The sequence below is a fragment of the Thioclava dalianensis genome (assembly GCF_000715505.1).
GTDB classification, from domain to species: Bacteria; Pseudomonadota; Alphaproteobacteria; order Rhodobacterales; family Rhodobacteraceae; genus Thioclava; species Thioclava dalianensis.
Window position 1 is genome coordinate 55,869 of sequence record NZ_JHEH01000001.1, and the last position, 224,279, is coordinate 280,147.

Consider the following 224,279-nt stretch of genomic DNA (forward strand, 5'->3'; position numbering starts at 1 on the left):
TGCTGCAAGATGTGCTGCAAATGATTGCCGAGGGGCGCTTCTCGCCTGAAGAGCCCGGACGCTATCACGATCTCGTTCACACGATGTGGAACAGCGACTATTTTCTCGTGGCTTCGGATTTCGAAGCGTACCGCGCGGCTCAGAAAGAGGTGGACGCGGCCTTTGCCAATCGCGCAAGCTGGGCGAAGATGGCCGCCCTCAATACGGCGCGAATGGGATTTTTCTCGTCCGACCGGGCAATTGCGGGCTACATGAGAGATATCTGGGAGACACGTTCGGCCCTGTAATCACCCGGGGTCGCAGCGAGCAAGGAGCGATATGGCACTGATCGACCGCGCGACCGCCGAAGCCCTGACCGAAGGCCTGCATGCTGATCCGTTCTCGGTGCTGGGGCTCCATGAGACGCGTCTGGTGGCCTTTGTGCCGGGAGCCGCGCAGGTCTGGGCAGTGGGCGCGCGCGACGAGGTCGAGCTTGCCGAAATCATCCCGGGGCTCTTTGGTGCGAACTGGTCAGGCGGAGCCTATCGGCTGCGCGCCAGCAACGCGCATGCCACATGGGATTTCGACGATCCTTACGGCTTTGGTCCGGTGCTGGGGCCAATGGATGAATATCTGATCGGCGAGGGCACGCATAAGAGGCTTTGGGAAAAACTCGGCGCGCATGTGATCACCCATGAAGAGGTCGACGGGGTGCATTTCGCGGTCTGGGCGCCCAATGCGCGGCGGGTCTCGGTCGTGGGAGATTTCAATTTCTGGGACGGGCGGCGCCATCAGATGCGCCGGATCGGGGAGACCGGCGCGTGGGAGATCTTCGTGCCGGGGCTACATGCGGGCGCGCTTTACAAATACGAGCTGCTCGATGCGCAGGGCCGCTTGCTGCCGCTCAAGGCCGATCCGCTGGGCTTTGGGGCAGAGCATCCGCCGGCGCAGGCCTCCGTTGTGCGCAAGCTCGGCCAGCATCATTTTGGCGATGCGTCGTGGATCAAGCACCGCGCCGCGCGTCACGACCGGCATGCGCCGATCTCGATCTACGAGGTCCATCTGGGCTCATGGGTGCGGATCTGGGACGAGGGCGGACGCCCGCTGAGCTATCATGAGCTGGCCGAGAAGCTGATCGATTACGTCTGCGACCTGGGCTTTACCCATATCGAGCTGCTGCCGATCACCGAATTTCCCTTCGACGGCTCTTGGGGGTATCAACCGATCGGGCTTTATGCGCCCACGATCCGGCATGGCCGCCCCGAGGAATTCGCCGAGCTGGTCGATGCGGCGCATCGGCGCGGCATTGGCGTGATCCTTGACTGGGTGCCGGGACATTTTCCGACCGATGCCCACGGGTTGCAGCGCTTCGACGGCACGGCCCTTTACGAGCATGCCGATCCCAAGGAAGGGTTCCATCAGGACTGGAATACCTTGATCTACAATTACGGTCGACGCGAGGTTGCGAATTATCTTCTCGCCAACGCCTTGTTCTGGCTTGAAGAATATCACCTCGACGGGCTGCGCGTGGATGCGGTGGCCTCGATGCTTTACCGCGATTACTCGCGCGAGCCGGGCCAATGGGTGCCCAATAAGGATGGCGGTCGCGAGAACCTCGAGGCCATTGCCTTTCTTGAGGCGATGAATGCCGCCTCCTATGGTGGGGCCGAGGGGATCATGACCATCGCCGAAGAGAGCACGGCCTATCCCGGCGTGACCCGTCCGGTCCATGAGGGGGGCTTGGGTTTTGGGTTCAAATGGAACATGGGCTGGATGAATGATTCCTTACGCTATTTCGCCCGCGATCCACTGTATCGAAAGCACCACCATAACGAGCTTACCTTCGCAAGTTCATATACTTACAGCGAGAACTTTATCCTTCCTATCAGCCATGACGAAGTGGTGCATGGTAAGGGCTCGATGCTGGGCAAGATGCCCGGAACGGAGGCCGAGAAATACGCCAATCTGCGCGCATTCTATGCGTTTCAATGGGCGCATCCGGGCAAGAAGCTGCTGTTCATGGGGCAGGAATTCGGCCAGTGGTCGGAATGGAGCCATGAGCGTGAGCTGGACTGGTATCTGCTCAACGATGCCCGCCATCAGGGCATCCGGAACCTCGTGCGCGATCTCAACCGGCTCTATCGCGAGACGCCCGCCTTGCATTGGGGCGATTGCGAGCCGCAGGGCTTTGCGTGGATCGAGGCCGACGATGCAGAGCATTCGGTCTTCGTGTTCGAACGCCGCGCGCCCGATGCGCCGACGGTCGTGGTTGCGGCGAACCTGACGCCTGTGGAGCGCACCTATCGGATCGGACTTCCGCAAAGCGGGGAATGGGTCGAGATCCTCAACACCAATTCAGCCCATTATGGCGGCGAGAACTGGGGAAATCTGGGTTACATCACCGCCCAGAGTGAGCCGCATTCGAACCGTGACTTCAGTGCGGAGGTCTATTTGCCGCCGCTCTCTGTCGTGATGTTCACGCAAGCCTAGATTTTCATCAATTGGGAGGGGGAGAGAATGAAACCACAGCCAAACACGCGCCTGAGCGCGCAGGCCATGGCCTTTGTCCTGGCGGGCGGTCGCGGCAGTCGCCTGATGGAGCTGACCGACCGACGCGCCAAACCTGCCGTCTATTTCGGGGGCAAGACCCGGATCATCGATTTCGCGCTCTCCAACGCGCTCAATTCCGGTATTCGCAAGATGGCGATCGCGACGCAATACAAGGCGCATTCGCTGATCCGCCATGTGCAGCGCGGCTGGAACTTCTTCCGTGCCGAGCGCAACGAATATCTTGATATTCTTCCCGCAAGTCAGCGCGTGGCCGATAGCCGCTGGTATCTGGGTACTGCCGATGCGGTTGCGCAAAACATTGATATCATTGATGATTACGGTGTGAAATTCGTGATCATTCTGGCCGGCGATCATATCTATAAGATGGATTACGAGGTCATGCTGCAAGAGCATGTCACGACCGGCGCGGATGTCACCATCGGTTGTCTGACCGTACCGCGCACCGAGGCTAAGGCTTTTGGGGTGATGGCGGTCGATGCCAAGGGGCAGGTCACCGAGTTTCTCGAAAAGCCGAAAAACCCACCCGGGATGCCAGATGATCCAGAAAACAGTCTGGCCTCGATGGGGATCTATGTCTTTGACTGGGCCTTCCTGCGCGATCTGTTGCGCCGCGATATGGAGGACAGCAATTCCAGCCATGATTTCGGCCATGATCTGATCCCCGATATCGTGAAGAACGGGCGCGCGATGGCGCATAAGTTTTCCGATAGCTGCGTGACATCGGGGCTGGAAACCGAGCCTTATTGGCGCGATGTGGGCACCGTGGATGCCTTCTGGCAGGCCAATATCGATCTGACCGATTTCACGCCCAAGCTCGATCTTTACGACAATGCCTGGCCGATCTGGACCTATGCCGAGATCGTGCCGCCCGCGAAATTCATCCATGACGAGGATGATCGGCGGGGCTCGGCGGTCTCATCGCTGGTTTCGGGCGATTGTATCGTGTCGGGCTCGGAAGTGCGCCATTCGCTGTTGTTCACCGGCGTGCGCGCGCATAGCTTTTCGGCGCTCGATCAAGCGGTTGTTTTGCCTTATGTCGATATCGGGCGGCACGCGAAGCTCAGCCAATGCGTGATCGATCGCGGGGTGCAGATCCCGGCGGGTCTCGTGGTGGGCGAAGATCCCGAAGAGGACGAGAAGTGGTTTCGAAGATCGGAAGGCGGCGTCGTTCTGATCACGCAACCAATGCTTGACAGGCGCGCCGCCGCGCTGGATTGAAAAGCGGGCAGGGCGCGCGGGTGGTATCACCGGTTTGCGCCTGTCCGCGCACTGTGGAGCGATTGAAAACGCATGAAAAAAATCCTCTCCGTCGCCTCCGAGGCCGTCCCGCTGATCAAGACCGGAGGCCTGGCCGATGTGGTTGGCGCCTTGCCCGGCGCACTGGCGCCGCTCGGGTGGGAAATGCGGGTGCTGATCCCGGCCTATCGCGGAGTTATAAAACTTCTGAAATCGAAGAAATCGGTTTGGCAGACGCCGGATCTCCATGGTGGCGAGGCCCGTCTGATTGAGGGTCGTATCGCCGGTCTGTATGTGCTCGCGCTCGACGCGCCGCATCTCTATGACCGCGAGGGCGGACCGTATTCCGACGCGGCGGGGGATTATCGCGACAACGCCACGCGCTTTGCGGCGCTTTGTCAGGTGGCAGCCGAGATCGCGCGCGAGGGTGTGGCGGGATGGCGCCCCGATCTGGTCCATGCCCATGACTGGCATGCGGGGCTCGTGCCGTGGTATCTGCGCGATGAGACGATCCCAACGGTGCTCACGATCCATAACGTCGCCTTTCAGGGCCGGTTTGCGCGCAGCACGCTTGAGGTGATGCAGCTTCCCGAGGCGGATTTTCATCGCGATCGGGTGGAATATTGGGGGGATGTCTCGACCCTGAAGGCAGGTTTGATGGGCGCGGATGCGATCACCACGGTCAGCCCGCGCTATGCGCAAGAGCTGATGCGGCCTGAATTCGGTATGGGGCTGGAGGGCGTGTTGCAACTGCGCGCAGATCGCCTGCACGGCATTCTCAACGGCATCGATCCCGAGCTGTGGTCGCCCGAGAATGACCCGCATATCGTCTCGTTCTCGGCCACGAGAATGCAGGGAAAAGAGCGCAATAACAAAATGTTGCAAGAGGAATTTCAGCTAGATGTGGAAGGGCCATTGGCGATCCTTGTCAGCCGGTTGACCGATCAAAAGGGGATCGATCTGATTGCCCCCGCGATTGAGCCGTTTCTTGACGCGGGCGGCGGGCTTGTGGTGCTGGGCTCAGGCGATCGCCGCGCAGAGGCCGCGATGCTCGATCTGGCTGCGCGCTACCCGTCGCAGGTGGGTGTGCGGATCGGCTATGACGAGGCGCTGAGCCATCGGATGTTCGCAGGCGGTGATGCGGTTCTCGTGCCCTCGCGGTTCGAGCCTTGCGGGCTCACCCAGCTTTACGGGCTGCGCTACGGCTGTCTGCCGGTGGTCGCGGCAGTGGGTGGGCTGGCCGATACGGTGATCGGGCTCACGCCTGCGACCGAGGCTGCGAAGACCTCCACGGGCTTTGTCTTTCACCCCGTCGATGCGCTGGCCTTGCGTCAGGCACTGGCGCAGGTAACTGCGCTTTACGCCGATCCGAAGGCATGGGCCGCTACGGTGCGCCGGGCGATGAAAACCGATTGGGGCTGGGCGCGCTCGGCTGAGCGGTATGCTGCATTGTTTCAAGGGTTGCTGAGTCCATGAAAATCGAGGCCGGGCAGGCGGGTCCGCTGGGAGCGACGCTAAGCGCAGACGGCGTGAATTTCGCTGTGACCTCTGAGCACGCGGAACGTATCGAGCTGTGCCTGTTTGAGGGGGAGCACCAGCATGTGCTGGATCTGCCTCGACGCAGCGGGCCGGTCTGGCATGGCTTCGTGCCGGGGCTGAGAGAAGGCGCGCGCTATGGCTTTCGCGCCCATGGCCCTTGGGCGCCCGAAGAGGGGCACCGATTCAACCCCGCAAAGCTGTTGATCGATCCATATGCCCGCGCGCTGGACGCGCCGCCGGTTTGGCAGGCGGCGATGGCTCCGGGCAAAACCCGGCCCGATCCGCGCGACTCCGGCCCCGTGATGCCAAAATCCATCGTCTGCGCGGCCGCGCATCCCGATTGGCAGCGCCCGGGCCATGCGTGGCAGGACAGCGTGATCTATGAGGCCCACCCCAAAGGGCTGACGATGGAGCACCCCGACATCCCGGAGGTGCTACGCGGCACATGGGAAGGGCTTGCAAGCGATCCGATCCTTGCGCATCTGAACGGGCTTGGCGTCACCGCGATCGAGCTGCTGCCGAGTTGTGCCTTCATTGATGACAAGTTCCTCGTCGAGAAGGGGCTGCGCAATTACTGGGGCTATCAGCCCGTTGGCTTCTTCGCCCCCGAGCCGCGCTATTGCGGGTCAGATCCGCGCGGCGAATTCCAGCGGATGGTGCAGCGCTTTCACGGCGCGGGGATCGAGGTGATCCTTGATGTCGTGTTCAATCACACAGGCGAGGGCGATGCGCGCGGCCCGGTTCTGAGCCTGCGCGGGCTCGACAATGCGAGCTATTACCGTCTGACCGAGCGTGGCGCGTTTATCAACGAGACCGGCACTGGCAACACGCTCGATCTGTCCAATCCGCTCTGCCTGCGTCTGGTGATGGATTGCCTGCGCTACTGGGTGACCGAGATGGGCGTGGACGGCTTTCGCTTCGATCTCGCATCAACCCTTGCGCGCGGTGTCTCGGGCGCGGTCGAGCCTCGGTCCGCATTTCTCAGCGCAGTCACGCAAGATCCGGTGCTGAGCGGCGTCAAGCTGATCGCAGAGCCTTGGGATATCGGGCCGGGCGGCTATTTCCTGGGCGGCTTTCCGCATCCGTTTTGCGAATGGAACGACCGGTTTCGCGACGATCTGCGGAAGTTCTGGCGCGGCGATGCGGCAATGGCGGGCGATCTTGCGCGGCGCGTGGCGGGCTCGGCCGAGATCTTTGACCACCATGGACGGCTTGCGACAGCCTCGGTGAATTTTCTGACGGCGCATGACGGATTCACCCTGCAAGACCTTGTCAGCTATGACGAAAAGAAAAACGAGGCGAATGGCGAGGGCAATCGCGACGGCCATGGCGAGAACCATTCGCAGGCGCTGAGCGACCCCGAGGCACAGGCTGCGCGCAAACGGGCCTTGCTGGCGAGCTTGCTGCTTAGCCAAGGCGTGCCGATGCTGCTGGCGGGCGATGAGCTGGGCAATTCGCAAGGGGGCAATAACAACGCCTATGCGCAGGACAACGCGATTGGCTGGGTGAATTGGCGCGAGGCGGATGCGGGGCTGATCGCCTTCACGCGCCGGCTGATCGCATTGCGCGCGGCTCATCCGGTGCTGCGTCAGACGCGGTTCTTGCATGCGCTGCAACGCGCGCAGGACGGCCTGCGCGATCTGGTTTGGCGGCTGCCCTCGGGCGAAGAACCCAGCCCCTCGGAGTGGAACGATCCCGAGCTGCGCTGTATCGGCGTTGAGATCCGCGGGGCCGCCGAGGGCCTGTCGCAAGAGGCAGGCGACACGGCGCTTTATCTTTTGTTCAACGCAGGCGCTGCTTGCGAGGCGCGCTTACCGCCCGGAGACTGGGCGCTGGAGCTTGATACCGCCGATCCCGGTGGCACAGAGCCGCCGAAAACTGCGCTCAGCACTTGCCTTGCCGCGCAATCCGTCCAACTGTTCCGCCAAAGGCCAGCTCAGGAGTGACCATGACCCGCCACGCGACCACGCCGATCGACGGACAAAAGCCCGGAACCTCGGGATTGCGGAAGAAAACCAAAGTCTTCATGGAGCCGGGCTATCTGGAGAACTTCGTCCAGGCGACCTTTGACGCAATCGGCGGGATTGCCGGCAAGACCCTCGTGCTTGGCGGCGACGGTCGCTATTTCGGGGCGCAGGCTGCGGCCACGATCTGCAAGATGGCGGCGGCCAATGGGGCCGCGCGGTTGATTGTGGGGCAGGGTGCGTGGCTCTCGACGCCCGCCGCCTCGCATCTGATCCGCAAGCGCGGTGCCGATGGCGGGCTGATCCTGTCGGCCAGTCACAATCCCGGCGGTCCCGATGCGGATTTCGGGGTCAAATATAACATGGCCAATGGCGGTCCCGCGCCGGAATCGGTGACCTCTGCCATCTATGCGCGTACGCAAGAGATTACCGAATATCACATCCTCGACGCCGCTGATCCCGATTTGCAGAGCGTGGGCGAGACGCGGCTTGGCGAGACAGCTCTCGAAGTAATCGATCCGGTTTCCGACTACGCCGATATGATGGAAAGCATATTTGATTTCAAAGCGTTGAAGACGGTTTTTCAATCGGGATTCCGGATGCGCATGGATTCGATGTGCGCGATCACCGGGCCCTATGCGGTTGAGATCCTTGAACGTCGTCTTGGCGCGCCTTCAGGCACTGTGAGCCATGAGACGCCGCTGCCCGATTTCGGCGGCATGCATCCCGATCCTAATCCGACTTGGGCGCATGAGTTGATGACCGAGATGATGGGAAGCGGCGCGCCTGATTTCGGCGCGGCCTCGGATGGGGATGGTGACCGCAACATGGTGGTTGGCGCCGGGATCTATGTCTCGCCCTCCGATAGCCTCGCGGTACTGGCCGCGAATGCGCATCTCGTGCCGGGTTATAGCGCGGGGCTCAAAGGAGTGGCGCGCTCGATGCCGACCTCGGCTGCGGTGGACCGCGTGGCCGCCGAGATGGGGCTCGATTGTTACGAAACTCCAACGGGTTGGAAGTTTTTCGGAAACCTGATGGATGCCGGGCGGGTCAGTCTGTGCGGTGAGGAAAGCTTTGGCACAGGCTCGGATCACGTGCGCGAAAAGGACGGGCTCTGGGCTGTGCTGATGTGGCTCAATATTCTGGCGGTGCGCAAGATGAGCGTGACCGAGGTGATGGCCGACCACTGGGCGCGTTTTGGCCGCAACTACTATTCGCGCCACGACTATGAGGCGCTGCCGACTGAGCAGGCAGAGGCGATGCTGGCCGATCTGCGCGGCAAGCTTGGAACGCTGAAAAGTCAGACATTCGAGGGGCTTACGGTCGAGAGTTCAGATGAGTTTTCCTATGAAGACCCGGTCGATGGCGCGATCTCGAAGGGGCAGGGATTCCGGATTCTGTTCGAGGGCGGCTCGCGGGTCGTGTTGCGCCTGTCGGGCACGGGCACCGAGGGCGCGACGCTGCGGGTCTATCTGGAACGCTACGCGGCGGGGCCCGACGGTCTTGATCTCGACCCACAAGACGCGCTTGCGCCGATCATCCTTGCGGCAGAAGAAATCGTCGGCATCCGTGCGCGCACCGAGCGCATCGGCCCGGACGTCATCACCTGACGCCTGCGCGCGGGTGTCAGGCCACGGCCGCACCCGCGCGGGGAGTCAGATTGCGCAAATCCGTGGCAATCTGTGACATTTCACGTCAATTCGCCGTCTCGGGCCATGTTTTAAGGCATTAAATCGCCGTTAACCTTTTGTTCGTCACGAGGCTGTGACCAACTGACCGCAGTTTGTGAAAACGCACTGGCAGCGAACCAATTGGCACGCGGTCCTAAGTAGCGCGCTTCGAGAGGGGATAGCCCATGAGAATTGTCGGTATTGATGTGACCCGGTCCGTGGCGATCTTCATGGCGATGGGAAGCCACGCTTTGATCGCGGCCAACGCCTATGCGTTCCTACATGGACCAGGGATCGACACCCTGCGCTTTGCGATCCAGATGGCGCCACCGATCTTCATCATCCTCTTTGGGACGATGCTCGAATTCGTCTATGTCCCACGCGCACGCGCCGGAAAATTCGAGCAGTGCTCCGCGCGCCTTGTCTCGCGCGCGCTGCAATGCTGGGTGCTCTATGCAGTTTCAGTTCTGGTTTTGTGGCGTGTCGACCCGCAAGTGTCGCTCTTATACTCGATCTCGACGATCCTGATGATGGGGATCACGCCATTCACCGATATCCTTAAATTCTATGCGCTGGCCTTGTTGTTAGCGCCGCTAATCATCGGTCTGCGCTTGCGCTTTGGTCTGCTGCCAATCGCGCTCGTGGCGGTTGCAGTCCATCTTGTCTTTCCAATCCTGCACGCGATACCGGCTCCGAAAGAGTTCGGTTTCCCAAAAGAGATCAATCGCTTGGCGATGTTCTTTTTCGGGATTGGCGACGCAAAGCTCGGCGGTCCTTCGGTGCTGCACGGCCTGTCTCTTGTGGTTTTTGGGATGGTGTTCGGATCGATCTTCTCGGCGCGCTCGAACGGGCCCGCGCTTTCGGCAAGCACGCTGGAGCGCAAGGCGTGGTATGTGCTTGCGGGGGCAGGGACACTCGCCCTCGTCCAGCTCTTCGTGATCGACCGAGAGACGATCCACGGCATCGCGAATATGCAACTGCGCATGGAGAGCCATCCGATCTATTTCCTGTCCGGCGTGATCTGGGCGTATTTCACAACCGCCTTGCTGATCCTCGTGACCCTGAAGGCGCGCTTCATCCCAGAGCGGTTCTGGGAGAGCTGCAATTTCTTTGGACGCACGAGTCTGTTCACGTTCTCCTTCGGAAATATGGCGTTCTATATCCTGCGCGGACATCCCGACACGTTGCAGCAATCGCTGTTGCTAACACTTCTCGGCCTCGTCGTCGTGACGCTGATGAGTTTCTTCTTTGATCGCTACGCCAGACGGGGTGGACGGTTCGCGGCGTGGCTCGCATCGATCCGCATGCTGTCTGACAGGATCGGTGCGGCTTGCGTCGCATGGGTCTTTGCGAAGGGTATGTCCCGGCGTTCAAGTTGACCCGAGGGGGCGTAGATTGGCTGAATTTACCGCTCTCTCTCGCCTCTATATGTAAAGCTTATAATCTGTAATATGCTGAAAACGCTCAACTTTTTACAAAAACGCTGTAAAAAAGGGGGGCGGCGGGCCACCAGTCCGTTTGCTCAGTGGAACCGGAGGGTGGCCGACACACCCGACCAAGGATGCATCACCGCAAAGCGGCCTTTCATTTATGTATAATATGACGGGGGCATAGTCAATAATGGCACATGGCAAATGGATCACCGATTTTGAGAAAGATTGCATCCGCATAGGCAAAGCGGCGGGCCTCGATAATGCGACTATAGCAAGGGCTTTGCGACGCAGGCCGGGGGCGATCTCAGCGCATGTGACGCGCATGACGAATGATGGCACAATCGGCAATCTTCCGCTTGTCTTTATGGTAGATGACATAGCGGAGGTTATACGCCGGGAAGGGGCGCGCAAATGAAGCGTGATCCACTCTGGACGCGCCATGGCTTCCAGTCAGACCAAGAATACAAGGCCGCATGTGCCGCAACGAGGGCCACCCGCAAAGCGGCGTTTCTGAATACGAGATCAAAGGGAGCGCATCAGGCAATATTGCGGGCAATATGGGATAAGGCCGATTTTCATCGCCCTGTTGTGACAATCACGCGAGAGCAAATAATTGAGAAGACAGGGTGTTCACTATCCACAGTGCGCCGCGCCCTTATCGATCTCCGCACCGAAGGTAGTATCAAGCCGATACGCAACTGGAAGGGCGGGCGCTCAATCCCTACAACATGGCTCCTATCTGTGCCGGGCCAGTCAAACAGTCCTTCAGATCAGCACATAGCGGCGCGCGAGGCAGAGAAGGCGCGCGAGGCAGCTTGGCGCTTTCTATCGGGCAAGTATGGACCCGCAAAGGCTTTAGAAATCATGGATGCAGGCGGGGAGGCCTGAGCCGATCCAAGAGAGCCAAGACAGCGGCCCCGGCATCGCGCCGGGGCTTTTTTGTGCCTGTGGATAACTAAGGGGTGTGAGCAATAAAGGGGGTTCATTTTGAACGCTAAAGGGGGTTCATTTTGACACTTAAAGGGGGTTCATTTTGCGCCCCCCCTCCAAGGATTACCAAGTAATCCTACCTTATGTGGCGCTGCGCGCACCGGGCCTGTCGGCCCTGCGCAGCCGGGGAGAAGGAAAGGGAGGATAGGGCGGTTGAACCGCTCGGGCCGGGTTGTGCTGAGAACGGGCGAGGGTTGAGGCGCTGCGCAGAATAGGCGGGGGAAGCGCGTGAGGAAAGCGGGAGACCCCCAAAAAAGGGGGGCTGTGTGCGCAAGTCGGGTGTTTCTAGGGGGTAGGGAGGGAAAAGGCGGTATTTGCCCCCTGACGCGAAAAAAGAGGGGGTTTTGCGAAAATTCTAGATTGTGACGAATTGTTACTGGATAACATAACGACACAATGAGGGATTGAGGGACCGTATGAAAAATCAACCGGGGGCGTTGCTCGCAGATCGGGCAATGAAGCTGAGAGCGCGCGCGGATGCGCTGAAAACTGCGCCGATCTTGTCGCGCATGTCAGGGGCGCAGGAACTGGCCGACGATCTGGCGGGGCTGGTCTGTGAAATGGCGTCGCGGCTCGATGCGCTGACGCCGTTCGCTGATGAATGCCCCCCCTGCCGTGATCAACATCAAGGGGGAGGGGATAACCCCTTGATTTCTGGTGACGACAATCGCGGCGACATGCCGAAAGGGGAGGCGTGAAAATGGCAAAATCTGGGTTTGTGGTGGCGGCAAACATCAATGGTCTGGGCGCGCGTCGGCACTTTGTGAAGGCGCTCACGCCGATTGAGGCGCTTCGCAAGGTGCGCTTGGCATATCGGGGGCGCGGGGTTTCGGGCGAGTACGTCCAGCCGCGCGACGAATACGAGGCCGCGCGCAAATTTGAGGCACAACAGCGCAAGCGCGAGCGCGCATCAAAGCGCGGCGGGGTGGCGGCATGAGCGGCGGGCCTAAGCAGGTAATCGGAAAACTGAAATGCCCGTGCTGTGGCAAGGTTGGGGCTGTGACGCTCACCGCCAAGGGCGGCGGGTATTTCATGTGCCGCAATATGCTTGATCCCGATGCTTTTTGTGGGGTGCGGGTCAATATCGCTCAGAAAAGCGCACGCAAAATGTTTGGCGACAAGCTGGATCAGATCGCGCCAAAGGTGGCGCCGATCTCGGGCGACAAGATTGCGGCGGCAAACGTCAACGCGCCGCCAGTGGCAAACACGAATGCCGCGCCGGAAGTGAAAAAAGAGGGAGGAAATTTCCTTGGATACTGAGCAACACAAAGCCGCCGATTTCGGGCCGGTCGAGGACATGGACGCCGCGAACATGGACGCCGCGCCGGATGATGGCGCGGCGCACTTGGCAGACTTCCGCGCGCCTGACATCGGAGGCGAAAACAGCGTTGAGCATGACGTTGTGAGCGCAGGAGAGGAAGGCGAGCAAGGCGACGAACTGGACGCCGCGCCCGATCTTATGGGCAAAGATAGCTTCTGGGTTGTGTTCAAGGCGGTGTTTCAAATTCCGGGCGGTATCGTGCCGGACTTCGCACCGCTGGCGATCCAGCCGGAGGAAGAAGCGATTGCGCGGCCTGCGGCTGACGCCTGCCATGATCTTCTTTCGATCTACTATCCGAAGGCGCTTATGCCGATGGGCGACACGTTCGCACTCGTGCTGACGGCTGCGCCGTTCCTGATGATGAAGATCCAGTTGGTTCGCACGATCTTGGCAGATCGGGCAGAGCGCGCACAGCGGGCCGCACGAGAGGCGCAGGCTGCGCGCTATGGGAAAGCACCTGAGCGCAAGCAGGCCGACAATGAGAGCGCACCGCCCACAGGCGGACCATCGCCCGTGTCGTGGATGGATCAGGAAGCGGCGGCATGAGCGCGCGCAGTAACGCTGGCCGCATAGGTGTATGGGGGCGCAGCGGATCGGGCAAATCCAGCTATGTTAAGAATAAGCTACGCGGCGTGCGCCGCGTGGTGATCTTTGACCCGCTCGCAGAGTATGGCGGCGAGGGGTTCCGGGTGATCGAGCACCGCGCGCATGGTCTGGACGGGGTGCGCGTCCAGATGGCGGCAAACTGGCGCGGGTTCCGGCTGGCCTATGTGCCACCCTCAGGACGCGAGGCGGCGGCGCTCTCGGGGCTGTCGCGCTTGTTGATGGCGGCGCAAGAACCATTCAGGGCCACGGGACGGGGCGCGCAGATAACGCTTGCAGTTGAGGAACTGAATATGTCGTTTACCGTCAACGGCGGGGCAAATCACGCGCCCGGATTTGCAGAGATATGCAGCCGGGGACGGCATTACGGTATCGAGGTTATCGGCATCTCGCAGCGGATCGCAGAGGTGGCTACCCGGTTTCGCGGCAACTGCACAGAAACTGTCGTTTTCCCGCAGAAGGGCAAGCGCGATCTTGACGCGGCGGCGGCGGAATTGGGCGTTGATGTGGCTCAGGTCCGGGGGCTGCAAAACCTGCATTATCTACACGAGCAGGGCGGCACCGTCACCGCTGGCTCTATCGTGCATAAGCGCATCCCAGCCAACGAGAACGGCCCGCCTCAAAAAAAACGCAAGCGCGCGTGATTTTTTCAACGTTTCTAACATAGGATAAAGCTAAGATTTCATAGATTTGCACGGTGCTTTTTGACCGTGCCAGAGAAGCCCCACGCAGAAGCGATGGGGCTTTTTTCGTTCGGGGGCAGAAATGGCGAAACAGTTTGTTGTGACCGTGTTGGCCGGTGTGGCGGCGTGGTGGGCTATCCAGCAGCTCAAGGCGCTGCAATCGGGTGGCGGCGCAAATGATCTCGCATCCGCAATCGGCATGAATGAAGCGCAATCCGAAACATATGTTTAAGGGGGCCAAGATGGTCAAAAAAGGTGATGTGAAGGCCGTGGCGGTGGTCATGGTCGGCGTGATGCTCGCAGGCTTCGCGATGTATCAATTCCGCGATATTGGCCTCGTGAGCCAAGCGCGCAACGGCTACAACTGAGGGGGGCGCAGATATGACGCGATCCCTTAAGAAAATGCCAACGCCGCTTGGTATCGGCGCGGGTCAAACCGCATCGGTAAACCTGCCTTTGGGCCTCACCTATGAGCGCCTTTATATCCGCTGCAATGCCAAGATCGGCGCGGCGGCGGCGGCTGATGTGGTCGCGGCTGACTGGTCGAGCGTGATTGATGAAATCCGCCTGATGGTCAACGGCGATGCGCGTATCACGATTGACGCGGCGGACCTCGTGAAGCTCAACAGCTTTTATGGCGATGCACCGCTTGCGGGCGTCCTTCCGATCTTCCTTTCTCGCCCGTGGATGCGCACGATTGGCGGCGAGGATCAGACCGGATACGGAACGGTTGGCATGGCGACTTTCACGCTTGAGATGGATATCAAGGAAGGCGTCACAATCAACAGCTTGACGGTATCCGCCGTGCAATCGCCCGCGAAAGCCTTTGGCGCGCATCTGCGCATTCAGAAGTTTGCGCGCAATCAGGGTGTGACCGGCACGGCGGAAATTGCGGACATTCCGCGTGGCCCCTATGCCATGCTCGCGATGCACGTCAACACCGACAAAATCGGCACTGTCGAAGTGCAGACCGATCAGCGCAAAATCGTGGAAAGCGACAAGGCAATTCGCGCGACCCATTATGATCTTGCCACGCGCGTGCCGCAGGCGGGCTTTACGCATATCGACTTCCTGCCGGAAAATCGCTTGTCGGAAGCCCTGCCGATGGCGCTGCAAGATTTCCGCGTGAAACTTGATTTCGAGGAATCGGGCAACTTCGCGATTTACACGGAAAGCCTTGTCGGTGCGCCCGCGTCCTGATCGAGCGGGGCGGGCTTAAGGCCCGCCCCGGATATTTTTCCTAGGGGGTATCAATGGCAACTCAGGGTTATCAATTTTCGGGGGTTCCGTCTGTGAACCTGTCGCCCGATCTGGCCATCCGCTCGGGCGGTGTTTCGTTCGGCACCGGCAACACTGCGACAAGCGCGCAAACTGGATCGGGAGTTCTCTCCGATCTGGGCAACTTCCTTTCGACGTTTTCGACTGGATCGCCCGCAAGCTCTGCACCCGCCTACGCAAGCGGCTACAACGTGACTGGTGGTGTCGTGACTGGTCCGGGGCAAGTCTCAACGTCTCAAATCGACGGTCAAGCAAGTTGGCAAAACAGCATGCAAAATGGCCTTGCTGGCATTCTTTCGATGATCGGCGCGCACGGCGATCAACAAGGGGCCACGGTGCAGCCCGCGAGCTATCAGACTGGCGGAAAAAGCGGCACGGATTGGGGTGTTATCCTCTTCCTCGTGGCAGGTGCCGGGTTGGCGATCTATGCCGCAACAAAGTGACGCGGGGGGAAGCATGATCCCAAGTTTGAACCTGTCGTCGGGCCCTGCGGTTTCGGGGGGGCCGACGTCCTCGGGCGCGGGCACAACGGGCGGCTTTTACTACAATTCGAGCGACTGGAAGCAAACCGCCGCAAAGGTGGTTCCGGTGGTTCTGGTCGCGGGGGCGGTGTGGTGGCTTCTGAAACGCTGAGTTTTTCGCCGCATCCGTGGGGGCCGCTTGTGGAAAGCTACCTGTGCCAGATCGAGAGCGCCCCGCGTCACCTCGACGTGTGGCGCGATCAGGTAGCAAGCGGCGAGGCTCAGGCGCTGTTGATCTGTGACGGCTCAGAGCCTGTCGGCGTCATGATCTGGTCTGTTGAGCGCGAGCCGTGCGGCGCTGTGATCGTCGCCAACGCGGTTGCGGGGCGCGCGCGGGGGCATGACCTCACCGCCGCTTGCATAGCGTTTATGAAATCGACGGGCCGCGCGGTCGGCGCAGTCGCGTTGCGGTGCTGGACTGATCGCAAGGGCCTTGTGCGCAAGTGTGAGCGGCACGGGATGCGGGCCAGCTATGTCATTGAAGGGGGCCTATAGTGGGAAGCTCAAGCAAGACGGCGCAATCGAGCGCGACCACGACAACCGACAATCGGATGATTGCCGACAATGGGGCCACGTCCGTTAATTCCGGCGGCGGCTCGGTTTCGATCCACTATGTCCCAGATGAAGCGTTTGATCTGGCAAACTCGGCACTGTCGAGCATGGCCGGGGCGGGGCGTGATGCGGCTGGCGCGATCTATGACGCGACCGGGCGCGCGATCAGCGAAAATTCGGATACGTCCCGCTATGCCTTGGGGCAGGTGGGCGACACGAGCAACAAGGCAATCTCGGCAAATTCCGATCTTTCCCGCTATGCAATTGGCGCTGTCGGAGACGCCAGCAATCAGGCGATGGGCAATTATTCCGATCTGTCGCGATACGCGATTGGGGCGGTGGATGATGCGAGCGAACGCGCGCTGAGCAGCAATCAAGAGTTTGCCCGCTATGCGCTCTCGCAGGCAACCGGAGCAATCCAGCAAAGCGCCGCAAACAGCCTTGCGGCCTCAAAGACGGAAAGCGCGCAACTCGGTGACAAGCTGGTCAAGATCGGCATCCCCGCGGCTGTGCTGATCTTTCTCGCAAGCCGGATGAAATAAGGGGAAGAAAATGACCGATAAACGGATTTCCTACGCAGTTCGCGATTTCACAGTGCCGCCCGGTGCGACAATTTCGGCCGTCCGGGATGCAGGCTTCGTGTCTTGCCTCGACGCAAGCGACAAATTCAAGATCAGCTTTGACGATGGCACTCAAAACGATTTTGAGGCGGGATTGACCTACCGGCCCGCCGCAGGTTTCACGCGGCTGGCGATCCACAACCCGAATGAAAACACCCTGACGGTGCGCCTCGGTCTGGGCAAAGGCAATATTGCAGATGCGCGGGTCACGATCAGCGCAGGAAACACGCTCGCGACACGCGAGCGCAACACCGATCTTTTGACAACGCCCGCGCCGGTCAGCGCCGCAAATGGTGCAACAACCTTGCTTGCAGGTGCCGACGATCTGCGCCGGGAAATCATGGTTGTGTCGCCAACGGATGCGGGGGGCGCTGTCTTTGTCGCTGGTAGCGCTGATGCAGTGTCGGGGCAGGGTGTCCCGATCCTGCCCGGTCAGGCTATCACCCTTAGCACCGGAGCGGCGGTCTATCTGCGCAACGACACGGGCGCAGCGGTCAACATTGCAGTTGCTGAAATGGGGTGGAGCGTATGAGCGGAATGGGGGCCGTGCCGATCCTTGCCGGGTCTATCAAAACTGAGCACCTTGCCGACAATGCTGTGACCTCGCCAAAGATCGGTGTGAACGAGGTGAAAGGGACGCATATCGCCGGGAGCGCTGTCGGGAACGTCCATCTTGCCAACAATGCTGTGACCTCAACCAAGATTTCCGGGGGTGCTGTCGGGACCGGCCAGCTTGCCGACGATGCTGTGACCTCGCCAAAGATCGGTGTGAACGAGGTGAAAGGGATGCATATCGCCGGGAGCGCTGTCGGGACCGTCCAGCTTGGCAGCGGTGTCGTGACCTCGGACAAGATCGCTGGGGGCGCGGTTGGAGCGAGCGAGCTTTCCAATAATTCTGTTGCAAGCTCAAATCTGAAAAATGGCGCTGTTAATGCAGTGAAACTGGCAGCAGACGCTGTAAGTTCAAAAGTCGCCCAGATTGGGGCAAATGATATTGGCAGCGTCGGATTCTTCAGTTGCGGTCAGTACAATTTGAGCCCTGGCGGTCTCGTTGCTGGGTCAAAACTGGCCTGGGGCGGCGTCGGTGCGACGAGCACGGCAAATACATCCAACACACCGCCGGGAACATGGAAACTTTTGGGCTATCCCAAAAACTCTGCATCGGCATTCACGGTGCTACGGAGGGTTTCTTGATGGACTGGAACAACACAGAAATCAGCGCAACAGAACGTTATGCGGCAGCGATTGTTGAATGGAAAAGTCCTGTATTTGCAAATGCTCAAGGATCGCTGATCGACATCACCATGAATCACCCGATTTTCGGGGCGATCCCGTTCACGCTCGACAAGAACGATTTGCACGCCGAATTTGACACGGCCCAACTTTTCGACGCGATTACGGCGGCGGGAAACATTGCGCCATATGTCGCGCCGGATGAAACACCATGAGCGCCGCGAAAGCGATTGCCGCGATGATGGCAACGGCAGCGGGGTGGTTCGCCTATGAGCGCCACAAGGGACAGGCCGCGCAGGATCAAACGCCGCGTGTGATCTACGTGTCAGACCCGCAGCCCGCGCAAAGCGGGTCTGGTGAAGGCGCGGCAATTTTCGGGCTTTTGGGATCGATCCTGCCGGGATTGCTTGGCGGTGGTACGAGCGCGTCCAGCGGATCGAGCGGCACACTGTCAGACTTGGGCGGTATGCGCGCGGCCAGTGGATCAAACGGGGCAACAGCAAGCACGGGGAGCAGTATGGGCATCAGCTCAATTCTTGACGTGATCGGGCGCGCGGAAGCGCCGGGCGGATATGATACGGTTTACGCGGGGTCGAAAGTGCGACCCTCGCGACCGATCACCACAATGACGGTTTCGCAGGTGATGGACTGGCAGCGATCGAGCATTGCGGCGGGGTCGGTATCGAGCGCGGCGGGCCGATATCAGATCATCTATAAGACGCTGCGCAGCCTTGTTTCGCGCGGGGTTCTCTCTGCCGGTGAGTTGTTCAATGCATCGGCGCAAGATCGCGCCGCGCACTCGCTTATTCAGGGGCGCGGCCTGTCCGACTATCAGTCGGGCAATATCAGCGCGCAGCAGTTCGGAAACAACCTGGCGAAAGAGTGGGCGGGCTTGCCAGTCGTCAGCGGATCGAACGCGGGCCGCTCATACTATGACGGCTACGCCGGAAACAGCGCGACCGTATCGCCCGCCGATGTGCTGGGCGCACTTTCGGGCGGCACTTGGACCTAGGGGGGGAATCATGCCTGTTATCGTTTGGGGGGTTCTGGCCGTGGCTGGGGCGTGGGGCGTGGGCTACGCCGCAGACAAGGCCGGGGACGCGGCGGGCCAAGGGGCCAAGCTCGCGAAGTGGGGTGCGGTGGCTGGCGGGGTCTATCTTGGCTACCGCGCCGCGAAGGCCGGGGGGTATCTCAAATGAACTTTTCTCCTGAAATGGTCATGAGCCTTGCAAATGTCGGGCTGTTGACCGGCATCTTTTTTCGCCTCGGCGGAATGTCACGAGCGCAGGACGATTTTTCGCGTCGGCTCAATAACTTGGAAGGAAAAGCGAATGTTTAAAGCACTGTTCACGCGCCCGGTTGTGGCGGGGGTTGTCCGTCACATCGTCGGCGCGGCTGGCGTCTATCTCGTGGCGCATGGCGTTGACGCCGATCAGACCACGCTTGATGCGATCTCGGGCGGTCTGGTGGCAATGGCAATGCTCGGATGGTCGGTTTTGGACAAGCCCAAAGCCTGACTCTTAAGGCGTTGTAAATGCGTAATTTTAGGCCCGTCACGCTGTGGCGGGCCTTATTTGTGAACATTTTCTAGTGTAACGGGGGGTTGACTATTCATAACTGATACGAATAGAAAACAGCTAGATATGAAAGTCCGATAATCTGTATTATGTAACTTAATTAGATGAGATGTGTAGGCTAAGTACCTATTTTACATATACTTCCTCCATCTGGCATCCGAGGTTTCTGCATCAGACGCCTGCCATGACACCCGTTATCGCCAAAAATGACCTCCAACGCGGTTGCAGTGGATGGCTTTTGCCCGCTATTGCATGAGCGCAGCCAGTGCACGCGTCATCCGCCGAGGAGAGTTTCATGAGCTTCGACCGTTCCATCAAGATAGCCCCGTCGATCCTGTCCGCCGATTTTGCGAGTTTCGGCGCCGAGATCCGCGCCATTGAGGCTCAGGGCGCCGATTGGGTGCATGTCGATGTGATGGACGGCCATTTCGTGCCCAACCTCACCTTTGGCCCGCCCGCGGTGAAAGCGTTTCGTCCGCATGTGAAAACCGTCATGGATGTGCATCTGATGATCGCGCCGGTCGATCCCTATATCGAAGCCTATGCTGAGGCCGGTGCCGATCTGATCACCGCGCATGTTGAGGCTGGCCCGCATATCCATCGCACGCTTCAGGCGATCAAGGCGCAAGGCGTCAAGGCTGGTGTCGCGCTCAATCCGGGCACTCCGGCCGAGGCTGTCGCAGACGTTCTGGATCTGTGCGACATGGTTCTGGTTATGACGGTGAACCCCGGTTTCGGCGGTCAGAAATTCATTCATTCCGGCATCGAGAAAACCCGTAAGGTCCGCGCGATGATCGGCGATCGCCCGATCCATATCCAGATCGACGGTGGCGTGACGCCCGAGACCGCGCCGCTGGTGGCCGAGGCTGGTGCGGATGTGCTGGTGGCGGGATCTGCGGTGTTCAAAGGCGGCTCGGTCGACCGCGCCGATATCTATGGTGACAACATCCGTGCGATCCGCGCCGCCGCCGAGGCTGCACGCTCAAACTAAGGAGACGTTTTCATGGCTGTGACCCCTCCGATTTGCGATTTTGGCTGGAAAGCCCCCGGTTTCACGCTGCCTGCGACCGATGGCGTACATTACAGTCTGGACGATATTCGCGGCCCCAATGGTACGCTGATCATGTTCATCTGCAATCATTGCCCCTATGTGCAGGCGATCCTCGACCGGATCGTGCGCGATGCGGCGCAATTGCAGGAAGCAGGCATCGGCGTGGCTGCGATCTCGGCGAATGACGTTGCGGATTACCCCGAGGACAGCTTTGAAAACATGGGGAAAATCGCCAAGGATCACGGGTTTTCCTTTCCCTATCTCTATGATGAGAGCCAAGAGGTCGCCAAGGCCTTTGGTGCGGTCTGCACCCCCGATTTTTTCGGGTTCGATGCGCGGGACGGGCTGCAATATCGCGGCAGGCTCGATGCATCGATGCGGCAGGCTGGCCCGTCGGATGCGAAGCGCGAGCTTTATGAGGCGATGATCGGCGTGGCCCGCACGGGCGCTGGCCCACGCGAGCAAATCGCCTCGATGGGCTGCTCGATCAAGTGGAAATCCGCGTGAGCGCGCCCTGCGTTATCTTCGATCTGGATGGCACGCTGATTGATTCCGTGCCCGCCATCCACGCAATTTCCAACACCGTTCTGCGCGAGATGGGACTGGCCGAGCTGTCCGAGCCCAAGGTGCGCTCTTTCGTGGGCAAAGGCGTTCCGAACCTCGTGCGACAATTGCTGATCGCCTCGGGCAAGGATCCAGACGGTCCGCTCTTTGCGCAAGCCGAAGCGGCGCTGCTGGCCCATTACGAGACGGATCTGGAGGGCAACACGCCCTACCCTTTCGTCATTGAGGCGCTCGATCAGCTCTCCGAGATGGGCTGCGCGCTTGCGATCTGTACCAACAAGCCGCTCAAGCCCGCCGAGGCCGTGCTGGATTATCTTGGTCTGCGTGAGCGGTTCACGCTGGTCCTGGGCGGCGACAGCCTACCCAGCCGCAAACCCGATCCCGAAATGCTGCGCGCCTGTCACGTCAGGCTTGGCGGCGGTCCGATGGTTTATGTCGGCGATTCCGAGGTCGATGCGCAGACAGCAGAGAACGCGAATGCGCCCTTCGTGCTCTACACAGAGGGCTACCGTCACACCCCAGTGCAGGATTTGCCCCATCAGGTCGCATTCGCCGACTACCGGATGTTGCCCGGTATCATTGGGCGTTTTCAAAAAGATACAGCGTGATCTTCACCTTAATACTGCACTGATTTCGAGGGTTTAAACCGTACGGCGGGCAAACTGCTTGCAGAGTGGTGCGCGGACGGGTCAGATATAGCGCAGATCGGGCACCTGCGGAATTCCTCAGTTCCGCCGCCCTCCCGCGCCAAAGCTGGACCAGCCAGAGCAACACAGGATACGGATATGGAACCGCACAAACTTTCGGACGATTTCACCGTTTCGCCGCAGATTGATCCGGCGGATATCGCGACTTTGGCCCAAATGGGCTTTCGTACGCTCATCAACAACCGACCCGACGCGGAAGTGCCCGACAGCCATAGCAGCGATGTGATGGCCGAGCATGCGGCGGCGGCCGGACTGGCCTATCACTACCTGCCGTATTTTCCGGGCATGATGACGCCCGAGCTGATCGCGGCCTATGAGGACGTGATGGCAGAGGCGGAGACACCAGCCTTCGCCTATTGTCGCTCAGGTACGCGCAGCTCGCATCTCTGGGGCATCGATCAGGCCGGTCGGATGCCGGTTGCGCAGATCCTCGAGGCCGCAGCGCAGGCTGGCTATGATCACGCCCCGCTTGTGCCGCTGATCGAGATGCATGCCGCAAACCGCAAGGCCACAGGCTAACTGCCTCGATTCTGGGCACCCTGCCCTAACTTTGTCGCGATCATTTTGTAGAGCGAGGATATCGCAAAATAAAATTCCCGACCTTCGCGTCAATTTTCGTTTATGCTTACCCGAGGTTAACCAAAAAATGGGCGATAAGAGTAAGCAAGAGCAAGAGATTAACTCTTCAGGGACGGCGGTAGACATGTTGGCGTTTTGTGAAACGGTTCTTAACTCAAAGGACGTAAAGGCGATTTGGGATTTGCACTGCCGGGAGATGGCCCGGTTCGGCTTTGATCGCCTGATCTACGGATTCACGAGTTTCCGAACCGAAAAGCACTATGGCGATCTGAGCGACATGCTCATTTTGTCGAATCATTCTCAGAAATATCTCGATGAATTCCTGACCTCCGGGCTGTTCCGGCATGCCCCGATGGTGCGATGGGCGAACACCCATGAAGGGGCGATGTCGTGGCGTATCGTCGCACAGCGCGTCCGCCAGCAAGAGCTCACGTCCGAGGAAATCGCGGTGCTCGATCTTAACAACAGGTACGGCATCCGCAGCGGCTATTCCATCGGCTTTGGCGATCCGTCAAGCCGGGCGCGTGGTGGCATGGGGCTGGTTGGGCGCGACGGCATGAGCCAGGACGAGGTGGATCGTATCTGGCACGAGAACGAGCGCGAGTTGATGGCGATGAACACGCTTGTGCATCTGCGGATCTCGACCATGCCCTTTGCAACGACACGGCGGGCGCTTACGGATCGGCAGCGCGAGGTGCTCGAATGGGTGGCCGATGGCAAGACCACCGCCGATATCGCGCTCATCATGGGCCTGACGACCTCGACGGTCGAGAAACACCTGCGGCTCGCACGTGAAGCGCTGGATGTCGAGACCACGGCTCAGGCCGTTATGAAGGCCTCGGTGCAAAAGCACATCTTCATGACCGCGCCGCCCTATAAAAGCGAAGTCCTGACCCAGTGCAGCTTCCCATGAGAAACGCCGCGCTCCGGTCAGGAGCGCGGCGTTCGAAATGCTTAAAGCATCGCGTGGATTACTTGCCAGCGGCGGTCTTGGCGACCTCGGCTGCAAAATCCTCTTCTTTCTTCTCGATGCCTTCGCCCACTTCCATGCGCACGAAACCGGTCACTTCGACGCCAGCTTCTTTGGCGGCTTCTGCGACGGTCAGGTCAGGATTGACCACGAAGGCTTGATTGAGCAGCGTGACCTCGGCGACGAATTTCTTCATCCGGCCTTCGATCATCTTCTCGATCACGGCTTCGGGCTTGCCCGACTCGCGTGCGATATCCATCTGGACGGCTTTTTCCTTCTCGACCACTTCGGGGTCCAGATCAGCTTGCGAGAGCGCAGCGGGGTTGGTCGCCGCGATATGCATGGCGATCTGTTTGCCGATGCCGTTATCGGCGCCGTTCAGCGCGACGAGCACGCCGATTTTGCCCATGCCATCGGTGGCGGCGTTGTGCACGTAATGCACCAGCGTGTCGCCCTCGAGCACATGCATCCGGCGCAGCGTCATGTTTTCGCCGATCCGCGCGATCGCGTCGGTCAGGACGTCGTCGACCGTCTTGCCGTTGAGGTGGGTTGCCTTGAGCACCTCGACATCTTCACCGGTTTGCAGAGCCAGATCGGCGATTTCGCCTACGAGCTTCTGGAAGTCAGCGTTCTTGGCGACGAAATCGGTCTCGGAGTTGACCTCGATGGCCACGCCTTTGCCGTCATTGACCGCAACAGCCACAAGACCTTCAGCGGCAACGCGACCCGATTTCTTGGCCGCTTTCGCGAGACCCTTGGTGCGCAGCCAGTCAACGGCGGCATCCATATCGCCATCCGTTTCGGTAAGCGCTTTTTTCGCGTCCATCATGCCTGCGCCAGTGGATTCGCGCAGTTCCTTAACCTGAGCGGCGGTAATCGCCATGGTCGGATCTCCTTCGTGAATGATTGGAGGGCGGGGTACCCCGCCCTCATGTCATTTGGGTAACAGCTTGGATCAGCTCTCGGCTTGCGCCTCTTCGAGGGCCTCTTCCGACGGGGTGTCGGTGAGCGCGCCGAGATCGACGCCAGCCGCGCCCATCTGAGCCGTCATGCCGTCAAGCGCTGCACGCGAGACCAGATCGCAATACAGAGCGATCGAGCGGGCCGCGTCATCATTGCCCGGAATGATGTAATCAATGCCGTTGGGCGAGCAGTTGGTGTCAACCACGGCCACAACCGGAATACCCAGTTTCTTGGCTTCGGCGATTGCGAGGTCTTCCTTGTTCACGTCGATCACAAACAGCAGGTCCGGCAGACCGCCCATTTCGCGGATCCCGCCAAGCGAGGCCTGCAGTTTCGTCTGATCGCGCTCAAGGCCCAGACGCTCTTTCTTGGTCAGGCCCTCGGCACCGTCAGCCAGTTTCTCGTCGATCTCGTTGAGACGTTTGATCGACTGCGAAACGGTTTTCCAGTTGGTGAGCGTGCCACCCAGCCAACGGTGGTTCATGTAATATTGTGCACATTTCTCAGCGGCATCCGCGATCGGCTTGGCAGCCTGACGCTTGGTGCCCACGAACAGCACGCGGCCGTTCTTGGCGACGGTGTCGCGCACGACTTGCAGAGCAGCATCCAGCATCGGGACGGTCTGGGTGAGGTCGAGAATGTGGATCCCGTTACGCTCGCCATAGATGAACTCGCCCATGCGGGGGTTCCAGCGTTGCGTTTGGTGACCATAGTGAACGCCAGCTTCCAAGAGCTGACGCATGGAGAAATCGGGGAGCGCCATGTCCATTTTCCTTTTCCGGTTTGCGCCTCGGCAGAGGTTTTCAGGGCAAAAGCCCCAACCGGTGGACCTTTGAGGATGTCTCCCTCATTGGCCCGCCTCCGCCTGTGAAGTGCGCGCCATATAGACGCTGGTTTCACCCAAGACAAGCCCTTTGCGCCATCTTCCCGCGGGTTTCGCCCTGCCCCGCCGATATCTGCGCAATTTGCGGCGCGAAGACCCGGTCACGTGCGGATCACGGGCCACGCAGTCGAATGTCTCTCTTGCGCGCAAAGCCACGAAAGTGCAATCGGAGGCTATGAACGACTCTCCTGACATATTGTGCATCGGTTCGGTGCTTTGGGACATTATTGGCCGCGCGCCCGTGCATATGCATCTGGGCTCGGACGTGCCGGGCCGGATTGAGCGGCTGCCGGGCGGCGTTGCGATGAATATCGCGATGACGCTGCGCCGCTTTGGCCTGCACCCCGCCATTCTCACGGCCCTTGGACGCGACAGTCAGGGGGCTGATCTGATCGCCAATGCCGAGATGCTGGGGATTGATTGCGCCTATCTCTACCGCTCCGACGATCTGCCCACGGATCGCTACATGGCGATTGAGGGCGCGAACGGTCTGATCGCGGCCATTGCCGATGCTCATTCTCTCGAGGCCGCGGGCGACAAGATTTTGGCCCCGCTCGCCGATGGGCGGCTTGGCAGCGCCGAGCAGCCGTGGTCCGGTCCGGTGGCGCTGGACGGCAATCTGACCGAGGCGCTGATCTCGCAAATCTCGCGCTCGCCGCTCTTTGCCCGCGCCGATCTGCGCGTGGCGCCCGCCAGCCCGGGCAAGGCCGAGCGCCTGACGCCGCTGCTCTCGCATGCAGCCGCCACGCTTTACGTCAACCTTGAGGAAGCGGGCATCCTGTGCCAGCGCAATTTCAAAAGCGCCGAGGCTGCCGCCGAAGGTCTGCTTGCGCGCGGCGCGCATCGGGTGCTCGTCACCGATGGCGGGCGTGCAGCGGCCGATGGTTCGGCGAGCGATGGCGGCGTGATCTCATCCGCCCCGCCTTCCGTCCTTGTCACCCGCGTGACAGGTGCGGGCGATACATTCATGGCCGCCCATCTGGTGGCCGAGAGGCGCGGCAGTCCGCGCGCCGAAGCCCTTGAGCGCGCGCTGATCGCAGCCGCCCGTTACGTTTCTGGAGAACTTGCGACATGACCCTTCCCCTGACCTTTTCCGCCGATGTCCGTGCAGCCCTCGATGCAGGGCACCCCGTCGTCGCGCTCGAATCCACGATCATCACCCATGGCATGCCCTACCCGCGCAACCTTGAGGCCGCGCAGGCCGTTGAGGCCGAAGTGCGCGCCGCAGGTGCCGTGCCCGCGACCATCGCGGTGATGAACGGGTCGATCCAGATCGGTCTTGAGGCGGACACGCTCGAAGAACTCGCCCGCACCAGCGGCGCGATGAAGGTCAGCCGGGCCGATCTGGCCGTGTGCATCGCGCGCGGGGCCGTTGGCGCGACGACCGTGGCTGCGACTATGATCTGCGCCGATCTGGCGGGGATTTCGGTCTTTGCCACCGGCGGCATTGGCGGCGTGCATCGCGGGGCTGAGGAGAGCTTTGACATCTCCGCCGATCTTCTGGAGTTGGGCGCGACCCCGGTCAGTGTCGTCTGTGCGGGCGCCAAAGCCATTCTCGACATCCCCAAGACGCTCGAAGTGCTTGAAACCCATGGCGTGCCGGTCTTTGCCTACGGTCAGGACGATTTCCCCGCCTTCTGGTCGCGCAGCTCCGGGCTTGGGGCGCCGCTGCGCGCCGACACCGCAGCCGAGATTGCCGCCGCCCACATGATGCGCGCGACGCTCGGTCTGCCCGGCGGGCAACTCATCGCCAATCCGATTCCGCAGGACGCCGAAATCCCGCGCGCCGAGATCGTCCCGGTGATCGAGCAGGCGCTCGCAGAGGCCAGCGCGCAAGGGATCGCCGCCAAAGAGGTCACGCCTTTCCTGCTCCAGCGCATCTTTGAGCTGACGGAGGGGCGCTCGCTTGAGGCAAATATCGCCCTCGTTTTGAACAATGCGCGGCTTGGGGCCCAGATTGCGGGCGAAATTGCCACGGCACGCGCCCGCTGAACACACGACCCATTGTCGGACGCGCAGCGCCTGCCTAGATAGCGAACACAGATAGGCGCGAGAGAGCTATGATGCGACCCGATGACTTGCCCCCGACGCGCCGCCGCTCGCGAATGGCCGCCCTGCGCGGCTCATTCCTGACCGGGCTGATCGTCGTTGCCCCGATCGGACTGACGATCTGGCTGATGTGGACGATGGCGGGCTGGGTGGATGGCTGGGTGCTGCCGCTGATCCCAAGCGAGCTGCGCCCCGAGCATTACATCGGCATCAATGTGCGCGGCATCGGCGTGATCATCTTTCTGGTGTTCACGGTCATCGTGGGCTGGCTCGCAAAAGGGTTCTTCGGGCGCACCTTCCTGCGCATCGGGGAAAGCCTTGTGGACCGCCTGCCCTTCGTGCGCACGGTCTATTCCGGGCTCAAGCAGATCGCGGAGACGGTGCTCAACCAATCCGAGGCAAAATTCGACCGCGCCTGCGTGATCGACTACCCGCGCGAAGGGATCAAGGCGATTGCCTTTGTCTCCTCCAGCGCGAAGGGCGAGATCGCGGAGATGGCCGATGACAGCGATCCGTTGATCTCGGTCTTCTTGCCGACCACGCCGAACCCGACCTCCGGTTTTCTGCTCTTCGTGCCGCAATCGCAGGTGCGCTATCTCGATATGTCGATCGAGGATGCGGCCAAGCTGATCATCTCTGCCGGTCTGGTCTACCCCACGCCCAAGGATGCGCGCAAAAGCACGAACGGGCGCGGCGAGACCGCCCGGAGCTAGTCGAACAGTTCCTGCAGATCGGTTGAAGCGGAAATTCCGATCTTGTCGGCATGGGTCTCAAGCCAGTGATCGGCGGCCTTTTGCCCCGCGCGCTTGAGCCGCTGGAGTTGTCCATGCTCAGGCACGATCTTGGAGGCCGCCGACAGCTCGGTCATGATCTCATCATCGCCGATCATATGGATCAGCACATCTTTCATGCTGCCCTCGGGAATGCGCCCCTCCGACAGCAGACGGCGCACAAAATTGATCGCCCGCAATTCGCGCAAGAGCGAGGTGTTGAAGCTGATCTCATTGATCCGCTCCTCGATCTGCGAGGGCGTTTGCGGGATTCGCTCACGCAGAAGCGGATTGATATTCACCACCACGACATCACGCGGATACTCCGGCGCGAAAAGCGGAAAGAGCGGCGGGTTTCCGGTAAAACCGCCATCCCAATAGGCTTCGGTCTCGCCGGTGCTCGGGTCCTCGATCTCAACGGCGCGGAAGATCTCGGGCAGGCAGGCCGAGGCGAGGATCGCATCCACAGTGATCTCACCGCCCGAAAACACCCGCACCTTGCCCGTGCGCACATTCGTGGCCGAGACGAACAGCGCAGGCTGAGCGGCCGCGCAGACATCGCTATAGTTGAATTTCTCGACCACCGAGCGCAGCGGATTGACGTAGAACGGCCCGGTATCATAGGGCGAGACTAGGCGCGTTACGTTGTCGAGAAATGCGGCAGGCGTAAACGCCTCGAACCAGCGAAACAGTGCCTGCGTACCCGGCAATTGCGGGGGAATGTAGCGCTCAATCCGCATATCGGCGGTCTCCGAGACCTGCCCCCACAGCCGGTCCAGCTCTTCGCGCGCACCCTGACGGCCACCGCGCACCCATCCCGCCTTGAAGGCGGCGCCGTTCAGCGCACCTGCGGAGGTCCCTGAAATCGCTAGGTATTCAAGCCAGTTCTCGTCCAAAAACCGGTCGAGCACGCCCCAGGTGAATGCCCCATGCGCGCCACCGCCCTGAAGTGCGAGATTGATCTGCTTGGTCTGCATAATTGCCCCAATTTTCTGCTCATATCCTCGCTCCCCGAAGGAGCATATAAGATCGAAGTCTGAGATGTCGCCCCTAAGACGGAATTATGCCGCAGGCCCGTGCCCTGCGCGTCCCACCCGGCGCTCAGTTGAGCGGCAGGATGATCGTGAAGCGACTGCCCTCGCCGGGCGTGCTTTCCACGCGCAGACGCCCGCGATGGCGCGCGACGATGTGCTTGACGATCGCAAGCCCGAGCCCGGTCCCGCCTTTCTCACGCGAGCGATGCGTGTCCACGCGGTAAAACCGCTCGGTCAGGCGCGGCAGATGGACCGGATCGATCCCCTCGCCAAGATCCAGCACATCGACGCGCACGGCAGGCGCACCCAGCACCGGCTCTTGCGCAATGCGCGACAGGGACACGCGCACCTCGCCACCCTGCCCGCCATATTTGATCGCATTCTCGATCAGGTTGGTGAATACTTGGGTCAGCTGATCGGGATCGCCCGGCACGCGGATCTCGCCGGTCTCGCCCTCGCGGATCAGCGCGACATTGCTCGATTGGGCAGTATGTTCCAGCGTTTGCAGCACCCCGCGCAGCAATACCGACATATCGACATTCGTGGTTGGGCGACGGCGCTCTTCGCCCTCGACCCGACTGAGCGACAGCAGATCGCCCACAAGCCGGTTCATCCGCGAGGCCTCACGCTCCATGATCGACAAGAAGCGATCCCGCGCCTTGGGATCATCGCGCGCCGAGGACCGCAGAGTTTCAATAAATCCCATGAGCGCGGTGAGCGGCGTGCGCAGCTCATGGCTGACATTGGCCACGAAGTCACGCCGCATCGCCTCAGCGCTCTCAAGAGCCGTAACATCCTCAAAGCTGATCAGAACGCCGCCTGCCCATGGCGGCAGCGGATGGGGCAGAGGCACGAGCGTCACCATCTGCACCGAGGCGGATTCCCCGCGCGGCGAGAGGCGCAGCCGAACCCGCTCGGGTCGAACACCGCGCAGGGCTTGATCCATGGCAAAGCCAAAATCCGGTTGGCGCAGCACAGTGACATAGCTGCGCCCCTCTGGAACGGCGCCCAAGATGCGCCGCGCTTCAGGATTAATCGCGATAATGCGTTCGTCACGCCCGATCACAAGCGCCGCTTGCGGCAAAATCGCAATGAAATCATGTAGATTTTCATGGTCCATGATCACGCCCCCGCCCCGAAATCCGCGCCCTACTTGTGCTCAGAAATCTCGGATCTGTAAAGCCGGGTCTTTGAGGCGCATTTTAGTTGTTAAGACTTTGTTAACGTTTCGATGCAACGATCATTTTGCAAAGTGCAAACACGGTTGCAGCGGGTAAACTGAGAGTTTAGAGGTGTTTTGACATATAGGTGTATTCAAAACTAATGATATACACACCGATGTGTTCGCCGTGGCAGGAGTTTTTTGCAAGGCTATGTCTGAAATGCGCTATTCCAAGCAGGCTTTGCGCGCCGTCTTTTTGCATTCCAAGGCAATTGGAGAGGCGCGAAAATTGCTGCTGGTCGAGGCAGAACATGAGTTGCCACTCGCGTTGCACGGCGTCGCGGGGCTTGAGATTCGTGTTATAGAACTGGATCTTGTCACTCGTGAGGAGTTTGCCGAGTTCCGCCCGGATCTGGTGCTCGCCCCCCTGCTGACGGCGCGCTTCGATATTCTCGATCTTGCGCAGAGGCTGGAGGCCATCGGCTATACCGGCGCGCTGCGGGCCTATTGCAAACCGCTGCCCAACGCACGCGTGGTTCTCGCCGAGGTCAAAAACAATTTTCCTAAGCTCGATTTCGCGATTTTCGAAGTGCCTGTGGTGAATGAGCGCGACAATTAGCTCAGGTTTTGCGTGGTCTGAGCCAGCGCACGCAGGCCTTTTGCAAAACGCAACGCGTTCGCCCGGTAATGTGCCGCCGATTGCAGCAGCTTTTCACGCGCCTGCGCATCGAGCACCCGCACGACTTTACCCGGCGCGCCCATCACCAGCGACCCATCGGGGATCTCTTTGCCCTCGGTAATCAGCGCGCCTGCACCAATCAGACACCCGCTCCCGATCTTCGCGCCATTGAGCACCGTCGCGCCCATGCCGATCAGGCTGCCTGCGCCAATCGTGCAGCCATGCAGCATCGCCTTGTGGCCAATCGTGCAATCGGGCCCGATCGTCAGCGCAAAGCCCGGATCGGTGTGGCACACGACATTTTCTTGAATGTTGGCCCCGGCACCGAGCCGGATTTCTTCGTTATCGCCGCGCAACGTGACGCCGAACCAGACCGACGAGGTGCCTTCCAGCACGACCCGCCCGATGATATTGGCATCGGGTGCCACCCAAGCGTCTGCGGCGATATCGGGGCGAATCCCGTCCAGCTCATAGATCATCTTGCGTCAAACTCCGTGTTGAGGGCGCGCACAAAGGCGTTGAGCCCGGGTTGGCGGTTGGCCCGCGCACGTTCGGCCATCAGGATCGTCTTCAGTTCAGCCTCAGCGGCATCGACGTCGCGGTTGATGATGACGTAATCATACTCGCCCCAATGGCTGATCTCGGTCATCGATTTCTCCATCCGCCCCGCGATCACCTCATCGCTGTCTTGCGCGCGCGTGCGCAGACGCTGCTCAAGATCTGCAATCGAAGGCGGCAGGATGAAGATCGAGACCACATCGCTTGCCAGACTGGAGCGGCGGATCTGCTGACCGCCCTGCCAGTCGATATCGAACAACGTGTCGCGGCCATCGGCCATCGCGGCCTCGACCGGGCCTTTGGGCGTCCCGTAGAGATTGCCGAACACCTCGGCATGCTCCAGCATCTCCCCCGCCGCGACCATCTCTTCGAACGCGTCTCGGGTCTTGAAGAAATACTCCACCCCGTCGCGCTCACCCTGCCGGGGCTGACGGGTCGTGGCCGAAACCGAAAAGCGCAGCGTCGGATCCCATGTCATGAGACGGCGCGCCAGCGTCGATTTTCCGGCCCCCGAAGGCGATGACAGGATCACAAGCAAACCTCGGCGGTGCATATCGATCATCGGGCTCACTCCACGTTCTGAATTTGTTCGCGCATCTGATCGATCACATATTTCAGGTCAAGCCCGATCCGGGTCAGCGCACTGTCATTCGATTTCGAACATAAGGTGTTCGTCTCGCGCACGAATTCCTGTGCGAGAAACTCGAATTTTCGCCCCACCGGCCCGGGATCTGCCAGCAGCGCGCGCGCCGCCGTGATATGTGCGCGCAGGCGGTCGATCTCTTCGGTGATATCGGCCTTCACCGCCAAGAGCGCAAGCTCCTGCGCGATGCGGTCCTGATCTGCGCCGGGAGTTGCCTCCATCACGCGGGCCAGAGCGGTGCGAAGGGCCTCTGCCGCCTCGGGCCTCCGCGCTTGCGCGCGTGTCTCGGCCTCATCGGTCAACTCGTCGATCCGGTCGATCTGGCCCGCAATGATCCGCCCCAGCTCGGCCCCTTCGGCGCAGCGCATCGCATGGAACTGCGCCAGAACGCGCTCGGCATCCGCGAGCAACAGCGGCACCAAACCGTCGGGGGTCGCGGGCGCAGCCGGGCCTTGTTCCAGCACTCCGCGCAGCGTCAAAATCTCCGCAGGCGTGCTCGGAGCCATCGCCAGCCCCTGCCCGGTTGCCGCTTTGTTAACCTCGTTCAGAGCGTTCAGCGCCGCCGCCAGCGCCTCCGGGTTAACGCGCAATGTGTCGCTCCCACCCTGACGTGTCAGCTTGAGCGAGAGCTGGATGTTGCCCCGCGCCGCGACCTGCGCCACGGCCTTGCGCAGCCCGGCCTCAAGCCCTGTCAAATCAGGGACTCGCAGCCGCAGATCGAGCCCTTTGCCGTTGACCGAACGCAGATCCCACGTCCAGTCATGCTCCAGCCCCGCGCCCTGCTCCGAGGCGAAGCCGGTCATCGAAACGGTGTGGATCTCGCCCTGGAAAATGTCCTGCGTTTTAACCATTTTGTAGTTTTGTTCCCCATACAGGTGAAAACTGACGTATTAAGTGTTCAGTAACAAACTCGCTCCGACGGTCAACCGAAACGACCGGAAGGCTATGCTGGCAGCGGCGTTTGAGGTGTAGGGATCGCGACCGCGGCGTCACGATCATGATAGGGTAGGTTTGAAATGGAACGCGAGTCGCAACCGAAGATCATCCCCATCGGCGCAGGCGTCGGACGCCGGGTCAGCAATGAGCTGCGCGCCTATTGGGAAGCGCTGCGCAAGGGGCGCAATGTGCCCGCACGCTCTGAGGTGGACCCGCGCGGTATCGAACGATCGCTGGAATTCGCCTTTATTCTCGAACGCGTAGCCCCCGGCATGGGTCGGTTTCGGCTCGCGGGCACTCATCTCAATGACGTCATGGGCATGGAGGTGCGCGGCATGCCGCTCAGCGCGCTGTTCACCCCCGATGGCCGCAAGAAGATCTCCGAGATTACCGAGGCCGTCTTTGCCGGTCCCGAGATTGCAGAGGTCGATCTGCGCGCGCAAACCGGCATCGGCAAGCCCGAGCTTGCAGCCCGGCTCCTGATCTTGCCGCTCGCCTCGGATCTGGGCGATGTCACGCGTGCGCTCGGATGTCTCGTCGCCGAGGGAGAGCTGGGCCGAACGCCGCGCCGGTTCGAGGTCAGCGCCCGGCGTTTGATCGAGATCGGGGCCGACGCCCCGGCGCAACGCCCGGCCCCGGCCCCGCTTCAGCGCGAACAGCTGGGATTCGCGGAGAGCCAGGCGCCGTTTGCCGGCCCGCCGCGCAAAAAGACGCCCTCCGAGCATTTCGCCGAGATGACGCCCGATGAGCGGCGCGCGATGTTCCGCGTGGTGCGCGAGCCACACTGAGCCGCGCCTGCCCTTGGCCTCTGACCAAAGCCCCCGCCTTCGCGCCGCGACTCGTGTCGCGCGGATGCGGGTTTTCCTTTTCAAACCGCTCCCCCAGATTCGATGAGTCGTCCCTCACGCTGCGGCGGCTGCGCTCACGCGCTCGGCATAGAACCGCCAGCGTTGCGCAATTGCCTGTGAGAACAGGGCATGAGGGCTTGCTACTGGGCATGAAAACGAAAAAAAAGACGCCCGCACGAAGCGGGCGTCAAGTCATGAGGCAGGTTTCATACAGGCAAGAAACCTATCGAGCAGTAAGATCCTTATACGCAATGCGACGCCTCTCTCCAAGGGAAAAGTTTGCGCACTTTCAATCGCCTCGCTAGCTTGGCGCTATAATAAACGGGCAGAAGAGGGATTGTTGCGATGTTGAGATCGGTGTTTTTCCGAGCAGCGGTAATCGGTACGCTTGCGTTGAGCCCAATATTTGCGGGGCCTGCCCTTGCCGCACCGCAAGGGGCGATCGCAATGTATGGCAAACCCGCCCTGCCCGATGGTTTTGACCACTTACCCTACGCAAACCCGGATGCCCCCAAGGGCGGTGAGATCCGATTCGGGGTCGCGGGGATGTACGATTCTTTCAATCCATGGATCCTGAACGGACGTCCGGCGCAGGGAATCAGCCAATATGTGACCGAATCGCTCATGGGCCGGTCCTGGGACGAGCCCTTCACGCTTTATGGTCTGCTCGCGCAATCCATCGAGACCGATGACGCGCGAAGCTGGGTCGAATTCACGCTGCGCCCGGATGCGAAATTCTCGGATGGCAATCCCGTCACCATCGAGGATGTCATGTGGAGCTATAAAACGCTGGGCACGGAGGGCCATCCGAAATACCGCAACGCGTGGTCCAAGGTGGCCAAGATGGAGCAGACCGGCCCACGCTCCGTGCGCTTTACCTTCACCGAGCCCGACCGCGAATTGGCGCTGATCATGGGGCTGCGCCCGATCCTTGAAAAGGCGCAGTGGGTGGGCAAGGATTTCGCCAATACGACCGACATGAAGCCGATTGGCTCGGGGCCCTACGTGATCGACAAGGCCGTGCCCGGCAAATACATCATCCTCAAGCGCAACCCGGACTATTGGGGCCGCAATCTGGGCTTCAACAAAGGCCGCAACAATTTCGATTTCATCCGCTACGACTATTTCGGCGATGGCGGCGTTGTGTTCGAGGCCTTCAAGGGCGGAGCGATCAACACCTATAAAGAGTTCAACGTCTCGAACTGGCAGCGCAATTACAATTTCCCTGCCGTGCAATCGGGCGAGATCGTCAAATCCGAGATCCCCAACCAGCGCCCCTCGGGCTTCAAGGGGCTGGTGATGAACACCCGCAACCCGATCTTTGCCGATTGGCGGGTCCGTCAGGCCATGATCGATGCGTTTAATTTCGAATTCATCAACAAGACCGTCAATGACGGGGCCGAGCCGCGCATCACCTCTTATTTCTCGAATTCCGAGCTGGGGATGAAGCCGGGCCCTGCCGAGGGCAAGGTGCTCGCACTCCTTGAGCCGTTCAAAGATTCGCTGCTTCCCGGCACGATCTCGGGCTACTCCCTGCCCAAGAGCGACGGCAAAAACCGCAACCGCAAGAATATGCGTTCCGCAGCCAAGCTGCTGCAAGAGGCGGGCTGGCAGGTCAATGACCGCGGTATCCTCGAGAAGGACGGACGCCCCTTCACCTTCGATATCGTCTTGCAGCAGGGCGCGGCTGAAACCCAGAGCATTGTCGATATCTACACGCAGGCGCTCAAGCGTCTTGGTATCGTGCCGCAGGTGACGGTGATTGATGACGCGCAGTATACCCAGCGCACCAATGCCTATGATTTCGATATGGCATGGTTTTGGAACACGCCCTCGCTCAGCCCCGGCAATGAGCAGATGTATTACTGGGGACACAAGGGTGTGACCGAACAGGGCACGCGCAACTGGATGGGGATGAACTCCCCGGCAGCTGAGGCGATGATCAACGACATGCTCAACGCCCGCAGCCATGAGGATTTCATCGCAGGCGCCCATGCGCTCGACCGCATCCTGACCGCTGGACGCTATGTGATCCCGGTGTCTTTCGCGCCGGTTGACCGGATTGCGCATATCAAGGCGCTTCACTACCCCAAGAAAACACCAGTATACGGGGACTGGTCGGGCTTTGAGCCCGACGTCTGGTGGTATGACGACAAGACCAAGCAATAGGGCAGAAAAATGAAGATGTTGATCCTTATGGCCGCGATGGCGGTGACCTTGGCAGGGTGCAACACGGTGGCCGGTGTGGGCGATGACATATCGGGGACAGCGCGCACGGTTCAGGGCTGGATGCACTGATCCGAGCGGAGTGATTGCGGCGAAGGTGCGGTGAAGGAACCACAGCGGCCCGAAATGCCTTTTGCCTTTGCAGAGCCCGGCGCGCATTCTAGCGATTGGCGAGGGTCAGCCTGCGCAGGCGCGGATAGACGATAAGGAGACAGCGCTGATGAAATGGCATCACATCGAGGAAAACTGGGCATCGTTCTACGAGGCGATCACGGATCGCTGGCCCGAAGCCGACCCGGCGGATCTGGACGAGATCGACGGCGATCAGCGCGCCTTTCTGCGCTATATCGCCGAGCTGACTGAGCAAGAGCCGATCGACGCGCGCGAAGAGGTGCTCGAATGGCTCCGGGGCGAGTTGCCCTCGGATGTCGTGATGGATCCGGCCCATGACAACCGCTCGATCATGCTGTCGGGCAAGTATATCCCCGAGGGCGAGGATGAATCCGATGATGACGCGCGCTTTGGCGATGACGAGGAAGAGGAATGACCGGCGCGCCGGTCCTCCCGGACGCAGCTAACTGAGCGTGTCGGATGCGCTCTGAATTCCTCTCTGCACCGCTGCCCGCGCCGCCCGCCGCGTTCAACATGGCAGCCCATGTGCTGGCGGCGGGGACTGCGCGCCCGGATAAGCTTGCGATGCAGATCGTGCGGCCCTCCGGGGCGGAGCGCTGGTCCTATGCTCGTTTGATCGCCGCAGTCCGCGGGGCGGGCACACGGCTGTTGGAGCAAGGACTGGTTGAGGGCGACCGCGTGCTCTTGCGTCTGGGCAATGGCCCGGAATTTCCGGTGGCTTTTCTGGGCGCGCTGGCAGCGGGGCTGATCCCGGTGCCAACCTCGGCCCAGCTCACTGCCCCCGAAATCACCCGGCTTGCGCATGTCATCGACCCTGCCGCCATCCTTGCAGGTCCCGATCTGGCGCGGCCCGACCATCCCGCGCGGGTGATCGAGGCGTCCACCCTCCACCGCGCCGAAGACGCCGCTCCTTGCGCCTTCCAGATGGGCGACCCGGAGCGTCCGGGCTACATGATCTTCACCTCTGGCCCCGGCGGGCAGCCGCGGGCCGTGGTCCATGCCCATCGCGCGATCTGGGCCCGTCAGATGATGCATCAGGGTTGGTATGCGATGCGTGAGGCCGACCGAATGCTTCATGCGGGCGCGTTCAACTGGACCTATACGCTGGGCACCGGGCTGATGGATCCGTGGACGCTGGGCGCCACGGCGCTGATCCCGGGGGCGGGCGTCGAGCCGCGCAGCCTGCCGCTTTTGATGAAGCGCTTCGATGCCACGCTTTTCGCCGCGGCTCCCGGCGTGTTTCGCCAGATCCTTGCCCATCACGCCACGCTCACCCTGCCGCGCCTGCGTCATAGTCTGAGCGCGGGCGAGGCTTTGCCTGAGCAGACCCGCCAAGCCTGGGAGGCGGCCAGCGGCACACCGATCTATCCTGCGCTTGGGATGTCGGAATGCTCGACCTTCATCTCGGCCAGCCCTGCGCGCCCGGCCCCGCCCGGCGCCACGGGCTATCCGCAGCCCGGTCGGCACATCGCGGTCTTGGATGCCGACGGCCTGCCGGTCGCACGCGGCACGCCGGGGGAGCTGGCCGTGCATGAGGGCGATCCGGGGCTGTACCTCGGCTATTGGGGGGCACCCGAGGCCAGTGCCGCGCGCCGTCGGGGTCCGTGGTTTGTCACGGGCGACATGGTCAGCATGGCTCAGGATGACGCGATCACCTATCTGGGGCGCGAGGACGATATGCTCAATGCCGGGGGATTTCGGGTCTCGCCGCTTGAGATTGAAGAGACGCTCGCCGCCTGCCCCGATGTGGGCGAACTGGCCGCCGTCGAACTCGCGGTGAAGGCCGATGCGAGCGTGATCGCGCTGGCCTATACCGGCCCTGTCAGCGCCGAGAGCTTGGCCACCTTTGCCCAATCCCGTCTGGCGCGGTACAAGCAGCCACGAATCTACCGCCGCATCGCCACGCTGCCGCGCAATCGCAACGGAAAGCTGCAACGCGCCGCGCTGCGCGGGATGCTGACCGAAGGAGACCGCCCATGATCCCGCTCGATATTTTCGCCGATCCCGTCTGCCCGTGGTGCTATATCGGCAAGGCGCGGCTTGATCAGGCGCTGCAGGCCCGGCCCGACCACCCTTTCGTGCGCAGCTGGCAGCCCTTCCAGCTCAACCCGACGATGCCCGCGCAGGGCATGTCGCGCGCCGATTATCTGGAAGCCAAGTTCGGCAAGGACAAGGCTGTGAAGATGCATGTGCAACTCTTGGAGATCGCGCAGGCCGAGGGGATCGAATTCCACCCCGAGCGCGTCACCCATCAGCCCAATACCCGCGATGCGCACCGTCTGCTTTACTGGGCGGGGATCGAGCATGCGCAGGGTGCGGTTATGGATGCCATCTTGCGCGCACATTGGATCGAGGGGCAAAACATCTCCGACCCCAAGCTGCTGAGCGAGATCGCACAGAGCTGCGGAATGGACGGCGCTCTGACGGCGCGGCTGCTGGCCTCGGAGGCAGATCTCGACACGCTTGCCGCCAAGGAACGCCACGCCCGCGAGCGCGGCATCACCGCCGTTCCGACCTTTATCGTGGCCGAGCGCCATGTCGTCGAAGGCGCGCAGCCGACCGATCTTTGGCTGCGTGTGATAGATGAGCTGTCAGGCGCCCCCGAAACGGCCACCCAACACTAATCACCTCCGCGTGAGCGCACAGCTCTCTGCGCGCTCCCCGCACTGGTCATTTGGGCCAGAACGCCTTTATGGTGCGCCCAAATTTTGCGCAAAAGAGTTCCAGACATGACCCAGATTCCCGACGCGACGCTCGTCGCGCGCAATCGACGTTCGCTGCCCGAATTGATCGTGATGCTCGCAACCCTCACCGCGACCATCGCGTTTTCAATCGATGGCATGCTGCCCGCGCTGCCCCAGATCGCCGCCGATCTGAGCCCGGACGCGGTCAACCGCGCCCAGCTTGTGCTCACATCCTTCGTGCTGGGCATGGGGTTGGGGACGATCATTGCCGGACCGATCTCGGATGCGATCGGGCGCAAGCTGACGATCAATATCGGGATCGCGATCTACATGGTGGGCGCTTTCGTGGCCGTGCATGCGCAAAGCCTTGAGGCGCTGCTTGCCGCCCGCGTGCTGCAAGGGATCGGGGCCGCCGGCCCTCGGATCACCGTGATGGCGCTGATCCGCGATCTGTTTGCGGGCCGCGAGATGGCGAAGGTGACCTCCTTCATCATGATGATCTTCATTCTGGTGCCAGCGGTTGCACCCTCGGTCGGGTCGCTGATCATCTCGGCTTTTGATTGGCGCGGCGTGTTCTGGGCCTTCATCTTGTTCGGTTTCGTGGGCGTGAGCTGGCTCAATCTGCGCCAGCCCGAAACGCTGGCGCCCGAAAACCGCCGCCCGATCAGCGTGGCCAAGCTGACCGCTGCCGCGCGCGAGGTTTTCGCCCATTACGAAGTGCGCATCTACATCATCACGATCACTCTGGGCTTTGGGCAGATGTTCGCGTTACTCTCTTCGGCCCAGCAGCTCTATGCCACGCATGGCGTGACCGATACCTTCCCGCTTTGGTTCGCGGGCGGCGCGCTGATGGCGGGCACGGGCAGTATTTTCAACGCCCGCTACGTGATGACGCTGGGGATGCGCAAGATCGTCAAGGCGAGCTATATCATGCAGATCTGCGTCTCGACGGTGATGCTGATCCTCGTGCTCGCAGGCTTCACAGATGGCGCGGCGGGCTTCCCGCTCATCTTCATCTACACTGTTACGGTGTTCTGGATGGCCGGGGTGACCTTTGGCAATCTCAATGCGCTGGCGCTAGAGCATATGGGCCATATTGCGGGGACGGCTGCGACCATCGTGACCGCGATCTCGACGGTGGGGGCCGTGCTGATCGCGGCGCCCGTGGGGCTGGCCTTCAACGGCACAGCGCTGCCCATCGTGATCGCCACGCTGATCTGCTCGACGCTGGCGTGGTTCCTGATCCGCAAGACTCAGGAAATCTGATCCACAGAGAGGGCCTGCGCCAGTCGCGCGGGCCCTTTCTTTGTCGCGGCTCAGTCCTCTTCCTCGCCGACATGGGCAATCCGCGCGCCTGCCTTGTTCGAGGTCACAACCCCCAAAGTCTTGAGCTTGCGGTGCAAAGCCGAGCGCTCCATGCCGACGAAATTGGCCGTGCGCGAGATATTCCCGCCAAAGCGGTTGATTTGCGTCAGCAGATATTCGCGCTCAAACAACTCGCGCGCCTCGCGCAGCGGCAAGGTCGCAAGCGCACCGCCCAAGACAACGCGCCCCTCATCGGACGGAGAGGATTGACCGGGCAGCTCGCGCGCCTCAATCGGGCCGCTGCCCTCGCCCAAGATCAGCACCCGCTCGATCACGTTGCGCAGCTGGCGAATATTGCCCGGCCAATCCATCGTCTGCATCAATGCGGCGGCCTCTTCCGAGATCTCACGCAGCGGCAGGCCTTGGGTTTCGTTGAAACCGCGCAGGAAATGGCTGGCCAGAAGCGGTACATCCTCGCGCCGATCGCTCAGCCCCGGAACCTCGATCGGCACCACGTTGAGCCGGTCATAGAGCTCCTGACGGAAATCCCCGCTGCGGATCATCGCAACCAGATCGCGCGTGGTCGAGCTGATCACCCGCAGATCGACGCGCACCTTATCGGCACCACCCACCCGCATGAATTGCTGCTCGGTCAGAACCCGCAGGATCTTGGATTGCGTGCCCAGCGGCATCTCGGCCACCTCGTCGAAATAGATCACGCCGCCATGGGCCTGCTCAAGCAGCCCCTTCTCGATCCCGCGCTCAGGCGTTTCGCGACCAAAGAGAACCTCTTCCATCCGGTCGGGCTCAATCGAGGCGGAGTTGACGGTGACGAAGGGCCCCGCCGCGCGGGTGGAATTCTGGTGGATGAAGCGCGCGGCCATCTCCTTGCCCGAGCCCGGCTCGCCCGAGAGCATCACCCGCCCGTTCGATTTCGTGACTTTATCCAGCTGATCGCGCAGCCGCCGGAAGGCCGCCGACTCGCCGATCATCTCGCCCGAACTCAGATCGCGCCGCTTGAGCGTGGAATTCTCGCGCCGCAGCCGCGCGGTTTCCATCGCCCGCCCGATCACGACCATCAGCTGGTCAATGTTGAAGGGTTTTTCGATGAAGTCATAGGCGCCCTGCTTGATCGCGGCCACCGCGATCTCGATATTGCCGTGACCCGAGATGATGATCACCGGCACGTCGGGGTTGTCGCGCTTGACGGTCTTGAGAATGTCGATCCCGTCCATCTTGCTGTCTTTCAGCCAGATATCGAGGATCATCAGCGCCGGTTCGCGGGCGTTGATCTCATCCATGCAATCGTTGGAATTGGCCGCCAACCGGGTCTGAAAGCCTTCGTCTCGCAAGATATCAGCAATCAGTTCGCGGATGTCTTTCTCGTCATCGACGATCAGGATGTCGCTCATGTCACGTCTCCGGGGGCTTCGCCCCTCTCCTTGATGGCCCGCTGAGCCGCGCGGGCGCGCGGCAAGCGGATTTCGGCAAGCGCACCGCAATGCGCCCCACTGCTGAAGGCTGGCGCGTCGCTGAGTGTCAGCGTCCCGCCATGCTCCTCGATGATCTTCTTCACGATGGGCAGGCCAAGCCCGGTGCCCTTCTCGCGGGTCGTCACGTAAGGCTCGAAAAGCCGCGAGCGGTCGGGCGGCAGGCCAATCCCGTTATCGGCGATGCGGATCGTGACCATCTCGGGCGCGACCTCCATCGAGACACGCACCTCGGGCGCAAAGCCCTCGGGGCGGGATTGCGGCTCTAGGCTTTCAATTGCCTCGCCGGCATTCTTGATCAGATTGGTCACCGCCTGCGAGATCATCGTCGCGTCAAGCTCGACCACGACCGGCTCTGCGGGAATATCGGCCACCAGCGTCGCCCCGTGCAGCGCCTCTTCTTGCAAGGTCGCGGCATCGCGCAGGATACGGGCAAGATCGTGATCGGCCCGGTCCGGCTCGGGCATCCGGGCAAAGCGCGAAAACTCGTCCACGATCCGGCGCAGATCATCCGTCTTGCGCACAATCACCCCGGTCAGATTGTCGAGCGTTTCGGCATCCTCGCCCTCGACCATGCGCGAGAACTTGCGTTTGATGCGTTCCGCAGACAGCTGGATCGGGGTCAGCGGGTTCTTGATCTCATGCGCGATCCGGCGCGCGACATCGCCCCAAGCGGCCATGCGCTGAGCCGAGACCAGCTCGGTCACATCTTCAAAGGCCACCACATAGCCCTCGGGCGTGCCCTCATCATTGCGCCGCACCGCCATGCGCACCAGCAGACTTTCCAGCCGACCGTCGCGCGAAAGCCGGATTTCTTCTTGAACCACTTCATGAAGACCGTCTTGTAACCGTTTGTACATGCCCATGAATTCAGGAACAGTCATCGCAAGGGTCTGCGGCGTGCCGGAGGCAGGCGCGAGCGTCAGAAGCTGCATCGCGGCACGGTTGGCAAAGTCGATCTGACCCTCCGCATTCAGCCCGATCACGCCCGAGGTGACCGAAGAGAGCACGGAATCGAACAGGCGGCGGCGTTCCTCTGTCTCGTGATGGCTCTCGACCAGTGCCATCCGCTGCGTCTTGAGCTGGCCCGTCATCCGGTTGAAGCTCTGGCCCAAGGTTGCGATCTCGTCATCGCCATCGGCCTCGATCACCCGCGCATCGAGATCCCCGGCGCCGACCCGCTCGGCCGCTGCAGCCAGCCGCCCGATGGGTTGCGACAGACGCTCGGCAAACCATAGGCCCATCCAGATCGCGGCCAGGATCAGGATCAGCGCAAAGCCGAAATAGACCAGCCCGAACTCGAACAGAACGCGCCCGCGCGCCGATTCGAGCTGTTGATAGAGCATCACCGTCTCGCGCGTCTGATCGAGCAGCGACAGGATTTTCCCGTCGACCTTGCGCGAGATATAAAGGTAGCGGTCGACGAAGGCATTGAGCCGCACCAGCGCGCGCAGCTCGGAATTGGGCCAATCCTCGATCAGAACCGTCTCGCCCTTTTGTGCCTCGACGATATCCTTGGGCGAGGGTTCCTCGTAGTTGAACAAATAAGAGCGGTCGCCGCGCGCGATGATCTTGCCCGTGCCGTCGATCACATAGGCCTCTTTGACACCGCGCTGGATGCCCGCCTGACCCGTCGTGAGCAGCGATTTCAGCTCGCCATCCGACATGAAGGTCGCGGCTTGCCGACGCAGATTGAGAAAGGCTGCAAGCGCGCGCACATCCTGAACGAGATCTTGCTTATGCTCGGCCTGATAGGCTTCCGCCGCCGAAAGCGATGTGCCGACGACCGAGCGCACCCGATCCGAGAACCAGCCCTCCAGACCGATATTCACCGTGAGCCCGGCAAACAGCGCCACCAGCACCGTGGGCACCAGCGCGATACCCGCAAACACCCCGGTGAGGCGCAAAGTCAGGCGAGATCCGGCAGAGCGCGCGCGCTTGGCCGCGATGATCTGCGCCAGCCGCATCATGATCAGACCGGCCAAAAGCAGGAAATAGACGAAATCGGCAAGAAGGATCAGGCGCAGCCCGGTGCTGTCCCCGCCCTGACCCAGCGGACCGAGCACGAAAAACGTCGCAATCGCAAGCGCTGGCCCCAGAACGACCAAGCCCAGCGTGACGACATTGCGGACCCGCCGCCGGCGTCGAAAACGCGCCAGCCGGTCCCATCCCGTGCGATATCCTGTGCTGCTCTGCACCGATGCCCCTTTCACACAGGCCGCAACAAATCCGAACGAACGGAAAAGCCACAGCCCCCTGTTGCTGGTTTACATCAGTTTGCGTCGCCGTGTCACCTGAATATCCAGATCGGTGATCTTTTTTCGCAAGGTATTGCGGTTGATGCCAAGGAGGTCCGCACATCTGGCTTGATTTCCGCCGGTCGCATCCAGCGCAATCTCGATCAGCGGGCCCTCCATCTCCTTCAAAATGCGATCATAAAGTCCGGCGGGCGGCAGATTTCCACCGTGAAGATCAAAGTAGCGGCGCAAATGTCGCGCAATCGAGGCCGAGAGCTTCTCGCCCTCGCCGCCTTGGCGCAGCGGCTCAATCGCGGGCTGATTGCCAAGCGCAAGCTCCACTTCCGTGCGCGCAATCTCCTCTTCGGGCGAGGTCACGGCAAGGCGCCGAATCGTATTTTCAAGCTGACGCACATTGCCCGGCCACGAATAAGCACGCACGAGTTGCATCGCATCGGCGGTGAAGCGGCGCGTGCCCAGCCCTTCGCGCTCGGCGCGGCTCAGGAAGTGATCGGCAAGCAGCGGAATATCTTCGACCCGCTCGCGCAGGCTCGGCACATTCAGCGTCACCCCGCCCAGTCGGTAAAACAGATCCTGCCGGAACCGCCCGGCCTCCATCAGCCCCGACAGATCGCTTTGGGTCGTGGCCATCACCCGCGGCGCGGGATCGGGCAGCGCATCGAGCATCCGCACGATCCGGCCCTGCGTGTCCTCGTCGTAATCGCCCACCTCGTCGAAAACGAGCGAGCCGCCGCGCGAACGCGACAGCAGTGTCGCAGGCCCGTCGGCCCCTTGCAGATCGCTCGCCTGCGCCACGACAAAGGGCAGCGTCCGGCGATCCGAGAAGTCGTGAATTGCCCGGGCGATCAGAGACTTACCAGTCCCACTTTCGCCCGCGATCAAAACCGGAAGATCGGCATTCATGACCCGCGCAACCAAACGGTAGAGATCTTGCATCGCTGCCGTGCGCCCCACCAGCGGCAGATCACCGGCTTCGGTGACGGCGTTCTCATTGGGTTTGCTGGGACTCGGCGCGCGGCGCTTCTGCTCCAGCGCCTTTTGGGCCCGTTTCATCAGATCCGGCAGATCGAAAGGCTTGGGCAGGTAATCATAAGCCTCTGCTTCGGCAGCCTGAATCGCGGTCATGATGGTGTTTTGCGCCGAGATCACGATCACCGGCAGCCCCGGGCGCTCCTGTCCGATCCGGGGCAGCGCCTCAAGGCCATTGCCGTCGGGCATCATCACATCAGAGATCACCAGATCCCCTTTTCCCTCCTCAACCCAGCGCATCAGCGTCACAAGCGAGGCGGTCGCGTGAACCTTACAACCCGCGCGCGTCAGCGCCTGGGTCAAAACGGTGCGGATCGTGCGGTCGTCATCGGCGACAAGTACGGTGCCGTCCATGGCTCAACTCTCCTTCGGCGCTACAGGCAGGGAAATACGGAAACGGGTGCGGCCGGGCACGCTGTCGAGGCTGACCCAGCCGTTATGGTCAGAGATGATCTTGGAGACGAGCGCGAGGCCCAGCCCCGTGCCATTCTCGCGCCCCGATACGAAGGGCTCGAAAATCTCGTTGGCAATGGCGGGCGGAATGCCCGGACCGTCATCGACGATCTCGATCTGCAACGGCAAGGATTGGCCCGAGCCATCGGCACGGCGCAAACGAAGGCTGTGTTCATAGAAGGTGCGGATCTTGATTTTTCCGCCACCCTCAGAGGCTTGCGCTGCGTTCTTCAACAGGTTCAGAAAGACTTGCGTCAGCTGATCGGCATCGCCTTGCGTGGCAGGCAGCGAGGGGTCGTAATCCTCTTCGATCTTCATATGCGCGCCGAAGCCGACGATGGCGGATTTGCGCGCGCGCTCCAGCACATCGTGGATATTGACCGCTTTCTGTTCCGGTGGACGCACATTGCCAAACTGCTCGACTTGCTCAAGAAGCTTTACGATCCGCCGCGTCTCATCGACGATTAGATCTGTTAATTCAAGATCTTCGCCCGACAAGTTCATGCTGAGCAACTGGGCCGCACCCGCGATACCAGCCAGCGGGTTCTTGATTTCATGGGCCAGCATCTCTGCCATCCCGATCGCCGAGCGCGCCGCGGATTTCACCATGCTCGCCCGGCCCAACCGGTCGGCCAGCTCACGCGGCTCGATCAGCAGCAAGATCCGGTCGGGCTCATCGCCAAGCGGGGCGGCCTGAAGGTTGCACTGGACCGGAGCCTTTTCGCCCGTCGTCACCTCGACATCGTTCACAAACAGCGAGGCGCGATTGCTGCGCACGCGGGCGAAGACCTCTTCTAGCGGGGCGGAAATCGCCAGCCGCTCGCCAATCTTCTGACCGCGCAGCGCGCGCCCCGATAGGTTCAGAAACAGCTCGGCTGCGGGGTTCACCTCTTCGACGCAATCCGCGCCATCAATGAGCAAGGCGGGCGTCGGCAAAGACCCCCAGATCGTTCCCGGTGCAGGCAGAGTCATGCCGCGATCCTCTCGCCAAAGGCGCGTTCAATCAGCGCCAGCACATGTTCGGGGGTCTCCGCCACCATCATTTCCGCGCGCAGCGGAGCTTGGGCGCGCTCGGCATACCAGCCCAAATGTTTGCGCGCGAGCCGCAGCCCGAGGTCACGACCGTAGAAGCTCAAGATCGAACCGTAATGCTCTGAAATAAAATCACAAAGCTCCGATCCAACCGGCTCTTTCGGGGCGCGCGTTCCAAACAGCTCAGCGCTGATCTGCGCCAAAAGCCACGGCGCGCCCTGTGCCCCACGCCCAACCATCACGCCGGCGCTGCCCGAGTGCGACTGCGCGAGGCGCGCGCTCGCGGCATCGACGATATCGCCATTGGCAATCACCGGGATCGAGACCGCCTCGCGCGTCGCGGCAATCGCGTGCCAATCGGCCTGCCCTTTGTAAAACTGCATTCGGGTGCGCCCATGCACCACGATCATCTTGATGCCTGCGGCCTCGGCGCGCCGGGCGATCTCGGGGGCATTGCGCATATCATCATCCCAGCCCAGACGCATCTTAAGCGTCACCGGCAGATCGACCGCGCCCACCGTGGCCTCAATCAGCCGCAAGGCGTGGTCGGGATCGCGCATCAGAGCAGAACCGGACGCCCCGCCCGTCACCTTCTTGGCCGGGCAGCCCATATTGATGTCGATGATCCGCGCGCCCATATCGGCGACCATCCGTGCGGCCTCGGCCATGGGCTGCGGATCGCGACCGGCCAGCTGCACGGAGCTTGGCAGATCCAGCCCCAGCTCAACCCGCGCTTTCGCCCGCACCGAGGGCTTACGTGTAATCATCTCGCCCGATGCCACCATCTCGGACACGACCAGACCGGCTCCGAACCGCGCAACCATGCGGCGGAACGGCAAATCGGTGATTCCCGCCATCGGTGCCAAGAGAACCGGCATCTCGATGTCCGTCTGTCCTATTTTCAATGGCTTATGCACATCTTGTCCTGTCAGTCGCTGGCCTATCTCTACAAGGTCGCCCGGGGATACACAATTTTCATCGCGCATCCTATGGTGGAGAAATCAGCAGTTGCGTAAATTTTGTGCGACATTTTTTGGGCGGACAGCGATTTTTCGCCTCTCGCGGGGTTTTGGCCCGGCGATTGCACAGGCGCGCGGCTTGGCCTAAGCCTGTGGCGAGCCTCGGAGATCGCATGAGTACAGCCGTTATTATCGTAGCCGCCGGGCGCGGCACCCGCGCAGGTGGCGCGCTGCCCAAACAGTGGCAGACCCTCGCCGGAAGACCGGTGCTGGCCCATACGCTCGCAGCCTTCGAGGGCGTGGGCCGGATCGTCGTGGTGCTGCATCCCGATGAGATGGATCGCGGGGTTGCCCTTCTGGGCGGTCGGGCAGTGCTGTGCGCGGGCGGCGAGACACGCGCCGCCTCGGTGCGCAATGCGCTTGAGCTGCTCGACGGCTCGGGCGTCGAACGGGTGCTGATCCATGATGGCGCGCGTCCGCTGGTGAGCCGCGATGTGATCGGGGGCGTGCTCGATGCGCTGGCCTCCTACGGGGCGGCCGCCCCTGCGCTGCCGGTCTCGGATGCGCTCTGGCATGGCGAGGATGGCGAGGTCAGCGGCACCCGCTCACGCGAGGGGTTGTGGCGGGCGCAGACCCCGCAGGGCTTTGACTTCGAGGCGATCCTCAAAGCCCATCGCGCCCATCGCACAGAGGCCGCCGATGACGTGGAAGTCGCGCGCGCGGCCGGAATAGCGGTTGCGATCACGCAGGGCTCGGAAGACAATTTCAAGATCACTTACGCAGAAGATTTCGCCCGCGCAGAGCGGTTGATTGGGGGCCAGATGGATATTCGGTTGGGGCACGGCTATGACGTGCATGCCTTTGAAGAGGGCGATCACGTCATCCTGTGCGGGGTGCGCGTGCCGCATGACCGCGCGCTCAAGGGGCATTCGGATGCCGATGTGGGGATGCATGCGCTCACCGATGCGATCTATGGCGCGCTGGCCGAGGGCGATATCGGGCGTCATTTCCCGCCATCGGACCCGCAATGGAAGGGCGCTGCCTCCGAGATCTTTCTCGATCACGCCGCCAAACTGGCCGATGCGCGCGGCTTTCGGATCGGCAATGTCGATGTCACGCTGATCTGCGAGCGCCCCAAGATCGGGCCGCATGCGGGGGCCATGGCCTCCGAGCTGGCGCGCATCATCGGGCTTGAGCCCGCGCGGATCTCGGTCAAGGCGACCACCTCGGAGCAGCTTGGCTTTACCGGGCGCGAAGAAGGCATCGCCGCGATTGCGACCGTCACCCTGATTAAGGAGTAGGCCCATGCTGCGCGCCATCAACACTGTAGGATATGTGGGGCTTTTGCGGCCCGCGCCGGGCACGTGGGGCTCACTGGTGGCGGTGCTGCTGGGCTGGGCAATCGAGCATTGGCTGGGCTTTCTGCCTTTGCTCGTCGCGACCTTGGCAGTCACAGCGCTTGGCTTCTGGTCGATCCGGGCCCAGCTGGGTGACAGCAGTGACGACCCATCCGAAATCGTGATCGACGAGGTCGCGGGCCAGTGGGTCGCCCTGCTCTTCCCTGCCTTCGGGTTCTGGTCACGTGGGCTGAGCATGGGCGTCGATCTGCATATGGTCTGGCCCGGTCCGGTCGCAGCTTTTATCTGTTTCCGTCTGTTCGACATCTGGAAGCCTTGGCTGGTCGGGCGCGCGGATCGCCGTCATGACGCTGCGGGTGTGATGCTCGACGATCTTTGGGCAGGCCTTTTTGCCGGTCTGCTGACAATCGTGCTGGCCGCGCTTTACCACATCGTCTTTCTCGGGTTGATCTGATGGGGGCGCGCGCGGTGCTTGATGCCTGCAAGGCCCGTGGCGTGATGCTCGCCACCGCCGAGAGCTGCACCGGCGGCATGGTGGCCGCCGCCCTGACCGAGATCGCTGGCTCATCAGCCGTGGTCGAGCGCGGCTTTGTCACCTATTCCAACGCCGCCAAGATGGAAATGCTTGGGGTGCGCGCGGCGACGCTTGAGGCCCATGGCGCGGTCTCGGAGCCAGTGGCGCGCGAAATGGCCGACGGCGCGCTCGCCCGCTCGCGGGCGCAGATCGCGGTGTCGATCACCGGCATCGCGGGCCCGGGCGGATCGGATCACAAGCCCGAAGGCCGGGTCTGTTTCGGCCTTGCCCGCGAGAGCACGCCCACCCGCGTCGAGACGGTCGAATTCGGCGCTCTGGGCCGCGACAAAGTCCGCCAAGCCGCCTGTGCGCATGCGCTGGCACTCTTGCTGAGCGCCGCCCAAGCCTGATTCACTCACGCCTGTTTTGCGGGCATGATCGTAATTTTCCGCCTATTTTTGCACCAATTCCAAAAACGATGCAAAAACAATCGCCTCTCGAGGCGATCGTTGCTTTCTTGAGCACTCCCGATGCGCTCTGACCCCTTGCGACAAGTACGACCACGCGAGGAGAGACAGGATGAACGGCGCAGATACCGCCTGGGTCATGACGGCCACGGCACTGGTGCTTTTGATGACATTACCGGGGCTTGCGCTGTTTTACGGCGGGCTAGTGCGGGCGCGCAATGTGCTCTCGGTCTTCATGCAATGCTTCTCGATTGCGGCCCTCATGAGCGTGCTCTGGCTGCTCTTTGGCTATTCCATCGCCTTTGGCACGGCCGACCCCTATTGGGGCGGTCTGGGGAAATTCGGGCTGATCGGGGTCACGCCCGGCACGCTGAGCGGCTCGATCCCCGAGATCGTCTTCTTCGGCTTTCAGATGACCTTCGCGATCATCACGCCCGCACTGATCGTCGGCGCTTTTGTCGAGCGGATCAATTATGTCTTCGTGATGATCTTCTCGGGGCTTTGGATGCTGATCGTCTATGCGCCCGTCACCCATTGGATCTGGGGCGGCGGCATGATGTCGGATGGCGGCATCTTCGGGGCTGTGGGCACGCGCGATTTCGCAGGCGGGATCGTGGTGCATGAGACGGCAGGTCTCGCCGCGCTGGTGCTCGCGCTGATGATCGGGCCGCGCGAGAAACGCACCACGCCGCCGCATAATCCGGGCATGGTCGCGATGGGCGCGGGCCTGCTGTGGGTGGGCTGGTTTGGCTTCAACGGCGGCTCGGCGCTGGCCGCAGATGGCACGGCGGGCATGGCGATCACCGTCACCCATCTGTCGGCGGCGGCCGCCTCGCTCAGCTGGGCGCTTTGGGAGCACGTTAAATTTGGCCGCGCCTCGATGGTGGGCCTTGTGACCGGCACGATTGCGGGGCTGGCCTCGATCACCCCGGCGGCGGGCTATGTCGGCCCGCTCGAAGCGCTGCTGATCGGCTTTGTCGCAGGCATCCTGTGTCAGGAATGCGTGGTCTTGCTGCGCGAGCGCCTGCATGTCGACGACTCGCTCGATGTCTTTGCCGTGCATGGCGTTGGCGGTATTTTCGGCACGATCATGATTGCAGTTCTGGGCCATGGCAGCATGGTGGCCCAGCTGGGCGCGTTACTCATCGTGGGGGTGTTCACCGTGGTGCTGACATGGATCATCGCACGTGTTGTGCGCCTATTCGTGCCGATCCGGGTGAGCCGTGAGCATGAGACGGACGGGCTTGACCTGTCGACCCATGGCGAGCGCGCTTATGACATGAACTCGTGACACGGGTCGCGAGCGGCGCGTCTGCGCGCCGCTCACGCCTTTTGCGCGCCCGCTCCGTAAAGCTGGGCTGCGCGTTTCTCGAAGGCCATCACGATCCGGTTCATCGCCTCGTTGAACACCGCACCGATCACCCCGGCCAAGATCCGATTCTTGAATTCGAAATCCACGAAGAACGCGACATTGCAGCCGCCCTCTGCGCGGTCTTCAAAAGTCCAGTAGCTCTTGAGATATTTGAACGGGCCGTCGAGATATTCCGTGTCGATCCGGTTCGCATCGGGGTTGAGCACGACGCGCGAGCCGAATTTCTCGCGAAACACTTTGAACGAGATCACCAGATCGGCCTCGAGCAATTCAGTGCCATTCCCTTGCGGCTTGCGCGCCCGGATTCGGGCTGCGGAATTCCAGGGGAGAAACTCCGGATAACGCTCGACATCGGCCACCAGGTCGTACATTTGCCGGGCCGTATAGGGCAGGCTCCGATTTTCGCGATGTTGTGGCATGGGACTCCCGTTTTCTTGCGCCCCTTGATGCGATAAAGCAGGGGGCAAAGGCAAGCCCTGCCCCCGCATTCCTGCCCATCTGACAAGAGGCCCCGGACCATGTCGCACATTCCCTATGAGATCGATCAGATGATCTCGGCCAAGCAGATCGCAGCGCGTGTCGAGGCGCTTGCCCGCGAGATCACGCAAAACTACGCCGATACCGACAAGCTGGTCGTGGTGGGCCTACTGCGCGGCTCATTCGTGTTCATCGCCGATCTGGTGCGCGAGATAGATCTGCCCATCGAGGTCGATTTCCTCGAGGCCTCTTCCTATGGCGACGGAATGCAAAGCTCCCGCGAGGTGCGCATTCTCAAGGACCTGCGTGCCGGGATCGAGGGGCGCGATGTGCTGGTGGTCGAGGATATCGTGGATACCGGCTTCACCCTGCGCCATGTGATGGGGCTGTTGCGTGCGCGCGGCCCAAACAAGCTTGAATGCTGCGCGCTCCTCGATAAACCCTCGCGGCGCGAGGCCGATGTCTCTGCGACATGGATCGGCTTTGAGATCCCCGATGAATTTGTCGTGGGCTATGGCATCGATTATGCCCAACGCAATCGCAACCTGCCTTTCATCGGCAAGGTGCGCTTCACGGATGCGCCGGAATGAACTTCATGTGGCTGATGCGGATGGCGCGCTGGGTGCGCCGCCCGCCCTCGATGCTTCAGGTCAAGATCGTGGCCGTGGTCATCGTGATCGTGATCGCCCTGGTCGCGCTCGACTGGCTGGGCCTCTGGCCCGACTGGGCGCGCATGGACCCGCGCGCGATGCGCCATATCCGGCCCTGAGCCGGGCGCTCAGCGCGTCTGCGCCTCTTCAAGGATCGGACGCAGGCGCTGCGCGATTACCCGCTCCGTCACCGGGCCTGCGAAGCGAAACAACACCTTGCCCTGACCGTCGATCACAAACGTCTCGGGCACGCCGTAGACCCCCCAATTGAGCGCCATTTGCCCTTTCGGATCAGCGCCCAGCTCGGCATAAGGATTGCCCATCTCGCGCAGGAACCCCTGCGCATTTGCGGGCGCATCCTTGTAATTGACGCCAAAGATCTCGACCCCCTCGCGTGCGAGTGCCTCGAGATTGGGATGCTCGACGCGGCACGGCGCACACCACGAGGCCCAGAAATTTACCAGCTTGATCTTGCCATCGCGCAGATCGGCATCGGTGAAAGGCTTGGCGCCCGGGAAGGCCTCGATCTGCACGGGCGGTGCGAATTTGCCCGCAAAAGCCGTCGGAAGCTGGCTCGGGTCGTCGCGATTCATCCCCCAGATGAACATTCCCGCAAGGGCCGCAAACGCGAGCGGTGGCAATAGCATCAGCGGCTTAACCATTGGACATCCTCTCGCGCCGCGCCTCGGCCTCGGCCAGCGCCCGCTTGACGCGCGCGCTTCGCCACAGGCTGATCGCGACGAGGGCAATCAGTAAAATCAGCGTCGCACTCCACGCGATATTGACCGTATAGGTGTAGGATTTGACGGACGGATCGACGAGGACCACACCGCCTTCGGTGATCGTGCCGGGGGTCTGCGCGGTCTCGCTCATGCCATGCGCTCCCGTTGCTGCAACGCGCCCAGACGGCGCAGCCGGATCTCTGTGCGGGTGCGGATCAGCACCAGAGCCACGAAGAAGAACACAAAGCCCGCGATACACAGCAAAAGCGGGAACCAATAGACATCCGCAATATGCTTTTGCTTGTCGAGCGACAGCGTCGCCCCCTGATGCAGCCCCTGATTCCAGAAATTCGCCGCATAGCGCGAGAGCACCGCAAAGACCGCGCCCACAAGGCATAGCACGCCCGTCAGATCGGCGGCGGTGTCTGGATCCTCAACCGCAGCCCAAAGCGCGATATAGCCCAGATAGAACAGGAACAGGATCAGAAACGAGGTCAGCCGCGGATCCCATTCCCACCATGTCCCCCACATAGGCTCGCCCCAGACCGCACCTGTGATCAGCGCGATCAGCGTCATCACAGCCCCGATGGGGGCGGCCGCCCGCGCAGCCAAGGCCGAGACATGGTGGCGCCGGATCAGCCAGATCAGCGAGGTCACCAGCATCATCCCCCAGATGTTGATTGCCATCATCGCGGCGGGCACATGGACATAGATCACCTTCACCGAGCCGCCGAAATTCTCCGCATTGGGCACGAAGAAATAGCCCCAGACCATGCCGCTGAGCAGACAGATCGCGGCCAGCGCAATCACATAGGGCAGCACACGCCCGGACAGGCGCATGAACTTGACGGGGTTTGCATATTCCCAGATCGACATGGGGCCTCTGCTCTTTGATCGCCTCTCTCGGGCGTCTCTATCATGTTTCGCGCGGATGGCTCTAGCGCAGATTGACGCGGATTGCGGCGGCAGCCGCAAAGGGGATGAGAGCGACGCTCGCCGCCGTAATACCAGCCAGCATCAGGAGCGGGATCTGCGTGGCCATGCCCTGCGCCCCGCGGCTCACCAACTCTGCGCCGAAAATCAGGGTCGGGACGTAGAAGGGCAAGACCAGCAAGGACAACAAAAGCCCGCCCCGTTTGAGCCCGACCGTCAGCGCCGCCCCAAACGTGCCCAGCACCGAGAGCGCGGGCGTGCCCAGCAACAGCGACAGCACCAGCCAGCCCTGCGCATCCCCCGGCAGATGCAGCAACAGCCCAAAGACCGGCGCTGCGATCACCAAGGGCAGCCCCGTCGTCAGCCAATGGGCCAAAGCCTTCATCACGACCACTCCCTCAAGCGGGATCGGCGCGCTCACCAGAAGATCGAGCGAGCCATCCTCGTAATCCAGCGCGAAAATGCGATCCAATGAGAGCAGGCAGGCCAGCAAAGCGCCCAGCCACAAGATCCCCGGTGCAATCCGCGCCAGAATATCGCCCTGCGGCCCGACCCCGAACGGCACGAGCGTCACCACGATCAGGAAAAACGCAAGCCCCAGCCCAAAGCCGCCGCCCGCGCGCACCGCCAGCCGTAGATCCCGGATCAACAACGCGATCATGCCAGACCTCGCGCGGCCCAGAGCGACCGGAGGGCGCTGCCCCCCTCGGACAAACCCCGCAGGGCTTTGCCAGCCCCCCCCGGGATATTTGGCTCAAGAGGACGGAAGGCGTCCTGATCTTCGACTTGATATAAATATCCCCGCCGGAGGCTCCCCAGCGTGCAGAGGCGCTGAGGGGCGATCACGAGAGCACCTCGTCAAAGGCGCCAGAGATGCCGCCCGCCTCGGGCGCGCGGGCTTTGTAAGGGGTCAGGTCAAGATCGCGGGAAGACACCAGCCCGAGATCGATATGGGTGGCCATAAGTGCCGATCCGCCCTGCCCCAGATGATCCGCGATCACGCGCGCGAAAAGGGCAACGGAGTCCGTATCAAGCGACACCGTCGGCTCATCGAGCATCCAGATCGGGCGACCGGTCACCAGCAAACGAGCCAAACCCAAGCGGCGTTTCTGGCCTGCCGAGAGGCTGTTTGCGGGGCGTTCGGCCAAGGTCTCGAGGTTCATTTGAGACAGCGGCTCCGAGATATCACGCGTGCCATGGACCGCGGCCCAGAACCGCAGGTTCTCGGCCACGCTCAGCGTCGCTTTGATCCCGTCGGAATGGGCGGCATAGGCGATGCTTTCGGGCGGCACCGAGACCTCGCCCGCGAGCGCTGGTTGCAGGCCTGCCAGCGTGCGCAGCAAGGTGGTCTTTCCGATGCCATTGGGGCCGCGCAGCACCAGCGCCTCACCCGGTGCAAGCGCAAAGCTTACCCCTTCGAGCACCGCAAGACCGCCACGCGCCACGGCGAGGTTCTCGACGCGGAGACCGCTGGCCGGGTCCGCCGCCATGGGCTCAGCCCGCCTCCGGCATGGCAAGCAACGCGCAGCCGATCCGGCGGCCTTCGGAGAGCAGCACATTGTAGCTGCGCGCGGCTGTGGGCGTGGCCATCGCCTCGCACATGATGCCGCGCTCCTCGAGTGTATCGAGCATCTCATGCGGCAGGTGCGACAGCTCGGCTCCCGTGCCGATGAACAGAAGGTCAATCTGCCCGGCCAGCGCCAGCAGCGCTGCGGTATCGTCAAAGCCGCCCCAGACGCCTTTGCGATCCGCCATCAGCCACAGATTGCCCGAATGCACCTCTCCCGCGACCCGGAAAAATCCCGGGCCATATCCGTCGATCGGCAGCGAGTTGCCGAAATTGGCCTCAGTCAGTAGCGACATCCGTTTTCTCGAAGAACTTCTCGGAAGGGTCCTTCTTCTCCTTGTTGCGATCGAGACCGATGAACAAAACGATGTTCTTGGCGACATAGACCGAGGAATATGTCCCTACGATCACGCCCCAGGTCATTGCGAAGACGAAGTTACGGATCACGTCGCCGCCCAGCACCAAAAGCGCAATCAGCGCCAGCAGCGTCGTGCCACTGGTCATCACGGTGCGCGAGAGCGTCTCGTTGACCGACACGTTCATGACATCGCGCAGCGGCATCTTTTTGTACTTCACGAGGTTTTCGCGCAGCCGGTCAAAGACGACCACGGTGTCGTTGATCGAATAGCCCAAGATCGTGAGCAAGGCCGCGATGATCGACAGATCGAACCTGAGCTGGAAGAGCGAGAAAATGCCAACCGTCACCGTCACGTCATGGATCAGTGCGGCAACAGCCCCCAATGAGAACTGCCACTCAAATCGCAGCCAGACATAGATCAGGATCGCCGCGACAGCCGCGAGCACGGACCAGACCGCCGTCCAGACCAGCTCTCCCGAGACCTTCGGGCCGATGGATTCGGTCGAGGTGATCTTGACGTCCTTGTTGACCTTTTGCAGCGCGCTCAGCACATCTGCTTGGGTCTGGGGCGAGATCGCCTCCTGCCCGTCCTGCGCCTGAATGCGCACGGTGGCCACGTGCTGATCGGCCCGGAAGTTCGGATCAAAGACCTGCGTGATCGCGACATCGCCCAGCCCCAGAGGCGCGATTGCTTCGCGATACTGGCCGACATCGACGGGAATATCGCTCTCGGTGCGGATCGTGGTGCCGCCCCGGAAGTCGATCCCGAGATTGAGCCCCATGGTCAGCACCAGAACGATCGAGGCCAGCACCATGAAGACCGAGAAACCGAACGTGGCCCTCTGATGGCGGAAGAAATCGAAATTGGTCGTATCCGGGACCAGTTTTAGACGGAATGCCATGTGTCTGCTCCCTTACAGGTTGAGTTCTTTGGGCCGCTTGCGCGCGAACCAGATGGTGACGAACAGTCGGGTGACCCAGATCGCGGTGAAGACCGAGGTGATGATACCGATCAGGAAGGTCACAGCAAAGCCCCGCACCGGACCTGCGCCCAGCACGAACAAGATCACAGCCGTCAGGAAGGTAGTGACGTTGGCATCGACAATCGCCGACATCGCCCGTTCATAGCCCAGCTCGATGGCGCGGGCGGCCTTGCCCTTCTTGGTGTTTCGCAGCTCCTCTCGGATCCGCTCGAACACAAGCACGTTGGCATCGACCGCAGTGCCCATCGTGAGCACGATCCCCGCGATCCCCGGCAATGTCAGCGTGCCGCCGATCAGCGACATGATCGCGAAGATCAGCGCGATGTTGATCCCCAGCGCCAGCGAGGCGAAGAAGCCAAAGAGGCCATAAGAGGCGATCATGAAGCCCACGACCGCGACGGCACCCACGACGGCGGCCAGCTTGCCGGCCCGGATCGAATCCGCGCCAAGCTCTGGGCCGATGGTGCGTTCTTCGAGGAAGGTCATCGAGGCGGGCAACGCGCCTGCGCGCAGCAAAAGCGCCAGATCGGTTGCTTCCTTGACGGTGAAGCGCCCCGTAATGATCCCCGAGCCGCCTGCGATATGCGATTGGATCGTGGGGGCCGAGATCACCTTATTGTCGAGCACGATGGCAAAGGGCTTGCCGATATTGGCCTGCGTGTAATCGCCAAAGGTCCGCGCCGCCGAGACGTTGAAGCGGAACGCCACCGCCGGATAGCCGTTTTGATCGGTATCGGGGCGCGCATCGGTCAGATCCTCGCCGCTCACGACGGGCGTGCTGTCGAGCACGTAATAGAGCCCCTTCTGATCGGACGACGGCAAAACTTCCTGCCCCGGGCTCACGGTCGCGTTCGGGTTCGATGTGGTCGAGATCACCGAGTTGAAAGTGAGCTTGGCGGTTGTCCCGATGAGCTGCTTGAGCTCTTGTGCCGATTTCAGACCCGGCACCTGGATCAGGATCCGGTCGCCACCCTCGCGTACGATGGTGGGCTCACGGGTGCCCGCCGCATCGATCCGGCGCCGCACGATTTCGAGCGATTGCTGCAAGGTGCGATCATCGGTCGCGGCTTTCTCGGCATCCGAGAGCTGAATGACAAGCTGGTCATTTTGCACCGTGATCGAGAGCGTCTTCTGGCCAACACCGGTCAGAGAAGAGACCGGATTGTTGAGCGTCTCTGCAATCTGAAGCGCCTTTTGCATCTGATCGGCATTGCCGATGCGGATGCGCAGCACGCCCGGATCGGCCTTAATGCGGCGGATCGCGCCCAGCGTCGAGCGCTGCTCGGACAGCGCCTTGCGGAATTCCGGCCAGAGCGAATCCACGCGGCTTTTATAGACATCGGCCACATTGACCTGCGCCAGAAGTTGCGCCCCGCCCCGCAGATCCAAGCCAAGATTGACCAGCTCAGAGGGCATCCAATCGGGCCATCCCGCCTGCGCCTCTTTCTGCGCATCGGTCTGCGCTCCGTTCTTGGTCAGGGCCGCGAGTGCGTCATTATGCCCCTCGACCCGGTTGTAAAAGACGTTCGGCAACGCAAAAACGATCCCTGCCAAGATAATGGCAAGGATCAGCACGCGCTTCCACAGCGGGATCTGCAACATGGGCGATAGGCTTTCGGTTTGTTATTCGGCGCTCTTGGCGGGCTCGGTCTTGGAGATAACCTGAACGATGGTCGATTTGATGACACGGACCTTCACGCCCTGAGCGATCTCAACCTCGACTTCGCCATCGTCGCGCAGATGCGACACTTTGCCAAGAATCCCGCCTTGCGTGATGACTTGGTCACCGCGCCGAAGCGCCTCAACCATCGCTTTGTGTTCCTTGACCTTTTTCTGCTGCGGCCGGATCATCAGGAAGTAGACGATCACGAAAATCAGGATCAGTGGCAGGAATTGCCCGAAAGCTGCGATCGGGCTGGCGGAACCGCCAGCGGCTTGGGCGAATGCGGGAGTTACGAACATTTTGTGGTCCTTTGTCGTTGGGCCTTGGGGGCGATTGCCCCGAACTGTCGGCGCGCACACTATCCGTGGCCTCTGCGCTTGGCAAGGCGATGGCGGGGCCTGTTTCAGCCTATTCACGCCCCGATGATGCCCGGTGTGGTGGACTTTGGGCGCCGACCCCGTCTAGGGTCCGCGCGTCCTCAGCCTACGGAGCGTGATCCATGCCAAATTATGACCCCGATCTGATCTTTGATGCGCAGGGCGGCTACCTCCGCCAGTTCGAGCGTCTGGTGGGGATCATGGCGGCCCTGCGCGACCCAGAGCATGGCTGCCCATGGGATATCGCGCAGGATTATGCCTCGATCGCGCCCTACACGATCGAGGAAGCCCATGAAGTCGCGGATGCGATTGCCCGACAGGCTTGGGACGAGCTGCCCGGAGAGCTGGGCGATCTGGCGCTTCAGGTGATTTATCACGCGCAGATGGCGCGCGAGGACGGGCATTTCGACATCGCCGACGTGCTGGGTGCAATCAATGCCAAGATGGTCGCGCGCCACCCGCATGTGTTTGGCGATCAGAGCCGCGACAAGAGCCCTGAGCAGCAGACCGCCGATTGGGAGGCGATCAAGGCCGCAGAGCGCCGCGCTGCGGGCAAATCCGAGCGTGTGGGCGTGCTCGATGGGGTGGCGCTCGGCCTGCCCGCATTGACCCGCGCGATCAAGCTGCAAAACCGCGCGGCGCGCGTGGGGTTTGACTGGCCCGCGACCGATCAGGTGCTCGACAAGATCACCGAGGAGGCCGCCGAGCTCGTCGAGGCGCGCGACGATCTGGGGCCCGAAGAGCTGGCTGAGGAATATGGCGACCTGCTTTTCGTCATGGTCAATCTGGGCCGCCATCTGGGGCTGGACCCGGAAGCAGCCCTGCGCGCAGCCAATGCGAAATTCACTCGCCGTTTCAACTACATCGAGGCCGAACTTGAGACGCGCGGCAAGGTGCCGTCGGACAGCGATCTGGCCGAGATGGACGCGCTTTGGGATCAGGCGAAGGCGGCGGGCGTCAAGTAGCGCGCCGCCCGCCGGGATGCGCAGGTCCGGGCTGGAGAGCCCGGACCCGTCTCACTCAGGCGCTCTCGAAAAGAGCCCGGCGCCGCGCCTGCCGCGCCCGGATCTTCTCTATATCGGCAACCGGGGTCGCGGCCAGCAGCGTGCGCGTATACTCATGCTGCGGATCTGCGAAAATCGCATCGCGCGACGTGTGCTCGACGACCTCGCCATCTTTCATCACCATCACCTCATCGGCGAAGTAGCGCACCACCGACAGATCGTGGCTGACAAAGACATAGGTCAGATCAAACTCGTCCTGCAAATCCTTGAGAAGGTTCAAGACTTGCGCCTGAACCGACAGATCCAAGGCCGAGACCGGCTCGTCGAGGATCAGGATTTTCGGATTGAGCATCAAGGCCCGCGCAATCGCGATCCGCTGACGTTGACCACCCGAGAACATATGCGGATAGCGGTTGTAGTGCGCCGCCTGTAGCCCGACCTTCTCCAGCATCGCCTCGGCGCGCGCGCGGCGTTCGGCAGCGGGGATCTTGGTGTTGATGATCAGCGGCTCGGTCAGCACCTCGCCCACCTTCTGGCGCGGATTGAGCGAGCTATAGGGGTTTTGAAACACGATCTGGATCTTGGCGCGCAGATCGGGCGTGACCTTGCGCGCGGTGATGTCGATCTTTTGCCCCTCGATCAGCAGATCGCCGGAATTGGCCGGATCGATCAGCGTCAGGATGCGTGCCAGCGTCGACTTGCCGCAGCCGGACTCGCCCACGATGGCCAGCGTACGCCCCTCTTCGAGCGCGAAAGAGATCCCGTGCAAGGCGCGGATGACGCGCGCGGGCCGCATGAAGCCGCCCGAGACGATATAGTCACGCGTCACATTGCGGGTTTCGAGAACAACGCTCATAGCTGACCCTCCCAACCATCGGCCACGGTCAACAGACGGTCTCCGGTTGCGTTTTCCGGCAAAGCCGCCAGCAGAGCCCGTGTATAGGGATGTTGCGGATTTTCAAACAGCTGCAACACATCGGCCTCCTCGAGCTTCTTGCCCTGATATTGCACCGAAACCCGGTCGGCGGTCTCGGCCACCACGCCCATATCGTGGGTGATCATGATCAGCCCCATGCCTTGTTCTTCTTGCAACGCCATCAGCAGATCGAGGATCTGCTTTTGGATCGTCACATCCAGCGCGGTCGTGGGCTCATCTGCGATCAGCAGCTTGGGTTTGCACGCAATCGCCATCGCGATCATCACGCGCTGGCACTGCCCGCCCGAAAGCTGGTGCGGATATGAGTTGAGCCGCCGCTCAGGCTCGGGGATGCCCACGGAGTCGAACAGCTCAAGCGCACGGGTGCGCGCCGCCTTCCCCGAGAGCCCCAGATGGCGCGCCAGCACCTCCTCGACCTGATAGCCGCAGGTGAAAGAGGGGTTGAGCGAGGAGATCGGCTCTTGGAAGATCATCGAGATGTCATGGCCGATGATCGCGCGACGATCGCGCGCGCTCATCGTGAGCATATCGCGCCCGTCGAACATCATCTCATCAGCAGTGATCCGGGCGGTCGGAGGCAACAGCCCCATGAAGGCCAGCATCGAGACCGATTTGCCCGAGCCACTCTCGCCCACGATGGCCAGAACCTCGCGCTGCTCGACATCGACATCGATACTGTCAACGGCGCGGAACAACCCCGTCGCAGTTTCGAACTCGACCGTAAGATTGCGGATTTTCAATAGCGCCATGATATCAGCTCCGCTTCAGTTTCGGGTCGAGCGCATCGCGCAGGCCATCACCCATCAGGTTGATCGCAAGCACGGTGATCAGGATCGCAAGGCCGGGGAAGGTCACGACCCACCACGCACGCAAGATGAACTCGCGCGCCTCCGACAGCATCGTGCCCCATTCGGGCGTCGGCGGCTGCGCGCCCATCCCGAGAAAGCCAAGCGCTGCCACATCGAGGATCGCGTTGGAAAAGCTCAGCGTGCCCTGCACGATCAGCGGTGCGAGGCAGTTGGGCAAAACGGTGCGGAACATCAGCCGTGTATTGCGCGCGCCCGCCACTTGGGCAGCCATCACGTAATCGCGGTTCTTCTCAGACAGCACCGCCGCGCGGGTCAGACGGGCGAAATGCGGCTGATAGACGATTGCGATGGCGATCATCGCATTGATCAGCCCCGGCCCCAGCACCGCCACGAAGACCAGTGCGAGCAGCAGCGACGGGAAGGCGAGGATGACATCCATCACGCGCATGATCACCGTGTCGATCCAGCCGCCAAACCAGCCCGCAACCAGACCAAGGATCACCCCCGCGCTGAGCGCAAGCACGACGACGAAGAAGCCCACGAAGAGCGAGTAGCGCGCGCCGAACAGGAGCCGCGCGAGGATGTCACGCCCGACCGCATCCGTACCAAGCCAGAAATGGCCATGTGCGGTATCGGTTAAAGGCGGCGCAAGCAGCGCGTCGCGATATTGCATATCGGGGGCATGGGGCGACAGAAATTGCGCGAAGATCGCCGATAGGAGGATCAGAGTGAAGACCACAAGCGCAATAACAGCGCCGCGGTTCTCTTTGAAATAAAACCAGAATTCGGCAAGCTGCGCGCGGCGTGTGCCGACTGGAATCGAGGATTGGGTTTGCTCAGTCATCGCGCTCACCTATGCCGGATACGAGGGTTGATTAGACCGTAAAGCAGGTCGACGATCAGGTTCACGAGCATCACGATCACAGCGATCAGCAATAGCCCGCCCTGCACCGAGGGGTAGTCGCGCCGAGAGATCGAATCGACCATCCATTTGCCGATGCCCGGCCAGCTGAAGATCGTCTCGGTCAGGATCGCGCCTGCCATCAGCATACCGACCTGAAGGCCGATGGTGGTGATCACCGGGATCATCGCATTGCGCAACGCATGGACGCCAATCACGCGGCGCGGCGGCATCCCCTTGGCACGCGCGGTGCGCACGTAATCCTCGCCCAGCACTTCGAGCATGGCCGAGCGAGTCTGGCGGGCGATCACGGCAAGCGGAATAGTGGCCAACACGATGGCGGGCAGCACGAGGTGGCTCAGCGCCGAGGTCAGCGCACCCTTTTGCCCCGAGGCAATCGCATCCCAGATCATGAAATTCGTGCCATTGGGGAAGTAATACATCAGCGAGATCCGCCCCGAGACCGGCGTCCAATGCAGCACGCCCGAGAACAGAATGATCAGCAACAGGCCCCACCAGAAGATCGGCATCGAATAGCCCACGAGGGCCGCGCCCATCGAGATCTGGTCGAACCACGAGCCGCGCCGGATCGCGGCCAGCACGCCCACCGGCACACCGATGACGATCGCCAGGAACATCGCACAGATGCCCAGCTCCAAAGTGGCGGGAAACAGGGTGAAGAATTCGTGCAGAACCGGACGGTGGGTCACAAGGCTGTTGCCCAGATCGCCATGCAGCACCTTCCAGACGAATTCGAGATATTGTTGCCAGATCGGCCGGTCAAAGCCGAGGGCGGCGGCGAGTTCGGCATGGCGCTCGGGCGTGAGCCCATGCTCGCCGGCCATCAGCAGCACCGGGTCGCCGGGCAGAACCCGCACGAAGCCGAAGGCCACGATGGTGATCCCGATCAATGTCGGTATCAGCCAGAGAATTTTTCCGATGAAGAATCTGATCATGTCTGCTCGTTTTCCAGGCGCAAGGAACGGTCGAGGCGCCCGGAAACCTCCGGGCGCCTCATAAAGTGTTCTAAGAGTACGGATTACTCAGAGATATCAACGCCGTAGAAGTCGTGACCGCCCAGCGGGCTCATCACATAGCCGGTGACTTTCTTCGACATCGGCATGAACACGGTCGAATGCGCGAGCGTGTCCCACGGAGCTTGCTCTTTGAAGACGACCTGCGCCTGTTCATAAAGCTTCGCACGCTCGGATTGATCCGAGACCTGCTTGGCCTTGTTGATCAGATCGTTGAAATCCTTGTCGCACCAGAAGGCCCGGTTGGCCCCGGTCTCCGCGCCCGCGCAGCTCAAAAGCACGCCCAGGAAGTTGTCCGGATCGCCATTGTCGCCGGTCCAGCCGAGGATCACAGCGCCATTGCGGTTCGGATCTTTCGACTTTTCGAGATACTCGCCCCATTCATAGGAGACGATATTGGCGGTCACGCCCACTTTGGCGAGATCGGATTGCATCAGTTCGGCGGTCCGGCGCGCGTTGGGCATGTAGGGACGCTGAACGGGCATCGCCCAGATGTTCATCGTCAGATCCTTCACGCCCGCATCGGCGAGCATTTTCTTTGCGGCTTCAGGATCGTAGGAGTCGTCCTTGATGTCTTTGTTATAGCCCCACATGGTCGGCGGGATCGGGTTCTTGGCGACTTGGCCCGCCCCTTGGAACACCGCGTCGATGATCGCTTGCTTGTTGATCGACATGTTGAGGGCCTTGCGGACCTTGGGATTGTCGAACGGCGCCATCTTGGTGTTATAGGCGAGATAGGCCACGTTCAGACCGGGCTGTTCCTCGACCTTGAGGTTCGGATCGGCCTTGAGCGCGTCGATATCTGCAGGCGTCGGATAAGGCATGATCTGGCACTCGCCCGCCTGCAATTTCTGCATGCGCACAGCCGGATCGGGCGTGATCGCAAAGATCAGATCGTCGATCGGCGCTTTGCCCTTGAAGTAGTCCGGGTTCGCTTTGTAGCGGATCACGGCGTCTTTCTGATAGGCGACGAATTCGAACGGACCGGTGCCCACCGGCACGTTGTTCAGCTCGGCCTCTTTGCCTTCAGAGGCCAGCTTGTCGGTGTATTCCTTGGACATGATCGAGGCGAAGTCCATCGCGAGATCGGCGAGGAACGGGGCATTCGGCTCGTTCAGCGTGAACTTGACCGTCATGTCATCGACCTTCTCGACCGATTTCAGGATCTTGGGCAGGTCCATCGCGTTGTAATATTCGTAGGAAATCCCCGGCGCATATTGATAATAGGGGTTATTCTTATCGGCCTGACGGTCGAACGAGAAGACCACGTCATCGGCGTTGAAATCGCGAGTGGGCGTAAAGCCCTGGACCGAGTGGAATTTGACACCCGGGCGCAGGTGGAACGTGTAGGTCAGCCCGTCATCCGAGATATCCCAGCTTTTGGCCAGACCGGGCTCGACCTCGGTGGTGCCGGGCTTGAACTCGACAAGCTGGTCATAGACCGGATGCGAGGACGCATCGAACGTCGTGCCGGAAGTGTAGGGCGCGGGATCGAATCCCTCAGGCGATGCCTCGGAGCAATAGACCAGCGTTTTGGCCCCGGCGGCACCGGCAGTCATCGCGACCGCAGCAGCCCCTGCCAGAAGCATTGAGCGAAGTTTCATGATTTATCCTTCCTGTTAGCTTTAGCCAGATTGTGTCGCCCCGCCATTTTCATCGGTCGGGTTTCGACGCAAACTTGTCACAGAGTTAAACTGGGTTTGATCCGCTGGTCAACAAATGCCGTAGCGTTGCCGTGAGCGTCCCGTGACAAAAGCCCTCACTTTGTCGTGGATCGCGCGGGAAAACAGGGCGCTCTTACGCCTGCGGGATCACATCGACCGCCTGAGCGCTTTCCTGACCGCCCGCCCCGCGCATCGCCCCGCGCAGGGGTGGCACGTCATCATAGTCACGCCCGTAACCCACGGTGATGTAATCCTCGCCCGCGCTTTGATTGTTGGTCGGATCGAACTCGACCCAGCCCATCTCGGCTCCGGCCCAGGCCCGCACCCAAGCATGCATTGCATCGGCCCCCTCAAGGCGCGGCTGGCCGGGCGGCGGATAGGTGCGCAGGAACCCCGAGACATAGCCCGCAGGCACCCCAATCCCGCGCAGCGCGCTGATCATGATATGTGAAAAATCCTGACAGACACCGTGGCGCTTGGCGAAGGCTTCGGCCGCGGGCGTGTTCACATCGGTGGCCTGCGCATCAAAGCTCATCTGCGCAAAAAGCGCTTTGCCGACGGCGGTGATCGCCTCATAGACCGTCATGCCGGGGCGCAGTTGATCGCGGGCAAACGCAGTCATCTCCGGATCTGGCCCGGCGCGCCCCGAGGCTGCGAGGAAATGATGCGGGCTTGCGGGCTCAAGGCTGTGCTGGGCCGCCAGCTCGCCCGGCAGATCCGAAAGCTGGCGCGAGAAATCAAAGGTCGGGGGCGCGGTCTTGCGCTCGACCTGCGCCGTCATTTGCACCGAAATCTCGGCAATCGGTCGATGCCACGCCGCCGATGTCAGCGCAGTGCCGAAGAAATCCACGCTTTCATAGCGCTCCGAAGGGGCCGGGTCGAAGGTCAAAAGCCGCGCGCGAACGACCTGCGTGCCCGCAATATCCGAGGGCAACAGGCGCAGTAGGTTGCGCGCGTGATCGGTCGGCGAATCGTAGCTATAGGTTAATCTCAGCTTCACCTCATAGAGCATTGATTTACCTCATGTATTGATCTGAGATGAGGTCAGAGAGCTGAAAGAGCTGTGTGCGCAGACGCGCCAGAAACTCCGGTGTAACCGAGCGCGGCTCGGCCACCATCAACTCCGTGCGCAACGGCAAAAGCGCGCGCAGGATCGGCCCGGGTCGGCCGGCACTTTCGGCATTGGGAAGCGCTTCAAGATTTGCTTTCAAATCATTGATCAAAAACAAGATTGCGCGCGGATTATCGGCGTCGAGGACCAGCAGATCCAGCACGGTCTCGGGGCTTGTGGCCACGCGGTAGCGCCGTTGATGGGTGATCACGCTATCACCCACCTCGACCACCAGATCGAGCGCGCCCTCGGGGGCTGTCTCATCGCAAAAGCGGATCAACAGAGAGGCGGTCGCGGCTGAGCGCTCCAGCGCCCGCCCGACCGATAGGAAACGCCAGCCCGCAAAGCGGTACATGTTTTCATGCACAAGGCCGGTAAACCCTGTGATCTTGCGCAAAAGCACGCCCATCGCGCGGGCGGTATCATCGCCCGGGCGCGCGGTTTCCGTCATTTCCCGGGCTGTCTTGGCCAGATCTTGCAGTGCAAGCCAGCCATCGGTGGAGAACCGGTCGCGCACTTTCGAGGCACAGATCCGCGCCGCATCGAGCCGCGCGATCAGCCCTGAGGGCACGGGTTCGGAGACATCGATCCCCACATCATCGAGAAATTGCGCCAACCGTCTGAGACGTTTCTCGTCGATGCTGCCGGTCGCGGCCAGTCGCAGGTGGTAGGCCCGGATCAGGCGTACCGCATCTTCGCAGCGCTCGATATAGCGGCCCAGCCAATACAGGTTATCGGCGGCGCGCGCGGGCAGCGTACCGGGGCTGCGACGGCGAAAGCCGCGCGCGCTGTCGGGCGCCATCGTGAGCGGCGGCACCGCCCGGTCAGAGACGACCCAGACATCGGCCACAGCGCCGCCACTTTGCATCGACAGCGCGGTGGCATCGCCCTGCGGGCCGATCCGGGCATAGCCCCCCTTCATGAAGCGCCAGCCCTGCGGCGTGCGCGCGGCAAAGACCCGGACCGTCATCGGGCGCGGCTGGAGCGAGCCGCCGCCCGGTGCATCTTGCCATGCAGGCGTGGTCGAGAGCGTCACCGCCTCTTGACCGACAAGCTGGCCGCCCTCAGCCTCCAGCCACTGCGCGATGGAGCTGCGCGCGACACCGCGAAACGCCCCGCCAAGCGCCGTGGTGGCATCGAGATCAAAGGGCAGATCTACCGCCATCGCAGGCCCGATCATCATCTGATCGGCATGCGCGCGCACATGCGCACGCTCGCGCGCTGCGCCGCACCACCATGTCGCGATATTGGGCATCTTCAGCGGCTGGCCGTGCAGCACCCGCGAAATATGGGGTAAGAAGGCCATCAATGCGCGGGTCTCCAACACGCCCGCGCCAAGCGCATTGACCATCGCGATATTGCCCAGCCGCACCGCCTCCATCATCCCCGGCGTACCGATCTGGCTATGCGGAGAGAGCGCCAGCGGATCCATGAAGCCCGCATCCATCCGACGCCAAAGCGCCCCTAAAGGCTGCGGCCCCTCGATGGTGCGCACCATGGCCTGACCGTTCTCGACGAGCAGATCCTCGCCTTCCAGCAGCGGCAGACCCAGATAGCGCGCGATATAGGTATGCTCGTAATAGCCATCGCTCGCCGGGCCCGGCGTCAGGATCGCGGCGCGCGCGGGGCGCTCACGCCCCTGCCCGCTCAGGTCCTCAAGCGCGTTGCGGAATTCGGTGAAAAAGCCCGCCAGCTTGTGGATACGGTCGCGCGGGAAGCGTTCGGGGAAGATCCGCCCCGTGGCCATCCGGTTTTCCAGCGCAAAGCCCGCGCCCGAAGGCGCCTGCGCCCGGTCGCCAAGGACAAACCATGTGCCATCGGGCGAGCGTCCGATCTCGAAGGCGAGAAAATGCAGGTAATGCCCACCGCGCGGCGGCACGCCCACCATCGGACGCAGCCAGTGGCGATTGCCCGCGATGAGTTCGGGCGGCAGATGCCCGTCCGAGACCAGACGCCCCGGCCCGTAGAGATCCGCCATCACCGCTTCAAGCAGATCGGCGCGCTGCGCCAGCCCCTCGCAGATACCCGCCCATTCCCGCTCGTGCAGGATCACCGGGATATGGCTGAGCGGCCATTCGCGCTCGGCTAGCACATCATTGGAATAGCGCCGGTAATAGACGCCCGCATCGCGCAGATATTGATCGCCACGTTCGAACCGGCGCGGGATCTCCTCCGGCTCCAGCGACAAGAACCGCTCGACGAAGGGCCGCCAGACGGGCCGCATATTGCCTTGCGCGTCAAACAGCTCATCGGCGACGCCGGGCGCTGGCTGGTAGCTCTCCAGCAGGCGGTGGCGCGCGAAGGGGCTTGGCTTGGACAACATGCGGGCTCCGGGATCTTCTTGGGTCAGCTCAGCCCGATTGGCCTACGCAGGTCAAGCGTATACGGGAATTCCGGGTGTGTGCGCTCGGGTTCCGGGCGATAATTCCCCGGCGTATAGCCATGGCCCTCAAAGCGCGCAAGCCTGCGTGCCTCGGCCTCGTTGCCATTGATCGGGAAGGTGTCATAGCTGCGCCCGCCCGGATGGGCCACGTGATAGACACAGCCCGCAATCGCCCGCCCCGTCCAGCTGTCATAGATGTCGAAGGTGAGCGGCGCATTGACCGGCAAAGTGGGATGGAGCGCCTCAGCCGGCTGCCACGCCTTGTAGCGCACGCCCGCCACCGATTTGCCCGAGATGCTGGTTTTCGTCAGCGGCACGGGGCGGCGATTGCACATCACCTGATAGCGGTCTTGATGCAGCGAGGTCATTGTGACCTGCAACCGCTCGACCGAGCTGTCGGTATAGCGCACCGTGCCCCCGATCGCGCCGGTCTCGCCCAGCACATGCCACGGCTCCAACGCTTGACGGATCTCCAGATGGACGCCCTCGGCCTCGATCTGGCCGCAGAACGGGAAGCGGAACTCGGCCTGCGCCTCGAACCATTGCGGATCGAGGTCAAAGCCGTGATCGCGCAGATCGGCCAGCAAATCGAGAAGATCTTCCCACAGGAAATGCGGCAGCATGAAGCGGTCATGCAGCACCGTGCCCCAGCGCACCGGCTTGCCCGAAATCGGCGCATTCCAGCACCGCGCAATGATCGCACGCAGCAGCAATTGCTGGGCCAGCGACATGCGCGGATCCGGCGGCATCTCGAAGCCGCGGAACTCCACCAGCCCCAGCCGACCCGTCGGGCCATCGGGCGAGAACATCTTGTCGATGCAGATCTCGGCACGGTGGGTGTTGCCCGTCACATCCGTGAGCATGTTGCGCAACAGCCGATCCACCAGCCATGCGGGCGGCACCGCGCCTTCGCTCGGCGGATTGATCTGGCTCAGCGCGATTTCCAGCTCATAGAGCGTGTCGTGGCGGGCCTCGTCGATGCGCGGCGCCTGCGAGGTCGGGCCGATGAACAGCCCCGAGAACAGGTAGCTCAGACAGGGATGGCGCTGCCATGTCAGGATCAATGATTTCAACAGATCGGGGCGGCGCAGGAACGGGCTGTCGAGCAATGTCTCGCCGCCCACGACCACATGGTTGCCGCCGCCGGTGCCGGTATGGCGACCGTCGATCATGAATTTATCCGCCCCCAGACGCGACTGGCGGGCCTCTTCGTAGATCGCCTCGGTGGTGGCCACGCATTCCTCCCAGCTATGGGCGGGATGGATATTCACCTCGATCACGCCGGGATCGGGGGCCACGCGGATCACGTTCATTCGCGGATCAGAGGGCGGCGCATAGCCCTCGATATGGATCGGCAAGCCCACGGCCTGCGCGCTGTGCTCGGCTGCGGCCAGAAGCTCCAGATAATCCTCCAGATCCTCGGTGGGCGGCATGAAGACACAGAGCCGTCCATCACGCGGCTCAACCGAGATCGCGGTGCGCACCACGCCATTGATCGCGTTGAGATCCTGCTCGACGATGGTTTGGCCGGGCTCTGCGCTTTGCGCCTCGGACACGGGCTGGCTGTGCTCGCGCGTGGGTGCTGCGACCAGATCAGCCTCTGGCTTTTGCTCGTGGAAGTCGGGCAGCTCGCCCTTGGGCAATGAGGTGTCGGTCTCAAAATGATAGGGGTATTGGCTGGGCGGCACATGCGGCAGCGCGCCCAGCGGCAAACGGAACCCCGCCGGGCTGTCGCCGGGGATCAAAAACAGCTTACCGCGCCGGGTCGTCCATTTCTCGGAGCGCCAGCGGTTGCCGGGCTGCGCCTTGGATTGCCAGCGCTGGATCGGCAGGATGAAGCCCGTGGGCTTGTCCAACCCGCGCGCAAAGACCCGGGCGAACCGCGCGCGATCCTCGGGGTTTTTCAGCTTGCTGTCCTCGGGGGTGACATTTTCCGGCAGGTTGCCCTCTTTGAGCATCCATTCGGCGGGATCTTCATAGGCGGGCTGGGCGTGCTCTGGCTCAAGACCCAATTGCCGCGCGATGCCGCGCATCAACGCGCCGGCCTCATCAGGGCCAGCCCCGGTCTCGGTGCCTTCGCGCGCAATCAGCGCCTCGTCGCGCCAGACCGGCTTTTCGTCGCGCCGCCAATACAGCGAGAACGTCCAGCGCGGCAGGCTCTCGCCCGGATACCACTTGCCCTGTCCGTAATGCAAAAAGCCACCCGGCGCGAAGCGATCACGCAGACGCCGGATCAGCTCATCGGCCAGTTTGCGTTTTTGCGGGCCGACGGCGGCGGTGTTCCACTCTTCGCTTTCGAAATCATCAATGCTCACAAAGGTCGGCTCGCCACCCATGGTGAGGCGCACATCGCCCGCAGCAAGACTCTCATCGACCTTGCGCCCCAGCGCATTGAGCCGTGCCCATGCCTCATCCGAGAAGGGTTTGGTGATGCGCGGATGCTCGGCCACACGGGTCACCGACATGTCGAAATCGAATGTGACCTCGGGCGTGCCGTTGGAGGAATAACCCCCTGAAATCGGGGCGGCATTGCGGTAATGCGGGGTGGCTGCCAGCGGAATATGGCTCTCGCCGGTCAGCAGGCCCGAGGTCGGATCAAAGCCGATCCAGCCCGCGCCCGGCAGAAACACCTCGCACCACGCATGCAGATCGGTGAAGTCGTGATCGGTACCCGATGGCCCGTCGAGCGCCTGCAGATCGGGCTTGAGCTGGATCAGGTAGCCCGACACGAACCGCGCCGCAAAACCCAGATGCCGCAGCGCTTGCACCAGCAGCCATGCGCTGTCGCGACACGAGCCAGACCCGATCGCCAAAGTCTCTTCGGGGGTCTGCACCCCCGGCTCCAGCCGGATCGTGTAATTGACCGCGCGCGAGACCTGCGCATTCAGAGAGATCAGGAAATCGACCGTGCGCGAGGTGCTGCGGTCGATCTGCCCCATGAACTGCGCAAGCAACGGCCCCTCAGCCTCGGGCCTGCGATAGATCGACAGATCCTCGCGCAGATCCTCGGGGTATTCAAAGGGCCACTCCTCTGCCCCTTCCTCGACGAAGAAATCGAACGGGTTATAAACCGTCATATCGGCGGTCAGATCGACCTCGATCTTGAACTCGCGGACCGGCTCGGGAAAGACGAAACGCGCGAGCCAGTTGCCATAGGGGTCTTGCTGGTGGTTCACGAAATGCCCACCCGGGCTGACCTTGAGCGAGTGCGAAATCACCCGTGTGCGCGAATGCGGCGCGGGCCGCAGACGGATCAGCTGCGGACCCAGCGTCACGGGCCGATCATAGATGTAATGGGTCAAGTGGTGAATGCTGGCATGAATCGCCATGAGTTTCGGCCCCGCTCGTTGTTCACATCAAGACTAGCGCCGATATGCACGGGAAAAACCCGCAAAACGTCGGTATGCGGGCAATTGCTGTTCAACTGCAGGCAATTGCGCATAATTTAGGCATGGGCAGCGCGGGCGATCTGCTGGGATCGGACCGTGCCACGCGCTGTTTCAGGCTTTATCCCAGCAACTCATTGCACAGCTCAAGCGCTGAGACCAGCGCATCGGCCTCCGCACGGGTGTTATACATCGCAAATGAGGCCCGCGCGGGGGCCGACACGCCCAGCCACTCCATCAGCGGCCCCGCGCAGTGATGGCCCGCGCGTACGGCCACGCCGCGCTTGTCGAGAATCGTCGAGATATCATGCGGATGCGCCGGTCCGCCCAGCGTCATCGAGAAGATCGCGCCCTTGCCCGGCGCGGTGCCCTGCACGTTGAGCCAGTTCAGCCCCTGAAGCTTGCTGGCGGTATAGTCGCGCAGATCGGCCTCATGGGCTGCGATGTTGTCCATGCCGATGCCCATCAGATAGTCGAGTGCTACGCCCATCCCGATCTGCTGAGCAATCCCGGGTGTGCCTGCCTCGAATTTCATCGGCGGCTTGTTATAGGTGACCGCATCGCGCGTGACCGTGTCGATCATATCGCCACCGCCCAAGAAGGGGCGCATCTCGGCCATCCGCTCGCGCCGGATATGGATCGCCCCCGACCCTGAGGGCCCGTAAAGCTTATGGCCGGTGATGGCGTAGAAATCCGCGCCGATCTCTTCGAGATCAACCGGGCCATGCACCGCCGCCTGCGAGCCATCGACCAGCGTGGCAATGCCCTTTGCGCGCGCGGCATGGGCAATGGTTCGCACATCGACCTTGGTGCCCAGCACATTGGACATATGGGTGATGGCGATCAGCCGGGTCTTGTCGGTGACGGCCTCCAGCACTTTCTCGGGCGGCAGCGAGCCGTCCACATCGGGCTCGACCCATTTGAGCACAACCCCCTGACGTTCGCGCAGGAAATGCCACGGTACGATATTGGCATGGTGCTCCATCACGCTGAGCACAATCTCATCGCCCGGCTGAAAGCGCGGCGCGGCCCAAGCGTAGGAGACCAGATTGATCCCTTCGGTCGTGCCGGTGGTGAAGACGATCTCTTCTTCATCCTTCACGCCGAGGAAGCGCGCCACTTTCGCCCGCGTGCCCTCGTATTTCTCGGTCGCGATATTGGAGAGCGTATGCAGCCCGCGATGGACGTTGGCATAGTCATTCTCATAGAGGTCGCGCACCGCGTCGATCACCACGCGCGGCTTTTGCGCCGAGGCTCCGCTATCGAGATAAACCAGCGGTTTGCCGTTGATCTGACGCTGCAGGATCGGGAAATCGGCGCGAATCTTTTCGATATCAAACATAGTCGCTCCTCACACGCCCGCAGGCATTTGCACAAGCCCGGTCGAGACCAGGATCAGCCCGGCGACAACCGCAGAGCCGATGAAGCCCAGCAATACGCCCACAGCCACAGCGAAGGGGTTTTCAAACCCGTGCAGCACCATCGTGAACTGCACCAGCAGGAAAAACAGCAAACCGATCAACAGCACCGACATGATCGTCGCCGAGATCGGGAAAAACACCATCAACAGAACTTGGATCATCTGGCCGATCATCAGAACGAATTCTATCCAGCTGATCAGCACCACAGCATCGGAAAACCGCCCCGTCCCGCCAAAGCGCTGGCCGATAAAGCTCAGCACGGCTGCGCCGTAAAGGATCAGCGCGGCCTGAAGGCCGACCACGGCGATCGGAGACGTGATCTCTCCCATATCGACCTTGGTGATCTGGGTGAACACGATCTGAGCGAGCGTGCCCAGAAGTGCGGTCAGGATCACCACGATCATCATCGCCAGAAACCGCGCGCCCATCGGCAGGTTCAGCGCGAGAATGTCGCGCGCCACCGATTGCGGGTCCGAAAAGCTGCGCGCAAGCATATCCCTCAGCTCGGGCATCAGGCCGGCTCCCTCTCGAATTCGGCCACGCGAAGACCCGCGAACCAAAACACCACAAACCCCGCAAAAACGAGGATCGACACGACGCTCAGCTGAGTGCCCGGGCCGATCAGCCCCGCCACCAGCCCTTGCAGCAGCATCAAGGGCGCAATCGCCAGCATCGTCCAAAACAACGCGACACGCGCGCCGTACCAGTCACCCTGCCCGCCGACAAGCCGCGCGCCAAGGTGACCAAGCGCCGCAAGCAGGTAGAATAGCGGGACCGTTGCCAGCAGCGCCAGCATCGTGCCCATCATCAGACCGACCATCGGCTGATCGGGATTGTCATGGGCCAGCCGCGACAGGCGCGGCCATTGGCCAATGAAAATCATTGCCAGCGCGATGAGCAAAAACATCAGCGCACGCGCCTCCGAGCGCGGTCGCGCCAGATGCGCGCGCATCACCGCCCGAGGGCGGCGATAGCTGCGCAGGATGTCATCGGTGGCGGACATCGCTTAGCCGCGATGCCGCGCAAGCCAGCTTTCAAGCCGGGTGACGATCTCGTCGCGGAACTGCTCATCGGCGATCTCTTCGATCGCATCGGCCAAGAAGGACAGAACCAGAAGTGCGGTCGCCTCCTCATGCGGCACCCCGCGCGAGCGCAGATAGAACAGCGCCGTCTCGTCGATCGCACCGGTGGTCGAGCCGTGGCTGCACACCACGTCATCGGCGTAGATCTCAAGCTCGGGCTTGGCCAGAAACTCGCTGTCTTCGTCAAGCAGCAGCGACTGGCTGATCTGATAGCCATCGGTCTTTTGCGCGCCGGGTTTCACCAGGATCTTGCCTTGGAAAATCCCCTCGGCGCCGTTCTTGAGCACCTTCTTGAAGACCTGACGGCTCTCGCCGCGCTCGGCCCCATGGGTGATGAAAACGGTGTCGTCATGGTGGAACGGATCGGATTTCGCGTCCCCAAGGGCCGCGCCTGCGACATGAGCATTGGCATCATCGCCCACGATATCGATCACGCATTCATTGCGGGTGAGCGCGCCGTTCGACGTCAGCGTAAAGCTCTTGAAGAGCCCGTGCTCGGCCACCCGGGTGAAGATCCCGGTCACGGCACGGCGCGCATGATCGCGGCCCTGCACGCGGATATGGTGGAACTGCGCGCCCTTGGCGACATCGACTTCCCAAAGCTGATTGGCCCGCGCGCCTGCCGTTCCGGTCTCCAGAACGGTGATCTCCGCGCCCTCTTCCAGCTTCACAAGGTGATGCAGGATCGGGTCGCAAACCTCTGAGCTGTAATCATAAATCACATTGACAGGCTTCGAGGCCCGTCCGGTGACGCGGATCAAGATCCCATCGGTTGCCGAGGCCGTGTTAAGCGTGGCGAAGGGGCGCGCAACGGGGGTTTGGCCCGCCGCCTCAAGCGTGCCGTAAAGCCCGCTCGCCCAGTTCACATCGCCCGCCTCTGCGAGCCGCAGGATCTCGATCCCCTCAAGGGCCAGATCATCGGAGGCTTCGGCGTCGAACACACCATCGCGAAACACGATCTTGAGCCGATCAATATCGCCAAACAGCTCGGGCTCGTCATCGACGAAGGGCGTGGCCGGAACCGGCTCGGGCGCGATCAGATCGGTCGGGTTGGTCCAGCGCCAATACTCGTCGCGCCGCCCCGGAAGCCCCATCGCGTTCAAGCGGTCGCGCGCGTCGCGGCGGGCGGGGCCAAACCCGTCTGGCAAGCTCACGCGGGCCAGCCGCGCCTCGGCGGGGGTCATTTTCTCGACTGCCGACATTACGCCATCTCCTGCGCGATACCGTGCTTGGCGAGCAGATCAGCATAGCCGTTCTTCTCGACCTCCATCGCCAGATCCGGGCCGCCGGTTTCGATGATCCGGCCACCGGCCATGATATGCACCACATCGGGTTTGATGTGATCGAGCAGGCGCTGGTAGTGCGTGATCACAAGGAAGGAGCGCCCCGCATCACGCAGCGCGTTCACACCATCGGCCACCAGACGCATCGCATCGACATCAAGACCGGAATCGGTCTCGTCGAGGATGCACATCTTCGGCTCGAGGATCGCCATCTGCAGGATTTCGTTGCGCTTTTTCTCACCGCCCGAGAAGCCCACATTGACCGGGCGCTTGAGCATATCGGCATCGATCTTGAGCGATTTCGCCTTTTCGCGCACCAGCTTGAGGAAGTCGCCCGCCGAGATCTCGGCCTCGCCGCGCGCTTTGCGCTGCGCGTTGAGCGCGGTGCGCAGGAAAGTCATATTGCCCACACCGGGGATCTCGACGGGATATTGGAAGGCCAGAAACAGACCGGCTGCGGCGCGCTCTTCAGGCTCGGCCTCCAGCAGATCCAAACCGTTGAGCGAGGCTTCGCCCTCGGTGACCTCATAGCCGTCACGACCCGAGAGCACATAGCTGAGCGTGGATTTACCCGAGCCATTCGGCCCCATGATCGCGTGAACCTTGCCAGCCTCGACGCTCAGATCGACGCCTTTGAGGATTTGCTTGTCCTCGTCTTCAAGTTTGACGTGCAGGTTTTTGATTTCCAACATGATTCGGTCCTTCAGGAAGCGGTGACAGCGGTGCCGGAGGCCGACACCATCAACATGGATTGGCCGACGACTTCGTAATCGAGATCGACGCCGACAACGGCATTGGCGCCCAAGGCCCGGGCGCGCTCTTCAAGCTCGCGCAGCGCGGTGGCGCGCGCGTCTTGCAATTTGGATTCGTAAGCCCCCGAGCGACCACCGACGATATCGGTGACCTGCGCGAAGAGATCGCGCACGATATTGGCGCCCATGATCGCCTCGCCCACAACGATGCCGTGATAGGCCGAGATCGGGCGCCCCTCAATGGTGGGCGTGGTGGTGATGATCATCGCAAGGCTCCTTCACGCTCGGACTGCTCGGCGGGCGCGGCGCGCAGCGCATCGGGGAAGGCTGCGACCAGATCGGCCTGCACCTGCGCCACCACGGCCGGATCGGCTGCGCGCAGCTGCCCGGCCTCGGCTTGAGCTACCGCCTCGGACAGGCTCAGCGGTGCGCGCAGGTTGCGCCCGACGGAATAGAAATAATCGTGGAACTTGAAGCGCCCCGCGCCCGCGATCCACGCATTCGGAATCCCATAGGCATCGGCCACGATCAGCCCGTGCAAACTGGTCGAAACCACGGCCTCGCACTCTGCGATGGCGCGCACGACCGCCCAAGGGTCGGGATCGCGTACGTCGATGATCCGGTGTCCGGTCGCTGCGAAGGCGCGCATCGTATCCGCGTCGTCCCATTGCTTGATATGCGGGATCAAGCCGATGCTCTTGCGCGTCGCGGGGCTGGGTTCTACCAGCGGTGCCAGCAGGCCGGGATCGCCGAAGACACCTTCGAAACCGGACAGATGCAACGCGGTCAGAGCGCCGCGCACGGCGCGAACCTTTGGCATGGCCTGCGCACTGATGCGACCCTCAGCGAGCCACCCCAGCCGATGATCGAGAATCCCCGAGCCCCAGACATAGGGCGCCCCCTCGAACGGGCCGCTCAGCCGCTTGCCATTGGGCCGGAAGCCCAGAACCGAACCGATGCAGAGCAGATCGCACACAGCCATCGGCGCCCATTCGACCGAACGGCCCGAGACATGCGCAACGATGCGCGCACCAATGGCATCGCCGAAATTCGGCGTGTCCTTCCACCAATAAGCGCGAAGCGGCGCAGTCATGCCCGACCCTCCCGCGCAGTGGCGCAGCCCGCCATGCACCCGCCCGCCGCGCAAGGCGCGACGCTGCGGGCAGCATTCGGTAGGCAATGCGCGACCCGGCTCATCAGCCGACCGAGCCTTCGAGCGAGATCGCCACGAGGCTTTGGGCCTCCATCGCGAATTCCATCGGCAGCGCTTGCAGCACCTCGCGGCAGAACCCGTTCACGACAAGCGCCACGGCCTCTTCCTCATCCATCCCGCGGGCGCGGCAATAGAAGAGCTGGTCGTCATCCACCTTGGAGGTGGTGGCTTCGTGCTCCACCCGGCTCGAGTTGTTCTTCACCTCGATATAGGGAACCGTGTGCGCGCCGCATTCCGAGCCGATCAGAAGGCTGTCGCATTGCGTATAGTTGCGGCTCTCCTTGGCCTTGGGATGCATCGAGACCTGACCGCGATAGGTGTTTTGCGCATGCCCCGCCGAGATCCCCTTGGAGACGATCCGCGAGCGCGTGTCGCGGCCCAGATGGATCATCTTGGTGCCGGTATCGGCCTGCTGGTAGTTATTCGCAATCGCGATCGAGTAGAACTCGCCCTGGCTTTCATTGCCGCGCAGGATGCAGGACGGGTATTTCCACGTGATCGCGGAGCCGGTCTCGACCTGCGTCCACATCACCTTGGCCCGGTCGCCGCGGCAATCGGCGCGTTTGGTGACGAAGTTGTAGATCCCGCCTTTGCCGTTCTCATCGCCCGGATACCAGTTCTGCACCGTGGAATATTTCACCTCAGCGTCTTCCTCGACGATGATCTCGACCACGGCTGCGTGCAACTGCGCGATGTCGCGCTTGGGCGCGGTGCAGCCCTCAAGGTAGCTCACATGGCTGCCCTTGTCGGCGATGATCAGCGTGCGCTCGAACTGCCCGGTGTTTTCGGCATTGATGCGGAAATAGGTGCTCAGCTCCATCGGGCAGCGCACCCCCGGGGGCACGTAGACGAAAGAGCCATCTGAGAAGACCGCCGAGTTGAGCGCGGCGAAATAGTTATCCGCCTGCGGCACGACGCTTCCGAGATATTTCTTCACCAGCTCGGGATGGTCCTGAATGGCCTCCGAGATCGAGCAGAAGATCACGCCCGCCTCGGCCAGCTTGTCCTTGAAAGTGGTGCCCACCGAGACGGAATCGAAGACCGCGTCGACGGCGACCTGACGCTGGCTCGGGTCATAGTCTTCCGCACCTTCAACACCGGCGAGAACCATCTGTTCTTTCAGCGGAATCCCGAGTTTCTCATAGGTGGCCAGCAGCTTGGGATCGACCTCGTCGAGCGATTTCGGCTTAACTTCCATGCTTTTGGGGCGGGCGTAGTAATACTGATCCTGAAAATCAATCTCAGGCACATCGAGCAACGCCCAATGCGGCATTTTCATATCCTGCCAGCGCGCATAGGCCTGCAGACGCCATTCGGTCATCCATTCCGGCTCTTTGTTCTTGTCCGAGATCAGGCGCACGATATCGGTGTTCAGGCCCTTGGGGGCGTAGTCCATCTCGATTTCGGTGTTCCAGCCGTATTTGTAGGTGCCCATGTTCTGGACAGCTTCGACCGTTTCGCGGTCCACACCTTCACGTACTTCCATCTGATCCGTCTCGGCCATCTGAGCCCCCTGTTCAACCGCGCCGCGCGCGGTGTTTCTCTTCGCATTTCAGCCAGTATTCGGCGAAACGCATCACATCTTCTTCGCGCGTGTCGGGCCCCAGTGAGACCCGCAATGCACAGGCGCCCTCTTCGGCCCCATAGCCCATCGCGCGCAGCGCATCGCTGCTGCGGACCTTGCCGCTGGAGCACGCAGAGCCCGCCGATACGGCAAACCCGCCCAGATCTATCTGCATCACCTGCGTCTCGCCCTTCCAGCCGGGCGTGATGAAACAGGAGGTATTGGGTAGCCTGCGCGATTCATTCCCGACAAAAATAGTTGCTTTCGCCCGATCCGCAATGACCATTTCTAGAATGTTTCTAAGTTTTTCGACTTCCTGCCAAATCCCGCCTTCAAGATCACGCGAGGCGGCCTCGGCGGCAGCACCGAACCCTGCGATGCCGATCAGGTTCTCGGTCCCGGCCCGGCGGCCCATCTCTTGCCCCCCGCCGCGCAGCTGGGCTGCGATGTCGGTGCCCCGCCGCACGATCAGCGCGCCAATGCCCTTGGGCCCGCCCAGTTTATGGGCCGAGACGATCCCGGCGGTCAGCTCCAGCCAGTTGAAAGCGAAGGGGATTTTGCCAAAACCTTGGGTGAGATCGCTCACCGCGAGCCCTGCGGGCAGCTCCTGCACGACGCCGGTTTCGGAATTGGCGATCTGGACGGAGGACTGGCCCGGATCCTCCACCGTGATGCGGCCCGCCTGCGAGACCGAGAGATCCTCGCGGCACCAGCTTCGGATCGCGTCATGCTCGACGGCGGCGCAATGGAGATCGCGCCCGCCCAGCACCAGCGCTGCCGCCTCGGTGGCGCCTGAGGTAAAGATTACATCCTGCCCTTCGGCACCAAGCGCGCTGGCCACCTGCGCGCGGGCGCGCTCCAGCAGCGTCTTGGCGGCGCGCCCCTCGGAATGGACCGAAGACGGGTTGCCCAGCACATCCATCGCCGAGATCATCGCCGCGCGCGCCTCGGGGCGCAGCGGCGTGGTGGCGTTCCAGTCAAGATAACTGCGTGTCATGAAAAGGGCCTCGCAATCAGGTCGCTCTAGATAGGTGACTTGGGACAAATCTCCCGCACCCCAAGCCAGATCGGGGCGCGCAGGCGGTCTAAACCGCCGCCGGGCCGTGCGGAACGCAACACGGCGCTGATCTTCAGATCTTCGGGTCGGCGTCCCTACTCATCGACCACCGAAAAGAGATGCGGGACTGCCGGACAGGGTTTGAGACCGTTTTGCACGACATCTTCCAGCGAGGTCTGATGCAGGAAGACAAAGACCTGTGCGCTGAGGCTTTCCCAGAGGCGATTGGTCAGCGACTGCGCGCGTGAGCCCGAAATACCGCCCGAGGCGCCCGCGCCCACATGCATCGCAGAGACCGTCTCATCGACCGCCTCGAAAATCTCCGACACCCGGATTTCGGAAGGCAGGCGCGCCAATTTGTAGCCGCCGCCCGGACCGCGCACTGACGTGACCAGCCCCGCGCGGCGCAGCCGCACGAAGAGTTGCTCAAGATAGGGCAACGAAATGTCCTGACGCTCCGAGAGGGCGGCAAGAGAACTGCGCTCACCCGGACCGACCATCGCCAAATCGACCAACGCGACCATCGCATAGCGGCCTTTCGTCGAAAGTTTCATGCGACTCTCCTGCTACAGCCCCAAAACCCGGGGCAAAAACGACCCAATGCCAAGCACAATGCCCGCTAAAGCATTGACGCAAGCCCTGGGGCCGATTACCTCCAGCTTTACCCGATCCCCCAGCATACCGCCGGGGGTGGCTTCCTCCTAGGGCAGCCGCGCGAATGCGTCAAGAAAGCCTGTACGCTTCGCGCCGCCCCGAAAGATAGCTGGCGCAACAAAAACGAGAGACAATGCCCGAAGTCATTTTCCCCGGTCCCGAAGGTCGCCTTGAAGGGCGCTACCACCCCCAGCCCGCACCCGACGCTCCGATCGCCATCATCCTGCATCCCGATCCGCAATTCGGCGGCACGATGAACAATCGCGTCGTTTATAACCTGCATTATGCCTTTTACAAAATGGGCTTCACGGTGTTGCGCTTCAACTTCCGGGGCGTGGGCCGCTCGCAGGGCGAATATGATCAGGGGATCGGTGAGCTGAGCGATGCAGCCTCGGCGCTCGATTATCTGCAAACGATGAACCCGAATTCCAAGCATTGCTGGGTCGCGGGTCACTCCTTTGGCGCGTGGATCGGCATGCAGCTTTTGATGCGCCGTCCCGAGATCACCGGCTTCATCTCGGTGGCGCCTCCCGGCCCGTCTTCGCCCGGGCCCGGCAATTACGATTATTCTTTCCTCGCGCCCTGCCCGTCTTCGGGCCTGATCATCAATGGCTCGCACGACCGGATCGCCCAGCCCAAAGAGACCGAACAACTGGTTTCCAAGCTCCATGAGCAAAAGGGTATCACGATCACCCATGATGTCGTCGAGGGGGCCGATCACTTCTTCAAAAATGAAGAAGAGCACATGAAACCGATGATCGAGACGGTGCAAACCTATGTGCGCCGGAGGCTTACAGAAGGCAGCCGCTAATGGCGTTGATTGACGAGCTGGCCGAGAAACTGGCCCATGAGGTGATCGCCGCCCAGCAAGAGCTGGACGAGGATCGCCTGTTCATGGAGGTCGGCAACTATATCGGCACCTCGAGCCCGTCGCTGCAGGAGGCCTTCATGACCGCCTGCCGCCTGAAGATGGCCGAGATCCGTGGCCGCACATTCTTCGAGAAACGACTGGGCGAGCTGCGCAAGGCCAAGATAGACAATGCCGAGCACGGCACGCAGGACTAGATGGACAGGGGCGCTTCGGCGCCCTTTTCCATGCCCATATACCCGGAGGCCCCGCGCGTCCGGCCCAAGACGGAGAGCGCAATGCCCCAGACCCTCGATCAGCAAATGGCCTTTCTCGCCGAGATCGAAAAGCTCAAATCGGTCACGCGCGCCACGCCAATCCACGATGCCTCGCGCCCCGAAAACTCGGCCGAGCATAGCTGGACGCTGGCGCTTTATGCGGTGATCTTGGCCGATCAGGCTCCTGCCGGGGTCGATATCTTCCGCGTCGTGCGGATGTTGCTGATCCATGATCTTGTCGAGATCGATGTCGGCGATGTGCCGATCCACAGCCAAAACGGAACCGCGCATGACTCGACGGCCATTCAAGAGGCCGAGGCAGCAGCGGCGGCGCGGATATTCGGATTACTTCCCAAACCTTTGGGCGACGATCTTCATGCACTGTGGACCGAGTTCGAGGCCCATGAAACCCCCGATGCGATCTATGCCAAATCGCTTGATCGCGCCCAGCCCGTGCTCCTCAACCTGCAAGCGGGCGGCGGCTCGTGGATCGACTATGACGTGACGCTCGCGCAGGTCGAAGAGCGGGTCGGCACCAAGGTCGCACGGGGCCTGCCCGCCTTGTGGGATTGGGTGCGCGCGCGCATCACCCCGTGGTTCGAGGCGCGGGGCTGAGGCACCGCTCGGCACAGGCTTCGTATACAACGGCATACCGTCTAGCCAAACCCGCCGCTTTGGGCTAAAGAGGCGGCAATCCCGAGTCACCCAATCCAAGAGGGCCTTCATGACCAAGATCAAGGTAGAGAATCCCGTCGTAGAACTCGACGGCGACGAGATGACCCGCATCATCTGGGACTTCATCAAGCAAAAGCTGATCCTGCCCTATCTCGATATCGACCTGAAATATTACGATCTGGGCATCGAGTCCCGGGACGCGACTGACGACCAGATCACGGTTGATGCAGCCGAGGCGATTAAGAAATACGGCGTCGGCGTCAAATGCGCGACCATCACCCCCGACGAGGCCCGTGTCGAGGAATTCGGCCTCAAGCGCATGTATCGCTCGCCCAATGGCACGATCCGCAACATTCTTGGCGGTGTGATCTTCCGCGAGCCGATCATCTGCAAGAACGTGCCGCGTCTTGTGCCGGGCTGGACCCAGCCGATCGTCGTCGGGCGTCACGCCTATGGCGACCAGTATCGCGCCACCGATTTCCGCTTCCCCGGCAAGGGCAAGCTGACGATCAAATTCGTCGGCGAAGACGGCGAAGTGATTGAAAAAGACGTGTTCGACGCACCCTCCGCGGGCGTCACCATGGCGATGTACAACCTTGATGACTCGATCCGCGATTTCGCCCGCGCCTCGATGAATTACGGTCTCGTTAAGGGCTGGCCGGTTTACCTCTCGACCAAGAACACCATCCTCAAAGCCTATGACGGGCGCTTCAAGGATCTGTTCCAAGAGGTGTTCGATCAGGAATTCGCCGACAAGTTCAAGGCCGCTGGCATCACCTATGAGCACCGTCTGATCGATGACATGGTGGCCTCGGCGCTGAAATGGTCGGGCGGCTATGTCTGGGCGTGCAAAAACTACGATGGCGATGTGCAGTCGGATACCGTCGCGCAGGGCTTCGGCTCGCTTGGCCTGATGACTTCCGTGCTGATGACGCCCGATGGCAAGACCGTCGAGGCCGAGGCCGCCCACGGCACCGTCACCCGGCATTACCGCCAGCATCAGGCGGGCAAACAAACCTCAACCAACTCGATTGCTTCGATCTTTGCGTGGTCGGGCGGGCTCAAGCACCGTGCGAAACTCGACGACAACGCCAAGCTCCTGGAATTCGCCGAAGCGCTCGAGAAGGTCTGCGTGCAGACGGTCGAAGATGGCCATATGACCAAGGATCTCGCCCTGCTCGTCGGACCCGACCAGAAATGGCTCACCACGATGGGCTATCTCGAGAAGGTCGACGAATATCTGAGCAAGGCCCTGCAGGGCTAAGCCACCGATTTTATTGGGTTGCAGCGGGCCGGGCGAGAGATCGCCCGGCCCGTCGCATTACCGGATCATGCTCCACGGTTTTGGCGGAGGCTCTGCGGGCCCCAGGCCGATATCTTTCCGCACATGGTCGCTGAGGGTATCGATGCGCGCCGGGCGCGGCCCCTTCACAACCAGTGCGATCAGCGCGTGGCGCAGCATAGCTCCGGCCCCGAATTTTGCGATTGCGGCCTCGATGGTGAACCCGTCGGTTTCGTGTTTGACAACTTGGATCATAAGTATCTTCCGGCGCAGGACATCTGGGCCCGCAACCGGCCTTTCTTTGCTGTGAGTAAGACAGAGTCCTAGCCGACGCATAAGGCGCAGACGGCCCGAAAACGGGCGTCGACTTCAGATCTGAGGTTGCGGGAGGGGCAAAGGCCCCAAGAGGTCAGCGGGTGCTTTTAAATCTTCTGTCGAAGAGCATGTGCGGCGCTGGCCGGTACTTCACGACGCGTATAGAGAGCATAAGATGTTGTCATAATCGCCCTCCTGTTTTCATAGCGTTGCGAATGGCGCCATAAGGCCCGAGCGCCCCAGACCGTGCAACTCACGCGCGCGTGACCACACGCCCTGCGTCATAAACTGTTGCAAAAAAGAACCAGCCACCTCCGCGCCTTACGCATCGGTATCATGGCACCTCGCCCGCAAGGCGCGCGCCCGGCCTCTTGCCCATGTCCAGACTGCATAGCGGATTTGCGCTGGGGCGGCTTTGCAGAGGCGCGAAAATGCCCCATTACTTAGGTCATGAATATTGACCTTAAATCCGACCCTACCCCGCGCTATTCTCATTTCGAGGATCTGCAGGGCATCTTCGTGGCCGCCGCTCAGGCCGCCCTCGGTCTGCATTTGCTGCGTGCAGCCGGGCTTGTCACCGGCGGGACGGCAGGGGCTGCCCTGATCCTGTCCTATCTCACAGGCTATAGTTTCGGCGTGGTGTTCTTCACGATCAACATCCCCTTCTACGCTTTCGCCTATTACGCCCGTGGAACGAGCTTTGCTCTCAAGAGCCTCGTCACCGTCACGCTGGTTTCTGCGATGGCAGAGGCGCTCAAGCCGCTTTTGCATGTCGATCAGATCAACCCGGCGGCGGCAGCGGTGCTGTTTGGCATTTCGGCGGGCGTGGGGCTGCTGGGGCTCTTCCGGCATCGCGGCTCGCTCGGCGGCGTCTCGATCGTGGCTTTGATCTTGCAGGATAAATTCGGGTTTCGCGCGGGTTGGACGCAGCTTATCCACGATCTGTGCCTCTTCGTGATCGCAAGCTTCATACTGGTCCCGGACCAAGTTCTCTGGTCGCTGCTGGGGGCATTGGTGCTAAATTTCGTCATCGCAATGAACCACCGGCGCGACTGGTATGTCGTCACCTGATCTGGCAAATTGCGCCCATGATGAACACATATATCTACCTCCTGATCGCCGTCGCCTTTGAGGCTTTTGGTTCGGCCTGCCTGCAGGCGAGCAATCAGTTCACCCGGCTCTGGCCAAGCATCGGTGTGTTCGTGGGCTTTGGGGCGGCGTTTTACTTCTTCACCCTCGTGCTCAAGGTGCTGCCGCTGGGCATCACCTATGCGCTTTGGTCGGGCATCGGGATGGTCATGATCGCCGGCGCGGGTTGGGTGCTTTTTGGGCAAAAGCTCGATTTTTGGGGCTTCATTGGGATCTCTCTGATCATCTGCGGCATTCTCGTCATCAACCTGTTGTCGAAATCCGCCACTCACTAGCCCCGCAGGGCTAGCCAAGCCTGCGCTTTTCCCTTATGGGCGGGGCAACTCTGAACATAGGCAGTTTCTCATGGACCTTCGCAACATTGCGATCATCGCTCACGTGGACCACGGCAAGACGACTCTCGTGGACCAGCTCTTGCGCCAATCGGGCGCTTTTCGTGAAAATCAGGCCGTCGCGGAGCGCGCGATGGACAGCAACGATATCGAGCGCGAGCGCGGCATCACCATTCTCGCCAAGGCGACCAGCGTTGAGTGGAACGGCACTCGCATCAACATCGTCGACACCCCCGGCCACGCCGATTTCGGTGGCGAGGTTGAGCGCATCTTGTCGATGGTCGACGGGGTTTGCCTGCTGGTGGATGCGGCCGAAGGCCCGATGCCGCAGACGAAATTCGTGACCTCCAAGGCGCTGGCGCTCGGGCTCAAGCCGATTGTCGTGCTCAACAAGGTCGACAAGCCCGCAGCCGAGCCCGACCGCGCGCTCGATGAAGTGTTCGACCTCTTTGCCAATCTTGGCGCCAGCGACGAGCAGCTTGATTTCCCGCATGTCTATGCCTCGGGTATCGGCGGCTGGGCAGATAACGAGCTGGACGGTCCGCGTGAAAACCTCACCGCGCTGTTCGATCTGATCGTGAAACATGTCGAGGCACCCAAGCAGATTGCCAATGACGACAAACCCTTCCGCATGCTGGCCACCACGCTGGGCGCCGACCCGTTCATCGGGCGCATCCTGACGGGTCGCGTTGAGGCGGGCACGCTGAAAGTCGGCGACACGCTCAAGGCGCTAAGCCGCACCGGCGAGCGGATCGAGAGCTTCCGCGCCACCAAGATCCTTGCCTTCCGTGGCCTTGGTCAGCAGCCGATCGACGAGGCCCATGCGGGTGATATCGTCACCGTCGCTGGCATGTCAAAGGCGACCGTGGCCGACACGCTCTGCGCGCCCGAAGTGGAAGAGGCGATCCCGGCCCAGCCGATCGATCCGCCGACGATCTCCGTCACCTTCGGCATCAATGACAGCCCGCTGGCTGGCAAGGACGGCAAGAAGGTGCAAAGCCGCGTGATCCGCGAGCGCCTGATGAAAGAGGCCGAAACCAACGTCGCAATCAAGGTCGAGGACACCCCCGGCGGCGAGGCGTTCGTGGTCTCGGGCCGCGGCGAATTGCAGATGGGCGTTTTGATCGAGAACATGCGCCGCGAAGGATTCGAGCTGTCGATCTCGCGCCCGCGCGTCATCTTCCGCGAGGAGGACGGTGTGCGCGTCGAGCCGATGGAAGAGGTCATCGTCGATGTGGATGACGAATATTCCGGCGTCGTGATCGAGAAGCTGACTTCGACCCGCAAGGGCGAGCTGACCGAGATGCGCCCCGCAGGCGGCGGCAAGACGCGCGTTGTGGCCTTGGTGCCTTCGCGCGGGCTAATCGGCTATCAGGGCGAGTTCATGACCGACACGCGCGGCAATGGCGTGCTCAACCGGATCTTCCACAGCTGGGCCCCCTATAAGGGGCCGATCGACGGGCGTCGTCAGGGCGTGCTGATCTCGATGGATAACGGCGTGTCTGTGGCCTATGCGCTGTGGAACCTCGAAGATCGCGGCAAGCTGTTCATCGGCGCGCAAGAGCAGGTCTATACCGGCATGATCATCGGCGAGCATTCGCGCGACAACGATCTTGAGGTCAACCCGCTCAAGGGCAAGAAGCTGACCAACGTGCGCGCCTCGGGCACCGATGAGGCCGTGCGCCTCACGCCCCCGGTGCGGCTGAGCCTCGAAGAGGCCATTGCCTATATCAACGATGACGAGCTGGTCGAAGTGACGCCCAAGGCGATCCGCCTGCGCAAACAACATCTCGACCCCCATGAGCGCAAACGCGCCGCCCGCGCAGGCGACTGAGGGAACTGAGACCGGATTATGAAAAGGGCGCCGCGAGGCGCCCTTTTTCGTGACTGGGGATATTGACCATCTGGTAGCCCCAGCCAGAGCCGCTGATCTCGCTTGCATGTGGCGACTTCCCATCGAAGAAAGTGCTCGGCAAGAGGCACGCACCAAAGGTTTGAGGCCGCGACGGATACGACGTGTCAGGCACCGTGCCCTTAGTCCCGGTAATCCTCGGGCCGAAGACCGTGCCGGGTGAGTTTGTCGTAGAATGTCTTGCGGGGCAGTTTCAGCGCGACGGCGGCTTCGGTGGCGTTGCCACCTGCCCGGCTCAGCGCTTCGGCCAGAAGGGATTTCTCGACCGCCGCCATGCGCTCGGAGAGGCCCAGGCTTTCCGGCGGGGCCGTCCCCGCGCCCAGCCCCATCGCAAAGCGCATCGCCTCGGACATAAGCGCGCGCGAATTGCCCGGCCAGTCGCGCGCCATCAGCTCTGCGGTCAACTGCGGCGGGATCTGCGGCATCGGCAGGTTCGATTGCTCGCATGCGGTGGCGACGTAATGGCGGAAAAGATCGGGGATGTCCTCGGGGCGTTCAGACAGCGAGGGGATGCGCAGCGAAAGCGCCTCAAGCCGCCAGTAGAGATCGGGATGAAACCCGCCCGCGCGCGACAGGGCCGCAAGGTCGCGATAGGTGCCCGCAATCGCGCGCGTCGCGGGCCGGGTCTCCAACAGCTCGATGAGCGCGAATTGCGCGGGCTGCGGCAAATCGGAGACCTCATCGAGATAGAGCGTGCCGCCCTCGGCCTGCGTGAACCCATCGGCCAGCGCAGAGGGCGTGAGCCCGGCTGCCGCAAGCTTGACGAAGGGACGACGCGCATTGGCCGATAGAAGGTGAATGACCTCGGCAATCTTGGAATTGCCCGCCCCCGGCGCACCGGTGATCAGCACTTCGGCGCCCGAGCGCGCGGCCCGCCTTGCCCCTTCGCGCAGGGCCTCTGCCACAGGCGAATGCCCCACCAGCATGCGCGCCGCCGCATCGCCGCGCTTACCCTCACGGCGAAACAGCCGGGTCTCCATGACGCGTGCTCGGGTCTCCAGCGCCTTCTCGACCACAGCCAGCAACGCCTTGCCCGAACAGGGTTTTTCGAGAAAATCAAAAGCACCGCCCGCCATCGCGCGCACCGCCATCGGCACATCGCCCTCGCCCGTGAGCAAGATCACCGGCAGCTCGGAATCGGCGCTCTGGACCAGATCGAGCAGCGCAAAGCCGTCCTTGCCGGGCATCCGGATATCGGTCACCACGACCCCTTCAAAGCCCGGACCGATATGGTCCTTGGCCTCGATATAGCTGCCCGCGACCGTGGGGCTTAGCCCGGCCAGCTCGAGCGTCTGACCAAGCGCCTCGCGCACCGCGCGGTCATCATCCACAAGCAGCACCCGCCGCATCATGCGCTATCCTCCCCGTCCGGTGCTGCGCGCAGCTCTATGGTGAATCGCGCCCCGCGCCCTTCGGGCAGGTTTTCCCCGCGCAAGGAGCCGCCGAAGCCCTGGATCAGACCATAGGAAATCGACAGGCCAAGGCCAATACCTTCCGCGGTGCCGACCTCTTTTGTCGAATAGAACGGATCAAAGATCCGCGAGGGATCGGCAATGCCGGGGCCGCTATCGGTAATCGACAGGCAGATCAACGTGTCAGCTGGGCGGATCACGATCTCAATTTGCGGATCGGGGCGGCCCTCCATCGCATCGAGCGCGTTGGACAGCAGGTTGAGCACGACTTGGCTCAGCCGGACCTCACCGCCCAGCACCACCGCCGCAGTTTCGGGACGCTGCCAGATCAGGCGCACACCGGCACGCTCGATCCGCGTCTCAAGCATCTCCAGCGCGCGGTCCACGACTGCGGCGAGTTCGACGGGCGTGGCAGGCGCGCTTTCCTGCCGGGCAAAGGCGCGCAGGTTGCGGATGATACGGCCCATACGATGGGCCATCTCGGCGATCCGGGTCAGGCTCGCGCCCGCCTCTTGCGCGCGCCCGCGCTCCAGCAGCAACTCGGCATTCTCGGCATATGAGCTGATCGCCATCAAAGGCTGGTTCAGCTCATGACTGATCCCCGCCGACATCTGCCCCAGCGCCGAGAGCTTGCCCGCCTGCACCAGTTCGGCCTGTGTGCGATGCAGCTCGGCATTGGTATCGCGCAGCTCGGCGGTGCGCTCGGTCACCCGAGCCTCAAGCGCGGCATTGGCCTCGGCCAGCGCCCGCCTGCGCTCCCAAAGCGCAAACAGCACGGCCCCCACCGCGAGAAAACCCGCAGCGGTCGAGAGTGCCGCCAAGCGCGCCGCACGCGTCACAGAGCCCGTGACAGCCAACGCATGACCGGTCATCTCGATCACCGGAAGATGGCGCGAAATCTCCAGCCCCGGCCCGCGCAGCGAACCCTCCCCCGAGACCAGCACGCGCCCAAGAAGCTCGCGGCGGGTGAAAGGCTCGTAGGGGGTGGTCGAGCCGGGCGGGTAATGCGCAGGATCGGGGGTGACGCCCTGCGGCGCCAGCAGCACGAGATCGGTACGATTGGTCAGAAAGCTGACCCCATCGGCATCGGTGAACCAGACCGGCACCGGATTGCCGCGTCCCTCCGCCTCGACATTGCGCGCATTCAGACGCAGCTGGACAATGCCGATCACACCGCCCTGCGGGGCAAACACCGGGGTGGCAAAAGTGAAAATCCGCTGGCCATTGGCCGGATCGATGCGGTGATCGAACCCCGTGGCCCCTTGCTCTGCCCGCGCCAAGGCGCGGGTGATCGCGACCTTCTGGGGACCGTCGGGCGGCCCCGCCAACACCGTGCCATCCGTTCCGATCAGGCGGATATCGCGCGCGCCCGCATGATCGGCCAGACGCTGCAATGTCAGGCTGACCTTTGCGTCGCGCCGCGTGTTGGTGCCCGCGTCTTTGTGCCGGTATTTCCGCGCCAACGCGACCACTTCGGGATGACCGGCGGCCAGCACAGCGACCTCGCGAAACTGCAAAAGCGAGCCGACCACGCGATCCGAGGCCAGTCGCAGATCCGAGACGCCCTGCGCCTCGACCCGGGCCAACCCATCGCGCGCCGAGATCCGCCATGCCGTCACCGATGCCGTAAGCGTCAGCGCGATCCAGACCAGCAAAAGCGCAACCCTTAACGCCATGCTATGTCGGGAAAGTGTAGAGGATAAAATCGGATGCCGGGGCAAACTGGTCATAAAGCCTGCGTGCAGTGGCATTGCCCTCTTGAGTGGCCAGCCGCACGGCCCCGGCCCCGGCTTCACGCGCGGCGCCTTGCACATGTTCGATCAGCGCCCGGCCCGCGCCTGTTCCGCGCGCCTCCGGATCGACGAAGAGATCATGGATATAGCAGATCGTCTCACCCTTGAGCGGGCGCAGGATCACCTCCCAATGCACAAGTCCCAAGGCCCGGCCCGACGCATCGCGGGCAAGCGCGGCGCGCAACCCGCTTTGCGGATCGCAAATCCAGCTCCAGACAGGCGCGATCGCGGGCTCCGGATCGCTCTTGTAAAAGGCACAGTAGCCCCGAAACAATGGCTCCCACGCAGCGCGGTCTGTCTGTGTGATGGGTGTGATCTTGAGCATGCGCAGTTCTCCCTTGCGCATAGTCGTGACCCGAGCCGCGCAAAAGTGCAAGCGCGCGGCTTGCGCGCGCCCCCCCGATCGGTCCAATTTGCGGATCAGACCAACCGGAGCGCCTATGCAGACCCTGACCCAATCCCCGCTCGATCCGGGCTTCGTGCAAAATCCCTACCCGTTTTACGACCGGGTGCGGCAGGGCGGCCCTTTCGTGATGTGGCACGAATACAAGATGCCCGTGAGCGCGCGGGCCGCGGTCGTCACGATGGCGCTGCGCGACCGGCGTCTGGGACGCGAGGCCCCGCCCGAGATGGCGCGCCCGGCCCCTGCACATCTTGAGGCCTTCTACGCGGTTGAGCGTCATTCCATGCTGGAGCTGGAGGCGCCGCGCCACACCCGTCTGCGCAAGCTGGTCGCGAAAGCCTTCACGAGCGCGCGGATTGCAGCCCTCGCCCCCGAGATCGCAGCGCTGACCCACCGGCTGATCGACGCGATGCCCGAGGGCGGCGGCGATCTGCTGGAACATGTCGCAAAGCCTCTGCCGGTGATCGTGATCGCGCGGCTGCTGGGTGTGCCCGAGAGCGATGCCCCACAGCTTTTGGCATGGTCCAATGCGATGGTGCAGATGTATCAGGCGCGGCGCGAGGACAGCCATGAGCGCGAGGCGGCGAATGCCGCGCAGGAGTTCACCGATTATCTCGATGCGCTGATCGCGCGCAGGCGCAAGGCGCCGGGCGAGGATCTGCTGTCGGTGCTGATCGCCGCCGAGGAAGATGGCAGCCATCTGAGCCGCGACGAGCTGATCTCGACGGTGATCTTGCTGCTCAATGCGGGTCACGAGGCCACCGTGCACAGCCTTGGCAACGGGGTGAAGACGCTGATCGAGCAGGACATCTCGCCAATCTGGCTGACGCCTGAGCGCATTGACGGCACGCTCGAAGAGATCCTGCGCTTCGATCCGCCGCTGCATCTGTTCACGCGCTGGCTCTATGAGGATGTGGAGTTTCAAGGACAGGTGATGCGGGCGGGCTCTCAGGTAGGTTTGCTGCTTGCGGGTGCCAATCGCGATCCGGCGGGATGGGTTGAGCCGGAGGTCTTTGACCCCGCCCGCCCGATCCGCACCAATTTCGCCTTTGGCGCGGGGGCGCATTTCTGCATTGGCGCGCCGCTGGCCCGGCTTGAGATGCGCATCGCGCTGCCGATCCTGTTCGAGCGCCTGCCCGCGCTGAGCCTGACGCGCAAACCGCGCTATGCCGATCTCTATCACTTCCACGGGCTGGAGCGGCTCGATCTGCGCTATTGATGCGCCAGATGGGTTTTCTTGCGAGATTTTCTTGGGTATGACGCGGCCAAGCCGCGTCTGCCTCCGCTCAAGCCCCCGGTCACTGGCCTCTCGCCTGTTGGCCAATTGACCGGAACGCGACGCCCAATTCAACGAGAGACGCCCCCGTGACCGATATCCCCAAGCTCAAGACCCTGCCCGACGCGCAGAGCGTGACCGCCGTCACCCATTGGACCGATACGCTGTTTTCCTTCCGCGTCTCGCGCCCGCAAAGCCTGCGCTTCCGCTCGGGCGAATTTGTGATGATCGGGCTGATGGGCGATAACGGCAAGCCGCTTTTGCGCGCCTATTCGATCGCCTCGCCGAATTGGGACGAAGAGCTGGAATTCTACTCGATCAAAGTGCCCGACGGGCCGCTGACCTCCAAATTGCAGCATATCCAGCCCGGCGATGAGATCATCTTGCGCCCCAAACCCGTGGGCACTTTGGTGATCGATGCGCTGCTGCCGGGCAAGCGGGTGTGGTTTCTCGCCACCGGCACCGGGATTGCGCCCTTCGCCTCGCTGATGCGCGATCCCGAGACCTACGAGAAATTCGACGAGGTCGTGATGATGCATACCTGCCGCACGGTGGCGGAGCTGGATTACGGCCGCGAACTGGTCGAGGGGCTGATCAACGATCCGCTGATCGGCGAGATGGTCGAGGGCAAGCTGAAATACTACCCCACCACGACGCGCGAAGAGAGCCCGCATATGGGGCGGATCACCGACAACCTCGCCAATGGCAAAGTGTTCAAGGATCTCGATCTGGCGCCAATGGACCCGACCACCGACCGCGCGATGGTCTGCGGCAGCCTTGCGTTCAACAAGGACGTGATGGCGGTGCTCGAGGGGTTTGGGCTGCATGAGGGCGCAAATTCCGAGCCGCGCGAATATGTGGTGGAAAAGGCCTTTGTCGGCGACGGCGTGTGAACGCCGCCGCATAACGCTCTGAGATCGTAAAGCTTATTGCCCTTACGAGTTACGTCCCTAGTGGATGACCTGCGGTGTGTCGCAGCTCCCAAAGGCAATCTCTGAGCGATAGCCCTCCGGGCGCATCGACAGCGTCGCATCGCGCGAGCCCTTTACCAGCGTCAACCGCATCGCGATCAGCGGCGCGAAGTGGTTGATATTGGACGTCATATTAGTGAATTTCCAACCAAAGGTGATCCGCTTTGGGTCATCGGTCGTGACACGCGCGTGATCGGCAGTGTGGTGAATGCGATAGGTCATCGTATCGAGCGCCAGCCACTTGCCATTCGGTAGATGCGCCATCTGCACCTTCTCGGGCAAAATATAATCATGCGCGGCCTTGTGGAAACGACAGGCAAACCACTTAGTGCCAATTGGTACGTTTACCGTCTCTCCGGCCCACGCATGCGCAGGCAGGCCAAGCGCCAAGGCGAGCCCAAGCGTCTTCACCACTCTATACATTTTCATCCCCCCGAATATCCCTATGAAAGCAGCGGCCCGCAAAACTGTGCAGCTGTTGCAAGAGGTTAGCCGTGATCGGGGAACACGCGAAGACAACTCGTCGTGTCGGGGGCGTGATGCGGCAAGGCCGGACTCGCGCCCGCGCCGTGACTGAATTTTGAGAGGATCTTAGTCGAACTCTTCGCGGATGATCTGCGCGTTGCTGATCCCAAAGGAGACGAGTTCCTTTTCCACGTCATCCACCATCTCGTCGGGACCACAGATATAGAACGGTGCGGCCTCTGCGGTGGCGTATTGGCGCAGGAACCCGTGATCGAGGCGCCCCGCATGAACGCCCTCTCCCGGTGCGTCCTGATCGGTCACGAGAAAGACCGTCTTCAGCCCCTCCATCGCTTCGAACTCCTCGCGCAGAATGATGTCTTCGGCGCGTTTGTTGGAGAATATCAGCGTCGTGCCCTCAAGCGTGCCTTCGCGCTCAAGCCGGGCGCGCAGGATCGCGATGAAGGGCGTGATGCCCGCCCCTCCTGCGATGAACGTGCCAGGTCCTGCATCGTGGATCGCGCCCCATGGCTCGGATATCTGGATCTGCTCGCCCGGCTCCAGCGTCGCGATCTGGCGCGTCACACCGTCATGATCCGGGTAGCTCTTGATGATGAAATCAAGCGTGCTCGCCTCGTGGCTGTTGACGAAGGTGAAAGGGCGCGCCTCGTCCCGCCAGCCCTCGCGCAGAAGCGTCACATCCACGGCCTGACCGGGGGTGTAGCGAAAGCCCTCCGGGCGCGGAAAGCTCAGATGATAGGTGTCGTGGGTGACGGGGTGGATCGATTGCAGGGTGAGATCATGGGTCACGGCAGCGCTCCTTGGATCGTAAATCTCTTTGGGTTCTGTGACAGAACGCGCGCGCTGCAACCTGCGTTCCAAAGCCCCAGGGTGTGAAGACGCGCCCGCCCTGAACCGGACGGGCGCGCCTCAGGCTTACTCCCGCACTACTTACATCCCAAGTGCCGCACGGACCTGATCGACAACCCCGGATACAAGCTTGGGATTGGTGCGCGCGCTCTCGACGGCGGTCTGAAGCTGGGTCTTGGTTGCATCGGGCAAAGCTGAGTTGTCGATCATCGTCTCCAGCTCATCCGCGTTGAACCCTTGAACGGTGAGCGCGCTGGCCGCCTCGCTCGCGCCCGGCTCGCTACCCTGCCCGGTGATCTGCGCATTGGCCTGGGCATTGGCCTCGGTGCTTTGCGCGGTCTGATTGGTCGTTTGTGCGGCGTTGGTCGCAGCCGATGCCGCATCAGAGGCCGCATCCGCCGCCTGTGTCGCGGCCTGAGCGGCCGATTGCGCGGCACTCGCAGCCCCTTGGGTCGTGCTGTTATCGGCATTGTTGGTCGCCTGAGCGGCGGCATCTGCAGCGGCATTGGCGGCATCAGTTGCCGATTGCGCGGCTTTGGTGGCGGCGGCGGCGGCCTCAGATGCAGCCTGCGTGGCCTTGTCGCTCGCCATATCGGTGGTCGCCTGCGCCGCCTCGCTGGCTGCGCGCTGGGCGTCATTTGCCGCGGTGCCGGCCGCCTCTGCCGCCGTCTTGGCCTCCGAGACCGATTTGTTGTCCGAGGCCTGTACGGAATCGCTGGCCGCGGCTTCGGCATCCGTCGCCTGCGCTACCGCGTTGTCGGAGTCGCTGGTGTCGGTGCTCGCGGCGGTGGTGCTGGCGGTATCGGAGCCGCTCGCCGCCGCTTCTTTTGCCTTGCTGGCCGCATCGTCAGCCGCAGCACTCATGGAACTCGCATCGCTGGAGGCGGCGGTCGCATCATTGCCCGAAGAGGCCGCTTGCGTCTGCTCCGAGCTGGATTGTTCCGCTGGGGCCGTGTTGGTCAACGGGTCCTTCGATGTCGTCAGATAAATCGCGCTTGCTGCGACAAGGGCGAGGACGACCGCGAGAGCTGCATTCTTGTTCATGGCTGATATCTCCTTCATGAAACGCGCGCGGACCGTTGCCAGACCGATCTGCACCTCTTTAATTCTCCGCGCCAAAACGCAGCGTCTGCGGTCCTTTGACAACGCGCGCTAAAGAGCGCGATTTTCGATAAATGAACCTGCGGGTTGGAACGCGCGGCGCCGTATCTCGGTTCCACGCGCTTTGCGGTTGAAAGCGCGCCCGTGCAGGCTTATGTTTCGCGCCAGAAATATCGTTTGGCTACATAAGGATTCCCACCATAGCCCGCAGACCTCATAACGCCCCGCCGACCCGTGATACCGGACCCCGAGTCAACGGTCGAATCCGCGCTAACGAAATCCGCCTGATTGGGGCGGAGGGCGAAAATGTCGGCGTCGTGACGCCGCAAGAAGCCATGGGCATGGCCGAGGAAGCCGGGCTGGACCTGGTGGAAATCTCGCCCAATGCCAATCCGCCGGTCTGTAAGATCATGGATTTCGGCAAGTTCAAATATGAACAGCAGAAACGCGAAGCTGAAGCGCGCAAGAAGCAAAAGATCATCGAAATCAAAGAGGTCAAGTTCCGGCCCGGCACCGATGTGCATGATTACGAAGTGAAAATGCGCAACGTCATCAAATTCCTCGAAAATGGCGACAAGGTGAAGGTCACCCTGCGCTTCCGTGGTCGTGAGATGGCGCACCAGAATCTGGGCCTCGAACTGCTCAACCGCGTCCGCGACGATGTGGGCGAATTGGGTAAGGTCGAAAGCATGCCCCGGCTGGAAGGCCGCCAGATGGTGATGATGATCGGCCCGACCCGCTAGGCGTCTCGCATCTTGAGACCAGATCGAACCCTCCCTGACTGGGGAGGGTTTTTTCATGCCCGCCGCATGAGCCTGGTCCGGACATGGCCGAGCGGACACCTGCTGCGCCGAATCGCTCGCATCAAAAAGCTCGGGCGCCATATAAAAGCGCCGCAGGTGGGAGACCTGCGGCGCATTGGGGAGAGACGAGGGAGATCGTCAATCCTCGGTCGGGTTCGCTTGGCAATAGCCACGATTGGGAGATCTCGAACCCGCTGCACGTTTTGATATGGGAGTATCTTTGTGCTGCCCTTGATGTAGGTCAAAATTCGAACCGAGGAAACTGCGACAGACTGTCCTCGGGGTCACGTTTCTGGCAGCGTTTGGTGAGACCGGCGTGAGGCGCTGCGGCGCGGCATTGGCGGTGCGCTCAGTCCAGATCGCGCATCGCAAGACGGATCGCACGATTTTCGCCCTGCGCCAGCACCGCCGCCCCCATCCGCCGCGCAAGTCTCTTATGCCCGGCCTTCACGGCGCGCTGGAACAGCTCGCGCTGGTAGCGCGGAAATGTCCGGCGCGCGCGCAGGGCACGGTGAAAGCTTGCCTCGCTCAGCGTGCCCTCCAGCGCGCTCAGAAGGATCGGCGTGAGAATACCCATCTGGTGTAGCGACGAGCCGAGCCTGTGGCCCAGAAGCGGCGTGCGCAGCTTCATCACATTGGCCCCGTCGAACCGCGCGACATGGCCCGCATCAAGCGGCTCATAGGGATCGAACAGGATCGTCACCCGTCGCGCCGCGAGCGAGGCCTGCGCCGCATCGCCATATTTGCCCGAAAAGTCACGATCCCATGCCACCTTGTAGCGGGTCTCCCAAGGCACAACCGATTTATCGAGCGTGGATTGCGGCGAAATCGCCACCACATCGGCCCCCGGACAGGCCGCCGAGAAGGCCGCCGCCGCATAGCCGCCCATCGAGGCGCCATAGAACACCACGCGTTTGAACTGCGCGAAGAAGCCCTCCTGCGCCAGACGGTCAAATTGCGCGCCAACCCAATCGTCGCGATACCATGTCCAGCCGCCCGCCATCGCGCCCAGCATCGACCAGCCCTGTTTCTCGATGAACTCGAAGCCCCAAGGCCTGCGCGTGTCGCGCTTGTTCATCGCGATATCGAGATTGTCGAAGGTCACCACCAGCGTGTCGCGCGAGCGCGGCATGTAGAGAAAACTATGCGCCCCGTTGTCGATATAAAAGCCGTCCGGCCCGGCCAGCTTTGTGGCCAGCACCGCCCAATCCGGGTCGCTCACCTGCTCGGCGGGCGGTGTGGGCGTAAAGACGATCCGCGTGGTCTTGCCACCGCCGCCATCAGAGCTTTCCTCCAGCGGCTCATTGGTGCCAAACTCCTTGAGGAAGGGAAATGCCCCCGAGCCTTTGCGAATATCCATCAGCATGTGGCTATCCGAATGAAGCGATTCTTGAAGAATGGGCCTCAAGTGCTTGACCTTGTTCACATCTCCAAAGCCTGCAATATTGAGCAACAGATCCACTGGCCGCAAATCGCCCGGCGCTCCGACCCGTTTGATCCGCGCAGGATCGACGCCGTGCTCCTCCAGATAGGCGCGGTATTGCGCCACCCAATCCGAGGGCTGCTCGGGCCATGTGCCATCGCCCAAAAGATCGATCAATGTGATGTCGCAATCCCAACGGTCATGCGCCCCAAGCACCAGCCCCGGTGCCGTCCCCCCCAGATCGGCAATCGATGACAACGTGGAGATGCCCGCGCTCTCAAGCAGCGACAGATCCGGGCCTTTCTGATCGAAAACCAGTCTCGCACGCCCCTTGATCGGCGCAAAATCGGGTCGAATGGCGTGTTTTTTCAAAAGCTTGTCGAGGAAACTTCCCGCAGGCGGAATGCCGTCATAACGCAAGCCCAACTCGCGTTTGTTAGAGGCCCAAAGATGCAGCGCGGTGGTCTGATCGGTGATCGCCCCTTCGACCTTAGAGGCCTCGCGGATCATCATCGTGCGCTCGCGAAAGGTGACCGGGTAGAACGCCTCAAGCGGCTGCACCCGGTCATGCAGGCTAAGTTCTTCAACGAAATGCGAGAGCATCATCGGCCCCCAAACACCCCAAGGCTGCTGGCTGACATGGACCGGATTTCCGGCGCTGGCCGCGGCCTCGTATTCGGCGCGGTGCTTTTTCTTCAAGAACGACGGGATCGCGTAACGATCAGACATAAAATCAATCATTTGCGAGACGATCTTCGAGTCATGCGGCAGCCCCAGAACCGCGTTATTCACCCGTGACTCACCCGGCAGTTCATAGCCCAGAACATAATCGCTCTCATAGGTCATCGGCGCCCAGCAATAGACATCGGTATCGACCCAGATCATCCCCGGTATCTGCGCGATCATGTGGATGCGGAAATAATCGGCAAAGAGCGCGAAACTGTCCTTCTTCTCATATTTGATGAAGTCATCCGTATCGAGGATCTCGCGCCCGTCGCGCCGAATGACACCCTCGGGGACATTGGGGATATCTTCGTAGGAAAACAACGTGATGCGTTGCCCGGCATCAACAAAACTTTTCAGACAGAGCTGCTCCATCCAGCTCAGGGCACCGCCGATCCAAAGCGTCCCGACTTCCCGTTCGCGTGCCATTCCTGCCCCCGGCTGAGCGGCCTTGCGCCGCATTTCCATGATTTCGCCGCATCCTGCCCGAGCCTTTGCCATTTTCCAATGGAAATCAGGGACAAACCGAACGGGATCGTTTCCCGGGCGTGCACAGCCGTGCTAGAACGCCCCCGAGGCAGCAGGAGAGCGAACCAATGGCCAAGCAAACGGTAATCCGGCGGCAGATGAAAGCCAGCCAAGCGCAGGCGCCCGGACAGCTTGATGCCTTGGGCTGGAGCGCCGAGGGCCGTCATCATCTCCGGGTTTTTCTGTCCAATCCCGGACAGGCCGCGCAATTCGCAACCCCCTCGCCAGAGGGGGCCGCTCGGTTGATCGAGGCGCGCGATGTGGCCGGTGGCGCAATGGGGGTATTCGAGACCGACAGCCCCGGCCCCGCCCAGATCGCGCTACTCGATGCCTCGGGAACGCAATCGCTGCGCGCCGTGTATCCCGACGCCCCCGATTGGGATCTCTTTGCCGGGCGGCATTGCCTCTTTGGCCAGCGCCTTGAGGAAAGCGTCGAGACCGTGCTCGATTGGCTGAGCTGGCACCACGATCACCACGGCGCGGATGGCGCGGTGATCCTCAACCGTGCCCCGCCCGACAGCCCGAGCGGCACCGCAGAGGCCTTCGCCCAAGCGCTCGATGCGGGCATGGCGCTGCGCGAATTGGACCTTCCCGTCATCCTGCTCGAATGCCCGATCCCGATGGGCAAGCCCGATCTTGGACCCGAGAGCCATATCTACCTTGCGCCCGATGCGCCGGGCAAAGACCGGATGACACCGCCCGCGCCCGATCCGTGGCGCGCGCCGCAGGGTCAGGGGCTGATCTTCGAGCTGGTAAAATGGCGCTTCTTCGTGAAGGCCGCCTCAGTGCTGGTGCTGGATGTGACCGATCTGCTGACCCCGGTCGAACCCGGCACCCCCACCGCCTTTGAGGCCGCAGCGGCAGCCGAGACAGGCGTGATCTTGCTGGTCGGCCATCGGATCTATCCGTGGCGGATCCGCGAGGGCCATCCCGAGCGCTTCCCCGATCACATCTGCCGCCCCTTCGATATCCGCCGTGGCATCGCCCGCTGGGGCTGTGCGCCTGCGCGCGCGGGGCTGGAGAACACATGGCGGATGCTGCGCGTGAGCTATGCCAAGCCCGACCAGCGCCATCCCTACACGTTCTGGCGCGCGATGGCGCTGCGGGTGCCCGGAACCTCGGCGGCAGAGCTTGCGCCAAAAACCTCGCTGATTGAGGATCCGGCGCTGTTGAAGCTTTCGCGCAAGGTCTGGGGCTATAAGCCGATCCGCCCGCCGGTCTCCAAGCTCAAGGCCGCACCGAAAAAGGCGATCCATGCCGGGCGCACCGCAATTGTAACCACGATGAAGAACGAAGGCCCGTTCATTCTGGAATGGCTGGCCTATCACCGTGCCATCGGGGTCGATGATTTTCTCGTCTATACCAATGATTGCACCGACGGCACCGATACGATGCTGGATCTGTTGCAGTCCAAGGGGATCGTCCAGCATCGCGAGAACCCGTTCCGCTCGATGGTGGATATGAAGCCCCAACATGCAGCACTCGCTGCCGCCGAGAACGAACCCGTGATCCGCGATGCGGGCTGGTCGATCTGCATGGATGTGGACGAGTTCATCAATATCAAGATCGGCGATGGCACCCTGCCCGCACTCTATAAGGCGATGGGCGAGGCGAATATGATCTCGCTGACATGGCGGCTCTTTGGCAATAATGATGTACATGCTTTTGAAGATCGCTTCATCACAGAACAATTCACCCGCTCCGCCCCCGAGATCGTGCGCAAACCCCATCAGGCCTGGGGCTTTAAGACGCTGTTTCGCAATATTGCGCTCTACAAAAAGCTGGGCGTACATCGTCCCAAAGGGCTGGTGCCCGACCTCTGGGATCAGGTGCGCTGGCTCAACGGCTCGGGCCAACCGATGCCGCGCGAGATGTTTCGCAATGGCTGGCGCTCGACGCTTGAGACCTATGGCTATGACTGGGTCCAGCTCAACCATTACGCGGTGCGCTCGGCGGAGAGCTTCCTCGTCAAGCGCGACCGCGGCCGCGTCAATCACACCGACCGCGATCAGGGGCTCAACTACTGGTTTCGGATGAACCACAATGCCGAGGAAGATACCTCGATCCTGCCGCGCCTGCCCGCCGCGCGCGCAGAATATGAGGCGCTGATGGCCGATCCGGAGATCGCCTCCGCCCATGCCCATGCGCTCGCGTGCCACCGCGCCAAGATCACCGAGTTGATGGCGCGGCCCGATCAGCTGGAATTCTACCAGACCCTGACCTCGGCCCGCTTTGAGGCGCTTTCGCGGATGCTATCGCATTTCGGCTCGGCCGTGTTCAACTCCGGCCCGCATGTGATCCCTGAGGATCTGCACACCCGCACGCTGCCCGAAAATTTCTTCTTTACCGTCGAGCAACCCGACGCCGCAGAGCATTGAACGACTGGCGTGCCGCGCTGCAGACGTCGGATGCCTCCGGCGGGGATATTTAGATCAAAAGAAGGCAAAGTTCCTCGCTTCCTCTTGACTTAAATATCCCCCGCGGAGCGTCCCCACTCCGCCACATGCGCGTCGATGCGGCCTTTCGCGCTTGCCTGCGGGGATGGCTCGGGCCAGAGTGCCCCCATGCGAGCGCTGGCGATTACATCGGTCAAGAACGAGGGGCCCTTCCTGCTGGAATGGCTCGCCCATCATCGCGCGGTGGGCTTTACGGATTTCCTCGTCTTCTCAAATGATTGCGATGACGGCACGGATGCGATGCTGGACCGTCTGGCCGAGCTTGGCTGGCTCACGCATCTGCCCAATCCCGGTCCGTGGAAAGAGGGGCCGCAATGGGCGGCGCTCAAGCGGGCTGATGCCCATCAATTGGTCGCGCAGGCCGATTGGATCGCGGTGATTGATGTCGACGAATTCGTCACGGTCAAAACCGGCGATGGCAGTTTGAGCGCCCTGATCGCGGCCTGTGCGCCAGCAGGCGCGATTGCGATGACATGGCGGTTGTTTGGCAATGCCGGACGGGTCGCGTTCGAAGACCGGCCTATATCCGAGCAATTCACCCGCTGCGCGCCCCCAGGCATGATCTGGCCGTGGCGCGCCTCGATGTTCAAGACGCTGTTTGCCAATCGCGGCGCCTATGCCAAGCTCGGCGTGCACAGGCCACGCGCGCCGGTGGCCGAGCGCATGGGCGAGATGCTTTGGGTGGACGGCTCGGGGCGCAAACTGCCGCGGATCTATCAGCGCCAGAAGCTATTCTCGCCGCTGGGTCAAGACCCCTATGGCTTGGTGCAGCTCAATCACTATGCGCTTGGGTCGATGGAATCCTATGTCGTGAAATGTGACCGGGGCCGCTCAAACCGGCAAGCGGGGCCGTTCGACATGTCCTATTGGGTCGAGCGCAATTTCAGCACGCAGGAAGATCGCTCGATTGCGCGCTACACGGATCAGGTCGCAGCCAGCACCGCCTCCCTACGCGCAGATCCGGTGCTGGCCCGCCTTCATGCCCGCGCAGTGGCCTGGCGCAAGGCGCGCTTCGCGACGCTGATGCTAAGCGAGGAGTACCGCGCCCTCTTCGGCAGATTGCTGCTGAGCCCGCCCAGCCATCCCTTGTCGCCGGAGGCCACGCAGCACATGATTGCGTTGGGATTGCGGGCCAATGCAGCGGCGCAGGAAACAATCGCAGATGGGGCGCGGGATTAGGCCGCCTCCTTGAACAAACCGCGACATTTCCCTGCTTCCCCCTCATTTCTGACACGGTGAGGTTATGTTAACGTTACAGGCAAACGCCCCGCTTCCGACCCTCGGGAGCGCGGCAGGCACATCGACCGAAACGGGCAGGCGATCATGGCACATTTGAACGAAACCGACTGGGCCAAAGGGCTTGCGCAAACGGTCGAGGAAACCGGGTATTTCGAGCCGCTGGGCCCCTCCCATTGCGCGGCGTTTCACGACGATTCGCCGGTGCTTCTTGTCAGCTTCGAATCGCAGCAGATCATCGAGGCCAGCGGCGATGGTGCGCTCCCGCGCGGGCTCCGGATCGCGCAGGAGAACGGTTGGTCCTCGCTCTCGCTGATTTGCGAGCGCGACACATGGTTTCGCGACCCGACCGTCTTTGCCTATTTCGACCGTCTGGTTGATGAGGCGTTTTTCGAGGATTTCGACCGCGTGGTCTTCTACGGCGCTGGCCCCTGCGGCTATGCAGCGGCGGCCTTTTCGGTCACCGCGCCCGGTGCCACGGTCATCGCAGTTCAGCCACAGGCCACGCTCGACCCCACGATCACGGGCTGGGATGAGCGGTTCCGTGCGATGCGGCGTATCTCCTTCACCGATCGCTACGGTTTTGCGCCAGAGATGCTGGATGGCGTGGGCGCCGCGTTCATCCTCTACGACCCGTTCCAGCCACATGACGCGATGCACGCGGCGCTTTTTGCGCGCCCGGCCGTCACCTTGCTGGGCTGTCGCAATCTGGGCGACAATATCGAGCGGATGTTGCGCGACATGGATGTGCTCGACGAGATCCTGATCGGCGCCTGCAAAGGCGCCTTCACGCCCGCGATGTTCTGGGCGCTCTATCGCAGCCGCCGCAATCTGCCGCGCTTCATGCGCCAGATCAATGCCCGGCTCGCAAACAAAAAGCGCCCCTATCTGGAGGCGCTGGTGTGTCGCAACGTCGCTCTGCGTCTGAACGGGCCACGGTTTAGGGCCCGCTACGAGGCGCTGGAAACGCAACTTGCCGAAGAAGGCATTCAGCTGCCCCAGCCGCTTGAGATGGGCACCGCCTGAGCGGGGCGGCGCGGCTGATATGCATATGCACATCGCCGCCGCGCCGAATGCCGCTTAGATGTAGAAGCGGTCGCGGAACACGTGATGGATGATGCGGTCGCGCGTGATGCCCATCTGGGCCAGCTCTGCATCGGATTTTGCGTGGAGACGCTCGATTTCCGACTGACGCGACTGGCGCTCCATATAGGTTGTCAAACCGTCGAGAACGGCAGCGCCGAGACGTGCGAATACGGATTTTTCAGCGCGCTGTGCGTGAGCGGTGGTGATGTAAGCCATTGGAAACCTCCTGAGGGTCCGTGATCTGGTCAGGTCGTTTCCTCCCTTGGGTCAGAACATAGGGGAGGCTTGCTGCCCTAACCACAGCCATTCCCTCAAACCCGGCATGCGTTTATTGCAGTGCAGCATCGAAGAGCCATGCGGCAGGGCCGCTTTGGCACCGGCCCTGCGCCAAAGCTCTGGATTTGCCCCCCGCGCCGCGCTATTGGCTGTGACATGAGCACGATCACCATCCCCCGCCCCGACGATTGGCACCTGCATCTGCGCGACGGCGCCATGATGCACGCAGTGCTGCCCGAAACCGCCCGCGACTTCGCGCGCGCCATCATTATGCCCAATCTGGTGCCGCCGGTGACGCGCGGATCCGATGCGGCTGCCTATCGCGACCGCATTCTGGCAGCCCTGCCCGAGGGCGCGCGGTTCACGCCGCTGATGACGCTCTATCTGACCGAAGAGACCGACCCCGATGATCTGGCCACCGCCGCGCAATCGGGACTGATCACAGCCGTTAAGCTCTACCCTGCAGGGGCGACCACCAATTCAGCCTCTGGCGTGCGCGATTTCGACAAGATGCGCCCGGTCTTTGAGCGGATGGCCGAGATCGGCCTGCCGCTTTGCGTGCATGGCGAGGTCACCAGTCCCGAGGTCGACATCTTTGACCGCGAGGCCGTGTTCATCGACACCGTGCTCGATCCGATCCGCCGCGCGACCCCCGGCCTGCGCGTGGTGATGGAGCATGTGACCACGAAAGACGGCGTCGACTATGTCGCAGCCCAAGGCGATGATATGGGGGCCACGATCACCACCCATCACCTGATCATCAACCGCAACCATATCCTCGTGGGCGGGATCAAACCGCATTACTACTGCCTGCCCGTGGCCAAGCGCGAAAGCCACAGGCGCGCGCTGGTCGAGACCGCAACCTCGGGCAATCCGCATTTCTTCTTGGGCACGGACAGCGCGCCGCATGCAGATCCCGCCAAGGAAAGCGCCTGCGGCTGTGCGGGCGTGTTCTCGGCCACCAATACGATGCCGCTTCTGGCGCATGTGTTCGAGGCCGAAGGGCGGCTCGACGCGCTGCGCAGCTTTGCCTGCGAAAACGGCCCGCGGTTCTACGGCCTGCCCGTCAATTCCGAGACCCTGACGCTTGAGAAAACCGACACCCCCACCCAATGGCCCGAAAAGCTGCAAACCGGCGCAGGCCCGGTCACTCTTTTCGATCCGGGCTTCCCGGTCTATTGGGCTGTAAAGAAATGAGCTTCGAGTTCGTGTAAATATCCCCGCCGGAGGCACCTGCCTTCTGCGTTGGACGCTCCGCGGGGGATATTTGAGCGAAATCGAAACCCTGCGCAAAAGGACAAAATCATGATCCCCAGCTCTTACCCCGCAAAAGAAGAAATGGCACGGCTTACCGCGCGGATGCTCTTGGAAATCGAGGCGGTGCATTTCAACGCCGAGACGCCCTTCACGCTGGCCTCTGGCCTGCCCTCGCCGACCTATATCGATTGCCGCAAACTGATTTCCTATCCGCGCATCCGCGCGACCTTGATGGATTTCATGGCCGTGACCGTGATGCGCGAGGCTGGGTTTGAGGCGTTCGACAATATCGCGGGCGGAGAGACGGCGGGCATTCCCTTTGCGGCGATGGTGGCCGAGCGGCTGGCGCTGCCGATGACCTATGTGCGCAAGAAGCCCAAAGGCTACGGGCGCAATGCGCGGATCGAGGGGGTGATGACCGAGGGCCAGCGCGTGCTCTTGGTTGAGGATCTGACCACCGATGGCGGCTCCAAGCTGAGCTTTGTCGATGCGATCCGCGAGACCGGGGCAACATGCGGCCATACGGCGGTGATCTTCTATTACGGCATCTTCCCCGAGACCGTGCCCAATCTGCGCGAACATGGCGTGGAGTTGCATGCGCTTTGCACCTGGTGGGACGTGCTGGCCGAGGCCCGCGCGCAGGAGAGCTTTAGCCGCGAGACTCTCAATGAGGTCGAAGCCTTCCTGACCGCGCCGCGCGCTTGGCAAGATGCTCGCAAACCCTGAGTGACGCAGCGACAGCGCGTTTTTCTTGTGGGTAACTCTGTGGATGGGGTGGGGGTAAAAGCCCCGCCCTGCGCGCAACCCTCGCGCGTCCACCCAAAATGTGGTAGCCTGCTCACTAGAGATACCTCTATCTAGCGAATTTTGACGCGCAAACGCCGTCTTATCCACAGAGATATCCAGATATCCAATTCGAATGCCACTCGCTACAAGACGCGCAGAGATCAACCGTCATGATCCGGGGAGAGACAGGCTATATGAACGACCAGACCAACCGCCCCGACGAGCGCGCGCCCGGCAATGAGGCAGCTCCCGCCCTGCCCCATAATATCGAGGCCGAACAACAGCTTCTCGGCGCGATCCTGACCAATAACGATATCTTCGACCGGGTCGCCTCGGTCATCAAACCCGAGCATTTCTACGAGCCGGTCCACCAGCGAATCTACGAAGTGGCCGCCGCCAAGATCCAGAAGAACGCGCTGGCCTCGCCGGTGACGCTCAAAGCCTATCTGGAGGACGATACAGGTCTCAAGGAACTGGGCGGGCCTGCCTATCTCGCCCGTCTGGCAGGCGCTGCAATCTCGGCCCATGCGGCGCGCGACTACGCGGTGATGATCTATGAGATGGCGGTGCGGCGCGGCTTGATTGAGCTGGGATCGGATATCTCGGCCCGGGCCGCACGCCCGACAATCGATGATGACGATCCCAAGATCCAGATCTCCGAGGCCGAACAGCGGCTCTATACGCTGGCCGAAGAAGGTCAGGCGCAAAAGGGCTGGACCTCGTTCCTCTCGGCGGTGACCGGCGCCGTGCAATCGGCCAACGCCGCCTATCAGCGCGATGGCGGTCTGGCGGGCGTCTCGACCGGGCTTGTCGATCTCGACAAGAAACTGGGCGGGCTGCACGCATCGGATTTGCTGATCCTCGCGGGGCGTCCCTCGATGGGCAAGACCTCGCTTGCGACCAACATCGCCTTCAACATTGCCAAGGCATATAAGCGCGGTCGCCGGCATGATGGGACGGAGGGCGCGGTCGAAGGCGGCGTCGTGGGGTTCTTCTCACTCGAGATGAGCTCGGAACAGCTCGCAGCCCGTATTCTGTCGGAAGCCTCCGAGGTTCCCTCCGAGCGGATCCGCCGCGGTGACATGACCGAAGAGGAATTCCGCCGTTTCGTCGAGGCCGCGAAATCGCTTGAAACCTGCCCGCTCTATGTCGATGACACGCCCGCCCTGCCCATCGGTCAGGTCGCCGCGCGCTGCCGCAGGCTCAAGCGGACGGCCGGGCTCGACGTCGTGATCGTCGACTACCTGCAGCTTCTGCGCGGCACCGGACGCGGCGATAACCGGGTGCAGGAAATCGGCGAAATCTCGATGGGCCTCAAAGCCATCGCGAAAGAGCTCAACATTCCCGTGGTGGCCCTTTCACAGCTCTCGCGGACGGTGGAGAGCCGCGAAGACAAGCGCCCGCAACTCTCGGATCTGCGCGAATCCGGCTCGATCGAGCAGGATGCCGATGTGGTGATGTTCGTCTATCGCGACGAATATTATCACGAGCGCCTGAAACCGCAGGAAGACGATCCGAAATTCGCCGAATGGATCCAGAAGGCCGAGCGCGTGCATGGCCGCGCCGAGGTCATCTTGGGCAAGCAGCGTCACGGCCCCATCGGGACGGTCGAGCTGTCCTTCGAGAGCCAGTTCACCCGCTTTGGCAATCTCGCGCGCGCTTATCAGGGCGAAGGCGAAGACGCTTTCTAAAGCGTCTGGCCAATAGCTTGAGACAGCCGACTATCACGTTTCGGGTTCGACCGAAGAGAGGCTGCGAACGCGTGATCCGGGTATTTGGCTGGACGCTTTGGCAAAAAGGGGGGCTCTGCCCCCCGTCCTGCGGACTCCCCCCGGGATATTTTCGCGAATTCGAAGGCCGGTGTCTGGCTTCCTCTGGATCGAAATATCCCGGGGGGAATTTGGCGTCAGGCGAACGGGGGGCCGCGCCCCCGCTCACGCCGTTTTTGTTATTTGGCCGAGACGGTCTCGCGCATCGTGCTCTCGTCGTCGCGCATCCGGGCAAAGACATTCGCCAAAATCGCGCCCGAAATGTTGTGCCATACCGAGAAAATCGCGCTCGGAACTGCGGCCAGCGGCGAGAAATAGGTGGTGGCGAGCGCAGCCCCCAGACCCGAGTTCTGCATGCCGACCTCGATCGCGATGGCCTTGCGCTTGGCGAGGCTCAGGCCGAAGGCCCGCGCGGCGCCAAAGCCGATCAGGTAGCCAAGTCCGTTATGCAAGATCACCACGGCGAAGATCATCAGCCCGGTCGTTGCGATCTTGGCCTGGCTTGCACCGACGACGGCCGCCACGATCAACACGATGCCTACCACCGAGACCAGCGGCAGCACCGGCACGGTGCGCGCCACGACCTTGGGCAGCAGCTTTTGTGCGATGATCCCGAGCGCCAGCGGCAGCAGAACGATCTTGAGGATCGAGATCACCATCGCGCTTGCATCGACGGGCAGATATTGGCTGGCCAGCATCCAGACCAGCCACGGGGTCACCAGAGGCGCCAGCAGCGTTGTCACCGAGGTACAGGCCACCGAGAGCGCGAGATCGCCCTTGGAAAGATAGGTCATCACATTGCTCGACGTACCACCCGGGCAGCAGCCGACCAAAATCACACCGGCGGCCACTTCCGGCGACATCGGGATCACGCGAGTCAGCGCGAAGGCCAGCCCCGGCATCACCACGAATTGCGAGATCACGCCGATGGCCACCTCATAGGGGCGTTTGGCAACCTCTTGAAAATCCGCGAGTTTCACGGTCAGGCCCATGCCGAACATGATCAGACCCAGAAGCGGGACGATCCACGGCACGAGCTGTTTGAATGTTGCGGGAAAAAAGAACCCGAGCACGGCGAAAAGCAGCACCCAGATGGCGAATGTCTTGCCGACGAATTGTGACAAGTTTGTCAGAGCTTTCATTGTCCCCCCCTTGAACTGGAATTATGTTGCGTCAAACGAACTACGCCCGCACTGCCGCAGGGGCAATGCTGTGCACACGCGCCATCACGAAGTTGTGCAAGGGGTTTGGTTTAGCGCTCGGTGAGTTTCAGCTCGATCCGGCGGTTCTGAGCGCGGGCTTCGGGCGTGTCGGCGGTGTTGACCGGGTCGAATTGGGCAAAGCCTGCGGCCGCCAGTCGTTGCGGCGGGAAGCCCAGGCTGTCGACCATATATTTGACCACCGAGAGCGCGCGGGCCTGACTGAGTTCCCAGTTATCCTTGAACTGGCCGGTCCCCGAGAGCGGCGTATCATCGGTGTGCCCGTCCACCCGGATGATCCACGGGATATCGGAGGGAATTTCCGAGCGCAGATTGTTGAGCAGCGAAGTGACCTGTTCAATCTGCGCCTTGCCCGCATCCGACAGCGTGGCAGAGCCGGGCGGGAACAGCACTTCGGAAGAGAAGACGAAGCGATCGCCCTCGACCTTCACGCCAGACTTGCCGCGCAGCAGTGTGGAAAGCTTGCCGAAGAATTCCGAGCGGTAATTCTGCAGATCCTTCGCCTCGGCCTCGGCCTTTTTGCGCGCGGCCTCTTCCAGATCGGCGCGCTTCTTTTCTTCCGAGGCGGCACGGGCCAAAGCGGCGTTCAGCTGCTGTCCGAGATTGTCGATCTGCACCTTGGATTGTGAGTCTTTCTGCTTTGCGTCATCGAGCACGTTTTGCAACTGGCCAAGCTGCGTGCGCAGCGCTGCGACCTGCTGGTTGAGCAGCGCCACCTTCTTCGCCGCATCGTCGGAAATCTGGGTCTGTTCGGCCAGCGCCTTTTGCGCCGTGGCTTTGAGAGCGGCCTGTTTCTCGGCCTCGGAGAGTTTTTGGTCGAGCTGAGCCTGCAGGTCTTTCTTGTCGGTCTGGGCGGCGGCCAGCAGGGTCAGCGTGTCCTCGGCCTTCTTGCGCGCCTCTTCCAGTTGAAGCGTCATGGCCGCAACCGCATCGCCCGATTTGCTCAGCTTGTCACGCAGATCGGCGATGGTCTCTTTGCTCAGGCGAATTTCATCGGCCTTGGCGCTCGCATCCGATTGCGCGGCATCGCGCGCCCCGATCAGTTGCGCCACGCGCGCCTCAAATTCAGTGATCTTCTGGCGCGCGCCCGCAAGGTCGGCCTTGCGGTCCGCCAGTTGAGAGGTCAGCGTCGCGATCAGCGAGCTTTGCTGATCGGCCTGATCTTTGGCATCTTCAAGCTGCCCGGTCAGTTGCTGGGTCCGGGTCTGTTGCAGCGACAGGGCTTGGGCCAGATTGGCCACCTGTGCATTGAGCTGAACCAGCTCGCCCTCTTTCGTGGTCAACTGATCGCGCAGCACCGATTGCACGATCATGAAGATCGACAGCACGAACATCAGCACCAGCAACAGCGCCGTCATCGCATCGACGAAGCCCGGCCAGATATTGGCCGAAAAACGGTTCGAGTTGCGGCGGGCGAGCGCCATGATCAGTCCTCGCGATGCGGTTTATAGCCAAGAATGGCGCGCGTAAGCCCTGCGAAATCGTGGCGCAGCTCGGCCATGCTTTCCTGCCGGCCCACCGACACCTCTTCGAGCATCCGCATCATCTGCTGATCAATCGAGCGCAGGCGCATCCGGGTTTCGGCCATCGATTCCGCCTCGGGCGTGCCCTCGGCGGTGCGCGCCGAAAGCTGATCGAGCGCATAGATCAGCCGCTCTTGCCCATCGGCCATCTGTTGCAAGGCGCGGGCCTGCACGGCGCGGGCGTCGATCTCGGCCCCCATGCGCTCGGTCAAATCATGGATCGCGTTAGACAGATGCGCGAGGCGCGCCTCAGTCTGGACCCGCCCCGCGTCAGAGCGCACGAAGAGGGTCTGGATCCCCTCCATCTGCTCGGACATGTGATCGAGCACCCCCGCCACCATCGAGCCTTCGCCGTCTCCCCCTTCAAGGGCGGTGAAGGACAAGCGGGTGATCGAGGAAATCCACTCTTCCAACTCGCGGTAGAAGCGGTTCTGGCCATGGCTGGCAAAGAGTTCCAACAGCCCCACCACCAGCGAGCCCGCAAGCCCCAGAAGCGAGGAGGAGAACGCCGTGCCCATGCCGCCAAGCTGCGATTCGAGCCCTTTCATCAGGTTGTCGAACACACCGACCGCGCTTTCGCCCTCTTTGGGGGCCAGCGCGCGGATCGTCTCGACCACCGCAGGCACGGTCGTGGCAAGCCCGTAGAACGTCCCCAACAGACCGAGGAAGATCAAAAGCCCCGCGATATAGCGCGTGATGTCGCGCGCCTCGTCGATCCGGGTTGCGACGGATTCGAGGATCGAGCGGCCCGAGCTGGAAGACACCGCGCGGCGTGCCTCGCGCGAGCCCAGAAGCGAGGCCAGCGGTGCCAGCATCGAGGGCGCTGTTACCTCGGGACGGCCCGGACGGTCAGCGGCAAAGCTCTCGATCCAGTTGACCGCTTTGACAAGCTGCACGACCTGCCAGAAACAGGCCAGAATGCCAAAGACGAAGACACCCGCGATCACCCCGTTGAGCCACGGATTGGCAAGGAAAATCGGGAAGATACGGGAATAGGCGAAATATCCGCCAATGCCCACCAGAACCAAGACCAGTACCATCAGGATCACCTGACGGACGGGTTGTGAAAATTGCGGATCCAACCGCACCGGCTCGTGCATGCCCTGCCTCTTTTGCCTGTTCGTGCTCAGCCTAGCGAGGCGCGCGGCCTGCGCCAAGGGCTTAAGACGTTAATTCGCGTACCCGTGCCGCAAGTGCATCAAGCGCGGAGTCCGGGATGCCCAATTCGCCTAAATGCGCGGATGTATTGTAAAGATAGTCCCGGTTCGGGCCGCGCCCGCCGGTCGATTGCGCGATGATCGCGGCCTGTTCCTCGGCGGTCAGCCCGCCGCAATATTGATCGTGATGACGGTCAATCACATAGGTGACAGCCGTAACACGCCGCCCGTCTTCGAGATCAACCGGCACCCAGCGTTCGAGATAGGCCGATGTGACCAGCTCGCGCGCGCGCAGATACGCCATGACGTCGTCTTCCTGCCCCTTGCGCACCGAATAGGCCACGCCCGAGCATCCGCCCGGCCCCGCATCAAGCGCCAGCACCAGACCCGGTGCTTCAGGCGTGCCGCGATGCACCAGCGAGCGCAGGCAGAAAGAGCGTTCATAATCGGGCAGTCGCGCCAAGGCGCGCTCGGCCGGATCAAAGCCCGGGTCCCAGATCAGCGAGCCGTAGCCGAAGATCCAGATCGTGTCAGTGTCAGACTGGTCGTTCATGATCCAAGGGATTACATGGGGAGGAATGTGAATGCAAAGAGGCTTTTGGCGATGCGCAAACTGATCGGTCTCGTGGTGGTTCTTGTGCTCGCCTATTCGGGCTATTGGTTTTATGGCTCGCGTCAGATTTTGCACACGGCCAAAAGCGTCGTCCAGCAGGCCCGGCTTGAGGGCTGGGGCGATGCGCAGGATGTCACCATCGCGGGCTTTCCCTCGCGCTTCGATCTGACCCTCGATCATCCGAGCCTGCGCAGCCCCGATGGGCTCTGGTCGTGGACGGCACCGCTCGCGCAGCTCTTTGCGCTGGGATATGCGCCCAATAAGCTGATCGCCTATGTGCCCTCGGGCCAGACTGTTACGCTGGGGCGCACTGCCTATCGCCTCGATCAGCAGGATATGCGCGCCTCGCTCAGCGTGGGCTATGCGAGCGATCTGCCGCTGAAAGACGCGGTGGCGGTGCTCAAAGATCCGGTGCTCACGCCCGAGCAAGGAAGCGCGTCCGCGCTCAAGGCCGATCAGATCCGTCTGGCTGTCGCGCAGGAGGACAAAGCGCAAGGCGCGCTGCCCGATCCGGCGCTCAAGGGCCAGCTTATCATGCCGGGGGCGACCTATCGGCTGGGGGCCGAGGCCGTGAACCTGACCCTGCCCCATGCGCTGGTCGAGAAAATCGCCCCCGGCGCGGATCTGCCGCCGACGGTCGCGCGGCTGCATTTCGACGCGCTGGCGGGTCTGAGCGGTCCGGTGGCACTGAGCGCATCTCAGGCCGCACCGCCGCAGCTGATGACATTCGCGCTGTCGGATCTTTCGCTGAGCTGGGGCGGCAATGACCTCTCGGCCAAGGGCAACCTGCGGATCGATGCCAATGGCCAGCCCGAGGGCACGCTGAAGATCCGCTCGGCCACATGGCGCAACTGGATCTCGGTGGCGCAAGGCATGGGGCTGATCGGCGGGCGCGAGGTGAGCCTGATCACGGGCGTGGCGCAAATGCTGGCTGCAAACGATCCGCAAGGCGCGCTGGAGGTGCCGCTGGAATTCAAAGATGGCCAGATGCGGCTTGGACCGATCCCGCTCGGCCCTGCGCCCAGCCTAAGCGCATTGCGGCAGGGCTAGGCGTTTAGCGGCAATAGGGACCGCTGCGATAGCGGGCCGTGTCGACATGGATATGGTCTTGGTGGAAGCGGTCCGATTTCGGTCCAAGCACCGTGCCAAACGTGCCGCAGGCAGAGGCATGCATCTTCTTCATCACCCGGCCCCGACGCCAATCGTCTTTCACCGTCAAGACCTTACCATTGCGCAGCTCAATCCCCGACACGTCAATCGCATGGCCCAAAGCATGCTCGCTCAGCTTGGCGCCCGATTGCGAATTGCGCGGACGGCAGGCATAGGAGGCCGCAATCTGGATCGTCTTGACGCGCCCACGCCAGCGCGCCGCAGGCTTGATCCCGTGATCAACCCAGTTCTTGAAGGCAATCGCGGTAGGACAATCGACGCGCACAGGCGTGCTCAACGCAATCCCCGACACCGAGGTGATCTGCACCGGATCGGCAATCCCGCAGGCGCCCGGCCCGTCAATCGGCGCAATCACGCGCCCCTCGATGCCGCGCACGCCGCAAAGCGCATTCGATGAGGAAAAGCGCGCCTTTGGCTCTTGCGACCGGCCGCAGGACCCAAGGGCGATCAGCGCGACCAGCCCGATCAGGCCCGTGCGCTTCATGGCTCTTTCTTCGCTGCGCGTCCGAAATCGGGCGCGTCGGTATCCTGCCCGGCCTCCACGATGCCGCGCCGGATCGCGCGGGTGCGGGTGAAATAGTCGTGCAGCATGTCGCCATCGCCCATCCGGATTGCGCGCTGAAGAGTCAGCAACTCTTCGGTGAAGCGGCCCAGGATGTCGAGCGTGGCATCCTTGTTGGTCAGGAACACATCGCGCCACATTACCGGATCAGAGGCCGCGATCCGAGTGAAATCGCGAAAGCCGGAAGCGGAATATTTGATGACTTCCTCGTGGGTTACGCGGCGAATGTGATCTGCCACACCCACCATCGTATAGGCGATCAAATGCGGCGTATGCGACACGACCGAGAGCACCAGATCGTGGTGATCGACCGCCATCTCATCGGCATTCGCGCCAAAGCCCGTGACAAGGTTCTTGAGCCGCTCCAGCGCCACCGGATCGGTGCCCTCAAGCGGCGTGAACAGCCACCAACGGTTGTCAAACAGAGAGGCAAAGCCCGCGCGCGGACCCGATTGCTCGGTGCCGGCCACCGGGTGGCCGGGAATGAACTGCACGCCCTTGGGCATATGCGGGGCGACCGCGTCGACCACCGCGCGCTTGACCGAGCCAACATCGGTGACGGTGGTGCCAAATTCCAGATGCGGGCCGATTTCCTTGGCGACAGCCTCCATCGCGCCCACCGGCACGCAAAGCACAACCAGATCGGCCTCGGCCACGGCTTCGGCGGCGGTCTCGAACATCTCATCGACCAGACCCAGCTCAAGCGCCGTGGCGCGTGTCTCGGCCGAGCGCGCAGTGCCCACGATCTCATGGGCCAAGCCCTTTTCGCGGATCGCCAGCGCCATCGACGAGGCGATCAGCCCCATGCCGATCAGCGCGACCCGTTCATACAGCTCGCTCATACACCCGCCCCGGCCTGGCTGGCCTTGAACACACCGATCAAATGGGCGACCCGGCGGCACGAGGGTTCATCGCCCACGGTGATGCGCAGGCAGTTGGGCAGGTTGTATCCGCCCACCAAGCGCACGATCACGCCTTCGGATTTCAAAAACGCGTCGCAGGCGGAAGCCTCTTCCTCGGATGCCATCCGCGCGAGGATGAAGTTCGCGGTGGAAGTATCTGACGGAACACCCTTTTCAGCCAAAGCCTCGGCAAGCCACGCACGCAGGCGCGTATTGTCATCGCGGCATTTGGTGACCCAATCCTGATCGCGCACGGCGGCCTCTGCGGTCTCAAGCTGCGCTGTCGACATGTTGAATGGCCCGCGCACCCGGTTGAGCACATCGATCACTTCGCGCGACCCGTAGCCCCAGCCGATGCGCAGCCCACCCAAGCCGTAGATCTTCGAGAAGGTCCGCGTCATGAAGACATTGGGCAGGCGCGTGGCCAACTCGGCCCCGCCATCATAGCCCTCGACATATTCGGCATAGGCCCCGTCGATGACCAGCAACACCCCTTTGGGCAGACCACCCGCCAGCCGCTCCAATTCGGCCAGCCCGATCATCGTGCCGGTCGGGTTATTGGGATTGGCGAGAAAGACCAGTTTGGTCTTTTTGGTGCAGGCCGCCAGGATCGCATCGACATCGGTCGTGCGCTCGCGCTCGCGCACCTGCACGGGCGTGCCACCCGCCGCTTGGGTCGCGATGCGATACATCAGGAAGCCATGTTCGGTGAAGATCACCTCATCGCGCGCTCCGACATAGGATTGGCATAGCAGGTGAATGATCTCATCCGAGCCCACGCCGCAGATGATCCGGTCAGGCTCCAGCCCGTGGACATCCCCGATCGCCTGACGCAGCCGCACGTGATCCGTCGAGGGATAGCGGTGCATCGTATGCGCGCATTTGGCAAACGCATCCTTAGCCTTGTCCGACGGCCCGAACGGGTTCTCGTTCGAGCTGAGCTTGATCGCATCGGTGCGACCGGCGACATGGGAGGCCCCGCCCTGATAGAGAGCGATCTCCATGATACCGGGTTGCGGGCGAATGTGACTCGTCATGGTGTCTTCCTCGAATTGCCCCCGAGTTCTAACGGGGCGCGACGCGCAGGGCTAGGGGCAAGATCACCCGGGCCTGCGCGCAAGAGGCCCGGCGCGGCGACTATGCAACGCTGCGCATTGCACACCATCCGGACATGAAAAAGGCCGCACCCAACGGGCGCGGCCTTTCGTAAATCGCGGCGAAGACTGAAAGATCAGTTCTTCGCGTAGAATTCGACCACGAGGTTGGGTTCCATCTGAACCGCGTAGGGCACGTCACCCAGAGCCGGGGTGCGCACGAAGGTCGCGGTCAGTTTGTTATGGTCAACGTCGAGATAGTCGGGCACGTCGCGCTCGGGCGATTGCACGGCTTCCAGCACCAGAGCCATCTGACGCGACTTCTCGCGCACTTCGATGACGTCGCCTTCTTTGACGCGGTACGAAGGGATGTTGACCTTCTTGCCGTTCACCAGCACGTGGCCGTGGTTCACGAATTGACGGGCCGCAAAGACGGTCGGCACGAATTTCGCGCGGTAGACCAGCGCGTCGAGGCGGCGCTCCAGCAGACCCACCAGGTTCTCACCGGTGTCGCCCTTCACACGCTCGGCTTCGGCGTAGATGCGGCGGAATTGTTTCTCGGTCAGATCGCCGTAATAGCCCTTGAGCTTTTGCTTGGCGCGCAGCTGGGTGCCGAAATCGGACATTTTGCCCTTGCGGCGCTGGCCGTGCTGGCCGGGGCCGTATTCGCGGCGGTTGACCGGCGATTTTGCGCGGCCCCAGATGTTCTCGCCCATGCGGCGGTCGATCTTGTACTTGGCAGAGGTGCGTTTGGTCATCTCTGATCTCCTTCTTTCGTGTTTCGAAGGGCGTTGTCCTCCTCCGGGTGATAAGCCCGGCGACAGGTTTCCTCTTGCGAGGTCCACCAACACCAATAAAGCACCCGGCAGCTTGGGCTACCGGGATGGCGGGCTTATAGGAGGCGGATCGAGGCGTGTCAACGCGCCCCGGCACGGTTTTTGTGCAGGCTGATCGCGATCCCGCCCAAGACCAGCAGGCAGGCCCACCAGAACCGCCCGGCCGGGATCTCTCCCAGCAGCAGCGCCCCGCCAAGTGCGGCCAGAAGCGGCACGCTGAGCTGCGCGATTGCGGCTTGTGCTGCAGGGATTTGCGGCAAGACGCGATACCACAGCGCATAGCCCAGCCCGCTGGTGATCGCTCCCGAGGCCAGCGCCGGTCCCCAACCCCAAGACGCGCCCTGCCCCCAGTCCTGCGCCAGCACCAGCCACAGCAGCGCCAAGGGTGTGGTCACCGCGAAATTGAGCGCGCTTACCACCAGCGGATCGCGCGCCTTCGCGCCCGCCAGCGAATAGAGGCCCCAGCCGATCCCCGCCAGCGCCATCAGCGCAAATCCGGTCGGGTCGATCCGCGTGGGCGTGCCGGGTGCCAGCAGCACGACAAGCCCGGCAAAGGCCAGCCCCGCCCCGATCCAGCGCCAGCGCGAAATCGGCTCGCGCTGAACAACTGCACCTGCAAACATCGTAATCTGGACCATGCCAAAAAGCGTGAGCGCCCCGATCCCCGCATCGATCCGGCCACTGGCAATCGAGAAACCGTACATATAAAGCGCAAGCGTCGCGACGCCCATGACAAGATGCGCCGGCTTCACGCGCAGCCCCGACCATCCGCGAGCGCGCAGGGCAAGGATCACCAGCACCAGCGCGCCCGATCCCAGCCGCACGAACCCGGTCGCAGCCGGCCCCCAGCCCGCCCCATGCACCGCCATCCGGTTGAGTACGGAATTGGCGGCAAAGGCGATCATGACGAGGGCTGTGAGACTTAGGAGGCGCATCGCTCATGGGTGACCTCAAAGCCGCGCCATGTCCAGAGCGATGCGCAACGGCGCTCCAGCAGCGCCTGTGGGGCCGCGCCAATCGCCGAGAGCGCGCGGCGCGCGCTGAGCACTGCGCGACCTCTCAAAACGGGCCGCGCAGCGGGTCTTTATCGGCCAGCGCAGGTCTCAGCCAATCGCGCGCGCCACTGCAATATCGAGCGGCGTCGTTGAGCGGCCCAAAAGCTGTGACAACTGCTTGCCATCATCGAACAGCACGTCTTTCGCGGCTTCCACGTCGCATTGCGCCAAGAATCCCGCCAGCCCCTCGGGAAGCCCCGCTTGAACCAAGGCAGCCGCATACTCTGCCGGGGGCATGTCGACATAGGGCACCTCGACGCCTGCCTGGTGCGACAAGAGCGCCGCCAGATCGCTCAGCGTGTAGCTGTCATCCCCGGCCAGTTCATAGGTCCGGCCCTGAAGCGTTTTATCCGTAACAACTCTCGCTGCCGCTTCGGCGAAATCCTCGCGGGTGGCCGAGGAAATCCGGCCCGTGCCTGCCGAGCCGATCAGCGCCTTATGCTCCAGCGCGGCGGGCAGGCCCATTGTGTAATTCTCGGTATACCAGCCATTGCGCAACAGCGTATGCGCAAGCCCAGAGGCGCGTAGCACCTCTTCGGTTGCGAGATGCTCGGGCGCGAGGCCCAACGTGCTGGTATCGGCATGCAGCAGGCTCGTATAAACGATATGGCCCACGCCTGCGGTCTTGGCGGCGGCGATCACGGCCTCATGCTGGGGCACGCGCCGCCCAACCTCGCTGCCAGAGATCAAAAGCAGGGTTTCCACGCCGTCCAGCGCAGGGGCCAGCGTGTCGGGTTGGTCATAGTCAAAGGGCCGGACCTCCACGCCAAGTTCGCGCGCTTTCTCCGGGCTGCGCGCCAGTGCGACAACGGGCTGTGCGGGATTGAGCGCTGTGAGTTTCTCGATGACGAGCCGTCCGAGCTGCCCAGTCGCGCCTGTGAGTGCAAGTGTCATGTGTGCCGTCTCCTATGCTGAATGTCAGACATAGATTTGGCGCTTGCAAAAAGTAAGTACGTACATAAATGTAAGTGTAAGCTTTTTTCCTAAGCCCCTAGTTTTGGAGATTCCATGCCCAAACTCAGTGACGCGGTGCGCTCGGGGGCGTTGACCGGCAATGTGCTGGCGCAAGACTGCCCCTCGCGCAACATCTTGAAACATGTGACGAGCCGCTGGGCCGTGCTGACGCTGATCGCGCTTCAGGGCCGGACGATCCGGTTTGCAGCGCTGCGGCGGATGATCGGCGGGGTGAGCGACCGGATGCTGACGCAAACGCTCCAGACGTTAGAGGCCGATGGCTTCGTGCATCGCCGCGCCTTTGATGTCGTGCCACCGCATGTCGAATATTGCCTCACGCCGCTGGGCCAAGACGTGGCCCAGCATGTGCGCGGATTGGCGGATTGGATCGAGGATAATCTGCACCAGATCCTTGTTGCGCGCCCAGAAGAGACGCTTCAAAGCGCGGACCGCGAGGCGTGAGGATGTAGTGAAATCGGCCGCGCGTCCCTCCCCCCCGCAACTCGCGCTTTGGGGGTTCGGGTGCGCGTCTAAACCTCAGTCTTGGCTGTACATGCCTTCGTAGATCGGCGTCAGCGTCTCGGTCTCGAAGAGCGAGCTGACCGAGGTGCCCGACCACGTGTTGAGGATAGCTTGGGCAAACATCGGCGCGGTGGGCACGATGCGGATATTGGCGCAGCCTTTGACCGCATCCGTGGGCTGGATCGAGTCGGTGATCACCAGCGACTTCATCACCGATTTGCTCACCCGCTCAACCGCAGGCCCCGACAGGACACCGTGGGTGATATAGGCGTGAACCTCGGTCGCGCCGGCCTCCAGCAGCACCTCGGCGGCTTTGCACAGCGTACCCGCCGTGTCGCAGATATCGTCGACGATGATACATTTCTTGCCGGTGACATCCCCGATCACCGTCATGCCCGCGACCTCGCCCGCCTTCTCGCGGCGCTTGTCCACGATGGCGAGCGGGGCCTGAATGCGCTTGGCCAGCTCACGGGCACGCGCCACGCCGCCGACATCGGGCGAGACCACCATCACATCGTCCAGCTGGCCCTTGAAGTGATGCAGGATATCAAGCGCGAAGACCGGCGAAGCGTAGAGGTTGTCCACGGGGATATCGAAGAAGCCCTGAATCTGCGCTGCGTGCAGATCGAGCGTGAGGATGCGCTCAATCCCGGCCTCGGTGAGCAGGTTCGCCACCAGCTTGGCCGAAATCGGCGTGCGCGCCTTGGAGCGGCGATCCTGACGGGCATAGCCGAAATAGGGGATCACGGCGGTGATGCGGGCTGCCGAGGACCGGCGCAGCGCGTCGGCCATGATCAACAGCTCCATCAGATTGTCATTGGCCGGGTTCGAGGTCGGCTGGATGATAAACATATCCTCGCCGCGCACATTCTCGAAGACCTCGACGAAGATCTCGCCATCGTTGAAGCGCTCGACGCGGGCATCGACAAGCCCCACCGACATGCCGCGATGCATCGACATGCGCCGCGCGATGGATTGCGCCAGCGGCCGATTGGCATTGCCGGAAATGAGTTTGGGTTCGGTGACGACGGACATCTGGCCAATTCCTCGAGAGATGTGCCGGGTCCCCCCGACAAGATTCGGTTGATTGCGCCTGCCTTAGCACCGGGGTAGCGTGGCGGCAATTTCCACGGTCAAGAAAGTGTTTCAATGGCGCGGATCGACTACTTTTTCAGCGTGTTCAGCCCATGGTCCTATCTCGCGGGCCTGCGGCTTGAGGAAATCGCGGCGCGCCATGGTGCGTCCATCACCTATAAACCGGTCGATCTTCTGGCGATGTTCGCGGCCACGGGCGGCACCGCGCCCGCGCAGCGCCCGGCCTGCCGGATGGAATATCGCATGCAAGAGCTCAAGCGCTGGTCCGACCGGCTCGGGATGGAGATGGTGTTTCAGCCCGCCAATTATCCGCCCAACCCCGCGCCCGCCTCCTATGCCGTGATCGCGGCGCAAAAGGCAGGCGGCGGCGATATCGGCGGTCTGGTCCATGCGATCTTGCGCGCGGTCTGGGTCGAGCAGCGCGATATCGCGAGCGACGAGGTGTTGCGCGAGAAACTCGAGGCAAACGGGTTTGACGGCAATCTGGTCACAACGGGCCTCTTTGACGGCGCGATCACCTATGAGCGCAATCTCGAAGAGGCCAAGGAGCGCGGCGCCTTCGGCTCGCCCTTCTATATCGTGGCTGAGACGGATGAGCGGTTCTTCGGTCAGGACCGGCTGGAGTTTCTCGACGCGCATCTGGGGACGCTTTGAATGCCGCGCGATATCCGACAAGGCGCAGAGGTGGCATGGCAGAGCTTTGGTGCGGGCGCGCGGCCCGCGCTTGCGATCCATTGCACGCTGGGCTCGGCCAAGCTGTGGACCGAGGCCTTGCACCCGCTGGCAGACCAGCTCTCGACGGTGGCGTTCGATCAACCCGGTCACGGGCTCTCAGCCCCGTGGCGCGGCGATCCTGCGGAGCCGGGCGCGTTCCAGACCCTCGTCACGCGGATCGCTGCAAGCTTCATTGAGCGCCCCGTCGATCTGATCGGGCACAGCTTTGGCGCATCGGTGGCGCTTCGCATCGCCGTCGGCGCGCCCGAGGCCGTGCGCTCGCTCACGCTGATTGAGCCGGTGCTGTTTGCGGCCCTGCCCGAGACAGATCCCGAGCTGACAGCCCTGCGCGACAAGCAAGAGCATTTTCAGCAGATGATGGCTGAGGGCGATTACGCATCGGCGGCGCGCGGGTTCTTGCGCGAATGGGGCACCAGCCAGCCATGGGAGACCTATACCGAGGCACAGCGCGCCCGCTTCATCGACGCGATGCCGATGGTCGAGAATATCTCGCGCGCGAATTTCGCGGACCCCGCCGGGATCGCCCGGCCGGATGGAATCGAGCAGATCGACGCGCCTGCGATGATCATCCACGGGGATCGCTCGCCGCCCACCATGCCGCGCGTGGCCGAGGCGATCGCGGCGCGGCTGTCGGATGTGGGCGTGGCCTGCATCAAAGGCGCGGGCCACATGATCCCGGCCACGCACCCTGCGCAATGTGCCGATTTGATCGCAGCCAATCTGGAGCGGAGCTGAGCCCCGCAGCACCCCCGCTCTCACCTCTCTGACAAGAAAGCATCATGGCCAAGAACGCACCCTCCTTCCGTTGCTCCGATTGCGGCGCGCTGCACTCCAAATGGTCGGGGCGCTGCGATGCCTGCGGCCAGTGGAACACGATCGTCGAGGAAAGCCCGCTGTCGAAGACGCCGGGCTCGGGGATGGGCGGGGCGAAGGGCAAGCTGATCCAGCTCTCTGCGCTCGACACCCAAGAAGCCGCCCCCAAGCGGGCACTCGCGGGGATGCCCGAACTGGACCGGGTTCTGGGCGGCGGGCTGGTGCAGGCCAGCGCAATCCTTGTAGGCGGCGATCCGGGCATCGGCAAATCGACGCTCTTGCTGCAAGCAACAGCCGCCTTCGCGCGCAAAGGTCTCAAGACGCTCTATATTTCGGGCGAGGAAGCGGCCAGTCAGGTGCGGATGCGCGCCGCCCGGCTGGGGCTGACCGATGCGCCTGTGGGCTTGGGCGCCGAGACCAGCCTGCGCGACATCCTGACCACGATGGAGGCCGAGCGTCCCGATCTGGTGGTGATCGACTCGATCCAGACGATGTGGTCGGACCGGGTGGAGAGCGCGCCGGGCTCGGTCAGCCAGCTGCGCGCCGCCGCCCATGAGCTGGTAAGTTTCGCCAAGCGGCGCGGCACGGCGGTGATCCTTGTGGGCCATGTCACCAAGGAGGGCCAGATCGCAGGTCCGCGCGTGATCGAGCACATGGTCGACACCGTGCTGTATTTCGAAGGCGAGCGCGGCCATCAGTTCCGCATCCTGCGCGCGGTCAAGAACCGGTTCGGCCCGGCCTCGGAGATCGGCGTGTTCGAGATGACAGGCACGGGGCTCGCCGAGGTCGCCAACCCGTCTGCGCTGTTTTTATCGGAGCGCGGTCAGCCCAATCCCGGCTCTGCGGTCTTTGCAGGCATCGAGGGGACGCGCCCGGTGCTCACCGAGATCCAGGCACTCGTTGCCCCCTCGACGCTGGCCTCGCCCCGGCGCACGGTGGTGGGGCTCGACTCGGGGCGGATCTCGACGATTCTGGCGGTGCTGGAATCACGCTGCGGCATTCCCTTTGCCGGGCTCGATGTGTTTTTAAATGTCGCAGGCGGCATGAAAGTGATCGAACCGGCCGCCGATCTGGCCGCAGCCGCCGCATTATTGAGTGCCCGAGAAGACACAGCTTTGCCCGCAGATATGGTGATTTTCGGGGAAATCAGCCTATCTGGTGCGCTCCGGCCCGTGGGTCAGGCGGAAAACAGGTTGAAAGAAGCGGCAAAACTTGGTTTTTCACAGGCAATCGCGCCGGCGGGAACAAAAGCCCAAGGCGCAACCGGGATGGCTTTGCGCAAGCTGGGTGATCTCGTGACTTTCACAGGCGAGATGTTCGGCGCGGGATAGCGCGGACCACTTGAGGAGCGCAAATGGACGGGTTCACCATCGTTGATGCCATCGTGGCGATTGTCATCATTCTCTCGGCGATCCTCGCCTATTCGCGCGGCTTCGTGCGCGAGGGGCTTGCCATCATCGGCTGGATCGCCGCGGCCATCGTGGCCTATATGTTCGCCAATCAGGCCCGCCCGATGGTGCAGCAGATCCCCGGTCTCGACCGGTTCATCGGCAATAGCTGCGAGCTGGGCATGATCGGCGGCTTTGCCGTGATCTTCGCCATCGCGCTGGTGATCTTCTCGATCCTGACGCCGCTCTTTGCGACCGCCGTTCAGCGCTCTGCGCTCGGCGGGCTCGATCAGGGTCTGGGCTTTCTCTTTGGCGTGCTGCGCGGTGTTATCCTCGTGGCCGTGGCCTTCGTGGTCTATGACCGCGTGATGGGCAATGACCCGGTGCCGATGGTCGACAATTCGCGCTCAGCCACCGTGTTTGCCCGGATGTCGGGGCAGATGGACGAATCGATGCCCGCCGATGCGCCGGGCTGGATCGTTGCGCGCTACGAAGAGCTGGTTTCGAGCTGCCCGGCCACGCCTGCCGAAACGCCTGTACCGGCGCGGACCGATGAATTGACGCCCGATACCGCGAATTGATGTCAGCCATATGACTGTTTTACAGGCGCGAGGGGTTAACACCTCTCGCGTTTGTCTTTAAATGGGCGCCAACGCCCCTCTCTTTTCCGCGTTCATCGGAGCTGCCAGCCATGTCCTGCCCCGCCCCCTCCAAGACTCATTTCGCCCACCCGTTCGACGATGACAAACTGCGAGAAGAATGCGGTGTCTTCGGCGTGGTGGGTGTGACCGATGCCGCGAATTTCGTAGCCCTCGGTCTGCACGCCTTGCAGCATCGCGGCCAAGAGGCGGGCGGCATCGTCGCCCATGATGCGGAATACGGGTTCAACTCGGCGCATCGTTTTGGCTATGTGCGCGACAACTTCACCAAATCGAGCCTGATGGAGACCCTGCCCGGCGATGTCGCCATCGGCCATGTGCGCTACTCCACCGCCGGGTCGAAAGGCGCTGTGATCCGCGATATCCAGCCCTTCTTCGGCGAGTTCTCCATGGGCGGCTGTGCGGTCGCGCATAACGGCAACCTGACCAATGCCGATGCGCTGCGCCGCGAGCTGATCGAACGGGGCGCGATCTTCCAATCCTCCTCGGATAGCGAATGCATCATCCACCTGATGGCGCGCTCCATCCAGCGCAAACATGCCGACCGGATCGCCGATGCGCTGCGCCGGGTCGAGGGCGCGTTCTCCATCGTGGCAATGACGCGCACCAAGCTGATCGGCGTGCGCGACCCGCTGGGCGTGCGTCCGCTGGTGCTGGGCCGGATCGGCGAGAAAGGCTATGTGCTCAGCTCCGAGACCTGCGCGCTCGACATCATCGGCGCGGAGTTCGTGCGCGAGATCGACCCGGGCGAGATGGTCGTGATTCAGGACGGCAAGATCGACAGCTCGCGCCCCTTCGGCCCCTCCAAAGGCCGGTTCTGCATCTTCGAGCATGTCTATTTCTCGCGCCCCGACAGCGCCATCGGAGGCCGCTCGATCTACGAGACCCGCCATGCGATCGGGGTCGAGCTGGCCCGCGAAGCGCCTGTCGACGCCGATCTCGTCTGCCCGGTGCCCGATAGCGGCACGCCCGCAGCCATCGGGTTCAGCCAGGAAAGCGGCATCCCCTTCGCGCTTGGCATCACGCGCAACCAATATATGGGCCGGACCTTCATCGAGCCGACCGAGCAGATCCGCAACATGGGCGTGCGCCTCAAGCTCAACGTCAACCGCTCGCTCATTCGCGGCAAGCGGGTGATCTTGGTCGATGACTCGGTCGTGCGCGGCACCACCTCACGCAAGATCAAGGATATGATCCTCGATGCGGGCGCCAAGGAGGTCCATTTCCGGATCGCAAGTCCGCCCACCGCTTGGCCGTGCTTCTATGGCGTCGACACGCCCAATCGCGACAAGCTGCTGGCCGCGCAGATGTCCGAGGACGAGATGCGCGACTGGGTGGGCGTGGACAGCCTGAAATTCATCTCGCTGAACGGGCTTTATCGGGCCGTGGGCGAGGCGGATGGGCGCGACAATGCCTGCCCTCAATATTGCGACGCCTGTTTCTCGGGCGAATATCCCATCGCGCCCTCGGATCAGATCGAGAAGGGCTTTGAGATGAAGGCGGCTGAGTAATCATCTGATTTAAAACAAATATCCCCGCCGGAGGCATCCTCGCGGCGGGGATATTTTTGACGGTCAAGACGACGCAGCCACGACCGCATCTCTCACAGCGGGTTAGTCATCCTCAGTATGACAGGCCGAGAGGATCGAGATCACCTCGCCATCCTCGGAGCGCCATTCAAGCATTGCGTCAGCCCCCTTGGTCCACCAGATGTAACCCGCCTCACCCTCGCCGTCTTCAGCATAGCGCGCACCATCGGCCGAGCGCACATGATCGAGGACAACCATCCGTCCGCCAGAGAAGATGATCGCACGCTGGGGTTTGGAATCATTGATATAAACCGCCGGAATACGCACGCCACGTTCGCATAGATAGTGATATTGCACAAAGCCAGTATCGGGCATATCGGCCTGCGCGCCGGAGGCGGCCACGACCGGCCCGGCCATGCCAAGGCATCCCGCCAGCGCGGCCCCATAGATCAAAGCGTGTCGCATCAGGCTTGCTCCTCTACCCGGTCGGCCAACGCCTCGGTGCGCGCGGCGATCTCGGCCAGACTTTCGGCAACCTCGACGGGCACCACCGGCACTTCGACCCTGGCGGGATTGGATTGCAGATCGTCGAGCTGGGCTTGAAGCTCGCCGGCGCGGTCTTGCGCGGCGCGCAGCTGATCCTCAAGCCCTGCGGCTTTATCGGCCAGCATCAGGCCCGACATCAGCAACATGCGCGCCTCCGGCAGCCGCCCGATCTGGCCGAGCAGCACCTGCGCCTCGCTATCGAGCATCGCCGCTGCGGTGCGCAGGAAATGCTCTTCGCCCTCTTGGCAGGCGACCTGAAAATCGCGCTGGCCAATCGTGATCGTTACTTCAGGCATCCTGTGCCTCCTCGTCCATCTTCTCAAGCAGCGGCGCGATCCCGTCGAGGATCTGGTGCAGCTCGGCGGCCTCGCTCGCCCGTTCAGCGCGCAGCGCGACCAGTTCGGCCATCAGCGCCTCGTCGGAGAAGGCCACGCCCTCATCCATCAGCTTGCGATTGGAGGCGATCAGCCCGGCATTGGCCTGTTTGAGGGCAGCGACCTCTTTGAACGCGGCTTCCTGCGCGCGCACAGCGGCACCGTATTTGCGCTCCATCGCGCCCAGCGTGCCGTCTTGCTTTTCGCGGATCGCGCGGACCCGTTCGGACAGCTGCGCATTGGCCTCACGCTCGGCGTCAAGGGCGGCGCGCAGCTGCGCGATCTCTTCGGCGGCCCCGGCATCGGGCATTGGCTGGGCCGGGGTCAGGTCCGGCGCGGGTGCAGCCTCTGCCTCGGGACGCTCCGCAAGCGCGTCGCTGATAGGCGCATCGGTCTGGTCGGGCGCCGCCTCGGGGGCGGGCCTGCGGTTGGCCAGCAACTCCACGCCGCGCCCGATCCGTTCGAGCGCAAAAGAGATGCGGCGTTCGTATTCGGCAATCTCGCTCATACACGCCTCCTCAACTTATCAATATCTTATCTATCCCTGCCTTACCCCGGCGCGAATCGCACCGAAGGGCAGGATTTCGCGCAGTTTAACCCCGAGCGCCCCGTCAAGCCCACCCTTTTACCCCAAGTGCTTGGGAGCCGCGCTTGATCTCGCCCCGATCCCTGTTATCAGAGACAGCGACCCTATTTGCGCTGACCATCAGGAGACCGCCATGGAGATCGAAGAGATCCGCAAATCCCACCCCGAGCACTGGAAGCTTGCCTCTGCCATCCGCGCCCTGAGCATGGACGCCGTGCAGGCCGCCAATTCGGGCCATCCGGGCGCCCCAATGGGGCTTGCCGATATGGCGACCGTGCTGTTCTCCAAACATATGAAATTCGATGTGAAGGCCCCGAAATGGGCCGATCGCGACCGCTTTATCCTCTCGGCCGGTCACGGTTCGATGCTGATCTATTCGCTGCTCTATCTGATGGGCGATGAGCAGGTAACGCTCGAGCAGATCAAGAATTTCCGGCAGATGGGCGCGCTGACTGCCGGTCACCCCGAGAACTTCCTGATCGATGCGGTCGAGACCACCACCGGCCCGCTGGGTCAGGGGATCGCCACCTCGGTCGGCTTCGCGCTGGCCGAAGAGGCGCTGCGCGCGCAATGGGGCAAGAAGCTCGTCGATCACCGCACTTGGGTGATCGCAGGCGACGGCTGCCTCATGGAAGGTATCAGCCACGAGGCCATCGGCTTGGCCGGGATGCAAGAGCTGAGCAAGCTCGTCGTGATCTGGGACAATAACGACATCACCATCGACGGGCGTGTCTCGATGTCGGACAAGACCGATCAGCGCGCGCGGTTTGCCGCAGCGGGCTGGAGCGTGCTGCATTGCGACGGCCACGATCCCGAAGATATCGACCGCGTGCTGACCGAAGCCAAGACGCTCAAAGGTCCGGTTCTGATCGATTGCAAAACGATCATCGGCTTTGGCGCGCCCAATAAGGCCGACAGCTATCAGGCCCATGGCTCGGCGCTTGGCGATGAGGAAATCGCACGCACCAAGGCGATCTACGGCTGGGATCACGGTCCCTTCGAGATCCCGGCGGATGTGAAATCCGCATGGGAGGCCATCGGCACGCGCGGCGCCGCTGAGCGCGACGAATGGCAGGCCCGATTCGACAAGCTCTCGGACAACAAAAAGGGTGAGTTCACCCGGATCATGGACGGCGGCGTCTCGAAAAAGCTGACCGGCGCGATCCGCAGGTTCAAGAAAGAGCAGGCCGAGGCCCAGCCCAAGGTCGCGACCCGCAAAGCCTCCGAAATGGTACTCGATGCGGTCAACCCGGTCGTGCCCGAAACCATCGGTGGCTCGGCGGACCTGACCGGCTCGAACCTGACCAAGGGTGCGCTTGAGGTGTTCAACCCCGCCAATCGCAAGGGCCGTTACATTCACTATGGCATCCGCGAACACGGGATGGCGGCTGCGATGAACGGGCTTTACCTGCATGGCGGCGTGCGCCCCTATGGCGGGACGTTCTTCTGCTTCACCGACTATGCGCGCGGCGCGATGCGCCTGTCCTCGCTGATGGGTGTGCCCACCGTCTATGTCATGACCCATGACAGCATCGGTCTGGGCGAGGATGGCCCGACCCACCAACCAGTCGAGCATCTCGCGATCTGCCGTGCCACGCCCAACACGCTGACCTTCCGGCCCGCCGATGTGGTGGAGACCGCCGAGGCGTGGGAACTGGCGCTGAGCCAAGAGCACACGCCCTCCGTGCTTGCTTTGTCGCGTCAGAACCTGCCGACGCTGCGCACGGAGTACAAACCGCAGAACCTCACCGCGCGGGGCGCCTATGTCATCGCCGAGGCCGAAGGCAAGCGTCAGGCGATCCTGATGGCCACCGGCTCCGAGGTTGAGATCGCGATGAAGGCGCGCGATCTGCTTCAGGCCAAGGCGATTGGCACGCGGGTCGTCTCGATGCCCTGCATGGAGCTGTTTGCCCAGCAAGACGAGGCCTATCGCAAACGCATCCTGCCGCCCAATTCGGTGCGCGTGGCGGTCGAAGCCGCCGTGCGCCAGCCCTGGGATCGCTGGTTGCTGGGCGAGCGTGGCCGCGAGGCCAAGGCGGGCTTTGTCGGTATGGAGGGCTTTGGCGCCTCCGCCCCGGCGCCCGAGCTGTACGAGAAGTTCGGCATCACGCCGCAGGCCGTGGCCGACAAGGTCGCATCCCTGCTCTGATGGCCCTGCGCGCCCGGAAACGTATTGCGAAGGGGCCCCTCGGGGCCCCTTCGTCGCTTTTGCCTCCGGTCACGCCGGAGGCCAGCGATACCGCACGCGCCATGCTGTTTGCGCTGGGGGCGTTCTTCTTTCTGACCTTGATGGATGCTTTCGCCAAGGCGCTTGGGCATCGCGGCTATGATCCGATGCAATCGGTCTGGATGCGCTACGCGGTTAATGCAGCGATCCTCACGCTGATCTATGCGCGCCACCTGCCCCGCCATTTCAAATCCCGCCATCCGGGTCTGCAACTCGCACGCGCGAGCGCGCAGATGGTGGCGGCGACCTGCTTTTTCTTTGCAATCCGCGAGATCGGGCTGGCTGAGGCCACGGCGCTGGCCGATCTCAACCCGGTCATCGTAAGCCTTGGCGCAGGGTTGTTTCTGGGGGAGCGGCTTGGCCCCCACCGGATTTTCGGCATCGCCTTGGCCTTTGCGGGCGCGATGATCATCCTGCGTCCCGGAACCGGCGTGATCGCACCGGGCGCGATCCTTGCCCTTGTCACCGCCGTCTCCTTTGCGACCGGCATGCTGATCACGCGCAAGGTGCGCGGCGATTCCACCGCGACCTCGCTGCTCTGGGCCAGCTATATCGGACTTGCAATTGCCAGCCTCGCCCAACCCTTCGTCTGGCGCACGCCTGCGCCTGCGGATCTGTGGCTGTTTCTTGCCATTGGGCTTGCGGGCACGATGGGCCAATTCCTGATGATCCGCGCCTTCACGATGGCCGAGGCCAGCACGCTTGCCCCCTTCGGCTATACCGGGCTGATTTTCGCCTCGCTCTGGGGGTTTATGTTCTTCGGATCGCTGCCCGATGGATTCACGATCCTCGGCGCGCTTGTGATCATCGGTGCGGGGCTCTATGTTTGGTGGCGTGAGCGCCGCGCGGCGCAATCCCTACATAAAAGCCCGCGATGAAGCACGACACACCTTCCCTGCCCGACCGTCTCTCCAACATGGCCTTCCTTGTTGCGATGAAGCTGGTGCAGATGCTGCCCTATGAGCGCCGCGTGCCGCTCGCGGGGAGGTTGGTGGCGCGTGTGGCGCCGGTTCTGGGCTTTACCCGCCGGGTGCGCGAGAACCTTGCGCTGACTTGTCCCGAGCTGCCCGAAGATGAAGTGCGGCGGCTGGAGCGCGCGGTGCCTGACAATCTGGGCCGGATGCTAGCGGAGATCTATTCGGGCGACGAATTTCTGGCCCGCGTGCGCGATCTGCCCATCGAGGGACCGGGGGCCGAGGCCTTGGCGTGCGCCCATGACGAGGGCCGTCCGGTTGTGCTCGCAGCCGGGCATTTCGGCAATTACGACGCGTGGCGCGGGGCGCTTTCGGCACGGGGCTACCGGGTCGGCGCGATCTATCGCCCGATGAACAACCAAGCCTTCAACGCGCAATATGTTGCCACCATCTCGGCGATTGCGCAGCCTTTGTTTTCGCGCTCGCGCCGGGGGCTCGCCGATATGATGCGCTTCTTGCGCGATGGGGGCATGGTGGCCTTTGGCTTCGATCAATATTTCGGGCAAGGCGCGGATCTGACGTTTTTCGGCCAGACCGCGCGCACGCCGCTTTCGGCGGCCGAAATGGCGCTCAAGATGGAGGCCGATCTGATCCCGGTCTATGCGATCCGCCAGCCTGACGGGCTGAATTTCCGGATCGTGGTCGAGCCGCCGGTGCCCCATAGTGACGCCGAGACGATGACGCAGGCGCTCAACGACGCGCTGGAAGCGCGCGTGCGCGATCACATGGAACAATGGCTCTGGATTCACCGGCGCTGGAAGCAGCGGCGCCGCTAAGCGGGCGCCGCGCGCTTTAGCTTACTCGAGACGGCCCGCCGCGACGATGGCGCCCGGCAGTGGCGTCCGCGCTCCGGGCTTGAGCATCTGCACGATCACCGCCGCCTTATCCTTGCCCGTGAAGCGCACGTTCAGCTGCGTCGGCGTCTTGCCATCCCATTCCGCAACGGTGCGCCATTCGGTGACAATATTGCGGTAATCGACGGTCTGACCGGCATTCTCGCCGCGCAGGATATCCACCCGCGCCTCGGGCAGATAACGCACGATCTGCACCACTGCGGGTTGCGATAGCGGCGGATCGGCTGCGAGCGCGAGCTGATAATCGCCCTTGCTGCCCGAAATATCGAGCGTGACCGGCTGCGGCGCGTCCAGATCATCCTTGATCGCGGCCTTGAGCTCGTCGTGCTGCACGCCGACAAGCGCCTGCGTGCCCTCGATCATCATTTGAGGTGTATAGATCGTGCGCTCGCCTGCCGCACGCGCATAGGATTTCTGACGCGCGGTAAATTCAGCGCGTCCAAAGGGGTCTTTCCAGCCAAGATAGTCCCAGTAATCCACATGCAGCGCCAGCGCGAGCACGTCATCGCGATCCGCATATTCACTGAAAAGCGCATCGGCGGGCGGACAAGAGGAACAGCCCTGCGAGGTGTAAAGCTCAACCACGATGGGATCATGGGCGATCTCGGTGCCGGTCTGCGCGGCCATCGTGTCGAGCATCGACTGCGAAGCCTGATGGCGCATCTCGGGCGGCGCATCGGGGGCGAGTACACCAGAGCTGGCCGAGTCGCCCTGCCCCTGTGCCTGAGGTTGCTGCGACGAGCTGGTGGCGGTTTTCGGAGCCTGTTGAGCATTGGCTGCAATCGGCTGCCACAGGGCACCCGACGCCAAGCCAAGGCAAACACTAACCGTAACGCTGAGCGATGCGCGTGACATTGATCCCCTTCCGAACACCTCCTTCTACACTTACTGTGCCCGCGTGATCCAGTACCAATCAAGGTTTTGCGAGATTTCGCCACACGGTTGAAACAGTTCCATGTTACCGCGCGTGGCTCTCCGGGTTCGCCTGTGCAACGCAATGAAAAGAAACCACTTTCGAAATTCAGTGTGCAATGGTATACAAAAACCCGCATCCACCCCTTGATCCCCCGCCCCGCATGGGGCAAATACAGACGTAGCGACACCCTTAGGACCCTTGAAGGGAGGCCATCTCATGCCCATCGTCACCGGCAAAGACACTGCCAAAACCCGCCGCGAGCTTTCAGTAGGCGGCGCCAAATTCGCCTATTACTCGATCCCCGCCGCCACCAAGGCGGGTCTGGGCGATTTCTCCAAGCTCCCCGCTTCGCTCAAAGTGGTTCTTGAGAACCTGCTGCGTTTTGAAGATGACGGCTTCACCGTGTCGGTGGACGATATCAAAGCGTTCGGCGAATGGGCTGAAAAGGGCGGCAAGAACCCGCGCGAAATCGCCTATCGTCCGGCCCGCGTGCTGATGCAGGACTTCACCGGCGTGCCCGCCGTGGTCGATCTGGCCGCAATGCGCGATGGCATCAAGGGTCTGGGCGGCGACGCGCAGAAGATCAATCCGCTCGTGCCGGTTGATCTGGTGATCGACCACTCGGTGATGATCGACAATTTCGGCAATCCGCGCGCCTTCCAGCTCAACGTGGACCGCGAATATGAGCGCAACATGGAGCGCTACAAATTCCTCAAATGGGGCCAGTCCGCCTTTGAAAACTTCCGCGTGGTTCCGCCCGGCACCGGCATCTGCCACCAGGTGAACCTCGAATATCTCGCCCAGACCGTCTGGAGCGACAAGGATCAGGACGGCGTTCAAGTCGCCTATCCCGACACGCTGGTCGGCACCGACAGCCACACCACGATGGTCAATGGCGCAGCCGTTCTTGGCTGGGGCGTGGGCGGTATCGAGGCTGAGGCCGGAATGCTGGGCCAGCCGATCTCGATGCTGATCCCCGAAGTCGTGGGCTTCAAGCTGACCGGCGCCATGGTCGAAGGCACCACCGGCACCGACCTCGTGCTGAAAGTCGTCGAAATGCTGCGCGCCCATGGCGTTGTGAGCAAATTCGTCGAATTCTACGGCGACGGCCTCGACAACCTGCCGCTGGCACAGCGCGCCACCATCGCCAACATGGCGCCGGAATACGGTGCGACCTGTGGCTTCTTCCCGGTCGATGCCGAGACGCTGCGCTATCTTGAGCAGACCGGCCGCGACAAGGACCGCATCGCGCTCGTGGAAGCCTATGCCAAGGAAAACGGCATGTGGCGCGACGAGAATTACGATCCGATCTATTCCTCGACGCTCGAGCTGGACATGGGCGAGATCGTGCCCGCGATTTCCGGCCCCAAGCGCCCGCAGGATTACCTGCCGCTGACCACCGCATCGGCTGCCTTCGAAGACGTCATCACCGAGTTCCGCGGCAAGGACAATTCCGACGCCGCACAGGATATGGCTGCCGAAGGTCCGATTGCGACTAAGACTGTTTCGGCCAAATCGGCAAAGGTTGATGGCGAGGATTACGAGATCCGCGACGGCTCGGTCGTGATCGCCTCGATCACGTCTTGCACCAACACCTCGAACCCTTACGTGCTGATCGCCGCCGGTCTGGTGGCGCGCAAGGCACGCGCGCTTGGGCTCAATCGCAAGCCGTGGGTGAAAACCTCGCTTGCACCCGGATCGCAGGTCGTGTCGGAATATCTTGAAGCCGCAAACCTGCAAGAAGACCTCGACGCTGTGGGCTTCAACCTCGTGGGCTATGGCTGCACCACCTGTATCGGCAACTCCGGCCCGCTTCAGCCCGAGATCTCCAAGGCGATCAGCGACAATGACCTGATCGCAACCTCGGTCCTGTCGGGCAACCGCAACTTCGAAGGCCGGATCAGCCCCGATGTGCGCGCCAACTACCTCGCCTCGCCGCCGCTCGTGGTGGCCTATGCGCTCGCCGGTGACATGAATATCGACATCACCTCCGAGCCGCTGGCCCAAACGCCCGATGGCAAGGATGTCTATCTCAAGGATGTCTGGCCCACTGACAAGGAAATCGCCGATCTCGTGCAGGAAGTCGTGACCCGCGACAAGTTCATCGAGAAATATGCCGACGTCTTCAAAGGTGACGAGAAATGGCAGGGCGTGGATATCTCGGGCGGCGAGACCTATGACTGGCCGGCAACCTCGACCTATATCCAGAACCCGCCCTACTTCACCGGCATGTCCGAAGAAGCAGGCACGATCTCGGATATCAAAGGCGCGGGCATCCTTGCCGTGCTGGGCGATTTCGTGACCACCGACCACATCTCGCCGGCAGGCTCGTTCAAAGCCGACACCCCTGCGGGCAAGTACCTCACCGATCGTCAGGTCGCGCCGAAAGACTTCAACAGCTACGGCTCGCGCCGCGGCAACCACGAAGTCATGATGCGCGGCACCTTCGCCAATATCCGCATCAAGAACGAGTTGCTCGATGGCGTTGAGGGTGGCTACACGCTCGGCCCGGATGGCAAGCAAACCTCGATCTACGATGCCGCGATGGCCTATCAGGAGCAGGGCAAGCCGCTCGTGATCTTCGGGGGCGAGCAATACGGTGCGGGCTCCTCGCGCGACTGGGCGGCCAAGGGCACGAACCTGCTGGGCGTCAAGGCCGTGATCGCGGAGAGCTTTGAGCGTATTCACCGCTCGAACCTCGTGGGCTTTGGGGTGATCCCCTTTGAGTTCACCGAGGGCCAGACCCGCAAGGATCTGAACCTGACGGGCGAAGAGGAAATTGCAATCGACGGTCTGGAAGGCGACATCAAGCCGCAATCCATCGTGACCTGCACCATCACCTACAAGGATGGGTCGACCAAGGAGATCAAGATCAAGAGCCGGATCGATACCGCGGTCGAGATCGAATATCTGCGCAATGGCGGCGTGCTGCATTACGTGCTGCGCAACCTCGCCAAAAGCTGATAGTGCTTTGATATGATAGGAAAAGGCCCCGCCGATGGTGGGGCCTTTTTCGTGGAGACTGGGCGGCATCGTAGGAGAGAACGATGCGGGCGGCGCGGGCGCGCGGCTCACCCGGTCTCGCGCGGCTCCCATTGCGCGACGGAGCGGTTCAACTCGTCCATCAACCAGCCCTGAAACCGGCGCACGGCAGGTTTGCCCGCGCTATCGGGGTTGATCGCGAACCAGTAGCGCTGGCCGGTGGAGTAGCGCCCCGGAAGTGGCGCTGCGAGCTGGCCCCGTGCCAGCGCGTCACAAGCCAACGTCTCCCACGCCATGAACACGCCCTGCCCGGCCATCGCCGCATCCAGACACATCCCCGCATCGCCATAGGTCGGACCGGGGGGAAGTGTCGGCAGCGCGCGCCCCTGCGCACGTAGCCAGACATCCCAACCCAACATACGGTCATTCTCGCGCAGGATAGGTTGACGCAGCATCTCGTCGATAGAGGTGATCCGCGCGGCGAGTTCCGGCGCGCAGACCGGAAAGACCTTTTGCTCCAACATATCCGAGGCGATGACGCCGCTGCCCGGGCTTGTGCCCACGCGCAGCCCGACATCGATCTCGGAGCGCCGCAGATCCAACACCGAGACACGCGGATCGACGCGGATATTGATCGCCGGTTCCAGCTCATAGAATTTCTGCAGCCGCCAGACCAACCAGCGGCTTGCGAAAAGCGGAGCGACCGACACCGTCAGGCTGCACCTATCCGCCGTCTCGATCTGGGTGACGGCAGACGAGAGCATCTCCATTCCCTGCGTAAGCCCCGGCAGGACGCGCGCGCACAGATCGGTCGGGACGAGCCCGCCGGGCGCGCGGTGAAACAGCGTGATCCCGAGGGCCGCCTCAGCCTTGGCGAGCCGTTGACTGACCGCGCCGGACGTCACACCCAGCTCTGCTGCCGCCTCTGACAACGAGCCGCACCGCCCGATCGCCTCGATCGCACGCAGGTAAGACGGGGGAATACGGTTCAGGTTTTGCATTTAGTTTCTCTAAACCAACGAGATCGAAAAGTCGATGGATAGCGCGATATCTCGCGACTACCTTTATCGAATGTTAAAGATCATCCTGTCATATATCGTCCCGCAGCTCGGGCCCCACAGCGTCCCACCGGCCACACCCGATTGGGCGCGCGACCCGCTCAGCCATCCGGATCTTCGGCGCATGTCACTGCGAGAACTGGCCGATTTGCCCTTTGATGCAAACGCTTTGGAGCGTGAGTAGCGGTCCGCCTGCGCATCGCGGAGGCACCTCACATCACGCCATGAAAAAGGCCCCGCGAATGCGGAGCCCTTTTTCATCAGCACACTGCCGCACGCGGCGGCTGGGCGTTATGTCGCGTCGGCCTCCGGGCCGTTTTCTTTCGCAGGTTTGACGGTCGCGTCTGCCTGCGATGTCGGCGCAGGCTGGGACCGAAACCCTTGACGCTTCGCGCCACGCGAGCGCGCCTGACCGCGGGGGGCAGGCTCTGCGAGGAATGCAGCGAGATCGAATTTCGGCTTCATGGAGAACATGGTCATCAGGGATGCCTTTCATTGGCGCGAGAGAAATCGCACCTCTGAATGCAATATGGGGTCTGGCCCGGGAACTTGTAAGACGCGCGGGAGGTATTACTTCACTAAGTTACGTCTTTTGCCCAGCGACGACGCGCATTGCGTGCGACCGCGCCTGCCTCAATCTGCCACCCGGATCGGGAACCGCGCGAGCGCTTCGGCCTGCTCATCGCTCAGCGCCTCGGGCCGCACGATCTGGGTGTGGATCGAGAACACCACCGCGCGGGTCTGCGGCAGGCGGATCAGGCATTGCCGCTCGACGCGGATGAATTGCGAGCGGGCGGTGCCGTGGACGTAGTCATATTCCGAGCGCGGATCGGCGAGAAACGCATCCGAATGCGAAGCCGTGCCGCGCATCAGCCCGCGCCCCGGCTGCACCCCATCCATCAGGCGTTGCACGCGTTTGCCAAGCTCGGATGTGTAGATCTCGATGGGGGCATGAATGCGCATCATCGGGCGGCGGAATTTCTCTGTGAGCCGCCAACCCGAGGGGAAACAGAGCACGCCCCCGGTCAGCACATGCTCGCTATGGCCGGAACCGAACGGGTCGGATTGCAAGATCAGCAGATCCTCTTGCAAGAGCCGCCCCAAGGTCATCAGCGGCACGCCCGGATCGAGCGCCACGCGCTGGCCGTCGGGGCAAAGCGCTGTGTCCCCCTCAAGTGCGAAACCAAGCCCGGGCAGCAGCGGCAGGACCAGCGCATATAGCTCATCTGCCGCAGCGCTGGCCACCGGGTCAAGCGCGTACACCTCCGCTGCGCGCTCTGCCAGAAGCTGGCGACGCAAGCCCATCTGCCCGACATAAGCGCTGTCGATCTCCAACCAATCGGCCAGTGTCACCGGCACCACGCCGGGCAACTTGCGCGTGGCGGGGTGGACCCAAGGGGCGAAGGTCAGGGCGGTTTGCAAGATCGGCATCATCGCGCGACCATGCCCCGGGATCGCGCGGGCCCGCAAGAGGGCATCCCGCGCCGCCACATCTGCCAGACGCGCGCAATCGCCCGACCCTATTGGAACTCCCGGCCCCCCGTCGCGCGTTGAGAGAGCAACAGGGGGAGGACTTCGCATCACGCGCCCCCCCGCTCACACCGCTTGAAAGGACTTAGTTCATATGGCTCATGCCGCACTTTCCGCAAAGGACCTCAATGTCACCGATCATGGCGGCCCGGGGCGTCCGGTCGTGCTGATCCATGGCTGGCCGCTTTCCAGCGTGGCTTGGAGCAACCAGATCGAGCCGCTCAAAGCGGCCGGTATGCGCGTGATCACCTATGACCGGCGCGGCTTTGGCAATGCGCTCAAGCCCGAAGCCGGATTCGATTACGACACGCTGGCGGCCGATCTTCATCAGGTGTTGGTCGATCTCGATCTGCACGAGGTGACGTTGGTGGGCTTCTCGATGGGCGGTGGAGAGGTCGCGCGCTATATCGGCAATCACGGGGAGGATCGGCTGCATTCCGTGGTGTTTGCCGCCGCCGTGCCCCCCTTTATGCTGCAAGGGCCTGACAATCCTGACGGCCCGCTCACGCAAGAGGCCGCTCAGCAGATGGAAGACGGTCTGCGCGCCGATCGGGCCGGGTTCTTTGATAGTTTCGTGACGCAGTTCTATTCGGTCGACGGTGAGATGAAGGTCTCGCAGGGCGAGCATGAAAAGGCCGTAGCGCTGTGTCTGCAAAGCGATCAGGCGGCGGCACTGGGCTGCATGGAGGCCTTTGGCACCACGGATTTCCGCAAGGATCTGGAGAAGATCACGGTGCCCACGCTGATCTTGCATAGCGATAGCGATGCGATCGTACCGCTGGAGGGCTCGGGCAAGCGGGTCTTCGAGACGGTGCGCAACAGCGAGTTGTTCCTCATCGAGGACGCCCCGCATGGCTGCAATGTCTCGCATGCGGCGCGGTTCAACACGACGCTGATCGACTACCTCACCCGCTAAGCGGAGCGTCGACCAAAGAACGGGGCGGCGCCGAAAGCCGCCCTTTTCGCATTTTCGCGCCCCGGTTGACGCAAGGTGCGCGCCTAATGGCCATGCCCTCTTGTATCCGCTTCCTGCCTCCCCATATCGGGTTGTGAAAATGTAACGAGGGTTAACATGACACGTGACGACTCCCGCGCGCTCTATATCGAACAGCGCGTCGCCAATGAGAAGAAATCCGCCCTGCTGGGCTATGTGCTGTGGTTTCTCCTGCCGATGCTGGGCGTGCACCGGATGTATCTGGGCCGGGTGTTTTCCGGTGTCGTAATGCTCTTGATGACCGGTCTGGGCACGCTCTTTGCGCCGATCCTGATCGGGTATATCCCGCTGGCACTGGTCGGGCTTTGGTGGCTGATCGATGCGCTGCTGATCCCCGGTATGGTCGCGCAGGACATGAACGAGACGCGTTGGCGGCTGATGCAGGAATAATCTGGCGCTAGCGGTCCAGCTCGGCCTCGATGGCAAGGCGCTGCGCCTCTGTATCGATCGCGGTTTCCTGCGTGCCCGAGCCAAGCGCTGCGAGTTGCGGATGAAACAGTCCCACCAGCGCCGAGATCCAGAGATTGACCGCCCAGTTGGGATAGGCCAACTCAACGGAGAAGGCATCCAGCTGGCAGATACGCGCGGCGCTGACCTCGCCCTGCGGCCCGGGGTTATTCAGATCGCGGGCCTGCGCATCGCTCAGAAAGACCCGCCGCGCGCGCCCCTGCCCATCAAGGCCAATCGTGGCAAGATAAGGCGCGGGCGAGTTCGCCTCTGACGGGGTCGCCCTGGCATCGCAATAGAGATCGATCTGACAGGCGTCCTCCTCTGGCCCGCCTGTATCGAGCACACGAAACACATAGCGGCTACGGGTCTCGGGATCGGTGATTTCACAGCGCGCAGGCCGCGCCCCCGCGCAGGCCCGGAGCCATTCCGACACCACGCTCATCCCCGATTTGGACAGCACCGTCTCACATTCGAGAACCGTTTCGGCGGCGTCATGCATCTCTTCGAGGCGCGCGCGCGCAAGGCGCGTCAAATCCGGGGTCGTGAACGTGCCGCGCCTGCCCATAGGTGTCATCCCTGCCCTTTCCCTTGGTCCCCTCAAGAGGCCCGCTCATAGCCCCTGCTTCACACTACACCGCGCGCGGCCTCCGACAAGCCCTGGGCGGAGGCGCCGAGACACCCAGCGAGGATCCGCCTGAGCGCGTACACGGCGCGCCCACATTTGCGAGAGAGCCGATTTGGCAGGCTAGGCAGATTGCGCGGGCAGCTTTATCTTGGAGAGGTCGATGCGCGGTGGCGTTGATCGGCGCCGTCTTTGCGAAAGTGCGATCTCATGACGACAACCTCCTCCCGAGCGGCCCCCTCTCAAGCGACACTCGCGGCGATCCGCTTTGGCTACGGGCTTTCGCCCGATCAGCCCGCGCCTCGCGGTCCGGCTGCGCTTCTCGATCAGCTCAAGGGCCCCGACACCGCTGCGCAGCAATTTCCGGTGCCAGATACGGCGCTGTTCCTGACCCATTTGAACGCGATGAAGACGGCCCAACGTGCGCGGCGCCAGAAGGAGCCCGGCGCCGAAGAGGCTGTAAAGACGGCCACGGGCGATCTCAGCCGGACATGGCTTGCCGGAATGCGCGGACAAATGGCGCGCGCGGCCTTTTCCGATCAGGGCTTTCGCGAGCGGCTGGCGTTTTTCTGGTGCGACCATTTCACGGTTGTGTCCAAAACTGGCCCCACCCTGCTGGGTCCAGATGCCTTTGCCGAGGACGCGATCCGCCCGCATCTCGCCACCACCTTCCCGCAGATGCTGCGCGCCGCCGTCACCCATCCGGCGATGCTGCTCTATCTCGATCAAAACCGCTCGGTCGGGCCGCAAAGCAAGTTCGGGCTCAAGCGCCATGTGGGGCTGAACGAGAACCTCGGGCGCGAGCTGATGGAATTGCACACGCTTGGCGTGGGCGCGCCCTACACCCAGACCGATGTGCGCCAGCTTGCTAAATTGCTGACCGGGCTGGGCTTCAACTCACAGCAGGGCTTTGTCTTTCATCCCAACTGGGCACAGCCGGGGGCCGAGACCGTGCTGGGCAAGCGCTATGGCGGCGAGACGCCCGCGAAGCTTTCGGATATTTATGACGCGCTCGACGATATCGCGCTGAACCCGGCCACGGCCCATCATCTGGCCCATAAGCTTGCGGTGCATTTCGTGTCCGACAGCCCCGATCCTGCGTTCGTGGCCCATATCGCTCAGCGCTACAGCGCGACCAAGGGCGATCTGCCTGCCACCTATGCCGCGCTCTTGGAACATCCCGCAGCCTGGGCGCCACGGAGAGAGAAGACCCGGCAGCCATGGGATTTTCTGGCCGCAAGCCTGCGCGCGATGGCCCCACCTGCCGATCTGGTGGCCCGGCTCGACGACAAGAAAACGCGCCAGTTTATCCGCAACCCGCTCACCGCGATGGGGCAGCGCTATCAATCGCCAAACGGCCCCAATGGCTGGGCCGAGGATGCCAGGGCCTGGATCACCCCACAGGCGCTGTCGGACCGGATCAACTGGTCGATGCGGATGTCGTCCTTTCTTGAGCGCTACCTGCCCGATCCGCGCGTCTTCTTGCACACAGCCCTTGGCGATGCGGCAAGCCCCGCGCTGATCACGGCTGCGGCGCGGGCGTCGAACAAACGCGAAGGCAACGGGCTCATCCTTGCCTCTGCCGATTTCAACCGTCGCTAGGAGATCCCAGATGGCTGACGATCTGACCAAAGACAGTCCCGCACAGCGCCTCCTGTCACGGCGGCTGTTCCTGCGCGGCTCGGCACTGATCGGCTGCTCGGCGGCGGCATGGCCGATGATGAGCCCGGTGACCTTCGCCGCAGCCCCCGGAGATGAGCGCCTTGTCGTCATCATCCTGCGCGGCGCGATGGATGGGCTCGACGTGGTACGCCCGATTGGCGATCCCGATTATGCGCGCTACCGCAAGGACAGCCTGACGGGCGGCGAGACAGGCCCCGCGCTCACCGATTTCTACGCGCTCCATCCCGCGCTGTCGGATCTGATGCCGCTGTGGCACGCGCGCGAGCTGGGTTTTGCCCATGCGGTGGCGACGCCCTATCGCGACAAGCGCAGCCATTTCGACGGGCAGGATATCTTGGAGGCCGGGACCGGGCTTGACGTGCCACAGCCGCAGGTTCGCGATGGCTGGCTCAACCGGATGCTGCAAGCGGTACCCGATCTTCATTCCAACACAGCCTATGCGGTGGGGCGTGACGAGATGAAGGTGATCGAAGGCGCGGCCCCGGTGATGTCTTGGGCCCCCAACACCCAATTGCGGCTGAGCGATCAAAGCCAGCGGCTGCTCGAGCAGGTCTATGCCGAGGATCCGCTGTTTCACGCAGCCTCGCAGGAGGCGATTGCGATTTCAGCCAAGCTGGAATCCGAAAAATCCGGGCGTTCGATGCGGATGAGTGCCGCGCCCAAGAGCGAAGGCGCCCAGCTTGGTGCCTTCACCGCCGGTCGCCTGCGTGAGGAGACGCGGATCGCAAGCTTCTCGCTCAGCGGCTGGGACACCCATCACAACCAGCGCAGCGTGCTGTCGGGTCGGCTGCGCGAGCTGTCCGCGACGCTGCTGGCGCTCAAATCGGGGCTCGGCCCGGTCTGGGGCAAGACCACGGTGCTCGCGATGACGGAATTTGGCCGCACCGCGCGCGAGAACGGCACCACTGGCACCGATCACGGCACGGGCGGCGCGCTCATCATGGCGGGCGGCGCGATCAAGGGCGGGAAGGTCTATGGCCGCTGGCCGGGCCTGAGCGATGCCAATCTGTTCGAGCAGCGCGACCTGATGCCCACCGCCGATGTGCGCGCCTATGCCGCCTGGGCGATGCGCGGGATGTTCGGGTTCGACAAGACGCTGCTGGAGACCAAGGTATTCCCGCGACTCGATATGGGCAATGACCCAAGGATTATCGCCTGAGGAGGCGGCGTCGCGGGTTCTCGGGTGATGTGAAGGTTTTGGGGGCGGCGCATTTGCACCGCCCCCAAACCTTGCGCGTTATACGCCTGCATCAATCGGCTCGAACGCCTCTGAGCGCGCGCGTTTCCAGCGCTTGAGATAGCCCATATTGTCTTCCTCCTCACGCAGCAGGAAGCCCTCGGGCAGGTAGGGATAGACCTCGTCGCCGACTTTGAAATCGCGGTCGGTGACGCGCACCAGCAGGTGATGGGGCAGGAACTGGCCGGGATGGGTCAGACCGGCCGCCCCCGTCATCTCGGAAAGCGCCTTCATCGTGTTGCGGTGGAAATTCGACACACGCGTCGCCTTGTCGGGCACCACAAGCGCGCGCTGGCGGATCTTGTCTTGCGTGGTCACCCCGGTCGGGCAGCGGTTGGTGTGGCACGACTGTGCCTGAATGCAGCCGATCGCGAACATGAAGCCGCGCGCCGAGTTCGCCCAATCCGCCCCAATCGCCAGCGTCTTGGCGATGTGGAAGGCGGTGACCAGCTTGCCGCTCGCGCCGATCTTGATCCGGTCACGCAGCCCTGCGCCGCGCAGGGTGTTGTGCACAAAGCTCAACCCCTCGACCAGTGGGAAGCCCATATGGTTGGCAAATTCCAGAGGAGCTGCCCCGGTGCCGCCCTCCTTGCCATCCACGACGATGAAATCGGGGGTGATCCCGGTCTCGAGCATCGCCTTGACCATGCACATGAATTCGCGCCGATGCCCAAGGCACAGCTTGAACCCGATGGGCTTGCCGCCCGACAGCTCGCGCAGCTGGGCGATGAACTGCATCATCTCAATCGGCGTATCGAAGGCCGAATGCGAAGCCGGCGAGATGCAATCGACGCCCATCGGAATGTCGCGCGCCTCAGCGATCTCGGGGGTGATCTTGGCGGCAGGCAGCATCCCGCCATGGCCGGGTTTGGCGCCTTGGCTGATCTTGATCTCGATCATCTTGACCTGCGGATCGGTCGCGCGCTTGGCAAATTTCTCGGGGTTGAAGGTGCCATCATGATTGCGGCAGCCGAAATAGCCCGAGCCCAACTCATAGATCAGGTCGCCACCCTCGCGGTGATAGCGCGAAATCCCGCCCTCGCCGGTGTCATGGGCAAAGCCGCCCGCTTTCGCGCCGCGATTGAGCGCCATGATCGCATTGCCCGACAGCGCGCCAAAGCTCATGGCCGAGATGTTGTAGATCGAGGCCTGATAGGGTTGCGTGCAGTCCGGCCCGCCGATCTCGACGCGGAAATCGCTGTTCTCGATATGGCGCGGCTTCACCGAATGGGTGATCCACTGATAGCCCGATTCCGAGACCCGCATCCTTGTGCCGAAGGGTTTGGCATCCTCGACATCCTTGGCGCGTTGATAGACGATCGTGCGGGTGGCCCGCGAGAACGGCACCTCGTCATCATCGCTCTCGATCAGATATTGCCGGATCTCGGGGCGAATCTCCTCAAAAAGAAAGCGCAGATGCGCGAGGATCGGATAGTTGCGCGTGATCGCGTGGCGCGATTGCATGATGTCATAGACACCGACAAGCGAGAGCAGCCCGAACAGGACCGCGCCAAGGGCGAACCAGTCGTTCCACACAAAACCTATAAGGCAGGCCAAAGTCAGAATGATGCAGATAGCAAGCGGCGAGAACCGGATGAATCGCGTGTACATGCCCCCTCCTCGGGAAATTTGGGCCAATACGACCACACAGGCGTGACGCGAGGTGGCGTTGAGTCTTCCTAGGGTTATCTCACTGCACAATAAAGCGCCACCTCCAGCGCGCCTTCCGGCGCGCGCGCGAGCGCACAAACGCGGGATGGCCCGCCCTTTAGCGGTGCAGGGTCGAGAGCGGCTGAAAGACCGGCCCGTCGGGCGTGGTCATGAACCGCGCGCGAATGTGGAAGACATCGGCCAGAAGCTGCTCGCTGAGCACCTGATCAGGCGGACCATCGGCCACCAGCCGCCCGCGATCCATCACCCAGATCCGGGTGCAATGGCGCGCGGCCAAGCCCAGATCATGCAGCGAGCACAGCACAGCGCCGCCCGCGCCTGCATGGGCGGCAAAGACCTCCATCGTGTCGATCTGCGCCGCCGGATCGAGGCCTGCAATCGGCTCATCGGCCAAGATCAGCGGGCTTTCCTGCGCCAGCGCCCTTGCGATCAGCACACGGGCCTGCTCACCGCCCGAGAGCCGGGTGGCCGGGCGCGCCCGCATCGCCTCCAGCCCCATCCGGTGCAAGGCCTCGTTCAGCGCCGCCCGCCCGGCTCCGGTCTGATCGCGGCCATGCGGCAGACGCCCGAGCCCCACCAGCTCTTCGACCGAGAGGCCCCAAGCGATTTCGCGCGCCTGTGGCAGCCAGGCCGCCGCCCGCGCCCGCGCCATCGGATCAAGCCGCGCCAGAGAGCTGTGCCCGCGATGCGCCAGCAGCCCCATCGCCGCGCGCATCAGTGAGGTCTTGCCCGCGCCGTTGGGACCGATCAGCCCGATCAGCTCGCCGGGGCTTACCTGCGCGCTCACCGCATCGACGACCGGGCATTCGCCGCGCAACACGCTCAGATCTTGCAGCTCCAGTTTCATGTCTCGCGCCCCAGTTTGCGGATCATCGACAAGAAGAACGGCGCCCCCACGATCGCGGTCAGCACGCCCAGCTTGAGATCGCGCTCGGGGGCAATCACGCGGGTGGCGATATCGGCGGCCAGCAGCATCACCGCACCACCAAGTGCGGAGGCCGGCAACAGGCGCGATGGGCTCGCGCCGACATGTTTGCGCAGCAGATGCGGCACCACGAGCCCCACAAAGCCCACAGCCCCCGCAACAGCCGTGGCCGCCCCCACCATCAGCGCGGTGCCGAACACGATCTGCAGGCGCAACCGGCTCAGCGAGATCCCCATCGAAGCCGCCGCATCTTCGCCCAGGCTCAGCGCATCGAGCCCCGGACCCGCGCGCAGCAAGATCACAGCGCCAAGGATCAGGAAGGGCGCGGCGAGCGCCACATGCGTCATCGAGCGGTCCGCCAGCGAGCCCATCATCCAGAACACGATTTCAGCGGCGGCATAGGGCGACGGCGCGAGGTTGAGCACCAGCGCCGTGGCCGCCCCCGCCAGCGCCGAAACCGCGATGCCCGCAAGGATCAGCACCAGCGCACGCGCCTCGCGTCCCGCCAGCGCCACGATCAGCACCACAGCCAGTGCCGCCCCCGCCAGAGCCGCCAGCGGCAGCGCCAGCGCGAAGGCCGCGTAAAGCCCGGTCTGGATCGCCAGCACCGCGCCCAAGGCTGCCCCCGCAGTGGTGCCGATCAGCCCGGGCTCGGCCAGCGGATTGCGCAAAAACCCCTGCATCGCGGCACCCGACAGTCCCAGCGCAGCCCCCACGCCCACACCCAGAAGCGCACGTGGCAGGCGCAGCTCGCGCATCACCAGACCCGGCGCGCCTTGCCCCGTGATCAACGCTCGCAGCCCCTCAATCGGGCCGATGCCCGAAGGGCCGATCAGCAGAGAGGCCAGAAACAGCCCGGCGCAGGCCAGCGTCAACCAGATGAGGAGCGCACGATAACTCATTGACCTAATTTCTCTTTTTTTGAATTTTACGCCCCAAGGCTGCAAGCTCGGAGACCGCCCCCAGCACCGCCGGATCGCCGCAGGACCAGCGCGCATCGCGCAGACCGCTCACACGCGGCAAGGCGCGCAGCACGGGGTGGTTGAGCACCGCTTGCGCGCGGCTCGTGCCCATGCCCTCCTGCGCGCCCGCGCCGATCAGCAGGTCGGGATGATCCATCACCAGATCTTCCAGCGGAATGCGGCCGCCATAGTCCAACCCCGGCCCACTCACGACATTGGCGATCCCCGCCATCGAAAGGATCTGCCCGTCCAGCGTATGCGGCCCGTAGCCATAGCCGCCCGGCCCGATCACCGCCGCGCGCAGCCCCGGCTTGGGGCGCTTGATCGCGGCCAATCGCGCGTCGAAGGCCTTGATCATCCGCGCCGCCCGGTCGGGATGGCCCAGCAGCGCGCCCGCTTGGGTGATGCGCGCGCGGATCTCGTCGGGCGAGGTGCCCACGGGCAGTTGCGCGACCCGGATCCCGAGATGACGCAGCATCCGCAGCGTGTCCGGGTTCGACCAGGTATCGGCCAGCACGAGATCGGGTTTGAGCAGAGAGAGCGCCTCCGCCCGCCCGTAATTGGCGGGATAGGCCTGTGCCTGCTTCCAGCGCACGGACATGGCGGGATCGGTTGCGAAATGGCTCAGCGAGACGATCTGGTCGGGATCTGCGAGCGCGAGCAGCAATTGATCTGTGCACAGGTTCATCGAGACGACACGGGCGGGGACTTTGGCCTCGGTCTCGGTCGACGTCACCGCCGGCCCGGATACATCCCCCCGTGCCGGGACCGCCCCCAAAAGGGAGACGGCCAGCGCGGCGGCGCAAAGCGCCGTGAGAGGATCAGAAGGTCGCACGCAACCCAACATAGGCCGCGCGATCCGAGGTGCCATAGCCGGGCCACAGTTCGTATTGCTGGTCAAACAGGTTCTCGACCCGCAGATAGACCTGCTTGCCCGCGCTCAGATCATAGGTGATCTGGGCATTGGCCACACCGTAATCCGGCAGGGTCTGACGGTCTGCAACAAAGCGCAGATCGCCGCCCACGGTGATCCGGTCGGTCAGCTGGGCGTCAAGCGCCGCCGTCAGCGTGTGCCGCCCGAACGAGGCATTCCAGGTCGAGCCCGCAGACAGCCCGGCAGGGTTCTTCGGATCGATATAGGTATAGCCCAGCTGGTAGTCGATCTTGGGCGTGAGCGCGCCTTTAAGGCCCAGCTCAAGCCCCTGCCGCGTGGCGGTGCCGGAGGTCTGGTAGTAGCTGGGGTAGCTGTAATCGATCAGATTATCGACATCGATGCGGAACAGCGTGGCCGTCAGCGTCTGCTCCCCGAATTTCTGCTCCAGCCCCAGATCGAAGCTGCGGGATTTCTCGGGGCGCAGGGTCGGATCGCCGTAAACTCCGTACAGCTCATAGCCCGAAGGGGCCCGGTAGCCATTGGCAATCGAGCTGCGCAGCAGCAGATCCGAGTTGACCTGCCACGTCACGCCAAGACGCCCCGTGGTCTGATCGCCATAAGAGGAAAGACTATCATGGCGCAACGAGCCCACGACGCTGACGCCGTTGCGAAGATCCAGCGCATATTCGCCAAAGACCCCGGTCGTGCGGGTCTGCGCTTGGCCGCCGCCATAGGTCGAGTCGCTTTCGTAATTCTCCAGCGTGCGATCTAGGCCCAAACTCGCCTTGCCCTGTCCCAACTGAAAATGGCTCACCCATTCCGCTTTGCGCCGGGTGCCGTCGTAATCATAGAAGGTCGCGCCAAAGCTGTCCGAGCCGGTATTAGACCGCTTGATCTTGAAATAGCTCAGCGAAAACTCGTTAGAGAGCGCTCCGATATCGAATTTCGCAAAGGCGCGTGCCCCACGCGTGCGAGCATGCGCAACCTCGTCGGGCGTGCCATCGACCGGATAGGAGCCGTTCGGCCCGAAGGCTGTCTCATCATATTCCCCGGTGTCGTTCTGCGCAAATCCCGCAAATCCGATCAGCAGGTTCGGCGCGACGCGCTTTTGACCAGTCATGCTGATGCGGTCGGCCTTATAGCCGTCGGCTTCCGTATTGCCATTGATCTCATCGGCGGCGGAGAAGCCGCTCGTGTAGATCTTGGAGATTTGCACGGCCAGCTCATCCTCGCCCTGTTTCCAGCCGAAATTATAGGCCGCATTGGCGGTGTGATAGCTGCCTGCCTCAAGCTGGACGCCCTGCGAGATACCGTCCTTGGTGGGGCGCGGCGTGTCGAGATTGATCACCCCGCCCACGGCCTGCCCGCCATAGACCGCCGATTGCGAGCCGCGCATGATCTCGACGCGCCCGTAATTGAACGTGCTGAACCGGCCCAGATCGGCCGCGACCTGCGTGCCTGACGGGTCCGAGACATCGATCCCGTCGACCAGAACCTTGACGTAGTTTTGCGACACGCCGCGGATCGTGAAGCCGGTCTGCGACCCCATCGGGCCGCGCGACAAGATCCCCACGCCGGGCGCTTGTGCGATCAGGGCGGCAAGCCCGGTATGGCCATGGGCCTCTAGATCGGCAGTGGAGAGCACCGTCACCGATTGGCCCGTGGTATCAGCGCTGCGCGGCTCAAGCGCACCGTGATAGATCACGATCTCATCGAGATTATAGGTGGGCGCCTCTTGGGCGAATGCCGGGGCCGACAATGCGGTGCCCAGCAGAAGAGTGGCGGTGAAACGGGGTGTCATAATCGTCCAAATCCTTCGCATCGCAGCGCGGACACTGCATCAACTTCGTCTTGCAAGTCTTTGGAAAACAAATATTCCCGCCGACGGTGATAGTGTCACCACTGACGGAAAACCGCCTCGCCCGCACGCCCCGCGCAGGCCGAAAGGATGAGCGCCTCGGCAGGTCTCCTGGCTCGCGGATCTCAGCTTTGGCTGGCCTTCCCAGGATCTCTCCCAGTGGCGAAAACAGCCATCACTCACCGCTTACAGTTGCGGGGGCAGCCCCGGAGTGAGCTTGCGCCGCACCGGGTTCCCTTTTCATCCGCCCGAGGGCGGAACCGAAGTGCGCCCGATGTGACGCAGACGCCGTTTCAAGTCAAGAAATATTCAGGTTTCGTGAACCAATGCCCGGTTCTTGCGCCGATCTCGCAGCGAGGCGACCAGCGCCGCGCCGATCATCCCCGCACCCAGCAGCCCGGTCACGGCCTCGGGCACATGGATCAGCGTCTGGGCAAACATCACCAGCGACAAGAGCAGGATCGACCAAAACGCGCCGTGCTCGAGATAGCGGAACTCCGTGAGCGTCTGGCGCTCCACCAGCATGATCGTCATCGAGCGCACATACATCGCCCCGACCCCCAGCCCAATCGCGATCAGAAACAGGTTCTGGGTGAGCGCAAAGGCCCCCACCACGCCATCGAAACTGAAGGAGGCATCGAGCACTTCGAGATAGAGAAACGCCCCCAGCCCGGCGCGCCCCGCCGCCTGCGCCACGCTGATCCGGTCAAACACATGGCCCAACCCCTCGACGCAAAGAAAGACCCCAAGCCCCGAGAGGGTCGCTACCAGAAAGGTGCGACGCTCAGCCTCGGGCACGATCAGCGCGAACGCGGCAATCACCAGACCGACAATCGGGATCTGGACAAAGCGCAGCCGCCCCAACCGGCGCAGCGCGGGTTCGATCCCACCGATCCAGTCGTCTTCCTTGCCCGCATCGATGAAGAACCGCAGCGCGACCATCATCAGAAACGCCCCGCCAAAGCCCGCTATCGAGAGATGCGCGCCCTCGATGATATGGGCATAACGCTGCGGATCGCGCGCGGCCAACTCCAGCGCCTCCCACGGGCCAAGGCCCGCCGCAATCACGACGATCAGCAAGGGAAACAGCACCCGCATCCCAAAGACCGCAATCAAAATGCCCCATGTGAGAAAGCGCCGCTGCCATTTCGGCGTCATCCGCTTGAGCGTGTTGGCATTGACGATGGCATTGTCGAAGCTGAGCGAGATTTCGAGCACCGCGAGAATGGTCGCGATCAGCAAAAAGCCAACCGCCCCCTCCCAGCTGCCCGCAAAGGACGCCCCCAGCGCGAAGGCGGCCACAAGCCCCAGCACAGTCACGCCAAAGGCCCAACGGAAATAGTGCATCGCGATTTTCATAGGGGCTCCCGGTCGCCTCACCGCGAGATAGGGCGTGCCCGGTCAACCTACAAGGCACATCCCAATATCGCAGCCGCAATCGCGCGCAATTCGGCCCTAGGCGCGGGCCGCCGTCTCGAACCGCTCCAGCGCCTCAAGCCAAAGCGCCTCGGCCCGACCCATCGCCTGATGCGCCTCGGCATGTTTTTTCGACCATTTCTCGGCCTCGGCGGCACGTCCCGGCTCATAGAGCGTGGGATCGGCGAGGATCCGGTCGAGCTTCGCGATCATCTCGGTCAGCTTCTCGACGCGCAGCTCTGCCTCGCGCAGCTCGCGCTTGAGGGTCTGGCGGTCGGCGCGCGCAGGCGGGGCCGCGGGCTCGGGCGCGGCGGGTGCGGGCGCCGTGCCCTTGGCCGCCTTCACACGCTTAGCCTTCTTGCCCGCTTTCTCGCTGGCAGGCGGCGCCAGCAACTCCGCCCGGTAGCTTTCCAGATCGCCCTCATAGGGTGCGACATTGCCCCCCTTGACCAGCCACAGCCGGTCGGCCACCAGCCCCAATAGGTGCATATCGTGGCTCACAAGGATCACCGCGCCGCTATATTCGGTCAGCGCGCTCACCAAAGCCTCGCGGCTTTCGATATCGAGGTGGTTGGTCGGCTCGTCGAGGATCAGCAGATGCGGCGCATCGAGCGTGGCCAGCAGCAGCGAGAGCCGCGCCTTCTGCCCGCCCGAGAGCTTGCCCACCGCCGTCTCGGCCTGCTCGGCCCGCAGTCCGAACCCCGCCAGCCGCGCGCGCAGCTTGGCCTGCCCCTCATTCGGACGCGCCGAGATCAGATGCTGCAAGGGCGTCTCGTCGAGGATCAGCTCATCGACCTGATGCTGCGCGAAATAGCCAATGCGCAGCTTGGAGGAGCGCGTGATCTTGCCCTCCATCGGTGCGAGCTTGTCGGCCAGCAGTTTCGAGAGCGTCGATTTGCCCTCACCATTGCGGCCCAACAGCGCGATCCGGTCGTCCTGATCGATGCGCAGATTGAGGTGATGGAGCACCGCCGGTCCGCCATATCCCACAGCCGTGCTCTCCATCGAGATGATCGGCGGTGAGAGCTGCTCGGGCTCGGGGAAGGTAAAGACCTGCTTGGCGGCCTCTTCGGGCGCGGTGATCGGCTCCATCTTCTCGAGCATCTTGACGCGGGCCTGCGCCTGCTTGGCCTTGGAGGCCTTGGCGCGGAAGCGATCCACGAAGCCCTGAAGATGGGCGCGGCGGGCATCTTGTTTTTTGGCCTGCGCGGCCTGCGCCTCGCGCCGCAGCGCGCGGGTGCGCGCAAACGTGTCGTAATTGCCCTGATAAAGCGTGAGCTGACGTTCCTCGAGATGCAGGATCGAGCCCACGGCGCGGTTGAGAAGCCCGCGGTCGTGACTGATCACGATCACCGTATGGGGATAGCGCGCCAGATAGCTCTCAAGCCAAAGCGCGCCTTCCAGATCGAGATAGTTCGTAGGCTCATCGAGCAGAAGCAGATCGGGTTGGGCGAACAGAACCCCCGCCAGCGCCACGCGCATCCGCCAGCCGCCCGAGAAATCCGAACAGGGCTGCGCCTGCGCCTCGGTATCAAAGCCCAGACCTTTGAGAATGGCACTCGCGCGCGCCTCCCCCGACCACGCATCGATATCGACGAGCCGGGTCTGAATATCGGCGATCCGATGCGGATCGGTCGCGGTCTCGGATTCGCTCAGCAGCCGGGCACGCTCTTCATCGGCGGCCAGCACCGTGTCGAGCAGCGATGTCGACGAGGACGGCACTTCCTGCGCCACGCCCCCCACCTTGGCCCGCGAGGGCAGCGACAGATCGCCGCCGTCGAGCGTCAACTCGCCCCGGATCAACCGGAAAAGCGTGGTCTTGCCCGCGCCGTTGGGCCCCACGAGGCCCACCTTGTGGCCCTCTGGGATCGAGGCCGAGGCGCCCTGAAACAGGGGCCGCCCTTCGACCGAATAGGAAATATCGGATATGCGCAACATGGCGCCTGACTTGACGCAGCCCCGCGCCCTAGTCAACGGCCCCTGCTTCCTCTTGACGATAAATATCCCCGCCGGAGGCTCCCGGAGGTGCAATATGCGCCTCTCACCCCGTCCTTGCGCGCGCCATCGCCACCTGTCCAAAAGCGCAGATCGCCGCTCGACGCGCGCGTGAGGGCTTTTCAACCCCGCCCCTGCGTGATAGCAGGCGCGTGATATTTTCGGCCCGGCCCCCGGGCTGTGCACCATGAAGGAAAGGGTCTCAAATGGCCACCGAACGCACGCTGAGCATCATCAAACCCGACGCCACCCGTCGCAACCTCACCGGCAAGATCAATGCCAAATTCGAGGAAGCCGGTCTGCGCATCGTCGCGCAAAAGCGCATCAAGCTGTCCATGGAACAGGCTGGCACCTTCTATGCAGTCCACAAAGAGCGCCCCTTCTATGGCGAGCTGTGTGAATTCATGGCCTCCGAGCCGGTCGTTGTTCAGGTGCTTGAGGGCGAAAGCGCGATTGCGAAAAACCGCGAAGTGATGGGCGCGACCAACCCGGCAGACGCCGCTGACGGCACGATCCGCAAAGAGTTCGCCCTCTCGGTTGGCGAGAACTCGGTGCACGGCTCCGATGCGCCCGAGACGGCTGCCGAAGAAATCGCTTTCTTCTTCTCGGGTCTCGAGCTGGTCGGCTGATCTAGCGCCGCGCGATCAGACCTATCTCATCAAGGGCCGCTTCCAGCCGGGAGCGGCCCTTTTTGTCAGCCGATCCCTCTGGCGGGCGCGCGGTGGCGCAAAGCGCATCGAAACTCTTGCGCAATGTGGCTTTCTCCGCCCCGCGGCAATCGTTCCACGGGCGGCCCTGCAGCGCCATGTGCAGCGCGTAATATCCGATGAAATGAGGCGGGTTTCCGGCTGCGATCCATGCGCCATAAGCGGCATGCGCGCCCATCTCGCGCAGCTGATCGGCATGGGTGATGCCTGCACGAGCAAAGCCCTCTGCGCTGGCCGGGCCAATTCCGGGAATGCTGGTGATATCGCTCATCTGCTCTGGCATCCCGGCTGCGTCACTCTCGCGCTCAGGATGACAATCGCCAAAGGGTTTCGCAAGTCATCCCTGCCCGGGCTGCCTGCGCCTTGTGACGCTTAGCTGTGGCGAGCGCCCCCGAAGGGGCGCGCCATATTTTTTATCTCAGCCGGGATCTGCAAGGATCAGATCGATGCCCAGTCGTTGAAGACCGTGCCACCTTGCTGGGCGGGGGTCGATGCGCCGCCTTGTTGCTGAGAGGGGCGCGGGGTGGCGCCTTGCTGTTGTGAGCCCGATTGGCTGCCCGATTGCTGTTGCATGTCTTTGCCTCATACTGAAACGCTGCGCGCGGTTTGTCCGCGTTCGATCGCCATGTAAAGTTAGCGTTTGACAGGCGTAAGTGCGGATCAAGGAAAACTGATAATGGATCTCACGCGCGTGATCGCGCCCCGCTAATCTGTGGCGGGCGCGCCACAGAGTTTGGCACCACCCCGCCAATAAAACGCTCAAATCGCGGCGCAGCGGTGTCAGGCGCAAGATGGCCCCGATCCGCGCTTTGAAACGAATCAGCTCAACCGCGCGCGCCGCAGGCCGATGTCATCCGGGGCGCGCAAAGTTGGAGTATCTGCGCGAGCGGCACATTGTCTTGGGTGAGCGATGCCAGCGTGTAGCCATCCAGAACACGATAAAACGCGTTGAGCGCCTCACGCAGCGCGTCGCGAAACAGGCAGGCCTCGATGAGCGGGCAGGTGTTAGTCTCAGGACTGAAGCATTCCGTGACGGGAAGGCCGCGCTCAAACGCACGCATCACATCCCCCACACTGATCTCTTCAGGCGAACGGGCGAGTTTCAACCCGCCTGCCCGGCCTCGAATGGTATGAATAAAGCCATGCGTGGAGAGTAAATTGATCACCTGCGCCAAATGATTCTCGGAGGCGTTGCAGCTTTGCGCGATCTCGAACTTGCGCACCAAGCGCCCCGAATTCACGGCACAAACCATCAAAACGCGCATCGCGAGGTTGGTCCGAGTTGTCAGGCGCATAATATCACTCCATATAAAATGCGATCACATAATTGTGACTTATGTCGCATGTAAAGATGGGCGTGAGATGTCGATTTGATCTGGGTCAAGGTTCGGCGCGAAAAGCACAGTTGGGCGCGCGGCGCCCGCCTTGAGGCTGGCGCGCCATTCCACCGCTTGACCTTGCCCTGCGCAGCCTCCAGATTTCGCGCGCACCACGGGGACACCCGACGTGACGCGCAAGCCGTGCGACGCAACTTCCCTTGCACGCCCCGCTCTGATGCCACAACTACACGCACTACCCCGTTCTCAGGCCCGGAGGAGATATGAAAGTGGTTCTTATCGTTGCGGCAGTTCTTATATGCGTGATCGGCGCTGCGGATGCCTATATCCGGCTCGCCCCGATCAACCCGGACCGCTACGCAGTGGACGGGCTTGCCAAACCTGCCGGGAACTATCCCGAGACGGGCGGTTTTCAGGCCGCGCGCACGCTTGATGACCCGCAGGCTGAGATGGAAGCACTCGACGGCATCATCGCAGGCACGGCGCGCACGACCCGGGTGCGTGGTAGCGCCAAAGACGGCTATGCCGCCTATGTCACGCGCTCTGCTCTTTGGGGCTTTCCCGATGTCACCACGGTCTGGGTCGATGGCGACAGCCTGCAAATCCGGGGACATCTCGTCTTTGGAAAAAGCGATCTCGGGGTCAACAAGGCCCGCATTGAGGGCTGGCTCGATGAGGCGGGATTGTAAGCGAGATTTAATTCCCGATTGTTTCACTCAGACATTGACGTGTTTGTGATCTCCCGTTACCTCTGGCCCGTCCTCAACCGATGGAGCCTCTTTGATGACCAAGACCCTCCCCCTCGCGTTCTGTGCGCTGATTGCAACGCCCGCTTTGGCCGATGTGAATGTCTATTCGCACCGCCAGCCCGAGTTGATCGCGCCGCTCTTTGATGCCTTCACCGAGCAGACGGGTATCCGCGTCAACACCGCCTATGTCGACAAGGGCATGGTCGAGCGGTTGCGCGCCGAGGGCGACCGCAGCCCGGCCGATCTGGTGATGACCGTCGATATCGCGCGGATCGAAGAGGTGGTCGCAGCCGGCGTCACCCAAGCCGTGGACGACCCGACCCTGAACGCGGCGATCCCGGTCACTTATCGCGACCCGGCGGGGCACTGGTTCGCGCTGACCTCGCGCGCGCGGATCGTCTATGCCTCGAAAGAGCGTGTGGGCGCGGATGAGGTCACAAGCTACGAGGATCTGGCCGATCCGAAATGGAAGGGCCGGATCTGCACCCGCCCCTTCACCTCGGATTACAATGTCGCGCTGACCGCCGCTTATCTCGCCCATCACGGTGCCGAGGCAACGACCAGCTGGCTTGAGGGGATCAAGGACAATCTCGCGCGCCGCCCCGAAGGCAATGACCGCAGTCAGGTCAAGGCGATCTGGGCGGGCGAATGCGATATCTCGCTGGGCAACACCTATTACATGGGTCAGATGCTCGCCGATCCCGATCAGCAGGCTTGGGCCAATTCCGTGCGCATCGCCTTCCCGGTCTTTGAGAACGGCGGCACGCATATGAATATCTCAGGCGTGGCGATGACCAAGGCGGCCCCGAACCGCGAAGAGGCGTTGCAACTGCTCGATTTCCTCGTGTCCGACAAGGCACAGGAGATCTATGCCGAGACCAATCACGAATTCCCGGTCAAGCCCGGCGTGCCGCGCTCGGAACTGGTGCAAAGCTGGGGCGAGTTCACCCCCGACACGCTCTCGCTGGACGAGATCGCAGCGCTGCGCCCGCAAGCGCTCAAGCTGATCGATCAGGTCGATCTCGACGGCTAAGCCGCGCAAGAACGCGCGGCGCTACTGTGCCGCGATCGCATACTCGCAATCGGCGCCAATCCGGACCCCCGGCATCGCGCCGATTGCCTTCATATCCTGGCGGTAGCGACGACGCAGCTTGGCCGCATCCAGCGCATCGAAGGCCGCAATCGGTGCACCTTGCGGCTGGCTGTTATGAAAAGCCTGAAGACGGCGCAATTGCTGCGCCTCAATCGTCACATTGGCGCGAAACAGGCGCTGAATCATCGCAATCGCGCTCTCTGACAGCTCGCCTGCATCGGGGCCGACCTGCAGACGCGGCGCGAGAGACGCGCCGGGCACGAGCGCTGCAAGCCCTTCCTCCACCGTCACCGGCGCAGGCAGCACGACAATCTCGCGCGGCTGCAAGGCGCGTTGCAGATCGCCAATCACCTCGACCCAGCCGCGTGCGCGCTCGACCAGACGTTTGGTGGCACCCTCAAAAGGCTTGAGCGGTTGGCGCGCGGCGATCTGGCGCCACATCTTGGGATAATAGGTCTCATAGGGCACGGTCTGGATCACCAGTCGCGAGACCGGCGCGCCGAGCCTGCGGGCAAAGAGCTGCGCGCGGCCCTCGGCCTTGGCAAAGAAGTGAAACAGCCCACAATTGGCCGTCCCGATCAGCGTGGCATCCAGATGCACATGGCCTGCCGGATGCGGCCCCAGCACAGGCAACCCATACCCCGCCGCCTGAAGCTGCGCGTGACCGGCCGCGAGCGTGCGCGCCATCTGCGGCCCCAACCGGCCCGCGGCGGGAGAGGCGATGAAAAGGTGATGCTGACGGGCCATGATCCGCCCTCCATTCTGAAGGTTTCCCCCAGAGATTATTCAGAGATTAAGGCGAAATCGGGCCGGATTCAGGATGGTTTCACGGCGGATGGACAAGCCCCGCGCCCTGCCCCATCTTGGCGCGAGAACACGAGAGAGGCCCCATGACACGCAAGATCATCATCGATACCGACCCCGGGCAGGACGACGCCGTGGCCATCCTGCTGGCGCTGGCCAGCCCCGAGCTGGAGGTGCTGGGGATCACCTGCGTTGCGGGCAATGTGCCGCTCGCGCTCACCACGCTCAATGCGCGCAAGATCTGCACGCTGGCCGGGCGCACCGATATCCGCATCTTCGCAGGCTGTGACCGTCCGATGGAGCGCGCGCTTGTCACGGCGGAATATGTTCACGGCAAGAGCGGGCTTGACGGGATCGAGCTGCCCGAGCCCGAAATGGCCCTGCAAAAGGCGCATGGCGTCGATTTCATCATCGAGACGCTGCGCGCCCATCCGCCCGGCACGGTGACGCTGTGCCCGCTGGGGCCGCTCACCAATATCGCGACCGCCTTTGCCCGCGCGCCCGATATTGTCGAGCGCGTGGCCGAGATCGTGCTGATGGGCGGGGCCTATTTCGAGGTGGGCAACACCACGCCCGCCGCCGAGTTCAACATCCATGTGGACCCGCAGGCCGCGAAAATCGTGTTTGGCGCAGGCGTGCCGCTGGTGGTGATGCCGCTCGACGTGACGCATAAGGCGCTGACCTCGCGCGCCCGGGTCGAGGCGTTTCGCGCCTTGGGCACGCCTGTCGGGCAGGCCGTGGCTGGCTGGACCGATTTCTTCGAGCGCTTCGATATGGCGAAATACGGATCCGAAGGCGCGCCGCTGCATGATCCTTGCGTCATCGCCTATCTGCTGGCCCCCGATCTGTTCCGCGGGCGGCATATCAATGTCGAGATCGAGACCGTCTCGGAGTTGACGATGGGCATGACGGTGGCCGATTGGTGGGGGGTGACCGACCGGCCCGCCAATGCGCTCTTCATGGGCGATCTTGATGCGGCGGGATTTTTCGCGCTTCTGAGCGAGCGGATTGCGCGGCTGTGAGCGGGTGGAGGGGCGCCGCCCCGCTCCCTCCGGGAGCCCCCGGGATATTTAGATCAAGAGGAAGCCGGGATTGGATTTTGCCCGCGCAGGCATATCTTTGTGCCAAGGAGGCCCGATGACCCTGCCATTCGACAACAGCTATGCCCGCCTGCCAGAGGCGTTCTTTGTGCCGCAACAGCCCGAGCCTGTGCCAGAGCCCGCGCTGGTGGTGAGCAATGACGCGCTGGCTCTGCGGTTGGGGCTCGATCCCGACTGGCTGAGCGGCCCCGAGGGGCTCGCGATGTGCGCGGGCAACCAGATGCCGGATGGTGCCGAGCCTATCGCGCAGGCCTATGCGGGCCATCAGTTCGGCGGCTTCGTGCCGCGCTTAGGCGATGGTCGTGCGGTGCTTTTGGGCGAGATCGTGGCGCCGGACGGGGCGCGGTTCGATCTGCAGCTCAAAGGGGCCGGGCGCACCGCGTTTTCGCGCGGGCGCTCGGACGGGCGGGCCTGGCTTGGGCCGGTCCTGCGCGAATATGTGGTCTCCGAGGCGATGGCCGCCCTTGGCGTGCCCACGACGCGGGCCTTGGCCGCGGTGCGCACAGGCGCGCCGGTTGCCCGCGATGCGATGGCCCGACCCGGCGCGGTGCTCACCCGGGTGGCCGCGAGCCATATCCGCGTCGGTACCTTCCAGTATTTCGCAGCCCAAGGCGACGAGGCGGCGTTGAGCACGCTGGTCGATCACGTGATCGCCCGGCATTACCCGCAGGCCGAGGGGCCGCTCGGGCTGTTGCGCGCGGTGGTGGCCGCCCAAGCCGAGCTGATCGCGCATTGGATGTCGCTGGGCTTCATCCATGGCGTGATGAACACCGATAATATGGCCATCTCGGGCGAGACGATCGATTACGGCCCCTGCGCCTTTCTCGACGCCTATCACCCGCGCACGGTGTTTTCCGCAATCGATCAGCAGGGCCGCTACGCTTTTGGACAACAGGCGCAGATCGGGATCTGGAACCTCGCGCAGCTTGGCACATGCTTGCTGCCGCTGATGGGCGAGAAAGAGACAGCTCTTGAGCAGGCAAGTGCTGCGATTGACGATTTCATCCCGCTTTATCAGGCTGCTTGGCTGAAACGCTTTGGCGCGAAGATCGGGCTGGCCGCACCAACGGAGGATGACCTGCCGCTGATCCAGCAACTCCTTGAGCGGATGGCTGAACAGCAGGCAGATTTCACGCGTGTTTTCGGTGGCTTGCGCGGCGATCTTGAGGTCGCGCGCGCGGAGTTTGCCGAACCCGAAGCTTTCGATCTTTGGGCCAAGGACTGGCAGGCGCGGCTGGCCGATGAGGCCGATCCCAAAGCGGTCATGGCGCGGGCCAATCCGGTCCGTATTCCGCGCAACCATCAGATCGAGGCGATGATCGTGGCTGCCACGCAAGGCGATGACGGTCCACTGCACGCTTTGATCGAGGCGCTTGCGGATCCCTACAGCCCCGATCCGCGTTATCGGGCGTATGAGGCGGCGCCGCGTCCCGATGAACGGGTCATGCGCACCTTCTGCGGCACTTAAACTTCGGCCCTTAACCCATTGAGATTATGACACTTCGCATTGCCTCTTATAACTTGCATAAATGCGTGGGCTCGGATGGGACCTGCGATCCTGCGCGTGTGCTGGCGGTGATCAACGCGCTTCAGGCCGATGTTGTGGCGCTCCAAGAGGTCGACAGGCGGATGGGTGCGCGGCCGGCAGCCCTGCCGCTGCGAATGATCGCTGAGCACAGCGATTTCGAGCGCCACGACATGCCGCGCACCGGGCCGGACAGTCTGGGCTGGCATGGGCAGGTGGTTTTGGTGCGACGGGGCACGCGGGTGCTGGGGGTCGAGCCGATTACTCTGCCCGGGCTTGAGCCGCGCGGCGCGCTGGCTGTCAAGATCGCCCCCGATAGCGGCGCGCCCTTCTTGCTGGTGGGCGCGCATCTGGGGCTTCGGCGCGGGGATCGGCGCGCACAATGGGCGCGGATCGTGCAGGTGATGCGCGCCGCGCGCCCCCATCCGGCCGTGGCGATCGGGGATTTCAACGAATGGCGCTCCAAGCGCGGCTTTGAGGGTCTGAGCGGCTATCATATCCATGCGCCGGGGCCGAGCTACCCTGCGCGCGCGCCCTTCGGACGGCTCGACCGGATCGTCACCGCGCCGGGACTGCGCGTAGTGCGCGCGGGCGTGCTCGACACGCCGCTGTCGCGTGTGGCCTCGGATCACCTGCCGATCTGGGCCGATATCAGCGGTATCGTGACCCGCGCCCAGCATGACTGAGCCGCTTGCCCCGCACCCATCCTCCGGATAGGGAGGTGAAAGCCTCCTTGATCCCGAGAGTGTAATGGACCTGAATCGTGAGAATTTCCACGGCAGCTTGCTGATGATCGCCGCGATGGCGGGGTTTGCGCTGGAGGACATGTTCGTCAAGGCGCTGGGAGAGCGGCTTGCGGTTGGTGAGGTTCTGGTTCTGCTGGGCGTGGGCGGCGCGCTGATTTTCGGGGCGTTTGCCAAGGCGCGCGGCGAGACGCTGATCTCACGCGATCTGTTGAGCGGCTCGGTTCTGGTGCGCAATACCGGTGAGATCCTCGGCACGACGTGTTTCGTGGCCGCCGTGATCTTCACGCCGCTCGCGCAGGCCTCGGCAATCTTGCAGGCCACGCCCTTGGCGGTGACGCTGGGCGCTGCGCTGTTTTTCGGCGAGCGGGTGCGCTGGCGGCGCTGGTCGGCCATTGGGATCGGTTTTGTCGGCGTGCTGATCGTGATCCGGCCCGGCACGGAGGGGTTCTCGGTGCTCTCGCTCTTGCCTGTCGTGTCGGTGATTGCGTTGGCCGCGCGCGATCTGGCGACGCGACGGGTGCCCAAGGCGATCACCTCGCTGCAGCTTGCGACCTACGGGTTTGGCGTGGTGGTGCCGGCTGGCATCGTGATCCAGCTTGTCGCGGGCGATCCGGTGCTGATGCCCACCGCACGCGATTGGGCCTATATCGCGGGGGCGCTGATCGCGGGGCCAATCGGCTATTACGCGCTGATCGCGGCGATGCGGATTGGCGAGGTCGCGGTGATCACGCCGTTTCGCTATGTACGACTGGTCTTTGCAGTGCTGATCGGCTGGATCGTCTTTGCCGAACCGCCCGATGAATTCACCCTGTTGGGCGGCGCGGTGATCGTGGGATCGGGGCTATATACGCTCTGGCGGCAGGCGATCTTGCGCAGACGCAAGGCGCGCGGGCGCGCGTGATGCCCTGTCCTTCCCGGCGCGGGGTCGATTTCAGATCAATGTGAGCGCTAACATGAATTTTTCCTACGCCCCTTTTCGTGCGCCCTTCTCAGGGGTATAGACAGTGTGACTGCATTAGCCCACGCAAAGGGAGCGATATGAGCACCATCATCGACATTCACGCACGCGAAATTCTTGATAGCCGGGGCAACCCGACCATCGAAGTCGACGTGATCCTTGAAGACGGAACGATGGGGCGCGCCGCTGTGCCCTCGGGCGCCTCGACGGGCGCGCATGAGGCCCATGAGCGCCGCGATGGCGACAAGAACCGCTATTTCGGCAAGGGCGTGCTGGAAGCCGTGATGGCCGTGAATGGTGAGATCGCGGAAAACCTTGTGGGCGAAGACGCCACCGAGCAGGTCGAGATCGACCGCGCAATGATCGAGCTGGACGGGACCGACAATAAAGGCCGCCTTGGCGCGAATGCGATCCTCGGCGTGTCGCTGGCCGTGGCGAAAGCCGCAGCCGATGCCACAGCCCTGCCGCTCTTTCGCTATGTCGGCGGCACCTCGGCACGTGTTCTGCCGGTGCCGATGATGAACATCATCAATGGCGGCGAGCATGCCGACAACCCGATCGACATTCAGGAATTCATGATCATGCCGGTCAGCGCGGGCAATATCCGCGACGCGGTGCGCATGGGTTCGGAAGTGTTCCACACGCTCAAGAAAGAGCTGTCGGCGGCAGGTCTGAACACCGGGCTTGGCGATGAGGGCGGCTTTGCGCCGGAACTCAGCTCGACCACCGCGGCGCTGGACCTGATCCTGAAATCCATCGAAAAAGCAGGCTACAAGCCCGGCGAAGATATCTATCTCGCGATGGATTGCGCCTCGACCGAATATTACAAGAACGGCAAATACGAGATGAAGGGCGAAGGCCTCTCGCTCAGCTCGGAAGAGAATGTCGACTATCTCGAGAAACTGCTGGGCGCCTATCCGATCATCTCGATCGAAGATGGTATGGCCGAGGATGACTGGGCGGGCTGGAAGCTTTTGACCGAGCGTCTGGGCAACAAGGTGCAGCTGGTGGGCGACGATCTGTTCGTTACCAACCCCACCCGCCTCGCCGACGGCATCAAGCAAGGTGTCGCCAACTCGATGCTCGTGAAGGTCAACCAGATCGGCACGCTCACCGAGACGCTTCAGGCCGTCGATATGGCCCATCGCGCGGGCTATACCAACGTGATGAGCCACCGCTCGGGCGAGACCGAAGACGCCACCATCGCCGATCTGGCCGTGGCCACGAATTGCGGTCAGATCAAGACCGGCTCGCTGGCACGTTCGGACCGGTTGGCGAAATACAACCAGCTGATCCGCATCGAGGAAGTGTTGGGCGAGACCGCTGAATATGCGGGCCGTTCGATCCTGAAATAAACGGATACGCTGCAAATATCGGGTAACAGGAGACCGCCTGTCAGTGCCTCAGGGCGTACGGCACGCGTCATCCTGTTACCCTTTTTTATGGCCTGACGGCGGAGGGGACAGCGGGCCCTAATGCCCCCGATGCTCCCCCAATCGCCATTGGCACATTTCCGCCCCGCGCGCGAAACCTTGCCAGCACCCCCCATAATCGGCTCACGTTTGCGCGCATCGCAGGTTGCGGGGTTGAACGCGCGCCACTGCGGCGCGACATCGACCCCATGACGCACCGTTTTCTCCTCCCCCTGCCGATGCTGCTCACGCTTGCGGGCTGCACGGTTCCCGCCGACACCTCGCCGCTCATCCACGAGGCCTCCCCCGTGGCAGAGGCGCGACAGGAACTGATCGGGCTCAACAAGACCGATATCCGCATGTGCGCGGGCTTTCCCACGCGCACGCATGAGGCGGACCTGCAAGACGAGATCTGGAGCTATAATCGCGATGCGCGACGGGGTGGCTATAATGTCAGCCTGCCCACGCTGTCCGGCGGGCCGCTCACCGGCACGGCGGGCAGTGTCTCGACCACCAGTTCGGGCAGTTGCCAAGCGCAGATCCGGTTTCATGACGGAAAGGTTGCGCAGGTGGAGTTTGCGGGCGACAACAATTCGATGCGGCTGTCGAACCAGCTGTGCACGCCGATCATCGACGGCTGCGTCGAATATGCCCGCGAAGGCCGTCATGCGCCGCCACCGCCACCGCCCAAACCGGAGGAGCCCGATCCATGAGCGAGGCCGAAGAGATCATCGCGCGACTGCAGCTTGCGCCTCATCCCGAGGGCGGGCATTACCGCCAGACGTGGGTGGCCGAGGCCGAGCCGGGTGTGCGCCCCGCCGGGACCTGCATCTATTTCCTGCTGCGCGCGGGCGAAATCAGCCATTGGCACCGCGTCGATGCGACAGAGATCTGGCATTTCCACGCCGGAGCCCCCCTTATCCTGTCGCAGGCCGAGACCGAGGCCGGCCCCGCGCAGGCGGGCGTGCTAGGCCCCGATCTGGAGGCAGGCGCCACGCCGCAGATCCGCGTGCCGCCGCATCACTGGCAAAGCGCGCGAACGACCGGGGATTGGACCTTGGTGAGCTGTACCGTCTCGCCGGGGTTTCGCTTTGAGGGGTTTGAGCTGGCCCCGCCCGAGTTCGACATTCCGGGGGCGGAGCGCTAGCCCGGCACCGAGATCTGGCCGCCACCGATCAGCGCGGCAACCCCGGTTGTCGCAGGCCCCGATGTCGGCATGCCGCGCGCGACGCGGACGGCGAGATAGGCAAAGGCCTGCGCTTCGAGCATATCGCCATCGAGCCCGATATCCTCGATCGGGCAGACCGGCACATTCATCCGCGCTTGCAGCGCGCCCATCAGCGCCGGGTTCAACCGCCCGCCGCCGGTGACATAGATCGCGCTCGGCGGCACCGGGTAATGCTCGCCCCCGCGCGCCACGGCGGCGGCAGCACAGGCGGTCAGTGTGGCCGCTGCATCAGCATCTTCCAGCGTACCAACCCGAGCGAGCATGTCATGAAAGTCATTTCGATCCAGCGACTTGGGCGGGATCTTGAGGAAGTAGGGGTGGTTGAGAAAGGCCTGTAACGCCCCTTCATCGACGCGGCCTTGCAGCGCCAGCGCACCGCCCTCATCTTGATCCAGAGCGCGCCGCGCGCGCATCAGATCATTGATCGGCGCATTGGCGGGACCCGTGTCAAAGGCCAGAACCGCGCCCGCCACTTCCGCCGAGGGCTGGCGCGGATCGACCCAAGTCACATTGCCCACGCCGCCCAGATTGAGAAAGACGCAAGGCTCGGTCAGCCCGGCATATTTAGCACAGGCGAAATGGAAAAACGGGGCGAGAGGCGCACCCTGCCCGCCCATCTCGACATCGGAGCTGCGGAAATCCCACACCACCGTGCGCCCCAGAACCTCTGCCAGAACCGAGCCATCGCCCGCCTGATGGGTGCGGCGCGGCCCCAACCGCCCGTCCGGGTCATGCGCCAAAGTCTGGCCGTGAAAGCCCACGAGCTGCGCCTCGCCAAAGGCCGATAGCAGTTCGGCATGGGCGGTCTCGATCACCTCGCAGGCATCTTCCACGCCATCCTCGCCGGGCCAGCGCCCAAGAGCCTTATGCAAGATGCCGCGCTCGGCCTTGGTAAATTCGCGATACTCGCTGCGTCCGAAATCGAGAATACGTTCGCCATCGGTCAGCACGAGGGCTGCATCCACCCCATCGAGTGACGTCCCAGACATGGCGCCTGCCGCCCAGATCGGCCCCGGTTTCAACATGGCTTCCCTCTTGCCGCCTGCCCCGATATACGCACGACGTGAAGAAAGGAACAAGCACGATGACTTACCATCCCAAATCAGAATTCATGCGCGTGATGATCGAGCGGGGCTTTCTGGCCGACTGCACCGATTATCAGGGCTTGGATGAGGCCATGGTGAAGGGGGTCGTGCCGACCTATATCGGTTATGATGCCACCGCCCAATCGCTCCATGTCGGGCATCTGCTCAACATCATGATGCTGCGCTGGCTGCAAAAGACCGGTCACAAACCGATCACTCTGATGGGCGGCGGCACCACCAAGGTCGGCGATCCGTCGTTCCGCGCCGATGAGCGCCCGCTGCTCACCTCGGAACAGATCGATGCCAATATCAACGGCATGCAGCAGGTCTTCGCGAAATATCTCAGCTATGGCAGCGGCGCGACCGATGCGCTCATGCTCAACAATGCCGAATGGCTCGACGGGCTGAACTACCTTGAGTTCCTACGTGATATCGGGCGGCATTTCTCGGTCAACCGGATGCTGAGCTTTGAATCGGTGAAATCGCGGCTGGATCGCGAGCAATCGCTGTCGTTCCTCGAATTCAACTACATGATCCTGCAAGCCTATGATTTCCTTGAGCTGAACCGCCGCTATGGCTGTCTGTTGCAGATGGGCGGGTCGGATCAATGGGGCAATATCGTCAACGGGATCGACCTCACGCGCCGGGTGCTCGATCACGAGATCTATGGCCTCACCTCGCCGCTTCTGACCACGTCGGACGGGCGCAAGATGGGCAAGAGCCAAGGCGGTGCGATCTGGCTCAATTCCGACATGCTGAGCCCGTATGAGTTCTGGCAGTTCTGGCGCAACACGACCGATGCCGATGTGGGCCGATTCCTCAAGCTTTATACCGAACTGGACGTTGCGGAATGCGACCGTCTGGGGGCGCTGACGGGCTCGGAAATCAACGACGCCAAGGTCATTCTGGCCAATGAGGTCACAGCGCTGTGCCACGGTCGCGAGGCGGCACGGACTGCCGAGGCGACTGCGCGCGAGGTCTTCGAGAAAGGCGGCGTGGGCGAGGATCTTCCCAGCCTGACGCTGAGCACCGATGAGATCGGCGAGGGCATTTCGCTGGCCCAGCTCGTCGTGCGCTCGGGGCTTGCGAAATCAGGCAAGGACGGCAAGCGGCTGATCGCGGAGGGCGGGCTCAAGGTCAATGACGAGACCTGCGCCGATGCGGGGCGGATGTTCACCGCAGATGATCTGAGCGCAGCCGTCAAGCTGAGCGCGGGCAAGAAGCGCCACGCGCTGGTCTCGCTGGGTTGAGGCTGGAGCCGAACGCGCGCCCTAGGGCGCCAGCCCTTTGCGGGAGAGGAGACATTGCGTCTCAAAACACCCTGTAGAATAGCAGCCCCCGAAGACATCTTCGGGGGCTGCTTGCGTTGAATAAGCGCTATGCGGACTTAGCTGCTGTCCGCTTGTAGCCCAAGTGCCTCTATCAAGTCCGGCGAACCGATCCTGCTAAGAGCGAGCGATACTTCGAGCTGGTATTCGTGACCCGCAGACTGCAAATGGGCTGCAATTTCCTCTAAAGCTTTAATGTCATTATCTAAATCTTCTTCCGCTGTTCGACTTTCGATATATTTGACGGCAATCGCAACTGCCAATGCCAAGTCTTCCATTGCAACACCCCCACTCTCACAACGAGAAGTTTCTAACGTTCAACTGTTGGACACAATGGGCTGATGCTGTTGAAAAACTCGATGGCGACTTCGACTTAGTTTTCGCTCTTCGTGCATTTTCACTGAGATCTCACCACTTTGAACAGCCGCCAGATCGGTTTTCTCATCCGATCGGCGCCGATGGGACTGTTATCGGGCAGAGCTTGGCCAGTTTTCGGAGGTTTTGGGCGGTGGCGGCGAGTGTAAACTCGTCTTTCACCCCCAATGGACCTCTCAAACGCAGGCGGGTGAGGCCCAGGATACGTTTCAGATGCGCGAAGAGCATCTCGACTTTCTTGCGCCGTTTCTGGGCGGTCTCGTTGAATGGGGAGGCCACACAACTGCGGGCAAAATCACGCACCACCTCGTATTTCCCACGCTGGAGGCTGCGCGTGTCGCTGTTCGGGCAGCATTGCCCCTTCAATGGGCAAGCCTGACAGTCCGCCTTTGTCGCGCGATACTTGCGTGGCTTCACCTCGGTCGAGATGCGGTCAGGATCGGAATAATTCCGCCGCGTGTGCCGCAAATCTTTTCCCTCCGGGCATATATATCGGTCATTCTCATCATCCCAAGTGAAGTCGGAGCGCGACAAGGTCCCGTCCGTGCGCTCACCTTTGTCGATAACCGGGATGAAGGGCAGGATCTGCCGTTTCAGGACGAGTTCAACCAGGCTCTCCTCGGACCCATAGGCCGTGTCGGCAACAAGCCAATCGGGGCGCAGGTCGAAACGCGTCGCCGTGCGGTCCAGCATCGTGAGGGTGGAGCCCACCTCGGCCTGCCTGACCGATCGGGTCGCTTCCACATCCATGATGATCCCGTGATCGGTATCGATCAGGTAATTATCTGAATAGGCGAAGAAAGCGGGACCCTTGCGCGCGGCTGTCCACTGGCTGGCAGGATCGGCATGAGCCGTGAACTTGGGCTTTACGGGCGTGGCCGCGCCGAAGGCTTCTTCGTCGAGCGTATCGAGATATTCGCGCACCGCCCTCGAGGCATCGTTTGGATCAATGGTGGCCGCATCCCATTTATCCTGACGACTCGAGCTCTGCTTCTGGACATCGGCACTGATCAGGCTGGCATCAACAGCGAAGCCCTTGCCGCCGACCAGACCACGGGCGATGCACTGGGCCACCACGCGCTCGAAGACGAGGCGAAAGACATCGCTGTCGCGAAACTTGCCGTGCCGGAGCTTCGAAAAGCTCGAATGATCCGGCACTTTGTCCTCGAGTCCCAGACGGCAGAACCAGCGGTAGGCCAGGTTGAGATGCACCTCCTGGCACAGGCGACGTTCAGACCGCAGCCCCATGACATAGCCAACGACCAGCATCCGGATCATGAGCTCAGGATCGATCGAGGGCCGACCGGTGTGGCTGTAGAAGCTGCGCATCTCTTCGTGCAGACCATCCAGATCCAGAAAGCGGTCTATGCCCCGCAGGAGATGATCAGCAGGGATATGCGTCTCGAGATCGAACTCATAGAACAACCGGGCATGAACCTTCTGCGTTCCCAGCATCGCAAACCCTCCAAATCCCCATAATCCAATGGAATCAGAAGCCCTTGCCCCGATCAAGCACAGAGTTTTTCAACAGCATCGGCTCAAAACGGACATTCAGCAGTTCGCCCTTCTGGGGCTCACGCGCAGTGTGACGGCGCTAGCTGAGCTATGACAAGCGCCGCCCATCCAGCCCGGCGCGCAGCGAAAGCGGAGACGCGCCCCTACACTCCTAAATTCAGCGATTTCGCCTTGCGATAGAAGGTCGCGCGCCCGATCCCGAGATCACGGGCTGCGGCTGAGACATTGCCGCCGTTGCGGGCAAGGGCCCGCGCCATTGCGGCGCGTTGCGCCTCGGCCAGACCACCGCGCGGGCCCTGCCCGATCAGGTCGTTGGCCGGGATCTGGCCGATCTGCTCGGGCGAAAGGCCAAGATATTTGCGCGCAGCCCGCGTCGCTCCGATCACCAGATCATCGCGGTCGAGTGCCAGCAACATCACCCCTTGCGGCGCGTTCTCGCCCGGTCCCGCAGACAAGATCCGCGCGCCTTGGAAAGCGGTACGAAACAGATCGCCCTCGATGCGCTGCGCGGCGTCTTGGGCGGTGAGCGCAACAAGGCTCGCATAGCCCTCGGTCATGTCATCGCGCGCCGAAGAGACGTCGATCACGCCCGCCAGATCGCCCTGCGCCCCAAAGACGGGCGCGCCCATGCAGGTGAGCCCGGTATTGCCCGAGCGGAAATGCTGGCCGCGCCAAACGGTGACCGGGCGCCCCTCGGCCAGACAGGTGCCGATGCCGTTCGTGCCCTGCGCGCCCTCCGACCAATCCGAACCGGGCGCGAGGTTGGAGGCGTGAAAATCGCCCGCATCGCCTGCGCGCACACGCTCGTCGAGGATCAGACCGCCCGCATCCGACAGCAGCACCGTGCAGCCCGCGTCGCAAGCCGCCCGCGCCAACCGGTCGAGCACGGGGGCCGCGATCTGCAACAGCAGGCCTGAGGCTTCACGGCGCGCGCGGATCTCGGCTTCGGTCAGCCGCTCGTCATGGGGCATCGCGGCAGGGTCGATCTTGTGGTGGATCATCGAGCGCCGCCAGCTGGCCGCAAAGCCTGCCTGCCCCGCAGCCTTGGGCGAAGAGACCACCTCGCGCACGAGATCGGCATGGTGACGCTTTGAACTCAATGGCAGCGACATGCGAAAGCCTCCCTTCTCGCGCAAGTGCTCATGCGTTCAAGGGTAGACCGATTCGATACCACCGCAATAGAATTTCACGAGATTGCCCTGCCCGCCTGTCTCAACTCCGAGACAGTGCCGCGCCGCGAACCCCGCTCAGGCGAGGTCGTCCTCATCCATCTCGCCCGCCTCGTGACGGCGTCCGCGAAAGCCTTGGGCGACCACGAATTTCTCGGAGCTATCGGCCCGCGATGCCGGAGGCTTCACATTGGCCACCTTTTCAAAATTCTTCTTTAGCGTGGTCAAAAGCCCCTGCTCGGCGCCCCCGGCGAGCACTTTTGCAACAAAAACGCCGCCCTCTTCGAGCACGTCAAAGGCAAATTCCGCCGCCGCCTCGCACAGCGTGATGATGCGCAAATGGTCGGTGTTCTGGTGGCCCGAACTGGAGGCGGCCATGTCGGACATCACCACATCGGCCTTGCCGCCCAGCCAGGATTTGACTTTGTCGTCGGCACCTTCTTCGAGGAAATCGAGCTGGTGGAATTCCGCGCCCGGAACGTGATCGACATCTTGCAGATCGATCCCGAGCACCGTGCCCACACGTTTGCCCGACTTCTCGCCAAGCGCATTGACCCGCTTAACCGCGACTTGCAGCCAGCCACCGGGTGCGCAGCCCAGATCGACCACCCGCGCGCCGGGCACGAGGAAGCGATATTTCTCATCGAGTTCGAGGATCTTGAACGCCGCCCGTCCGCGATAGCCTTCGGCCTTGGCGCGCACCACGTAAGGGTCATTGAGCTGACGTTCGAGCCACAGCGTCGAGGACAGCTTGCGCCCCTTGGCCGTCTTGACCCGCACGCGCAGATCGCGCTGTCCGCGCCCAGAGGTGTTTTTGCCGCTCGGTGTCTTTGCCATTATTCCATCTCTTCCAACATGCCGTCCCCGGCCATCTGCGCATATAACAGACCTTCGCGCAGACCGCGATCCGCAACACTCATCTGATCGGTGGGCCAGACCCGCATCAGCGCCTGCAAGATCGCAGCGCCCGACATGATCAACGTGTGCCGATCGCGCCCGATCCGCGGATCGGCCCGCCGTCCGGCCGGGCCAAGCTGCAGGAAGGTGCGGATCACCGCGTCGATCTGCGCGCTGGTCATCATCATCCCGTCAACGCGGTTGCGGTCATAGCGCTTGAGACCGAGATGGCAGGCCGCCACTGTCGTCACCGTGCCGGAGGTGCCGATGATCTGAAAGCCCTCCTGCGGGCTGCCCGAGGCATAGGGCGCGAAATCGGCGAGCTTTTCCTCAAAGAACCAGCTCATCAGCGCAAAGCGCGCGGCATCATCCTCGACATCGGCAAACTGGTCCTTGAGGGTGGCCACCCCAAGCGGCACCGAGATCCAGTCGACGACGCGTGCCGCCGGGATCGGCCCCTCGGGCTGGTTGAACCCCTCCGAAAGCCGCATGATGGCGCGGGCGCGGTCACCGGGGGGCACGTCCTCAAGATCGATCCAGACCAGCTCGGTCGAGCCGCCGCCGATATCGACCACCAGCACCTGTTCGGATTTCGGACTGACGAGCGAGGCGCAGGAGATCACGGCCAGCCGCGCCTCTTCCTCGGGGGCGATGATTTCAAGCGGCAGGCCGGTCTCGCGGCGCACATAGCGCATGAAATCGCGCGCATTCTTGGCCCGTCTGCAGGCTTCGGTCGCAACCAGCCGCATCCGTTTGACGCCATGCGTGTCGATCTTGCGGCGGCAGATTTGCAGAGCCTGCACCGTGCGCGCCATAGAGCTGCGCGACAAGCGGCCATAGGTTTCAAGCCCCTGGCCGAGCTGGACGGCCTTGGAGAAGCTGTCGACCACCTGAAACTGGCTGCCCTGCGGTCGGGCAATCAGCATCCGGCAGCTATTCGTACCGAGATCCAGAGCGGCATATAGCTCGTCTGGCTCGGCGGGTTGGGTCGCGGGTCGCTCGACCAATTTCGGCTTACCGACCCTGCCGGGCCGTGCCGTTTTCGGGAGCGCGCCCGCCGACCGGGGACGCCTGGGCGCCATGATCACGCCCTCCGATTTCAAGTTACCACGACGCTAACGCGTCCCGCCTGCCGGTTCAAGGGACCGCATGCGACAGGGGTCACGATTTGGCGATAGCCTAAATCTTGTGCATCGTCCGGACAAAAGAAAAGGCCGGTGATCCCACCGGCCCGTCCCTTCTGATTTGTTGCCCTGAGGCCGTCGCGTCAGCTATCTGCCACCAGCTCGGCGCGTTGCTGGCCCAGCCCTGCAATCTCGGTCTCGACCACATCGCCCGCGCGCAGATAGCGCGGCGGGTTCATGCCCATCGCGACACCTGCGGGCGTGCCTGTGAGGATCACATCGCCCGGGTGCAACGTCATGAAGTCGCTCAGATAGCTGACCAGTTTCGTCACGCCAAACACCATCTGCGCGGTGGAATCGTCTTGCATCACCTCACCGTTCACGCGGGTTTTCAGCACGAGGTCCTGCGGATCGGCCACCGCATCGCGCGTCACCAGCCATGGCCCGAGCGGGCCGAACGTGTCGCAACTTTTGCCCTTGGTGTACTGGCCCGCGCGCTCGCGCTGAAAGCTGCGCTCGGAGACGTCATTGGCCAGCACGAAGCCTGCCACGTAATTCAGCGCATCCGCCTCCGAGACGTATTTCGCAGCCGTCCCGATGACGATGCCCAACTCGACCTCCCAGTCGACCTGCTCGGCGCCGCGCGGGATCACGATCGGATCGTTGGGGCCCTGAATGGCGGAGGTGGCTTTCATGAAGATCATCGGCTCGGCGCTGACCGAGCCGCCCGATTCCGCGGCGTGCTCGGCATAGTTGCGCCCGATGCAGATCACTTTGCCGATCTTTGCCACAGGCGTCCCGATGCGGGTGCCTTGGGGCACGGATGGAAGATCGTTCAAATCGAGCGAGCCAATCGCGGCCAGCCCCTCATCGGAGAGCACATCGCCCTCGATATCGTCGATTTCACCGCTGAGATCGCGGATCACGCCTTGATCATCCAGCAATCCCGGTTTTTCAGACCCTTTTGGGCCGTAGCGCAGCAAACGCATCGCTTGTCCTCCTGTTTCCCGGCAAAGAAAACCATGCCCTGCGTCCGGCGCAAGGGGCAACGGACGCCGGGGTGAAAATTTCGCGCCTCAACCGAGCATCCGTGCCGTCATCTCGGACAGATCGCGGCTGAGCCCATCTTCGCCCATGATCCGCTCAAGCTGGCTGCGCACATGGGCTTGGCGGCCCGCATCATAGCGCGCCCAGGTCTCAAAGGCTGTGGACATGCGCGCGGCGACCTGCGGATTGAGCGCGTCGAGCTTCCACAGCCAGTCGGCATAGAACCGGTAGCCCTCGCCATCGGCCCGGTGGAAGCCCGCATGATTGCCCGAAAAGCCCGACATCAGCGCCCGAAAGCGGTTGGGGTTCTTCCAGTCAAACAGCGGGTCTTCGACCAAAGCCTCGACCCGCGCGAGCGCCTGCTCGGGGGCGCTGGCTGACAGTTGCGTTGTGAACCACTTATCCATGACCAGCCGGTCGCCGCTCCAGCGTGCGCGGAACGTATCCACCGGCCCCGCACCCACGCCCGCGCCGATGCATTGCGCCAAAGCGGCGAGGCTTTCGGTCATGTTGTCAGCACTCTCAAACAGCGCCCTCGCCCGTGCGCCACCATCCAGCCGGCTCAGGAAGGCCAAAGCGGCCAATCGCAACGCCCGCTTGCCCGCAGGTTCGGGATCGGGGCGGTAGTCGCCCGGCACCGCCATCGCGTCGTAAAGCCCTGCCAGCAGAGGCTCATGCGCCTGCGCCAGCGCTGTGATCATCGCCTCATGGGCGGTATGGATCGCATCGGGATCGGGCGTCATGCCGCGCTCATGGAGCGATTGCGCGATCTGATCCTCGGAGGGCAGATGGAGACAAAGTGCGCGGAACGCCGGATCGGCGCTCTCATCGGCCAAGAGCGCGCCCATCGCCTCGAGATAGCGCGCATCTGGGGCCGCAGCCCCCTGCGCCATCGCCACCGCATTGGCCAGCGACAGCCTGCGGCCAGCCTCCCAGCGGTTGAACGGGTCGCTATCATGCGCCAGCAGGAACGCCGGATCGGGGGCGCTGCCCTCAGCGTAATCCAGTACGACCGGTGCTGAGAAACCGCGCAGGATCGAGGGCACAGGGCATGTCTCGAAGCCCTCGAAGGCGAAACTCTGGCGAGCGAGCGTCATCTCGAGCGTGGTGGTCTCGATCAGATCATGCCCCTCGGGCGAGAGCAGGCCGACGGTGATCGGGATATGGCGCAGAGGTTTTTGCGGCTGGCCCGGTGTCGGCGCGGTTTCTTGCCGAAATTCAAGTGTGTAGGTGCCGTCCTTGTAGCTTTGAGCGACGGTGACGCGCGGCGTGCCCGCATCGGTGTACCAGCGTTTGAACTGGCGCAGATCGCGGCCCGAGCTGTCCTCGAACACTTTCAGCCAATCCTCGATCGTGCAGGCCTGCCCGTCATGGCGTTCAAAATAGAGATCAAGAGCCGCGCGGTAGCCCTGCTCGCCCACAAGCGTGTGCAGCATCCTCACGATCTCGGCGCCTTTTTCATAGACGGTCGCGGTGTAGAAGTTGTTGATTTCGCGGTAATGATCGGGGCGCGGCGGATGGGCCAGCGGGCCTCGGTCCTCGCGGAATTGGCGGGCGCGCAGCGTGTTCACATCCTCGATCCGCTTGACCGGACCAAGCCGCATATCGGCGGTGAAACACTGGTCGCGAAACACCGTCAGCCCTTCCTTGAGGCAGAGCTGGAACCAGTCGCGGCAGGTGATCCGGTTGCCGGTCCAGTTGTGGAAATACTCATGCGCGATGATGCCCTCGATCCGCTCGAAATCGGCGTCGGTCGCGGTCTCGGGGCTCGCGAGCACCCATTTCGAGTTGAAGATGTTGAGGCCCTTATTCTCCATCGCGCCCATGTTGAAATCATCAACCGCGACGATGTTGAACACGTCGAGATCATATTCGCGCCCATAGACCTGCTCGTCCCATGCCATCGCGCGCTGGAGCGCACCGAGAGCAAAGGCGCAGCGGTCCTCATCGCCCGGGCGGACCCAGATATTGAGCGCGACCTCGCGCCCCGAGCGGGTGGTAAACTGCCCCGAATGCGCGACCAGATCGCCTGCGACCAGCGCAAATAGATAGGCGGGCTTGGGCCACGGATCGACCCATTCCGCCCGGCCCGTTTCCTGCACGACCGGGTTGCCGTTCGACAAGAGCACCGGCGCATCCCCGGTAACTGTGACGTGGAACGGGGCCATCACATCGGGGCGGTCGGGATAATAGGTGATCTTGCGAAAGCCCTCGGCCTCGCATTGGGTGCAATACATGCCATTCGACATGTAAAGCCCATCAAGGGCCGTGTTCTCCTCGGGCGCGATCTCGACCTCGGTCTCCAGCGTGAAAGGCTGCGCGGGCAGTGCCGCCGCCCCGATCACCAGCCCCGTGTCGCTTAGAGAATATTCGTCGCGCGTGAGCGAGCGCCCATCAATCGCGATCCGGCGCAGCACCAACTGCTCCCCGTCCAGCTCAAGGGCGGCTGCGGCGCGCAGCGGGCGGATGGCGATCTGCGCGCGCACGCGGGTTGCCTTTGGGTCAAGCGCGAAATCGAGACGGACCATTTCAAGTTCGAACGGAAAGGCGCGATAGTCGGACAAACGCTTGGCCGGAGCATTGTGGGGCATGTTTTCCTCTGAACTGGTCGAAACGCATAAAAATTGCATTCCCTGAGGTAAAAGCAGGATTTAGATTGCGCAACCATGGCCAAGAACAAGAAAAGTTTATAGATACAGTAACAGCGCAATGACAGAAGGAGGCGTCATGCCTGCACTGAAAGCTGATATAGACGAAATTGACACCGATCGGCCCAACGGCACTTTGGGCTATGCTGTGATCGCAGCCTCGGTGAGTGTGGTGGTCGTATTGCTCGCACTTTCCGTGGACAAAATGGGCGCAAGCTCAAGCGCTGCCCCCTCACATGTGACAGCCGCCGCACAGAGCGAGACCGTCCGCTGAGCCCTGAGCTGCCACTATTTTAGACCCATCACGCCGGACTGGGCAATCTGGTTGCACGAGATGCGAAATTTCTGGACTCTCCTGGCGCGCGCCCACATTTATGGCACGAACCAACCCGGGAGGTACGCATGACGCAATACGTTGATCGCGCGGAGCTGAAGATCGCAGACGAACTTGCGCGCTTCATTGAAGACCAAGCTCTTGCGGGGACCGGAGTGGATGTCGACGCCTTCTGGGCCGGCTTCTCCGAGATGATCCACAGCCTTGGCCCGAAGAACCGCAGTCTTCTGGATCACCGCGAAGAATTGCAATCCAAGCTGGATGACTGGCATGCGCATCACCGCGCCGAAGGGTTCTCCGCCGAGGCCTATAAGAGCTTTCTGACCGAGATCGGATATCTGCTGCCCGAGGGGCCGGATTTCGAGATCGAGACCCCCCCCACAGACCCCGAAATCGCGCAGGTCTGCGGCCCGCAGCTTGTGGTGCCGATCACCAATGCGCGCTATGCGCTCAACGCCGCCAATGCGCGCTGGGGCAGCCTGTATGATGCGCTCTACGGCACAGATGCGCTTGGCGATCTGCCGAGCGGTGCGGGCTATGACCCAGAGCGCGGCGCCCGCGTGGTGGCCCGCGCCAAGCAGTTTCTCGACACAGCCGCACCGCTGGCCGGGGGCTCGTGGGCCGATGTGACCGCGCTGCGCGTCGAGAATGGCGTGTTCTTCGTGGAAAACGCGGTGGGCGAGACCGGGCTGGCCGATCCGGCGCAGTTTGCGGGGTTCAACACCGACCGGCAGGGCGCGCTGGCGCAGGTCTTGCTGCGCAACAATGGGCTGCATGTCTGCGTCGTGCTCGACCCTGACACCGAGGTCGGGCAATCCGACCCCGCCGATATCGCGGATCTGCTGATCGAATCCGCGATCAGCTCGATCATGGATTTCGAGGATTCCGTGGCCTGCGTGGATGCGCAGGACAAGGTTCAGGCCTATTCCAACTGGCTGGGCTTGATGAAGGGCGATCTGCGCGAAGAGGTTCGCAAGGGCGATAAACAATTCACCCGCAAGCTGGAGGACGATCTGCATTTCACCGGATCGGGCGGCGAGCCGGTCACGCTCAAGGGCCGCGCGCTGATGCTGGTGCGCAATGTGGGCCATTTGATGACCACGCCCGCGATCTTGTGCCATGACGAGCAGGAAGCCCCCGAAGGCCTGATGGATGCGATGATCACCACGTTGTGCGCGATGCATGATCTGGCCAAGACTGCGGGTCCGCGCAATTCCGAGACCAAATCGATCTATGTCGTGAAACCCAAGATGCACGGCCCCGAAGAGGTCGCCTTCGCCTGCCAGATCTTCGATCAGGTCGAGGCGGTGCTGGGGCTTCCGGCCAATACCGTCAAGCTCGGGATCATGGATGAGGAGCGTCGCACCTCGGTCAATCTCAAGGAATGCATTCGCGCAGCCTCCCATCGCGTGGCCTTTATCAATACCGGCTTCCTCGACCGCACCGGCGACGAGATCCATTCCGCGATGCAGGCCGGGCCGATGCTGCGCAAGGGCGACATGAAAAGCCAGCCGTGGATCGCGGCCTATGAAGATCGCAATGTCGATATCGGACTGGCCTGCGGGTTGGCGGGACGTGCGCAGATCGGCAAAGGCATGTGGGCGATGCCCGACCGGATGGCGGATATGCTGGAGGCCAAAATCGGCCATCCGCTTGCAGGCGCCAATTGCGCATGGGTCCCCTCGCCCACAGCCGCGACCTTGCATGCCACGCATTACCACCGCGTCGATGTGCCCAAGCGCCAGCGCGAAATCGCGGCGATGAATCGGCCCGCGCGGCTCGACGATCTGCTGACGATCCCGCTGGCGGGCGGCAAGAACTATTCCGATGCCGAGATCACTGCCGAGATCGAGAACAACGCGCAGGGCATTCTGGGCTATGTCGTGCGCTGGGTCGATGCGGGCGTGGGCTGCTCGAAAGTGCCCGATATCCACGATGTTGGCCTGATGGAGGATCGCGCGACCTGCCGGATCAGCTCACAGGCGATTGCCAATTGGCTGGAGCATGGTGTGGTCAACGAGACGCAGGTCATGGAGGCGCTGCGCAAGATGGCCGAGGTCGTGGACCGTCAGAACGCGGGCGATCCCGATTATCGCCCGATGGCACCGGGCTATGACGGCTTTGCCTTTCAGGCGGCCTGCGATCTGTGCTTCCTAGGGACGGTGCAGCCCTCGGGCTACACCGAGCCGGTTCTGCATCAGCGCCGCGCTCAGCTGAAGGAGGAACAGGCATGATCACGCTTGAACAGGCGCAACAGATGATCGCGGTGGCGCTTGCCCATGGCACTGATGCTGGCTGGAAGCCGCTCTCGGCGGTGGTGCTCGATGCGGGCGGCCATCCGCTGGCCTTCGCCCGCCCCGAGACCGCCTCGCCCGGACGTTTTGAGATTGCGCGCGCCAAAGCCTATGGCGCGGTGATGCTTGGCATGGGCGGCAAGGCGCAGATGGCCCGCGCCGAGGCGCAGGGCTATTTCATGGCCGCGGTCAACGGCGCGTTTGAGGGCAAGGTGCTGCCGGTGCCGGGCGGCGTGCTGATCCGCGATGACGCGGGCGTCGTGATCGGGGCGATGGGCGTCACCGGCGACAGCTCGGACAATGACGCGCAGGCCGCACTTGGCGGGATCGCGGCGGCAGGGCTTTCGGGCGAGGCATAAGCCCTCGCCCCCCGCGCACCCGCTCCTTTTGGGGCGGGCATTTCTGCCGACACCTTATTTTTCTCGAAAATTGATCGTTTGGGGGATTCCCTTGGCGAATCAGCTGTGTCATGATTCTCGCAACGGTCCAGAGAGACCACGGTGCGCCGGGACAGGCCGCCATGAGTGCGAGGCAGAACGATGACAACGAAACGACCCACAATCGGGCCGCTTATCTTTTTTACCATCGCAGTCGTGTTGGGTGCCTATTTCGCCTTCGCCGCCGTGCAAGGCCGCTACGGCATCTTGCAGCGCGCCCAGATCGAAGCCGAGATCGACCAGAAACGCGCTGTGCGCGATAATTTGCGGGCGCAGGTCGACCGGATGGCCAATCTCACCCATCGCCTCTCCGACAACTATCTCGATCTCGATCTGCTCGACCAACAGGCGCGCGATATTCTGGGCGAGATGCGCTCGGATGAGATCGTGATCCGCTGAGTTGACGCTTTCCTCCCGATAAAAAGCCTGTGCAAAGGTCTTTACGGCCCTAGTTGAAACGTGAATGATCGTCTTGCCCGCGTTGTGATGCGGGAGTCATTGCCAACGATGCGGCTTTGTTATAGACGATGGTTTAACGTTGAACTATTCCGGCCAAGGGAGGTCTAGCCATGGCAGCGCGGAAAGGATCGGCGAGCAGCACCAAAGCAGGTGCGAATGTCTCTGCCGATGAACTTAAGCAATATTACCACGACATGCTGTTGATCCGGCGCTTCGAAGAGAAGGCAGGTCAGCTTTATGGCATGGGGCTGATCGGTGGCTTCTGTCACCTCTATATCGGTCAGGAAGCGGTTGTTGTGGGCCTTGAGGCCGCAGCGAAGGAAGGCGACAAGCGCGTCACCTCGTATCGCGACCACGGCCATATGCTCGCCTGCGGGATGGATCCCAAAGGTGTCATGGCAGAGCTGACCGGCCGCGAGGATGGCTATTCCAAAGGCAAGGGCGGCTCGATGCACATGTTCTCGAAAGAGAAACATTTCTACGGCGGGCACGGGATTGTTGCAGCTCAGGTGCCAATCGGCGCGGGCCTCGCCTTCTCCGACAAGTATAAGGGCAATGACAACGTCACATTCGCCTATTTCGGCGACGGCGCTGCCAACCAAGGCCAGGTCGCAGAGACTTATAACATGGCGCAGCTTTGGGATCTTCCGGTCGTCTTCGTGATCGAGAATAACCAATACGCAATGGGCACGAGCGTCCAGCGCGCCACCAAATCCCCCGATTTCTACGAGCGCGGCCTCTCTTACGGGATCGCAGGCGAAGCGGTTGACGGCATGGATGTGCTGGCCGTGAAGGAAGCGGGCGAAAAGGCGGTGGCGCATTGCCGCTCCGGCAAGGGTCCGTATATCCTTGAGATCAAGACCTATCGCTATCGCGGCCACTCGATGTCGGACCCGGCCAAGTACCGGACCCGCGAGGAAGTGCAGAAGATGCGCGACGAGCGCGATGCGATCGAACATGTCCGCCAGCTTCTTCTGACCGGCAAACACGCGACGGAAGACGACCTCAAGGCGATCGACAAAGAGATCAAGAGCATCGTTAACGAAGCGGCCGAGTTCTCGAAAGAAAGCCCCGAGCCGTCGCTGGACGAGCTTTACACCGACATCTACGCCGACGCGGCGCCGCAAAACGCCTGAGGGGGAACAACAATGGCAACGAAGATTTTGATGCCCGCGCTGTCGCCCACGATGGAAGAGGGCACGCTGGCAAAATGGCTCAAGAAAGAGGGCGACACCGTGTCGTCCGGCGATATCTTGGCCGAGATCGAGACCGACAAGGCCACGATGGAATTCGAGGCCGTCGATGAGGGTGTGCTGGGCAAGATCCTGGTCGCCGAGGGCACTTCGGGTGTGAAGGTCAATGACCCGATCGCCGTGATGCTGGAGGAAGGCGAAGACGCCTCCGCCGCTGATGAGGCCGAAGCGCCCGCAACCGCCGACGACGCGGGTGACGCGCAAGAGGCCGAAAAGGCCCCCGCAAAGGCGAAATCCTCGGATGAGGGCGACGACGTTCCGCGCCCCGATACCAGCCCCGACTGGCCCGAAGGCACGCCGATGAAGACGCAGACCGTCCGTGAGGCGCTGCGCGATGCGATGGCCGAAGAGATGCGGCGCGACGACAGCGTGTTCCTGATGGGCGAAGAAGTCGCCGAGTATCAGGGCGCCTATAAGATCAGCCAAGGTCTGCTCGACGAGTTCGGCGACAAGCGCGTGATCGACACGCCGATCACCGAGCACGGGTTTGCCGGTCTCGGCGTTGGTGCGGCCTTCGGTGGTCTGCGTCCGATCGTCGAATTCATGACCTTCAACTTCGCGATGCAGGCGATGGACCAGATCGTCAACTCTGCCGCGAAGACCCTGTATATGTCGGGCGGTCAGATGGGCGCACCGATGGTGTTCCGGGGGCCGAACGGGGCTGCCGCCCGCGTGGGCGCTCAGCACAGCCAGGATTACGGCGCATGGTATGCTTCGGTTCCGGGTCTGAAAGTTGTGCAGCCCTACTCGGCCGCTGACGCCAAAGGTCTGCTGAAATCGGCGATCCGCGATCCGAACCCGGTGATCTTCCTCGAAAACGAGATCCTCTACGGGCGCAGCTTCGATGTGCCGGATCTCGAGGATTTCACCATCCCCTTCGGCAAGGCCAAGATCTGGCGCGAAGGCTCGGATGTGACGATCGTGAGCTGGGGCATCGGGATGAGCCACGCGCTCGAAGCCGCCGACAAGCTGGCCGAGGATGGGATCGAGGCCGAAGTGATCGACCTGCGGACCCTGCGCCCGATCGATTACGACACGGTGCTCGCCTCGGTGCGCAAGACCAACCGCGTCGTGACCGTCGAGGAAGGCTTCCCCGTCGCCAGCTTGGGCAATCACCTCTCGTCGGTGATCATGGAGCGCGCCTTCGATTATCTCGACGCACCGGTGATCAACGTGACCGGCAAGGACGTGCCCATGCCCTACGCGGCAAATCTCGAAAAACTGGCGCTTGTGACCTTCGAAGACGTGGTCGAAGCCGTCAAAAAAGTAACCTACCGGTAAGGAGACAGAGCCATGGCTACCCAAATTCTGATGCCCGCCCTGTCGCCCACGATGGAGGAAGGCACGCTTGCGAAATGGCTGGTGAAGGAGGGCGACACTGTCTCCTCCGGCGACATTCTGGCCGAAATCGAGACCGATAAGGCGACGATGGAATTCGAAGCGGTCGATGAGGGCACGATCGGCAAGATCCTCGTGGCCGAGGGCACCTCGGGTGTGAAGGTCAACGACCCGATCGCGGTGCTGCTCGAAGAGGGCGAAGACGCCTCCGCCATCGAAGAGGCGAGCGATCCCTCGGTCGCTCAAGATGCGGCCGCTGAAGACGCCAAGGACGAGAAAGCCGCCGACAATGCCCCCGCGGGCAAAAGCGGCGCCTCGAAGTCCGACAGCGGATCGAAAGCGCCCGCCGCTCCGAAAGGCTCGGACGGCAAGCGCATCTTCGCCTCGCCGCTTGCACGCCGGATCGCCGCCGATAAGGGCATCGATCTCGCCTCGCTCTCGGGATCGGGCCCCAAAGGCCGGATCGTGAAAGCCGATGTCGAAGGCGCGAAAGCAGGTTCCAAGCCCGCTGCCGCAGCCGCATCCGCGAAATCGAATGCGCCCGCCAGCGCCCCTGCCCCGCAGGTGTCCTCCTCTGCCATCGCCAAGATGTATGAGGGTCGCGAATATGAGGAGATCGAGCTCAACGGGATGCGCAAAACGATTGCCGCGCGTCTCACCGAGGCCAAGCAGACCATCCCGCATTTCTACCTGCGCCGGTCGGTCAAGCTCGATGCGCTGATGAAGTTCCGGAGCCAGCTTAACAAGCAGCTCGAAGGGCGTGGCGTGAAGCTCTCGGTCAACGACTTCATCATCAAGGCCTGTGCGCTGGCCCTGCAAGCGGTGCCGGATGCCAATGCGGTCTGGGCCGGGGACAAGGTCTTCAAGCTCAAGCCCTCGGATGTGGCCGTCGCGGTCGCCATCGAAGGCGGTCTCTTCACCCCGGTGCTCAAGGATGCCGAGAGCAAATCGCTCTCCAGCCTGTCGTCGGAGATGAAGGATCTGGCAGCGCGTGCTCGCGACCGCAAGCTTGCGCCGCATGAGTATCAGGGCGGCAGCTTCGCGATTTCGAACCTCGGCATGATGGGGATCGAGAATTTCGATGCGGTCATCAACCCGCCGCATGGGGCAATCCTCGCGGTCGGCGCGGGCATCAAGACGCCTGTCGTCAACGATGCCGGCGAGATCGAAGTCGCGACCGTGATGTCGATGACGCTTTCGGTCGACCACCGCGTGATCGATGGGGCGCTTGGGGCGGATCTGCTCAAGGCGATCTGCGAGAACCTCGAGAACCCGATGCTGATGCTGGCCTGAGGCCGATCGAATTGAGATTGCAGCGGCCCCTTCGGGGGCCGTTTTGCATTTGCACCCCTAGCTGTCTGCCAGATGGGTCCGCAGCTTGCGCAGGCTCGTCTGCAATTCCTGCGCCTCTTCCAGCGTCAGCCCCGTCGCACGCCCGACGCAATCGCGGATCTCGTCGAGATGCGTCCGCGCCACCTCGCCGCGCGGCGCAAGCGACACCTTCACCCGCCGCTCATCTGACGGATCGCGCTTGCGCGTGACGAACCCTGCCTGTTCGAGCCGTTTGATCAGGGGCGTCAAGGTGCTTGTCTCTAATCCCAATGCACCAGCGATCTCTCCCACACTGCGCGCATCCTTGCGCCAAAGGAGATAGAGCACGAGGAACTGCGGGTAAGTCAGCCCAAGAGGATCCAGCACTGGCTTGTAAACACGGCCGAAACTCAGATTGCTGGCATATATTTCAAAACACAGGAACTCATTTAACTCGGGGATATCCTGATCCATCGGCGTCGCCATGTTATTTATATCGCACACAACTTAATCGCATCGCTTGACGGATTCAATTCTCTCACTATTTATATCGCACACGATACAATCGCACGAAAGGAATCATCATGAAGCCGACGAAAATTGCCTATTCCACCAAAGCAACCGCAACCGGTGGCCGCGACGGTCGCGCAACAACGCAAGATGGTGCGCTCGATCTGACGCTTGTGACCCCAAAAGAACTTGGCGGAGCAGGCGGCGACGGCGTCAATCCTGAGCAGCTCTTCGCCGCAGGCTATGCCGCCTGCTTTCTGAGCGCCCTGAATTTCCTTGCCGCACAGAAAAAGCAAAAGCTGCCCGAGTCGACCCATGTCAGCACCACCGTGGGAATCGGCCCGACCGCCGAGAAGGGCTTTGCCCTGGACGTGCAAATCGAGGTCAGCCTGCCGGGCCTTGATCGTGAGATCGCGCAAGAGCTGATCGACGGCGCTCACAAAGTCTGCCCCTATTCGGATGCGACCCGCAATTCGCTTGAAATCACGCCGACCCTCGCCTGATTACATGAAAAGGGCGGGCCTGCTCAGGCCCGCCCTTATTCTTCCGGCGATGTCGCGCGTTACAATCCGTCGCGGCTCAGCGTGACACCATGGGTCTTGATCTCATCCGAGATCTGCGCGCCCGAGACGATCAGAACGCCTGCGCCGTCGCCGTCCTGCGCCACCTTGATCCCGGTGCCGCCATCGTCGTTGCCCATGCTCTTGCCACCAAGAATGGCGACCTCGACGTCGCCTTCGTCCTCTTGCTCAAAAGTCGCACCCGTGCCGCCATTCTGCTCCAGCGTTGCGTCACTCAGCACGGCAGACACGCCACCCGCGCCCGCTTCCGACATCTTGATCGAGTCATCGGTATTGTCGCGTGTTTCGACCTTCGAAACATTCAGCACGATATCACCCGCATCCTCTTCGTCGAAATCAAGCCCCTCATCGAGATTGCCAATGACGGTAGAGCGAGTCACGCTCGCGCGGATCGAACCCGCCCCGGCCTCGTCGATATCGAACCCGTCATCCAGATCGAGCCCGAACTCATAGGCCTCGACCGATCCGTCGTCATAGGTGCTGACCTCACGTTCAAAGCAGGCATCATCGGGCGAGCCTTTGACGGGACCGGGAATGTTCGCCTCTTGCATCGCGCCCGCCTCGAACTCTCCCTCAGGCATCTCGGGCATGAACGCGGCAAGAACTGCCGGGTCGCAATAGCCGCCGTTTGTATCGAAATGCGTGCCGGTCACATCGGTCCAGACATTGCCATCCTGCCCCTCGTCCAGTTCGACCCCATCGGCGCCGACATTGGTGAAGGTCGAATTGATCGCTGTGAAGCGGATATCGCCGGGTCCGCGCTCATCGACCCGCACGCCATCTGCGTCAAACGCACCGAACCCCAGATCGCGGACCATGACGTTCTCAAGATAAACCTCGATTCCGGCCGCCGAGCCCTCGCCCGCGCCACCGCCGCCCGATCCGCATTGCTCCGCCAAGGTGCAATCGGACACATGCACGCCCTTGCCAGCCACCCCCTGCACGGTGACATCGCGCAGGCTCAGCCGGACCACCCCAGTCTGATCATCGCGCAGATCGACGAAAATCCCTTTTCCCGGGGCGCCGGTCTTATCGCCGCGCGCTTTGATCGAATACCCGCCCGGTCCCGAGAGCGTGACGCCCGACAGATCGAGATCCGCGCCCGCGCCGATCTTGAGCAAGGTCGCGTTGCCCGCCATCGTGATATCTTGTCCCGAGCCCACGATTACCAAAGGCGCGGTGCCCTCATAGTCGAGCGTGCTTTCAAGCGCGATCGGCCCTGCATGGCTCAACACGATCCGCGTCGTCGCATCGGATTGCGCGGCCTGCGCCAACGCGGCGCGCAGCGAGCCTGCGCCGGAATCAGAGGCAGAGGTCACGGTGATCATCTCATCGGCATGGGCCGGAGCGGCCAATGCCGCCGCCAGTGCCAGCGTGGCGCAGCTCGCAGTCAGAGCGCGGGTCGAAAACAGCATTTCGAGGTCCTTTCATGGATGTCGCTTTGCGCGGTCATCCATGAAACGCCAACATCACCCTTTCGTGACAGTTTCCGAAAAAACTGTGAGCGATCACCCGTTGCGCAGGATCTGGTCCATTTCCGAGGCCGGTCTATCGCATCCCGCCTCGCCCACGACCTTGGCTGGCACGCCCGCCACGGTCTTGCAGTCAGGAATATCGGCCAGCACGACGGAGCCCGCCGCGATCCGCGAATTACGGCCCACGCGAATATTGCCCAGCACCTTGGCCCCGGCTCCGATCAACACGCCATCGCCGATTTTGGGGTGACGATCCTCGTCTTCCTTGCCGGTCCCGCCCAGCGTCACCGAATGCAGCATCGAGACATTATCGCCAACGACCGCAGTCTCGCCAATCACGATGGAATGGGCGTGATCCATCATCACGCCGCGCCCAATCCGCGCGCCGGGATGGATATCGACGCCAAACAGCTCCGAGGTGCGCATCTGCACGAAATAGGCCAGATCGCGACGGCCCTGAACGAAAAGCCAATGCGCGATGCGGTAGGATTGCAGCGCCTGAAACCCCTTGAAGAAGAGAAGCGGCTGAAGCAACCGATGGCAGGCCGGATCGCGGTCATATACTGCCACCAGATCGGCCCGGGCCGCTTGCCCCAGATCGGGCTCGGCGCCATAGGCCTCATCAGCGATCTCGCGCAGGATCTGCTCGCTCATCTCCCCCGAGGCCAGCTTCATCGAGAACCGATAGGCCAGCGCGCGCTCCAGCGAGGAATGGTGCAAAAGCCCTGCATGAATCAGCGCGCCCAAAAGCGGCTCATCGCGCACTGCCGCCCGCGCCTCGTCGCAAATACGCGTCCAGACCGGGTCAACTGTCGCCATTTTCGGCATCGATTTCGTCATAGGGCTCTCCCTTTCGCACTTGAGCCTAACACATAGGTGATTGGCCCGGTAGAGAAAGAGCAAATCTCTAATTTCGCGCCGATTGATATGCAAGAAGCGCCGTGCAGACCGCGCGCAGGGCCTCAAGATAGCAGGCATCATTGGGATCGCGCGGCCCGGCCGGTTGATCGAGCGCCCATGACATCAGCGACCCGTTGCCCCATTTGGGATGTATGCGGCCCCGCCGGATTCGGTGCCAATCGGCGGCATCCGCCTGCGCAAGCGCCCGCTCCAGACGCGCGGCACGGCGGGCCTCGGGCCAGAGCATGGCCACCCGCGCCAAGGCGATCAGATCGCCATCCTGAACGGGGCGCATCGCCCTAGCCTCCCACCTGAATCTGCGCAAACAGCCCCGGCCCGTAGACATCCGAAAGCTGCGCCACGGCCAATGTGAAGCCCCCCGAAATCCCGTCAGCCATCCGCGCAGCCTCAGGGTAGATCCAATGCGCATCGCTCACCGTGACTTCGCGCCGGATCGCGGCCCCCTCTATCACACGTATAAGGTAGCGCTCGCGGACCTCGCCCAAGGGCACGTCATAGCCCGACCAATCATCGCCCCCGATCCGCGTGCGCCGGATCCACCCCAGCTCCCAATCGCCCCCCACGGCCTGCGCGCGCAGATGACACGGGGCCAGCGGGCGCAGCCCGATGCCGGAGAAAGCCTGCACCGTGTGAACATAGCTCGGATCGTCATAAGGCCGCCCCGCCGCCCCAATCCGGTAATGGCGCGCCTGATTGCGCAGGTTCGGCGGCAACACGATCTGCTCGGGCGCGCCGTTGAGCAGCACCACGACCGAACCCTCCGGCCAGACCTCCGGCATCAGCGCATCACTGCCCAACTGCCCCCGCAGACGCCCGCTGAGCTCAAAACTGCGAGCGCCCACAGGCAGAACCTCGGCGAATTGGAAGATCTCCCAACGATCCGAACTGCCATCGCCAATCGCCATCACATTCGCGCCGTCCAGCACGGCCTGTTCACTGGCACTCGACAAGGCACCGCTGGCGAGCTTCACCCGCAGCCCCGGGCCGCGATCCCAAAGCCCCGGTCGCGCCCGCAAAAGCGGGCTGAGCGTCTCACCTATGATGGCACGTCGTCCGATCACCGTGTTGCGCGCGTAGCCCGCATCCTCGGGCGCATCGTAAACCGCGACCGCGCCGGGCCAAGGCCGCGCACTGACCGCCAGATGCGGCGCATAAGGATCTTCCGCGCCCGTCAGCAGCGGCAGATCGAGAAATACCGGCGCGACCGGAACCGGCGGTTCAAAGGGTTTGAGCACGATCTCCCCCTCCGCCTCGTCCGACGCCTCGTAAACCCCCGGCTCGACGCGGACTGCCTCGATCGCTAGCGCCTCGGCACGCTCCACCCGGTCGATCCGATAGCGCCCCGGCAGATCGGCCAGCTCAAGCCAGACCACATCGCCCGGCCCCAGCCACCCGAATGATGGCGGCAGCGAAAACCGCACCGTGTCGCGCGCCACCCGCGCCTCCGACAACCAGCGCTGCGTGATCCGCACCCCTTCAGCGCGTGTCAAAGCCAAAGGCACTTCGCTGGCCGAGGCCGCAGTTGAGGTCTCATCCGGAAACACAGCCTCCGCCGTGCGGGTCTCGAAACTGCCATCCGCCTCGACATAAGACAGACGCACCCGCCCCGACATCTCCGCCTCGCTCGCGCGACGCGCCTCAAGGCTCTGCGCATCGTCATCAAGCGCCATGTGCGACGGGGCCAAACGCGCATCGACGCTCGCATCGCGCATCTTGAAAACCAACAGCCCATCGCGTTCCACCGCGTCAAACCCATAAGCAAGGCTTAGAGATTGCAGCGCCCCACGCGCGGTGATCGCACCATCGACCCGGTAGCCACGCACCACTCCCGCCAGACCGTGCGTATCAATCGCGGACAAACCGGCACGCGCGCAGATCTCGCTGACCACATTGGACAGCGGCTGCGCGGTGGCCCGCCCCGAGATCCAATGGCCGCGCGCATAGTTACCCCCATCCGACCAGATCGCCTCAAGCGCTGGAAATTGCGGATAGGGCCGCGTGTCCCACGCCCAGACATGCGCGCGCGCCATGTCAATCATCGGTGCGCCGTAAACATCCGAGACCGGGTTGCGCGCGCCCTGATCCCAATAGCTCACCATCGCGCGCAGATATTGCATCTGCATGAAGTCATCGCGTCGCCCGTCGGAATAATGCGGCAGGCTGCTTTCCGAGCTTTTCGGATCAAGGAATTTGTTGGGCTGATTGGTGCCCTTGTCGACCGCCGCACAGCCCATCTCGGTGAACCAAATCGGCTTGGAACGCGGAATCCATGCCGTCGGCGCCTCGCGGCGAACGCCCCCAACGCGCTCGTGGTGATCATTCTCCCACCAGCCGCGCAGATCCTTGTAGCGCCAGACCCAAGGCTCGTCATACGCGCCATCGGTGATCGGCGTGCGGATCTGCGCATCGCGATGCTCGGGCGAGGCATAGAACCAATCATAGCCCTCGCCGCCTTCGATATTGGAGCGCAGATAATCCAGATCATAGATCGCGCCCCAATGGGCATCCGCGTGATGCTCTCCCTCGCGCCAATCCGACATCGGCATGTAATTGTCGATCCCGATGAAATCGATATTGTCATCGGCCCAAAGCGGATCGAGATGAAAGAACCGATCGCCATTTCCAGGCTGATAGCCGAAGTATTCCGACCAGTCGGCTGCATAGCTGATCTTGGTCGCAGGCCCGAGGATAGCACGCACATCGGCGGCCAGCGCGCGCAATGCGGCCACCGCGGGAAGTCCGTCCCCCGGCCCGCGGATCTGGGTCAAGCTGCGCATCTCGGAGCTGATGCAGAACGCATCCACCCCGCCTGCCATCGCACATAGATGCGCGTAATGCAGGATGAATCTGCGCAGCGACCATTCCGCGGGCCCCGAATAGTGAACTGTGTCCCCGGCTTGCGTGAAATCCCCCGGCGCTGCCTGCCCGAAGAAGGCAGAAACCTCTGCCTCAGCCGCCTGCGTGCCATCGGTCGAGCCTGCACGCCCCGGGGCTTGCGACAGCGTGATCCGCCCACGCCACGGCAACTCGGGCTGATCAGGCGCCCCACTCCAGGGATCGACCCGGCCATTGCCCGCCAATTGCTCCATCAAAATGAAGGGATAGAACGTCACCGTCTTGCCCGCCGCGCGCAGCGCGCCGATCGCCTCGATCACCGCCCCATCAGCAGGCGTGCCGCCATAAACCGTGCGCCCGTCCAGCTTGACGATCTCGGAGGCATCCGACCGCCCAAGCCCAGACACGCGCCACGGCATCTCGCGCCCATCCACCAGCTTGCTCGCCACTTTGGGGCGCAGCGCGCAGGTACCGCAGCGCAGATCATCCCCGAACCACGACACCACCAAGGATGTGGCACCGCATTCGGGTAGCTCCTCATCAAGCGCCTGCAAAGCCTGCGAAAAATCGGTGAGGCTGCCCGGCGCGTTTTGATTGACCGCCGCCATCTCCCCTGCCACGCCGACGCCGTTATAGCCCTCCAGAGACGAGCCTGCCGGGTAGGCCGCCGCCGAGCCCAGACCGACCTCAAACACCCGGGTCGTGGCCAGCGCATATTCCCCGGTCCCCGGGATCAGCGCGACCCCGCGCACCCCGCGCGTCAAATCGGGCTCGGGATCGAGCACCGGACCCTGAGCCGCGCGCACCACCTCAAAGGTGAACTGCGGCACCCGGTTGCCAAATTGCCCCAGATCGAGATCTTCGAACACGACATAGGCAATCCCGCGATAGGCCGGAGCCATCTCGGCCCCCTCCACCGCTTCGATTTTCGGGTCGGGCAGTTGATCCTCGCTCCCGGTATAGATCCGCAGGTTGAGAAGATCGGGATCGACCTCGGCGCCATCGGCCCAGATCCGCCCCACGCGCAGGATTTCGCCCTCTCCCAAGGCCACGGCAAGGCTCACCGAGTAACTATATTCGACATAGGTGGTCTTGGGCTGCCCCTTGCCTCCGCCGCTGGTCTGGCGCTGCTCGGTCTCGACAAAGCGCGTGGCCCAGATCACCTGCCCACCCACGCGCATCCGGCCCCAGACAAGGCTCAGCCCGTCGCCCTCTGACGCCCCCGTCAGCCGCAGCCGCTCCAGCCGCGCGCCCTCGACCCGGCGCGACCCCGATCCCAGAAGACGCTGATCAATCGCTTGGCCCAGAGTCGCCCCGACGGCGCGCCCGATCACCGCGCCCGAGAGGCCCAGAACTGTTCCCCAAACCCGCCACCGATTGCAGCCCCGGCTGCCGAAAGCAAAATCGTCGCCATTCATCTGGCTCCCTCTGGAAATTGAAACCGCGCCACGATCCGCCGCCGCCAAGGCCGCGTCAGCGCACTCTCGACAACACCGTGACCGGAAAACGCGTGGATAAAGGCGGGGCGCGCACCCAGCTCCGAGACGATCCCCAGATGCTTGGCCACAGCCCCTGCGCGCATCCGAAACAGGATCACATCGCCCAAAGCCTCGCCCTGTGCTTGCGGGAGATGACGCGCCACGGCCCGCCACAACAGCTCTTCGCGGGCGGGCTCGGACCAATCCGCACTATAGCGCGGCACCGTTTCAGGCTCACTGCCATAAAGCGCGCGCCAGACCCCGCGCACCAGCCCGAGACAATCTGCGCCCACGCCACAGTACGCGCCCTGATGGAGATATGGCGTCCCGATCCAGCGCCGCGCAATCTCAACCGCACGCGGCCCGACCGGCGCGCTCACGAGAACAGGCTCCCGCCATCATGCGCACCGCCCTGAACCGGATATGAGACCAACCAGTCCTCACCCGGAACATGAGGAAAGCCTCGGAAATTAATGAAATTGCTGAACTTCTCACGGCAGGTGACGGCCCGCTTGTCGCATCCCGCCTCAAGCCGGACCAGATCGCCTGCCACCACGGGCGCGCCGATCGCCTGCCAAAGCTCGATCTCACGACCCTCCGCGCCAAACAGGTGATCGCCCTTGATCAGCCCGACGAGCCCCGCCGCCTCACCGCTGAGCACACGAAACCGCCCCTTCTCGAACCAGCGCGGCTGAAAGCCCGCCACGGCGACCAATTCAAACACCACGCGGTCGCGCGTCCTTGCCACCGGCCCCTCAAAGGTGAAGCCCGGCTGCGCAAGATCGAACCGGCACGCGCCATCGCCCAGCACCGCCGCGCAGCGCGGGTGATAGACCCGGCCCCGCTCGACCGACAGCGCTTCGGCCAATCCGCGCAGCTCGGCCGTGAAAGCCCCCTCTTGCCGCGTAAGCTCCCCCAAGCTGCCGCGAAAGATCAGTGCATGTTCATCCGGCTCCGCCCAGTTCACGATCCACGCCCACAGTTCGGCCCCGTCATAGCGCCCAGCCAGAATATCAGCCTCCGTGATCGCCTCGGAACTCAGCGCGCCGTAAACTTCGCTATTATCGACCGCGAGACCGGTCCCCTGCGCCAGCGCCTTCGCGGTCATGCCGCTTTCCGGGGCAAACCTGATCCCGGCAAACTCCAGCGCCCGGTCATGATCGGTGAAGCCCAAAACCTCACCATCGCTGCGCGTCACCGCCCAAGCCCGTGCCACCGTGCTGGACCCGCTCGCCAAATGCGCCTTCAAAGCGTCCGAATAGGTCATCAGATCCGCACCTCCACAATCGGAACCTGCGGCATCTCGCCCGCCTGAAAGCTCTGAACCGAGACTTGGATCGCATCCGCATCGAAGCGCACCGGCACATCGAACTCGAACCCGGCGGTGATGATCGCACCCTCGCCGGGTGGGTCGTAAAACGTCACGATCCCGCTGCCCGTATCAAGCTCCCAATCCACAGCCTCGGCCTGATAGGCGCCCTGCACCCCGGCTTTGACCGTGCCCGCAACCGGCTTGAGGATCGGGCGCGTGTAGCGCACCCCGCCGGACTCATAGGTCTTGGCAAGCTGAAAGCGCCGCGTGACCCCGTCGCCCTCGCCAAGCGGCTGATCCTCGTAATGCACCTCGCTCGAGGGTGCACAGCTTTTGTAATCGGCCCAGTCTTTCCAGCGAAACCCATGCAGCTGCCCGCCGCGTGCCTCGAAAAACGCCAGCAGCCGCGCCACATCGTCCAGCGAGCGCAGACCGACCCCCGCGTCATAGCGCCTGCGCGAGTGCGCCCATGGCGAATTGCGCTCTTCAAAGCCGTTGCTCAGCGTCACGATTTCAGTGCGCCGCTCCGGCCCGCCGACCGAGCCGAAGCTTAGATTGGCGGGGAATCTGATGTCGTGAAATGCCATATCCTGCCCTCACCGGTTACGATCGCCGCGCGCCAGCGCGCGATTGAGTTGAGCGGCGATCTGGCTCGACGACCGCGAGAACCCCGCCACATCGGGTGTCGTGACATTCATCACCACATGGACCGCGCGCCCGCCCGGCGCGGCCACCCCCAAACGTCCGTCGGGTCCACGCGCGAGCGGCATGATCGCCTCTGGCCCTGCCTCACCCATCAGACCCGCACCGCCGCGCATCGCAAAACCTGTGGGCTGCGTGACCACCCCGCCCTTGGCAAAGGCCGTCACCCGTCCCTGCGCGAAGGCCGCACCATCGGCAAAGGGAAAGACCCCGCTCAACAGCCCGTTCATCCCGCTGGCCAATGCCCCGCCCACGGCATTTTGCACCGGGCGCATCGCGGCATTGTAGACGCTGCCAGCCATGCTTTGGGCCACGCGCTCAAGCGCATCCGACAACCGCATCCCGTCGAACACCACGCCATCAAAGGCGCTCTTCAACGAACGCCCGAACGACCGGCTCAACGTATTCACCTCGCGCCCGGTAAAGATCAGGCTCTCGCGCATCTGCGACAGCTCCGCATTGAACGCCTCCGCCATCGCGCCTGCGCCGCCCAGGCTCTTTTCCAGATCCGCAGCCTGCTGGCCCAGACCGTCCAGCCCATCCACCTCGATCATTCATCGCTCCTTTCGCCTGTCTCATCGGGAAACCGCGCCATCAGCTCGGACAATCCCGCCCGCGCCAAAGGCCGCGCCCCGCCGCTGGTCCCGCCCAGCATCAAGGCCAGCTCCGCGGGCGTGAGCGCCCAAAACGCGGCGGGCGTCAGCCGCAACTGATGCAACCCCGCGCGCATCAGTCCCGGCCAGTCCATCCCGCCGCGCGCGCTCACGCCCCGTCTTCGCCGGGCACGCTAAAGGCGCGCGCCAGCAACTCCGCAGCTTTGGCCGCCGCCGCCAACGGCCCGCCGCCGATCTCAACGCAGCGCAGCCCGGCCGCAGCGCCTTCCGCGCCAGCAACTCCGCAGCTTTGGCCGCCGCCGCCAACGGCCCGCCGCCGATCTCAACGCAGCGCAGCCGGGCCGCATCGCCTTCCCAGCCGCCGCCGCGCAGCCCCGCGACGATCAGCGCCAGCACATCGCCGCTCGAGAAGCGGTTCTGATCGAACCGCTCGACCAGCGCGATCATCCCGCCGTTTTCACCAATCGCCGCCTCCAGCTCTGCCAACGCGCCCAGCGTCAGCTTCGCGCGATGGGGCTCACCGTCGAGCATGATCTCGACCTCGCCCGCCCAAGGGTTCACCATGCTCACCCCCTCAAAGCGCGGTGAAGGCGAGCGCGCCCGCAGAGGCCAGCGCCAATTCATAGGTTGCCTCGCCATCATGGCTGCCCGCATATTCGATCGAGGTGATCATGAAGGCCCCCTGCACAATCCCGAAATCCGGGATCACGACCTGAAAATCGGGCACTTCGCCCTCAAAGAAGATCTGACGCGCGCGCTCATCCGTGCCCTCATCCTTGAACACGCCCGAGCCCGAGATCTGCGCCGAGCGCACCCCCGCGCCGCCCAGCAACTCGCGCCACCGCCCCGTGCTCTCCAACGAGGTCACATCGACCGTCTCCGCGTTGAACGAGATCCGCGTGGCGCGCAGCCCCGCAATCGTCTCAAAGGTCTGATCGCCATTGATATCGAGCTTGATCAGAAGATCTCTGCCGTTTTGCGCAGCCATAGCCCATTCTCCTGTAACTGAAAGAATTCACGCTCTGACGCGAGATCGAGCCAGAGAAATGTTGAATTTGTGCAAGAAAGTCAGCTCTCGACGCGCGCGCGAAAACTCATATCGATGCGTCGCGTCTCGCCCTTATCGACCCGTCTGGCCTTGGCTTTCACGAACCACAGCCCCACAAGATGGCCCCGCGTGAGAGCAAGATCACCGGGAGCAAGCGCATCCGAGATCGCCTCGGCCACCTGCTTTGCAAGCTGAAATCCGGCCTCATCCGTGACCACCGAGACGATGAAATCATGCACCGCCCCGTCCCCGGTCTTGTCGGAGGCATCGCGCGCATCCTCGGGCCCAAGGCTCACGAAAGTGCCTGTGACCGTGCCTGCGGGCACCGCGTCGTAAATCGCATCTCCCACCAGCGCGCCCAGCTCAGCATCCTCTTGCAAACGCTGATAGATCGCGGCCTGCAACGCCGCTGCGATTGCGTAGCTCATGCCACCACCTCCTCACGGGCGAAACAAGTCAGGTACAGCCCCGCGCGATCCGACTCGGCGATGGCCAGAATGCGAAAGATCCGCCGGCCCGCGCGAAAGCGTTGTTCGGGCTGAGGACGGCGCGGCGAGGTCTCGGGCGCGGCCCGCACCACGATCTTCCACGGCACCGAGGCGAGCGTGACGAACTCACCGGCCCGCTCGACCCCGGTTCCGGGCGTCATCTGTGCCCAAAGCGTGCCGAGCGCGACCCAGCTATGGGTGAAGCCGCCCGCCCCGTCGGGCACCGCCTCGGGCGCCTCCAAGACCAGCGCATGGCTGAGAACCGGCACGCTCATGCGCCACCTCCCAACATTCGCACGGTGCGCCAGCGCTCGATCAGCGCCAGCACCCCAAAGGACATCTCGGCCTGTGCGCCCGCCCCATCGTGACGCAGCTCGAAATACTGCGCCGCAAGCAGGAACACCGCCTGCGCCAGATCCACCGGCAGATCGGCCCAGACCGGACCGAACCCGCCGGTAAACGCGATCTCCGCCGCCCCGCCGCTGGCAATCGCAGGCAGCGGCCCCCCGCGCCCTTCAAGCCGCGGCCTCTGCAGATCGGGCACCAGCCTGTAGCGCTCAGGCGCGACCTCAGTCGCCACGCCGTACGGATCGAGCACGCGCAGCGCATCGATCGAGACCACAGGCGCCACCGGCAGCGCCACGCCACCTGTGCGCCAATGCGCCAGCCGCAGGGTAAACGCGCGGCTCAAAAGCACCTTCGCCGTGCGCCCCTCGATTGCGGCAAGTGCGGCGCGCAAATAAGCCTCAAGCCCGGCATCCAACGCGCCCAGATCTTCAAACCCGGTGCCAAGCCGCAAGTGATCACGAAACTCGGCCAGGGGCAGCACGCCGCTCGCAACGGCACTCTCTTCTGTCAACATCATGAAGTTTCTCCGCAAATGCCTTTGCAGGCATCGCATTTCCCGCGCGATGCATGCCGTCATGTCGGACGCAGGCCCCGCCGCCACTCGAACGGAGGGGAGCAGCTAGGCAGCGACTGCGGACCCGCGCCCGCCTTGCCCCGGTCACCCGACGCAAGGACCGGAAGACACACCGCGCCTTCCGAGCCCGCTCTCAGATCTTAGCTGATGGCGAATTTCAGCAGCTTGATCGCCGCGTAATCGCTCACATCGCCGCCCACTCGTTTGGAGGCATAGAACAGCACATGCGGCTTGGCCGAGAAGGGATCGCGAAGCACGCGCAGATCGGGACGCTCAGCCACCGTGTAGCCCGCGCCGAAATCGCCAAACGCGACGGCATAGCTGTCCGCGGCGATATCAGGCATGTCCTCAGCGATCAGCACCGGATAGCCCATCAGCCGCGCAGGCTCGCCTGCCGCCAGCCCATCCGTCCAAAGGAAGCGGCCATCCGCATCCTTCATCTTGCGCACGGCCCCTGCGGTTTTCGAGTTCATCACGAAGGTCGCATGGGCGCGGTATTCCGCCTCAAGCGCATAGACCAGATCGACAATCGCATCCGACGGGTTGGCACCCGAGAAATCGCCATCCGCTCCGGTCGCGACATAGCCCAGCGAGCCCCAGGACCAGCCCTCATTGCTCACCATCGGATGGGTCAGGAATCCGGTGGGCTTGTCCATCCCATCGCCCGAGATAAAGGCCTGCGCCTCGGCCCGCGCGAATTTCTCCGCGATCCGGCGCGCAAGCCAGGTCTCGATGTCAAAGGCGCTGTCATCCAGCAGACGCTGGCTTGCCTTGGGCATCGCGGCCAACTCAAACAGCGGGATCGAGATCCGGTCAATCTGCGGCGTCGCGGTCTCGGTCAGGTTCGCAGTCTCGGTCGCCCAGCCCGTGCCCATCTCGCCATGATCGACCAGCACGTCAAACGAGGTCGCCTCGACATTCACGACATTGGCGATCCGGCGGATCGAGGCGGTGGAGCCCAGAACCGAGCGGATCGTATCGGAGGTCTGCGGATCGACGAGATAGCCCCCTTCGGCGGCCACAGCCGTGTTGAACCCCTTGCCCTCAAGGCTCAGGCCGCGCAGCGCATCGTCATCGCCCGAGCGCAGATAGGCGGCAAATGCCTTCTGATGGGGCGCCTCGTCATGGGCTGCGGAAAGGGCGGGACGCCCGGCGGTCATGGTTTTGCTTTGAAGCATGGTCAAACGCTCATCTTGTTGTTGCATCCGTGTCGTCACTTCGTCTCGGAAGCCTTTGACTTCCTTAACAAACCCGTCCAGCGCGGTTTTCACCTCGGCGGTCGGATCGGGGCCGTCGGACAGACCTGTCCCGGCCCGAGCCCGTGTCTCGGTCTTCATCGTCACACTCTCTCCTGAGATCAAAGGGCCGCGCGCTCAGCGCCCGGCCAGTTCCGCCGCGGCCCCCTCAAGCACCTCGGCCAGATCACGCAATACGCCGTCCAAGGCCTCACCCTTGGCCGCCACCCGCGCCTCGCGGAGCATCGGGAAGGTCACAAGCGACACTTCCCAAAGCTCCAGTTCTGCAAGAAGACGCTCGCCTTTCGCGCCACGCTCGGCGCGCAACGTGCGATAGCCGATCGACAGCCCGTCAATCGCACCGGCGGCAATCAGCGCTGCCGCCTCGCGGGCCCGCGCCACGTCCGGCAACAGCCGCCCCTTGACGTAAAGCCCCCGCGCGTCTTCTCGAATTTCTTCCCAAACGCCAATCGGCTGCGCCGGGTCGTGCTGCCACAGCATCTTGACGCTGCCCCCGCGCGCAGCCAGCCGCGCCAGAGATGCCGCATAGGCCCCCTTGCACACGACATCGCCCCCCTGATCGGGCTGGCCAAACAGGCTCGCATAGCCCTCAACCCGCGTACCATCACGCACGGTGACCGGGCTCACCTCGCCAGAGCAGAACTTCAACTCCAGCCCATATTCATCTGTATTCATGTGATTTTCCCTATTTCGGCGCATAGTCCAAAACCCCTTGGACGGCCTGTGTGAGCACCACCGTGACCACGCCATAGACCGTGATCCACAACCGCCGCTCCAACCCTGCGATCATCGCCTCGATCCGGCCAAGCCGCTGATCGACCTGCGCGAATTGCAGCTCCATGATCCGCTCGGTGGCTTCCAGCCGCTCGGCCTGAACCGCGAAAGGCTCCTTGAGATAGCGCGATCCGCCCGCCGCCATCTCACCCCTCCGCCTGCGCAGGCAGCCCCAACAGCACGCGCTTCTCAGCAGCACTCAGGAACTCCGCACGCCCCACACGCTGCCATTGCTGATCGCGCTCAGAGGCCAGCGCCGGGATCTGATCGAGATCGGGCTTGAGCTGCACCCGCGCGCCCAGATGGGTCGAAAGCCACCACGCCAGATCCGCCGCCACGCGGGTCGCAAGCGGCAGAACCGTCAGGCGGTAGAACGCCCGATGCGCCTCGGCATAATTGGCGTAGGTCGCATCGCCCGGTATCCCCAGCAGCATCGGCGGCACCCCGAAGGCCACCGCGATCTCGCGCGCCGCCGCCATCTTCGTCTCGTGAAATTCCATATCCGACGGGCTGAACCCCATCGGCTTCCAGTCGAGCCCGCCCTCCAACAGCATCGGTCGGCCGGCATTGCGCGCGCCCTGATGATGGCTTTCCATCTCGAAAACCAGCCTGTCATACTGATCGGGGCTGAGGCTGCCCTGCCCATCAGCGCCCTTGTAGATGATCGCCCCCGAGGGGCGCGCTGCATTGTCGAGCAGCGCCTTCGACCAGCTGGAGGCGGAATTATGCACATCGAGCGCCACCGCCGCCGCCTGCAACGGACTCAGCCCATAATGGTCATCCTGCGGATGGAAGCTTTTCAGATGACAGATCGGATCGGGCGCCCCCGTCATGTCGAACCGATGCTTGCGCCCCGCCACCGTGTAGTCATAGGCCACCGGCCAACCGTCGCTGCCCGGCACAATGCTCATCCGGTCCGAGCGCAACACATGCAACTCGCGCGGCAGGCCGGGCTCGGCGGAGACCGCCTCAATATAGCCATCCCCAGACAGCATCATCTGCCCGTAAAGCGCCTCGAGGAACGCGCCCTGTCCTTGCCCGGAATTAGGCCGCCCCACCAGATCGAGCAACGGGTGCATGTCATAGCGCCGCTCGGCATCCTGACAGACCAGCGGCACCGCCGCCGCCGCCTCTGCGATCAACTTCACACAGCGAAAGCCGATCGGATTGCCGGTAAAGCCCTGCCGCGTCAGGCTGGCCGTGTCGCGCGGGCTCCAGACCACACGTCCCGAGCCCGAAGCCATCGCCACGATACGCCCTGTGACCGAGGCCTTCTGCTCGGGCGCGCCGCCCGCGTCGGATCTGCGAAAAATGTTCCAACCCATTCCCGTCTCCTTCTTGCGATCGCGCAGGCACGACCCCTTTGTGGCAAAGACAAAGGGCCGGGGAATGCCCCAGCCCTGCGCCGCAGTTTCATCTGTCCGGTTCATCTGGGGCTCTGCCCCACCTGCCAAAGCCCAAGGCTTTGACAGGCTCCCCTGGGATATTTGGATCAAGAGGAAGCCAGCCCACTCAGAGCCGTCTCATCTGCGGACGGCGCCAATGCGCGGCAGGCTCGAGGATCAGCTCATGTAAGGCCCAGACCAGCGCATCCACACGGTCGGGCGAGCCCTTCCCCTGAAAGCCCTGCAAGCTCATCTGCGCCATCTGATCTTCCAGTTGGCCCAGATTGCCCGATCGCAGATGGCGCACCCGCTCTTGTTCATAGAGCGCGGCGACCGGCTCGGCGCGAGCCGACTTTCCACGGCTTGCACGCAGCGCCTTGAACGGGATCAGCGGGTCGATCTGGCGCAGCACCCCCTCGATCAGATCGCCACCCTGATTGACCTCTGCCACCAGCTTTTCGGCCCCCCATCGCTCCATCGCCGCAATCGCGGCGCGCGCCCAATCGGTGGGCCTGCCGCGCGTGCTGGCATCTTCAAGCACCACCGCGCGCCAATCCTGCACCGGACCGCTTGTCTGCGCGCCCACCACCACGATGCCGCATTCATCCGAACCGGCCGTCGCACTGACACTGGGATCGAGCGCCACCACGATCCGGTCGAGCGGACCGGGCACCTCACAGCGCGCCGCCTCGATCATCTGGCCGCTCCACAAAGCGCCCTCGACATCGTCGAGCAACACACCGTCCAACTCCTGCCGCCCGAGCCGCGTCCCGGCATAGCGGCTTTGAACCTCTTGCAGGAAGCTCTCGGCCAGATAAGCACGGTTGGCCTCGGTCGGGGCGTGGGTCATCACAGTTGAAGGGGTGTTCAGGATCGTCTTAAGCACGGCCACATTGCGCGGCGTCGTCGTGATCACCTGTTGCGGATGACGCCCCAGTCGCAGCGCGAATTGCAGCATATCCCATGTCTCTTCGGCCTTTTTCCACTTGGCCAGCTCATCGACCCATGCGGCATCGAATTGCGGCCCCCGTAGCGCCTCTGGCTCATGCGCTGAAAACACCTGCGCCACCGCGCCATTGGGCCAGACCAACCGCTTGCGCCCCGCCTCCCAGACGGGGCGCCGGTCGGGCGGCGCGCAGGCCAAAAGCCCGCTCTCGCCAAAGATCATCACCTCGCGGACCTGATCGAAGGTCTCGCCCACGAGCGCGACCCGCTTGGCACGCCCCGGATCCAGCGGCATCGCCCCCTCGACCATCGAGCGCACCCACTCAGCCCCCGCGCGCGTCTTGCCAGCCCCACGCCCCCCCATGATCACCCAGGATTTCCAGGCGCCCTCGGGGGGAAGCTGATGCGGCAAAGCCCAGAATTCGAACACCCAAGGCAAAGCCAAAAGCGCGTTCTCGTCCAGACTTTCGATGAAACGATCAACCTCCTGCTGCGTCGCGCAGGCAAGCCAGGCGGCGCCCGATTTCAGCCCGGGCGGCGTCGAAATCGAGCGCGCCTTCTCGTCCGGCTGCGACACCGGCAATTTGCTTGCGGAGTTTCTCGACACGAGACCTCTCCTCCATCACCAAATGAAAAGCGGTGCGGAGGTCCTTGACCGCCTGCACCGCCGATTTTGCTTCTGAAACCTGACCCTGCCGCACCGCTTGCAGCGCAGCCCCCAGCTCGCAGGCCACGTCATTGTAAAGCGCCTCGGTCAAATCCAGAAGATCGACCGGAGCACCGCCCCCATCCGTATTGTCTGCATTCATATTGTCCGAACCGCCCTTGATTGTGGGTCCGTTCGAGAGACATGAAAAAAGCGCCAACGGGTTTCCCCGTGACGCTTGCCCACTTCTCCTAGCATGCATTTCTTCTACTTAGAAGCGTTCGCAAAGTCAATAGCTAAATCTTGGGTTGTGCCACCCGCGAAAAAGAAACCCCCCGCACGAACCGAGGATTTCTAAATAAAATCAGTTCCCTGAGGACTGATCCTGCCGTTGCTTTTCGAGCGCACGCCACTTCGCGACATTGCGATTATGCTCCGCGATAGTCTTGGCAAAGGCATGCCCGCCCGTCCCATCGGCCACGAAAAACAGGTAATCTGTCGAATCAGGATGCACAGCCGCCTCGATGGCAGCGCGCCCCGGATTTGCAATCGGCGTCGGCGGCAGGCCATCGATCACATAGGTGTTGTAGGGCGTGGCCTTGCGCAGCTCGGACTGGCGCAAACCGCGCCCCAGAACGCCCTGCCCATTGGTCACACCGTAGATCACCGTCGGGTCCGTTTGCAGCTTCATCCCCTTTTCGAGACGATTCACGAAAACGCTCGCAACCTCTGCGCGTTCGCTCGGCACACCGGTTTCCTTCTCGATGATCGAGGCCATGGTCAGCGCCTGTTCAGGCGTGTCATAGGGCAGATTGTCGGCACGGGTCGCCCAGGCATTGGCGAGGATCGTGCTCTGGCGGCTCTCCATCAGATCCAACAGCGCCTGACGATCGGCACCGCGGTTCACCTCGTAGCTGTCGGGCGCCAATGAACCCTCGGCGGGCACGTCGGCAATCTTGCCCGACATGAAGCTCGCCTCGCGCAGCCCCTGCACGATCTGCCAGCTCGTCACGCCATCCACCACGGTCACACGGGTGCGCACATCGGGGCGGTCGGCCTTCTGCTCGAACCCTTCCGGGGGCTTTTCGGTCTCGGGATCATATTCGGCGGTCTTTTGATACTCGCCCGTGGCGGGATCCAATTCGCGCAGCAAAACCTCATTGCCGTTCACGCCGATCCGAAACACCAACTCGGTGCCGCAGGTCGAGGGACCGCCCGAGGTGATCTGATCAATGATCCCCGACATCGTCGCATGCGGCTCAATCAGATACGAGCCGAATTTCAGCGCGCTCGCCTTATTCTCGTACTGGGCCCCGGTGCGGAAAATATACGAATTGCTGACCGCATCCTTGTCCGACAGCTCTTGCGAGACGTCACGCAGGCTCGCGCCGGGGGCCACGCGCAGACACATCGCCTCTGCCAGCGGGCCGGGCTCGACATATTCGCGCTTGGCCCAGGCCACCAGCCCGCCTGCCGCAACCAGCAGAACGATCGCCAGCGTCAGGAAATTCGAGACGATATTGCGCCACATCAGCCGTGCACCTTACCCAGCACGAGGCTGGCATTGGTTCCGCCGAAGCCGAAACTGTTGGACAGTGCGATGTCGATCTTGCGCTTCACGGCAGTCTTCGGGGCAAGATCCATCTTCGCGGCCTCGGGCAGCGTCTCAAGATTGAGCGTCGGCGGGGCGATCTGATCGCGGATCGCGAGCACGCAGAAGATCGCCTCCACTGCGCCAGCCGCCCCCAGCAGATGTCCGATGGCAGATTTCGTCGAGCTCATCGTCGCAGTTTCGACACCCTCGCCCAGCAGGCGCTGCACTGCGCCCAGCTCAATCGTATCGGCCATCGTCGAGGTGCCGTGGGCATTGATGTAGTCAACCGTCTCGGGCGCGATATCGGCGCGCTCAAGCGCTGCCTTCATCGCACGGAAACCGCCATCGCCATCCTCAGAGGGCGCGGTGATGTGATAGGCGTCGCCCGACAGGCCATAGCCCAGAACTTCCGCATAGATCTTCGCGCCGCGCGCCTTGGCGTGCTCATACTCCTCAAGCACAACGCACCCCGCGCCCTCGCCCATCACGAAACCGTCGCGATCGGCATCCCACGGACGGCTGGCCGCCTGCGGGTTATCCTCGCGCTTCGTGCTCAGCGCCTTGCAGGCGTTGAAGCCGGCAATGCCGATTTCCGAGATCGGGCTTTCCGCGCCGCCTGCGACCATCACATCGGCATCGCCCAGCATGATCAGCCGCGCCGCATCCCCGATCGCATGCGCCCCGGTCGAGCAGGCGGTCACAACCGCATGGTTCGGCCCTTTGAAGCCAAAGCGGATCGAGACCTGCCCCGACACCAGATTGATCAGCGCCCCCGGAATGAAAAACGGGCTGACCCGACGTGCGCCGCGCTCCTTAAGGAGCACCGCCGTCTCGGCAATCGTGCTCAACCCGCCAATCCCAGAGCCGATCATCACCCCGGTGCGCTGGCGATCTTCCTCCTCAGTGGGCGTCCAGCCCGAATCCTCAACCGCCTGCGTCGCCGCAGCCATCCCGTAGAGAATGAAATCATCGACCTTGCGGCGCTCTTTCGGCTCCATCCAGTCATCAGGATTGAACGTGCCGTCGCTGCCGTCGCCCATCGGGATCTCGCAGGCATATTTCGTCGTTACACCGGAGGGATCGAACCGCGTAATCGGTCCGGCGCCCGAGCGGCCCTCCAGAAGACGCGACCAAGTCTCCTCGACTCCGCAAGCCAACGGCGTGACCATCCCCAGACCTGTAACAACAACCCGGCGCATCCCCGACCTCATTCTCTGAAAACTCTGCAGAACCTGATACACGCGGGGCACGGGCGGTGCAATCATCGAGACACAATTCCGCCGGAGCCCGCAATATTCAAGCAAAGCTTTGCCAGCCGCGTGAACGACCGGCACACGTCCGCGCCCTTGGTTGCGTGGGGAAACAGAGCCGCGCGAGGCATGAGGACGCGACCGGCACGGGCAGTGGGCGGGCACAGGTCAGGCGACGGGTTGGCCGGGCGGCGACACAGAGGCCGCGCACCCGATCCATCTGCGGCGCTGGCATGCCTGCTCTCAGATACCCTATTTCAGAACAGGCATCCTCTGCCAGATATGAGCAGCATTTAAAGCGCCGCTGCCCCCCCCCGCCACCACGGTCCGACCGAAACGCTACGACCTCAGCGGGCGGCTCGCAATGCGGCTGTCACCGCGGCACGGAGCACCAACCACGCGCGGCGATCACTCCGTCTCATCAGATCTTAGTCGCCCTGTCGAGGGCCGCGAGCTCAGCGTGGCCCTTTCGGATTTTCGCATCACGGGCGCGCCCAAAGGCTGAGCCACGAGGACCGCGACATCATGCGGGACAAGGGGGCGTTGCGGATCCTCGGCCACAACCACGCGATTGCGCCCCTGAGCTTTCGCGGCATAGAGCGCCCTGTCCGTGCGGCTCGAAATCTCAAGCATGCTTTCGTGACGACACCATTGCGCAATCCCGATCGAGGCGGTCACAAGCTGGATCTCTCCGTCACCCCCAAGCGAGATACGGATCTCCTCAAGCGAAAGACGCAAACGCTCGGCGACCTCATAGGCCGCCTCCAGCGTCGCCCCTGGCAGAACCACCGCGAATTCCTCGCCGCCGATCCGGGCCAGCGTATCTTCCATCCGAAGCCGCGCGCGCATCGCGAGCGCTGCGCGCTGCAAGACCCGGTCGCCCAGCTCATGGCCGCCCAGATCGTTGATCGATTTGAAGTGATCGAGATCGATGATCAGGAACGAAAACGGCACATCGAACCGCTCCGCAGCCGCAACCGCACGCTTGAAGCGCCGATCCAGCATCACCCGGTTGAACACTTTCGTAAGCCCATCGCGCAGCGCCAGCTCTTGCATCTGGCGTTCCAGCTGGCGCCTCTGATGGTCGGCACGTTCCATCTTGACCGTCGTGACGACGATCACTGCAATATTGAACGCACTGAGCGCCATGATCATCAACATAATCTCGACGCGGGTATCTTCGACAACCGGAAAGGCGATGAAGACACATCCCAAAGCGACCGGTGTCAACATCCCCAGCAAAAGCTGGAGTCGCGCGTAGCGGCCCGTGGCGTAACCGCTCAGGATCACCCGCATGATGCCACGGTTCGAACGGCTCAGCATGACAGCGATAGACAGGGCGAGGCTGCACAATGCCGTGACCGGAGACATCATGCCCAAAAGCGCACTGATATCCGTAAAAAAGGCCGCCAACATCAGGCCACCATAGCTTGAGACGAACAAGCAGATCATAGCCGCAACCGAATGGTGGGCATAGCTCTTGAGCAAAACGGCGACGGCAATCGCGGACAGAACCAGCGCAGTGTTCATCCCCATCGCATAGCCCACATGCGCCTCGAAATATCCCGCCAAACCGGGCGCAAACCGCGACAGAGATATGCTGAGTGCCAGCCCTGCGGCCCCGCGTGCCAGCGCCGGATACGATTTCTCCGCGAATGCCGCAGCAGTAAGAAGGATAATCACAACCGCCGTTGTTTCATGCATCTCATTGAGCGACGGCAACGCGACAAAGATCCAGTCCAACGCACCCCAATGCCCAACCAAAGACAGGGTCGCCAAGGCAAATACCGCGGCAAGTAGCGGCCGGATGAAAAACTGCGAAAGCCGAAATGCGCTCACGTCTCATGCTCCAGGCCGGCCCCCAAAAGCGACAGGATCGTCACCTCGGACCGGATACAAGCATGACGCTAGGCCGATATGCTGAATAAAATCTTAACAGCTCTCGGGCCCGACCGAGACCAGCCCCGCGCATAAGCAAAACGGCGCCCCGAATGGAGCGCCGTTTGCAAATTCAGCCGTTTCGGCAAGATGCCTCAGGCAGCTTCCGTGATGAATTTCACCGCGTCACCGACGGTCTGGATGTTCTCAGCGGCGTCATCGGGGATCTCGATGCCGAATTCTTCCTCGAACGCCATAACCAGCTCGACCGTATCGAGGCTGTCTGCGCCCAGATCGTCGATGAACGACGCGCTCTCGGTGACTTTGTCTTCTTCAACGCCGAGATGTTCCACGACGATCTTCTTCACGCGGTCTGCGATGTCGCTCATGTCAATTCCTCAAAGTTTCGAGGGCCTTCGCCCTGTCTTCGCCCAATCAATGCCCGGTTGGGCACCTCATTCCGGCTCCGAAATATCCTCGGGGCCACAAAAGACCCCCACGCGGCCTGCGTGTGGGGTCACCTGTTGCGCTCTTAGCGTTTGGTGTTGCACATGGCAAGCCGTTTTTACCCGTTCAAAACCACGTAAACGCGCGGGCCTCATGCGAATATCACAGCCCCTCTGCTCAGATCATCGCCATCCCGCCATTCACATGCAGCACCGCGCCGGTGACATAGCCCGCCTCGGGGCTCGCAAGGTAGCGCACGGCTGCGGCGATCTCTTCGGGCGCCCCCATCCGACCTGCGGGAATGCCGCTCAGAAGGCCCGCTTTCTGCTCGTCATTGAGCTTGTCGGTCATCGCCGTCGCAATGAACCCGGGAGCCACGCAATTGACCGTCACGCCCCGGCTCGCAACCTCTTGGGCGAGCGATTTCGACGCGCCCACAAGCCCGGCCTTGGCAGCGGCATAGTTCACCTGCCCCGGATTGCCGGTCTGACCCACGATCGAGGTGATGTTGATCATCCGCCCCCACCGCGCCTTCATCATCGGCCGCAGACAGCCCCGCATCAGCCGGAACGCCGCCGTCAGGTTCACATCGATCACCGATTGCCAATCGTCATCCGACATCCGCATCGCGAGCCCGTCGCGCGTGATCCCGGCATTGTTGACGAGGATGTCCAGACCGCCCATCGCAGCCAGAGCCGCCTTGGGCAGAGCCTCGACGGACTCGGGATCGCTCAAATTCGCCGGGCACACATGCGCGCCCTCGCCCAGCTCAGCGGCCAAGGCCTCAAGCGGCTCAACCCGCGTGCCTGACAGCGCAACCACCGCGCCCCCGGCATGCAAGGCGCGCGCGATCTCGGCGCCGATCCCACCGGACGCGCCGGTCACCAAAGCTGATTTGCCTTTGAGATCAAACATTTTCGTACCTTTCTTCACCCCGACCTTCACCTGGTCGGAAATACCTCGGGGGTCCGGGGGCCGCGCCCCCGGCTCTGTCCTCAGCCTTTGAGCGCGGCGATATCTTCGGGCGTGCCGACCGCGCGGCAGGTCACATCCTTGGCAATCCGCCGGATCATCCCCGAAAGCGCCTTGCCCGCACCGATTTCCCAGATTTCATCGACGCCTTGGCCCGCCATCCACGCAACGCTCTCGCGCCAGCGCACCGAGCCCGTCACCTGAGCGACCAACAGCTCGCGGATTTCATCGGGCGCGCTGACCGCGCAGGCGCGCACATTCGACACCAGCGGCACGGCCGGGGCCAAGATCTCGACCTCGGCCAGCGCCTGCGCCATCGCCTCGGCGGCCGGCTGCATCAGCGCGCAGTGGAACGGCGCCGAGACCGGCAGCATCACGGCGCGCTTGGCCCCTTTTTCCTTGGCGAGCACCGTCGCGCGCTCCACCGCATCTTTATGGCCCGAGATCACGACCTGCCCCGGATCATTGTCATTGGCCGCCTGACAGATCTCACCCTGGGCTGCCTCTTCGGCCACGGCGGTCGCGGCTTCGAAATCGAGGCCCAGAAGAGCCGCCATCGCGCCCACACCGACCGGCACCGCCGATTGCATCGCGGTGCCGCGCAGGCGCAGCAGACGCGCGGTATCGGCCAAGCTGATCGAGCCCGCCGCGCAGAGCGCCGAATATTCGCCCAGCGAGTGGCCCGCCACGAAGGCCGCATCGCGCACCGAAAACCCTTCGGCCTCCAGCGCACGCAGCGCGGCAATAGAGGTCGCCATCAGCGCGGGCTGCGCATTGGCCGTCAGCGTCAGCGCCTCGGCCTCACCCTCCCAGATCAGAGCGCTCAGCTTTTCCCCAAGTGCGGCATCCACCTCTTCGAACACGGCGGCAGCGGCGGGATAGGCCTCCGCCAACGCGCGCCCCATGCCGATGGTCTGGGCACCCTGCCCGGGAAATACGAATGCTCGGCTCATCTTGGCCCTCCTGCGTTTTTCGTTGGAAAGTGCATACAGCGCACACGCCGTTGGGGCAACCTGAGCGATGCGCAAAGGAAAAAGGGGCGCGAGGTTTCCCCCGCGCCCCTCAACGGTCTTGCAAAGCGGCCCCGTCGCTCAGGTCAGCTCGAAATGCGCCACCCCGTCGGACCGCCGCCCGACCGAGCGCCCATCCGCGCCAATCGTGGCGCGCACCCGCCGCCTGAGCGCCGAGAAGGCCGGGCTCGTCACGACATCGACAGGCTTATCAAGCGCGATCTCCAGTTCAAGATACTCCGCCCCCTTGCGCCGCAACGCATGGACGCGCCCGCTCACCGGTTGGCCCATATAGCGCCCGCGCACGCAATCCCCGAGCGCGAGCCCCTGCCCGACCGGCCCTTTGAGCGCGGCCACCATCGTATTCCAATCCGCATGCCCTGCCGCCTGCGCGGTCAGTTCATAGGCACGCGACAGGCTGACCGGCTGGCCCGCCCGTTTGAGAGCCTCGGCCAGACGATGTGCCTGTGCCTTGGTGTCTTTGAGTAGTTTGGTCGTCATGATCCGTCTCCACGGGGGATGATCCCACCGCTCCGGTCGCCCGCATTGCCGTAACGCCCCCGATCAGGAGAGCTTGCAGAGCCGGATTTCACCAAGGGTCTCCCCGCGGGCGGCAGGCATCCGGCTGGCCCAAGGCGTCTCAGATGGGCAAGCGGGCGCGGTCTGTCAAGAGACGGGTCACCGGCTGCGCATGGTGAGGGTACGTGAGACACATCGCCGCCACACAGACCAAACGCCCCCGAGCTGACGGGTTCCGAGGTTTCAGCCACCCGCAACAACGCCGCACCGAACCGCTCATACGTGCATCTTGCGACCATGGCGGCGGGTAAAGGGCAGCTATGCGGGACATTGCTGCCGTTCCCATCTTCTCCTAACTTCACGGCACGCCGCAAAATGCTGGGTGTTGAAACGTGAATTTTCGTGCTGGCCAACCGTCTGACGCTGCGGCTCTCGCCGCTATCTCGATTGAGGTTTGGCTGGGAACTTATATCCGGAAAGGCGTGAACGCGTTGTTCGCTGATTATGCTCTGAATGAGTTTACAAAACCCAAGATGACTGCCGTGCTCCAAGGGTTGAACGAGCATGTGGTCGTGTCAGAGAACGACAACGGCATTGATGGGTTCATCCGTCTCACTCAAGGCAAAGAATCCCCTGTGTCAGGATGCTCCACCATGGAGATCTCGACCCTATATTTTCAGCCACGGCACCACGGAAGGGGGCTGGGAAAGGCGCTTCTCGAGCAAGGGTTCGTCTACGCGCGCAGTGTAGGTGTCCGATCGGTGTGGCTGACGACTAACTCCGAGAACACGTCTGCGATTGCTTTCTATTTGAAACAAGGTTTCGAGAAAGTCGGCACCACACATTTCACAATCCAAGACCAAGCCTACCTAAACGATGTGTTCAGTCGGGCCATTCCTGTGTAGCCCTTCGACGGGCAACTGAGCACTCAAAGCCGCCAACGGCAGCGTCGCTGGATGCGCCAATTCCGATATGATATGACCTTGCGCAATGGAACTCACAGACACTCATCGCCGCGCGCTTGACGACATCCTCAGATGGCGCCGCGACGTTCGGCACTTCAAACCGGACCCGGTCGATGAGGCTGTGCTGGAGCGGCTCCGGCGTCGGATGGATCTTGCGCCCTCTGTCGGCAATGCGCGCCCCTGGCGGATCGTGCAGGTTGAGACCGCGCGCATCCGCGCACAGATCATCGAGAATTTCGAGGCCTGCAATGCAAAGGCCGCGCGCCTCTATGATGGCGAGACGCAAAGCAAATACCGGGCGCTCAAGCTCGCCGGGCTGCGCGAGGCCCCGGTTCATCTCGCGGTCTTCACCGAACTGGATGTCTCGGAGGGGCACGGGCTTGGGCGACAGACCATGCCCGAGACGCTCGCCTATTCCACTGTTATGGCGATCCACACCCTATGGCTGGCGGCGCGGGCCGAAGGGATCGGGATCGGCTGGGTCTCCATACTCGACCCGGTCGCCGTGGCCGCGGCCCTTGAGACCCCGCCCAATTGGTCGCTCACCGCCTATCTCTGTCTCGGCCATCCAGCGAGGGAGACGGACACGCCGCTGCTCCATGAATTGGGCTGGCAGAGCAATACGCGCACCAACTGGCGGATCGTCTGAAAGCGCCTCAGGCTTTGGGGACATAGTCGGACAGGAACGCGGCCAAGGCAGAGACCGCCTGCCCCATATCGCCTGCGCTCGCATATTCTGCCGGGTTGTGACTGATCCCCCCCTTGCAGCGCACAAACAGCATCGCAATCGGGCAAAGATCGGCCATGGCAGAGGCGTCATGCGTGGCCCCCGAGGGCAGCTCGGGCGCGGCCTCGCCGGTCGCCTTGCGAATGGCGGCCGTCAACCCCTCTCGCAGGGCGGCATCACAGGCTTGGGCGGGTTGGGCATAGGTCTTCTCGATCTCGACCTGCGTCGCCGTGGCCGTGGCAATCCGTGCGCAAAGCGGGCCGAGTGCTGCGCCCATCGCGGCGCGGGCCGGATCTTCGGCGGCGCGGATCTCAATCGTCAGATCGACCCGTGCGGGGATTGCATTGACCACATTGGGCGAGACATCGAGCTGCCCGACCGTCGCCCGGATCCCGTGAGCGCGCGCCATGTCATGCACCCCGCGCACCAGATCCGAGGCCGCCAGCAACGCGTCATGGCGCATCTCCATCGGCACGGTGCCCGCATGCCCCGCCTCGCCGATGATCGTGACGCGGTGCCGCTCGATCCCGGAAATCGCGGTAACGACGCCCAGCGGTTTATCGGCGGCCTCAAGCACCGGGCCTTGCTCGATATGCAGCTCCAGATAGCCCGCGATTTGGGCCGGATCGCGCGCCAAAGCCGCCGTGCCCTCAGGATCGCCCCCGAAGGATGTGAGCGCCGCACCGAGGCTGACGCCCGCTTTGTCCTGCATTGCGAAGACGCCCGGATCAAGCGTGCCTGCCAGCGCGCGCGGCCCGATCAGCGCGGTCGGGAAACGCACGCCCTCCTCATCGGCAAAGGCCAGAACTTCGACGGAACAGGGCAGCGTTTGATCGCCAAGCGCCTCGAGCGCGAGGCATCCCAGCGCGACCCCCATGATCCCGTCAAACGCCCCACCAAGACGCACGCTATCTTGATGCGAGCCGATCAACAGGGTCGGCGCACCTGCTGGCCCTTCGCGCCGCCCGATCAGCGTGCCCGCCGCATCAAGCGTGACGTTGCAGCCCGCCGCCGTCATCCATTCCGTCATGATTTCCAGCGCGGCTTCATGCTCGGGCCCGAAAGGGAGCCGGGTCACGCCGGGACCGGGCTCGGAGGCTTTCGCGATGATCTCCAACCGCTTTGCGGCCACTGCCCCCCAGTCCTGCATCACAGCCCCCTATTTATCATGATAAATAGATGTCTACTCTTTTGATGCGAACTCGTCTAGGAGAAACTCCTGCGCATCTTCCCCACACGAGACCCCATGCCCCGCAAACCCGCCACCGAACCCAAACGCTCCCGCCCGGTCCGCGTGGCCGATCAGATCAAGGGTTGGGTGGTCGCGCAGCGCCTCAAGAAGGGCGACCGCCTGCCCGGCGAGAGCGAGATGATCGAGCGGTTCGGCATGGCCAAAGGCACGATCCGCGAGGCGATGCGGCTGCTGGAGGCGCAGGGCCTCGTGACCACGCGGACGGGACCGGGTGGCGGGTCTTTCGTGGGCGAGGTCAGCGAAGAGCGCGCCCGCGCGCTTCTGGGCAATTACTTCTACTTCAAGGATCTCACCGTCGCCGATATCTACCAGATCCGCCGCGCGCTGGAGCCCGAAGTGGCCGCAAGCCTTGCGGGCAAGCTCTCGGAGGCGGATCTGAGCGAGCTGGAGGCGCTGATCTCACAATATGCCGCCCCCGCCGCGACCCCCGAGGAAGAGCGCGAGCAGCATGTGGACTCGCTGAAATTCCATGCGGTGCTGGCGCGGCATTCCGGCAATGCGCTGCTTGCCTTCTTGATCCGCTTCATGGCGCAGATCCTGTCGGATCTGACCGTCTATCGCAAACTCTACGCGCCCCATAACCGCGAGCTGTGGGAGAGCGGGCGCAACCACCAGATCGCCCTGATCGCCGCGCTGCGCGAAGGGCGCGCAGGCGACGCCCGCCAGATCATGGCCGATCACATGGCGACCGCCCAACGCTTCATGGAGACGCAAGAAGCCGAGGTGATGAAACGCTTCATCGAGGAGTGAGCCCCCTCGCATGAGGCGTCATCGCCCCGCTCACTCCGTCCCGGTCTCGGGCAGTGGGAGCGGCTCGGGCGCGACCAGATCAGGCGCGCGATAGGGATCATCGAGTGTCGGCACGACGCGGGTCCAGCCGTAATAGGGCTCGGTTCGCGCGGCGGCGAGCAACGCGCCCAGATCCTCCAGCGGTCTGGCCGAGCGATCAATGCGCAGCGTCAGCGGTGTGGCGGCCCGCGAGGCAACGAGCAGCGCCGCCGACAGGAGCCCGCGACTGTCGCCCCCCGCCCGCGCGCCTGCCATCAGCGCCGCCATCAACCGGTCGGGCATCGCTCCGAGCGTCGACAGGTAGCTGTCGCGCACGGCCCGAATCACGGCCCAATCGGCCAGCATATTGCCCGCAACGACGACCCCCGGCCCCTCAAGCGCGCCGCAGACCGGCACCGACATTTCGCCGGTGAAATGGCCCGTGCGCCCGCGCAGATCGATCGCAGCAAGCTGGCGATGCGCGCGCCCGATATCGGGCGCGGTCACGGATGTCACGGCCTCATCCGCCGAGGCCCCGGCCTTCATCGCCGCCAGCACATCCTCGCCCCAAAGCGTCGAAGGCGCCGTGCCCTGACTGGCCGAAAGACCTGAGTCGGCGCCCCCGCGCAGCACCCATCCGCCGACGCAAAGGCTGCCTGTCATGGCTGCCCCGCCAAAGGTGCCTGTTTTTTCGTCATACGCCAGAATTGATACCGTCACGGCGACACTCCGTTCATCTGCCTCTTGCATTTATCATGATAATTTGCCCTCATGCAATCATCACCAATAAAAATCAGCCATGCTGGACAGGAGAGGTAACATGACGAAATTCACTCTTACGCGGCGCGGACTTCTGATCTCGGGCGTGGCGACGGGCGTCCTGATGGGAACGGGTCTGCCCTCGATGGCCGAGACGCCGCCCGGCGTTCTGGTCGTCGGTCAAATCGCGGAACCCAAGGCGCTCGACCCCGCCGCGGTCACGGCGGTGAACGATTTCCGCATTCTGATGAACCTGTATGACGGGCTGGTGCGCTACAAATCAGGCACGCTTGAGGTCGAACCGGCACTGGCGAAAAGCTGGGACATCTCGGAAGATGGCAAGACCTACACCTTCCACCTGCGTGAGGGCGTGAAATTCCATGACGGGTCGGATTTCGACGCCGAGGCGGTGAAGTTCAACTTCGAGCGGATGCTCGATGACAAACACCCCTTCCACGATACCGGCCCCTTCCCGCTGGCCTTCTTCTTCTCGAGCGTGGACACGATCGATGTGAAGGATCCGCAAACCGTGGTCTTCACCCTGAAAGAGCCCTATGCGCCCTTCCTGTCGAACCTCGCCTATCCGACGGGGCTGATCATCTCGCCCACGGCTGTGAAGAAATTCGACAAGGATTTCGGCCGCAACCCGGTGGGCACCGGCCCCTTCACCTTCAAGGAATGGCGCCCGAACGAGGCCGTCGTGGTCGAGGGCAACCCCGATTACTGGGACACGCCGACCACCCTCAAGGCGGTGATCTTCCGCCCGATCACGGATGCCAATACCCGCGTGGCCGAGATGCTTGCAGGCGGGATCGACCTCATGGTCGAGGTGCCGCCCGTTGCGCTCAAGGAATTCGAGAACAACACATATCACCTCGTCGAGCAGGCCGGGCCCCATCTGTGGTTCCTGATCCTCGATTGCGCCAAGGGGCCGTTCAAGGACAAGCGCGCCCGTCAGGCCGCCAATTACGCGATCAACAAGGAAGCGATCGTCAACAACGTGCTCGAAGGCACGGCGACGGTGGCGGCAGGGCCCACGCCCGCAGCCTTTGCCTGGGCGCATGATGACAGTCTCAAACCCTACCCTTACGACCCGGAAAAGGCCAAGGCGCTGCTGAAAGAGGCAGGCGTGGCCGAGGGCACGCAGGTCACCTTCTATGTGACCGATGGCGGCTCGGGGATGCTCGATCCGGTGGCGATGGGCACGGCCATTCAGGCAGATCTCAAAGCCGTGGGGCTCGATGCCAAGATCGAAACCTTCGAGTGGAACACCTTCCTCGGCAAGGTCAATCCGGGGCTCGACTCAAAGGGTCAGCATGTCGATATGGCCGAGATGGCGTGGATGACGAACGATCCCGACACCCTGCCCTATCTGGCGCTGCGCACCGATGCCTGGCCCGACAAGGGCGGCTTCAACTCCGGCTATTACTCGAACCCGGAAGTCGACAAGCTGCTCGAAGAGGCGCGCACCGCGACCGATCAGTCCAAGCGCGCCGAGCTTTACAAGAAGATGCAGCAGATCGTGCATGACGACGCGCCTTGGGTCTTCGTGGCGAACTGGAAGCAGAACGCGGTGACAAATGACAAGGTGAGCGATTTCACCTTGCAGCCGTCTTTCTTCCTGCTCCTCAAGGACGTGAAGAAGACGTAACTCGAGCGGGGGCGGATGCGGTCCGCCCCCCTTTTTCATCCTGTTCTCAACTTGCGCGCGAACCATTGGAGGGATGATGGGCGGCTACATCCTCAAACGGCTATTGCTGGCGATCCCGGTGATCCTTGGGATTACGGTGATCGTCTTTCTGATCATGGCGATGATCCCCGGCGATCCGGCAACCGCGATCCTCGGGAGCTATGCGACGCCCGACAACGTGGCGCGGATCAACCGCGATCTGGGCCTCGATAAGCCGCTGGTGGCACGCTATTTCATCTGGCTTTGGAACATGCTGCATGGCGATTTCGGACAGAGCTTCTCGCTCAACCGTCCGGTGATCGACGTGGTGCTGGAGCGGTTCAACAACACGCTGATCCTTGCGGGCACATCCTTCGTGCTCTGCACTGTCTTTGGCATTCTCGCAGGTGTCATCTCGGCTGCGCGCCAATATGGCTTGGCCGATAAGGCGATCACGTTTGCCGTGCTGCTGGGTATCTCGATCCCGTCTTTTTTCCTTGGCATGATGATGATCCTTTTCTTCGCGGTGGATCTGCGCTGGTTCCCGGTCTCGGGGATGACGGCGATCTATGGCGGGGGCGATCTGGCCGATGTGATCCACCATCTGACGATGCCCGCGCTCGCGCTGGCGGTGGTGGCCACAGGCGTGGTGGCGCGGCTCTCGCGCTCGGCGATGCTTGAAGTGCTGCGACAGGATTTCATCCGCACCGCACGCGCCAAAGGGGTCCGGGAGGGCCGCGTGATCTGGGGCCATGCCCTGCGCGCGGCAATGGTCTCGATCATCCCGGTGCTGGGCATTCAGGCGGGTTTCGTGCTGTCCGGCGCGGTCTATATCGAGATCGTCTTCCAATGGCCCGGCATCGGGCGAATGCTGGTCGATGCGATCTTGCAGCGCGACATCTTGCTGGTGCAGGGCGGCGTGGTCTTCGTGGCCAGCTGCTATGTCATCTTCAACATCATCGTCGATGTTGCCCAAAGCCTTCTCGACCCGAGGATCAAGACATGAGCGCGTTTTTCAAACTTCTCGCGCGCAACCGGCTCGCGCTGGGTGGGCTGATCGTGATGGGGCTGGTCGTCGCGCTCGCGCTGATCACGCCGCTTTTGCCACTGGCCGATCCGGATGCGACGGATACTGCCAACCGCTTCCTGCCGCCGCTCTCGGATGGCTATCTGCTGGGCACAGATGGGCTGGGGCGCGATCTGCTCTCGCGGCTTTTGTGGGGCACGCGGCTGTCGCTGGCCGTGGGCTTTGCGGCGGCCCTCTTCGCCGCCGTTGCAGGCGCTGCGGTCGGGATCATCGCGGGTTTTTATGGCGGGCGGACCGACAATATCATCATGCGCGGCGTCGATATGCTGATGGCCTTCCCCTATATCCTGCTGGCGCTGGCCATTGTGGCCGCCCTCGGCCCCGGCCTCGTGAATGCGCTGATCGCGGTCTCGGTCGTCAACATCCCCTTCTTCGCGCGCAACATTCGCGGCATCACCGTAGGGCTTGCGCATAAGGAATTCGTGGATGCGGCAAAGCTTGCGGGCATGTCGAACCCGCGCATCATCCTCTCCGAGATCCTGCCCAATGTGGTGCCGGTCATCGTGATCGCGATGTCCACCACGATCGGTTGGATGATCCTCGAGACGGCGGGTCTGAGCTTTCTCGGGCTCGGCTCGCAGCCGCCGCAGGCCGATCTTGGCAGCATGCTGGGCGAGGCGCGCTCGGCGCTGATCACCAACCCGCATACTTCCGTCATTCCCGGCATCATGATCTTGATCATCGTGATGAGCATCAACCTGCTGGGCGATGGCGTGCGCGATGCTCTCGACCCACGTCTGAAATCGGGCGCGCTGAGCCGTCCCATGGCCGCAACCCGGGTGGAGCGTAAGGAGCGCCCTGCGCCCGAAACCTCGACCGACGCCATCCTCAGCCTTGACGACCTGCACACGCAGTTCCACGTCAAGGATCGCATCTACAAGGCGGTGTCCGGCGTCTCACTTTCGGTAAAGCCGGGCGAATGCCTCGGGGTGATTGGCGAGAGCGGCTCGGGCAAATCGGTCACGGCGCTGTCGATCATGGGGCTTGTGGCCTCACCGCCCGGCATCATCACCGCAGGGGCCGCGCGCCTTGAGGGGCGCGACATGCTCAGCGCGCGCTTTGGCGAGTTACGCCGCCTGCGGGGCCGCCGCGTCGCCTATATCTTCCAAGACCCTCTGGCCACGCTGCATCCGCTCTACAAAGTGGGCGATCAGCTCATTGAGGCGATCTCGTGCCACCGCGCGATCTCGAAATCCGAGGGCCGTAAGAAGGCCATCGAGCTGTTGAAATCCGTGCGCATCCCGAACCCGGAAGAGCGCATCGACATCTACCCGCATGAGATGTCGGGCGGTATGCGCCAACGTGTCGGCATCGCAATGGCGCTGGCCAACGATCCCGACGTGATCATCGCAGATGAACCCACCACCGCGCTCGATGTGACGGTGCAGGCGCAGATCCTGTCGTTACTCTCTGATCTGCGGCGGGAACGCGGACTGGCGATCATCTTTATCACCCATGATTTCGGCGTGGTGGCCCAGCTCTGTGACCGGGTGGCGGTGATGTATGCGGGCCGGATCGTCGAGGAAGGCCCGACGATGGAGATCCTGCGCGCGCCCGCCCATCCCTACACATCGCGACTGATCGCCTGCGTGCCCGAACTGGGCGAGGGTAAGCGCAAGCTCGAAGCGATCCCGGGCTTGCCGCCATCAGTCGACAATCTGCCTGCAGGCTGTGCCTTCGCGGATCGCTGCCTGAAGGCGCAAGACAGCTGCACAAAAGGCGAGATCGGGCTTGAAGGGAGCGGTTCGCGCGCCGTGCGCTGCCTCTTCCCCGAGCCCGGATTCGCGGAGGAAACCGCATGAGCACCGCCCTGCAAATCACCGATCTTTCAAAGACTTTTCCCGTCGGCAAAAAGCTTTTCGGGGGTGCGACCGGCGCGGTGAAGGCCGTGCATCCGATGTCGCTTTCGGTCCAGACCGGCGAGACGCTGGGGATCGTGGGCGAGTCGGGCTGCGGCAAGTCCACGCTGGCGCGGATGCTGGTGGGGCTTTTGCCGCCCACCACCGGCTCGATTGAGATCGAAGGCGCGGCACTGGATAACGCAGATCCCGCCGCGTTCGGCAAACGCATCCAATATGTGTTTCAGGACCCGATCTCGAGCCTCAACCCGCGCAAGACGATCCGGCAGATCATGGATGCGCCACTGAAACTTTTGCACGGGATGGACCGCGCCGCGCGCGAAAAGCGCATTCTCGAGATTTTCGACAGCGTGAACCTGCGCGCCGATTTCCTCGACCGCTACCCGCATGAATTCTCCGGCGGTCAGGCGCAGCGCATCGGCATTGCCCGTGCGCTGGCCGCACAGGCGCGCATCCTGATCCTCGACGAGCCGGTCTCCGCGCTCGATGTCTCGGTACAGGCGCAGGTGCTCAACCTCCTTGCCGATCTCAAGCGTGAATTCGGACTGACCTACCTGTTCATCAGCCACGATCTGGCAGTCGTCGAAGCGGTCAGCGACCGGATCGCGGTGCTCTATTTCGGCTCGGTGGTCGAGGAAGGCCGGGCCGAGGAGATTTTCGCCCATCCGCGCCACCCCTATACCAAACTGCTGGCCGATAGCGCGCCGGTGGTGGGCCGCCCGCTCTCGGATCCCGAGCATGGGCAGGCTGAACTGCCCAACCCGCTCGACCCGCCACCCGGCTGCGCCTTTGCAAAGCGCTGCCCCTATGCGAGCGCGCAATGCCGCAGCGCCCCCCCGCCCCTGACGGAGATGGGCACGGATCAACGCGTCGCCTGCTACCACCCCCTCCCCGCCCCTGAGCAGGTCTGAGACGGGCGCGGGAAGGAGAGGTGGGTGGGGCGTTGTGGGAAGATGCTCAAGCCTTGGTGTTTGTTTGTCGGCTTCCAGCCCGAAGCGGACCCGAGGCCCCAGTCGCGAACTTGAGATAGCTGACCTTCGCCGTGAGGGTCGCGAACTGGTAAGATTGGGACATTCCTGCCGTTCTTCAGATGGGCTTTTCGAAGAACACGCGATTGAAACCGTCTTCTGTCTTTCGTTCAGTCTCTCGATAGCCAAGATGGGGGTAGATAAAAAGATTTTCGATCATTTTCTCATTCGTATAGAGTTTGATCGACTTTGCGTTGGATCGTTTTGCTTCTGCCTCGCAAAAAGCTATCAGGCGCTTGCCAACACCCTGCCCCTCTGCGTCTGGACGCACCGCAACATTTTCCAGAAGAACGTGTTCACCCATATGATAAAAGACGATAAATCCGAGCACTTCGGCATCCCGCTCAACGGCGACATGCACAACCCCTGAAGCGATCATCGAGGCAAAATCGGCAACCATCGGGGCGGGCTTTTTACCCATCGCCGCCACGTAGCGTTCATAAGCACGTTCGGCACATTCTCGAACAGCAATTTCATCCGCAGCCTGCGCCAGCCTGATGTGGAAATCCTTGCCCATCACTCACTCCAAATTCTTTGTTAATTGATACTACTGCCGCCAGGCAACTATGAGCAAGAAGGGCTGATTGTGTTGAAAAACTCGAAAATTCGGCTCCCTCGATTTTCCGCCAAATTCCATTGCGCCAGCAAAGTTAACGCCACCAGCCCAGAACGTGCCCATGGCAGCCTCTCACATCGCTAAACCGGTGCTTTGGCCGACCCCCTGGCCAAAAACCCCGACCGCCTCTCAATGGGCAAATTTTTCACGTGTTTTTGGTAAATCTGGAGTTTTTCAACAATATCGGCTCCGAGCCGTCGTTCGCCCCACGCTACACGAAGGTCTGCCGTCGGGAAACCGGCCCGACTCTGCAAAGTCCTCTGTCTGCGCATCGCTGCCGTTCCTGCGGCGTGCAGGGAACGACCGCTCCCCCCAACCCAACAAAAAGGGGCGCATCGCTGCGCCCCTTTCTTGATCTGTCCCTCGTCCTGTCTTTTAGCAGGAATAGTACATTTTGTACTCGATCGGGTGCGGGCAATGCTCGTAGGCATAGACCTCTTCCCATTTCAGAGCCAGGTAGCCCTTGATCTGGTCCTTGGTGAACACGTCACCGGCCAGCAGGAAATCGTGATCTGCTTCGAGGTTCTCGAGCGCCTCGCGCAGGCTTGCGCAGACAGTCGGGATTGCAGCCAGTTCCTCGGGCGGCAGGTCGTAGAGATCCTTGTCCGAGGACGGGCCCGGATCGATCTTGTTCTTGATGCCGTCAAGGCCAGCCATGAGCAGAGCCGAGAACGCCAGATAGGGGTTGGCGGACGGATCGGGGAAGCGGGCTTCCACACGTTTCGCCTTGGGGGATTCCGCCCACGGGATACGGACACAGCCCGAGCGGTTGCGGGCCGAATAGGCGCGCAGAACCGGTGCCTCAAAGCCCGGGATCAGGCGTTTGTAGGAGTTGGTCGACGGGTTGGTGAAAGCATTGAGCGTTTTCGCATGCTTCAGGATACCGCCGATGAAATACAGCGCCTCTTGGCTCAGATCGGCATATTTGTCGCCTGCAAAGAGCGGCTTGCCGTCTTTCCAGACCGACATGTTCACGTGCATGCCGGTGCCGTTATCGCCCGAGATCGGCTTGGGCATGAAGGTGGCCGACTTGCCATAGGCGTGGGCCACGTTGTGGATCACGTATTTGTATTTCTGGATGTCATCGGCCTGCTTGGTCAGCGTCCCGAAGATCAGACCCAGCTCGTGCTGGCACGAGGCCACCTCGTGGTGATGCTTGTCGACCTTCATGCCGATGCGCTTCATCGTCGAGAGCATCTCCGAGCGCAGATCCTGCGCGTCGTCGATCGGGTTGACCGGGAAGTAGCCGCCCTTGATGCCGGGACGGTGACCCATGTTGCCCATCTCATAGGCGGTATCGGTGTTCCAGGCCGCGTCATTGGCGTCGACCTCGAAGGAGACCTTGTTCATCTCGACCGAGTAACGGACGTCGTCGAACAGGAAGAACTCTGCCTCGGGGCCGAAGAAGGCCTCGTCGCCGATCCCCGACGCTTTGAGATAGGCTTCTGCCTTCTCAGCGGTGCCGCGCGGATCGCGGTCATAGGGCTCGCCGGTGTCGGGCTCGACCACGGTGCAATGCACGCACATCGTCTTTTCGGCATAGAAGGGGTCGATATAGACCGAGGCCGGATCGGGGATCAGTTTCATGTCGGACTGATCGATCGACTTCCAGCCGGCGATCGAGGAGCCGTCAAACATGAAGCCTTCCTCGAAGAAATCTTCGTCGACTTCGGTATGCATCAGCGTGACATGTTGCAGTTTGCCGCGCGGATCGGTGAAGCGGACGTCGACATATTCGACCTCCTCGTCCTTCATCAGCTTTACAGCGTCCTTGACCTTGCTCATATCGTCAAATCCCTTTCGTTGAGCGTTGGGAAGGCCCTGCGCCCAGAGGGGCGTCCGGGGCCAATTGGGAAATCTTCAAAGCGCATCATCACCGGATTCACCGGTGCGGATGCGAATGGCTTGTTCCATCGGGGACACGAAGATCTTGCCGTCGCCGATCTTCTCGGTGCGCGCCGCCTGCGTGATGGCCTCGATGGCGGCATCGACGAGATCGTCGGGCAGCACCATCTCGATCTTCACCTTGGGCAGGAAATCCACGACATATTCGGCACCGCGATACAGTTCGGTATGGCCCTTTTGACGCCCGAACCCCTTGACCTCAATCACCGAAAGACCCTGGATACCCACTTCCTGAAGCGCTTCTTTCACTTCATCGAGTTTGAAAGGCTTGATGATCGCCTCGACTTTTTTCATGCAGCCGACTCCCCCGTCAGGTTCGTGTTTCCGCACCCCTCAGACCACTTTCCGCACAGGCCCGCAATCGACGACACGGGCGCAACCGAGCCATGACCCGGGAAACCGAAAGCCGCGCGCTTATTTTGTGCATGTTGCACAATAAGTAGTCATTGTGAAAACTTTGGGCGGAAGTCACCGCGGCGAAAGCGGAGGGGGCCGACATCTGCCCAAAATCGCCGCTCTCTCCTTTCGCTTGAAGCGCCCCCGGCTTATCTGAGATTAACCAATTCTCCAGCCTTGCATGCGACGCTGCCCCGAAAATCCGAGTTGAGAGCCGACGGAGCCCCCCGATGACCCGCCCGATCACGCTGAGCGAGACGATGCGCGCCGCGCTGTCCAAAGACCCGGGCGCGCATAAATATGGCCATGGCCATGCGCTGGTGCTCTCAGGTGGGCCCGGTCAGGGGGGCGCGGCGCGGCTGGCCGCCCGCGCGGCGTTGCGGGTCGGGGCGGGGCTGGTGACGCTGGTCGCACCGCCCGCCGCGATGGCCGAGCACGCCGCCCAGCTCACCGCGATCATGCTACGCCCCCTGCCCGACAGCTACGCGCTGCGCGGCCTGCTGCGTGACGACCGGATCAGCGCGCTCTGCCTTGGCCCCGGCCTCGGGATCCAGCGCGCCGCCGATATGGTGCCGGCGGCCCTTTGGGGCGCGCGCCCGACCGTGCTCGACGCCGATGCGCTCACCGCCTTTGCCGAAGACCCTGAGCGGATTTTCTCGCAGATTCACCAAGATGTTGTGCTCACGCCGCATCCGGGCGAATTCTCCCGGCTGTTTCCCGACATCGCAGAGGCGGCCTTGGGTGAGACGCCGCGCCTGTCTTTGCAGGCTGCGACCCAAACCGCGGCGGAGCGCGCGGGCTGCGTGGTGCTACTCAAGGGGCCGCGCACCCATATCGCCACGCCAGACGGGCAAAGCGCGTATCACGATGCAACGGGCGACATGGCCGCACCTTGGCTGGCAACGGCCGGATCGGGCGATGTGCTGGCAGGGTTGATCACCGGGCTGATGGCGCGCGGCATGGCCCCGTTCGAGGCCGCCTGCACCGCAACATGGCTTCACGCCGCCACCGCGCGCAGCTTCGGCCCCGGTCTGATCGCCGAAGACCTCCCCGAGCATCTGCCCCGGCTGTTGCGCGAGATTGGCGTGACCTAGCACGGGTTCGGGCTGCGGATGCGTGCGGCTTCCGGCGAGCCACAGCGTCCTCAGACGCGCACGGTCTCCGGCGCCATCGCGACCTCGACACCATCGACGGTGATCACCTCGGGCGTGTCAAATGTGAGATGGAACAGGCGCGCGCGGCCCTGCATCGAGGTCACATATTGCCCATCGACCAGAGCGCTCGCCTGCACAAGCGCTTCTTTAGCCCCGTAGATCACCTCGCAGCGCCAGTCACGCAGCAGCAAACGGGCCTCCGGATGCATCAGCAAGGGCGCGCCCGGGCGATCATGCCCCAGCGCACCGGGTGCCACGTGGATGAGCGGCCCGACGTAATCAACATAGCGAAGCTCTCGTAGCACGCGCGCACCCGAGCGCGTGACGATCCGATCTCCGGGTCCGAGAAATTCGACTGGCAAGACACCGTCCAGCGTGTAGATGCGTGCGCCTTGCGAGACCACACCTTGCACAGCGTGACACGCCATGTCGCGCGTGTGATCCCTTTCGATCAACTCCTGCAACAGGGTCGACGCCCCGCTACCCCCACTGGATTTATCCATGGTGCACCTGCCCTAATGCCTCAAATCATGGCGTCTTTTGCGCCTTTGAGAAAAGTTTGCCGCCAGCCACCGGGAGATGCGAGCGAAAAATCGCGTACCCTCTTCCCTCCGCGCAAAGCTGTTGCTATTACGCCCCGCATGCGGGTGTGGCGGAACTGGTAGACGCACCAGATTTAGGTTCTGGCGCCTTTGGCGTGGGGGTTCGAGTCCCTTCACCCGCACCATCTTGATTTCGCGGCGAAAATTTTCATCATATTTCCCTGCCATCGCAGGCCCGGTGTGGCGAGTGACGGCGCGAATTCCGCGCATTTCGACCCAGGCGCCAGGATCGCGATTGCTACACT

The 224,279-nt window shown here is 62.7% G+C and carries 225 protein-coding genes, 1 tRNA gene, 2 pseudogenes and 1 riboswitch (1 of these 229 only partly in view); of the genes and pseudogenes, 107 read left to right on the forward strand and 121 right to left on the reverse strand.

Annotated elements, in window-relative coordinates; translation table 11 throughout:
• The 30 genes from DL1_RS00310 to DL1_RS00435 all read left to right on the forward strand — a co-directional run.
• Positions 1-287, forward strand: the 3' portion of a protein-coding gene (locus tag DL1_RS00310) for a glycogen/starch/alpha-glucan phosphorylase (RefSeq protein ID WP_038060771.1). 2,110 nt of this gene lie to the left of the window's left edge; 287 of the gene's 2,397 nt are visible here — the last part of the coding sequence; its start codon lies off the left edge, out of view; its stop codon occupies positions 285-287.
• Positions 288-318: 31 nt separating this feature from the next.
• Complete coding sequence (gene glgB / locus DL1_RS00315; RefSeq protein WP_038060774.1) at positions 319-2,469, forward strand: 1,4-alpha-glucan branching protein GlgB; 2,151 nt, start codon at positions 319-321, stop codon at positions 2,467-2,469.
• Positions 2,470-2,496: 27 nt separating this feature from the next.
• A complete protein-coding gene (gene glgC, locus DL1_RS00320; protein WP_038060777.1) occupies positions 2,497-3,768 on the forward strand; it encodes a glucose-1-phosphate adenylyltransferase in 1,272 nt (423 codons plus the stop codon).
• Positions 3,769-3,840: 72 nt separating this feature from the next.
• On the forward strand, positions 3,841-5,262 hold the full coding sequence (gene glgA, locus DL1_RS00325) for a glycogen synthase GlgA (protein WP_038060780.1): 1,422 nt from the start codon (positions 3,841-3,843) through the stop codon (positions 5,260-5,262).
• Positions 5,259-7,271 (forward strand): glycogen debranching protein GlgX, encoded by a 2,013-nt coding sequence (gene glgX / locus DL1_RS00330; protein WP_038060784.1) that lies wholly within the window; start codon positions 5,259-5,261, stop codon positions 7,269-7,271. Before glgA ends, glgX begins: the two co-directional genes overlap by 4 nt.
• A gap of 2 nt (positions 7,272-7,273) precedes the next feature.
• Complete coding sequence (locus DL1_RS00335) at positions 7,274-8,899, forward strand: alpha-D-glucose phosphate-specific phosphoglucomutase (protein WP_038060787.1); 1,626 nt, start codon at positions 7,274-7,276, stop codon at positions 8,897-8,899.
• A 245-nt stretch (positions 8,900-9,144) separates the two neighbouring features.
• Positions 9,145-10,338, forward strand: a complete 1,194-nt coding sequence (locus DL1_RS00340; protein ID WP_051693213.1) for a hypothetical protein — start codon at positions 9,145-9,147, stop codon at positions 10,336-10,338.
• Positions 10,339-11,819: 1,481 nt separating this feature from the next.
• Positions 11,820-12,080, forward strand: coding sequence for a hypothetical protein (locus DL1_RS00345; protein ID WP_143081738.1), 261 nt, complete (start codon positions 11,820-11,822; stop codon positions 12,078-12,080).
• A gap of 2 nt (positions 12,081-12,082) precedes the next feature.
• Entirely contained in the window at positions 12,083-12,319 is a 237-nt protein-coding gene (locus DL1_RS00350; RefSeq protein WP_038060793.1) for a hypothetical protein, read from the forward strand.
• Positions 12,320-12,426: 107 nt separating this feature from the next.
• Positions 12,427-12,642, forward strand: coding sequence for a hypothetical protein (locus tag DL1_RS00355; protein WP_143081739.1), 216 nt, complete (start codon positions 12,427-12,429; stop codon positions 12,640-12,642).
• Positions 12,632-13,249, forward strand: a complete 618-nt coding sequence (locus tag DL1_RS00360) for a hypothetical protein (protein ID WP_038060797.1) — start codon at positions 12,632-12,634, stop codon at positions 13,247-13,249. Before DL1_RS00355 ends, DL1_RS00360 begins: the two co-directional genes overlap by 11 nt.
• Positions 13,246-13,950 (forward strand): ATP-binding protein, encoded by a 705-nt coding sequence (locus DL1_RS00365; RefSeq protein ID WP_038060800.1) that lies wholly within the window; start codon positions 13,246-13,248, stop codon positions 13,948-13,950. Before DL1_RS00360 ends, DL1_RS00365 begins: the two co-directional genes overlap by 4 nt.
• A 121-nt stretch (positions 13,951-14,071) precedes the next feature.
• Complete coding sequence (locus DL1_RS21460; protein ID WP_156022712.1) at positions 14,072-14,221, forward strand: hypothetical protein; 150 nt, start codon at positions 14,072-14,074, stop codon at positions 14,219-14,221.
• 10 nt (positions 14,222-14,231) lie between these two features.
• A complete protein-coding gene (locus DL1_RS22205; RefSeq protein WP_281244641.1) occupies positions 14,232-14,357 on the forward strand; it encodes a hypothetical protein in 126 nt (41 codons plus the stop codon).
• A gap of 13 nt (positions 14,358-14,370) precedes the next feature.
• Positions 14,371-15,189 (forward strand): major capsid protein P2, encoded by an 819-nt coding sequence (locus tag DL1_RS00370; RefSeq protein WP_143081740.1) that lies wholly within the window; start codon positions 14,371-14,373, stop codon positions 15,187-15,189.
• Positions 15,190-15,242: 53 nt separating this feature from the next.
• The gene (locus tag DL1_RS00375; protein WP_038060806.1) at positions 15,243-15,710 is read left to right on the forward strand and encodes a hypothetical protein; all 468 of its coding nucleotides are present in this window, start codon (positions 15,243-15,245) and stop codon (positions 15,708-15,710) included.
• Positions 15,711-15,723: 13 nt separating this feature from the next.
• The gene (locus tag DL1_RS21465) at positions 15,724-15,900 is read left to right on the forward strand and encodes a hypothetical protein (protein ID WP_156022713.1); all 177 of its coding nucleotides are present in this window, start codon (positions 15,724-15,726) and stop codon (positions 15,898-15,900) included.
• The gene (locus DL1_RS00380; RefSeq protein ID WP_038060809.1) at positions 15,882-16,283 is read left to right on the forward strand and encodes a hypothetical protein; all 402 of its coding nucleotides are present in this window, start codon (positions 15,882-15,884) and stop codon (positions 16,281-16,283) included. The genes DL1_RS21465 and DL1_RS00380 overlap by 19 nt, the downstream gene beginning before the upstream one ends.
• Entirely contained in the window at positions 16,283-16,882 is a 600-nt protein-coding gene (locus DL1_RS00385) for a hypothetical protein (RefSeq protein ID WP_038060811.1), read from the forward strand. Before DL1_RS00380 ends, DL1_RS00385 begins: the two co-directional genes overlap by 1 nt.
• Positions 16,883-16,892: 10 nt before the next feature.
• On the forward strand, positions 16,893-17,492 hold the full coding sequence (locus DL1_RS00390; protein ID WP_038060814.1) for a hypothetical protein: 600 nt from the start codon (positions 16,893-16,895) through the stop codon (positions 17,490-17,492).
• On the forward strand, positions 17,489-18,154 hold the full coding sequence (locus tag DL1_RS20695; protein ID WP_156022714.1) for a hypothetical protein: 666 nt from the start codon (positions 17,489-17,491) through the stop codon (positions 18,152-18,154). Before DL1_RS00390 ends, DL1_RS20695 begins: the two co-directional genes overlap by 4 nt.
• On the forward strand, positions 18,154-18,408 hold the full coding sequence (locus DL1_RS00400) for a hypothetical protein (protein ID WP_038060817.1): 255 nt from the start codon (positions 18,154-18,156) through the stop codon (positions 18,406-18,408). The genes DL1_RS20695 and DL1_RS00400 overlap by 1 nt, the downstream gene beginning before the upstream one ends.
• Positions 18,405-19,205, forward strand: coding sequence for a lysozyme family protein (locus DL1_RS20700; RefSeq protein ID WP_051693215.1), 801 nt, complete (start codon positions 18,405-18,407; stop codon positions 19,203-19,205). Before DL1_RS00400 ends, DL1_RS20700 begins: the two co-directional genes overlap by 4 nt.
• 10 nt (positions 19,206-19,215) lie before the next feature.
• Entirely contained in the window at positions 19,216-19,392 is a 177-nt protein-coding gene (locus DL1_RS21470) for a hypothetical protein (protein WP_156022715.1), read from the forward strand.
• Positions 19,393-19,524: 132 nt separating this feature from the next.
• Positions 19,525-19,710 carry a Pam3-gp28 family putative phage holin gene (locus tag DL1_RS00410; RefSeq protein ID WP_038060820.1) on the forward strand — a complete coding sequence of 62 codons (186 nt, stop codon included), beginning with the start codon at positions 19,525-19,527 and terminating at the stop codon, positions 19,708-19,710.
• 355 nt (positions 19,711-20,065) lie between these two features.
• Positions 20,066-20,761, forward strand: coding sequence for a ribulose-phosphate 3-epimerase (gene rpe / locus DL1_RS00415; protein WP_038060822.1), 696 nt, complete (start codon positions 20,066-20,068; stop codon positions 20,759-20,761).
• Between the two features lie 12 nt (positions 20,762-20,773).
• Positions 20,774-21,328, forward strand: a complete 555-nt coding sequence (locus DL1_RS00420; protein WP_038060824.1) for a thioredoxin family protein — start codon at positions 20,774-20,776, stop codon at positions 21,326-21,328.
• Positions 21,325-21,993: a phosphoglycolate phosphatase gene (gene gph, locus DL1_RS00425; protein WP_038060826.1), complete on the forward strand. Its 669-nt coding sequence runs from the start codon at positions 21,325-21,327 to the stop codon at positions 21,991-21,993. Before DL1_RS00420 ends, gph begins: the two co-directional genes overlap by 4 nt.
• Before the next feature lie 177 nt (positions 21,994-22,170).
• Complete coding sequence (locus DL1_RS00430; RefSeq protein WP_038060829.1) at positions 22,171-22,611, forward strand: protein tyrosine phosphatase family protein; 441 nt, start codon at positions 22,171-22,173, stop codon at positions 22,609-22,611.
• Positions 22,612-22,795: 184 nt separating this feature from the next.
• The gene (locus DL1_RS00435) at positions 22,796-23,584 is read left to right on the forward strand and encodes a helix-turn-helix transcriptional regulator (protein ID WP_051693216.1); all 789 of its coding nucleotides are present in this window, start codon (positions 22,796-22,798) and stop codon (positions 23,582-23,584) included.
• A 58-nt stretch (positions 23,585-23,642) separates the two neighbouring features.
• On the opposite strand, the gene tsf is transcribed toward DL1_RS00435, so the two are convergent.
• The gene (gene tsf, locus DL1_RS00440; protein ID WP_038060832.1) at positions 23,643-24,524 is read right to left on the reverse strand and encodes a translation elongation factor Ts; all 882 of its coding nucleotides are present in this window, start codon (positions 24,522-24,524) and stop codon (positions 23,643-23,645) included.
• 72 nt (positions 24,525-24,596) lie between these two features.
• On the reverse strand, positions 24,597-25,367 hold the full coding sequence (gene rpsB, locus DL1_RS00445; RefSeq protein ID WP_038060835.1) for a 30S ribosomal protein S2: 771 nt from the start codon (positions 25,365-25,367) through the stop codon (positions 24,597-24,599).
• 295 nt (positions 25,368-25,662) lie between these two features.
• Here rpsB and DL1_RS00450 point away from each other — a divergent pair, with 295 nt between their 5' ends.
• From DL1_RS00450 to DL1_RS00460, 3 genes are all read left to right on the forward strand, one after another.
• A complete protein-coding gene (locus DL1_RS00450; protein WP_038061469.1) occupies positions 25,663-26,562 on the forward strand; it encodes a PfkB family carbohydrate kinase in 900 nt (299 codons plus the stop codon).
• Positions 26,559-27,479, forward strand: coding sequence for a pseudouridine-5'-phosphate glycosidase (locus tag DL1_RS00455; protein WP_038060838.1), 921 nt, complete (start codon positions 26,559-26,561; stop codon positions 27,477-27,479). Before DL1_RS00450 ends, DL1_RS00455 begins: the two co-directional genes overlap by 4 nt.
• Before the next feature lie 68 nt (positions 27,480-27,547).
• The gene (locus DL1_RS00460; RefSeq protein WP_038060841.1) at positions 27,548-28,249 is read left to right on the forward strand and encodes a DUF502 domain-containing protein; all 702 of its coding nucleotides are present in this window, start codon (positions 27,548-27,550) and stop codon (positions 28,247-28,249) included.
• Here the strand turns inward: DL1_RS00460 and DL1_RS00465 are convergent.
• Positions 28,246-29,283, reverse strand: a complete 1,038-nt coding sequence (locus DL1_RS00465; protein ID WP_038060844.1) for a patatin-like phospholipase family protein — start codon at positions 29,281-29,283, stop codon at positions 28,246-28,248. The genes DL1_RS00460 and DL1_RS00465 overlap by 4 nt on opposite strands.
• A 124-nt stretch (positions 29,284-29,407) precedes the next feature.
• On the reverse strand, positions 29,408-30,460 hold the full coding sequence (locus tag DL1_RS00470) for an ATP-binding protein (protein WP_038060847.1): 1,053 nt from the start codon (positions 30,458-30,460) through the stop codon (positions 29,408-29,410).
• A gap of 253 nt (positions 30,461-30,713) precedes the next feature.
• Here DL1_RS00470 and DL1_RS00475 point away from each other — a divergent pair, with 253 nt between their 5' ends.
• On the forward strand, positions 30,714-31,121 hold the full coding sequence (locus DL1_RS00475) for a hypothetical protein (RefSeq protein WP_038060851.1): 408 nt from the start codon (positions 30,714-30,716) through the stop codon (positions 31,119-31,121).
• Here DL1_RS00475 and DL1_RS00480 read toward each other — a convergent pair.
• From DL1_RS00480 to DL1_RS00490, 3 genes are read right to left on the reverse strand one after another with little or no spacing between them, the layout of a single operon-like run.
• Positions 31,118-31,660 (reverse strand): gamma carbonic anhydrase family protein, encoded by a 543-nt coding sequence (locus DL1_RS00480; RefSeq protein WP_038060853.1) that lies wholly within the window; start codon positions 31,658-31,660, stop codon positions 31,118-31,120. The genes DL1_RS00475 and DL1_RS00480 overlap by 4 nt on opposite strands.
• The gene (gene gmk / locus DL1_RS00485) at positions 31,657-32,292 is read right to left on the reverse strand and encodes a guanylate kinase (RefSeq protein WP_038061470.1); all 636 of its coding nucleotides are present in this window, start codon (positions 32,290-32,292) and stop codon (positions 31,657-31,659) included. Before gmk ends, DL1_RS00480 begins: the two co-directional genes overlap by 4 nt.
• A 14-nt stretch (positions 32,293-32,306) precedes the next feature.
• Positions 32,307-33,233, reverse strand: coding sequence for a YicC/YloC family endoribonuclease (locus DL1_RS00490; protein WP_245739630.1), 927 nt, complete (start codon positions 33,231-33,233; stop codon positions 32,307-32,309).
• 165 nt (positions 33,234-33,398) lie between these two features.
• On the opposite strand from DL1_RS00490, the gene DL1_RS00495 reads away from it, so the two are divergent.
• The 7 genes from DL1_RS00495 (at position 33,399) to DL1_RS00520 (ending at position 40,474) form a co-directional block, all read left to right on the forward strand.
• Positions 33,399-34,106: a PAS domain-containing protein gene (locus DL1_RS00495; protein WP_038060855.1), complete on the forward strand. Its 708-nt coding sequence runs from the start codon at positions 33,399-33,401 to the stop codon at positions 34,104-34,106.
• A gap of 405 nt (positions 34,107-34,511) precedes the next feature.
• Complete coding sequence (locus DL1_RS00500) at positions 34,512-36,335, forward strand: extracellular solute-binding protein (RefSeq protein ID WP_038060857.1); 1,824 nt, start codon at positions 34,512-34,514, stop codon at positions 36,333-36,335.
• A gap of 9 nt (positions 36,336-36,344) precedes the next feature.
• Positions 36,345-36,464 (forward strand): entericidin EcnA/B family protein, encoded by a 120-nt coding sequence (locus tag DL1_RS21120; RefSeq protein ID WP_074854943.1) that lies wholly within the window; start codon positions 36,345-36,347, stop codon positions 36,462-36,464.
• A gap of 148 nt (positions 36,465-36,612) precedes the next feature.
• On the forward strand, positions 36,613-36,939 hold the full coding sequence (locus DL1_RS00505; RefSeq protein ID WP_038060859.1) for a hypothetical protein: 327 nt from the start codon (positions 36,613-36,615) through the stop codon (positions 36,937-36,939).
• Positions 36,940-36,983: 44 nt separating this feature from the next.
• On the forward strand, positions 36,984-38,504 hold the full coding sequence (locus DL1_RS00510) for a class I adenylate-forming enzyme family protein (RefSeq protein ID WP_038060862.1): 1,521 nt from the start codon (positions 36,984-36,986) through the stop codon (positions 38,502-38,504).
• Positions 38,501-39,148, forward strand: a complete 648-nt coding sequence (locus tag DL1_RS00515) for a DsbA family oxidoreductase (protein WP_038060865.1) — start codon at positions 38,501-38,503, stop codon at positions 39,146-39,148. The genes DL1_RS00510 and DL1_RS00515 overlap by 4 nt, the downstream gene beginning before the upstream one ends.
• Before the next feature lie 105 nt (positions 39,149-39,253).
• Positions 39,254-40,474, forward strand: a complete 1,221-nt coding sequence (locus DL1_RS00520) for a multidrug effflux MFS transporter (RefSeq protein ID WP_245739628.1) — start codon at positions 39,254-39,256, stop codon at positions 40,472-40,474.
• Between the two features lie 50 nt (positions 40,475-40,524).
• Here the strand turns inward: DL1_RS00520 and ntrX are convergent, their stop codons facing one another.
• The 5 genes from ntrX to dusB all read right to left on the reverse strand — a co-directional run bounded on the left by ntrX (position 40,525) and on the right by dusB (position 47,674).
• The gene (gene ntrX / locus DL1_RS00525) at positions 40,525-41,925 is read right to left on the reverse strand and encodes a nitrogen assimilation response regulator NtrX (protein WP_038060868.1); all 1,401 of its coding nucleotides are present in this window, start codon (positions 41,923-41,925) and stop codon (positions 40,525-40,527) included.
• Positions 41,922-44,201: a sensor histidine kinase NtrY-like gene (locus DL1_RS00530; protein WP_038060871.1), complete on the reverse strand. Its 2,280-nt coding sequence runs from the start codon at positions 44,199-44,201 to the stop codon at positions 41,922-41,924. Before DL1_RS00530 ends, ntrX begins: the two co-directional genes overlap by 4 nt.
• 69 nt (positions 44,202-44,270) lie before the next feature.
• Positions 44,271-45,644, reverse strand: coding sequence for a sigma-54-dependent Fis family transcriptional regulator (locus DL1_RS00535; protein ID WP_038060874.1), 1,374 nt, complete (start codon positions 45,642-45,644; stop codon positions 44,271-44,273).
• 3 nt (positions 45,645-45,647) lie between these two features.
• On the reverse strand, positions 45,648-46,715 hold the full coding sequence (locus DL1_RS00540) for a two-component system sensor histidine kinase NtrB (RefSeq protein WP_038060877.1): 1,068 nt from the start codon (positions 46,713-46,715) through the stop codon (positions 45,648-45,650).
• Entirely contained in the window at positions 46,712-47,674 is a 963-nt protein-coding gene (gene dusB, locus DL1_RS00545) for a tRNA dihydrouridine synthase DusB (RefSeq protein WP_425441849.1), read from the reverse strand. Before dusB ends, DL1_RS00540 begins: the two co-directional genes overlap by 4 nt.
• Positions 47,675-47,907: 233 nt before the next feature.
• On the opposite strand from dusB, the gene DL1_RS00550 reads away from it, so the two are divergent.
• The 4 genes from DL1_RS00550 (at position 47,908) to DL1_RS00565 (ending at position 51,364) form a co-directional block, all read left to right on the forward strand.
• A complete protein-coding gene (locus tag DL1_RS00550; RefSeq protein ID WP_038060886.1) occupies positions 47,908-49,035 on the forward strand; it encodes a bifunctional 2-C-methyl-D-erythritol 4-phosphate cytidylyltransferase/2-C-methyl-D-erythritol 2,4-cyclodiphosphate synthase in 1,128 nt (375 codons plus the stop codon).
• Between the two features lie 4 nt (positions 49,036-49,039).
• Entirely contained in the window at positions 49,040-49,546 is a 507-nt protein-coding gene (locus DL1_RS00555; protein WP_038060889.1) for a phosphatidylglycerophosphatase A family protein, read from the forward strand.
• Positions 49,546-50,016, forward strand: a complete 471-nt coding sequence (locus DL1_RS00560) for a CinA family protein (RefSeq protein WP_038060892.1) — start codon at positions 49,546-49,548, stop codon at positions 50,014-50,016. Before DL1_RS00555 ends, DL1_RS00560 begins: the two co-directional genes overlap by 1 nt.
• A gap of 169 nt (positions 50,017-50,185) precedes the next feature.
• Positions 50,186-51,364, forward strand: coding sequence for an ammonium transporter (locus DL1_RS00565; RefSeq protein WP_038060894.1), 1,179 nt, complete (start codon positions 50,186-50,188; stop codon positions 51,362-51,364).
• A gap of 32 nt (positions 51,365-51,396) precedes the next feature.
• Here the strand turns inward: DL1_RS00565 and DL1_RS00570 are convergent, their stop codons facing one another.
• On the reverse strand, positions 51,397-51,864 hold the full coding sequence (locus DL1_RS00570) for a type II toxin-antitoxin system RatA family toxin (RefSeq protein ID WP_038060896.1): 468 nt from the start codon (positions 51,862-51,864) through the stop codon (positions 51,397-51,399).
• A gap of 99 nt (positions 51,865-51,963) precedes the next feature.
• Here DL1_RS00570 and hpt point away from each other — a divergent pair, with 99 nt between their 5' ends.
• Both hpt and DL1_RS00580 read left to right on the forward strand, forming a co-directional pair.
• Positions 51,964-52,512: a hypoxanthine phosphoribosyltransferase gene (hpt, locus tag DL1_RS00575; RefSeq protein ID WP_038060899.1), complete on the forward strand. Its 549-nt coding sequence runs from the start codon at positions 51,964-51,966 to the stop codon at positions 52,510-52,512.
• Positions 52,509-52,691, forward strand: coding sequence for a hypothetical protein (locus DL1_RS00580; RefSeq protein WP_038060902.1), 183 nt, complete (start codon positions 52,509-52,511; stop codon positions 52,689-52,691). The genes hpt and DL1_RS00580 overlap by 4 nt, the downstream gene beginning before the upstream one ends.
• A 9-nt stretch (positions 52,692-52,700) precedes the next feature.
• Here the strand turns inward: DL1_RS00580 and DL1_RS00585 are convergent, their stop codons facing one another.
• The 9 genes from DL1_RS00585 to yajC form a co-directional block, all read right to left on the reverse strand.
• Positions 52,701-53,234 carry a DsbE family thiol:disulfide interchange protein gene (locus DL1_RS00585; RefSeq protein ID WP_038060904.1) on the reverse strand — a complete coding sequence of 178 codons (534 nt, stop codon included), beginning with the start codon at positions 53,232-53,234 and terminating at the stop codon, positions 52,701-52,703.
• The gene (locus DL1_RS00590; RefSeq protein ID WP_038060907.1) at positions 53,227-53,445 is read right to left on the reverse strand and encodes a heme exporter protein CcmD; all 219 of its coding nucleotides are present in this window, start codon (positions 53,443-53,445) and stop codon (positions 53,227-53,229) included. Before DL1_RS00590 ends, DL1_RS00585 begins: the two co-directional genes overlap by 8 nt.
• Positions 53,442-54,170: a heme ABC transporter permease gene (locus DL1_RS00595; RefSeq protein WP_038060910.1), complete on the reverse strand. Its 729-nt coding sequence runs from the start codon at positions 54,168-54,170 to the stop codon at positions 53,442-53,444. The genes DL1_RS00590 and DL1_RS00595 overlap by 4 nt, the downstream gene beginning before the upstream one ends.
• 61 nt (positions 54,171-54,231) lie before the next feature.
• Positions 54,232-54,888 (reverse strand): heme exporter protein CcmB, encoded by a 657-nt coding sequence (ccmB, locus tag DL1_RS00600; RefSeq protein ID WP_038060913.1) that lies wholly within the window; start codon positions 54,886-54,888, stop codon positions 54,232-54,234.
• A gap of 181 nt (positions 54,889-55,069) precedes the next feature.
• Positions 55,070-55,717, reverse strand: a complete 648-nt coding sequence (gene ccmA, locus DL1_RS00605; RefSeq protein WP_038060916.1) for a heme ABC exporter ATP-binding protein CcmA — start codon at positions 55,715-55,717, stop codon at positions 55,070-55,072.
• A gap of 4 nt (positions 55,718-55,721) precedes the next feature.
• Positions 55,722-56,090, reverse strand: a complete 369-nt coding sequence (locus DL1_RS00610; protein WP_038060921.1) for an Mth938-like domain-containing protein — start codon at positions 56,088-56,090, stop codon at positions 55,722-55,724.
• The gene (gene secF / locus DL1_RS00615) at positions 56,074-57,054 is read right to left on the reverse strand and encodes a protein translocase subunit SecF (RefSeq protein WP_038060924.1); all 981 of its coding nucleotides are present in this window, start codon (positions 57,052-57,054) and stop codon (positions 56,074-56,076) included. Before secF ends, DL1_RS00610 begins: the two co-directional genes overlap by 17 nt.
• 12 nt (positions 57,055-57,066) lie before the next feature.
• Entirely contained in the window at positions 57,067-58,737 is a 1,671-nt protein-coding gene (secD, locus tag DL1_RS00620; protein ID WP_038060927.1) for a protein translocase subunit SecD, read from the reverse strand.
• 21 nt (positions 58,738-58,758) lie between these two features.
• Complete coding sequence (gene yajC / locus DL1_RS00625) at positions 58,759-59,097, reverse strand: preprotein translocase subunit YajC (RefSeq protein WP_143081705.1); 339 nt, start codon at positions 59,095-59,097, stop codon at positions 58,759-58,761.
• A 200-nt stretch (positions 59,098-59,297) separates the two neighbouring features.
• On the opposite strand from yajC, the gene mazG reads away from it, so the two are divergent.
• A complete protein-coding gene (mazG, locus tag DL1_RS00630) occupies positions 59,298-60,140 on the forward strand; it encodes a nucleoside triphosphate pyrophosphohydrolase (protein WP_038060929.1) in 843 nt (280 codons plus the stop codon).
• Positions 60,141-60,195: 55 nt separating this feature from the next.
• On the opposite strand, the gene DL1_RS00635 is transcribed toward mazG, so the two are convergent.
• The 18 genes from DL1_RS00635 to iscR form a co-directional block, all read right to left on the reverse strand.
• The gene (locus tag DL1_RS00635) at positions 60,196-61,035 is read right to left on the reverse strand and encodes a dipeptide ABC transporter ATP-binding protein (RefSeq protein WP_038060932.1); all 840 of its coding nucleotides are present in this window, start codon (positions 61,033-61,035) and stop codon (positions 60,196-60,198) included.
• A complete protein-coding gene (locus DL1_RS00640; RefSeq protein ID WP_074854941.1) occupies positions 61,032-61,865 on the reverse strand; it encodes an ABC transporter ATP-binding protein in 834 nt (277 codons plus the stop codon). The genes DL1_RS00635 and DL1_RS00640 overlap by 4 nt, the downstream gene beginning before the upstream one ends.
• A gap of 4 nt (positions 61,866-61,869) precedes the next feature.
• Complete coding sequence (locus tag DL1_RS00645; RefSeq protein ID WP_038060934.1) at positions 61,870-62,769, reverse strand: ABC transporter permease subunit; 900 nt, start codon at positions 62,767-62,769, stop codon at positions 61,870-61,872.
• Positions 62,770-62,774: 5 nt separating this feature from the next.
• Positions 62,775-63,782: an ABC transporter permease subunit gene (locus DL1_RS00650; protein ID WP_038060936.1), complete on the reverse strand. Its 1,008-nt coding sequence runs from the start codon at positions 63,780-63,782 to the stop codon at positions 62,775-62,777.
• Positions 63,783-63,865: 83 nt separating this feature from the next.
• Positions 63,866-65,464 carry an ABC transporter substrate-binding protein gene (locus DL1_RS00655; RefSeq protein WP_038060938.1) on the reverse strand — a complete coding sequence of 533 codons (1,599 nt, stop codon included), beginning with the start codon at positions 65,462-65,464 and terminating at the stop codon, positions 63,866-63,868.
• A gap of 193 nt (positions 65,465-65,657) precedes the next feature.
• Positions 65,658-66,536 (reverse strand): transglutaminase family protein, encoded by an 879-nt coding sequence (locus DL1_RS00660; protein WP_038060940.1) that lies wholly within the window; start codon positions 66,534-66,536, stop codon positions 65,658-65,660.
• Positions 66,537-66,540: 4 nt separating this feature from the next.
• Positions 66,541-68,958, reverse strand: a complete 2,418-nt coding sequence (locus tag DL1_RS00665) for a circularly permuted type 2 ATP-grasp protein (protein WP_038060943.1) — start codon at positions 68,956-68,958, stop codon at positions 66,541-66,543.
• A gap of 23 nt (positions 68,959-68,981) precedes the next feature.
• Positions 68,982-72,347 carry a transglutaminase family protein gene (locus tag DL1_RS00670; protein WP_038060945.1) on the reverse strand — a complete coding sequence of 1,122 codons (3,366 nt, stop codon included), beginning with the start codon at positions 72,345-72,347 and terminating at the stop codon, positions 68,982-68,984.
• Between the two features lie 178 nt (positions 72,348-72,525).
• On the reverse strand, positions 72,526-73,746 hold the full coding sequence (locus DL1_RS00675; RefSeq protein WP_038060948.1) for a cysteine desulfurase: 1,221 nt from the start codon (positions 73,744-73,746) through the stop codon (positions 72,526-72,528).
• A 9-nt stretch (positions 73,747-73,755) separates the two neighbouring features.
• Positions 73,756-74,337 carry a YIP1 family protein gene (locus DL1_RS00680; protein WP_038060950.1) on the reverse strand — a complete coding sequence of 194 codons (582 nt, stop codon included), beginning with the start codon at positions 74,335-74,337 and terminating at the stop codon, positions 73,756-73,758.
• A complete protein-coding gene (locus DL1_RS00685; protein WP_038060953.1) occupies positions 74,337-74,828 on the reverse strand; it encodes a Yip1 family protein in 492 nt (163 codons plus the stop codon). Before DL1_RS00685 ends, DL1_RS00680 begins: the two co-directional genes overlap by 1 nt.
• Before the next feature lie 3 nt (positions 74,829-74,831).
• The gene (locus DL1_RS00690; protein WP_038060956.1) at positions 74,832-76,109 is read right to left on the reverse strand and encodes a SufB/SufD family protein; all 1,278 of its coding nucleotides are present in this window, start codon (positions 76,107-76,109) and stop codon (positions 74,832-74,834) included.
• Positions 76,109-76,882 (reverse strand): Fe-S cluster assembly ATPase SufC, encoded by a 774-nt coding sequence (gene sufC / locus DL1_RS00695; RefSeq protein WP_038060959.1) that lies wholly within the window; start codon positions 76,880-76,882, stop codon positions 76,109-76,111. Before sufC ends, DL1_RS00690 begins: the two co-directional genes overlap by 1 nt.
• 11 nt (positions 76,883-76,893) lie before the next feature.
• The gene (locus tag DL1_RS00700) at positions 76,894-77,208 is read right to left on the reverse strand and encodes a heavy metal-binding domain-containing protein (RefSeq protein WP_038060963.1); all 315 of its coding nucleotides are present in this window, start codon (positions 77,206-77,208) and stop codon (positions 76,894-76,896) included.
• A complete protein-coding gene (locus DL1_RS00705) occupies positions 77,205-78,035 on the reverse strand; it encodes a polysaccharide pyruvyl transferase family protein (protein WP_051693217.1) in 831 nt (276 codons plus the stop codon). Before DL1_RS00705 ends, DL1_RS00700 begins: the two co-directional genes overlap by 4 nt.
• A gap of 103 nt (positions 78,036-78,138) precedes the next feature.
• Positions 78,139-79,659: a Fe-S cluster assembly protein SufB gene (sufB, locus tag DL1_RS00710; RefSeq protein ID WP_038060966.1), complete on the reverse strand. Its 1,521-nt coding sequence runs from the start codon at positions 79,657-79,659 to the stop codon at positions 78,139-78,141.
• Between the two features lie 13 nt (positions 79,660-79,672).
• Positions 79,673-80,716 carry a cysteine desulfurase family protein gene (locus tag DL1_RS00715; protein WP_038060969.1) on the reverse strand — a complete coding sequence of 348 codons (1,044 nt, stop codon included), beginning with the start codon at positions 80,714-80,716 and terminating at the stop codon, positions 79,673-79,675.
• A gap of 155 nt (positions 80,717-80,871) precedes the next feature.
• Entirely contained in the window at positions 80,872-81,330 is a 459-nt protein-coding gene (gene iscR / locus DL1_RS00720) for a Fe-S cluster assembly transcriptional regulator IscR (protein ID WP_038060972.1), read from the reverse strand.
• Between the two features lie 233 nt (positions 81,331-81,563).
• On the opposite strand from iscR, the gene DL1_RS00725 reads away from it, so the two are divergent.
• The 4 genes from DL1_RS00725 to DL1_RS00740 all read left to right on the forward strand — a co-directional run bounded on the left by DL1_RS00725 (position 81,564) and on the right by DL1_RS00740 (position 84,494).
• Entirely contained in the window at positions 81,564-82,241 is a 678-nt protein-coding gene (locus DL1_RS00725) for an alpha/beta hydrolase (RefSeq protein WP_038060973.1), read from the forward strand.
• Complete coding sequence (locus DL1_RS00730) at positions 82,241-82,495, forward strand: hypothetical protein (protein WP_038060977.1); 255 nt, start codon at positions 82,241-82,243, stop codon at positions 82,493-82,495. Before DL1_RS00725 ends, DL1_RS00730 begins: the two co-directional genes overlap by 1 nt.
• A gap of 81 nt (positions 82,496-82,576) precedes the next feature.
• Entirely contained in the window at positions 82,577-83,170 is a 594-nt protein-coding gene (locus DL1_RS00735; protein WP_038060980.1) for an HD domain-containing protein, read from the forward strand.
• A gap of 109 nt (positions 83,171-83,279) precedes the next feature.
• A complete protein-coding gene (locus DL1_RS00740) occupies positions 83,280-84,494 on the forward strand; it encodes an NADP-dependent isocitrate dehydrogenase (RefSeq protein ID WP_038060983.1) in 1,215 nt (404 codons plus the stop codon).
• Positions 84,495-84,551: 57 nt separating this feature from the next.
• Here DL1_RS00740 and DL1_RS00745 read toward each other — a convergent pair whose 3' ends face one another.
• Positions 84,552-84,767: a hypothetical protein gene (locus tag DL1_RS00745; protein ID WP_038060986.1), complete on the reverse strand. Its 216-nt coding sequence runs from the start codon at positions 84,765-84,767 to the stop codon at positions 84,552-84,554.
• A gap of 510 nt (positions 84,768-85,277) precedes the next feature.
• Here DL1_RS00745 and DL1_RS00750 point away from each other — a divergent pair.
• The 3 genes from DL1_RS00750 (at position 85,278) to typA (ending at position 88,142) form a co-directional block, all read left to right on the forward strand.
• Positions 85,278-85,898 carry a YitT family protein gene (locus tag DL1_RS00750; RefSeq protein WP_038060989.1) on the forward strand — a complete coding sequence of 207 codons (621 nt, stop codon included), beginning with the start codon at positions 85,278-85,280 and terminating at the stop codon, positions 85,896-85,898.
• A gap of 17 nt (positions 85,899-85,915) precedes the next feature.
• A complete protein-coding gene (locus tag DL1_RS00755) occupies positions 85,916-86,251 on the forward strand; it encodes a DMT family transporter (RefSeq protein ID WP_038060991.1) in 336 nt (111 codons plus the stop codon).
• A 70-nt stretch (positions 86,252-86,321) separates the two neighbouring features.
• Complete coding sequence (typA, locus tag DL1_RS00760) at positions 86,322-88,142, forward strand: translational GTPase TypA (protein ID WP_038060993.1); 1,821 nt, start codon at positions 86,322-86,324, stop codon at positions 88,140-88,142.
• 200 nt (positions 88,143-88,342) lie between these two features.
• Here typA and DL1_RS00765 read toward each other — a convergent pair whose 3' ends face one another.
• From DL1_RS00765 to DL1_RS00775, 3 genes are read right to left on the reverse strand one after another with little or no spacing between them, the layout of a single operon-like run.
• Entirely contained in the window at positions 88,343-89,572 is a 1,230-nt protein-coding gene (locus DL1_RS00765; RefSeq protein ID WP_038060995.1) for a sigma-54-dependent transcriptional regulator, read from the reverse strand.
• Positions 89,569-91,308, reverse strand: a complete 1,740-nt coding sequence (locus DL1_RS00770; protein WP_038060999.1) for an ATP-binding protein — start codon at positions 91,306-91,308, stop codon at positions 89,569-89,571. The genes DL1_RS00765 and DL1_RS00770 overlap by 4 nt, the downstream gene beginning before the upstream one ends.
• Before the next feature lies 1 nt (position 91,309).
• Complete coding sequence (locus DL1_RS00775; RefSeq protein WP_038061003.1) at positions 91,310-91,750, reverse strand: GNAT family N-acetyltransferase; 441 nt, start codon at positions 91,748-91,750, stop codon at positions 91,310-91,312.
• Positions 91,751-91,865: 115 nt separating this feature from the next.
• On the opposite strand from DL1_RS00775, the gene DL1_RS00780 reads away from it, so the two are divergent.
• Both DL1_RS00780 and DL1_RS00785 read left to right on the forward strand, forming a co-directional pair.
• Entirely contained in the window at positions 91,866-93,047 is a 1,182-nt protein-coding gene (locus DL1_RS00780; protein WP_038061006.1) for a cytochrome P450, read from the forward strand.
• A 146-nt stretch (positions 93,048-93,193) separates the two neighbouring features.
• Positions 93,194-93,997, forward strand: coding sequence for a ferredoxin--NADP reductase (locus tag DL1_RS00785; protein ID WP_038061009.1), 804 nt, complete (start codon positions 93,194-93,196; stop codon positions 93,995-93,997).
• A 57-nt stretch (positions 93,998-94,054) separates the two neighbouring features.
• On the opposite strand, the gene DL1_RS00790 is transcribed toward DL1_RS00785, so the two are convergent.
• The 3 genes from DL1_RS00790 to DL1_RS00800 all read right to left on the reverse strand — a co-directional run bounded on the left by DL1_RS00790 (position 94,055) and on the right by DL1_RS00800 (position 96,451).
• Entirely contained in the window at positions 94,055-94,498 is a 444-nt protein-coding gene (locus tag DL1_RS00790; RefSeq protein ID WP_143081703.1) for a hypothetical protein, read from the reverse strand.
• Between the two features lie 168 nt (positions 94,499-94,666).
• Positions 94,667-95,347 (reverse strand): FAD-binding oxidoreductase, encoded by a 681-nt coding sequence (locus tag DL1_RS00795; RefSeq protein ID WP_038061015.1) that lies wholly within the window; start codon positions 95,345-95,347, stop codon positions 94,667-94,669.
• Positions 95,348-95,488: 141 nt separating this feature from the next.
• A complete protein-coding gene (locus tag DL1_RS00800) occupies positions 95,489-96,451 on the reverse strand; it encodes a hypothetical protein (protein ID WP_038061018.1) in 963 nt (320 codons plus the stop codon).
• A gap of 257 nt (positions 96,452-96,708) precedes the next feature.
• Here DL1_RS00800 and infC point away from each other — a divergent pair, with 257 nt between their 5' ends.
• The gene (gene infC, locus DL1_RS00805) at positions 96,709-97,251 is read left to right on the forward strand and encodes a translation initiation factor IF-3 (protein WP_038061021.1); all 543 of its coding nucleotides are present in this window, start codon (positions 96,709-96,711) and stop codon (positions 97,249-97,251) included.
• 409 nt (positions 97,252-97,660) lie between these two features.
• Here the strand turns inward: infC and DL1_RS00810 are convergent, their stop codons facing one another.
• Positions 97,661-99,886, reverse strand: coding sequence for a hypothetical protein (locus DL1_RS00810; protein WP_038061485.1), 2,226 nt, complete (start codon positions 99,884-99,886; stop codon positions 97,661-97,663).
• Positions 99,887-100,053: 167 nt separating this feature from the next.
• On the opposite strand from DL1_RS00810, the gene DL1_RS00815 reads away from it, so the two are divergent.
• The 3 genes from DL1_RS00815 to DL1_RS00825 all read left to right on the forward strand — a co-directional run bounded on the left by DL1_RS00815 (position 100,054) and on the right by DL1_RS00825 (position 104,703).
• Complete coding sequence (locus tag DL1_RS00815; protein ID WP_081856215.1) at positions 100,054-102,363, forward strand: glycosyltransferase family 2 protein; 2,310 nt, start codon at positions 100,054-100,056, stop codon at positions 102,361-102,363.
• A gap of 186 nt (positions 102,364-102,549) precedes the next feature.
• Positions 102,550-103,620: a glycosyltransferase family 2 protein gene (locus DL1_RS00820; RefSeq protein WP_038061491.1), complete on the forward strand. Its 1,071-nt coding sequence runs from the start codon at positions 102,550-102,552 to the stop codon at positions 103,618-103,620.
• A gap of 144 nt (positions 103,621-103,764) precedes the next feature.
• Positions 103,765-104,703, forward strand: a complete 939-nt coding sequence (locus DL1_RS00825) for an MDR/zinc-dependent alcohol dehydrogenase-like family protein (protein WP_038061024.1) — start codon at positions 103,765-103,767, stop codon at positions 104,701-104,703.
• A 54-nt stretch (positions 104,704-104,757) separates the two neighbouring features.
• Here DL1_RS00825 and DL1_RS00830 read toward each other — a convergent pair whose 3' ends face one another.
• On the reverse strand, positions 104,758-104,979 hold the full coding sequence (locus DL1_RS00830; RefSeq protein ID WP_038061027.1) for a hypothetical protein: 222 nt from the start codon (positions 104,977-104,979) through the stop codon (positions 104,758-104,760).
• A 216-nt stretch (positions 104,980-105,195) separates the two neighbouring features.
• On the opposite strand from DL1_RS00830, the gene pyrC reads away from it, so the two are divergent.
• The 3 genes from pyrC (at position 105,196) to DL1_RS00845 (ending at position 108,773) form a co-directional block, all read left to right on the forward strand.
• Complete coding sequence (gene pyrC / locus DL1_RS00835; RefSeq protein WP_038061494.1) at positions 105,196-106,236, forward strand: dihydroorotase; 1,041 nt, start codon at positions 105,196-105,198, stop codon at positions 106,234-106,236.
• Positions 106,237-106,344: 108 nt separating this feature from the next.
• The gene (locus DL1_RS00840; protein ID WP_038061030.1) at positions 106,345-107,022 is read left to right on the forward strand and encodes an orotate phosphoribosyltransferase; all 678 of its coding nucleotides are present in this window, start codon (positions 106,345-106,347) and stop codon (positions 107,020-107,022) included.
• Between the two features lie 254 nt (positions 107,023-107,276).
• Entirely contained in the window at positions 107,277-108,773 is a 1,497-nt protein-coding gene (locus tag DL1_RS00845; RefSeq protein ID WP_038061033.1) for a replicative DNA helicase, read from the forward strand.
• Positions 108,774-109,030: 257 nt separating this feature from the next.
• On the opposite strand, the gene DL1_RS00850 is transcribed toward DL1_RS00845, so the two are convergent.
• The 4 genes from DL1_RS00850 to DL1_RS00865 form a co-directional block, all read right to left on the reverse strand.
• Complete coding sequence (locus DL1_RS00850; RefSeq protein WP_038061034.1) at positions 109,031-109,993, reverse strand: bile acid:sodium symporter family protein; 963 nt, start codon at positions 109,991-109,993, stop codon at positions 109,031-109,033.
• A gap of 110 nt (positions 109,994-110,103) precedes the next feature.
• Complete coding sequence (locus DL1_RS00855) at positions 110,104-111,495, reverse strand: peptidoglycan -binding protein (protein ID WP_038061038.1); 1,392 nt, start codon at positions 111,493-111,495, stop codon at positions 110,104-110,106.
• Positions 111,496-111,497: 2 nt separating this feature from the next.
• Positions 111,498-112,694 (reverse strand): hypothetical protein, encoded by a 1,197-nt coding sequence (locus DL1_RS00860; protein WP_038061041.1) that lies wholly within the window; start codon positions 112,692-112,694, stop codon positions 111,498-111,500.
• A 61-nt stretch (positions 112,695-112,755) separates the two neighbouring features.
• The gene (locus tag DL1_RS00865; RefSeq protein WP_038061044.1) at positions 112,756-113,304 is read right to left on the reverse strand and encodes a gamma-glutamylcyclotransferase; all 549 of its coding nucleotides are present in this window, start codon (positions 113,302-113,304) and stop codon (positions 112,756-112,758) included.
• 51 nt (positions 113,305-113,355) lie between these two features.
• Between DL1_RS00865 and DL1_RS00870 the strand changes: the two genes are divergently transcribed.
• Positions 113,356-114,414: a DUF2125 domain-containing protein gene (locus tag DL1_RS00870; protein WP_038061047.1), complete on the forward strand. Its 1,059-nt coding sequence runs from the start codon at positions 113,356-113,358 to the stop codon at positions 114,412-114,414.
• Positions 114,415-114,418: 4 nt separating this feature from the next.
• Here the strand turns inward: DL1_RS00870 and DL1_RS00875 are convergent, their stop codons facing one another.
• The 6 genes from DL1_RS00875 to DL1_RS00900 form a co-directional block, all read right to left on the reverse strand.
• Positions 114,419-115,018 (reverse strand): extensin-like domain-containing protein, encoded by a 600-nt coding sequence (locus DL1_RS00875; protein ID WP_143081701.1) that lies wholly within the window; start codon positions 115,016-115,018, stop codon positions 114,419-114,421.
• Complete coding sequence (locus DL1_RS00880) at positions 115,015-115,938, reverse strand: prephenate/arogenate dehydrogenase family protein (RefSeq protein WP_038061050.1); 924 nt, start codon at positions 115,936-115,938, stop codon at positions 115,015-115,017. Before DL1_RS00880 ends, DL1_RS00875 begins: the two co-directional genes overlap by 4 nt.
• Positions 115,935-117,035 (reverse strand): histidinol-phosphate transaminase, encoded by a 1,101-nt coding sequence (hisC, locus tag DL1_RS00885; RefSeq protein ID WP_038061053.1) that lies wholly within the window; start codon positions 117,033-117,035, stop codon positions 115,935-115,937. Before hisC ends, DL1_RS00880 begins: the two co-directional genes overlap by 4 nt.
• A gap of 194 nt (positions 117,036-117,229) precedes the next feature.
• A complete protein-coding gene (rpsD, locus tag DL1_RS00890) occupies positions 117,230-117,850 on the reverse strand; it encodes a 30S ribosomal protein S4 (RefSeq protein ID WP_038061056.1) in 621 nt (206 codons plus the stop codon).
• 158 nt (positions 117,851-118,008) lie between these two features.
• Positions 118,009-118,863 (reverse strand): DMT family transporter, encoded by an 855-nt coding sequence (locus DL1_RS00895; protein ID WP_038061059.1) that lies wholly within the window; start codon positions 118,861-118,863, stop codon positions 118,009-118,011.
• A 168-nt stretch (positions 118,864-119,031) separates the two neighbouring features.
• Entirely contained in the window at positions 119,032-119,877 is an 846-nt protein-coding gene (locus DL1_RS00900; protein ID WP_038061063.1) for an SDR family oxidoreductase, read from the reverse strand.
• A 114-nt stretch (positions 119,878-119,991) separates the two neighbouring features.
• On the opposite strand from DL1_RS00900, the gene DL1_RS00905 reads away from it, so the two are divergent.
• Positions 119,992-120,399, forward strand: a complete 408-nt coding sequence (locus tag DL1_RS00905) for a winged helix-turn-helix transcriptional regulator (RefSeq protein WP_038061066.1) — start codon at positions 119,992-119,994, stop codon at positions 120,397-120,399.
• 75 nt (positions 120,400-120,474) lie between these two features.
• Here the strand turns inward: DL1_RS00905 and DL1_RS00910 are convergent, their stop codons facing one another.
• Complete coding sequence (locus DL1_RS00910; protein WP_038061069.1) at positions 120,475-121,494, reverse strand: ribose-phosphate pyrophosphokinase; 1,020 nt, start codon at positions 121,492-121,494, stop codon at positions 120,475-120,477.
• 114 nt (positions 121,495-121,608) lie between these two features.
• Here DL1_RS00910 and DL1_RS00915 point away from each other — a divergent pair, with 114 nt between their 5' ends.
• The 5 genes from DL1_RS00915 (at position 121,609) to purF (ending at position 126,660) form a co-directional block, all read left to right on the forward strand.
• Positions 121,609-122,208 (forward strand): 2-hydroxychromene-2-carboxylate isomerase, encoded by a 600-nt coding sequence (locus DL1_RS00915; RefSeq protein ID WP_038061070.1) that lies wholly within the window; start codon positions 121,609-121,611, stop codon positions 122,206-122,208.
• Positions 122,209-123,024 (forward strand): alpha/beta fold hydrolase, encoded by an 816-nt coding sequence (locus DL1_RS00920; RefSeq protein ID WP_051693218.1) that lies wholly within the window; start codon positions 122,209-122,211, stop codon positions 123,022-123,024.
• A gap of 44 nt (positions 123,025-123,068) precedes the next feature.
• Positions 123,069-124,433 carry a DNA repair protein RadA gene (gene radA, locus DL1_RS00925; RefSeq protein ID WP_038061072.1) on the forward strand — a complete coding sequence of 455 codons (1,365 nt, stop codon included), beginning with the start codon at positions 123,069-123,071 and terminating at the stop codon, positions 124,431-124,433.
• Between the two features lie 23 nt (positions 124,434-124,456).
• Complete coding sequence (locus DL1_RS00930) at positions 124,457-125,071, forward strand: CvpA family protein (protein ID WP_038061073.1); 615 nt, start codon at positions 124,457-124,459, stop codon at positions 125,069-125,071.
• 110 nt (positions 125,072-125,181) lie between these two features.
• Positions 125,182-126,660, forward strand: a complete 1,479-nt coding sequence (gene purF, locus DL1_RS00935) for an amidophosphoribosyltransferase (RefSeq protein ID WP_038061075.1) — start codon at positions 125,182-125,184, stop codon at positions 126,658-126,660.
• Between the two features lie 102 nt (positions 126,661-126,762).
• On the opposite strand, the gene DL1_RS00940 is transcribed toward purF, so the two are convergent.
• Genes DL1_RS00940 through DL1_RS00950 form a run of 3 tightly spaced genes read right to left on the reverse strand, consistent with a single transcriptional unit; the run spans position 126,763 to position 128,106 of the window.
• Complete coding sequence (locus tag DL1_RS00940; RefSeq protein ID WP_051693219.1) at positions 126,763-127,143, reverse strand: MliC family protein; 381 nt, start codon at positions 127,141-127,143, stop codon at positions 126,763-126,765.
• On the reverse strand, positions 127,143-127,520 hold the full coding sequence (locus DL1_RS00945; RefSeq protein ID WP_038061077.1) for a cell division protein ZapA: 378 nt from the start codon (positions 127,518-127,520) through the stop codon (positions 127,143-127,145). The genes DL1_RS00940 and DL1_RS00945 overlap by 1 nt, the downstream gene beginning before the upstream one ends.
• On the reverse strand, positions 127,513-128,106 hold the full coding sequence (locus DL1_RS00950; protein WP_038061081.1) for a hypothetical protein: 594 nt from the start codon (positions 128,104-128,106) through the stop codon (positions 127,513-127,515). The genes DL1_RS00945 and DL1_RS00950 overlap by 8 nt, the downstream gene beginning before the upstream one ends.
• A gap of 211 nt (positions 128,107-128,317) precedes the next feature.
• Here DL1_RS00950 and tkt point away from each other — a divergent pair, with 211 nt between their 5' ends.
• The 3 genes from tkt to DL1_RS00965 are packed head-to-tail and all read left to right on the forward strand — an operon-like array spanning position 128,318 to position 132,161.
• Positions 128,318-130,333: a transketolase gene (tkt, locus tag DL1_RS00955; protein WP_038061082.1), complete on the forward strand. Its 2,016-nt coding sequence runs from the start codon at positions 128,318-128,320 to the stop codon at positions 130,331-130,333.
• On the forward strand, positions 130,333-131,289 hold the full coding sequence (locus DL1_RS00960) for a DMT family transporter (RefSeq protein WP_051693220.1): 957 nt from the start codon (positions 130,333-130,335) through the stop codon (positions 131,287-131,289). Before tkt ends, DL1_RS00960 begins: the two co-directional genes overlap by 1 nt.
• The gene (locus DL1_RS00965; protein ID WP_038061084.1) at positions 131,286-132,161 is read left to right on the forward strand and encodes a lysophospholipid acyltransferase family protein; all 876 of its coding nucleotides are present in this window, start codon (positions 131,286-131,288) and stop codon (positions 132,159-132,161) included. Before DL1_RS00960 ends, DL1_RS00965 begins: the two co-directional genes overlap by 4 nt.
• A gap of 21 nt (positions 132,162-132,182) precedes the next feature.
• Here the strand turns inward: DL1_RS00965 and DL1_RS00970 are convergent, their stop codons facing one another.
• Complete coding sequence (locus DL1_RS00970) at positions 132,183-133,094, reverse strand: DUF1223 domain-containing protein (protein ID WP_245739627.1); 912 nt, start codon at positions 133,092-133,094, stop codon at positions 132,183-132,185.
• Positions 133,095-133,371: 277 nt separating this feature from the next.
• Here DL1_RS00970 and acnA point away from each other — a divergent pair, with 277 nt between their 5' ends.
• Entirely contained in the window at positions 133,372-136,119 is a 2,748-nt protein-coding gene (acnA, locus tag DL1_RS00975) for an aconitate hydratase AcnA (RefSeq protein WP_038061086.1), read from the forward strand.
• 107 nt (positions 136,120-136,226) lie between these two features.
• On the opposite strand, the gene DL1_RS00980 is transcribed toward acnA, so the two are convergent.
• The 3 genes from DL1_RS00980 to DL1_RS00995 form a co-directional block, all read right to left on the reverse strand.
• Positions 136,227-137,138 carry a LysR substrate-binding domain-containing protein gene (locus tag DL1_RS00980; protein ID WP_038061088.1) on the reverse strand — a complete coding sequence of 304 codons (912 nt, stop codon included), beginning with the start codon at positions 137,136-137,138 and terminating at the stop codon, positions 136,227-136,229.
• 348 nt (positions 137,139-137,486) lie between these two features.
• A complete protein-coding gene (locus tag DL1_RS00990; protein ID WP_038061093.1) occupies positions 137,487-137,675 on the reverse strand; it encodes a hypothetical protein in 189 nt (62 codons plus the stop codon).
• Positions 137,676-137,828: 153 nt separating this feature from the next.
• The gene (locus DL1_RS00995) at positions 137,829-138,629 is read right to left on the reverse strand and encodes a heme-dependent oxidative N-demethylase family protein (RefSeq protein ID WP_074854946.1); all 801 of its coding nucleotides are present in this window, start codon (positions 138,627-138,629) and stop codon (positions 137,829-137,831) included.
• A gap of 190 nt (positions 138,630-138,819) precedes the next feature.
• Between DL1_RS00995 and DL1_RS01000 the strand changes: the two genes are divergently transcribed.
• Both DL1_RS01000 and DL1_RS01005 read left to right on the forward strand, forming a co-directional pair.
• Entirely contained in the window at positions 138,820-139,641 is an 822-nt protein-coding gene (locus DL1_RS01000; protein WP_038061097.1) for an alpha/beta fold hydrolase, read from the forward strand.
• 156 nt (positions 139,642-139,797) lie between these two features.
• Positions 139,798-140,109, forward strand: a complete 312-nt coding sequence (locus DL1_RS01005) for a TM2 domain-containing protein (protein ID WP_038061100.1) — start codon at positions 139,798-139,800, stop codon at positions 140,107-140,109.
• Positions 140,110-140,116: 7 nt separating this feature from the next.
• Here the strand turns inward: DL1_RS01005 and DL1_RS01010 are convergent, their stop codons facing one another.
• Positions 140,117-140,734: a DUF6969 family protein gene (locus DL1_RS01010; RefSeq protein WP_038061103.1), complete on the reverse strand. Its 618-nt coding sequence runs from the start codon at positions 140,732-140,734 to the stop codon at positions 140,117-140,119.
• 267 nt (positions 140,735-141,001) lie between these two features.
• Between DL1_RS01010 and DL1_RS01015 the strand changes: the two genes are divergently transcribed.
• Both DL1_RS01015 and DL1_RS01020 read left to right on the forward strand, forming a co-directional pair.
• Positions 141,002-142,393 carry a DUF1800 domain-containing protein gene (locus DL1_RS01015; protein WP_051693222.1) on the forward strand — a complete coding sequence of 464 codons (1,392 nt, stop codon included), beginning with the start codon at positions 141,002-141,004 and terminating at the stop codon, positions 142,391-142,393.
• A gap of 10 nt (positions 142,394-142,403) precedes the next feature.
• On the forward strand, positions 142,404-143,633 hold the full coding sequence (locus DL1_RS01020) for a DUF1501 domain-containing protein (protein WP_051693223.1): 1,230 nt from the start codon (positions 142,404-142,406) through the stop codon (positions 143,631-143,633).
• A 78-nt stretch (positions 143,634-143,711) separates the two neighbouring features.
• Here DL1_RS01020 and DL1_RS01025 read toward each other — a convergent pair whose 3' ends face one another.
• The 7 genes from DL1_RS01025 to DL1_RS01055 form a co-directional block, all read right to left on the reverse strand.
• On the reverse strand, positions 143,712-145,322 hold the full coding sequence (locus DL1_RS01025; protein ID WP_038061110.1) for an FMN-binding glutamate synthase family protein: 1,611 nt from the start codon (positions 145,320-145,322) through the stop codon (positions 143,712-143,714).
• 157 nt (positions 145,323-145,479) lie between these two features.
• A complete protein-coding gene (locus tag DL1_RS01030; protein WP_038061113.1) occupies positions 145,480-146,229 on the reverse strand; it encodes an ABC transporter ATP-binding protein in 750 nt (249 codons plus the stop codon).
• Positions 146,226-147,209 carry a FecCD family ABC transporter permease gene (locus DL1_RS01035; protein WP_038061116.1) on the reverse strand — a complete coding sequence of 328 codons (984 nt, stop codon included), beginning with the start codon at positions 147,207-147,209 and terminating at the stop codon, positions 146,226-146,228. The genes DL1_RS01030 and DL1_RS01035 overlap by 4 nt, the downstream gene beginning before the upstream one ends.
• Before the next feature lie 4 nt (positions 147,210-147,213).
• The gene (locus DL1_RS01040) at positions 147,214-148,005 is read right to left on the reverse strand and encodes an ABC transporter substrate-binding protein (RefSeq protein WP_162178724.1); all 792 of its coding nucleotides are present in this window, start codon (positions 148,003-148,005) and stop codon (positions 147,214-147,216) included.
• An 85-nt stretch (positions 148,006-148,090) separates the two neighbouring features.
• Positions 148,091-149,944: a TonB-dependent receptor plug domain-containing protein gene (locus DL1_RS01045; protein ID WP_051693224.1), complete on the reverse strand. Its 1,854-nt coding sequence runs from the start codon at positions 149,942-149,944 to the stop codon at positions 148,091-148,093.
• Between the two features lie 141 nt (positions 149,945-150,085).
• Positions 150,086-150,281: riboswitch (cobalamin riboswitch) on the reverse strand.
• Between the two features lie 29 nt (positions 150,282-150,310).
• Positions 150,311-151,360 (reverse strand): DUF475 domain-containing protein, encoded by a 1,050-nt coding sequence (locus tag DL1_RS01050; protein WP_038061131.1) that lies wholly within the window; start codon positions 151,358-151,360, stop codon positions 150,311-150,313.
• Between the two features lie 96 nt (positions 151,361-151,456).
• Entirely contained in the window at positions 151,457-153,355 is a 1,899-nt protein-coding gene (locus tag DL1_RS01055; protein WP_038061133.1) for an ABC-F family ATP-binding cassette domain-containing protein, read from the reverse strand.
• Between the two features lie 263 nt (positions 153,356-153,618).
• On the opposite strand from DL1_RS01055, the gene ndk reads away from it, so the two are divergent.
• On the forward strand, positions 153,619-154,041 hold the full coding sequence (gene ndk / locus DL1_RS01060; RefSeq protein WP_038061136.1) for a nucleoside-diphosphate kinase: 423 nt from the start codon (positions 153,619-153,621) through the stop codon (positions 154,039-154,041).
• Position 154,042: 1 nt separating this feature from the next.
• Here the strand turns inward: ndk and DL1_RS01065 are convergent, their stop codons facing one another.
• The 3 genes from DL1_RS01065 to DL1_RS01070 all read right to left on the reverse strand — a co-directional run bounded on the left by DL1_RS01065 (position 154,043) and on the right by DL1_RS01070 (position 155,414).
• Positions 154,043-154,390: a TfoX/Sxy family DNA transformation protein gene (locus DL1_RS01065; RefSeq protein WP_038061520.1), complete on the reverse strand. Its 348-nt coding sequence runs from the start codon at positions 154,388-154,390 to the stop codon at positions 154,043-154,045.
• Between the two features lie 167 nt (positions 154,391-154,557).
• Positions 154,558-154,692 carry a hypothetical protein gene (locus DL1_RS22210; RefSeq protein WP_281244631.1) on the reverse strand — a complete coding sequence of 45 codons (135 nt, stop codon included), beginning with the start codon at positions 154,690-154,692 and terminating at the stop codon, positions 154,558-154,560.
• A 251-nt stretch (positions 154,693-154,943) separates the two neighbouring features.
• On the reverse strand, positions 154,944-155,414 hold the full coding sequence (locus DL1_RS01070) for an RrF2 family transcriptional regulator (protein ID WP_038061138.1): 471 nt from the start codon (positions 155,412-155,414) through the stop codon (positions 154,944-154,946).
• 305 nt (positions 155,415-155,719) lie between these two features.
• Between DL1_RS01070 and DL1_RS01075 the strand changes: the two genes are divergently transcribed.
• Complete coding sequence (locus DL1_RS01075; RefSeq protein ID WP_038061140.1) at positions 155,720-156,145, forward strand: DUF1499 domain-containing protein; 426 nt, start codon at positions 155,720-155,722, stop codon at positions 156,143-156,145.
• A gap of 94 nt (positions 156,146-156,239) precedes the next feature.
• Complete coding sequence (locus DL1_RS01080; protein WP_038061142.1) at positions 156,240-157,238, forward strand: Fe(3+) ABC transporter substrate-binding protein; 999 nt, start codon at positions 156,240-156,242, stop codon at positions 157,236-157,238.
• Between the two features lie 21 nt (positions 157,239-157,259).
• On the opposite strand, the gene DL1_RS01085 is transcribed toward DL1_RS01080, so the two are convergent.
• Positions 157,260-158,045, reverse strand: coding sequence for a hypothetical protein (locus DL1_RS01085; RefSeq protein WP_038061146.1), 786 nt, complete (start codon positions 158,043-158,045; stop codon positions 157,260-157,262).
• A gap of 143 nt (positions 158,046-158,188) precedes the next feature.
• Here DL1_RS01085 and DL1_RS01090 point away from each other — a divergent pair, with 143 nt between their 5' ends.
• The 7 genes from DL1_RS01090 (at position 158,189) to DL1_RS01120 (ending at position 164,990) form a co-directional block, all read left to right on the forward strand.
• Positions 158,189-159,124, forward strand: a complete 936-nt coding sequence (locus DL1_RS01090) for a nucleoside hydrolase (RefSeq protein ID WP_038061149.1) — start codon at positions 158,189-158,191, stop codon at positions 159,122-159,124.
• 115 nt (positions 159,125-159,239) lie between these two features.
• The gene (locus DL1_RS01095; protein WP_038061154.1) at positions 159,240-160,670 is read left to right on the forward strand and encodes a protein adenylyltransferase SelO; all 1,431 of its coding nucleotides are present in this window, start codon (positions 159,240-159,242) and stop codon (positions 160,668-160,670) included.
• Positions 160,671-160,696: 26 nt separating this feature from the next.
• The gene (locus DL1_RS01100) at positions 160,697-161,413 is read left to right on the forward strand and encodes an endonuclease/exonuclease/phosphatase family protein (RefSeq protein ID WP_038061157.1); all 717 of its coding nucleotides are present in this window, start codon (positions 160,697-160,699) and stop codon (positions 161,411-161,413) included.
• A gap of 64 nt (positions 161,414-161,477) precedes the next feature.
• Entirely contained in the window at positions 161,478-162,374 is an 897-nt protein-coding gene (locus tag DL1_RS01105) for a DMT family transporter (RefSeq protein ID WP_038061160.1), read from the forward strand.
• A 137-nt stretch (positions 162,375-162,511) separates the two neighbouring features.
• Positions 162,512-163,786, forward strand: a complete 1,275-nt coding sequence (gene eno, locus DL1_RS01110) for a phosphopyruvate hydratase (protein ID WP_038061164.1) — start codon at positions 162,512-162,514, stop codon at positions 163,784-163,786.
• A 266-nt stretch (positions 163,787-164,052) separates the two neighbouring features.
• Entirely contained in the window at positions 164,053-164,556 is a 504-nt protein-coding gene (locus tag DL1_RS01115) for a hypothetical protein (RefSeq protein WP_051693225.1), read from the forward strand.
• A complete protein-coding gene (locus DL1_RS01120; protein WP_038061166.1) occupies positions 164,553-164,990 on the forward strand; it encodes a cupin domain-containing protein in 438 nt (145 codons plus the stop codon). Before DL1_RS01115 ends, DL1_RS01120 begins: the two co-directional genes overlap by 4 nt.
• Here the strand turns inward: DL1_RS01120 and DL1_RS01125 are convergent.
• Positions 164,987-166,096, reverse strand: a complete 1,110-nt coding sequence (locus tag DL1_RS01125; protein ID WP_038061169.1) for an anhydro-N-acetylmuramic acid kinase — start codon at positions 166,094-166,096, stop codon at positions 164,987-164,989. The genes DL1_RS01120 and DL1_RS01125 overlap by 4 nt on opposite strands.
• Positions 166,097-166,155: 59 nt before the next feature.
• Here DL1_RS01125 and tyrS point away from each other — a divergent pair, with 59 nt between their 5' ends.
• Entirely contained in the window at positions 166,156-167,406 is a 1,251-nt protein-coding gene (gene tyrS, locus DL1_RS01130) for a tyrosine--tRNA ligase (protein WP_038061171.1), read from the forward strand.
• A 137-nt stretch (positions 167,407-167,543) separates the two neighbouring features.
• On the opposite strand, the gene DL1_RS01135 is transcribed toward tyrS, so the two are convergent.
• The 7 genes from DL1_RS01135 to pepN all read right to left on the reverse strand — a co-directional run bounded on the left by DL1_RS01135 (position 167,544) and on the right by pepN (position 176,202).
• Positions 167,544-167,762: a hypothetical protein gene (locus DL1_RS01135; protein WP_038061174.1), complete on the reverse strand. Its 219-nt coding sequence runs from the start codon at positions 167,760-167,762 to the stop codon at positions 167,544-167,546.
• 163 nt (positions 167,763-167,925) lie between these two features.
• Entirely contained in the window at positions 167,926-169,314 is a 1,389-nt protein-coding gene (locus tag DL1_RS01140; RefSeq protein ID WP_038061180.1) for an IS1182 family transposase, read from the reverse strand.
• Positions 169,315-169,517: 203 nt separating this feature from the next.
• Entirely contained in the window at positions 169,518-170,486 is a 969-nt protein-coding gene (locus DL1_RS01145) for a GAF domain-containing protein (RefSeq protein ID WP_038061183.1), read from the reverse strand.
• A 135-nt stretch (positions 170,487-170,621) separates the two neighbouring features.
• Entirely contained in the window at positions 170,622-171,380 is a 759-nt protein-coding gene (locus DL1_RS01150) for an RlmE family RNA methyltransferase (RefSeq protein ID WP_038061187.1), read from the reverse strand.
• Positions 171,380-172,522 (reverse strand): Ppx/GppA phosphatase family protein, encoded by a 1,143-nt coding sequence (locus DL1_RS01155; RefSeq protein ID WP_038061190.1) that lies wholly within the window; start codon positions 172,520-172,522, stop codon positions 171,380-171,382. Before DL1_RS01155 ends, DL1_RS01150 begins: the two co-directional genes overlap by 1 nt.
• 185 nt (positions 172,523-172,707) lie before the next feature.
• Entirely contained in the window at positions 172,708-173,553 is an 846-nt protein-coding gene (locus DL1_RS21940; RefSeq protein WP_038061191.1) for a fumarylacetoacetate hydrolase family protein, read from the reverse strand.
• 87 nt (positions 173,554-173,640) lie between these two features.
• Positions 173,641-176,202, reverse strand: coding sequence for an aminopeptidase N (pepN, locus tag DL1_RS01165; protein ID WP_038061193.1), 2,562 nt, complete (start codon positions 176,200-176,202; stop codon positions 173,641-173,643).
• A 136-nt stretch (positions 176,203-176,338) separates the two neighbouring features.
• Here pepN and DL1_RS01170 point away from each other — a divergent pair, with 136 nt between their 5' ends.
• The 7 genes from DL1_RS01170 to DL1_RS01200 all read left to right on the forward strand — a co-directional run bounded on the left by DL1_RS01170 (position 176,339) and on the right by DL1_RS01200 (position 183,667).
• Entirely contained in the window at positions 176,339-176,533 is a 195-nt protein-coding gene (locus tag DL1_RS01170) for a hypothetical protein (RefSeq protein ID WP_038061196.1), read from the forward strand.
• A gap of 128 nt (positions 176,534-176,661) precedes the next feature.
• Positions 176,662-178,827 carry a malate synthase G gene (locus DL1_RS01175; RefSeq protein ID WP_038061199.1) on the forward strand — a complete coding sequence of 722 codons (2,166 nt, stop codon included), beginning with the start codon at positions 176,662-176,664 and terminating at the stop codon, positions 178,825-178,827.
• Positions 178,824-179,246 (forward strand): GlcG/HbpS family heme-binding protein, encoded by a 423-nt coding sequence (locus tag DL1_RS01180; RefSeq protein WP_038061202.1) that lies wholly within the window; start codon positions 178,824-178,826, stop codon positions 179,244-179,246. Before DL1_RS01175 ends, DL1_RS01180 begins: the two co-directional genes overlap by 4 nt.
• Positions 179,247-179,426: 180 nt before the next feature.
• Positions 179,427-179,723 carry an FtsB family cell division protein gene (locus tag DL1_RS01185; protein WP_038061205.1) on the forward strand — a complete coding sequence of 99 codons (297 nt, stop codon included), beginning with the start codon at positions 179,427-179,429 and terminating at the stop codon, positions 179,721-179,723.
• Positions 179,724-179,893: 170 nt separating this feature from the next.
• Complete coding sequence (gene pdhA / locus DL1_RS01190) at positions 179,894-180,919, forward strand: pyruvate dehydrogenase (acetyl-transferring) E1 component subunit alpha (RefSeq protein ID WP_038061208.1); 1,026 nt, start codon at positions 179,894-179,896, stop codon at positions 180,917-180,919.
• A 12-nt stretch (positions 180,920-180,931) separates the two neighbouring features.
• Positions 180,932-182,317 (forward strand): pyruvate dehydrogenase complex E1 component subunit beta, encoded by a 1,386-nt coding sequence (locus tag DL1_RS01195; RefSeq protein WP_038061212.1) that lies wholly within the window; start codon positions 180,932-180,934, stop codon positions 182,315-182,317.
• A 12-nt stretch (positions 182,318-182,329) separates the two neighbouring features.
• Positions 182,330-183,667 carry a pyruvate dehydrogenase complex dihydrolipoamide acetyltransferase gene (locus DL1_RS01200; protein ID WP_038061215.1) on the forward strand — a complete coding sequence of 446 codons (1,338 nt, stop codon included), beginning with the start codon at positions 182,330-182,332 and terminating at the stop codon, positions 183,665-183,667.
• Between the two features lie 57 nt (positions 183,668-183,724).
• On the opposite strand, the gene DL1_RS01205 is transcribed toward DL1_RS01200, so the two are convergent.
• Entirely contained in the window at positions 183,725-184,159 is a 435-nt protein-coding gene (locus tag DL1_RS01205) for a MarR family winged helix-turn-helix transcriptional regulator (protein ID WP_051693226.1), read from the reverse strand.
• 110 nt (positions 184,160-184,269) lie between these two features.
• Between DL1_RS01205 and DL1_RS01210 the strand changes: the two genes are divergently transcribed.
• Positions 184,270-184,698 carry an organic hydroperoxide resistance protein gene (locus DL1_RS01210; protein ID WP_038061221.1) on the forward strand — a complete coding sequence of 143 codons (429 nt, stop codon included), beginning with the start codon at positions 184,270-184,272 and terminating at the stop codon, positions 184,696-184,698.
• A 59-nt stretch (positions 184,699-184,757) separates the two neighbouring features.
• Here the strand turns inward: DL1_RS01210 and DL1_RS01215 are convergent, their stop codons facing one another.
• The 27 genes and pseudogenes from DL1_RS01215 to DL1_RS01340 all read right to left on the reverse strand — a co-directional run bounded on the left by DL1_RS01215 (position 184,758) and on the right by DL1_RS01340 (position 209,229).
• The gene (locus tag DL1_RS01215; protein ID WP_038061224.1) at positions 184,758-186,191 is read right to left on the reverse strand and encodes a hypothetical protein; all 1,434 of its coding nucleotides are present in this window, start codon (positions 186,189-186,191) and stop codon (positions 184,758-184,760) included.
• Between the two features lie 93 nt (positions 186,192-186,284).
• Positions 186,285-187,091: a serine O-acetyltransferase gene (cysE, locus tag DL1_RS01220; RefSeq protein WP_038061227.1), complete on the reverse strand. Its 807-nt coding sequence runs from the start codon at positions 187,089-187,091 to the stop codon at positions 186,285-186,287.
• Between the two features lie 67 nt (positions 187,092-187,158).
• A complete protein-coding gene (locus DL1_RS01225; protein WP_051693227.1) occupies positions 187,159-187,446 on the reverse strand; it encodes a DUF7742 family protein in 288 nt (95 codons plus the stop codon).
• Between the two features lie 4 nt (positions 187,447-187,450).
• A pseudogene (locus DL1_RS01230) lies at positions 187,451-191,421 on the reverse strand (baseplate multidomain protein megatron).
• Entirely contained in the window at positions 191,422-191,865 is a 444-nt protein-coding gene (locus DL1_RS01235; RefSeq protein ID WP_081856218.1) for an NlpC/P60 family protein, read from the reverse strand. It abuts the pseudogene before it with no gap.
• Positions 191,862-192,752, reverse strand: a complete 891-nt coding sequence (locus tag DL1_RS01240) for a DUF2163 domain-containing protein (protein WP_038061230.1) — start codon at positions 192,750-192,752, stop codon at positions 191,862-191,864. Before DL1_RS01240 ends, DL1_RS01235 begins: the two co-directional genes overlap by 4 nt.
• Positions 192,752-193,384: a DUF2460 domain-containing protein gene (locus tag DL1_RS01245; RefSeq protein ID WP_038061233.1), complete on the reverse strand. Its 633-nt coding sequence runs from the start codon at positions 193,382-193,384 to the stop codon at positions 192,752-192,754. The genes DL1_RS01240 and DL1_RS01245 overlap by 1 nt, the downstream gene beginning before the upstream one ends.
• 9 nt (positions 193,385-193,393) lie before the next feature.
• On the reverse strand, positions 193,394-194,053 hold the full coding sequence (locus DL1_RS01250) for a phage tail tape measure protein (RefSeq protein WP_038061236.1): 660 nt from the start codon (positions 194,051-194,053) through the stop codon (positions 193,394-193,396).
• Positions 194,050-194,247, reverse strand: coding sequence for a rcc01693 family protein (locus DL1_RS21125; RefSeq protein WP_074854945.1), 198 nt, complete (start codon positions 194,245-194,247; stop codon positions 194,050-194,052). Before DL1_RS21125 ends, DL1_RS01250 begins: the two co-directional genes overlap by 4 nt.
• Positions 194,248-194,365: 118 nt before the next feature.
• A pseudogene (locus DL1_RS01255) lies at positions 194,366-194,677 on the reverse strand (gene transfer agent family protein); the annotation flags it as partial.
• A gap of 10 nt (positions 194,678-194,687) precedes the next feature.
• On the reverse strand, positions 194,688-195,101 hold the full coding sequence (locus DL1_RS01260) for a phage major tail protein, TP901-1 family (protein ID WP_038061240.1): 414 nt from the start codon (positions 195,099-195,101) through the stop codon (positions 194,688-194,690).
• An 80-nt stretch (positions 195,102-195,181) separates the two neighbouring features.
• Positions 195,182-195,589, reverse strand: coding sequence for a DUF3168 domain-containing protein (locus tag DL1_RS01265; protein ID WP_038061242.1), 408 nt, complete (start codon positions 195,587-195,589; stop codon positions 195,182-195,184).
• Complete coding sequence (locus tag DL1_RS01270; protein ID WP_038061244.1) at positions 195,586-195,924, reverse strand: head-tail adaptor protein; 339 nt, start codon at positions 195,922-195,924, stop codon at positions 195,586-195,588. The genes DL1_RS01265 and DL1_RS01270 overlap by 4 nt, the downstream gene beginning before the upstream one ends.
• A complete protein-coding gene (locus tag DL1_RS01275) occupies positions 195,921-196,514 on the reverse strand; it encodes a head-tail connector protein (RefSeq protein ID WP_038061247.1) in 594 nt (197 codons plus the stop codon). Before DL1_RS01275 ends, DL1_RS01270 begins: the two co-directional genes overlap by 4 nt.
• Before the next feature lie 197 nt (positions 196,515-196,711).
• Positions 196,712-197,908, reverse strand: a complete 1,197-nt coding sequence (locus DL1_RS01280; RefSeq protein WP_038061250.1) for a phage major capsid protein — start codon at positions 197,906-197,908, stop codon at positions 196,712-196,714.
• 36 nt (positions 197,909-197,944) lie between these two features.
• Positions 197,945-198,502 carry an HK97 family phage prohead protease gene (locus tag DL1_RS01285; protein WP_038061252.1) on the reverse strand — a complete coding sequence of 186 codons (558 nt, stop codon included), beginning with the start codon at positions 198,500-198,502 and terminating at the stop codon, positions 197,945-197,947.
• 10 nt (positions 198,503-198,512) lie between these two features.
• Entirely contained in the window at positions 198,513-198,746 is a 234-nt protein-coding gene (locus DL1_RS01290; RefSeq protein WP_038061254.1) for a GTA head formation protein, RCAP_rcc01685 family, read from the reverse strand.
• Between the two features lies 1 nt (position 198,747).
• Positions 198,748-199,926 (reverse strand): phage portal protein, encoded by a 1,179-nt coding sequence (locus DL1_RS01295; RefSeq protein WP_038061256.1) that lies wholly within the window; start codon positions 199,924-199,926, stop codon positions 198,748-198,750.
• A gap of 187 nt (positions 199,927-200,113) precedes the next feature.
• Positions 200,114-201,460 (reverse strand): DNA-packaging protein, encoded by a 1,347-nt coding sequence (locus tag DL1_RS01300; protein WP_051693237.1) that lies wholly within the window; start codon positions 201,458-201,460, stop codon positions 200,114-200,116.
• Positions 201,411-201,740 (reverse strand): hypothetical protein, encoded by a 330-nt coding sequence (locus DL1_RS01305; protein ID WP_038061537.1) that lies wholly within the window; start codon positions 201,738-201,740, stop codon positions 201,411-201,413. Before DL1_RS01305 ends, DL1_RS01300 begins: the two co-directional genes overlap by 50 nt.
• Positions 201,741-201,941: 201 nt before the next feature.
• Positions 201,942-203,108 (reverse strand): endolytic transglycosylase MltG, encoded by a 1,167-nt coding sequence (gene mltG, locus DL1_RS01310; RefSeq protein ID WP_038061259.1) that lies wholly within the window; start codon positions 203,106-203,108, stop codon positions 201,942-201,944.
• The gene (gene fabF, locus DL1_RS01315) at positions 203,108-204,370 is read right to left on the reverse strand and encodes a beta-ketoacyl-ACP synthase II (protein ID WP_038061263.1); all 1,263 of its coding nucleotides are present in this window, start codon (positions 204,368-204,370) and stop codon (positions 203,108-203,110) included. Before fabF ends, mltG begins: the two co-directional genes overlap by 1 nt.
• A gap of 459 nt (positions 204,371-204,829) precedes the next feature.
• The gene (locus tag DL1_RS20705) at positions 204,830-206,260 is read right to left on the reverse strand and encodes a GGDEF domain-containing protein (protein ID WP_051693228.1); all 1,431 of its coding nucleotides are present in this window, start codon (positions 206,258-206,260) and stop codon (positions 204,830-204,832) included.
• Positions 206,261-206,454: 194 nt separating this feature from the next.
• On the reverse strand, positions 206,455-206,688 hold the full coding sequence (locus DL1_RS01325; RefSeq protein ID WP_038061267.1) for an acyl carrier protein: 234 nt from the start codon (positions 206,686-206,688) through the stop codon (positions 206,455-206,457).
• A 235-nt stretch (positions 206,689-206,923) separates the two neighbouring features.
• Positions 206,924-207,661, reverse strand: coding sequence for a 3-oxoacyl-[acyl-carrier-protein] reductase (gene fabG, locus DL1_RS01330; protein WP_038061270.1), 738 nt, complete (start codon positions 207,659-207,661; stop codon positions 206,924-206,926).
• Positions 207,662-207,741: 80 nt separating this feature from the next.
• A complete protein-coding gene (gene fabD, locus DL1_RS01335) occupies positions 207,742-208,671 on the reverse strand; it encodes an ACP S-malonyltransferase (protein WP_038061272.1) in 930 nt (309 codons plus the stop codon).
• A 138-nt stretch (positions 208,672-208,809) separates the two neighbouring features.
• Positions 208,810-209,229, reverse strand: coding sequence for a glyoxalase superfamily protein (locus tag DL1_RS01340; RefSeq protein WP_038061275.1), 420 nt, complete (start codon positions 209,227-209,229; stop codon positions 208,810-208,812).
• A gap of 410 nt (positions 209,230-209,639) precedes the next feature.
• On the opposite strand from DL1_RS01340, the gene DL1_RS01345 reads away from it, so the two are divergent.
• Together DL1_RS01345 and bluB are read left to right on the forward strand one after the other, a co-directional pair.
• Entirely contained in the window at positions 209,640-210,152 is a 513-nt protein-coding gene (locus tag DL1_RS01345) for a GNAT family N-acetyltransferase (RefSeq protein ID WP_038061278.1), read from the forward strand.
• An 85-nt stretch (positions 210,153-210,237) separates the two neighbouring features.
• Positions 210,238-210,861: a 5,6-dimethylbenzimidazole synthase gene (gene bluB, locus DL1_RS01350; RefSeq protein WP_038061281.1), complete on the forward strand. Its 624-nt coding sequence runs from the start codon at positions 210,238-210,240 to the stop codon at positions 210,859-210,861.
• A 7-nt stretch (positions 210,862-210,868) separates the two neighbouring features.
• Here bluB and DL1_RS01355 read toward each other — a convergent pair whose 3' ends face one another.
• Complete coding sequence (locus DL1_RS01355) at positions 210,869-212,089, reverse strand: M20 family metallo-hydrolase (RefSeq protein WP_038061283.1); 1,221 nt, start codon at positions 212,087-212,089, stop codon at positions 210,869-210,871.
• A gap of 96 nt (positions 212,090-212,185) precedes the next feature.
• On the opposite strand from DL1_RS01355, the gene DL1_RS01360 reads away from it, so the two are divergent.
• On the forward strand, positions 212,186-212,941 hold the full coding sequence (locus DL1_RS01360) for a FadR/GntR family transcriptional regulator (protein WP_038061287.1): 756 nt from the start codon (positions 212,186-212,188) through the stop codon (positions 212,939-212,941).
• A 30-nt stretch (positions 212,942-212,971) separates the two neighbouring features.
• Here DL1_RS01360 and DL1_RS01365 read toward each other — a convergent pair whose 3' ends face one another.
• Positions 212,972-213,709, reverse strand: coding sequence for a DUF1028 domain-containing protein (locus DL1_RS01365; RefSeq protein WP_342726968.1), 738 nt, complete (start codon positions 213,707-213,709; stop codon positions 212,972-212,974).
• Positions 213,710-213,779: 70 nt separating this feature from the next.
• On the opposite strand from DL1_RS01365, the gene DL1_RS01370 reads away from it, so the two are divergent.
• From DL1_RS01370 to DL1_RS01385, 4 genes are all read left to right on the forward strand, one after another.
• A complete protein-coding gene (locus DL1_RS01370) occupies positions 213,780-215,369 on the forward strand; it encodes an ABC transporter substrate-binding protein (RefSeq protein WP_038061289.1) in 1,590 nt (529 codons plus the stop codon).
• Between the two features lie 76 nt (positions 215,370-215,445).
• Positions 215,446-216,393, forward strand: coding sequence for an ABC transporter permease (locus DL1_RS01375; protein WP_038061292.1), 948 nt, complete (start codon positions 215,446-215,448; stop codon positions 216,391-216,393).
• A complete protein-coding gene (locus DL1_RS01380) occupies positions 216,390-218,276 on the forward strand; it encodes a dipeptide/oligopeptide/nickel ABC transporter permease/ATP-binding protein (protein WP_038061295.1) in 1,887 nt (628 codons plus the stop codon). Before DL1_RS01375 ends, DL1_RS01380 begins: the two co-directional genes overlap by 4 nt.
• A complete protein-coding gene (locus DL1_RS01385) occupies positions 218,273-219,244 on the forward strand; it encodes an ABC transporter ATP-binding protein (protein ID WP_038061298.1) in 972 nt (323 codons plus the stop codon). Before DL1_RS01380 ends, DL1_RS01385 begins: the two co-directional genes overlap by 4 nt.
• Before the next feature lie 175 nt (positions 219,245-219,419).
• Here DL1_RS01385 and DL1_RS01390 read toward each other — a convergent pair whose 3' ends face one another.
• From DL1_RS01390 to DL1_RS01400, 3 genes are all read right to left on the reverse strand, one after another.
• The gene (locus DL1_RS01390) at positions 219,420-219,878 is read right to left on the reverse strand and encodes a GNAT family N-acetyltransferase (protein ID WP_038061300.1); all 459 of its coding nucleotides are present in this window, start codon (positions 219,876-219,878) and stop codon (positions 219,420-219,422) included.
• A 474-nt stretch (positions 219,879-220,352) separates the two neighbouring features.
• Positions 220,353-221,762 (reverse strand): type I glutamate--ammonia ligase, encoded by a 1,410-nt coding sequence (gene glnA, locus DL1_RS01395; RefSeq protein WP_038061302.1) that lies wholly within the window; start codon positions 221,760-221,762, stop codon positions 220,353-220,355.
• Positions 221,763-221,837: 75 nt separating this feature from the next.
• Positions 221,838-222,176 (reverse strand): P-II family nitrogen regulator, encoded by a 339-nt coding sequence (locus tag DL1_RS01400; RefSeq protein WP_038061305.1) that lies wholly within the window; start codon positions 222,174-222,176, stop codon positions 221,838-221,840.
• A gap of 332 nt (positions 222,177-222,508) precedes the next feature.
• Here DL1_RS01400 and DL1_RS01405 point away from each other — a divergent pair, with 332 nt between their 5' ends.
• A complete protein-coding gene (locus DL1_RS01405) occupies positions 222,509-223,372 on the forward strand; it encodes an NAD(P)H-hydrate dehydratase (RefSeq protein WP_038061308.1) in 864 nt (287 codons plus the stop codon).
• Positions 223,373-223,422: 50 nt separating this feature from the next.
• Here the strand turns inward: DL1_RS01405 and DL1_RS01410 are convergent, their stop codons facing one another.
• The gene (locus DL1_RS01410) at positions 223,423-223,935 is read right to left on the reverse strand and encodes a Hint domain-containing protein (protein WP_081856219.1); all 513 of its coding nucleotides are present in this window, start codon (positions 223,933-223,935) and stop codon (positions 223,423-223,425) included.
• A gap of 140 nt (positions 223,936-224,075) precedes the next feature.
• Here DL1_RS01410 and DL1_RS01415 point away from each other — a divergent pair.
• Positions 224,076-224,159, forward strand: a tRNA-Leu gene (locus DL1_RS01415).
• Positions 224,160-224,279 lie beyond the last annotated feature (120 nt).

Coding starts and splice junctions, on each gene's coding strand:
- DL1_RS00680 (WP_038060950.1), bottom strand. CDS start 74,337: ATGCCCGAGCTGAGGGATATGCTTGCGCGCAGCTTTTCGGACCCGCAA.
- DL1_RS00540 (WP_038060877.1), bottom strand. CDS start 46,715: ATGACTCTGCCTGCACCGGGAACGATCTGGGGGTCTTTGCCGACGCCC.
- DL1_RS00475 (WP_038060851.1), top strand. CDS start 30,714: ATGTCTGAAATGCGCTATTCCAAGCAGGCTTTGCGCGCCGTCTTTTTG.
- DL1_RS00775 (WP_038061003.1), bottom strand. CDS start 91,750: ATGCTCAAGATCACACCCATCACACAGACAGACCGCGCTGCGTGGGAG.
- DL1_RS00825 (WP_038061024.1), top strand. CDS start 103,765: ATGGCACATTTGAACGAAACCGACTGGGCCAAAGGGCTTGCGCAAACG.
- DL1_RS00865 (WP_038061044.1), bottom strand. CDS start 113,304: ATGAACGACCAGTCTGACACTGACACGATCTGGATCTTCGGCTACGGC.
- DL1_RS00610 (WP_038060921.1), bottom strand. CDS start 56,090: ATGTCGCTACTGACTGAGGCCAATTTCGGCAACTCGCTGCCGATCGAC.
- DL1_RS01035 (WP_038061116.1), bottom strand. CDS start 147,209: ATGAGTTATCGTGCGCTCCTCATCTGGTTGACGCTGGCCTGCGCCGGG.
- DL1_RS01375 (WP_038061292.1), top strand. CDS start 215,446: ATGGGCGGCTACATCCTCAAACGGCTATTGCTGGCGATCCCGGTGATC.
- DL1_RS01000 (WP_038061097.1), top strand. CDS start 138,820: ATGGCTCATGCCGCACTTTCCGCAAAGGACCTCAATGTCACCGATCAT.
- cysE (WP_038061227.1), bottom strand. CDS start 187,091: ATGACGAAATCGATGCCGAAAATGGCGACAGTTGACCCGGTCTGGACG.
- DL1_RS00930 (WP_038061073.1), top strand. CDS start 124,457: ATGGACGGGTTCACCATCGTTGATGCCATCGTGGCGATTGTCATCATT.
- purF (WP_038061075.1), top strand. CDS start 125,182: ATGTCCTGCCCCGCCCCCTCCAAGACTCATTTCGCCCACCCGTTCGAC.
- DL1_RS01380 (WP_038061295.1), top strand. CDS start 216,390: ATGAGCGCGTTTTTCAAACTTCTCGCGCGCAACCGGCTCGCGCTGGGT.
- DL1_RS01205 (WP_051693226.1), bottom strand. CDS start 184,159: ATGGATCAGGATATCCCCGAGTTAAATGAGTTCCTGTGTTTTGAAATA.
- DL1_RS00740 (WP_038060983.1), top strand. CDS start 83,280: ATGACCAAGATCAAGGTAGAGAATCCCGTCGTAGAACTCGACGGCGAC.
- DL1_RS01045 (WP_051693224.1), bottom strand. CDS start 149,944: ATGACACCCCGTTTCACCGCCACTCTTCTGCTGGGCACCGCATTGTCG.
- DL1_RS00965 (WP_038061084.1), top strand. CDS start 131,286: ATGAAGCACGACACACCTTCCCTGCCCGACCGTCTCTCCAACATGGCC.
- DL1_RS00750 (WP_038060989.1), top strand. CDS start 85,278: ATGAATATTGACCTTAAATCCGACCCTACCCCGCGCTATTCTCATTTC.
- DL1_RS00815 (WP_081856215.1), top strand. CDS start 100,054: ATGGCCAAGCAAACGGTAATCCGGCGGCAGATGAAAGCCAGCCAAGCG.
- DL1_RS01270 (WP_038061244.1), bottom strand. CDS start 195,924: ATGAGCGTGCCGGTTCTCAGCCATGCGCTGGTCTTGGAGGCGCCCGAG.
- DL1_RS00465 (WP_038060844.1), bottom strand. CDS start 29,283: ATGCAGACCAAGCAGATCAATCTCGCACTTCAGGGCGGTGGCGCGCAT.
- DL1_RS01090 (WP_038061149.1), top strand. CDS start 158,189: ATGACACGCAAGATCATCATCGATACCGACCCCGGGCAGGACGACGCC.
- DL1_RS21125 (WP_074854945.1), bottom strand. CDS start 194,247: ATGGACTGGCCGGGACTGATGCGCGCGGGGTTGCATCAGTTGCGGCTG.
- DL1_RS20700 (WP_051693215.1), top strand. CDS start 18,405: ATGAGCGCCGCGAAAGCGATTGCCGCGATGATGGCAACGGCAGCGGGG.
- DL1_RS00350 (WP_038060793.1), top strand. CDS start 12,083: ATGGCAAAATCTGGGTTTGTGGTGGCGGCAAACATCAATGGTCTGGGC.
- DL1_RS01240 (WP_038061230.1), bottom strand. CDS start 192,752: ATGACCTATTCGGACGCTTTGAAGGCGCATTTGGCGAGCGGGTCCAGC.
- DL1_RS00390 (WP_038060814.1), top strand. CDS start 16,893: ATGACCGATAAACGGATTTCCTACGCAGTTCGCGATTTCACAGTGCCG.
- glnA (WP_038061302.1), bottom strand. CDS start 221,762: ATGAGCAAGGTCAAGGACGCTGTAAAGCTGATGAAGGACGAGGAGGTC.
- DL1_RS01355 (WP_038061283.1), bottom strand. CDS start 212,089: ATGCAGGACTGGGGGGCAGTGGCCGCAAAGCGGTTGGAGATCATCGCG.
- DL1_RS00590 (WP_038060907.1), bottom strand. CDS start 53,445: ATGAGCGAGACCGCGCAGACCCCCGGCACGATCACCGAAGGCGGTGTG.
- DL1_RS22210 (WP_281244631.1), bottom strand. CDS start 154,692: ATGCAACAGCAATCGGGCAGCCAATCGGGCTCACAACAGCAAGGCGCC.
- DL1_RS00655 (WP_038060938.1), bottom strand. CDS start 65,464: ATGAAACTTCGCTCAATGCTTCTGGCAGGGGCTGCTGCGGTCGCGATG.
- DL1_RS00570 (WP_038060896.1), bottom strand. CDS start 51,864: ATGCCACAACATCGCGAAAATCGGAGCCTGCCCTATACGGCCCGGCAA.
- fabF (WP_038061263.1), bottom strand. CDS start 204,370: ATGCGCCGGGTTGTTGTTACAGGTCTGGGGATGGTCACGCCGTTGGCT.
- DL1_RS00700 (WP_038060963.1), bottom strand. CDS start 77,208: ATGATCATCACCACCACGCCCACCATTGAGGGGCGCCCGATCTCGGCC.
- DL1_RS00560 (WP_038060892.1), top strand. CDS start 49,546: ATGGGGGCGCGCGCGGTGCTTGATGCCTGCAAGGCCCGTGGCGTGATG.
- rpsB (WP_038060835.1), bottom strand. CDS start 25,367: ATGGCGCTCCCCGATTTCTCCATGCGTCAGCTCTTGGAAGCTGGCGTT.
- DL1_RS21120 (WP_074854943.1), top strand. CDS start 36,345: ATGAAGATGTTGATCCTTATGGCCGCGATGGCGGTGACCTTGGCAGGG.
- DL1_RS22205 (WP_281244641.1), top strand. CDS start 14,232: ATGGTCAAAAAAGGTGATGTGAAGGCCGTGGCGGTGGTCATGGTCGGC.
- typA (WP_038060993.1), top strand. CDS start 86,322: ATGGACCTTCGCAACATTGCGATCATCGCTCACGTGGACCACGGCAAG.
- DL1_RS00515 (WP_038060865.1), top strand. CDS start 38,501: ATGATCCCGCTCGATATTTTCGCCGATCCCGTCTGCCCGTGGTGCTAT.
- DL1_RS00945 (WP_038061077.1), bottom strand. CDS start 127,520: ATGCCTGAAGTAACGATCACGATTGGCCAGCGCGATTTTCAGGTCGCC.
- DL1_RS01180 (WP_038061202.1), top strand. CDS start 178,824: ATGATCACGCTTGAACAGGCGCAACAGATGATCGCGGTGGCGCTTGCC.
- DL1_RS00860 (WP_038061041.1), bottom strand. CDS start 112,694: ATGCACGAGCCGGTGCGGTTGGATCCGCAATTTTCACAACCCGTCCGT.
- DL1_RS01135 (WP_038061174.1), bottom strand. CDS start 167,762: ATGGAAGACTTGGCATTGGCAGTTGCGATTGCCGTCAAATATATCGAA.
- glgA (WP_038060780.1), top strand. CDS start 3,841: ATGAAAAAAATCCTCTCCGTCGCCTCCGAGGCCGTCCCGCTGATCAAG.
- sufB (WP_038060966.1), bottom strand. CDS start 79,659: ATGGCCGAGACGGATCAGATGGAAGTACGTGAAGGTGTGGACCGCGAA.
- DL1_RS00370 (WP_143081740.1), top strand. CDS start 14,371: ATGACGCGATCCCTTAAGAAAATGCCAACGCCGCTTGGTATCGGCGCG.
- DL1_RS00990 (WP_038061093.1), bottom strand. CDS start 137,675: ATGACCATGTTCTCCATGAAGCCGAAATTCGATCTCGCTGCATTCCTC.
- DL1_RS01210 (WP_038061221.1), top strand. CDS start 184,270: ATGAAGCCGACGAAAATTGCCTATTCCACCAAAGCAACCGCAACCGGT.
- DL1_RS00770 (WP_038060999.1), bottom strand. CDS start 91,308: ATGGCGTTAAGGGTTGCGCTTTTGCTGGTCTGGATCGCGCTGACGCTT.
- DL1_RS00555 (WP_038060889.1), top strand. CDS start 49,040: ATGCTGCGCGCCATCAACACTGTAGGATATGTGGGGCTTTTGCGGCCC.
- ndk (WP_038061136.1), top strand. CDS start 153,619: ATGGCCACCGAACGCACGCTGAGCATCATCAAACCCGACGCCACCCGT.
- DL1_RS00820 (WP_038061491.1), top strand. CDS start 102,550: ATGCGAGCGCTGGCGATTACATCGGTCAAGAACGAGGGGCCCTTCCTG.
- DL1_RS01295 (WP_038061256.1), bottom strand. CDS start 199,926: ATGGGTTGGAACATTTTTCGCAGATCCGACGCGGGCGGCGCGCCCGAG.
- DL1_RS01290 (WP_038061254.1), bottom strand. CDS start 198,746: ATGGCGGCGGGCGGATCGCGCTATCTCAAGGAGCCTTTCGCGGTTCAG.
- DL1_RS00690 (WP_038060956.1), bottom strand. CDS start 76,109: ATGTCGGCAGTCGAGAAAATGACCCCCGCCGAGGCGCGGCTGGCCCGC.
- tkt (WP_038061082.1), top strand. CDS start 128,318: ATGGAGATCGAAGAGATCCGCAAATCCCACCCCGAGCACTGGAAGCTT.
- DL1_RS21470 (WP_156022715.1), top strand. CDS start 19,216: ATGCCTGTTATCGTTTGGGGGGTTCTGGCCGTGGCTGGGGCGTGGGGC.
- rpsD (WP_038061056.1), bottom strand. CDS start 117,850: ATGACCAAACGCACCTCTGCCAAGTACAAGATCGACCGCCGCATGGGC.
- DL1_RS00635 (WP_038060932.1), bottom strand. CDS start 61,035: ATGAGCGTTGTTCTCGAAACCCGCAATGTGACGCGTGACTATATCGTC.
- DL1_RS00855 (WP_038061038.1), bottom strand. CDS start 111,495: ATGGCGCTCGCCCGCCGCAACTCGAACCGTTTTTCGGCCAATATCTGG.
- DL1_RS00650 (WP_038060936.1), bottom strand. CDS start 63,782: ATGATCAGATTCTTCATCGGAAAAATTCTCTGGCTGATACCGACATTG.
- DL1_RS00495 (WP_038060855.1), top strand. CDS start 33,399: ATGGAACGCGAGTCGCAACCGAAGATCATCCCCATCGGCGCAGGCGTC.
- DL1_RS01360 (WP_038061287.1), top strand. CDS start 212,186: ATGCCCCGCAAACCCGCCACCGAACCCAAACGCTCCCGCCCGGTCCGC.
- mltG (WP_038061259.1), bottom strand. CDS start 203,108: ATGTGGCGCAATATCGTCTCGAATTTCCTGACGCTGGCGATCGTTCTG.
- ntrX (WP_038060868.1), bottom strand. CDS start 41,925: ATGAGCGACATCCTGATCGTCGATGACGAGAAAGACATCCGCGAACTG.
- DL1_RS00435 (WP_051693216.1), top strand. CDS start 22,796: ATGTTGGCGTTTTGTGAAACGGTTCTTAACTCAAAGGACGTAAAGGCG.
- DL1_RS01065 (WP_038061520.1), bottom strand. CDS start 154,390: ATGAGCGATATCACCAGCATTCCCGGAATTGGCCCGGCCAGCGCAGAG.
- DL1_RS01030 (WP_038061113.1), bottom strand. CDS start 146,229: ATGAAACTGGAGCTGCAAGATCTGAGCGTGTTGCGCGGCGAATGCCCG.
- DL1_RS00455 (WP_038060838.1), top strand. CDS start 26,559: ATGACCCTTCCCCTGACCTTTTCCGCCGATGTCCGTGCAGCCCTCGAT.
- DL1_RS01365 (WP_342726968.1), bottom strand. CDS start 213,709: ATGCAAGAGGCAGATGAACGGAGTGTCGCCGTGACGGTATCAATTCTG.
- DL1_RS01150 (WP_038061187.1), bottom strand. CDS start 171,380: ATGGCAAAGACACCGAGCGGCAAAAACACCTCTGGGCGCGGACAGCGC.
- DL1_RS00850 (WP_038061034.1), bottom strand. CDS start 109,993: ATGAAAGCTCTGACAAACTTGTCACAATTCGTCGGCAAGACATTCGCC.
- DL1_RS00550 (WP_038060886.1), top strand. CDS start 47,908: ATGAGTACAGCCGTTATTATCGTAGCCGCCGGGCGCGGCACCCGCGCA.
- DL1_RS01215 (WP_038061224.1), bottom strand. CDS start 186,191: ATGCTGTTTTCGACCCGCGCTCTGACTGCGAGCTGCGCCACGCTGGCA.
- DL1_RS00870 (WP_038061047.1), top strand. CDS start 113,356: ATGCGCAAACTGATCGGTCTCGTGGTGGTTCTTGTGCTCGCCTATTCG.
- DL1_RS01155 (WP_038061190.1), bottom strand. CDS start 172,522: ATGGCGCCCAGGCGTCCCCGGTCGGCGGGCGCGCTCCCGAAAACGGCA.
- DL1_RS01005 (WP_038061100.1), top strand. CDS start 139,798: ATGACACGTGACGACTCCCGCGCGCTCTATATCGAACAGCGCGTCGCC.
- DL1_RS00585 (WP_038060904.1), bottom strand. CDS start 53,234: ATGGTTAAGCCGCTGATGCTATTGCCACCGCTCGCGTTTGCGGCCCTT.
- DL1_RS00430 (WP_038060829.1), top strand. CDS start 22,171: ATGGAACCGCACAAACTTTCGGACGATTTCACCGTTTCGCCGCAGATT.
- DL1_RS01305 (WP_038061537.1), bottom strand. CDS start 201,740: ATGAATGCAGACAATACGGATGGGGGCGGTGCTCCGGTCGATCTTCTG.
- DL1_RS00660 (WP_038060940.1), bottom strand. CDS start 66,536: ATGCTCTATGAGGTGAAGCTGAGATTAACCTATAGCTACGATTCGCCG.
- DL1_RS00340 (WP_051693213.1), top strand. CDS start 9,145: ATGAGAATTGTCGGTATTGATGTGACCCGGTCCGTGGCGATCTTCATG.
- DL1_RS00950 (WP_038061081.1), bottom strand. CDS start 128,106: ATGAGCGAGATTGCCGAATACGAACGCCGCATCTCTTTTGCGCTCGAA.
- DL1_RS00335 (WP_038060787.1), top strand. CDS start 7,274: ATGACCCGCCACGCGACCACGCCGATCGACGGACAAAAGCCCGGAACC.
- eno (WP_038061164.1), top strand. CDS start 162,512: ATGAGCACCATCATCGACATTCACGCACGCGAAATTCTTGATAGCCGG.
- ccmB (WP_038060913.1), bottom strand. CDS start 54,888: ATGATCGCGTTGTTGATCCGGGATCTACGGCTGGCGGTGCGCGCGGGC.
- DL1_RS00480 (WP_038060853.1), bottom strand. CDS start 31,660: ATGATCTATGAGCTGGACGGGATTCGCCCCGATATCGCCGCAGACGCT.
- DL1_RS00980 (WP_038061088.1), bottom strand. CDS start 137,138: ATGCAAAACCTGAACCGTATTCCCCCGTCTTACCTGCGTGCGATCGAG.
- DL1_RS01100 (WP_038061157.1), top strand. CDS start 160,697: ATGACACTTCGCATTGCCTCTTATAACTTGCATAAATGCGTGGGCTCG.
- DL1_RS01075 (WP_038061140.1), top strand. CDS start 155,720: ATGAAAGTGGTTCTTATCGTTGCGGCAGTTCTTATATGCGTGATCGGC.
- DL1_RS01070 (WP_038061138.1), bottom strand. CDS start 155,414: ATGCGCCTGACAACTCGGACCAACCTCGCGATGCGCGTTTTGATGGTT.
- DL1_RS21465 (WP_156022713.1), top strand. CDS start 15,724: ATGATCCCAAGTTTGAACCTGTCGTCGGGCCCTGCGGTTTCGGGGGGG.
- DL1_RS00920 (WP_051693218.1), top strand. CDS start 122,209: ATGCCGCGCGATATCCGACAAGGCGCAGAGGTGGCATGGCAGAGCTTT.
- DL1_RS01225 (WP_051693227.1), bottom strand. CDS start 187,446: ATGCGCCCCGTTCAGGATGGCGATCTGATCGCCTTGGCGCGGGTGGCC.
- DL1_RS01095 (WP_038061154.1), top strand. CDS start 159,240: ATGACCCTGCCATTCGACAACAGCTATGCCCGCCTGCCAGAGGCGTTC.
- DL1_RS00970 (WP_245739627.1), bottom strand. CDS start 133,094: ATGTCACGCGCATCGCTCAGCGTTACGGTTAGTGTTTGCCTTGGCTTG.
- DL1_RS00765 (WP_038060995.1), bottom strand. CDS start 89,572: ATGATGCGGCGGGTGCTGCTTGTGGATGATGACCGCGCGGTGCGCGAG.
- DL1_RS00460 (WP_038060841.1), top strand. CDS start 27,548: ATGATGCGACCCGATGACTTGCCCCCGACGCGCCGCCGCTCGCGAATG.
- DL1_RS01085 (WP_038061146.1), bottom strand. CDS start 158,045: ATGGCCCGTCAGCATCACCTTTTCATCGCCTCTCCCGCCGCGGGCCGG.
- fabD (WP_038061272.1), bottom strand. CDS start 208,671: ATGAGCCGAGCATTCGTATTTCCCGGGCAGGGTGCCCAGACCATCGGC.
- ccmA (WP_038060916.1), bottom strand. CDS start 55,717: ATGGCGGCGGACCCGGCCAGCGGTCTCCGCGTCGAGAACCTCGCCGTG.
- DL1_RS00685 (WP_038060953.1), bottom strand. CDS start 74,828: ATGTCCGCCACCGATGACATCCTGCGCAGCTATCGCCGCCCTCGGGCG.
- DL1_RS00400 (WP_038060817.1), top strand. CDS start 18,154: ATGGACTGGAACAACACAGAAATCAGCGCAACAGAACGTTATGCGGCA.
- DL1_RS00995 (WP_074854946.1), bottom strand. CDS start 138,629: ATGATGCCGATCTTGCAAACCGCCCTGACCTTCGCCCCTTGGGTCCAC.
- DL1_RS00595 (WP_038060910.1), bottom strand. CDS start 54,170: ATGTCGATCTGGGAATATGCAAACCCCGTCAAGTTCATGCGCCTGTCC.
- DL1_RS00910 (WP_038061069.1), bottom strand. CDS start 121,494: ATGTCCGTCGTCACCGAACCCAAACTCATTTCCGGCAATGCCAATCGG.
- DL1_RS01125 (WP_038061169.1), bottom strand. CDS start 166,096: ATGTTGAAACCGGGGCCGATCTGGGCGGCAGGCGCCATGTCTGGGACG.
- DL1_RS00500 (WP_038060857.1), top strand. CDS start 34,512: ATGTTGAGATCGGTGTTTTTCCGAGCAGCGGTAATCGGTACGCTTGCG.
- hpt (WP_038060899.1), top strand. CDS start 51,964: ATGTCGCACATTCCCTATGAGATCGATCAGATGATCTCGGCCAAGCAG.
- DL1_RS01080 (WP_038061142.1), top strand. CDS start 156,240: ATGACCAAGACCCTCCCCCTCGCGTTCTGTGCGCTGATTGCAACGCCC.
- DL1_RS00810 (WP_038061485.1), bottom strand. CDS start 99,886: ATGGCACGCGAACGGGAAGTCGGGACGCTTTGGATCGGCGGTGCCCTG.
- DL1_RS00755 (WP_038060991.1), top strand. CDS start 85,916: ATGATGAACACATATATCTACCTCCTGATCGCCGTCGCCTTTGAGGCT.
- DL1_RS01275 (WP_038061247.1), bottom strand. CDS start 196,514: ATGATGTTGACAGAAGAGAGTGCCGTTGCGAGCGGCGTGCTGCCCCTG.
- DL1_RS00580 (WP_038060902.1), top strand. CDS start 52,509: ATGAACTTCATGTGGCTGATGCGGATGGCGCGCTGGGTGCGCCGCCCG.
- pepN (WP_038061193.1), bottom strand. CDS start 176,202: ATGCCCCACAATGCTCCGGCCAAGCGTTTGTCCGACTATCGCGCCTTT.
- DL1_RS00880 (WP_038061050.1), bottom strand. CDS start 115,938: ATGAGCGAGCTGTATGAACGGGTCGCGCTGATCGGCATGGGGCTGATC.
- DL1_RS00780 (WP_038061006.1), top strand. CDS start 91,866: ATGCAGACCCTGACCCAATCCCCGCTCGATCCGGGCTTCGTGCAAAAT.
- DL1_RS01055 (WP_038061133.1), bottom strand. CDS start 153,355: ATGTTGCGCATATCCGATATTTCCTATTCGGTCGAAGGGCGGCCCCTG.
- secD (WP_038060927.1), bottom strand. CDS start 58,737: ATGTTGCAGATCCCGCTGTGGAAGCGCGTGCTGATCCTTGCCATTATC.
- DL1_RS00535 (WP_038060874.1), bottom strand. CDS start 45,644: ATGGACGGCACCGTACTTGTCGCCGATGACGACCGCACGATCCGCACC.
- DL1_RS20695 (WP_156022714.1), top strand. CDS start 17,489: ATGAGCGGAATGGGGGCCGTGCCGATCCTTGCCGGGTCTATCAAAACT.
- DL1_RS00940 (WP_051693219.1), bottom strand. CDS start 127,143: ATGCGACACGCTTTGATCTATGGGGCCGCGCTGGCGGGATGCCTTGGC.
- DL1_RS01370 (WP_038061289.1), top strand. CDS start 213,780: ATGACGAAATTCACTCTTACGCGGCGCGGACTTCTGATCTCGGGCGTG.
- DL1_RS00450 (WP_038061469.1), top strand. CDS start 25,663: ATGAACGACTCTCCTGACATATTGTGCATCGGTTCGGTGCTTTGGGAC.
- glgX (WP_038060784.1), top strand. CDS start 5,259: ATGAAAATCGAGGCCGGGCAGGCGGGTCCGCTGGGAGCGACGCTAAGC.
- DL1_RS01265 (WP_038061242.1), bottom strand. CDS start 195,589: ATGAGCTACGCAATCGCAGCGGCGTTGCAGGCCGCGATCTATCAGCGT.
- pyrC (WP_038061494.1), top strand. CDS start 105,196: ATGAGCACGATCACCATCCCCCGCCCCGACGATTGGCACCTGCATCTG.
- DL1_RS01120 (WP_038061166.1), top strand. CDS start 164,553: ATGAGCGAGGCCGAAGAGATCATCGCGCGACTGCAGCTTGCGCCTCAT.
- DL1_RS00735 (WP_038060980.1), top strand. CDS start 82,577: ATGCCCCAGACCCTCGATCAGCAAATGGCCTTTCTCGCCGAGATCGAA.
- DL1_RS01105 (WP_038061160.1), top strand. CDS start 161,478: ATGGACCTGAATCGTGAGAATTTCCACGGCAGCTTGCTGATGATCGCC.
- DL1_RS00745 (WP_038060986.1), bottom strand. CDS start 84,767: ATGATCCAAGTTGTCAAACACGAAACCGACGGGTTCACCATCGAGGCC.
- DL1_RS01025 (WP_038061110.1), bottom strand. CDS start 145,322: ATGTACACGCGATTCATCCGGTTCTCGCCGCTTGCTATCTGCATCATT.
- sufC (WP_038060959.1), bottom strand. CDS start 76,882: ATGTTGGAAATCAAAAACCTGCACGTCAAACTTGAAGACGAGGACAAG.
- DL1_RS00705 (WP_051693217.1), bottom strand. CDS start 78,035: ATGACTGCGCCGCTTCGCGCTTATTGGTGGAAGGACACGCCGAATTTC.
- DL1_RS01050 (WP_038061131.1), bottom strand. CDS start 151,360: ATGAAAATCGCGATGCACTATTTCCGTTGGGCCTTTGGCGTGACTGTG.
- DL1_RS01245 (WP_038061233.1), bottom strand. CDS start 193,384: ATGGCATTTCACGACATCAGATTCCCCGCCAATCTAAGCTTCGGCTCG.
- glgC (WP_038060777.1), top strand. CDS start 2,497: ATGAAACCACAGCCAAACACGCGCCTGAGCGCGCAGGCCATGGCCTTT.
- tyrS (WP_038061171.1), top strand. CDS start 166,156: ATGACTTACCATCCCAAATCAGAATTCATGCGCGTGATGATCGAGCGG.
- bluB (WP_038061281.1), top strand. CDS start 210,238: ATGGAACTCACAGACACTCATCGCCGCGCGCTTGACGACATCCTCAGA.
- iscR (WP_038060972.1), bottom strand. CDS start 81,330: ATGAAACTTTCGACGAAAGGCCGCTATGCGATGGTCGCGTTGGTCGAT.
- DL1_RS01195 (WP_038061212.1), top strand. CDS start 180,932: ATGGCAACGAAGATTTTGATGCCCGCGCTGTCGCCCACGATGGAAGAG.
- DL1_RS00845 (WP_038061033.1), top strand. CDS start 107,277: ATGAACGACCAGACCAACCGCCCCGACGAGCGCGCGCCCGGCAATGAG.
- DL1_RS00830 (WP_038061027.1), bottom strand. CDS start 104,979: ATGGCTTACATCACCACCGCTCACGCACAGCGCGCTGAAAAATCCGTA.
- DL1_RS01325 (WP_038061267.1), bottom strand. CDS start 206,688: ATGAGCGACATCGCAGACCGCGTGAAGAAGATCGTCGTGGAACATCTC.
- DL1_RS00840 (WP_038061030.1), top strand. CDS start 106,345: ATGATCCCCAGCTCTTACCCCGCAAAAGAAGAAATGGCACGGCTTACC.
- DL1_RS00915 (WP_038061070.1), top strand. CDS start 121,609: ATGGCGCGGATCGACTACTTTTTCAGCGTGTTCAGCCCATGGTCCTAT.
- DL1_RS01400 (WP_038061305.1), bottom strand. CDS start 222,176: ATGAAAAAAGTCGAGGCGATCATCAAGCCTTTCAAACTCGATGAAGTG.
- fabG (WP_038061270.1), bottom strand. CDS start 207,661: ATGTTTGATCTCAAAGGCAAATCAGCTTTGGTGACCGGCGCGTCCGGT.
- DL1_RS00895 (WP_038061059.1), bottom strand. CDS start 118,863: ATGCGCCTCCTAAGTCTCACAGCCCTCGTCATGATCGCCTTTGCCGCC.
- DL1_RS00960 (WP_051693220.1), top strand. CDS start 130,333: ATGGCCCTGCGCGCCCGGAAACGTATTGCGAAGGGGCCCCTCGGGGCC.
- DL1_RS01390 (WP_038061300.1), bottom strand. CDS start 219,878: ATGGGCAAGGATTTCCACATCAGGCTGGCGCAGGCTGCGGATGAAATT.
- DL1_RS01145 (WP_038061183.1), bottom strand. CDS start 170,486: ATGTCGCTGCCATTGAGTTCAAAGCGTCACCATGCCGATCTCGTGCGC.
- DL1_RS00905 (WP_038061066.1), top strand. CDS start 119,992: ATGCCCAAACTCAGTGACGCGGTGCGCTCGGGGGCGTTGACCGGCAAT.
- DL1_RS00800 (WP_038061018.1), bottom strand. CDS start 96,451: ATGAACAAGAATGCAGCTCTCGCGGTCGTCCTCGCCCTTGTCGCAGCA.
- DL1_RS01260 (WP_038061240.1), bottom strand. CDS start 195,101: ATGGCTGCGCAAAACGGCAGAGATCTTCTGATCAAGCTCGATATCAAT.
- DL1_RS00565 (WP_038060894.1), top strand. CDS start 50,186: ATGAACGGCGCAGATACCGCCTGGGTCATGACGGCCACGGCACTGGTG.
- DL1_RS00365 (WP_038060800.1), top strand. CDS start 13,246: ATGAGCGCGCGCAGTAACGCTGGCCGCATAGGTGTATGGGGGCGCAGC.
- DL1_RS00410 (WP_038060820.1), top strand. CDS start 19,525: ATGTTTAAAGCACTGTTCACGCGCCCGGTTGTGGCGGGGGTTGTCCGT.
- DL1_RS01280 (WP_038061250.1), bottom strand. CDS start 197,908: ATGAAGACCGAGACACGGGCTCGGGCCGGGACAGGTCTGTCCGACGGC.
- yajC (WP_143081705.1), bottom strand. CDS start 59,097: ATGTTCGTAACTCCCGCATTCGCCCAAGCCGCTGGCGGTTCCGCCAGC.
- DL1_RS00725 (WP_038060973.1), top strand. CDS start 81,564: ATGCCCGAAGTCATTTTCCCCGGTCCCGAAGGTCGCCTTGAAGGGCGC.
- DL1_RS01285 (WP_038061252.1), bottom strand. CDS start 198,502: ATGAATACAGATGAATATGGGCTGGAGTTGAAGTTCTGCTCTGGCGAG.
- hisC (WP_038061053.1), bottom strand. CDS start 117,035: ATGACGAGTCACATTCGCCCGCAACCCGGTATCATGGAGATCGCTCTC.
- DL1_RS21940 (WP_038061191.1), bottom strand. CDS start 173,553: ATGCGTTTGCTGCGCTACGGCCCAAAAGGGTCTGAAAAACCGGGATTG.
- DL1_RS01250 (WP_038061236.1), bottom strand. CDS start 194,053: ATGATCGAGGTGGATGGGCTGGACGGTCTGGGCCAGCAGGCTGCGGAT.
- gmk (WP_038061470.1), bottom strand. CDS start 32,292: ATGCACCGCCGAGGTTTGCTTGTGATCCTGTCATCGCCTTCGGGGGCC.
- DL1_RS00490 (WP_245739630.1), bottom strand. CDS start 33,233: ATGGTTAAAACGCAGGACATTTTCCAGGGCGAGATCCACACCGTTTCG.
- tsf (WP_038060832.1), bottom strand. CDS start 24,524: ATGGCGATTACCGCCGCTCAGGTTAAGGAACTGCGCGAATCCACTGGC.
- DL1_RS00470 (WP_038060847.1), bottom strand. CDS start 30,460: ATGGACCATGAAAATCTACATGATTTCATTGCGATTTTGCCGCAAGCG.
- DL1_RS00520 (WP_245739628.1), top strand. CDS start 39,254: ATGACCCAGATTCCCGACGCGACGCTCGTCGCGCGCAATCGACGTTCG.
- DL1_RS00355 (WP_143081739.1), top strand. CDS start 12,427: ATGCTTGATCCCGATGCTTTTTGTGGGGTGCGGGTCAATATCGCTCAG.
- DL1_RS01200 (WP_038061215.1), top strand. CDS start 182,330: ATGGCTACCCAAATTCTGATGCCCGCCCTGTCGCCCACGATGGAGGAA.
- DL1_RS01385 (WP_038061298.1), top strand. CDS start 218,273: ATGAGCACCGCCCTGCAAATCACCGATCTTTCAAAGACTTTTCCCGTC.
- DL1_RS00640 (WP_074854941.1), bottom strand. CDS start 61,865: ATGGCGCTATTGAAAATCCGCAATCTTACGGTCGAGTTCGAAACTGCG.
- DL1_RS01175 (WP_038061199.1), top strand. CDS start 176,662: ATGACGCAATACGTTGATCGCGCGGAGCTGAAGATCGCAGACGAACTT.
- DL1_RS21460 (WP_156022712.1), top strand. CDS start 14,072: ATGGCGAAACAGTTTGTTGTGACCGTGTTGGCCGGTGTGGCGGCGTGG.
- secF (WP_038060924.1), bottom strand. CDS start 57,054: ATGGCATTCCGTCTAAAACTGGTCCCGGATACGACCAATTTCGATTTC.
- rpe (WP_038060822.1), top strand. CDS start 20,066: ATGAGCTTCGACCGTTCCATCAAGATAGCCCCGTCGATCCTGTCCGCC.
- DL1_RS00510 (WP_038060862.1), top strand. CDS start 36,984: ATGCGCTCTGAATTCCTCTCTGCACCGCTGCCCGCGCCGCCCGCCGCG.
- DL1_RS00875 (WP_143081701.1), bottom strand. CDS start 115,018: ATGAAGCGCACGGGCCTGATCGGGCTGGTCGCGCTGATCGCCCTTGGG.
- DL1_RS00790 (WP_143081703.1), bottom strand. CDS start 94,498: ATGTATAGAGTGGTGAAGACGCTTGGGCTCGCCTTGGCGCTTGGCCTG.
- DL1_RS00675 (WP_038060948.1), bottom strand. CDS start 73,746: ATGTTTGATATCGAAAAGATTCGCGCCGATTTCCCGATCCTGCAGCGT.
- DL1_RS00730 (WP_038060977.1), top strand. CDS start 82,241: ATGGCGTTGATTGACGAGCTGGCCGAGAAACTGGCCCATGAGGTGATC.
- DL1_RS01010 (WP_038061103.1), bottom strand. CDS start 140,734: ATGGGCAGGCGCGGCACGTTCACGACCCCGGATTTGACGCGCCTTGCG.
- acnA (WP_038061086.1), top strand. CDS start 133,372: ATGCCCATCGTCACCGGCAAAGACACTGCCAAAACCCGCCGCGAGCTT.
- pdhA (WP_038061208.1), top strand. CDS start 179,894: ATGGCAGCGCGGAAAGGATCGGCGAGCAGCACCAAAGCAGGTGCGAAT.
- DL1_RS01170 (WP_038061196.1), top strand. CDS start 176,339: ATGCCTGCACTGAAAGCTGATATAGACGAAATTGACACCGATCGGCCC.
- DL1_RS00900 (WP_038061063.1), bottom strand. CDS start 119,877: ATGACACTTGCACTCACAGGCGCGACTGGGCAGCTCGGACGGCTCGTC.
- DL1_RS01340 (WP_038061275.1), bottom strand. CDS start 209,229: ATGACGACCAAACTACTCAAAGACACCAAGGCACAGGCACATCGTCTG.
- DL1_RS00715 (WP_038060969.1), bottom strand. CDS start 80,716: ATGACACGCAGTTATCTTGACTGGAACGCCACCACGCCGCTGCGCCCC.
- DL1_RS00505 (WP_038060859.1), top strand. CDS start 36,613: ATGAAATGGCATCACATCGAGGAAAACTGGGCATCGTTCTACGAGGCG.
- DL1_RS00645 (WP_038060934.1), bottom strand. CDS start 62,769: ATGACTGAGCAAACCCAATCCTCGATTCCAGTCGGCACACGCCGCGCG.
- radA (WP_038061072.1), top strand. CDS start 123,069: ATGGCCAAGAACGCACCCTCCTTCCGTTGCTCCGATTGCGGCGCGCTG.
- DL1_RS01405 (WP_038061308.1), top strand. CDS start 222,509: ATGACCCGCCCGATCACGCTGAGCGAGACGATGCGCGCCGCGCTGTCC.
- DL1_RS01185 (WP_038061205.1), top strand. CDS start 179,427: ATGACAACGAAACGACCCACAATCGGGCCGCTTATCTTTTTTACCATC.
- DL1_RS00375 (WP_038060806.1), top strand. CDS start 15,243: ATGGCAACTCAGGGTTATCAATTTTCGGGGGTTCCGTCTGTGAACCTG.
- mazG (WP_038060929.1), top strand. CDS start 59,298: ATGCCAAATTATGACCCCGATCTGATCTTTGATGCGCAGGGCGGCTAC.
- DL1_RS01020 (WP_051693223.1), top strand. CDS start 142,404: ATGGCTGACGATCTGACCAAAGACAGTCCCGCACAGCGCCTCCTGTCA.
- glgB (WP_038060774.1), top strand. CDS start 319: ATGGCACTGATCGACCGCGCGACCGCCGAAGCCCTGACCGAAGGCCTG.
- DL1_RS01115 (WP_051693225.1), top strand. CDS start 164,053: ATGACGCACCGTTTTCTCCTCCCCCTGCCGATGCTGCTCACGCTTGCG.
- DL1_RS01140 (WP_038061180.1), bottom strand. CDS start 169,314: ATGCTGGGAACGCAGAAGGTTCATGCCCGGTTGTTCTATGAGTTCGAT.
- DL1_RS01015 (WP_051693222.1), top strand. CDS start 141,002: ATGACGACAACCTCCTCCCGAGCGGCCCCCTCTCAAGCGACACTCGCG.
- DL1_RS00665 (WP_038060943.1), bottom strand. CDS start 68,958: ATGTTGTCCAAGCCAAGCCCCTTCGCGCGCCACCGCCTGCTGGAGAGC.
- DL1_RS01410 (WP_081856219.1), bottom strand. CDS start 223,935: ATGGATAAATCCAGTGGGGGTAGCGGGGCGTCGACCCTGTTGCAGGAG.
- DL1_RS00670 (WP_038060945.1), bottom strand. CDS start 72,347: ATGGCGATTCATGCCAGCATTCACCACTTGACCCATTACATCTATGAT.
- DL1_RS00420 (WP_038060824.1), top strand. CDS start 20,774: ATGGCTGTGACCCCTCCGATTTGCGATTTTGGCTGGAAAGCCCCCGGT.